Origin of the sequence: Micromonospora sp. NPDC049523, assembly GCF_040676775.1 — a bacterium.
In the GTDB taxonomy this organism is placed as follows: Bacteria; Actinomycetota; Actinomycetes; order Mycobacteriales; family Micromonosporaceae; genus Micromonospora_G.
Genome location: NZ_JBFAPP010000014.1, coordinates 1 through 218,612, shown reverse-complemented (window position 1 = coordinate 218,612; position 218,612 = coordinate 1). Strand labels below are relative to the sequence as shown.

Sequence of the window (218,612 nt, the reverse complement as noted above, 5' to 3'; positions counted from 1 at the left end):
TGCACCAGATCCTGCGCCTGCCCCAGATCCCCCGTGTACGCGCACAGATGAACGGTCATCGACCGGAAATGCGCGTGGTAGAACGCATCGAACTCGACTCTCTCGGGTCTGCCCGGGTCGCCCTCACCAGCAGGTACAACCGGTGGTGAAGCGTCGACGCCCGGACCTGTCGTCACCGTCACTCGTTCCTCCCCGTCCGGGCCCCTGCCCGAGGACGCCGGTAACACGTGCCGGCGACGGCACCGGTTGCGGGCAAGCGACCGGATGATGCTGTGGTTCACTGTCGGGTGCCGGACCGAGAGGGGGGACCATGCAACTGCCCGGAGTGCTCGGCGAGCCGATCAGGTTCGTGCTCAACTGGGGACGCCGCTACTCATTGTGGGTCTTCAATTTCGGACTGGCCTGCTGCGCGATCGAGTTCATCGCCACCAGCATGGGCAGACACGACTTCATCCGGCTCGGGGTCATCCCGTTCGCCCACGGCCCCCGCCAGGCCGATTTGATGGTGGTCTCCGGCACGGTCACCGACAAGATGGCCCCGGCGATCAAGCGCCTCTACGACCAGATGCCCGAGCCGAAGTACGTCATCTCCTTCGGCGCCTGCTCCAACTGCGGCGGACCGTACTGGGATTCCTACTCGGTGACCAAGGGCGTCGACCAGCTCATCCCGGTCGACGTCTACGTGCCCGGCTGCCCACCCCGCCCGGAGGCACTGCTGCACGGCATCCTCCGCCTCCAGGAGAAAATCGCCGCCGAGCAGTCCGGGATCGGCGGCGTGGCCCGCCCGGATCCGCTCAGCGCACCCGTCGACGCCGGCACCGGACGCAGCGTCGCCTCGCTGACCGCACCGCCCGTACGGCCCCCGTCGAGCTGACCGAGTCACCCGTCAGCCGTCACTCGTCGCCTGTGCGCCGACCACGGCAGGGCTGACTGCGTCACCGGTCAGCCGACCACGGCACCGGGCCTGGTCAGGGCGGACTAGCCTGCGGAGCATGAGCACTGATCAACGGGCGGACCAACTGGTCGACGTCCTGATCGCCGAGTTCGGCGAGTCGATGGCCCTCGACCCGGCCGCGTTTCGGCGCAAGTTCCGCAAGATGGCCGCCTCACCGTTCGCCTTCTACCGGGGCAGCGCCTCGGTCTTCTACGCGGACCTGACCGGCGACTTCGCCGACGACCGGTTCCTCACCCCGCGTACCAGCCGGGTCTGGATCCACGGCGACCTGCACGCCGAGAACTTCGGCACCTACATGAACGGCTCCGGCCAGCTCGTGTTCAACGTCAACGACTTCGACGAGGCGTACGTCGGCCCGTTCTCCTGGGACCTGAAACGCTTCGTCGCCAGCGTGGCGCTGATCGGGTACGCCAAGGCGCTCTCCGACGACGTCATCAGCGACCTGGTGAGCCGGTTCGCCCAGACGTACCTGACCGAGCTGCGGGCGATCGCGGCCGGTGGGGAGGAGGCGATCGGCTCGATCACCCTCGAAAACGCCGACGGCGTGCTGCGTACGGTGCTGCAACGGGCCAGGTTGAGCACCCGGGTCGACCTGCTCTCCGCCCAGACCACGATCGACAACTACGAGCGCCGGTTCGCCCTCGGCGACGGGGTGTTCGAGATCGACGAGGCGGCCCGCGCGGAGGTGGTCACCGCGTACGAGCGCTATCTCGGCACGCTGCCGGCCTCCACCACCGGCCTGCGCCCGGTCGCCGCCCAGATCAAGGACGTGGTGCTGCGCAAGGGTGTTGGCATCGGCTCGGCCGGGCTGCCGTCGTACAACCTGCTGCTGGAGGGGCACACCCAGGCGCTGGAGAACGACGTGGTGATCTACATGAAGCAGGCCCAGGTGCCGGCGGTGGCCCGGTACGTCGACGACCCGGGCGTGCGGGGCTACTTCCAGCACCAGGGGCACCGGACCGCCGAGTCGCAGCGGGCGCTGCAGGCGCACGCCGACCCGTGGCTGGGCTTCACCGAGCTGGGTGGGGTCGGCCAGTTGGTCGCCGAGGTGTCGCCGTACGCCGCCGACCTGGACTGGTCCGACGTCAACGAGCCGGCGGAGCTGGCCGGGGTGATCGGCGACCTGGGTCGGGCGGTGGCCCGGATGCACTCGGTCGCCGACGACGAGTCCAGCCACGACCTGGTCGACTACTCCACCGAGGAGGAGATCGTCGCGGTGGTGGACAAGGACGAGGCCGGTTTCGTGGCCCACCTGGTCGACTTCGCGCACACCTACGGGCTGCGGGCCCGCCGGGACCACCAGATCTTCGTCGACCTGTTCCGCAACGGCCGGCTGCCCGGTCTGTAGCCGGGCTCGCGCCGGAGACAGTCAGGCGAAGTCGAGTACGACCTTGATCTCACCGGATACGGGGGTGTACGCCTCGGCGTACGCCTCCACCGGCACCCGGCGGCTGATCAGCGCCTCCAACCACTGCCGGTCGGCCTTGGCCAGGGCGGTGGCGGCGAGGTCCCAGTGCCGGCGGTTGGCGTTCACCGAACCGAACACCACGTTGTTCTCCAGCACCAGCTCCCGGTTGAGCGCACCCGCATCGAAGTCGATCATGCGACCGCCGGTGGAGACACCGGTCAGGCAGACGATCCCGTTCGGCGCGGCCTGACACATCACGTCCAGTACGACCGACGGCGCACCGGTGCACTCGAGCACCACGTCGGGGTCGAAGCCGAGCGCTGCCATCCCCTCGGAGTGGTACTGCGCGCCGAGTGCCCGTACCAGGTCCGGCTTGGGGCCGGTGGGACTCCGGTCCAGCACGTGCACGGTGAAGCCGCGCTGGCAGGCCAGCAGGGCGGCCAGCAGCCCGATCGGCCCCGCCCCGGTGACCAGTACGGTCTCCGGCCGCCAGACCGCCCGAGCGCCGATCCGTTCGATGTGCTCCCACGCCTTCGCCACGATGCTGGCGGGTTCGAGCAGCATCCCGACCTGCGCGAGCGCCGGTTCGAGCAGGATCGCGTACTGCGGGTCGACCCGCCAGCGTTCCCGGGCGAAGCCGGGCAGGCCCTTGATGCCGTGCTCGGTGTACTGACCGTTGCTGCACATGTCCCACTCGCCGACCGCGCAGTTCGGGCAGGGCACCGGGTCGGGGTGGCGGACCACACCGGCCACCAGGTCACCGGGGCGCAGCGAACCGGTCGGGTCCTCGATCACCCGTCCGAGTGACTCGTGGCCGATGACCAGTTCGGCGGAGCCCGGCGGTGCCTCCCCGTAGTGCCCGTCGATGATCTCGTGGTCGGTGCCGCAGATTCCCACCGCCAGCGCCTGGACCAGCACCGCCCCCTCGTCGATCGGCGGCTCGGGATAGCCGTCGACGAGGCGCAGCGAGTTCGGGGTCCCGGGGATGACAGTCACGGCGCGCACGCCCGTCATTCTCCCGTGCCCGGCGCGTTTCCCGCAGCGAAAGGCGCCGGGCGGCACCCGCCGCGCCGGCCGCGCACCACGCCGTACGGCGCCGGTTAGCTCGCGGGACGCGGTGCCCGACCGGCCGGGGTCATAGGATCGCGGGCATGACGCCGGACGAGATCGGTACGCGACTGGGCACGCTCCTCGGTGGTGAGCAGCTCACGGTCGGCGTGTCCGGCGGGCAGGCGTACGCGCGCGCGACGGTCGACGTACCGCCGGACCGGTGGCGTGACGCGCTCCGGACCGCCCGCGACGACGCCGAACTGGGCTGCGACTTCTTCGACTGGCTCTCCGCCGTGGACGAGCTGGCGGACGGGTTCGACATCGTCGCCCACCTCTGGTCGACCCGGCACCGGCACGGTGTGCTGCTGCGTACCCGGGTGCCCCGACCGGAGCCGGAGGTGCCGTCCGTGGTGGACCTCTACCCCGGTGCCGCCTGGCACGAGCGGGAGACGTACGAGATGTTCGGGATCGGCTTCGCCGGACACGCCGAACTCCGGCCGCTGCTGCTGCCGCCCGAGTTCGAGGGACATCCGCTGCGCAAGGAGTTCGTGCTCGCCTCGCGGGTGGCCAAACCGTGGCCAGGGGCGAAGGAACCCGGTGAGTCGGAGGCGGGAACGGCTCGCCGGGCACCGATGCGACCGCCGGGCGTACCGGCGCCGGGTGAATGGGGCGACCGCTGATGCCGCTCTGGTTGGAACTGCTGATCCGGGTGGTGGCCGTGGTGGTCGCGTTCCTCACCCTGCCGCTGGTCGTCGGCCAGCTCGAACACAAGGTGATGGCGCACATGCAGGGCCGGCTCGGCCCGATGTACGCGGGCGGCTTCCACGGCTGGGCCCAGTTGATCGCCGACGGGGTCAAGTTCGTGCAGAAGGAGGACGTCACGCCCCGGGCGGCGGACCGGGCGGTGTTCCGGCTCGCGCCGGTGGTGGCGCTGGTGCCGTACCTGTTGGCCCTGCTGGTCATCCCGCTCGGACCGGGGGATCTGGTCGGGCAGCCGCTGGACATCGGCCTGTTCTTCGTCCTTGCCGTGATCGGCGTGGGTGTGGTCGCGGTGCTGATGTCGGCGTGGGCGTCGGCGAACAAGTACAGCCTGCTCGGCGGCCTGCGCGGGGCGGCCCAACTGCTCGGCTACGAGCTGCCGCTGGTGCTCTCGGCGGCGAGCGTGGCGATCGCCGCCGGCACGCTGAGCCTGCCCGGCATCGTCGAGGCGTGGCAGCCGTGGTGGCTGATCTGGCAGGCGCCGGCCATGTTCGTCTTCTTCGTCGCCGGGCTGGCCGAGATCCGCCGCCCGCCGTTCGATATGCCGATCGCCGACTCCGAGTTGGTCTTCGGCTACATGACCGAGTACACCGGCCTGCGGTTCGCGTTCTTCCTGCTCGCCGAGTACGTCGGCATCGTGGTGATCGCGGCCCTGACCACGGTGCTGTTCCTGGGCGGTTGGCAGGGCCCGTTCGGGGACGAGTACCTGGGCTGGCTCTGGACCCTGATCAAGATCTTCGCGGTGTCCTTCGTGGTGATCTGGTTCCGGGTGTCCTACCCCCGGCTGCGCGAGGACCAGTTGCAGCGGCTCTGCTGGCTGGTGCTGGTCCCGGTGTCGCTGGGTCAACTCGTTCTCACCACGGCGGTCCGCGTCGCATTCTGAGCGGGGCACGTACGGGGGCTAGGCTGACGCACCGTGGTCGACATCGACAGCGCGGTACGACGGTTCGTCAGCGACGTCTGGCACGACTCCCGTGAGGAGACGGCGTACGAGTTGGTCGCCGACGAGTGCCCCGGCCTCGGCGGTTCGGGGCCGGCGGCGGTGCTGGCCTGGCACCGGGAGCGCCGTACGGCCTTTCCGGACCTGCGCTACAAGATCGTCGACTTGATCGTCTCCGGTGAGCGGGCGGCCCTGCACTGGCGGGCCGCCGGCACCCAGCGTGGCGCCTTCGGGCCGGTGCCACCGACGGGGCAGGTGGTCAGCTACTCCGGCGCCACGTTCCTGCGCTTCGACCCGGCCGGCAAGATCATCGACGTATGGAGCGTCAACGAGCTGTTCCAGCTCCTGCAACAGCTCGGCGTCGAGGTCCTGCCACCGCTCACAGGTGCCGGGGGATCAGCCGACTGACCGGCAGGTTCATCGCCCACGGCTCCCCGGTGTCGACGAACTTGTTCCACCGGCCCGTCTCCGTGTACACCTCGTGCACCGGGTCGATCTTGTACGTGTAGACCGTCAGCCCGTCCTCGAACTCGATCCGCCAGTAGAACGGGATCCCGGCCTGGGCGTACAGCGCCGGCTTCAGGATCCGGCCAGCCGCCACGCGATCGTCTGGTGGGCGGCCGTGGGGGAGGACGACATGATCAGAACTCCGTCGAGCAGCTCGCGGCGGTGGCCGTCGTCGGGCAAGGCATCCAGATCGTCAGTGGTCCACCCGTCCGTCGGCGGGTAGGCGTCGCTGAGTGCGGAGGCCATGCGAAGTTCCTCTCACGCGGGGCCGGGATCCCCGTGCCCAGGGTACGGCACCCCTAACGGCCGGTAGGGCGGGAAGTGGCGGGTGGTGGTCGCGCCGGGGCGACCGACAGTGCAGGATGGGCGGCATGAGCGAGCGAAGTGGGCCGGTGGCATGAAGGTGCCCGGAGAGGGTCTCGCGAAGGGTCTCGCGGTCACCCTCAAGACGATGGTCGGCCACTCGCACACCCAGCAGTACCCGGACGTCGAGCCCGAGCTGCCGCCGCGCTCACGCGGCGTGATCGCCCTGGCCGAGGAGAACTGCACGGTCTGCATGCTCTGCGCCCGGGAGTGCCCGGACTGGTGCATCTACATCGACTCGCACAAGGAAGAGGTCCAGGTCCCCGGCGCGGCGCGGCCCCGGCAGCGCAACGTACTGGACAAGTTCGACATCGACTTCTCGCTCTGCATGTACTGCGGGATCTGCATCGAGGTCTGCCCGTTCGACGCGCTCTACTGGTCACCCGAGTTCGAGTACGCCGAGTACGACATCAAGGACCTGCTGCACGACAAGGACCACCTGGGGCAGTGGATGGCGACCGTGCCGCCGCCGCCCGCGCACGACCCGAACGGTGAGCCGGCGAAGGAGGAGACCGCCGCCGCGCGCAAGGCCGCGACCCCGCCGCCGGGCGCCGCCGCCCCGACCACCCCGCCGGTACGCCCACAGCGTCCCGCCGCGCCCCCACCACCCTCGGCGGCGCCGTGACCGGGGCGGATGTGCTGCTGCTGGCCCTCGGTGCGGTCGCGGTCGGCTCCGGCGCGCTGGTGGTGACCACTCGGCACCTGGTCCGGGCCGGTCTCTACCTGGTGGTCTGCCTAGGCGCGATCGCCGGGCTCTACCTGGTGCTCACCGCCGAACTGCTGGCCTGGGTGCAGGTGCTGGTCTACGTCGGCGCGGTCGTGGTGCTGCTGCTGTTCGCGGTGATGCTCACCCGCGCCCCGATCGGCGCCTCCACCGACCTGGACCGGCCCGGTTGGCCGGCCGCCCTGATCGGCGGCGGCACCGGGGCGGGGCTGACGCTGCTGCTGATCGACGCGTTCCGCTGGTCCAGGGTGGATCTGCCCGAGCCGGGCACGGCCGAACGGCTCGGTGCCGAGATCTTCGGCCGCTGGGTGCTCCCGTTCGAGGTGCTCTCCGTACTCCTGCTCTCGGCACTGGTCGGCGCGATCGCGATCAGCGTACGGATTCCGGGGCGGCGCCGATGAGACCCGTGATCCCGTACGTCACCGCGGCGATCCTGTTCGGTCTGGGCGTCTACGGCGTGCTCCGCCGACGCAACGCGGTGCTGGTGCTGATGGCGGTCGAGCTGATGCTCAACGCGGTCAACCTGCTGCTGGTCACCGCCGACAGCACCACCCGGGCGGCGCTGCCGCACGGCGGGCAGGTGTTCGCGCTGTTCGTCATCGTGATCGCCGCCGCCGAGGTGGGTGTCGGGCTGGCCATCGTGTTGCAGCTCTACCGGTTGCGCGGCAGCGTCGCGCTGGACGAGGTGACGCTGCACGAGCACCCGCCGGACGAGGGCCCCGAGCCGGCGGTCGATGCCACCGGCACCGGGCCCACCGGCAGTGCCGGTTCCGCCGCCAGTGGGGTGGGGGCCAGGTGACCGCCGCTGTCGTGCTCGGCTGGCTGCTTCCGGCCGTACCGTTCGGGGTGGCCCTGGCCGGGCTGTTGCTGCCGCAGCGGTCCCGGGCGGTCGCCGCCGGCCTCGGCATAGCCGGTGCCGCCGCGAGCCTGGTCGTCGCGGTGATCCTGCTCGCCACCCTGGACGGTGCCGCCGCCGAGGGTTCCGCGCTCTGGGTCGAGTTCGGTGGTCTGGAGGTGACCGCCGGGGTACGCCTCGACCCGACCGCCGCCCTGGTCGCGATCGCCGTGGCGGTGGTCGCGCTCGCCGTCCAGGTCTACTCCGTCGGCTACCTCGACCACGACGACCGGTACGCCCCGTACGCCGCGCAGATCAGCCTCTTCACCGCCGCCATGCTGCTGGTGGTGGTCGCCGGAGACCTGCTCCTGCTGCTGGTCGGCTGGGAGGTCATGGGCATCTGCTCGTACCTGCTGATCGCGCACGACCGGCGGCTGCCGGAGGCTCCGGCGGCGGCGGTGAAGGCGTTCCTGGTCACCCGGGTCGGTGACGTCGGCTTCCTGCTCGGCATCGCGGTGCTCGGTTTCACCGCCGGCAGCTTCCGGATCTCGGAGGTGCTGGCGCACGACTTCGACGCCACCACGCTCACCGTCGCCTGCCTGCTGCTGCTCGCCGGGGTGGCCGGCAAGAGCGCCCAGTTTCCGCTGCACACCTGGCTGCCGGACGCGATGGCCGGCCCGACCCCGATCTCGGCGTTGATCCACGCGGCCACCATGGTCGCCGCCGGCATCTACGCGGTGACCCGGCTGTACCCGCTCTTCGTCAAGTCTCCGGCGGCGCTGACCGTGCTCGGGGTGATGGGCGCGGTCACCCTGCTGCTCGGGGCGCTGGCCGCGACCGCGCAGGACGACATCAAGCGGGTGCTGGCCTGGTCGACGGTGTCCCAGATCGGCTACATGGCCGGCGCGCTCGCCGTGGGTTCACCCGCCGCCGCGCTGTTCCACCTGCTCAGCCACGCCGCGTTCAAGGCGCTGCTGTTCCTCGCCGCCGGCTGTGTCATCCACGCCACCGGCACCAACTCGATGTCGGCGATGGGCGGGCTGCGCCGCCGGATGCCGGTCACCTTCTGGTGCACGGTGATCGGGCTCGGCGCGCTCGCCGGGGTGCCGCCGCTGGCCGGCTTCTGGAGCAAGGACGGCATCCTCGCCGTCGCCGAACGGGCCGCGCTCGACGGGGTCGGCCCGGCCGGCGCACCGGTCGGCTGGCTGGTCTGGATCTCCGGCCTGGTCGGCGTCGCGGTCACCGCCTGGTACGCCACCCGCCTGCTGCTGCGTGCCTTCGCCGGCTCCTACCGAGGCGAAGCGGCGCCGCACGACCCGCCCGCGTTGCTCCGCTGGCCGGTGCTGGTGCTGGCCGTACCGAGCGCCCTGTTCGGGGCGGTCGCGTTCGCCGGGCCGTTCGCCGGCTGGCTCCGGCCGCCGGGCATCACCGAGCACCCGCCGAACCTGCTGCCGCTGGACGAGGAGCTGATCCACTTCGGCCCGCAACTGGTCTACCCGGTCGCCCTGCTGCTGCTCGGTGCGGGACTGGCCTGGTGGCGGTGGCGGCGTGACCCGGCCACCGACCCGGCGACCGCGCTGGGCCCGCTGCGCCCGGCCTTCGACCGCGCCTTCTGGCTCGACGAACTCCAACACACCCTGGTCGTACGCCCGGTGGCGGCGCTGGCCCGGCTCGCCCGCCGCGGCGACGAGGTGCTGGTCGACGGGGCCGTCGAGGGAGTCGGCCGGGGCAGTGGCGCGCTCGGTGACTCCCTCGGCACCCTGCATCGGGCGGGGCTGCCGAGGGCGGCGACGGCCGTACTGGCCGGGACGTTGCTGATCGGGCTCGCCGCCGTGTTGATCGGAGTCGGCGGATGAGCGCCGGACAGGTCGGACTCGTTGCCATCCTGGCCCTGCCCGCGGTCGGTGCGGCGGTGACCGCCGCGCTGCCGGAGCGCTTCGACCGGGCGGGACGGGCGGTCGCCACCGGTTTCGCCGCGGCCACGCTGGTGGTCAGCGTGCTGCTCTTCTTCGGTGTCGGAGGCGGCGGCTTCGTCCACCAGGTGCCGGAGCAGGGACCGCCGGGGATCCACCCGTGGCACGAACTGGACCTGACCTGGGTGCCCGGACTCGACCTGCGCTTCCACCTCGGGCTGGACGGGATCTCGTACCCGCTGGTGGTGCTCACCACCCTGCTGACGCTGCTCTGCTGCGTCTACACCTGGTGGCGGGCGCCGGCACCGGGCCGGGGCCGTACGCTGACCGCCCTGCTGCTGGTCATCGAGGTCGGCATCCTGGGCACCTTCCTCGCCCTCGACCTGGTGTTGTTCTTCGTCTTCTTCGAGGTCGTCCTGCTCCCCATGTACGCGGTGATCGCGATCTGGGGCGGGGACCGGCGGGTGTACGCGGCCCGGAAGTTCGCCCTCTACACCCTGTTCGGCTCGGTGCTGCTGCTGGTCGGCGTCTTCGTCGTGGTCAGCGCGGCCGGCACCGCCGACATCGTCGCCCTCACCGGCGGCAAGGGGCTGTCCCGGACCACCCAGTTGGTGGCGTTCACCCTGTTCGCGCTCGCCTTCGCGGTGAAGAGTCCACTCTGGCCGTTGCACTCGTGGCTGCCGGACGCGCACAGCCAGGCGCCGACCGTCGGCAGTGTCATCCTCGCCGGGGTGCTGCTCAAGATGGGCACGTACGGCCTGATCCGGATCGGTGTCGGGGTGACCCCGGAGGGCGCCCGTTGGGCCGCACCGGTGCTCGGTGCGCTCGCCGTCGCGGCGATCATCGTCGGCGCCCTGGTCTGCCTCGCCCAGACCGAGCTGAAGCGCCTCATCGCGTACTCCAGCGTCGGCCACATGGGTTTTGTCGTGCTCGGCATCGCCACGGTGACCACCACCGGGATCCAGGCCGCGTTGATCGGCAACATCGCCCACGGGCTCATCACCGGCCTGCTCTTCTTCATCGCCGGGGCGATCAAGGACCGGGCCCACACCGGTGAACTCGCCGAGCTGGGCGGGCTGCGGGAAACCGCCCCTCGGCTCGCCGGGCTGCTCGGCTTCGCCGCGATTGCCTCGCTCGGGCTGCCTGGACTCGCCGGGTTCTGGGGTGAGGCGTTCGGCGTGGTCGCCGCGCTGCGCCTCGGCGGTCCGCTCTGGACCACGCTCGGCGTACTGGCGGCGTTCGGCGGGGCGCTCACCGCCGCGTACTTCCTGCGGCTGCTGCGCCGGATCAGCCACGGCCCCGCGACGCCCGCCGTGGCCAACCTGAGCCCCAGGGGGTACGCCGTAGAGCAGGCCATCTGGGCGCCGCTGGTGGTGCTCATCCTCGCCGTCGGACTGCTGCCGCCGATCGCGCTGGACGTCGCCGACGAGCCGGTGAAGGCCCTGATCGAGGCGATCTCATGAACCTGACCCAGAGTGTGGACAACATCGCGCTGCTGCCGGCGTACCTGGCCGCCGGCACCGCCGTACTGGTGCTCCTGGCCGACCTGGTGGTGGCCCGGCGGGGCGCGACGACGGCCGTGTTCGCGGTCGGTGCGCTCGCCACCGCGGTCGGAGCGCTGGTGGTGGGCAGCGGCGACGACCGGCAGACGTTCTGTGCCGGCGACGCCTGCTCCTACCTGTTCACCGGCCGGACCGGCCTGATCGGCGCCCTGTTCGCCCTGCTCACCCTCGGGGTGCTGGCGTTTTCGGTGCCGCTGCTGCGGGCCGGTGAGGTGCCGGCGGGGGAGTACTGCTTCCTGCTCGCCTGTTCGATGACCGGCGGTGTGGTGCTCGCCGGTGCCGGCGACCTGATCACCCTGATCGTGGCGCTGGAGACGCTGACGCTGCCGCTGTACGTGCTGGTCGGGCTGCGTCGGCGCAGCGTGGCCGGTGCCGAGGCGGCGGTCACCTTCTTCGTGGTCAGCGTGGTGGCGACCGCGGTGACCCTGCTCGGCGCCGCCCTGCTGTACGCGGTCACCGGGGCGCTGCACTTCCGCCTGCTGGCCACCGCGTTCGCCGCCGACCCGAAGCTGCTGGACGTGCCGCTGACCTCGGCCGCGGTGGCGCTGGTGGTGCTCGGGCTGGCCTTCAAGATCGCGGCGGTGCCGTTCCACGCCTGGGCCCCGGCCACGTACGACGGCGCACCGCTGCCGGTCGCCGCGTACCTGTCCACCGCGTCGAAGCTCGGCGGTGTCGTCGCCCTGCTCGCGGTCACCGGGATCGCCGCGCCGGTGGCGGGGGCGGTGGTCTCGGACGGGTCGGTGCCGTCGACGAACGCGGTGCTGCCCGCGTCGGTGACCGGGCCGGTGCTGGCCGCGCTGGCGGTGCTCACGATGACCGTGGGGAACCTGGTCGCGCTCCGGCAGACCCGCATGATCCGCCTGTTGGCCTGGTCCTCGGTGGCCCAGGCCGGGTACGTCATCGCCCCGCTCGGTGCGCTCGCGATCGCTGGCGGTCGCACCGCCGAGGCGTTCGAGACGGCGCTCGCCGCCGCGCTCGCGTACACCGTCTTCTTCGTGCTGTTGGAGCTGTCCGCGTTCGGCGCGGTGATCGCGCTGCGGGCCGGGCACGGCGACGGTGGGGAGATCGGGGACTTCCGGGGAGCCGGACACCGCCGTCCGGCGGTAGCCGCCGTACTGGCGCTGGCGCTGGTCGGGCTCGCCGGGTTGCCGCCCGGACTGGCCGGTCTGTTCGCCAAGGTCACCGTCGTCCGGTCGCTGCTGTTCGGGGACTCCGACTGGCTCGCCCTGGTGGTGGCGGTCAACGCGGTGATCGGACTGGCCTACTACGTACGGGTCGCCGCGACGATCTTCTCCCCGGCCCCGGACACCGCCGCCCCCGGTGAACTCCCGACCGGCGTACGGGTGCCCTGGCCGGTCGCTGCGGCGCTCGCCGCGGCCACCGTGGTCACGGTTGTGATCGGCTTCGCCCCACAACTCGTCCTGGACGCCGCCGCCGGCTGGTGACGTCTGTCCCTGGTCGGCCGGTGACAACGGGCCCGCAATCGGACTTCGGTGCCGCAACCTCCGCCGCCCATCGGCGTCTTACAGGCAACTCTCAGCTATATGGGGATTGTTGATGGGTATCGAGTTGTTGGAACGGTCAGCGGTTTCACGAGAACCGCGCACCGAAGGAGTGATAGTGCACAGCCACCGCAACGGTCTCAAGACGGCCGCACTGCTCGGCCTGCTCACCGCGCTGATCCTCGGCGTCGGTTACGCGCTAGGCGGCAGCGGCGGTCTGGTCGTCGCCGTCCTGGTTTCGCTGGCGATGAACGCCGCCAGCTACTTCTGGTCGGACAAGCTCGCGCTTCGCTCGATGCGGGCGAAGCCCGTCACCGAGGCGGAGTTCCCGGCGCTGTACCAGATGGTCCGGGAGCTTTCCACCTCCGCCGGGCAGCCGATGCCCCGGCTCTACGTCAGCCCCACCATGCAGCCGAACGCGTTCGCGACCGGGCGTAACCCGCAGCACGCGGCGGTTGCCGTGACCACGGGCATCACCCAGATTCTCGACTACCGCGAGCTGCGGGGCGTGATCGGACACGAGCTGTCACACGTGTACAACCGTGACATCCTCATCTCCAGCGTCGCGGCGGGTCTCGCCGGCATCATCACGATGCTGTCGTACTTCGCCTGGTTCCTGCCCATCGGTGGCGGGGACGACGACGACGGCCCGAACCCGGCCGCGCTGCTGCTGATGCTGATCCTCGGCCCGATCGCCGCGAGTGTGATCCAGCTCGCCATCAGCCGCAACCGCGAGTACGCCGCGGACGCCTCCGGCGCCACGATCACCCGCGACCCGCTGGCCCTGGCCAGTGCCCTGCGGAAGATCCACGAGGGTACGCAGCGGCTCCCGTTGCCGGCCGACAACCGGCTCACCTCGACCGCACACCTGATGATCGACAACCCGTTCAAGGGTGGCGGCCTGGCGGGTCTCTTCTCCACCCACCCGCCGATGCAGGAGCGGGTACGCCGCCTGGAGCAGATGGCCCAGAACTCCGGGCCGGTGCAGTTCCAGCGTTGATCCGGCACTGACACGCGCGTAGCGATTCGAACCGCCGACCGGGTTTCCCGGTCGGCGGTTCCGTGTCCGTCGGCCCGATTTTCGTCCTCCTGGACCCGTTGGGGCCTTCCGGCCGGGTGAAGTCGTTTCACCGCGACCCGACCGGGGCGTTAGGGTCAGGAGGTCTTCCGCTCGTTACACACCTTTGTTTCGGCCCAGCACCCCGGGCTGTTACATCCGTACGACGTCGATCCGTCTCACGTCGCCGATTCCCGACCAGGAGGTCGCACCCGTGGCTGCGCTGCGCCAGTATCTGTTGGTTTGGCGGATCCCCGGCGCACCCATGCTGCTGGTCACCGGCATCATCGGCCGGCTCGGCATCGGCATGACCCCGCTCGCGCTGCTGCTGGTCGTCGAGCAGGTCACCGGCAGGTACGCGCTCGCCGCCGCGGCGGGCGGCGTCTACGCCCTAGCCGGCGCCGCGCTCAGCCCGGTCGCCGGCCGGATCGCGGACCGGATCGGCCCCACCCCGGTCCTCGTCGTGACCGCCGTCGCGCACCCGCTCGCCCTGGTGGGCCTGCTGCTCGCCAGCCGCGCCGGAGCGGACGCGCTCAGCACGATCTACCTCATGTCCGGTGTCGCCGGGGCAACCTTCCCACCGCTCACCGCCGCCATCCGGGGCGCCTGGAACGACCTCACCGAGCCCGGATCCGGCCGGTACGGGCTCCGCAACACCGCACTCGCCGCCGAGACCTCCCTGTTCGAGATCGTCTTCGTACTCGGGCCGCTGCTGGTCGCGTTCTTCGTACTGCTCGCCGACGCCACCGCCGCCCTGATCGGTGCGGCCGTGGTGACCCTCGTCGGAACCCTCGCCGTCGCACTCGGCCGGGTCATGCGCGGCTGGCGCCCGCACCCGAACCACGCCCACGCCACCGGCCTCGGCCCGTTGCGCTCGGGAGGTTTCACCGCCCTACTGCTCTGCGCCGCCGGCCTGGGGGTCGCGTTCGGCGCCGCCGGGGTCGCCGTGCCCGCGTACGCCTCCGCGCACGTCTCCGGCGACGCGGAGAGCCTCGCCGGGGTGCTGCTCGCCGTCTGGGGCGTCGGCAGCGCGGTCGGCGGGATCTGGTTCGGCACCCGCCGGGCGGCCCGGAACCTGACCCGACAGTTCACGCTGCTGCTCGCCGCCGTCGCGGCCAGCTTCGCCGTCTTCGCGCTGATGCCGCACCCGGTGGCGCTCGGCATCGCGCTGGTGATCGGCGGGGCGACCATCGCACCGGCGCTGACCCTGGAGAACACCATGGTCGGGCGGATCTCGCCCGGCGGCATGCTCAATGAGGCGTACACCTGGCTGGTCACGATGTCGGTGGCGGCGAGCGCAGCCGGTGGCGCTGCGGCCGGACTGATCGTCGACCAGATCGGCGTACCGTGGGCGTTCCTCTTTGCCGGGGCGGCCGTCGCCGTCGCGGCCCTGGTCGCGGCGCCCCGCCGGGGCCCGATCGCAAGGGCCGAGGCCCGCGCAGCCGTACGGGTGGAGCAAGCGCTCGCCGCCGAGCTGGTCTGACCCCGGTACGCCGTCACGGTGGCCCCGCGGGGCGGGTGCCGGCCGCGGCCCGCGCTGGTTCGGCGGGCCGCAGCGGTGGTGTCAGCGGTAGTTGGTGAACTGCAGGGCGACGCCGAAGTCCTCGCTCTTGAGCAGCGCGATGACGGCCTGCAGGTCGTCCTTCTTCTTGGCGGTGACCCGCAACTGGTCGCCCTGGATCTGCGCCTGTACGCCCTTCGGCCCCTCGTCGCGGATCTTCTTGCCGATCGACTTCGCCTTCTCCGAGTCGATGCCCTGGATGACCTTGCAGTCGATCTTGTAGATCTTGCCCGAGGCGCGGGCGTCACCGGCGTCCAGAGCCTTCATCGAGATGTTCCGCTTGACCAACTTCTCCCTGAAGACGTCCAGCGCCGCCTTGACCCGCTCCTCCGTCTCGGCCTGCAGGCTGATCGCCTCCTCGCCGGACCAGGAGATCTCCGCGCCGGTGCCACGGAAGTCGAAGCGCGTGCCGAGCTCCTTCTCCGTCTGCCGGAGGGCGTTGTCGATCTCCTGCCGGTCGACCTTGCTGACGATGTCGAACGACGGGTTGGCTGCCATGATCATGCTCCTGCTGGGTCGCGGTATGAAGATGTCCCGGACGGCTGCTGGGCGGTCCGACATGCCGACCGTACCCGGTTGCGAAGATGCCCGGTGCAACCGCTATCCTTGCTTCCGCTGCCGCGTTCAACGTGGCGGCACGCCCTGGCGGGTTGCCCGAGCGGCCAATGGGAGCGGACTGTAAATCCGTCGCGAAAGCTTCAGAGGTTCGAATCCTCTACCCGCCACCAGGTGCGATTGTCGCCCCTGACCAGCAGAGATGCCGATCAGGGGCGATTCTCGTTGATCCAACCGAATTTTCCAGTCGAGCGAGCCGGATCCGGCTCTCCGTGGCTCTGGTGGGCAGAGGCGGTGGGCGGATCGATCTTGACTCGTCCTGGTGGTTCTCAGATGGTTCGCGTGTCCCTCCTGACGACTCCGGGGCGTGCCGTCTTACCGATCCGTAGCTACTGGCGCTGCGTCGGGGCGGGCCCGGTGTGGAGGCCTGCTACCTCCACACCGGGCCAGGGAACGCGTGGAGCGCGGATGACTACCTGGCAGTACAGGTGGGTGTCAGTCCCGTACCCGTACCGGTGCCCTGGAAGCCGAACTCGGTGGACTGGCCGGACGTGAGGGAGCCGTTGTAAGCGACGTTGGTGAACTGGACCGCGCCGGTGTTCCCGCTGCGGTTGGCATTCCAGGCGTTGGTGACGGTGGCGCCCGACGGCAGGGTCATCGCGGCCGTCCAGCCGGTGATCGGCGAGGAGCCGGCGGTGACCCGTACGGTGGCGACGAAACCGCCGGTCCACTGGTTGATCGACACCGACGCCGAGCAGCCGGCACCGGCCGGTGGTGTGGTCGGGGGTGTGGTCGGCGGGCCGGTGGTGGGTGGTGTCGTCGGAGGTGTGGTCGGCGGGGTGGTGGTCGGTGGCGTGGTGGGCGGAACGGTCGGGCCGTCGGAGAGGACCGGGGTCTGCCAGTCCCTCCACTCGGCCAGGTTGCCGGCCGCCCTGCTGGAGATCCTGATGGAGCCGGGAGCGTTGCCCGTCTTCAGCAGGAACTTCTGGATGTTCTGCTGCAGGGGCGTGCGCCACTCCGACCTGTTGGCGCAGTGGTTGCCGTCCTGGATGTCGGACCAGTAGGTGATGTTCTCTCCCGCACCGAGCGCCTTGTAGACCTCCGCTCCGCCCAGGGCCGCCACGCTCGCGGACCGGGGACCCAGGTTGGCGATGTGGGGGTTGTCCATGATGAACAGCCCTCGCGGGGCGACCATGGCCACCATCTCGTGCGTGTCCACCGGCAGCGTGTTCGGGCTGCTGGTGAAGGAGCCGAACGCGTCACCCAGCCAGGGTTGTTCCCCGTACGCGCTGCTCAGACTCTGGGCGCCCTCGCCGGGGATCCCGCGGAAGATGGGCACACCGGCGCTACCCGATTCGATCGGCATGGTCAGCGCGATGCGCTGGTCGTAGACGCCGACCACGAAGGCGCCCTTTCCGAACCGGGAGCATCCCGTGACACCGGTAGCGTCCGCCCTGAGGATGTTGCCGCCCGACTGTTCGATGACGTCGATGATCCGGCTCACCCCCCAGGCCCAGGCCATCAGCAGCCCGGTGCTGCTCGAAGAGCCGTAGATGCTGTAGAAGGCGCCCTGCTTGTTGTTCCGTGGCGTGCCCTCTCTGCCGACCGCGTACGGGTCGTAGTTGATGACGGCGGCGCCCGCGGCCCTGATCGCGGCCGTGTCCGCCCCGAATCCGCCCAGCACGACGACGGCCGGGTGTGGTCCGGCGCCACTGGGTAGTTGGACGCTCGCGGAGAAGCTGGAACTCCTGCCGTTGTGCGACACGTTCACGGTGATGCTGCTGTTCGAGACCGTGCCGGTGACGCTTGCCGGCTTGGTGGGCTTCTCGCCGTAGACGTACCTCTCCGCCAGCTTCTTGATCTCTGCTCGTCGGCAGCGCCAGTCCGACTTGGCGGATATGCGCGTACCGTCCAGCTTCCTAAAGGGGTCGGGAAGCCTGGAGTTGGCAGTCAACGAGCCGGGCAGCGACACCGCGCAGTCGGCACCCTCGTCCTCGACGGACGCGGCGGCCACGACGTCGCCGGCAGCGGCCTCGGCGGTGGTGCTTCTCGCTACCGCCGATACCGCTCCAGCGGCGGCGAGCGCCGCTACCGCCAGCACGACGACCGTCGAACGGATTCTGGGATGCCCTGAGCTGATGGTCACTAGGGCTCTCCTTCCGGGTGGGGTGGTGGAAGCGACATCTGCGTGATCGATGATCACGAATGTCGAGTGCGGCTCAAGTGTCGAGCAGAATATTGCAGAGTGTCAATATTCTGCCGAAACTTTCGGCCATCTCGTCGACCGTCGCGCGCGGGGTGCCGGACGTGGTCGCGACGCGGTGCGATAAACCAGTCGATGCTCGCCGGGGTGGTCGGTGTCTGACTGCAGCCACTCGGTCCAGGTTGTGCTGGCATCAGCGGTGGGTGCCGGGGTACGTCCACCGACCGCGCCGCAGAGTGAACCACCTATCGGAAACTTTCCGGCACCCGGCGCTTCCGATTTGGCGATACGTAGCGGTGAGTGACGACCCCCGGGTGAGCGCCGCCGGTCAGATTGTCGATGCGGCGGCAAAGTGACACCGCCGTCGACCGTGGGGTGCCGGCGGCAAGCGGCAAACAGGGTCCGTGGCGACCTGTGCGTCTGCGTGGCATCCGATTCCGCCCCTCCGCCGCGTGACTTACGTCACGGTGCGGGCTCGGTCGTCGGGCGCCGTCGTGTCGCCCGTCGTGGGCGCCGGCTGTCCGTCCGAGGTGGAGCGTGACTTCGGTTCGCCCCGAAGTTGGTCGGCGCGGAGTGTGTCGTACGCGAACAAGACGTGAGCGAACATGATCGGTGCGGCAATCAACGGTTGACGTCTCGCAAACGGCCGTGCCGATTTGACCACTCATCGTGATGTTGTCGCAGCCGATGGTGTTGTTATCCGGATGGCGCCGGCCGACTCAATCACCGGCCCCAAAGGCCACCAATACCTACTGTGATTGGTGCCCTGGAACCCCCGTCGAGTTGTTTGTCGTGTCCGAGGTCGCCCTTCGTGTCGGTGGCACCCGGGTCGGGGTGAATCGAGTTGTCCAGGGGCTGCGCGGAGGGTGATGTCCGCCGCTGGTTGCCCGGACTGCCACACACTGTGTCGACGGGCGAGCGTTGCGTTGACGTGCGACTACGGGCTGGCGGGGCCGGATCGAGGTCGGGCTGGACCTGGTGGGTCGGGCGTACGACCGTCCGATATGGGGAGTGTTGATGGCATAAGTTCGTTAGGTCGATTATGAGGGGCAGCGCGATTTAGTCCGGGTTATCTGATTCGAGGAAAAGTTCACTTCGCGCGCTGCGCGCACCAAGTCGGCGATCTGTAGCGCATGGGGTTGCATCCAGCCGGTGGAGTTGTCCCTACCGTTCGGTTGGAATTTGCCGGATCAGCGGCACGGCAGGCCCGTACCGCTTTGCTGCCTCCGGTAGCTGTGGCACCATCATGGAACCTCCACCTCCTCTCCGTCATTCTCTCGACAGGAGCCAACGATGTCTGCACGACGGCTGGGTCGGCTGCTTGGTCCGGCCCTTGCGCTCGCCGCGCTCTTCGGCGCCATCTTCGTCGCCGACGAGCCTGTCGCCTTCACTCAGGTGACCTTCGACTGGGGCCTGAGCGTCGGCACCGCTGTCTGGCACGTGAGCGGGAGCGGCGTGTAGAACGACCTCGCGGCCTGCCTCATCGGAGCCGCTAGGAAACGCGACCCCTAGGGAGCGGCATGGCCGGGCGGCAGTCATCGCCACGACGATCCGCTGAGCATGCCTGGTTCATTACCGGTCCACTGGCGATCCTGGCGGTGATCTGGTCGACGGCGCTCGGCATCCTGGCGCCGCGGCTGTCGGAAGACTCCGCCGCCAGGCTCAGTGTCGACGATCCGGTTCGCGGATGGTTGATCGCGGCCTTCCTTCTGGTCGTGATGGTGCTGACCGAGGGGTCGACGCTGCACGTCGTCATCCGGCGACAGGCGGTCATCGCGACGGTCACCGAGATCCCGCTGGTCCTGGCGCTCTACTTCCTGCCGCCGCTGACCGTGGTGTTCATCTTCACCCTGGCAGCCCTGCTCACCCAGATCCGACGCAAGGTCCGGTCGGCGAAGTTCGCGTTCAACGTGGCCAAGACCGCGGCCGCGACCTCGCTGGCCGGCCTGGTCCTGCACGCCCTACCGCCGATGAACGGTGTCGGCCCAGCCACCTGGGGCGTCATCTTCGTCGGCGTCAGCACCATCACCCTGGTCACGTTCGCCGCGGTGATCGGTGTGATCACGCTCGTGCAGGGCACCCAGGCGGGCTGGGAGGTGACCCGGACCGCCGCGCCCAACCTGATCGTGGCCGCGGCGAACATGTCGGTCGGCCTGATCGTGCTCATCGCACTCGCCACCACCTGGTGGTCGGTGGTGCTGCTGGCCGTGCTCGCCGGTGGGTTGGCCCTGGTCGGCCGGTCCTACGCCCAGTTCTTCCGCCAGCACCGCACCCTTGCCGACATGTACGACCTGACCCGGGCGATGACCCGCAGTGGCCAGGACGGCACCCTCGCCGACGTGATGCTTGGCCGGGTACGGGCCCTGATGCAGGCCGAGTACGCCACGCTCTGGCTGCCCGCCCAGGGTCGGCATCCCGAGGTGCTGCTCACCGCTCGGGTCGACGATCCCGGACTGCTCGACTTCGGTCGGACGCCGTTGATCGCCCGTCAGCGGGCGTACCAGGAGAAACAGACCATTGCGGTCGGTGGCCGGCTGGACGGCGACGAAGAGGTACGCGCGGCGTTGCGCGCCGGGGGTGCCAAGGACGTCATCGTCGCCCCGCTCCGTTCCGGCGAGGCCGTGATCGGCACACTCGAACTGGTCAACCGGCTCAGCGACAGCACCCACTTCCTCCCCGGTGACATACCCATCTTCGAGACGATCGCGGCGCACGTGGCGGTGGCGCTGGAGAACTCCCGACTGGTCGACCGGCTGCGCCACGACGCGTACCACGACGGGCTGGTGAACCTGCCGAACCGGCGCCGGATGACCGAGGCCCTCGAAGAGGCGGTACGGGTCCGGGCGCCCGGTGAGGTGGTCGCCGTACTCCTCTTCGACGTCGACGGGCTGCGCCAGGTCAACGAGTCTCTCGGGCACGCCGCCGGTGACGAGGTGCTGACCGAGGTCGCGTCCCGGTTGCGTTCCAGCGCGCCCGCGGCCGCCCTGGTCGGCCGGATCGGCGGCGACGAGTTCCTGGTCACCCTGCGGGCGGAGAACGCCGAAGCGGCCACCGAACTGGCCGCCGAGCTGCGCGAGCAGATCCAGGACCAGATGGTCTTCGGCACGTTGGTCCTGGACGTCGACACCGCGGTCGGGGTGGCGGTCCATCCAGACCATGGCAACGACCCGGAGACGCTGCTGCGGCGGGTCGACCTGGCGGCCACGGCGGCGAAGTCCACCCCGGGCAGCGTCCAGTTGTTCAACCCGGCGTTGGAGTCCCGGTCCATGCATCGCCTCGGCCTCGCCGGCGACCTGCGCCGGGCGCTGGACAACGGCGAGATCGAGGTCTACTTCCAGCCGAAGGTGACCCTGGACGACCGGCGCCTGGTCGGGGTCGAGTGCCTGGCCCGGTGGGAGCATCCGGCGCACGGCCCGGTCTCGCCCGAGGACTTCGTGGCGGTCGCCGAGCACACCGGCCAACTCGAACGGCTCACCGAGGCGGTGTTGCGGGAGGGGCTGCGGCGCAGCCGGGACTGGACCGCGGGTGACGAACCGTTGGCGGTGTCGGTCAACCTCTCCGCCCGTACGCTGATCGACCAGCATTTCCCGGACCGGGTCCAGGAGTTGCTCGCCGAGTACGGCGTCGCGCCGGAACTGCTGACCTTCGAGATCAAGGAAGCCGGCGTGCTGGACGGGACCAACCGTCCGATGCCGACCCTGCGGCGCTTGCGCGAGGTCGGCGTACGCCTGTCGGTGGACGACTTCGGCACCGGTTACTCGTCCCTGTCCTACCTGCGCCGGTTGCCGGTCGACGAGGTCAAGGTCGACCGTTCGTTCGTGCAGGGCATGGCGACCGATCCGGTGGACCTGGCGATCGTCAACGCGGTCGTGACGCTCTCCCAGCAGTTCGGCCTCACCGTGGTCGCGGAGGGCGTGGAGAGCGAGCTGACCCTGGAACTGCTGCAGGACATCGGCTGCCAGATCGGTCAGGGGTTCCTGTTCAGTCGGCCGCTGCCGTACGAGCGGCTGGAGGCCTGGTTCGGTGCCCAGGCGGAGCCGGAAGCCGCGTCCTCGACCGACGTACGCCGGCTGCGCGCGGTGCCGTGAGGCCGGTCAAATGGCCGTTGGCCAGGGGCTACGCGACGCCCCGGGATCCGATTTCCCCACTGCTGGATCGCCGTGTACTCTTACCCCTGCGCGCCAAAAGCAAGATCGCGTCGCCCCCTTAGCTCAGTCGGCAGAGCGTCTCCATGGTAAGGAGAAGGTCTACGGTTCGATTCCGTAAGGGGGCTCAGAGGGTTCAGCTGGACCCGCCTGCGGCGGTGTAGCTCAGATGGTAGAGCAAGCGGCTCATAATCGCTGTGTCGCCGGTTCAAGTCCGGCCACCGCTACTCTCGGCGCCCGGGCCCAGTCCGGAAACCGAAGTGAAGGGCGCCAAGTGGCGCCCACTTTGCATGTCCGCATAGCAGGCAGGTACGCTGCTGTGTCGTAGTTGATCCTTAGCGAGGAAGGCACTCCGCCGTGGCGAAGGCGACCGATGTCCGTCCGAAGATCACTTTGGCGTGTGTGGAGTGCAAGGAGCGCAACTACATCACGCGTAAGAACCGTCGTAACGACCCGGACCGTATCGAGCTGAAGAAGTTCTGCCCCCGGGACGGCAAGCACACCGTTCACCGCGAGACCCGCTAGAACCGCTGGCCGGCTCAGCGCCGGCCGCGCAGTCTTCCCACATCGCCGTACCGATCGGGCGTTTTCGCCTTCGGTGCGGCGATCGTGTTTGTCCGGCCGGCATTTCGCCGAACGGTGATCGAGGATCCGGGAGTGTAGGTTCGCGGCATGTCGTTGGATCCGTCTTTTGTTGGCCGCAGCTATCCGCCGACCGTCCCCTATCAGGTGGGACGGGAGAAGATCCGTGAGTTCGCGACCGCGATCGGCGCGACCGACCCGGCGTACCACGATCCTGAGGCCGCGCGCGCGCTCGGGCATGGCGACGTGGTCGCCCCGCCGACCTTTCCGGTCATCATCACGATGGCGGCGAGCCAGCAGCTCATCGAGGACCCCGCGCTGGGCATCGACTACAGCCGGGTGGTCCACGGCGACCAGCGGTTCGCGTACGCCCGCCCGGTGGTCGCGGGGGACGAGCTGGTCTGCGTCAACACCGTCGAGGAGATCACCTCTCGCGGTGGTCACGATTTCCTGACCACCCGCACCGATGTTTCGACGGTGGCCGGCGAGCCGGTCGTCACCGTCTGGTCAAAGCTTGTCGTACGCGGGGAGGGCTGACGTGGAGCTGCCGGTCAAGACCTTCCGGGTCACCCGGGCGGACCTGGTCCGCTACGCGGGTGCCTCGGGCGACTTCAATCCGATCCACTGGAGCGACCGGTTCGCGACCAAGGTGGGGCTGCCGGGCGTGATCGCGCACGGCATGTTCACCATGGCACTGGTCGGCCGTGCGGTCACCGAGTGGGCCGGTGACCCCGCCGCGGTGGTCGAGTACGGCGTCCGGTTCACCCGGCCCGTGGTGGTGCCCGACGACGAAGAGGGCACCGAGATCGAGGTGCGCGCGGTGGTACGCGACGCCACCGAACCGGGCCTGACCAGGCTGGACCTGACCGCAACCTGTCACGGTGAGAAGGTGCTGGCGCAGGCGCGGGCGACCGTCCGCGGCTCGTTCACCGGAGCCTGACGGTCGATCTCCACCCGCGCTCGACCGGCCCCGACCGGCTCGGCGTGGCGGGTGTTCGGCACAGGGCGGTGGCCGGTTGGGAAAGTCGGTCGTCTACCCGTACACTGGTCCGCCGTGGGGCAAGTAGGCCCTACTTAGGCGTGCGCGCCCGAGTAGGGACGGCTTTCCCGCACAGGGGTGTAGCTCAATTGGCAGAGCAGCGGTCTCCAAAACCGCAGGCTGCAGGTTCAAGTCCTGTCACCCCTGCGCCTTAGGCCTGACCGTTCCCGGGGGTCGGAGTCGCCGACGCGCGACGATCGTCCCGTGGTGGTGGCATCGGCGGGGCTGTTCTGGAGCGGGTCACCCGCCGAAGAGCGGTTTTCGTCGGCTCCGCCGGCCGCGGCCCGTCCCGGGGGACGGTAGGGTCCGGGTTTCGGCCGAGCGCGTTACTCGTACTCGGTCGGCGTGACCAGTGTGTCGTGCGTCCACCCGACGTACGAACCCAGCACCCCCCGACGGAGGGCGAAGTGGCCGAGAGCAACCGGCGCGGCGAGGACGCCGCGGACGACGACCGTCTTGACGACGAGACGATCGACGACGCTATCGACGATGACGCCGACGAGGGCGAGGAGCCGGTCTCGCGCGGTGGCACCGCCACCCGTTCCCGGACCAAGGCAGAGTCGGCGGACAGCCGGCCGAAGGCAAAGTCGGAAACCCAGCGGGTGGGATTTTTCGGCCGGATCGCCCGGTTCTTCCGCGAGGTCGTGGCCGAACTGCGTAAGGTCATCTGGCCAACCCGGAAGGAACTGCTGACCTACACCGCCGTGGTGGTCGTCTTCGTCGCCGTGATGTTGACGGTCGTGGCCGGGCTGGACTACGGGTTCGCCCAGGGCGTGTTGTGGGTCTTCGGTAACCCCAGCTGACCCAGCTGCCGCAGCTGATAGTGACGGAAGTGAGCAAGCGTGCCTGAGTACGACGAGACCGCCGGACCCGCGGACGAGCAGTCCGCGGTGGCGACGGCGGCCGGTGACGAGTCGGTCGAGGCCGCCAGCGAGCCGGATTTCGATGAGATCACCGAGTCGGAGCCGGACGAGGACTACGACCCCGTCGCTGAGTTGCGGCAGAAGCTGCGCTACGCGCCGGGTGACTGGTACGTCGTGCACTCCTACGCCGGTTACGAGAACAAGGTCAAGACCAACCTGGAGACCCGGATCACCAGCCTCGACATGGAGGAGTTCATCTTCCAGGTCGAGGTTCCGACCCGGGAAGAGGTCGAGGTCAAGAACGGCAAGCGGAACCAGGTCCAGGCGAAGGTCTTCCCCGGTTACATCCTGGTTCGGATGGAGCTGACCGCGGAGTCCTACTCCTGTGTCCGGAACACCCCGGGCGTGACCGGCTTCGTGGGTGCGACCGACCGGGTGGACCGGCCGGCGCCGCTGTCGCTGGACGAGGTGCTCAAGTGGCTTGTCCCGGCGGTCGAGGCCGAGGCCAAGGGCGGTAAGGCGAAGCCTGAGGTCCGGGTGCTCGACTTCGAGGTCGGTGACTCGGTGACCGTGACCGACGGTGCCTTCGCCTCGCTGCCGGCGACGATCAGTGAGATCAACCCGGACCAGCAGAAGCTGAAGGTGCTGGTGTCGATCTTCGGCCGGGAAACCCCGGTCGAGCTCAACTTCAACCAGGTCGCCAAGATCTGACGTTCGCTGATGGGCGTCGGGTCCGGTCGGGCCCGGCGCCCATCGCCGTCTGTTCGGCCTCGACGGCGACCTGGGCGGATGGCCGGGCTCCGGCCTGCGCTATCCTAGAACGTCGCCCCGTTGGTCGCGCTGACCGTGCGCGCCCCGGTGCCGACAACGTCCGGTGCACATTCACCAGATATCAAGCCCCAGGAAGAGACATGCCTCCGAAGAAGAAGCTCGTCAAGACGTTCACGCTTCAGCTGCCGGCAGGCCAGGCCACTCCGGCTCCGCCGGTCGGCCCGGCGCTCGGCCAGCACGGCGTCAACATCATGGAGTTCTGCAAGTCGTACAACTCGCAGACCGAGTCGCAGCGTGGTGACATCGTCCCCGCCGAGATCAGCGTCTACGAGGACCGGACCTTCACCTTCGTGCTGAAGACCCCGCCCGCCGCGCGCCTGTTGATCAAGGCCGCCGGTGTGGCCAAGGGCTCCGGCGTGCCGCAGAGCGAGAAGGTCGGCTCGATCACCCAGGCGCAGCTCCGCGAGATCGCCGAGAAGAAGATGGTCGACCTCAACGCGAACGACGTGGAGCAGGCCGCGAAGATCATCGCCGGTACCGCCCGCTCGATGGGCATCACGATCAAGTGACAACTCTCCACCTCAGCGTGGCGAGTTCGGAATTCGTGGGAGGGCGCGCCGACGGCGCGACCCGCCAGACACCACAGGAGTAGTCAGAGATGCAGCACAGCAAGAACTACCGCAAGGCCACCGAGGTCATCGACCGGGACAAGCTCTACACCCCGGCCGAGGCGGTCAAGCTCGCCAAGGACACCAGCAGGGTGAAGTTCGACGCCACGGTCGAGGTCGCGATGCGCCTCGGCGTCGACCCCCGTAAGGCCGACCAGATGGTCCGCGGGGTGGTCAACCTGCCGCACGGCACCGGTAAGACCGCCCGCGTGATCGTGTTCGCCGCTGGCGCGAAGGCCGACGAGGCCGTTGCCGCCGGTGCGGACGAGGTCGGCACGGACGAGCTGGTCGCCCGGATTCAGGAGGGCTGGCTCGACTTCGACGCGGCGATCGCCACCCCGGACCAGATGGCCAAGATCGGCCGGATCGCGCGGATCCTGGGCCCGCGCGGCCTCATGCCGAACCCGAAGACCGGCACCGTCACCATGGACGTCACCAAGGCCGTCTCGGACATCAAGGGTGGAAAGATCACCTTCCGGGTGGACAAGCACTCCAACCTGCACCTGATCATCGGCAAGGCCTCCTTCACCGAGACCCAGCTGATCGACAACTACGCCGCTGTCCTCGACGAGGTGCTGCGTGCCAAGCCGTCGGCGGCCAAGGGCAAGTACCTGAAGAAGGTCACCGTCGCCACCACCATGGGCCCCGGCGTGCCGGTCGACCCGAACGTGGTGAAGAACCTGCGGGGCGACTCGGCCGTCGAGGCCTGAGCCACTCCGGGTCCGATTCAGGGCTCACGTACGACGCGTCGGGGCTCCACCCAGCAACGGGTGGGGCCCCGACGCGTACGTGGGTCTGGCAAGCTCGGCTGCATGCGTCTCGACGATGTCTGGCTGCGGTACCGCCGACGCGCTCCCTGGGTGCTGCGCGCGGTCGAACTCGACCTGGCACCCGCCGAGGCAGCGGTGGTGCTGGGGCCCAACGGGGTAGGCAAGTCCACCCTGCTCCAGTTGGCCGCCGGGGTGCTCCGTCCGACCCGAGGCGCCGTACGCGACCGTCCCCGGGTGGTCGGTTGGGTGCCCGAACGCTTCCCGGCCGACCAGCCGTTCACCATCGACCAGTACCTGACCGCGATGGCGCGGGTGCGTGGATTGTCCGCCGCCGAGTCGGGGCGGGTGGTGACGGCGTGGACCGAACGGCTCGGGGTGGCCCGGTACCGCGACGTGCGGCTGCCCGAGTTGTCCAAGGGCACCGCGCAGAAGGTGGGGCTCGCCCAGGCGCTGCTCGTACCGCCGGATCTGCTGGTCCTGGACGAGCCCTGGGAGGGGCTCGACGCGGCCGCCCGTGAGTTGGTGCCGGACCTGATCGCCGAGGTGCTGCACGCGGGCGGTTCGGTGCTGGTGAGTGACCACCGTGGCGAGACGGTGCGGCTGCCGCAGGCGGCGCACTGGGTGGTCGCCGACGGCACGGTCACCGTCGGCGGGCCGGCCCAGGGCGGCGGCAGCACCGTGGTGGAGATCGCGGTCCCGACCGCCGACGCCGCCGGCACCGTCGCCGCCCTGCGCGCCGCCGGTCACCAGGTGATCCGGGTACGGGCCGCCGAACCGCCACCGAGCCCGCGAACCGGCAGCGAGTCGAACGGTAACGAGAAGTCGACCGGTAGCGGGCTGACCGAGAGCGAGCTGACCTCATGATCGCGTTGGTACGGATGCGGCTGGCCGGATTCGTCCGGACCGGTCGGGCGATCGCGCCGATGATCGCCGGGCTGGTCGTGCTGGGTGTGCTCCACGGCGGTGGGCAGTCGCAGGCGGGGGAGGCGTACGGGGTCTCCGCGGTGGTCCTGTTTCCCGTACTGGCGTGGCAGACCAAGCTGCTGCTCGACGTCGAGCCGGACGTGGCCCGCCGGCTGGCCCTGGTCGCCGTCGGCAGCCGGAGCCGGGAACTGGCCGCCGGTCTGGTCGCTGGCACGGTCGCCGGGCTCGGCACCGTGATGATCGCGCTCGTCCTGCCCTGGGCGCTGGGTGCCATCACCGGTCCCGAGAAGCCGGAGCACCTGCCGCTGGCCCAGGGGATCACGCTCGGGGTCTGGGCGCACCTGCTGGTTCTGCCCGCGGCGGTGGCGCTCGGCGCTCTGGCCAGCCGGGCGGCGACCGACAGCCCCCGGTACGGGGTGCTGGTCCTGGTCGGCGGCGCGGTCGGGGCGGTCGTGTTCGGGCTGCGGGACTCGGTGCTGCCGTGGGTGGCGCCGCCGATGATGGCCACCGCACGGGCGATCACGTCGGGACCGAGCGGCCTGCGGGTGGTGGAGCTGACCGGGCACGCCCTGCTCTGGAGCGCCGCCGCCCTGGCCCTGTACGCCTGGCTGCGCCGACGTCGGGCATGACCTGGCTCACCCGTTCGCGCCCGACCGGGCGCTGATTTGGTGGTGGCCGGATCGTCCCGTACTCTTGACAAGTCGTCTGGGCTTCGGTTCGGGCGGACGTAACCACCAAAGACCGCTGGCCACCGTGCTGAGGCACGGTTGAAGGTCCCGTTCGACGGGCGGCCCGCGCAGGCGGAGACGGTAGCGTGCCGGTCATGTTCACGTGACCCTGTCGCCCCGTGCGCCCTGCGCCGGGGCGTTTCTCGTTGCGGCGGTTCCTTCCTACCTTTCACGAAGGTAACCAGCCTTTAGCAATGAGAGAGGAGGGACATGGCGGACAAGCCGGTTCGGGCCGACAAGGCCACGGCCGTTGCCGAACTCACCGAGAGCTTCCGTAGCTCGGGTGCCACCGTGCTGACCGAGTACCGCGGCCTGACGGTCGCCCAGCTGACTCAGCTGCGGCGCTCGCTGGGTCGGGAGACGACCTACTCGATCACCAAGAACACGCTGGCCAAGCGCGCTGCGACGGACGCTGGTATCCAGGGTCTCGATGAGCTGTTCACCGGTCCTACCGCGTTGACCTTCGTCGGCGGCGACGTCGTCGAGGCGGCGAAGGGTCTCCGGGACTTCGCGAAGGCCAACCCGAAGCTCGTCATCAAGGGTGGCGTCTTCGAGGGTCGGGCCATCACCGCGGACGAGGTCACCAAGCTCGCCGACCTCGAGTCCCGTGAGGTGCTGCTGGCCAAGCTGGCCGGCGCGATGAAGGGCAACCTGAGCAAGGCCGCGGCGCTGTTCCAGGCGCCGCTGTCCAAGACCGCCCGCCTGGCTGCGGCGTTGCAGGACAAGCTCGAGAAGGAGGGCGCCGAGCAGGCCTGACGGCCGGCTCGAGCGCACCCGATCAACTTTCGAAAGTACGAGGAAAGGACGCCAGCCATGGCGAAGCTCAGCACCGACGAGCTGCTCGACGCGTTCAAGGAAATGACGCTGATCGAGCTGTCGGAGTTCGTGAAGCAGTTCGAGACGACCTTCGAGGTCACCGCGGCCGCGCCGGTCGCCGTGGGCGTTGCCGGTGGCACCGCCGCCGCGGCCGCCGAGGCGGAGCCGGAGCAGGACGAGTTCGACGTCATCCTCGAGGCTGACGGCGGCAAGAAGATCCAGGTCATCAAGGTCGTGCGTGAGCTGACCGGCCTGGGCCTGAAGGAGGCCAAGGACCTCGTCGAGGCCGCCCCCAAGGCTGTCGTCGAGAAGGTCAACAAGGAGACCGCGGACAAGGCCAAGGCCAAGCTCGAGGCCGAGGGCGCGAAGGTCACCCTCAAGTAGTTCCACCCCGGCACACGATCGCGGGTGGCGTTGGCGCCAGCGCCACCCGTACACGTGAGCTGACGCACATCGCGTCGTCGTGGGCGGCGGTCCGAGATCGGATCGCCGCCCGCTGCTGTCTGCTGACAGCAGGTGATCAGGGCTTTGGCGTACCGGCCCGGGCGGCGGACGGGGTGTGGACCGGGACTGTCGGGGGAAAGACGTTGGTTGACCGGCGTTCCAGCCCTTGACGGGGCAGGGCACGGGCAGGCACGCTGACACAGCAAGACCTTCCGCGCTTGCGACGGCCATCACCTGGGTCGTGCCGGCAGCACCCGCTGCCGACGCTCCCGGTGGCCCGCGGGGAGCGTGCGAAAGACGTGCGAGCGCGTATCTGAACGCGTGGCGGCCTCGGGCCTCGGCACGTTTCGCAACGTTCTGCCGTGCCGGGCTGGACAGCGGTTAGCCGCTCGGCTACACTGCTAGTTTGCGCTGCCTTCCGACTTGACCCCTGCTCGGAATGTCCGATTGTGGATATTTCTAGTGGGGTCATTGGAGTGCACGCGAAACAGCCGTTCTGCAGCACCGGTCCTCGGAAGGACGCATCTTGGCAGCTTCCCGCCCTGCGAAGACCAGTCGTACGTCGAGCGCATTCGCGCCCCGCCGAATCTCATTCGGCAGGATTACCGAACACCTCGAGGTCCCCAACCTCCTCGCCATCCAGAACGAGTCTTTCGACTGGCTGGTTGGCAACGAGGCTTGGCAGGGCCGGTCGGCCGACGACCCGCACGCACGCTCGGGTCTCGCGGAGATCCTCGACGAGATCAGCCCCATTGAGGACTTCTCCGGCACTATGTCGTTGTCCTTCTCCGCACCGCGCTTCGACGAGGTCAAGGCCTCGATCGAGGAGTGCAAGGAGAAGGATCTGACCTACTGCGCGCCGCTGTTCGTGACCGCGGAGTTCACCAACAACACCACTGGCGAGATCAAGAGCCAGACCGTGTTCATGGGTGACTTCCCGATGATGACGCCGAAGGGCACCTTCATCATCAACGGCACCGAGCGCGTCGTGGTCAGCCAGCTCGTCCGGTCTCCGGGCGTGTACTTCGACAAGCAGCCGGACAAGACCTCCGACCGCGACCTCTCCAGCGTCAAGGTCATCCCTAGCCGGGGTGCCTGGCTGGAGTTCGACATCGACAAGAGAGATACGGTCGGTGTCCGCATCGACCGTAAGCGCCGGCAGGCCGTCACCGTCCTGCTCAAGGCGATCGGTTGGACCGGCGAGCAGATCCGCGAGCGGTTCGGCTGGTCCGAGCTGATGATGACCACCCTGGAGAAGGACCACATCGCCGGGGTGGACGAGGCGCTGCTCGACATCTACCGCAAGCTGCGGCCGGGTGAGCCGCCGACGCGCGAGAACGCCCAGACCCTGCTCGACAACCTCTTCTTCAACCCGAAGCGGTATGACGTAGCCAAGGTCGGCCGTTACAAGTTCAACAAGAAGCTCGAACTGCAGGTGCCGATCACCACCGGCACGCTGACCGAGGACGACGTTGTCGCCACCGTGGAGTACCTCTGCCGGCTGCACGCCGGCGAGGAGGGCTACGAGGCCGACGACATCGACCACTTCGGCAACCGGCGGCTGCGTACCGTGGGCGAGCTGATCCAGAACCAGGTCCGGGTCGGTCTTTCCCGGATGGAGCGGGTCGTCCGCGAGCGGATGACCACCCAGGACGTCGAGGCGATCACGCCGCAGACCCTGATCAACATCCGCCCGGTGGTGGCGGCGATCAAGGAGTTCTTCGGTACGTCGCAGCTGTCCCAGTTCATGGACCAGACCAACCCGCTGGCGGGTCTGACCCACCGGCGCCGGCTGAGCGCGCTCGGCCCGGGTGGTCTGTCCCGTGAGCGGGCCGGCTTCGAGGTCCGGGACGTGCACCCGTCGCACTACGGCCGGATGTGCCCGATCGAGACGCCGGAAGGCCCGAACATCGGCCTGATCGGCGCGTTGTCCACCTTCGGGCGGGTCAACCCCTTCGGGTTCATCGAGACGCCGTACCGCAAGGTCGTCGAGGGTCAGGTCACCGACCAGATCGACTACCTGACCGCGGACGAGGAAGACCGGTACGTCAAGGCGCAGGCCAACGCCCCGTTGCGGGCAGACGGTCACTTCGCCGAGGACCGGGTCCTGGTTCGTCGGAAGGGCGGTGAGGTCGACTACGTCGCCCCGACCGCGGTCGACTACATGGACGTCTCGCCGCGCCAGATGGTGTCGGTCGCGACCGCCATGATCCCGTTCCTCGAGCACGACGACGCCAACCGGGCACTGATGGGCGCGAACATGCAGCGCCAGGCGGTGCCGCTGGTCAAGGCCGAGGCGCCGCTCGTCGGTACGGGCATGGAGTACCGGGCCGCGGTCGACGCGGGTGACGTGGTGGTCGCCGAGGTCGGCGGTGTGGTCGAGGACCTGTGCGCCGACTACGTGACGGTGCACCAGGACGACGGTCACCGCCGTACCTACCTGCTGCACAAGTTCCGCCGCTCCAACGCCGGCTCCTGCGTCAACCAGAAGCCGGTCGTCTTCGAGGGCGACCGCGTCGAGGCCGGTCAGGTCATCGCCGACGGTCCGTGCACCGACGAGGGCGAGATGGCGCTCGGGCGCAACCTGCTCGTGGCGTTCATGCCGTGGGAGGGCCACAACTACGAGGACGCGATCATCCTGTCGCAGCGCCTCGTACAGCAGGACGCCCTCACCTCGATCCACATCGAGGAGCACGAGGTCGACGCCCGCGACACCAAGCTGGGCCCGGAGGAGATCACCCGCGACATCCCGAACGTCAGCGAGGAAATGCTCGCCGACCTCGACGAGCGCGGCATCATCCGGATCGGTGCGGAGGTCGTGCCCGGTGACATCCTGGTCGGCAAGGTCACGCCCAAGGGCGAGACCGAGCTGACCCCGGAGGAGCGTCTGCTCCGCGCGATCTTCGGTGAGAAGGCGCGTGAGGTCCGGGACACCTCGCTGAAGGTGCCGCACGGCGAGACCGGCACGGTCATCGGTGTGCGTACCTTCTCCCGCGAGGACGGCGACGAGCTGCCGCCGGGGGTCAACGAGCTGGTCCGCGTCTACGTGGCCCAGAAGCGGAAGATCCAGGACGGCGACAAGCTCGCCGGCCGGCACGGCAACAAGGGTGTCATCTCCAAGATCCTGCCGGTCGAGGACATGCCGTTCCTGGAGGACGGCACGCCGGTCGACATCGTGCTCAACCCGCTCGGTGTGCCGAGCCGGATGAACATCGGTCAGGTGCTGGAGACCCACCTTGGCTGGGTGGCCAAGACCGGGTGGCAGGTCGAGGGTGACGACGCCGAGTGGAAGCGGAACCTGCGCGCCATCGACGCCGACACCTCGGTGCCGGACACCAACGTCGCGACGCCGGTCTTCGACGGTGCCCGCGAGGAGGAGATCGCCGGTCTGCTCTCGTCGACCCTGCCCAACCGGGACGGCAAGCAGCTCATCGGTGCGAGCGGTAAGGCGCAGCTGTTCGACGGTCGCTCCGGTGAACCGCTGCCGGACCCGATCGCGGTCGGCTACATCTACATCCTGAAGCTGAACCACCTGGTCGACGACAAGATCCACGCTCGGTCGACCGGACCGTACTCGATGATCACGCAGCAGCCGCTGGGTGGTAAGGCGCAGTTCGGTGGCCAGCGGTTCGGCGAGATGGAGTGCTGGGCGATGCAGGCGTACGGAGCCGCGTACGCCCTGCAGGAGTTGCTGACGATCAAGTCCGACGACGTCCTGGGCCGGGTGAAGGTCTACGAGGCGATCGTCAAGGGCGAGAACATCCCCGAGCCGGGTATCCCGGAGTCGTTCAAGGTGCTGCTCAAGGAGCTGCAGTCGCTGTGCCTGAATGTTGAGGTGCTCTCCAGCGACGGCGTGGCCCTGGAAATGCGCGAGACCGACGACGAGGTCTTCCGGGCGGCGGAGGAACTTGGCATCGACCTGTCCCGGCGTGAGCCGAGCTCGGTCGAGGAAGTTTGAGGCGTTAGGTCTGGGGCAGGGTGACCCGCTCCGGTGGTCAGGCTTGATCCCTTCGTGGGTCACCCTGCCCCAGACCTTTCCCGGGAGAGCTAGCAACGAAATAAGACACGACACGAGGGATACATAACGTGCTCGACGTCAACTTCTTCGACGAGTTGCGCATTGGCCTGGCTACCGCGGACGACATCCGCCAGTGGTCGCACGGCGAGGTTAAGAAGCCCGAGACGATCAACTACCGCACCCTGAAGCCGGAAAAGGACGGGCTCTTCTGCGAGAAGATCTTCGGTCCGCAGCGGGACTGGGAGTGCTACTGCGGTAAGTACAAGCGGGTCCGGTTCAAGGGCATCATCTGTGAGCGCTGCGGCGTCGAGGTGACTCGCTCCAAGGTGCGTCGTGAGCGGATGGGCCACATCGAGCTGGCCGCTTCCGTCACCCACATCTGGTACTTCAAGGGCGTCCCGAGCCGGCTGGGCTACCTGCTCGACCTGGCTCCCAAGGACCTCGAGAAGATCATCTACTTCGCATCGTACGTGATCACGAGCGTCGACGCGGAAGCGCGTCACCGCGACCTGTCCACGGTCGAGAACGAGATCCTGGCCGAGAAGCGTCAGGCGGAGAACAGCCGCGACTCGGAGATCGAGAAGCGGGCCGCCAAGCTGGAGGCCGACCTGGCCGACCTCGAGGCCGAGGGTGCCAAGGCCGACGTGCGCCGCAAGGTCAAAGAGGGCGGCGAGCGCGAGATGCGCCAGATCCGCGACCGGGCGCAGCGCGAGATCGACCGGCTGGACGAGGTGCTCGACACCTTCCGCAAGCTGGACGCGAAGCAGCTGGTCACGGACGAGCTGCTCTACCGGGAGCTGCGGGACCGGTTCGGTGAGTACTTCACCGGCGGCATGGGTGCCGAGGCGATCAAGGCGCTGGTCCAGAACATGGACCTCGACGCCGAGGCGGAGAACCTCCGCGAGATCATCCGGTCCGGCAAGGGCCAGCGGAAGATCCGGGCGCTCAAGCGGCTGAAGGTGGTCGCGGCGTTCCTGAACACCCGCAACTCGCCGCTCGGCATGGTGCTCGACTGCGTCCCGGTCATCCCGCCGGACCTGCGCCCGATGGTGCAGCTCGACGGTGGCCGGTTCGCGACCTCGGACCTGAACGATCTCTACCGCCGGGTGATCAACCGGAACAACCGGCTCAAGCGCCTGATCGACCTGGGCGCGCCGGAGATCATCGTGAACAACGAGAAGCGGATGCTGCAGGAGGCCGTCGACGCGCTGTTCGACAACGGCCGCCGTGGCCGGCCGGTCACCGGTCCGGGTAACCGCCCGCTGAAGTCGCTCTCCGACATGCTCAAGGGCAAGCAGGGTCGGTTCCGCCAGAACCTGCTCGGCAAGCGCGTCGACTACTCCGGCCGTTCGGTCATCGTGGTCGGCCCGCAGCTCAAGCTGCACCAGTGCGGTCTGCCCAAGCAGATGGCGCTGGAGCTGTTCAAGCCGTTCGTGATGAAGCGGCTGGTCGACCTCAACCACGCGCAGAACATCAAGTCCGCGAAGCGGATGGTCGAGCGGCAGCGGCCGGTCGTCTGGGATGTGCTGGAAGAGGTCATCGGCGAGCACCCGGTGCTGCTCAACCGGGCACCGACCCTGCACCGTCTCGGCATCCAGGCCTTCGAGCCGCAGCTGGTCGAGGGCAAGGCGATCCAGATCCACCCGCTCGTCTGCACCGCGTTCAACGCGGACTTCGACGGTGACCAGATGGCGGTGCACGTACCGCTGTCCGCCGAGGCCCAGGCCGAGGCGCGGATCCTGATGCTGTCGTCGAACAACATCCTCAAGCCGGCCGACGGCAAGCCGGTGACCATGCCTACCCAGGACATGGTGATCGGGCTGTACTACCTGACCCACCTCACCCCCGGTGAGGTCGGCGAGGGTCGTGCGTTCAGCTCGGACGCCGAGGCTCGGATGGCCTTCGACAACGGTGAGCTGCACCTGCAGACCCCGATCAAGATCCGCCTGCACGGCGTGATCGGTGTCGACAACGGTGCCGGCGCGGAGAAGTGGACCGAGCCCGAGGGCTGGGTTCCCGGATCGGCGCTGACCGTCGACACCACGCTGGGTCGGGTGCTGTTCAATGAGACGCTGCCGCAGGGCTACCGCTTCGTGAACTACGAGATCCGCAAGGGTCAGCTCTCCGCGATCGTCAACGATCTCGCCGAGCGGTTCCCGAAGGTGGCGCTGGCCGCGACCCTCGACGGGCTCAAGGAGGCCGGTTTCCACTGGGCCACCTGGTCCGGCGTGACGATCGGTATGCAGGACGTCATCGCGCCCCCGCGCAAGCCGGAGATCCTGGAGCGGTACGAGAAGGAAGCCGACCGGATCGACAAGCAGTACCAGCGGGGTCTGATGACCGCCGAGGAACGTCGCGGCGAGCTCATCGAGATCTGGACCAAGGCGACCAACGAGGTCGCCAAGGAGATGGAAACCGCGCTACCGCAGGAGAACCCGCTCTGGGTCATGATCAACTCGGGTGCCCGCGGTAACCTGCTCCAGCTCCGCCAGATCGCCGCGATCCGTGGCCTGGTGGCCAACCCCAAGGGTGAGATCATCCCGCGGCCGATCAAGGCCAGCTACCGGGAGGGTCTGTCCGTACTGGAGTATTTCATCTCCACGCACGGTGCCCGTAAGGGTCTGGCCGACACCGCGCTGCGTACCGCCGACTCGGGCTACCTGACCCGTCGTCTGGTGGACGTCTCGCAGGACGTGATCATCCGCGAGGAAGACTGCGGTACGGACCGCGCCATCCCCATGCAGGTCGGCGAGTTCCTCGGCGGCAAGCTGGTGGTGCACACGCACGCCGAAACCGGTGTGCACGCCCGTACCCTGGCCGACGACATCAAGGGCGCCGACGGCACCGTGGTCGCCGAGCGGGGGATGGACCTCAACTCCATCCTGGTGGACAAGATCGTCGAGGCTGGCGTCGAGACGGTCCGGGTTCGCTCCGTGCTCACCTGCGAGTCCAAGCTCGGGGTCTGCGCGGCCTGCTACGGCCGTTCGCTGCCGACCGGCAAGTCGGTCGACATCGGCGAGGCGGTCGGCATCATCGCGGCCCAGTCGATCGGTGAGCCGGGTACGCAGCTGACGATGCGTACCTTCCACACCGGTGGTGTCGCGGGTGAGGACATCACCCAGGGTCTGCCGCGTGTGCAGGAGATCTTCGAGGCCCGGGTGCCGAAGGGTAAGGCGCCCATCGCCGACACCCCCGGCCGGATCCGGATCGAGGACGGCGAGCGCTCGCGGAAGATCATCGTGGTGCCGGACGACGGCAGCGAGGAGATCGTGTACGACAAGATCTCCAAGCGGGTCAAGCTCCGGGCCCACGACGGCGATCACGTCGAGGTCGGGCAGAAGCTCACCGAGGGCACCATCGACCCGCACGAGCTGCTGCGCATCCTCGGCCCGCGCGCGGTCCAGGTCCACCTGACCCAGGAGGTCCAGGAGGTCTACCGCTCGCAGGGTGTGCTGATCCACGACAAGCACATCGAGATCATCATCCGCCAGATGCTCAAGCGGGTCACGGTGATCGACTCCGGTGCGACCGAGTTCCTGCCGGGCGTGCTGGTCGACCGCGCTTTGTTCGAGTCGGAGAACCGCCGGCTCGTGTCCGAGGGCGGCGAGCCCGCGGCCGGTCGGCCGGTGCTGATGGGTATCACCAAGGCATCGCTGGCGACCGACTCGTGGCTGTCGGCGGCCTCCTTCCAGGAGACCACCCGGGTGCTCACCGACGCGGCGATCAACGCCCGTAGTGACTCGCTCATCGGTCTCAAGGAGAACGTCATCATCGGAAAGCTCATCCCGGCGGGTACTGGCATCAGCAAGTACCGCAACGTCCGGGTGGAGCCGACCGAGGAGGCGAAGGCCAAGGTCTACTCGATGACCGGGTACCCCGAGACCGACTACGGTTTCGGACCGGCCAGCGGGCAGGCGGTTCCGCTGGACGACTTCGACTTCGGGTCGTACCGCTAACCAGAACGGGTCCGAGCGCCCCATGTGCCGTACTGACGGCGCGTGGGGCGCTCGCCTGTTTGTAGGCTGGCCGGGTGGAGATGACGCCGGTGACCCTGCCCGGACCGCTGCTGCGGCACCCGCTCGACCCGGATCCGGTGCGCTCGACGAAGGCCCGGGCGGTCTTCGCGCTGGGTCTGATGGCCGCGCTCACGGGGGTGTTCCTCGGCGGCATCGTGCCGGCCACGATCGCGCTGCTGCTGGCGCGGCAGGCCCGCCGGGAGGCGTACGCCTCGGCCGGTTACCTCACCGGTGCGGCACTGTTGCGCCGGGGGGAGCGGCTGGCCTGGGCCGGCATGACGCTGGCCACCGTCACGGCCGTGGTGGTGGTCGTGATCGGGCTGCTGCACCTCGCCGGCACGCCCGGTGGTCAGGACTTCGCACCCACCATCAACTAGCGCACTGCCCCGGCGGGAGACCGCCTAGAGTGTGGGGACCCCGTCGGAGGACCAGCCCGGTCCGGCCCGGCCGGGGCTTGGCTGTCGGAGGGGGATGTCGGTGACGGAAGAGGCGCGGCCACCCTCGGGACCGGGCGGCCAGCCGTCGGCGTACCCGCAGGCGGGTTTCCCCGCGACCGTGCCGGCGCCGGCCGGCCCGGGGCGACCGGCCCCGGTGCCCCTGCCGCCGCGCGAGACGTGGCGCCCACCCCGCCGGGTCGACCCCGTCCCCGGTACGCCGTTCGGCCTCGCCTACCTGGATGTGCCGCCGATCACCTCCGGGCTGGCGGTCGGCGCGCTGGCCGCCGGCATCGCCGCCATCGTCGTCTCGCTGGTGGTCTTCTGCTTCGGGCTGGTCGGCGTGAGCGGTGGGTGGGGCGCCTGGGTGGCCGGCGCCTTCGGCGTCCTGGGCGCGTTGCTGGGTGCTGCGGCGATCGTGCTCGGGGTGCTCGGGCGGCGGCAGACCCGAGCCGCGACGCCGTCGTCCGGTGTCCGTTTCGTCGGAGCGGGACTGGCGGTGTCCGGTATCTGGTGCGGTGCGGCGGGCCTCGGGCTGACCGTGATCGGGTTCGGGCTGGCGGTGCTCCTGCAGCTCGGCTGATCCGGCGCCGGTCCCGGTCCGGGGGCCGGCCGGGCCGAATTCCTGCGGTGCCGGTACACTTGCTGCTAGAGGTGCCTGCTGTGGGTGCGCGGGCAGGACGGGCCGGGAAGCCACGGCGTGGCTTTTCGGGGAACCCCCGTTTTGACCTGGGTGCTTCTGGTAGGTACCCTTCCCCTCGTGCCCGGGCTCGCCCGGGCAACTCGTGTGTGCTCGCGAGCCGGTATCCGGCCATCGAGCGGCATCACGACCCAGTCGAAGAGGTCGGCGGTGAACGTACGCCGACCGGATAAAACCGGTGCGGGCGAGAGCGCGCAGCGGGACCGTGGACGGGCGACACGCCCGACCGCGGGTGCCGGAGCCGTCCACGGACGGGTTCGGTTGGAATGTAGGAGAGTCACCCACCCGGGCGACTACGACCAAGGCGCGACCGCCAGGCAGGCGGTCGGAGGGAGCGGAAAACCCGGTGCCCACCATTCAGCAGTTGGTCCGAAAGGGCCGCCAGGCTAAGACGACGAAGACCAAGACGCCCGCGCTGAAGGGCAGCCCGCAGCGGCGCGGCGTGTGCACGCGTGTTTACACCACCACCCCGAAGAAGCCGAACTCGGCGCTGCGCAAGGTCGCCCGTGTGAAGCTGAGCAGCCAGATCGAGGTGACCGCGTACATCCCCGGCGTCGGGCACAACCTGCAGGAGCACTCGATCGTGCTGGTTCGTGGCGGCCGGGTGAAGGACCTCCCCGGCGTGCGCTACAAGATTGTCCGCGGCTCGCTGGACACCCAGGGCGTTCGTAACCGCAAGCAGGCGCGCAGCCGTTACGGCGCGAAGAAGGAGAAGAGCTGACATGCCGCGTAAGGGACCCGCTCCGCGCCGGCCGTTGGTCGCCGACCCGGTATACAACTCGCCGCTGGTCACCCAGCTGGTGAACAAGATCCTGCTTCGTGGCAAGCGTCAGCTCGCCGAGCGCATCGTCTACGGCGCCCTCGAGGGCTGCCGGGAGAAGTCGGGCACCGACCCGGTAGTCACCCTCAAGCGGGCGATGGACAACGTGAAGCCGACGCTGGAGGTGCGCAGCCGCCGGGTCGGTGGCGCCACCTACCAGGTGCCGGTCGAGGTTCGCCCGGCCCGGGCGACCACGCTCGGCCTGCGCTGGCTGGTCACGTACTCCAAGGCGCGTCGGGAAAAGACGATGATCGAGCGCCTGATGAACGAGCTGCTCGACGCGAGCAACGGCCTCGGTGCCGCCGTCAAGCGGCGCGAGGACACGCACAAGATGGCCGAGTCGAACAAGGCCTTCGCGCACTACCGCTGGTAACACGCCTCGTGCCGCCGCCGCAGGGCGGCGGCACGACCAGGTTGTCGAGACGACGATAAGTAGGGATTGAAGTGGCCGCCGCAGACGCGCTCGCCAAGGTACGCAACATCGGCATCATGGCGCACATCGATGCTGGTAAGACCACGACCACCGAGCGGATCCTGTTCTACACCGGCATCACGTACAAGATCGGTGAGGTCCACGAGGGCGCCGCCGTCATGGACTGGATGGAGCAGGAGCAGGAGCGGGGAATCACCATCACCTCCGCCGCCACCAAGTGTGAGTGGAAGGGCCACACGATCCAGATCATCGACACGCCTGGCCACGTCGACTTCACGGTCGAGGTCGAGCGGTCGCTGCGGGTGCTGGACGGTGCGGTCGCGGTGTACGACGGGGTCGCCGGCGTGGAGCCGCAGACCGAGAACGTCTGGCGCCAGGCGGACAAGTACAACGTCCCCCGGATGTGCTTCGTCAACAAGCTCGACCGGACCGGCGCCGACTTCTTCCGCTGCGTGCAGATGATGATCGACCGGCTGAACGCCACCCCGCTGGTGCTCCAGATCCCGATCGGGCTCGAGGGTGACCACATCGGTGTCGTCGACCTGATCGGTATGCGCGCGCTGACCTGGCGTGGCGAGACCCAGAAGGGCGAGGACTACGCGGTCGAGGAGATCCCGGCCGACCTTGCCGACTCCGCCGCCGAGTGGCGCGACAAGCTCATCGAGACGCTGGCCGACGTCGACGACTCGGTGATGGAGAAGTACCTCGAGGGCGAGGACATCTCCGTCGACGAGATCAAGTCCGCCATCCGGCGGGCCACGATCGCGGGCAAGGCGAACCCGGTGCTCTGCGGTTCGGCGTTCAAGAACAAGGGCGTCCAGCCGATGCTCGACGCCGTGGTCGACTTCCTGCCGTCGCCGCTGGACATCCCGGCGGTCGAGGGCACCGCGCTCGACGGCGAGACCGTCCTGCTGCGCAAGCCCTCGAACAGCGAGCCGTTCGCCGGTCTGGCCTTCAAGATCCAGACCGACAAGCACCTCGGCAAGCTCACCTACGTACGGGTCTACTCCGGCACGCTCGAGTCCGGTTCCCAGGTGGTCAACTCCACCAAGGACCGCAAGGAGCGGATCGGCAAGATCTACCAGATGCACGCCAACAAGCGGGAAGAGCGTCCCTCGGCCCAGGCTGGCGACATCATCGCGGTCCAGGGTCTGAAGCAGACCACCACCGGTGACACGCTCTCCGACCCGTCGAACCCGGTCATCCTGGAGTCGATGACGTTCCCGGAGCCGGTCATCAACGTGGCGATCGAGCCGAAGACCAAGTCCGACCAGGAGAAGCTCGGCACCGCGATCCAGCGGCTGGCCGAGGAGGACCCGACCTTCCGGGTCCGGCTCGACGAGGAGACCGGCCAGACGGTCATCTCCGGCATGGGCGAGCTGCACCTGGACATCCTGGTCGACCGGATGCGCCGCGAGTTCAACGTCGAGGCCAACATCGGCAAGCCGCAGGTGGCGTACCGCGAGACCATCCGCCGCAAGGTGGAGAAGGTCGAGCACACGCACAAGAAGCAGACCGGTGGTTCGGGTCAGTACGCCCGGGTCATCGTCAGCCTCGAGCCGCTGCCGCTCGGCAACGACCAGCCGACGTACGAGTTCGTGAACGCGGTCAGCGGTGGTCGCATCCCGCGGGAGTTCATCCCGTCGGTCGACGCCGGCGCCCAGGACGCCATGCAGTACGGCACCCTGGCCGGTTACCCGCTGGTCGGCCTGAAGCTGACGCTGCTGGACGGGCAGTACCACGAGGTCGACTCGTCCGAAATGGCGTTCAAGATCGCCGGCTCGATGGTGCTCAAGGAAGCGGCCCGCAAGGCCGATCCCGCACTGCTCGAGCCGATGATGGCAGTCGAGGTCACCACCCCTGAGGAAAACATGGGTGACGTCATCGGCGACATCAACTCCCGCCGCGGCATCATCCAGGCCATGGAGGAGCGGAGCGGTGCTCGCATCGTCCGCGCCCTGGTGCCGCTGTCGGAGATGTTCGGCTATGTCGGCGACCTGCGGTCGAAGACCCAGGGCCGGGCTAGCTACAGCATGCAGTTCGACTCCTACGCCGAGGTTCCCCAGAGCGTCGCGAAGGAGATCATCGCGAAGGCGACGGGTGAGTGAGCGGAGACGCTCAACTCTTCCGATGCCGGGCCGGTGATACCGCTAGGACCACGGGCGGGTAATCTCGCCCGCGGTCTGCCCGGGCCGGGCTGCAAGAGACCAGGCCTGAAGGTTTCACCGCCGCAAGACCCAAGTACTTCCCGGCCGGAAATCGGCCGGTAAGGCTGTCGACAGAGTCCTGAACGCCGAATGGCGTGCCGGGCGTACTAACCAAGAAGTCCACAGGAGGACACCAGTGGCGAAGGCGAAGTTCGAGCGGACTAAGCCGCACGTCAACATCGGCACCATTGGTCACATCGACCACGGTAAGACGACGCTGACGGCGGCCATCACCAAGGTCCTGCACGACAAGATGCCCGACCTCAACCCGTACACGCCGTTCGACGAGATCGACAAGGCGCCGGAGGAGAAGGCCCGCGGCATCACGATCTCGATCGCACACGTCGAGTACCAGACCGAGGCGCGGCACTACGCGCACGTTGACTGCCCCGGTCACGCCGACTACATCAAGAACATGATCACCGGTGCCGCGCAGATGGACGGCGCGATCCTGGTGGTGGCGGCGACCGACGGCCCGATGCCGCAGACCCGCGAGCACGTGCTGCTGGCCCGCCAGGTTGGCGTGCCGTACATCGTCGTGGCGCTGAACAAGAGCGACATGGTCGATGACGAGGAGCTCCTCGAGCTCGTCGAGCTGGAGGTTCGGGAGCTGCTCTCGAACCAGGAGTACCCGGGTGACGACCTGCCGGTCGTACGCGTTTCGGCGCTGAAGGCGCTCGAGGGCGACCCGGAGTGGACCGACAAGCTCATGGACCTGATGAGCGCGGTCGACACCTCGATCCCGCAGCCTGCTCGCGAGACCGACAAGCCGTTCCTGATGCCGGTCGAGGACGTGTTCACGATCACCGGTCGTGGCACCGTCGTCACCGGTCGGGTCGAGCGTGGCGTTCTCCTGCCGAACGAGGATGTCGAGCTCGTCGGTATCAAGGAGAAGAGCTTCAAGACCAAGGTCACCGCGATCGAGATGTTCCGCAAGACCCTGGAGGACGCTCGCGCAGGCGAGAACGTCGGCCTCCTGCTGCGCGGTACCAAGCGCGACGAGGTCGAGCGTGGCATGGTCGTGGTGAAGCCGGGGTCGAACACCCCGCACACCGAGTTCGAGGCGACCGTCTACATCCTCTCCAAGGAGGAGGGTGGACGGCACACCCCGTTCTTCCAGAACTACCGTCCGCAGTTCTACTTCCGTACCACGGACGTTACCGGCGTCGTCACGCTGCCCGAGGGCACCGAGATGGTCATGCCGGGCGACAACACGACGATGTCCGTCAAGCTCATCCAGCCCATCGCGATGGAGGACAACCTCAAGTTCGCGATTCGTGAGGGTGGCCGGACGGTCGGCGCCGGGTTCGTCACGAAGATCATTAAGTAAAAGGTAACCCCGATTAGGTGTGCCGTGCGGTAGTACGGCATACTAGTCAGGTTGCGTACCGACCGTTTGTTGGCGCGCGCCCGGGTCTCCTGGGTGAGTGTCGACGAAGAGTCGCGCGCAGGGTGGTTGACCGCCACAGTGGTCAACCACCCTCGCACGGCGTCCGCACCATGTTCTGCATGACGGACGCCTCGACCGACCCGCGAAGGTCAGATCGCCTCGGGTAACCCCGGGCGGAGTCTGATCCCGGAGCGCGACACGCCCGACCGCGGGGGTCGGCGAAGTGGGGCTCTACCAGGTGGTGAGCACCCGCAAGACAGCGGCATCGAGAGAAGGAACAGAAGCCACCATGGCGGGACAGAAGATCCGCATCCGGCTCAAGGCCTATGACCACGAGGTCGTCGACTCCTCGGCGCGGAAGATCGTGGAGACGGTGACGCGCACCGGGGCGCAGGTCGCGGGCCCGGTGCCGCTGCCCACGGAGATCAACCGTTTCTGCGTGATCCGTTCGCCGCACAAGTACAAGGACTCGCGCGAGCACTTCGAAATGCGCACGCACAAGCGTCTGATCGACATCATCGACCCGACCCCGAAGACGGTCGACTCGCTCATGCGCCTCGACCTGCCGGCTGGCGTCGACATCGAGATCAAGCTGTAGGGACCGGACTAATGGACAGGCAAGTTAAGGGCATCCTGGGCGCCAAGCTCGGCATGACCCAGGTCTGGGACAACAACCGCGTTGTCCCGGTGACCGTGGTGCAGGCCGGCCCGTGCGTCGTGAGCCAGGTCCGTACCACCGACAAGGACGGGTACTCCGCGATCCAGTTGGCGTACGGCGTAGTTGACCCGCGCAAGGTCAAGAAGCCGCGGGCCGGGCACTTCGCGAAGTCCGGTGTGGCCCCTCGGCGGCACATCGTCGAGCTGCGCACGGCCGACGCCTCGGAGTACGAGCTCGGTCAGGAGGTCACCGTCGACGCGTTCCCCAAGGGCGCCTCGATCGACGTGACCGGCCGGACCAAGGGCAAGGGCTTCGCCGGTGTGATGAAGCGGCACGGCTTCCACGGCCTGCGTGCCAGCCACGGTGTCGAGCGCAAGCACCGCTCGCCCGGCTCCATCGGCGCCTGCGCGACCCCCGGTCGCGTCTTCAAGGGCGTACGGATGGCCGGTCGGATGGGTGCGCGCCGCTTCACCGTGCAGAACCTGGTGATCCAGGCGGTCGACGCCGAGCAGAACCTGCTGCTCGTCCGCGGCGCCATCCCGGGCCCCAAGGGCGCCCTGGTGCTGGTGCGTTCCGCCGCCAAGGCGCAGGTGAAGAAGGGCGGTGTGGCGAAGTGACCTCCGTTGACGTGCGCACCGTCGAGGGTGGCAAGAGCGGCTCGGTCGAGCTGCCCGACAGCATCTTCGACGTGCAGGCGAACCTTTCGCTGATGCACCAGGTCGTGGTGGCCCAGCTGGCCGCGGCGCGCCAGGGCACGCACAAGGCGAAGACCCGCGGTGAGGTCGCCGGTGGCGGCAAGAAGCCGTACAAGCAGAAGGGCACCGGTCGCGCCCGCCAGGGCTCGATCCGTGCGCCGCAGTTCGCCGGTGGTGGCGTCGTCCACGGCCCGGTGCCGCGTGACTACAGCCAGCGGACCCCGAAGAAGATGAAGGCCGCCGCACTGCGCGGTGCCCTGTCGGACCGGGCGCGCGCGGGTCAGGTGCACGTGGTGGAGGCGTTCGTCGGTGGCGAGAAGCCGTCGACCAAGGCCGCCCTGGCCACGCTGACCAAGCTGACCGAGGCCAAGCGGGTCCTGGTCGTGCTGAGCCGGACCGACGAGATCAACTGGCTCTCGCTGCGCAACGAGCCGCGGGTGCACCTGATCGAGGCCGGCCAGCTCAACACGTACGACGTGCTGGTGGCCGATGACGTGATCTTCACCCGGGACGCGCTGGACGAGTTCCTGCGGGTTCCGGCGGCGGCGCAGGCCGCGGACGAGTCCGGAAGTGAGGGCGACGAGAAGTGAGCACGATCGCCGACCCGCGGGACATCATCGTCGCGCCGGTCGTCTCCGAGAAGAGCTACAGCGAGCTGAACCGTAACTGGTACACCTTCCTGGTGCACCCGGACGCGAACAAGACCGCGATCAAGATCGCTATCCAGCAGATCTTCGACGTGCGCGTCCTGACGGTCAACACGCTCAACCGCGAGGGCAAGCGCAAGCGGACCCGCAATGGGTTCGGCCAGCGCAAGGCCACGAAGCGCGCGATGGTGAAGCTGGCTGACGGCGACCGCATCGAGGCCTTCGGCGGCCCGGTCAGCTGAGGGGTGTAGACAATGGCAATCCGTAAATACAAGCCGACGACGCCTGGCCGACGTGGCTCCAGCGTCGCCGACTTCGCCGAGATCACCAGGTCGACTCCCGAGAAGTCGCTGCTGGCTCCGCTGCCGAAGAAGGGTGGGCGTAACGCCCACGGCCGGATCACCACCCGGCACCACGGTGGCGGCCACAAGCGGCAGTACCGGCTGATCGACTTCAAGCGGGTCGACAAGGACGGCGTGCCGGCCAAGGTCGCGCACATCGAGTACGACCCGAACCGGACCGCGCGCATCGCGCTGCTGCACTACGCCGACGGCGAGAAGCGGTACATCATCGCGCCGAAGGACCTGAAGCAGGGCGACCCGGTGGAGTCGGGCCCGACCGCCGACATCAAGCCGGGTAACAACCTGCCGCTGCGCAACATCCCGGTGGGTACCACCATCCACGGCGTGGAGCTGCGCCCGGGCGGCGGGGCCAAGCTGGCCCGCTCGGCCGGTGTCGGCATCCAGCTGCTGGGTCGCGAGGGTGCGTACGCCACGCTGCGTATGCCCTCCGGTGAAATCCGGCGGGTCGACGTGCGCTGCCGGGCGACCGTGGGCGAGATCGGCAACGCCGACCAGTCAAACATCAACTGGGGCAAGGCCGGCCGCATGCGGTGGAAGGGCAAGCGCCCGACCGTCCGTGGTGTCGCGATGAACCCGGTCGACCACCCGCACGGTGGTGGTGAGGGCAAGACGTCCGGTGGTCGTCACCCGGTGAACCCGCAGGGTAAGCCCGAGGGCCGCACCCGTCGTAAGGGCCAGCCGAGCGACCGGCTGATCGTCCGCCGCCGCTACGCGACCCGCAAGCGCGGCTAAGGGAGTTAGGTAGACATGCCTCGCAGCTTGAAGAAGGGCCCGTTCGTCGACGACCACCTGCTCAAGAAGGTGGAGACGCAGAACGACAAGGGCTCGAAGAACGTCATCAAGACGTGGTCCCGGCGTTCGATGATCATTCCGGACATGCTCGGACACACGATCGCCGTGCACGACGGGCGCAAGCACGTTCCGGTGTTCGTCACCGAGGCGATGGTCGGGCACAAGCTCGGCGAGTTTGCGCTGACCCGTACGTTCAAGGGTCACGAGAAGGACGACCGGAAGAGTCGCCGGCGCTGAGCCGGGCCACGGATAAAGGATCAAGGGGTTTCAGCGATGCCAGTTAAGGGCGACGCTCCGGTGCTTCCGGGCGCGCGGGCGGTTGCGCGGCACGTGGGCATCTCGGCGACGAAGGCTCGCCGGGTGGTCAACCTCGTCCGCGGCCTGCCCGCGAAGGAGGCGCTCACGGTGCTCCAGTTCGCGCCGCAGGCTGCGAGCGAGCAGGTCTACAAGGTGCTCGCGAGTGCGATCGCCAACGCCGAGAACAACGAGCGGCTGGACCCCGACGCGCTGCTCGTGAGCGAGGCGTACGTCGACGAGGGCCCGACGATGAAGCGGTTCCGGCCGCGGGCGCAGGGCCGGGCGTACCGGATCCGCAAGCGGACCAGCCACATCACGATCGTGGTCGAGGCGGTTGCGCCAGCCACGCCGAAGCGGGGCGGGGCGAAGAAGGCCGCACCGGCCAAGGTCGCGCCGGCCACCGAGGCCGCGGCTGCCGACACGCAGAGCAAGACGGAAGGTGCCGAGTAATGGGTCAGAAGGTTCACCCGATTGGGTTCCGGCTTGGCATCTCGACCGACTGGAAGTCCCGCTGGTTCGCGGACAAGCTCTACAAGGACTACATCGGCGAGGATGTCAAGATCCGCCGGATGATGTCCAAGGGCTTGGAGCGGGCTGGTATTTCCAAGGTCGACATCGAGCGCACCCGGGACCGGGTCCGGGTCGACATCCACACCGCACGGCCGGGCATCGTCATCGGCCGTAAGGGTGCGGAGGCCGACCGGATCCGTGGCGAGCTGGAGAAGCTGACCGGCAAGCAGGTGCAGCTGAACATCCTCGAGGTGAAGAACCCCGAGTCGGACGCGCAGCTCGTCGCACAGGCTGTGGCTGAGCAGCTGTCCAGCCGGGTCAGCTTCCGTCGGGCGATGCGTAAGTCGATGCAGTCGGCGATGAAGAACCCGATCGTCAAGGGAATCCGGGTGCAGGTCTCCGGCCGCCTCGGCGGCGCGGAGATGAGCCGCACCGAGTTCTACCGCGAGGGTCGGGTGCCGCTGCACACGCTGCGGGCCAACATCGAGTACGGCTTCTTCGAGGCGCGGACCACCTTCGGCCGGATCGGCGTGAAGGTGTGGATCTACAAGGGTGACGCCGTACCCGGTCGGGAAGCCCCGGCCGAGACCGGTCCGGCCCGTCCGCGTCGCGACCGTAGTGACCGGCCCGAGCGGCCGCGTCGTGGGCGGTCCGGTTCGTCCGGCACCACCGCCGGCGGCACCGAGGCTGGGCGTGCGGCGGCGGCGGAGTTCGCCGGCACCCCGGCCGAGGCCACGAACGACCAGGCCGCGCCGGCTAGCGCCGCGCCGGCCAATCCGGCTCCGGCCGGATCGGACAGCTCAGCGCAGGAGGGCTGACAGATGCTGATGCCGCGCAAGCCCCCGAAGGGCTTCCGCAAGCCGCACCACCCCGACCGCCATGGCGCGTCGAAGGGCGGCAACCGGGTGGTGTTCGGCGAGTTCGGAATCCAGGCGCTGGAGCCCGCGTACGTCACCAACCGGCAGATCGAGTCAGCGCGTATCGCGATGACCCGACACATCAAGCGTGGTGGCAAGGTCTGGATCACGGTCTTCCCGGACCAGGCCCTGACCAAGAAGCCCGCTGAGACCCGGATGGGTTCCGGTAAGGGCTCGCCCGAGTGGTGGGTCGCCAACGTCAAGCCGGGACGGGTGCTCTTCGAGATGTCCTTCCCCAACGAGCAGACCGCGCGAGAGGCTATGCGTCGCGCGATCCACAAGCTCCCGATGAAGTGCCGAATTGTGACACGCGAAGTGGGTGAAAGCTGATGGCCGCGGGCGTCAAGGCCGGCGAGCTGCGCGAGCTCTCCGAGGAGGAGCTGGTCGCGAAGCTGCGCGAGGCCAAAGCGGAGCTGTTCAACCTCCGTGTGCAGGCCGCGACCGGCCAGCTGGACAACAATCGCCGGCTGCAGGTCATCCGTCGGGAGATCGCCCGGATCTACACGATCATGCGTGAGCGCGAGCTGGGTCTCTCGGCCGCGCCGACTGAGGTGACTGCATCATGAGCGAGACGACCGCCCCGGAGGGGACCACCACCGCCCCGCGGGCCCAGCGCAAGGTGCGCGAGGGCCTCGTGGTCAGCGACAAGATGGACAAGACCGTCGTGGTCGAGGTTGAGGACCGGGTCAAGCACGCGCTGTACGGCAAGGTTCTGCGCCGTACGCGCAAGCTGAAGGTGCACGACGAGCAGAACGCGTGTGGCGTTGGCGACCGCGTACTGCTCATGGAGACCCGTCCGCTCTCCGCCACCAAGCGGTGGCGGGTCGTGGAGATCCTCGAAAAGGCCAAGTAGAGCCGGACGGGCTGCAGAGCAGACCGGACCAGCAAGCTCAGGGTTCCGCCAGGCTCAGACGGCATGAGTTTCCGGCTGGAAGGCACAAGCCGGAGACACCAGCCGTCTGAGAACCGGCAGACATAGGAGATAGACGTGATTCAGCAGGAGTCGCGACTGCGCGTCGCCGACAACACGGGTGCTCGGGAGATCCTGTGTATCCGGGTTCTCGGTGGCTCCGGTCGGCGCTACGCGAGTATCGGCGACGTCATCGTGGCCACGGTCAAGGACGCCATTCCCGGTGCTGGTGTGAAGAAGGGCGACGTCGTCAAGGCGGTCGTCGTCCGCACCGCCAAGGAGCGGCGGCGGCCGGACGGCTCGTACATCCGCTTCGACGAGAATGCCGCCGTCATCATCAAGGACGGTGGCGACCCGCGCGGTACCCGCATCTTCGGCCCGGTGGGCCGGGAGCTGCGGGACAAGCGGTTCATGAAGATCATCTCTCTCGCGCCGGAGGTGTTGTGACCGTGAAGGTCAAGAAGGGCGACACGGTCGTCGTCATCGCCGGCAAGGACAAGGGTGCCAAGGGCAAGGTCATCGCGGCCTACCCGCGGCAGGACAAGGTCCTGGTCGAGGGCGTGAACCGGGTCAAGAAGCACACCCGCATCAGCACCACTCAGCGTGGCGCCAAGACCGGTGGCATCGTCACCCAGGAGGCTCCGATCCACGTGTCGAACGTGCAGCTCCTGGACTCCGACGGCAACCCGACCCGGGTCGGGTTCCGGATCGACGACAGTGGCCAGAAGGTCCGCGTCGCGCGTAGCACCGGTAAGGACCTGTGATGAGCACGGCTACCGAAACCAAGACCATGCCGCGCCTCAAGGAGCGGTACCGCAACGAGATCGCGGCCGCCCTGCGCGAGCAGTTCGGTTACCAGAACCCGATGCAGGTGCCGGGTCTGGTCAAGATCGTCGTCAACATGGGTGTCGGCGAGGCTGCTCGCGACGCCAAGCTGATCGACGGCGCGGTTCGCGACCTGGCCACCATCACCGGCCAGAAGCCGCAGGTGCGGCGGGCGACCAAGTCCATCGCGCAGTTCAAGCTGCGCGAGGGGATGCCGATCGGCGCGAAGGTGACCCTCCGGGGTGACCGGATGTGGGAGTTCCTGGACCGGCTGCTCTCCATCGCGCTGCCGCGTATCCGTGACTTCCGGGGTCTCGACGGGCGCAAGCTCGACGGCCACGGCAACTACACCTTCGGTCTGACCGAGCAGTCGGTGTTCCACGAGATCGACCAGGACCGGATCGACCGGCAGCGGGGCATGGACATCACGGTGGTCACCACGGCCACGAAGGACGACGAGGGTCGGGCGCTGCTGAAGCACCTGGGCTTCCCGTTCCGTGAAGACCCGAGCAAGGAGAACTGAGATGGCGAAGAAGGCGCTTATCATCAAAGCGGCCGCGAAGCCGAAGTTCTCGGTTCGCGCCTACACCCGCTGCCAGCGGTGTGGTCGTCCGAAGGCGGTCTACCGCAAGTTCGGGCTCTGCCGCGTGTGCATCCGGGAGATGGCCCACCGCGGCGAGCTGCCCGGTGTCTCCAAGGCATCCTGGTAAAGGCCCAGCAGCGTCCTGACCGTTGGTCGGGGCGAGGATCGCAACGCCGTAGGCCCCGGGCCGTGTGCCCCGGGAACCGCGGTGAGAAAGGCTGACAAACACCAATGACTATGACTGACCCGATCGCAGACATGCTCACGCGTCTGCGTAACGCCAACCAGGCGTACCACGACCGGGTGACGATGCCCTACTCGAAGATCAAGGCGAACATCGCCGAGGTCCTCAAGACCGAGGGTTACATCGCCACCTGGTCGGTCGAGGAGCCCGAAGAGGGCGCCGTCGGCAAGCGACTGGTCGTCGAGCTGAAGTACGGCCAGAGCCGCGAGCGGAGCCTGGCGGGCATCAAGCGCGTCTCCAAGCCCGGTCTCCGGGTGTACGCCAAGTCGGACGGGCTCCCGCGGGTGCTCGGCGGGCTGGGCGTGGCGATCATTTCGACGTCCCAGGGCCTGCTCACCGACCGGCAGGCTCGCAAGCGGAGCGTTGGCGGGGAAGTCCTCGCCTTCGTCTGGTAACGGGAGACAGGTAGAAATGTCGCGTATTGGACGTAAGTTGATCCCGGTTCCCGCCGGTGTCGACGTCACGATCACCGGGCCCACCGTCAAGGTCAAGGGCCCCAAGGGCGAGCTCTCGCACACCCTCGCCGAGCCGATCGCCGCGGAGCGGGCCGAGGACGGCCAGCTGGAGGTGACCCGTCCCAACGACGAGCGTCGCGCCAAGGAGCTGCACGGCCTGAGCCGTACCCTCGTGGCGAACATGATCGTCGGGGTCACCGAGGGCTACCGCAAGACGCTGGAGATCGCCGGCACCGGTTACCGGGTCACCGCCAAGGGCAAGGACCTCGAGTTCGCACTCGGGTTCTCGCACCCGGTGCTTGTTCCGGCGCCGGACGGGATCACCTTCACCGTCGAACGGCCGACGCTGTTCCACGTGGCCGGCATCGACAAGCAGCAGGTCGGTGAGGTCGCCGCCAAGATCCGGAAGATCCGGCCGCCGGAGCCCTACAAGGGCAAGGGCGTGAAGTACCAGGGCGAGGTCATCCGCCGCAAGGCTGGAAAGGCAGGTAAGAAGTGAGCGCCACGCTGCTCAAGCGCCGTCGCGGCGTTGCCGCCAAGCGCGCCGTTGGGCGGGCGCGGCGACACTTCCGGGTCCGCAAGAACGTCAGCGGTACCGCCGACCGTCCCCGGTTGGTCGTCACCCGCTCGCTGCGGAACATCACGGCCCAGGTGGTCGACGACACCAAGGGGCACACCCTGGCGTCGGCGTCGAGCCTGGACACGTCGCTCCGTGGCGGCGAGGGCGACAAGAGCGCCCTGGCCGGCAAGGTCGGCGCACTGCTGGCCGAGCGGGCCAAGGCCGCCGGCATCTCCAAGGTCGTCTTCGACCGCGGTGGCAACCGGTACGCGGGGCGGATCGCCGCGCTTGCCGACGCCGCCCGCGAAGCCGGGCTCGAGTTCTGACGGGCGTCTGATGCGCGTCGGACGAGGATCGCAAGTTAGTAACCCCGTCACGAGAGATAAGGAAGGCCGCTGATGCCAGGTCAACAGCGCCGTGGCGGCGGGTCCGGTGGCAACGAGGGTGGTCGCCGCGACAACCGCCGTGAGGGCGGCCGCGGAAACGCGCCCGTCGAGAAGACGCCGCACATCGAGCGGGTCGTCGCGATCAACCGTGTCGCCAAGGTTGTCAAGGGTGGTCGTCGCTTCAGCTTCACCGCTCTGGTGATCGTGGGCGACGGCGACGGCACCGTCGGTGTGGGCTACGGAAAGGCCAAGGAGGTGCCCGCGGCCATCGCCAAGGGCGTCGAGGAGGCCAAGAAGCACTTCTTCAAGGTGCCGCGGATCGCCGCGTCGATCCCGCACCCGGTGCAGGGCGAGGACGCCGCTGGCGTCGTCCTGCTCAAGCCGGCCAGCGCCGGTACGGGTGTCATCGCGGGTGGACCGGTGCGTGCCGTGCTGGAGTGCGCCGGGATCCACGACGTGCTCTCCAAGAGCCTCGGATCGTCGAACCCGATCAACATCGTGCACGCCACCGTCGCGGCCCTGAAGGGGCTGGAGTCGCCGGAGGCGGTTGCCAAGCGTCGCGGTCTGCCGGTGGAGGATGTCGCGCCGGCCGCCATGCTGGCGGCGCGGGCGGGGGTGACTCGCTGATGGCACGGCTCAAGGTCACCCAGCTCCGATCCGACATCGGGACCAAGCACAACCAGCGGCAGTCCCTGCGGTCGCTCGGTCTCAAGCGGATCAATGACGTGGTGGTCAAGGAGGACCGCCCCGAGATTCGGGGCATGATCTTCACCGTGAGCCACCTGGTGAAGGTCGAGGAGGTCGAGTAATGACGATCAAGGTCCATCACCTGCGCCCGGCGCCCGGTGCCAAGACCGCCAAGACCCGCGTGGGTCGTGGTGAAGGCTCCAAGGGCAAGACCGCCGGTCGGGGCACCAAGGGCTCCAAGGCCCGCAAGAACATCTCGGCGGCGTTCGAGGGTGGGCAGATGCCCATCCACATGCGCCTGCCGAAGCTGAAGGGCTTCAAGAACCACTTCCGGGTCGAGTTCCAGGTCGTGAACCTGGACCGGATCGCGGAGTTGTTCCCCAAGGGCGGCCAGATCGGTCCGGCCGAGCTCGTCGAGGCAGGTGCGGTCCGCAAGGGCCAGCCGGTCAAGGTGCTCGGTGCAGGCGATCTCGGTGGCGTGACGATCCAGGTGTCGGCGCACGCGTTCAGTGCGTCGGCCAAGGAGAAGATCGCGGCTGCTGGCGGCTCGACCACCGAGCTGTAGGACGTAACGCGGTCGTGACGCCCGTCAGTTGTTTTCAACTGACGGGCGCCACGGTCTACTAAGGGGCCGTGCCCCTCGTTAACATCGGACCCGGTGTATGTTCATGGGCACACCTGCCCGGATCACCGCTGGGCTGTTAGAGTCCGATCCCAGCACTGGTATCGGGCTACCGCTCGACGACCACCCTAAGCCGCGCCGGACCACCGGCGGCCCGCCTCGCGCAGGAGGATGAAGTTGCTCTCCGCCTTTTTCAGTGCGTTTCGTACGCCTGACCTGCGCAAAAAGCTGCTGTTCACAGTAGCTATCATCGGTGTTTACCGACTCGGTGCGACGCTGCCCAGCCCGGGTGTGTCCTTCGGCAACGTGCAGAAGTGCCTGGACACGATCCAGACCGACGGCGTGCTGTCGCTGCTGAACCTCTTCTCCGGCGGCGCGCTGCTGTCGCTGTCGGTCTTCGCGCTGGGCATCATGCCCTACATCACGGCCTCGATCATCCTGCAGCTGCTCACCGTGGTCATTCCGCGGTTGGAGCAGCTCCGCAAGGAGGGTCAGTCCGGCCAGGCGAAGATCACCCAGTACACGCGCTACCTGACGCTCGGCCTTGGCGTCCTCCAGGCGTCGGCGTTCGTGGCGCTCGCCCGCTCCGGGCAGCTGTTCAACAACCAGTGCGACCAGTTCCCGATCGTCCCGGAGAACACCGGGCTGCCGATGTGGCTCACCTTGAGCGTGCTGGTCATCACGATGACCGCCGGTACCGGTGTGGTCATGTGGCTCGGCGAGCTGATCACCGACCGGGGCGTCGGCAACGGCATGTCCGTGCTGATCTTCACCTCGATCGCGGCCCGGCTGCCCGGTGAGGGCTGGTCCATCAAGACCTCCAAGGGCTGGGACATGTTCCTCCTGGTCATCCTGTTGGTCCTGGTGGTCATCACGCTGGTGGTCTTCATCGAGCAGGCGCAGCGCCGGATCCCGGTCCAGTACGCCAAGCGGATGATCGGCCGGCGGATGTACGGCGGAACCTCGACCTACATCCCGCTGAAGGTCAACCAGGCGGGTGTGATCCCGGTCATCTTCGCCTCGTCGCTGCTCTACCTGCCGCAGCTGGCGTTGCAGTTCTTCGACCAGACCAACCCCGGCGACGTACAGGCCTGGATCCAGAACAACCTGGTCAGCCCGAGCAGCCCGACGCACATCATCGCGTACTTCCTGCTGATCATCTTCTTCACGTACTTCTACGTCTCGATCACGTTCAACCCGACCGAGGTCGCGGACAACATGAAGAAGTACGGCGGCTTCGTACCGGGTATCCGCCCGGGTAAGCCGACCGCCGACTACCTGGACTTCATCCTCAGCCGGATCACCCTTCCCGGTGCGTTCTACCTGGGCGCGATCTCGATCCTGCCGAACTTCTTCTTCATCTGGCTGGACAACCAGCAGTACCAGAACTTCCCGTTCGGTGGTACTGCGGTGCTCATCATGGTCGGCGTCGGTCTGGAGACCGTGAAGCAGATCGAGAGCCAACTGATGCAGCGGAACTACGAAGGGTTCCTGCGCTAGATGCGACTCGTTCTGGTTGGTCCCCCTGGGGCGGGCAAGGGGACCCAGGCCGAGTTCATCGCCGCCCAGCTGGCCGTGCCCAAGATCTCGACGGGTGACATCTTCCGCGCCAACGTCACCCAGGGCACGCCGCTGGGGGTCGAGGCCAAGCGCTACATGGACGCCGGCAAGCTGGTGCCCGACGAGGTGACCATCAACATGGTGCGCGGCCGGCTGGCCGAGCCGGACGCCTCCGAGGGCTTCCTGCTCGACGGCTTCCCGCGTACCACCCCGCAGGCGGCCGCCCTGGACAAGCTCCTGGCGGACCTGGGCACCGCACTCGACCTGGTGATGGAACTGGTCGTGGACGACGACGAGGTGATCCGCCGGCTCTCCGGCCGGCGGACCTGTCGGGGCTGCGGCAAGATCTGGCACATCGAGTTCGACGCGCCGACCCACGAGGGCATCTGCGACCGCTGCGGGGCCGAACTGTTCCAGCGCGACGACGACAAGGCCGAGACGATCGCCGAGCGGCTCCGCGAGTACGCGGAGAAGACCGCACCGCTGGTCGACTACTACGGTGCCCAGGGCAAGCTGGTGGGCATCGACGCCACCGGACCGGTGGAGGACGTGACCGTCCGCGCTATCGATGCGCTCCGGTCGTACGGGGGATAGGGTCGGGTAACGGTGTGGGGTGGGGCCCCGCGGCGTGTGGGTTGGGCCCCGTGCCCCGCTCTGGGCGGTCAGGCTTGATCCCGACGCGGGGCACGGCGGGGCCCAACCCCGGTGCCCGTGGAGCGGCTTCGGGGAGTCTGCGGCACGGCACCCGATCGGTGAATAGTGCGGGCGTCTAGGGCGTTCCCCTGGCCTGTGAGCGAAAGGTAGAGCCGGCATGCGCCGTCACCAGCTGGATATCCAGCTGAAGACCCCGGAGCAGATCGACAAGATGCGGTCGGCCGGACTGGTCGTCGCGGCGGCGTTGGCTCGCATGCGCGAGGCGGTCGCACCCGGAGTCTCCACAGCTGATCTCGACGCGATCGCGGAGTCAGTCATCCGGGACGCCGGCGCCATCCCGTCCTTCAAGGGCTACCACGGCTTCCCGGCATCGATCTGCTCGTCGGTGAACGAGCAGGTGGTGCACGCCATCCCCGCCGCCGACCAGGTGCTGCGGGACGGCGATCTGATCTCCATCGACTGCGGTGCGGTGCTCGACGGTTGGCATGGCGACTCGGCGATCACCGTCGGGGTGGGCGAGGTCAGGCCGGAGTTGCTCCGGATGGCCGAGGTCGCCGAGGACGCGATGTGGGCCGGGATCGCCGCCGCCGCGCGGGGCTCGGCCAATGGCCGGGGCCGGCTCACCGACATCTCGGCGGCGGTGGAGATCGCGGTACGCAAGGGCGGGCGGTACGGCATCGTCGACGGGTACGGCGGACACGGCATCGGCACCGAGATGCACCAGGACCCGCACGTGCTCAACCACGGGCGGCCGGGCCGCGGCCCTCGGCTGGTGCCGGGCATGGCCCTGGCGATCGAACCGATGATCACGATCGGCTCGCCCCGTACGGCGGAACTCGACGACGGCTGGACCGTGGTGACCCGCGACGGCTCGGTGGCGGCCCACGTCGAACACTCGATGGCCCTGCTGCCGGACGGGGTGTGGGTGCTGACCGCCGCCGACGGCGGACGGGCCCGCCTCGGTGACCTCGTCACCGCGCGGCAGCCGGCCACCTCGGATTCGGTCTAGGCGCTGGTTCGCGCTCGCCAGGGTGGCGAGGCGGTGGCATCCTCGTACCCATGGAGCGCCGGGGCGAGATGCGGGCGGCTGACGCCGATCGGCAACTGGTCGCCGAGCGGCTCCGGCTCGCGGTCGACGAGGGCCGGCTCGACCTCTACGAATACGACGACCGGCTGCGGGCGGCCTACGCCGCGAAGACGTACGCCGAACTGGACGACCTGCCGGAGCCCGTGCCCGCGCAGCAGGCCGAAGTGGTGCGGCAGGACGGGGCTCTGGTGCCCGATCCGGACGGCCGTTACCCGGGGGCGACCCGACGGTGGTTGGCCGAGAACTGGGCGCCCTACTTCTCCGTCGTGACGATCACCGTCGCGGGCTGGGCGGTCTTCTCGCTGATGGCCTGGGAGCTGCTCTACTTCTGGCCGATCTGGGTGGCGGGGCCCTGGGGAGCGGTGCTGTTGGCGAGCACGGTCAGTGGGCTGGCGCAGGGTAAACCGCAGCGGGTGGCCGCGCAGCGGGCCCGGAAGAAGGCGGCGAAGCGGGCGCGTAGAGAACAGTTGGCGGAGGGTCCGGAACCGGAGCCCGGCCCCGCGAGCCTGCCGCCGCCGGGCGAGCGGGAGGGCTGGCAACTCGGAGGCAAGGCCGACTAATATCGGGTGGTTCGTCCCATCCGCCACACCGGGGGTACCTCGGTTTGGCGTCGATCCGTGGGCGAGCGTACACTGGCTGATCGGCGCACAGCGTCCACTCCGGCATGCCCACCCTGCGCTTCGGTGGGAGTCGGAGCCGCGGCTGGTCCGGTTGGCTGATCTTGACGAACAGGCATCCGGGTAAGGCGTTGTGAGCCGTCCGGAATTACCGACGTCAGGACAGCGGAGGACATGCCGAAAAAAGACGGAGCCATCGAGATTGAGGGCCGGGTCATTGAGCCGCTCCCGAACGCAATGTTCCGGGTCGAGCTTGCCAACGGCCACAAGGTGCTGGCTCACATCAGCGGCAAGATGCGGCAGCACTACATCCGCATCCTGCCCGAGGACCGGGTTGTCGTCGAGCTTTCGCCGTACGACCTGACCCGCGGGCGCATCGTCTACCGCTACAAGTGAATCCGGGTTCGGATTCAGCCATCTGACGGCGGCCGGAATGTCCGTGTCCGTCCTCGAAGTCCGGCGCCGTGTCCACGTCGCTGGGCCTTATGGGAAGTAAGGCAAACCCGTGAAGGTCAAGCCGAGCGTCAAGCGGATCTGCAACAAGTGCCGGGTTATCCGCCGGCACGGCCGGGTCATGGTCATCTGCAGCGACCCGCGCCACAAGCAGCGCCAGGGCTGATCCGCCTCGGCCGGCACTAGACCGGCCGGTGTCGGGCAGCCTCGTCGCCGATCCGTAAGCGCAAGAGGATCCAGTACCACAACAGAAGCTCGTCCCAGCCACGAGCGCGCGTGCACAGCAGGCGATGCACTCGTGGCTGACCCCCGGTCGGAGGCCGGGGCCCACCGGGGCAGGTGGGATGGGTCGGGCCAGAGACCTCCGCGAAACACCACGAGGAGCACGCCCGCGCATGGCACGTCTAGCCGGCGTCGACCTCCCCCGCGACAAGCGGATGGAGATCGCGCTCACTTACATTTTCGGGGTCGGTCGGACCCGGGCCGTTCAAACGCTCGCTGCCACCGGGATCTCCCCGGACAAGCGCGCCAAGGACCTCACGGACGAGGAGCTGGTCCAGCTCCGCGACCACATCGAGGCCAACTTCAAGGTTGAGGGTGACCTGCGCCGCGAGGTCGCCGCTGATATCCGCCGCAAGGTCGAGATCGGCTGCTACGAGGGCATCCGGCACCGCCGTGGTCTGCCCGTCCGTGGTCAGCGGACCCGTACCAACGCACGGACCCGCAAGGGCCCGAAGCGGACCGTGGCAGGCAAGAAGAAGGCCGGCCGGAAGTAGTAACCGGATTCCGGTCCCGCTCGCAGGAGCGCGGACCTGATTTCCCGATACCGGAATCCTGGTACAGCTCGATAGAGCCTGGCCGGACTTCCCACACTAGGAGCGCACAGACTTATGCCACCGAAGGCTCGCGCCGGGGCCGCCGTCAAGAAGGTCCGGCGCAAGGAACGCAAGAACGTCGCCCACGGGCAGGCGCACATCAAGAGCACCTTCAACAACACCATCGTGTCCATCACGGACCCGACCGGTGCGGTCATCTCCTGGGCCTCGGCCGGCCAGGTTGGCTTCAAGGGCTCCCGCAAGTCGACTCCGTTCGCCGCTCAGCTGGCCGCCGAGGCCGCCGCGCGTCGGGCGATGGAGCACGGCATGCGCAAGGTCGACGTGTTCGTCAAGGGCCCCGGCTCCGGCCGGGAGACCGCTATCCGTTCGCTGCAGGCCGTCGGGCTGGAGGTCGGGCAGATTTCCGACGTCACCCCGCAGCCGCACAACGGGTGCCGTCCGCCGAAGCGTCGTCGGGTCTGAGAGGTAGAGAGAGATGGCTCGTTACACCGGTGCTGACTGCCGCCGTTGCCGGCGGGAGAAGATGAAGCTGTTCCTCAAGGGCAGCAAGTGCGATGGACCGAAGTGCCCGTTCGAGTCCCGGCCGTTCCCGCCCGGACAGCACGGCCGGGGTCGGACCAAGGAGACCGAGTACCTGCTCCAGCTTCGTGAGAAGCAGAAGGCCCGTCGTGTCTACGGCGTGCTGGAGAAGCAGTTCCGCGGGTACTACGAGGAGGCCGTGGCGAAGCAGGCGAAGACCGGTGAGGTCCTCCTGCAGATCCTCGAGTCGCGGCTGGACAACGTGGTCTACCGGGCTGGCTACGCCCAGTCCCGGGACATGGCCCGCCAGCTGGTCAAGCACGGTCACTTCATCGTGAACGGCAAGAAGGTCGACATCCCGTCGTACCGCATCAAGGAACACGACATCGTCGAGGTGCGGGCGAAGTCCAAGGAGATGACCCCGTTCGTCGTCGCCCAGGCGCAGGCCGGTTCCCGGACCGTGCCGGCGTGGCTGGAGGCGATCCCCAGCCAGATGAAGATCCTGGTGCACACGCTCCCGGCCCGGCAGGTCATCGACACGCAGGTCCAGGAGCAGTTGATCGTCGAGCTCTACTCCAAGTAGGCCGAAAACCGCTCGGAACGATCCGGGGTTGGCCGTACGGCACAGCGTTGTCGTGGTCAACCCCGGAGTCGCCCCCCGAACGGTCGCCAGCTAGCTGGCATGGCAACACAGACGGGCGTCAAATGGTGGGCGCCCCGAACCAAGGAGAACAGAAGTGCTCATTACCCAGCGGCCGACCCTCTCCGAGGAGTCGATCAGCGAGACCCGGTCCCGGTTCACCATCGAGCCGCTCGAGCCGGGCTTCGGTTACACCCTGGGCAACTCGCTCCGGCGTACGCTGCTGTCGTCCATCCCGGGCGCGGCCGTGACGTCGATCAAGATTGACGGCGTGCTGCACGAGTTCACCACGATCCCCGGTGTCAAGGAGGACGTGGTCGAGCTGGTCATGAACGTCAAGGAGCTCTGCGTCAGCTCCGACCACGACGAGCCGGTCAGCATGTACCTGCGCAAGCAGGGCCCCGGCGACGTCACCGCCGCGGACATCCAGCCGCCGGCCGGGGTGTCGGTGCACACCGGCGACCTCAAGCTCGCCACCCTGAACGGCAAGGGCCGGCTCGACATGGAGCTGACCGTCGAGCGGGGTCGCGGGTACGTCACCGCCGCGCAGAACAAGCAGTCCGGCGCCGAGATCGGCCGGATCCCGGTCGACTCGATCTACTCGCCGGTGCTGAAGGTGACCTACCGGGTCGAGGCGACTCGTGTCGAGCAGCGTACGGACTTCGACCGTCTGATCATCGACGTCGAGACCAAGGCGTCGATCGGCCCGCGTACCGCACTGGCGTCGGCCGGTTCCACCCTGGTCGAGCTCTTCGGCCTGGCGCGGGAGCTGGACGAGACGGCGGAGGGCATCGACATCGGCCCGTCGCCGCAGGACGCGCAGCTCGCGGCCGACCTGGCGCTGCCGATCGAGGAGCTCGACCTGACCGTCCGCTCCTACAACTGCCTCAAGCGCGAGGGCATCAACTCCGTTGGTGAGCTCATCGGGCGTACCGAGGCAGACCTCCTCGACATCCGGAATTTCGGTCAGAAGTCGATCGACGAGGTCAAGATGAAGCTCGCCGGGATGGGCCTGGGGCTGAAGGACTCGGCTCCCAACTTCGACCCGGCGCACGTCGTGGACACCTTTGGCGAGGGCGACTACGACACCGACGACTACCGCGAGACCGAGCAGCTTTGATTTTCGGCTAGCTGGAGATCAGCTGCCCACTATTGAGGAGCACCAAGCATGCCCACGCCCACCAAGGGTCCCCGCCTCGGCGGCAGCCCCGCGCACGAGCGGCTGATGCTGGCCAACCTGGCCACCGCGCTGTTCCAGCACGGCAAGATCAAGACGACCGAGACCAAGGCCAAGCGGCTGCGGCCCCTGGCGGAGCAGCTCATCACCAAGGCCAAGCGCGGCGACCTGGCCAGCCGCCGCAAGGTGCTGGGCACGGTGAAGGACAAGGACGTCGTCTACACCCTGTTCGACCAGATCGCGCCCCGGTACGCCAACCGCCCGGGTGGCTACACCCGGATCGTGAAGACCGGGCCGCGCAAGGGCGACAACGCGCCCATGGCGATCATCGAGCTGGTCGAGGAACTGGTCGTCGCACCCGCGCCGACCGGCACCGCGCAGAAGACCGCCGCCCGCAAGGCGGCGCAGCAGGACAAGGTCGAGGCGCTCGCCCCCGCGGACGAGACCGAGACCCGTCCGGCGGACGCTGACGCGGACCAGGACGCCGAGGCGCCGGAGTCGGTGTCGGGCGACACGGCGGCTGCCCGCGAGGACACCGACGAGGCTGACAACAGCAAGTCCTGACCTCGGGCAACGTCGGGCCCGGCACCCTCGCGGGGGTGCCGGGCCCGTGCATTTTCCGGGTACGGCAGGTTCAGGGGGTACGGCAGTGGACGGTTACACCCGGGTACGCCTCGACGTCGCGTACGACGGCACCGACTTCTCCGGATGGGCGGCCCAGCCGGGGCGCCGTACGGTCGCCGGTGTGCTGACCGAGGTGCTGGCCAGGGTGCTCGGCGCCGACTCGGTGACCGGGCTGACCGTGGCCGGCCGTACCGATGCGGGGGTGCACGCCACCGGTCAGGTCTGCCACGTCGACCTGGCCGATGCCGCCTGGGCACCGGTCACCGACTCGCTGCTGCGCCGGCTGGCCGGACTCCTGCCGGGTGATGTCCGGGTACGGGCTATCACCGAGATGCCGGACGACTTCGACGCCCGTTTCTCGGCGACCTTCCGGCGCTACGAGTACCGGGTGACCGACGCGCCGTACGGGGTGGAGCCGTTGCGGCGGCACGAGATCCTGGCCTGGCCGCGTGCCCTGCAGTTGGACGCGTTGGTCGGTGCGGCGGCTGGACTGGTCGGCGAGCACGACTTCGCCGCGTACTGCCGGCGCAAGGAGCACGCGACCACCCTGCGCGAGGTGACCCGGCTGGACTGGCGTCGGGATCCGGACGGGATCCTGGTGGCGACCGTCCAGGCGGACGCGTTCTGCCAGTCGATGGTGCGCAGTCTGGTCGGGGCGATGCTGGTCGCGGGCGACGGACGGCGGCCGGTCGAGTGGCCGGCGGGTCTGCTCAGCCGGCGGGAACGGTCGAGTGAGGTGACCGTCGCGCCGGCCCACGGGCTGACCCTGGTCGAGGTCGGTTACCCCGCCGACCCGGCCGAGTACGCCGACCGCGCGCTGCGTACCCGCCGGCTGCGGCTGCCCGCGGAGGCCTGAGCACCACTGCCCGGTGCCGCCAGTCCAGGTCAGGCCGCGGGGGTGGCCTGCGCGGACGCGTCGACCGGCACGGTGGCCCGGCGTTCGAGGACGCCACCGCGCAGGTGCAGTTCGATCATGTCGAAGAGGATCTGCCGGGCGTACGGGTCGTCGTCGCCGATCGCCGTACCGTCGGTTCTGGCGATCACGCAGTAGACCAGGAAGTGCCCGCGTACGTGCCAGCCGACCTGCGCGGAGGCGAGGGTGACCGCCTCGGTTCCCTTGTCCGCGGCGAGGCCCTGGAACCGGCCCTTGCCACCGTCCACGATCACTTTGATCTTCTGGTGCGCCCACTCGGCGCCGGTGGCGTCCGCCAGGTTGAACACGCCCGCCGTGACCAGGTGGTTCCCGGTCGGCGAGCGGAGCGTCCCGCGTACGACCTGGTCGCAGCCCAGATCGGCGAGCAGGGTGTTGATCTCACCGGTGGCGGCGCTGGCGCAGTCGGTGGCGGTTTGCGTCCTGAGCACCTGGTACGCGGGCTCCGCCGGGTTGATGACGATCTGCTGGGCCGGGAACACCTCCGACTCGGTCAGCGGCGCCGGGTCGACGGTTCGCGAGCTGATGTCCCGGGGTTGCGCGGTCGGCCGCGACGAATCCGCCGAATCTCGCCCTGCCCGCCCCTGCCGTTCGTCCGCGATGATGAAGAAGGAGCCGAGCCCGCAGACGGCGAGCAGCACCAGCACGCCGAGGCCACCGATCACCCACTGCCAGGTGCGTTTCGGGTCGCGGGTCGCCACCACCGGAAGGGCCCCACTGCCCCCGGTCCGTACGAGCACCATGGCCGAGCCGGGCCGGACGACCAGCGAGGTGCCGATCGGCGGCCGTTCCGCGTCCGGTGCCCCCGGCGGCCTGCCCAGCGGCGGGCGCGCACCGGAAGGTGGCGGGCCAACATTCGCCCCGGAGCCGGAGCCGGCCGGCGTCGGGGTGCCGGGGAGGTTCGGTAGGTGCGGGAGCTTCGGCACCGCGGGCGCGGGGAAGCGCGAGGACGGTCGCGGTGGCTCGCCGCCCTCCGGGCCCGGCCGAGCCGGCGATGCCCGGTCCGGTGCGGGACGCAGCGGTGCCCGCTGCACCGGCGGGCGGGCCGTGATCGGGTCCGGAGCTGGTCCGTACGCGGCCTGTCCCGGTGCCGGTAGGCGATCGCGGGCCGGTTGGAGCGAAGGCTGGTCGAAGGGCTCCGGCTGTCGGGCCGGACCCGCCGGCACCCGGGATCGGGCCACGGCCGGACGTTGGGCGGGCACGGGTGCCGACCCGGACGTCTCCGCCCGCTGGACGGGCGCGGGCGCCGGACGCGGTGGGGGTGCCGTCGGCCCGGCTGTCTCCCGACCCCGATCGGGCGCAACCAGCGGTGGGGGGTCCAGCGGGCGGCGGCTCGGCGGCGCCGGAGGTTGGGCCGCGAGTGGGCGCTGGGCCGGCCGGGGAAGTGGTGGGCCGACCGGTCGGGTACCCCGTCCGTCCGTCCCCGACCCGATGCGGGGTGCACCGTACGGCTCGTCGGTTGCCGACCGGGGATCGCCCGCCGCCGCCCGGCGCGGGTCGGCCTGCGCCGGGCGCAACCCCGGGCTCGGGGCGGGTGGGATCGGGCGCCCCGATGCCGAGGCGGATCGGGAGTGCGGAGGTACGGCCGGGCTCGGCGAATCGGCGCGGCTTCCCGGTGACGGCTGCCGACCCGGCCCGGCGATGGCCCAGGGGTTGCCACCGGCCATGCCGGCGGACCCTGCCGGATAGCCGCTCGGCCGCACGGTGCCGGGGCTCGGCGTCTCCCGTTCCGGCGCACGCGGCCGAGGCGGACGCTCCGCCGGTCGAGGTCCACGGTCGGCCGGGCGTGGGGGAAGGTCTGCCGGTCGAGGTCCACGGTCCGCCGGGCGTGGGGAAGGCTCCGTGGGGCGAGATCCACGGTCCGCGGGTCGTGGTGGAAGTTCGGCAGGTCGAGGGGTCCGGTCCGTGGGCCGGGCCGGACGTTCCACGGACCAAGGTGCACCCTCCGCAGGGCGAGGTGCGCGGTCCGCAGGCCAGGCTGGACGGTCTGCGGTCCGCGGCGCACGCTCCGCAGGGCGGGGTGCGCGGTCTGCGGGCCAGGGCGGACGCTCACCGGGCCCGGGCGGACGCTCCACGGGCCGGGGTGCGCCCTCCGGCGGCCGGGCTGTACCGGGCACCGGCCAGTTGGACCGGCCGGCCGGAAAGCCCGAGGTCGGGTTCGGTGTCGGTGGGTCGAGCGAGGCCGAGGGCTCCCGGTCCTCCGCACTGTGACGGTGTCCGCCGACAGCGCCGCGAGGGGCTGGCGGTCGGGGCCGGCGGGTGGCTGGTTCGACCCTGGCCGGATCACGGTCGGGCGGCGGGGGCCACCCGCCGGAGCCCGATCCACGACCGTCCGTCATGTCGCTCAGGGTAGTGGGAAGCACCCATTTGGCGCCTCTACCCATGAATCACGCCAGGTGAAAGACGAGACATTCGGGCAGGAACCTCCACGGGTACGGAGGCACGACCACGCCTGCGACGTGAAAACAGCGGTACGCGAGAATGCGATGCGTGACCGGCGACCACTACTTCACCGCCCAACCCGGTACCGCCTCCGACCGTCGGGAGATCGAGTTCTCCGCCGCTGGGCGGGACTACTCGTTGGTCTCGGCCGGCGGCGTCTTTTCCGCCGCTCGGCTGGACCCCGGCACGGCCGTACTCCTGCGCAAGGCTGACCTGCCCGAGCCCGGCACCGGCGGTCCGCTGCTCGACCTGGGCTGCGGCTACGGGCCGATCGCCTGCGTGCTGGCGACCGAGGCGCCCGCGGCCACCGTCTGGGCGGTCGACGTCAACGCGCGAGCCCGCGAACTGACCGGCGCGAACGCCGTACGGATCGGTGCCGCCGACCGGATCCGGGTGGCCGCCCCCGACGAGGTGCCCGACGACGTCACGTTCGCCGAGATCTGGTCCAACCCGCCGATCCGGATCGGCAAGGCCGAACTGCACACGATGCTCGCCCGTTGGCTGCCCCGGCTCGCCCCGGACGGTGTCGGCTGGCTCGTGGTGGGCCGGCACCTCGGCGGCGACTCGCTGCACCGCTGGCTGACCGAACAGGGCTGGCAGGTGGACCGCCCGGCCAGCCAGAAGGGCTACCGGGTGCTCCGGATCACGCGGTGAAATCCGGTACCGCCCAAGCCGAACGACAAGGCAGGATGCCCGCGTGGGTTACATAGACGTGGCCGGGGTCGGCTACACCCTGCCGGACGGCCGGGAACTTTTCGCCGACGTGTCGTTCCGGGTCGGCGAGGGCGCCAAGGTGGCCCTGGTCGGCCCGAACGGCGCCGGCAAGACCACCCTGTTGCGGATGGTCGCCGGTGACCTGCCCACCCCGACCGGTGGCATCGCCCGCTTCGGCGGCCTGGGCGTGATGCGCCAGTTCATCGGCATGATCGGCGACGAGTCGACGCTGTACGACCTCGCCCTGTCCATCTCGGCGCCCGGGCTGCGTACGGCCGGGGCCCGGCTCGCCGCCGCCGAGGAGGCGCTGCACGCCGCCGAGGTACGCGGCAAGTTCAGCACCGCGGCGGGCAAGGCCCAACTCGCGTACGCGGACGCGCTGGGCGCCTGGGGCGAGGCCGGCGGGTACGACGCCGAGGTGCTCTTCGACACCGTCTCCACCATCGTGCTCGGCCTGCCCTGGGAGACGAGCCGGACCCGTCCGGTACGGACCCTCTCCGGTGGGCAGCAAAAGCGGTTCGCGCTGGAGATCCTGCTCCGGGGCGGCGACGAGGTGCTACTCCTCGACGAGCCGGACAACTTCCTCGACGTACCCGGGAAGCGGTGGTTGGAGGGGCGGCTTCGGGAGTCGACGAAGTCGGTGCTCTACGTGTCGCACGACCGGGAACTGCTGGCCCAGACCTCGGACCGGGTGGTCGCCGTCGAGGGCGGCAGCGCCTGGGTGCATCCGGGCGGCTTCGGTAGTTGGCACGAGGCCCGGGTCAACCGGCACGCCCGCCTCGACGAGCTGCGCCGTCGCTGGGACGAGGAGCACCAGAAGCTGCGCGAGCTGATGCTGATGTACAAGCAGAAGGCGGCGTACAACGACGGGCTGGCCTCGCGTTACCAGGCCGCGCAGACCCGCCTGCGCAAGTTCGAGGAGGCCGGTCCGCCGCCCGTACCGCCGAAGGACCAGGACATCCGGATGCGGCTGTCCGGTGGCCGTACCGCCAAGCGCGCGGTGATCTGCGAGCAGTTGGAACTGGACGGTCTGACGTACCCGTTCGACCTGGAACTCTGGTACGGCGACCGGGTCGCCGTCCTCGGCGCCAACGGCACCGGGAAGTCGCACTTCCTGCGGCTGCTCGCCCGCGGCGGCACCGACCCGGAGCCGGCCAACGGTCCGGTCGACGGCGGGCACCTGCTGACGCCGGTCAACCACGCCGGGGTGGCCCGGCTCGGTGCCCGGGTCCGGCCGGGTCACTTCTCGCAGACCCACGACCGCCCGGAACTGATGGGCAAGACCCTGGTCGAGATCCTCTGGCGGGGCGACGACCACCGGTCCGGGATGGACCGGCACGCGGCCATGGCATCGCTGAGCCGGTACGAGCTCGCCGCCCAGGGTGACCAGCGGTTCGGCACCCTCTCCGGCGGACAGCAGGCCCGGTTCCTGGTCCTGCTGCTCGAACTATCCGGCGCCACCCTGCTGCTGCTCGACGAACCGACCGACAACCTGGACCTGGCTTCGGCGGAGGCGCTCGAAGAGGGGCTGAAGGCGTTCGACGGCACGGTGATCGCGGTCACTCACGACCGCTGGTTCACCCGGTCGTTCGAGCGGTTCGTGCTCTTCGGCGCCGACAACGAGGTCACCGAGACCCCCGAACCCGTCTGGGACGTCGGCTGAGTGTGCGGAAGGCCCTTCCCAGCCACGAAGGGCTTTCCTCACACGTGGTTGATGCCACCCCGGACGGGCGCGGGCATAGGGTTGATCACGTGACTGAGATGACCTTTCGCCGGCTGGGCGACTCCGGACTCGTGGTGTCCGTCGTCGGAGTCGGCTGCAACAACTTCGGCCGCAAGCTGGACACGCAGGGCACCCGTGCGGTGGTGGACGCGGCCCTGGATGCCGGGATCAACTTCTTCGACACCGCCGACATCTACGGCGAGCCGAAGGGCGCATCCGAGGAGCAGCTCGGCGCCGCGCTGAAGGGCCGGCGCGACGACGTCGTACTGGCCACCAAGTTCGGCATGGACATGCTCGGCGCCAACGGCCCGGACCACGGGGCGCGGGGCGCCCGCCGCTACATCAACCGCGCGGTCGAGGGGTCGCTGCGCCGGCTCGGCACCGACCACATCGACCTCTACCAGCTGCACGAGGTCGATCCCGGCACCCCGATCGAGGAGACGCTGAGCGCGCTCGACGACCTGGTCCGGGCGGGCAAGGTGCGCTACCTGGGCAACTCCAACTTCTCCGGTTGGCAGATCGCGGACGCGGCGTGGGTGGCCCGTACCCGGGGCTACGCGCCGTTCATCAGCGCGCAGAACCAGTACAGCCTGGTGGAGCGGCACGTCGAGACCGAGATCGCGCCGGCCGCGGAACGTTTCGGCCTCGGCCTGCTGCCGTTCTTCCCGCTCGCCAACGGCCTGCTCACCGGCAAGTACAAGCGGGGTGAGGCGCCGCCGGCCGGCAGCCGGCTCTCCGGCGGCGGACGGTACGCCGACCGCCTGGCCGCCGCACCCTGGGACACCATCGAGGCGATCGAGAAGTACGCCGCCGAGCGTGACCTGACCCCGTTGCAGGTGGCGATCGGCGGCCTGGCCGCCCAGCCCGCGGTCAGCTCGGTGATCGCCGGAGCCACCACCCCCGACCAGGTACGGGCGAACGCCGCCGCCGGCCAATGGCAGCCCTCGGCCGACGACCTGGCGGCGCTGCGCGCCATCCTCTGACCCGAGCAGCGGTTTTCCCCAGCGGGGTCCGGAGCCAGCCGCTCCGGACCCCGTACGGCTGTCTGTGGGGTCAGCCGAGCCGGTTGCGGCGGGCCGCCGCGACGAAGGAGGCCCAGGCGGTGGCGGCGAACGCGAGCACCGGCCCGTCGAGGTCCTTCGAGTCGCGTACGCCGACGACCGTGGTGGGGCCGGCGGATGCGCTGTCCAGCGCACCGAGGTCGGCCACCTCGACGCAGTTCGCGTTCGAGCCGCTCCGGCTCGACCTGCGCCAGACTGCCCCGGACAGCTGCGTACCGGTCATCGCGGTCTCACTTCCGCTCGTACTCGCTGGCGACCCGAGCGATGAAGTTTACCGATGCGACCGGGCTCAACGCGGCTTCCGCGAGCCGTACCGCCTCCCGCCGGAAGAACTCGACCTGGTGCCGGTCCTCCAGGAACAGCCCGGTCAGCTTGTGGTCGAGGTAGACCACTGACCGGTTGCGCGGGAAGTCGAGCAGCGCGAAGGCACCGTCGAGGCCGGTGTGCGCGCCGGCGGCGAGCGGCACCACCCGGAGGGTGATGTTCGGCCGTTCGCTGGCCGTGACCAGGTGCCGTAGCTGGCGGGCCATCACCTGCGGGCCGCCGACCGGGCGGCGCAGGGCGGCCTCGTCGATCAGGGCGTGCAGCGCCGGTGGGGTGTCGCGGGTGAGGATCGCCTGCCGGGCCAGCCGGGCGGCGATCCGCGGCTGGGTGTCGACCTTCCGGACACCGCACGACTCCATCACCGCGCGGGTGTAGTCCGGGGTCTGCAGCAGGCCCGGTACGAGCAGCGGTTCGCAGCCGATGATGGTGGTCGCCTCGGCTTCGAGGTGGATCAGCGTGCGCGACTCGGCGGAGAGCCCGGCCGCCGCCTCCCACCAGCCGGGCTCGGCGGCCCGTTCGACCTGGCGCAGCAGGGCTGCCCGTTCGTCGCCGGTGACCCGGTAGACGACCAGCAGGGCGGCGGCTTCCTCGGTGCGTACCTGCTGGCGGCCGTGTTCGAGGCGGGACAGTCGGGACTGCGGCCAGTCGAGTTCGGCGGCGACCTCGCGCAGGCTCAGCTTCCGGCGTACGCGTAGTTCGCGGAGCTGGCCGCCGACGTTGCGGCCGGCGACAGCGGGCTGGGTGCGGCGGGACACGACGCTCAACTGTTGCGGTTGCGGGCGAGCAGTACGGCCGAGCCGGCGGCGGCGAGCAGCAGCGCGCCGCCGATCAGCCACCACACGCCGGTACTCAGCCCGGACTCCTTCGGCAGTGCGACCGGGTTGCTGGGTACCGGCCTCGGTGCGGTCTGTTCGGCCTTGGCCTCGACCGTGGCGACCGCCTCGGCGGGGTTCGGTGCGGGTGCGGTGACCGTGACCTGCCAGCGGCCGGGGGAGAGGATCGGTCCGGTGGTGTAGAAACCCTGGCCCTCACCGGAGGGTTCGAGCTGGATCGGCCCGACGGTGTCGCCGGATCCGCCTTTCGCGGTGAGCACCAGCCGGATCACGGACTCGAGCTGGTGGCCGTCGGCGTAGCTGGCCCGGATGGTCACCCCGGTGGCGCCGTCGCCGGCCACCTGGAGGTCGAGCTTGCCGTCGCGCGCCGCCGCCGGCATCGCCGGCAGTAGGAGCATCGGTACGAGGGCCAGCGCGGCGAGCAGTACTCGCAGGGGTCGCATCAGAGTTCCTTTCGGCGCGCCGGACACCCGTACGGTGCCGCGGGATGGGTTCCAGTGTGTCGGCTGGGAGCGGCCCGGCGGCAGGGGCTGTGCGGTCGCGAATTGGTACGGAGGGACTGGGTGGCGCCCGGGTGCGGTGGTGCCGGGGGTACGCCGGGGCGGCCGGCCTGGTTGGCCGGCCGCCCCGGGTCTGGTGCGGTTACTGTTTTTCGCTACGGGGTGGTTAGAGCTTGCCGCCCTGCTTGATCCGGGTCGGGTCCTCGGCGAGGCGTCCCGTTCCTTGGACGGACTTGTCGGCGTTGGCCTTCACGCCCGCCTTGGTGGCGGCGCCACCGAGCCGGACGATCATGGCGTCCGCGTCCCTGGTCAGTACGTCGCGGACATCCGCGTCGGTGACCAGGGTGGTGTCGGCGACAAGCTCCTTGTACGCGGTCAACTGCTGCACCGCCCGCTTGTCGTTGCCGGCGGCCTCCGAGTCGCGGACCGCAGTCAGCTTGTTGGTCAGCTGCTTGTGGGCCTTGGTGGAGAGCCGGTTGGTGGCCTTGAACCGGTCCTGCAGGTTCTGCATGTCCCGGAACGAGGTGGTGACGAAGAACCGTACCGACGAGGTCGTGGTGTTGCCGGCCTTGTCGGTCGCGGTGACGGTCAGCTCGTGCAGCCCCAGCGACAGGTCGTAGAGCGCCTGCAGCGTGTTGTTGGCGTACGGCTGGCCGTCCAGGGTGCCGATGGTGGCTTCCAGACCGGAGGTCGGGTCGACCGCCTGCCAGGAGACCCGGACGTCGGCACTGTCGCCGTAGAGCTGGCCGTCGGCGAGACCGGAGACCAGCACGGTGGGCTTGGTGCCGTCGATCTTGAGCAGCGCCGACTTCAGCGTCTCCTCGTTGCCGGCCGCGTCGGTGGCCCGGTACAGCAACTCGTGCTGCCCGTCGCCGCTGACGCTGACCGCCGTGGTGTACGGCGTCCAGGCGCCGCCGTCCAGGGAGTACTCCAGCTTGCTGACCCCGGCACCCGCGTCGGTCGCGGCGAGCGTCACCGGGATCGTCCCGGCGTGCCAACCGCTGTCGCTCGGGGGCGCGAAGGTCGCCGAGGTGACCGGCGCGGTCGCGTCGATCTTCACGTCGACGGTCTTCGTCTCCTCGACGTTGCCGGCCTCGTCCGTGGAGCGGAAGCGGACCTGGTGGGCGCCGTCACCGGAGACCAGGATCGGCTCGGTGTAGGCGGTCCAGGTGGTGCCCGCGTCGAGCTGGTACTCGGTGCTCGCCACTCCGCTGCCACCGGTGTTGTCGGTGGCGGTCAGGGTGACCGTGGTGGCGGCGTTGTACCAGCCGCCGGTCGGCGTACCGGCCACTGCCGCGGTGGTCACCGGTGCGGTCGGGTCGTCGACCGCGGTGCTCACCCGGAAGTAGTCGAACGTCGCCGGCTTCGACGCCTGCTGTGCCGCACCGAGGGTGAACAGGCCGAACTTGGGCGTGGCGCCCACGGCCGCGTTGGTCAGGCTCCCCAACGACGTCCATTCGGTCCCGTCGGCCGAGTACGACGCGGTGTACGTGTCGCCGGCCTTGGCCAACCGCAGGTGCCAGATGCCCTGGGTCAGGTTCGACCCGTTTGGCTGCGGGTCCTGCACCACGGAACCGATCTCGCTGCGGAACTCGATCCGCCGGGTCACCGGCTGACCGGCCGCGTTGTCCGCGATGTAGTCCAGCTTCAGGTAGTTGTCGTCGTCGGCGTAGACGAGGAGACCGCCCTGCTGGTACTGCTCGTTGAACTGGCTGCCGTCGATCTTGGTTTCGATCGTCCAGTCACCGGCCGGCGCGTTCTGCAGGATGAAGTTCGGCGGCGGGGTGCCGCCGCCCTGGTAGATGTCGCCGTTCGGTACGTCGATCTGCAGGCCGCCACCGGTCACCCGGTAACCGGTCGGGTCTTCCCGGACGATCGCGTTCCACTTGCACTTGTCCAGGCTGGTACCGGTGAACTCGTCGGACGGCACGACCGGCCCGGCCGGCTCGTCCGGGCTGAGCTGGAACCAGTCGAACTTGGCGTCGTTCACCGAGGCGGTGGTGTTGCCGTTCAGCGCGAACAGACCCACCTTCGGGTTCTCGATGCCGGCCAGCGCGGCCGACCGACCCACCGGGGTGAACGTCTGACCGTCGGCCGAGAAGGCCCCGGTCAGGTTGGTGCCGTCGCTGCTCAGCCGGACGTAGAACGTGTCGCCCAGCCCGGCCGGTACGGCGATCCCGTCGGCGGCCTCGTTGCGCGGCGTGCCGGCGGTCTCCCGGATGAACTCGAACTTGCGGCCGTCCGAGTAGAGCAGGTCGAGCTTGGCGTAGTTCGCGTCATCGCCGTAGACGATCAGACCGGCCTGGTGGTAGTTGCCGGTCGCGCTCAGCGTCACCTTGGTGGTCGCCTGCCAGGCACCGCTCGGGGCGGGCTGGAGCACCACGTTGGTGGCGTTGTTCGTGGCGCCGTACAGGTCGCCGACCGCGGTCGGCAGGACCAGGCTGCCGTCGCTGACCGAGTAGAGCTGGTTCTCCCGGATGACGGTCGACCAGCGCGACTTGTCCAGCGAGGTGCCGGTGAAGTCGTCCGAGCGCGCCCCGAAGCAGGACGTGTTCGGCGCGGTCACCTGCACCGGTACGTAGACGCTCGTGGAGGCACCACGCGCGTCGGTCACCGTCAGGGTGGCGGTGAAGTTGCCCGGGACGGTGTAGGTGTGGCTGGCGTTGGCGGTGTTCGCCGTGCCGCCGTCACCGAAGTCCCAGGCGTAGGTGAACGGGGCGTCGTTCTCCGGGTCGGTGGCCGTACCGCTGAAGGCGACCGTCACCGGCGCGACGCCGGCGGTGGGGTTCGCGGAGGCGGTGACCACCGGCGGGGCGTTGTCGGTGACACCCCGACCGAGGAAGTCGGTCCAGTTCACGTTGATGATCGCGCCGGTTCCGGTGGAACCGGTCGGGTTGCGCGCCACGAAGTACAGCGTGCCGCTGCCGGTGCTCGGGGTGGTGATCGTCGCCGGTACGTCGACGAAGGTCTGCCAGCCACCGGTGTTCGGCACCTCGGCGGTGGCGACCAGCGGGCCGTCGACCGCTCCGGTACGGACCTCGATCCGACCGCCGCCACCGGCCGACGAGGCCCGGAAGCGGAGCGAGTCGATGCCGGTCAGGTTCGCCGGCTCGATCGCCCACCAGTCGTCCGGCTCGATGAACCCGATGTTCTCGAATCCACCGGCCGGGTCGGTGGTCGCCTGGCGCTGCACGCCCGGGTCACCACCGCTGGTCGATCCGGCCAGTCGGCCGGTCGAGGTGTAGTACTCGGCCTGCTTGCGCTTCGGCTGGAGCTGCTCGATCGCCCGCCCGGTCAGGGCGTTCGACCCACCGGCGCCGCCACCGTCGGTGTAGACGGCCTCGAAGACACCGAACACGTTCGCCTCGGCGCCGTGCCCGGAGGCCAGCAGCGTCTGGACCGAACCCTCGCAGCCGGTGTACGACTGCAGCGGGTGCGCGTGCTGGTCGTGGCCCAGGTAGTACTGGAGCACCACCCGGTCGCAGTCGATCGTCCCGTCCTCCGGGTCGGTCACGTTGACCTTGTACTTGACCAGGTCGCCCCACTCGAAGAAGCCGCCGTCCGGCGGGAACTCGATGGAGACGGTCGGCGCGGTGTTGCCCACCGTGACCGGTACGTTCGCAACCGCGGTACGCCCCTTGGGGTTGGTGACCGTGAGCTGCGCGTTGTAGTTGCCCGCCGCGGCGTACGTGTGCGCCGGGTTCGGGTCGGTGGAGGTGGCGTTGTCGCCGAAGTTCCAGGCGTACGTCAGCGCGCCACCGTCCGGGTCACGCGACCCGGCGCTGGAGAACTGCACCGCCAGCGGTGCCGGACCCGAGGTGGGTACGGCGTTCGCGACCGCGATCGGCGACCGCTCACCGGCGATGTAGTCGATCCGGTAGATGCCCGAGTTGTCGTTGTTGCCGCCGAAGCCGGTACCCCACTCGATGAGGTACAGCGCACCGTCCGGACCGAACTCGAAGTCCATCGGCCGCAGCATGCTCATGCCGGTCAGCAGCTGGTTGATGTCGACCAGCGACTTGCCGTCGGCACTGACCTGCATGGTGTACATCTTGTTCTGGTTCCACTCGCCGAGCAGCGCCTTGCCGTCGTAGTAGGCCGGCCACTTGCGCTCGGAGTCGAGGTTCTCGTCGTACCGGTAGACCGGGCCGCCCATCGGGGCGCCGCCGCCGCCGATCTCCGGGAACAGCGGGTTGCCGCTGTAGTCGAAGTCGACCGTGGCCGAGATGGCCGGCGGCAGGTTGGTCAGGCCGGTGTTGTTCGGCGAGTTGTTGACCGGCGCCGCGCAGTCGAACTTCGGCCCACTCGGTCCCGACGGGAACGGGTAGTCGTTGTACGCGTAGTTCGCGCCGTGGCAGTACGGCCAGCCGTAGTTGCCCGGTCCGACGATGTTCCACTCGACCGTGCCCTCGGGGCCACGGTTCGGGTTCGCCGCTCCGGCGTCCGGGCCGTAGTCGCCGACGTACAGGGTGTCGGTCTGCGGGTCGATGCCGATCCGGAACGGGTTCCGGAAGCCCATCGCGTAGATCTCGGGCTTGGTCAGCGCGGTGCCGGGTGCGAACAGGTTGCCGGCCGGCACGGTGTAGGTGCCGTCGTCCTCGGGGTGGATCCGGAGCACCTTGCCGCGCAGGTCGTTGGTGTTACCCGACGAACGCTGCGCGTCGAAGTCCTGCCGGCCCGGCCGCTCGTCGATCGGGGTGAAGGAGTCCGACTCGAACGGGTTGGTGTTGTCACCGAGGGCCAGGTACAGGTTGCCCTGGCTGTCGAAGGTGATGCTTCCGCCCGCGTGGCAGCAGGTGTTGCGCTGCGTCGGGACCTGGAGCACGACCTTCTCGGTGGCGGCGTTGACGGTGTCGCCCTCGACCGTGAACCGGGAGAGGTAGTTACGGGCCGCGCCACCGGCGGGTGCGTAGTACACGTACACCCAGTTGTTGGTGGCGAAGTCCGGGTCGAGCTGGATGCCGAGCAGGCCGTCCTCGTTGCCGGTGAAGACCGGCAGCGTGACCGCGGTCACCGTGGTGCCGGTGTCCGGCTTGATGATCTGGATCCGGCCGTCGCGCTCGACGTAGAAGACCCGACCGTCCGGAGCGATGTCCAGCTCCATCGGGTTGTTCGTGTTGCTGTCCAGCGACACCTTCTCGAAGCTGCTGGTCTTGGTCGCGTTGCAGTCGGCCTCGACCACACCGGCGGCGGTCTCGATGCCGCCGAGCAGGTGGGTGAGGAACTCCGGTTCCGCGTACGACTCGTTGGTGTGCCCACCGCCGGTGTACCAGGAACGGCCACCGTCGTACTCCTGGCACCACGCGGTCGGGTGGTCGGCGCCCATCGCGCCGGTGCCCGGCGTGTAGGTGCGCTCGTCCAGGCTGGCCAGCACGTGTACGTTCGCGCGCGGGTTGGTCCGGAAGTTGTACCACTCGTCGAAGCGGGACCACTGGGCCGGCAGGCCGGCGGTGGACGGGTGCCCCGGGTCCTCGACCTTGACCGTGGCCTGCTGGTTCGCCGGGTGCGCGTTGAAGTACGCGCCGACCAGGCTGCCGTACCACGGCCAGTTGTACTCGGTGTCCGAGGCGGCGTGGATACCGACGTACCCGCCACCGGCCTCGATGTAGCGCTCGAACGCCGCCTGCTGGGTGTCGTCGAGCACGTCACCGGTGGTGGAGAGCCAGATCACCGCCTTGTACTGGGCGAGGTTGGCGTCGGTGAACGCGGCACCGTCCTCGGTCGCGGTGACGGAGAACCCGTTCGCCGTGCCGAGCTGCTGGATCGCGGCGATGCCGGAGGGGATGGAGCCGTGCCGGAACCCGGCGGTCTTCGAGAAGACCAGGACGGAGTACGGGTCCGCCGCGGCTGCGGCAGGTGCCGCCTGTGCGGCGCTCGGGGCTGCTACGAGTGCGGCCGCCGTCGAGGTGACGGCGACCGCGAGACTCAGCAGCGCATGGCTGAGGGCGCCGCGCAGCGCGCGGCGCGGGCGAGGTCTTGACACGAAGGATCTCCTTCGTCCGATGAGGACAACGGGGGATCCCCGGCCGGCTCGCCGAAGACCGGTTCGGGGGTGGTGGGTTTCGGCTGCGTGGCCCGCCGTGGCCGTGCAGTCGAAATTTGTCTTGTCGCTGAACAAATTAATGCTGGTCAGCGTTGGGCGGGCAATACAGCAACAAGCCAAATCGGGTAACGGTTGGGTAACCGAGGTGGATCTTCCGGATAGGACAGACAAAACCCTTGGGTGTTCGGGGTCACCTCCACCGCTCGCGGCGGGCCGCTGTGACGTGCGACCCCCTTGGCGGATCGGGTTCGTCGTCGTAGTGTGGTCGACAAGTAACCCACGGGAGTCCGGTGTACCGGGCTGAGAGGGGGGCTGACACAGCCCCCGACCGTCGAACCTGATCCGGGTAATGCCGGCGCAGGGAGGAGTTTGCCGTGCCCGTACTGGGACGTTTGCATCTCGTCACCGACACCCGTACCGGGCGTGATCCCGTCGCCACGGTACGTGCGGCGCTGGCCGTTGCCGGGCCACAACTCGTGGTCCAGGTACGCGTCGAGGACGACGCCACCGACCGCGACGCGTACGACCTGGCCCGGCGCGTGGTCGACCTCTGTACGCCGTTCGGCGCGACCTGCCTGGTCAACGACCGGCTGCACGTCGCCCTCGCCGCGTACGCCGCCGGTGGCCACGTCGGTGCGCTCGACCTGCCCGTCGACGCCGCCCGACGAGTGCTCGGGCCGAACGCGGTGCTCGGCGCCACCGCCCGCGCACCCGACCCGGCCCGCGACGCGGTGGCGGCCGGCGCCAGCTACCTCGGCGTCGGGCCCTGTTACGCCACCACCACCAAGGACGGGCTGCCGGAACCGATCGGCCCGGCCGGCATCGCGCTGGTGGCCGAGGCGGTCGACGTACCGGTCATCGCGATCGGCGGGGTGACCGCCGCGCGGGTGCCGGAACTGCTGGCCGCGGGCGCGTACGGGGTGGCCGTGGTCGGCGCCATCTGTGCCGCCGTCGACCCCGCCCGAGCCACCACCGAACTGCTCGCCGCGCTGACCCGCACCGGGGCGCCGGCATGCTAGGCGGGGGCCCGTACCCGACGGGATCCGACCACAAGGGGCCCTTCCTCACCGCCCGGCGGGCGGACGTGGCGGTGGTCGGAGCGGGGCCGATCGGGCTCGGCATCGCCTGGCTGGCCGCGCTGCGCGGGATGCGGGTGCTGCTGCACGACCCGGATCCCGGCAGCGGGGCGTCCGGTGTCGCCGCCGGCATGCTCTCCCCAGTCGCCGAGGCGTCCTTCGGCGAGCAGGCGCTGACCCGGCTGTTGCTGGACTCGGCCGCCCGCTGGCCGGACTTCGCCGCCGAGGTCGCGGCGGCGGCCGGGCTGACCGGGATCGCCGAACTCGGCTACCGCACCGAGGGCACGCTGGTGATCGGGCGCACCGCCGACGACCTGGCCGAGGCCCGCCGGCTCTGGGCGTACCAGCAGGGACTCGGACTGCCGATCACCGCACTGGACGCGACCGAGCTGCACGACCGCGAACCCTTGCTCGCACCACGGGTACGCGGCGGCGCGCACGCCCCCGACGACCACCAGGTGGATCCGCGCCGACTCGTCGCCGCCCTGCGGATCGCGGCGGTACGGGCCGGGGTGGTGTTCGTGCCGGCCACCGTGCACGACCTCGCCGAACTGGACGCCGGCACCATCGTGGTGGCCGCCGGCTGCGGAGCCGCCGGCCTGACCGGGCTGCCGATCCGGCCGGTGAAGGGGCAGATCCTCCGGCTGCGCGCACCCGGCGGCGAGCCGCCCGGCTTCCGGCACGTGATCCGGGGCTACAACGACGGCCGCTCGGTCTACCTGGTGCCCCGGCTCGACGGCGAGGTGGTGGTCGGCGCCACCGTCGAGGAACGCATCGACACCACGGTCACCGCCGGTGGCGTACTGGAACTGCTCCGGGCCGCGACCGACCTGGTGCCCGAACTCGCCGAGTACGAACTCGCCGAGGCCACCGCCGGCCACCGCCCCGGTACGCCGGACAACGCGCCGGTGATCGGCCGGCTGGCGGACCGCCCCGACGTGGTCGTGGCGACCGGGCACTACCGGCACGGCATCCTGCTCACCCCGGTGACCGCACAACTCGTCGTCGACCTGCTCACCGGCGGGGTGGCCGGTCCGGCGCTGGCACCTTTCACCCCGGACCGGTTCACCCGGACCGGGCACACCTCGGTGAGGGAGGAGATCCGGTGACCGGAGAGGGCGGGATTTCGGTGGAACTGACCGTGAACGGGACGGACCACAGTCTGCCCGGCGGGATGACCGTGGCGGAACTGGTCGCCACCGTCACCGGCCAGACCCGCGGCGTGGCCGTCGCGGTCAACGGCGAGGTCGTACCCCGGGCCGGCTGGCCGGCGGCGGTGCTGAACTCCGGCGACCGGGTCGAGGTGCTGACCGCGGCCCAGGGCGGGTGAGCGGGGTGTCCGAAGTGGACCTGGATACCCCCGCCGAGCCGGTCACCGGCCGGTTCGAGCTGGGCGGGGTGTCGTTCGCCTCACGGCTGATCCTCGGCACCGGCGGAGCCGCCAACCTGCACGTACTCGAACAGGCGATCAGGGCCAGCGGCACCGAACTGGTCACCGTCGCGCTGCGCCGGGTGGACACCGCCGCGACCATGCACGGCGGGCTGCTGGACGTACTCGAACGATGTGGCGTACGGCTGCTGCCGAACACCGCCGGCTGTTACACCGCCGCCGAGGCGGTCAAGGTCGCCCGGCTGGCCCGCGAGGCGTTCGACACCTCGTGGGTGAAGCTGGAGGTGATCGGGGACGACCGGACCCTGCTGCCGGACGCGGTCGAGCTGCTGCACGCCGCGGACCAGCTCGTCGCGGACGGGTTCACGGTGCTGCCGTACACCAGCGACGACCCGGTGCTCGCCCGCCGGCTCGCCGAGGCCGGCTGCGCGGCGGTGATGCCGGCCGGCGCCCCGATCGGCTCGGGGCTCGGCATCGGCAACCCGCACCACATCCGACTGATCCGGCAGAGCGTCGACGTCCCGGTCATCCTCGACGCCGGGATCGGCACCGCCTCCGACGCCGCACTCGCCATGGAACTCGGCTGCGACGGGGTGCTGCTGGCCAGCGCGGTGACCCGGGCCGCCGAACCGGCGCGGATGGCAACCGCGATGCGGTACGCCGTCGAGGCGGGCTGGCTCGCCGCCCGTTCCGGCCGGATCCCCCGACGGTTCCACGCGCTGGCCTCCAGTCCCGACGAGGGACGGCCGGAGCTGTGACCGGCCGGCGGCCCGAGATTTCCCCGGAGCCGCGCCGCCCGGACCGTCGTCAGCCGGCCACGCCGCGCCCTCGGACGCCGCGGCCCGGCCCGGACGACGACGGTACGGCGACGCCACGTATGCCGGGCACACCGAGCGGTCTGGTGGTGGTCACCGACCGGTGGCAGACCCACCGGCCACTGCCCGAGGTGATCCGTGCGGCGGTGGACGGTGGTGCCCGCTGGGTGCTGCTTCGGGAGAAGGACCTGCCCCGGGACCAGCGCCTGGCGCTCGCCGAGAGCCTGCGGGAGATCCTCGCGCCGGTCGGCGGAACGCTGCTGGTGGCCGGCCCCGACCCGCTCGGCGGCACCGCCGTGCACCTGCCTGCGGCCGGACCGTACCCGCCGCCCGAATTGCCGCTGGTCGGCCGGTCCTGCCATGACCCGGCCGAGTTGGCGCGACTGTCGACGGAGGACTACGTGACCCTTTCCCCGATCTTCCCGAGCCCGTCCAAGCCCGGGTACGGGCCGCCACTGCACCCGGTCGGCCTGGCGCGGCTGGTCCGGCGTACCCCGGTCCCGGTGCTCGCGCTCGGCGGCGTCACCGGGCCCGACCAGGTCGCCGCCTGCCTCGCCGCCGGTGCGGCCGGGGTGGCGGTGATGGGAGCGGTGATGCGCGCCGACGACCCGGCCGAACTCGTCGCCCGGCTGATCGCCCCGGCGCCCGTCGTGCGGGGGAGCGGACGATGACACCCCCGGTGGCGCTGACCATCGCCGGCTCCGACTCCGGCGCGGGCGCCGGCATCCAGGCCGACCTGAAGGTGTTCGCGGCCCTCGGTGTCTACGGCACCTCCGTGATCACCGCGCTTACCGCGCAGAACACCCACGAGGTACGCGCCGTCCTGCCGACCCCTGCGGACCTGGTCACCGAACAACTCGACGCGGTCCTGTCGGACCTGCCGGTGCTCGCGGTGAAGACCGGGATGCTCGGCACCGAGGAAGTGGCGGACGCGGTGGCGGCACAGGCCCGCGCCGGGCTGCTGCCGCACCTGGTGGTCGATCCGGTGCTCGTCTCGACCAGCGGACACCGGCTCGGCGTGGTCGCCGCGGTGACCCGGCTGCTGCCGTACGCGCTGGTCGCGACGCCGAACCGGGAGGAGGCCGCGGCGATCGTCGGACGCCCGGTGACGACCACCGACGAGATGGTCCGTGCCGCCGCGCAGATCGCCGCCGACGGACCCCGCTACGTGGTGGTCACCGGCGGCGGTGACGACGACGACCGGACCGAGGCGGTGGACGTGTTCTGGACCGGCACGGAGGTGCGGCTGCTCAGCGGCCCGCGCGTGCCCACCCGGAACACGCACGGGACCGGCTGTTCCTTCTCGGCCGCCATCGCCGCGCGGATCGCGCTCGGCGACGCGGTCCCGGACGCGGTCGTCTTCGCCAAGGAGTACGTCGCCCGCGCGCTCGCCGGTGCGCGCGACTGGAAGTTGGGCACCGGCCATGGACCGCTGGACCACTTCGGTTGGTCCCGCTGACAAGCAGGAGGTTGGTTATGCAGGCTCGTCGCAAGGTGTACGTGGAGGGATCGCGGCCGGACATCCGGGTCCCGTTCGCAGAGGTGGAACTGGCCGGGGACAACCCGCCGGTCCGGTTGTACGACACCTCCGGGCCGGGCAGCGACCCGGAGGTCGGCCTGCCGGCGCTGCGTGGCCCGTGGATCGCCGAGCGCGGTGACGTTGCGCCGGTACGCGGTGCCGGCACCCCGCTCGCCGGCACCGACGGCCGGCGGCCGACCCAGCTCGCGTACGCGCGGGCCGGGATCGTCACGCCGGAGATGGAGTTCGTGGCGGTACGCGAAGGGGTGCCGAGCGAGGTCGTGCGGGACGAGATCGCCGCCGGCCGGGCGGTGCTGCCGCTCAACGTCAACCACCCCGAGGTGGAGCCGGCGATCATCGGTAAGCGCTTCCTGGTCAAGGTGAACGCCAACATCGGCACCTCGGCGGTGACCTCGTCGGTCGCCGAGGAGGTGGAGAAGCTCACCTGGGCCACCCGCTGGGGTGCGGACACGGTGATGGACCTCTCCACCGGTAAGCGGATCCACGAGACCCGCGAGGCGATCGTCCGCAACTCCCCGGTGCCGATCGGTACGGTGCCGATCTACCAGGCACTGGAGAAGGTCGGCGGCGATCCGGTGAAACTCTCCTGGGAGGTGTTCCGGGAAACCGTGATCGAGCAGGCCGAGCAGGGCGTCGACTACATGACCGTGCACGCCGGTGTGCTGATGCGTTACGTGCCGTTGGCCGTGGAGCGGGTCACCGGCATCGTCTCCCGGGGCGGCTCGATCATGGCGGCCTGGTGTCTGGCGCACCACGAGGAGAACTTCCTCTACACCAACTTCCGGGAGCTGTGCGAGATCCTGGCCCGCTACGACGTGACCTTCTCCCTGGGTGACGGGCTGCGGCCCGGGTCGATCGCGGACGCCAACGACGAGGCCCAGTTCTCCGAGCTGCGTACGCTCGGCGAGCTGACCAAGATCGCCTGGGAGTACGACGTCCAGGTGATGATCGAGGGCCCCGGTCACGTGCCGATGCACAAGATCAAGGAGAACGTCGACCTCCAGCAGGAGCTGTGCCGGGAAGCGCCGTTCTACACCCTCGGTCCACTTACGACGGACATCGCACCCGCGTACGACCACATCACCTCGGCCATCGGCGCGGCGATGATCGGCATGTTCGGCACCGCCATGCTCTGTTACGTCACCCCGAAGGAACACCTGGGGCTGCCGGACCGGGACGACGTCAAGGCGGGTGTGATCGCGTACAAGATCGCGGCACACGCGGCCGACCTGGCAAAGGGGCATGCCGGTGCACAGGACTGGGACGACGCGCTGTCCAAGGCCCGGTTCGAGTTCCGCTGGGAGGACCAGTTCAACCTGTCGCTCGACCCGGAGACGGCTCGGGCGTACCACGACGCGACCCTGCCTGCGGAGCCGGCGAAGACGGCGCATTTCTGCTCGATGTGCGGCCCGAAGTTCTGCTCCATGAAAATCACCCAGGAGCTGAAGGAGTACGCGGCTCGCGGGATGCAGGACAAGTCGACTGAGTTCGTGGAGTCGGGTGGGAAGGTTTATCTGCCGTTGGCTTGAGTTTTCTTGTTCTGCTGTTGTTGGTGGGGTTGGGCTCGTGTTGTTGGTGGGGTTGGGCTGGTGTTGTTGGTGGGGTTGGGCCCGCCGTGCCCGGCGAGGGCCGTCACGCTTGATCCCCTCGCCGGTCACGGCGGGCCCAACCCTGTTCCGTGCCCCCTCCCGCCATCAGCCGGACCGGCCGGCTGGGTGGGCGGGTGCTTTCGTTGATCATGAAGTTGGTGCGCTTAACGGGGGGGAAAATGAGCGCTAACTTCATGGTCAACGGGGTGCTGTGGGGGTGGGGTGGGTGGGGGTGGGTGGGGTTAGTCGGCGTGGTGGCGGCCGGGGGAGCGGAGGGTGCGGCGGGGGGTGTCGGGGGAGGTGGGTTCGGCGGGGGTGGGGGCTCCCAGGCCGCTGACCCAGTCGACGTACTCCTCGTCGGTGGCGGGCACTGGGCGTTCCGTACGGCCGCGGCCACGCTTTTCCGGTGGTTCCGAGGAGGTCTTGGCGGTGTCGGGGCCGGTGGTCGCGTCGGGCTCCGGGTTGGAGCCGGATGAGCGGTTACGGCGGAACAGGCCGCGACGGGGGCGTGCTGCCTTTTCCTCGGGTTTCTCGTCGGACCCCTGCTCGGTCTTTGATTCGAGCTTCTGAGCGGCCGTTGTTTCGAGCTGCTGAGCTGCCTTCGTTTCGGACTTTTGCTCGGTCGAGTGGTCGTACCCGGGGAGGGGCGGGGCGGTCGAGCGCAGGTCGGGGGCGATACCGGGGATGGTGCGATCGGGTTTCGGTTCGGTGGGTTCGGGCCGGGAAGTGGTGGGGGATGCGGTGGTGGTGCTGGTGGGATATGCGGTGCTGGTCGGTGGCATCGGTGCTGGCGTCGATCCGCTGAGGCGGAAGGGGTTCTTCCGTACCGGCTCGGGGGGCGTCGACGGGCCGTTGCCGGTGACCGGTTCGGGAGTGGTGTGGGGCTTGCCGGTGGCTATCGGTTCGGGAGTGGTGATGGGCTCGACGCTGGTGAGCGGTTCAGGGGTGGTGAAGAGCTTGCCGCTGGTGAGCGGTTCGGGGGTCGGGTAGGGCTTGCTGCTCGGGAGCGGTTCGGGGGTGGCGAAGGGCCTGCTGGTGGCTACTGGTTCGGGGGCCTTGAAGAAGGGTTCGGGCGGGGCGGCGGGTTGGCGGCTCTCCGTACGCGGGGGGTCCTGGTCGTCAGCGGCGTTGCGGCTGGCGCGACCGGTGGGTTCCGGAGCGGAAGCGGGGGTGTCCGTCCGGCTTGCGGCGGCGAACGCGTCCCAGCCGCTCTCGGTGCGCTCCTCGAACGGCTTGTGCCGGTCGACGGAGGAGGGCCAGAAGTCGGCGGTGGACATGGTCGCGAGCGTCGGATCGGCCCATTCGGGCTCCGGTCGGCGGACCGTGGACTCGGACGTCGTCCCGAACGGGTCCGACTTCGGCGACCTTGAGGGTTCGGGGGGCGATGACCGGAGCGGTTCCGGGGTCGGCGGCTTAAGCGGGTCCGGTGCCGACGAGCGTGGGGCTGGGGCCGGGATGGGCGCTGCGGGCGCGGGGCTCACCGGGCGGGTCAGGTCCGTCGTCGGCCTGTTTTCGATGCTGGACCCTGTAGTCGCCGCGAACGGGGCCGCCTGCGGAGTTGCTGCTGGCGGTGGGGTGGGCGTGAGTGGCGGTGGCGAGGAGGGAGCGGTGGTGGTCGAGGGGCGGACCGATGGTGCTGGGGGCGACGATGGGAACGGCGCGGGGGTTGCGAGTGCTGGCGAAATCGGCGACGCGGGTACGGCTGGGCCGGTGGGAATTGACGAAAGGTCGGAATCGCCAGGGTCTGTGGATTCCGACCGGTTGGTCGATTCGCGCCTGGTTGGTGATGCCGGCTTGCTCGCTGTTCCGGGCTTGTCTACCGGCTCCGGGTCGCTCGCCTCTGCCGGCTTCGGCTTGCTCGCCGCGTAGTCAGCGCTGAGCGGTCGGGATGGGGTGTAGGCGAGGAACGGGGTGGCGGGGCTGCTGTGGTCCGTGTCGGTCTCACGCGACCGGCGCGGACTCGGGATGACGGGCTCGGCTGCCGGGTCAGAGGACCCGGCGCCGGACCGGGTGGCGGCCCACAACTCGGTCGGGTTGTCCTTCCACGCCCGTGTCGCGTCGCTCGTCGCGGATACGGGGGAGTGGTCGTCCCATGGCCGCGTCGGTTCGGGCGTGGCGGGTGAGTGGTCGTCCCATGGCCGCGTCGGTTCGGCGGTGGCGGGGGTGGTGGAGAGGTGGTCTGGGCGGGGCTCGGTGGGCCGGTCGGTCCACGGGTCCGTCGAGTGGCTGGTCCAGGTCTCGGACGGGCTTTCCGCCGCCGGCTCCGGGGTGCGTACGCGCTGGAGGATCTCGGTTGGCTGCAACGGGGTCGGTGTCGCCGTTTCCGCGGTCAGCGGCCAGCGCATCACGGCGGCGAGTACCGAACCGAGCGCACCCGCCGCGACCGCGACCAGTGCACCCCAGTACGGCGCCGCCTGGTACTTGTCGGCCGAGTCACCCGGTCCGGCGGCGAGGTAGGCGAGGGCGAGCATCGCCGGACCGACCGCCCCGGCACTGGCGACCACCACGGTCGAGTGGCCCCGCATCCGGGCCAGCGCGCCGGTGAGCGCCCCGGCCACCAGCGCCAGCGCCGGCATCGTCACGACCGCCAACCGCTGGGTGCTGCCAGCGCTGAGCCAGGTCGGGTCCGGCACTCCGAGCCGTACCGCGGGCAGTGGATCGGTCGGGCCGAGTGACGGCATCACCGAGATCAGCGCCAACACCCAGATTCCACCGGTGACGAAGGCGACGTTCCAGCTCACCGGCGACTGGTGCAGTGCCGCCACCGCCGCCGCGAACCCGACCAGCGCGCCCAGGCCGGCGATCAGACCAGCGGCGAGGACCGGGTCCACCGAGTCGACCTGCGCGGCCCGAGCCGGTTGCATGGACAGCGGCGCCACGGCGCCGCCGCCGAGTGCGGCGGCGCCGGCAAGCGCGAGCCGGGTACCGAGGGTGGGGTGGTAGTCGTACCGCCGGGCCAGCCGATCCGCGATCACCGCGCCGACGACCGCGGCCACCATTGTGAACCAACTCACCCAGGCGAGCTGGGCGGTCCACTGACTGGCGGTGGTCGAGTCGAAGGTACGGGCGAAGCGCACGATCCCGAAGCCGTACGCGAAGCCGAGCTGGCCCGCTCCGGCTAGTACGCCGACGCCGAGTGCGACGAGCAGCACCCTGCCCCAGGTCCGAAAGGCCATGCGGGGCAGGTTACGGCCCGTCGGGTTGGATCGCCACCCTGACGCCAGCGCGTCGGTGACTACTTCGCCTGCCTCGTCACCGGGTGCTGCTCACCTGCGGCAGCACCTCGGCGGCGATGAGTTCGAGGTGGTCGAGGTCGGTGAGGTCGGTCAGGCGCAGGTGCACCCGACCAGCGCCGATCTCGGCGAACTCGCCGATCCGCTCGACGAGCTGGGCCGGCGAACCGATTACCGGGTCCTCCGGCGGCAGTGCGCTCTTCTCGTGCAGCGGTGCCGCCCGGCGCTGGGCCTCGGCCTCGTTACGGCCGATCGCCACCACGATGCCGGTGGAGAGCACCAGCGGGTCCAGCCCGTTCGCTGCCCGGTCCACCTTGTCGCACGCGTTGAGTACCCGCTCGTACGCCTCGGCGGTCTCCTTGACCGACTTGAACGGCATGTTGAACTCGTGCGCGTACCGGGCGGCCAGTGCCGGGGTGCGCTTGAGGCCCTTGCCGCCGACGATGATCGGCGGGCCGGGGACCTGGATCGGCTTGGGCAGGGCGGGCGCGTCGACGAGTTGGTAGTACTCGCCCTGGTGGTTGAACCGCTCGCCGAGCGGCGTACGCCACAGGCCGGTGACCACGGCGAGTTGTTCGGCCAGCCGGCTGAACCGTTCGCCGACCGCCGGGAACGGGATGCCGTACGAGAGGTGTTCCCGCTCGTACCACCCGGCGCCGATGCCGAGGTCGACCCGGCCGCCGCTCATCTGGTCCACCTGGGCGACGATCACCGCGAGCGGGCCGGGCAGCCGGAACGTGGACGAGGTGACCAGGGTGCCGAGCCTGATCCGGGACGTTTCCCGGGCGAGACCGGCCAGGGTGATCCAGGCGTCGGTCGGGCCGGGCAGTCCGGGGTCGGCGCCCATCGACTGGTAGTGGTCGGCGCGCAGCCAGCCTTCGAACCCGCCGTCCTCGGCGAGTCGGACCATCCGGAGCTGGTCGTCGTAGGTGGCGCCGCGATGTGGTTCGGTGAAGATGGAAACTCGCACGTTATCGACCTCTCGCCCCGGCAGATGCCGGGGAATCGCGCTCCATCAGTAGTTCGTGCAGATCGGCACTGCAACGGGCCACCTCTTCGAGGTGCGCGTTGCGGCCCAGCGTGCGTGGCCGGGGAATGTTGATGTCGACCACCTTGCGGATACGGCCGGGGCGGGGACTCAGCACGACCACCCGGTCGGCCAGCAGTACGGCCTCGTCGATCGAGTGGGTGACGAAGACGATGGTGGCGGCGTTCTCCATGTGCACCCGCTGCAGTTCCACCGACAGCTCCTCGCGGGTGAGGGCGTCGAGGGCGGAGAACGGTTCGTCCATCAGCATCACCCGGGGGTTGCCGACCAGTGACCGGCAGAGCGATACCCGTTGCTGCATCCCGCCGGAGAGTTCGTGCGGCAGCCGCTTCTCGAAGCCGCCCAGACCGGCCATTTCCAGCAGTTCCATGGCGCGGGCCCGGTGGCTCGCGCGGCGCCAACCGAAGATCTCGACCGGCAGCAGTACGTTGTCGAGCACCGTCCGCCAGGGCAGCAGGGCGGGGCGCTGGAAGAGCATGGCGATGTCGCGCCGGGTCTTGGTGACCCGTTCGCCCGCGACGGTGATTTCGCCCTCGGTTGTCGGCAGCAAGCCGGCGATAAGTCGGAGCAAAGTGGACTTTCCGCATCCGGAGCGGCCGAGAATTGCGACAAATTCGCCCTCGGCGACGTCCAAGTCGATGCCGCGCAACGCTTCCACGGTGCCCGATCGCCCGGTGAAGGTACGGGACACCCCCGCGAGTCGGATCATCCGGCAGGCTCCCCATCCAACGTAGGCAGGTCAACAGCCCGGACAGGTTATCCGGATTGTCGGCGAACGGACACCCCGGGGGGCGATACCAGTTTGTTTCCGTTCCGCAACATGACACGCCTGGCGGGGCAAAGGTGGGGTTCTCGTACGCTGTGCCCGCGAAGTTTCCTTAACCACGGCACGGCGCCCACCCCCCGGCCCCGAGCCGCTCCGCCCCAAACGGCCCCCTCCGGACGGTCGAAAGCCGCCGGTCGAAAGGAAATGGTGTTCATGAACAGGCTCACCCGTACGCTCGCCATCGCTGCTCTGGCCAGCACATTGGCCATCGCGACCGGCTGCAGCGGTTCGGACGGTTCCGACGCAGCCAGCGGTGGCGGTGACCCCAAGACGCTGGAGAAGGTCACGTACCTGACCTCGTTCGCCAACTTCGGTCGGGACGCGTACGCCTACGTCGCCAAGGACAAGGGCTACTTCAAGGAGGCCGGGTTCGAGGTCGACATCAAGCCGGGTAGCGGCACCCTGAACAACCTCAAGGCGATCGCCACCGGTACCGCGATGTTCACCCCGCTCGACCTCACCGGCATCCTGCAGGCGCGGGGCACCGGTAGCGCCGAGGCCAAGGACGTCACCGTGGTCGCGGGCATCCAGCAGCGGACCATGGCCGCGATCATCACGCTCGACGGCAACAACATCACCACCCCGAAGGACCTCGAGGGCAAGACGCTCGTCGACAGCCCCAGCTCGGTGGTGCGCAACCTCTTCCCGACGTACGCCAAGCTGGCCGGCGTCGACGCGACCAAGGTCACCTGGCGCGACGGTGACCCGGCGGGCCTGATCGGTCTGCTGGCCGGTGGGGCCGCGCAGGGCATCGGGCAGTTCGTCGTGGGCAAGCCCACTGTCGAGGCGGCGGCGAAGGGCAAGAAGGCCGTCGTGCTGCCGTACAGCGACGTGATGACCGACCTCTACGGCAACGTCCTGGTCACCTCGACCAAGATCGCCAAGGAGGACCCGGACAAGGTCAAGCGCTTCACCGCCGCGCTGATCAAGGGGCTCGTCGCGAGCATCGACAACCCCAAGGAGGCCGGCGAGATCCTGGCCAAGAACGTGCCGACCGCTGCCGCCGCGCCGGCTGCCGCCGAGTGCGAGCTGATGGCCGCGTTCGTCCGTTCCGCCGGTACGGGTGCCGCGGTTGGCACCATCGACACCGACCGGGTCGCCCGGAGCATCGCGATCCTGCAGGGTGCCGGCGCGATCCCGCCGGGTCTGACCCCCGAGCAGCTCATCGACGTCAACCTGACGCCGAAGGCCTGATCGTTCCAGCGTCACGGGGGTGCACCCGCCGGTCACACCGGCGGGTGTACCCCCGCTTCGTTCCGGCCACAGCCGGACCGGAGGTAGGGCCGGCGAGAGCCGGACCGGACGTAGCGCCGGCAGTGGCCGGACCTACGTAGCGCCGGCCGGTGGCCGGACCGAATGAGGAGCCGGCCGACCGCCGGACCGAATGAGGAGTGTGAGACCAAGAAATGGCCGAGTTGACCGAGGTTCGACCCAGGGTGCCCACGGCCGTGAGCCGGGAGCGTCGGGTCGGTGGGTCGGTGGCGCGGATGGCCATCTGGCCCGTGGTCGGGGTCGTGGTCACGGTCGCCGTGTGGTGGCTCTCCACGGACGTGTTCTCGCTGGTTCACCCGGCGGTGCTGCCGCCGCCGGCCGAGGTGCTGGACGCGTTCACCGCCAAGCCGAGCCTGCTGTTCGAGGGGCTGCTGGAGACCACGCTGGAGACCCTGATCGGCTTCCTGATTTCGACCGTGGCCGGGATTCTGATCGGGCTCGCGCTGGCCGCTTCGCAGACCCTGGAGCGGATGTTCTCCCCGCTGCTGGTCGGGGTCAACGCGATCCCGAAGGTGACGATCGCGCCGCTGCTGGTCTTCGCCTTCGGCTGGGGCCAGCAGCCGATTCTGATCATGGTGTTCCTGCTCTGCTTCTTCCCGATCGTGCTCGCCACCACGTCCGGGCTGACCGCCACCCCGGCCGACCTGGTCGAGCTGTCCCGTTCGCTGGACGCCTCGCGGTTCCAGGCGTTCCGCAAGGTACGGATGCCGGCCGCGCTGCCGCAGATCTTCGTCGGGCTGAAGGTGGCCATGCCGCTGGCCGCGATCGGCGCGGTGATCGGCGAGTTCCAGGCCGGTGCGGGAAAGGGCCTGGGTACGCAGATCATCCAGTTCGGCGGCCAGGGTGACAGCGCCACCGCGTGGGTGGCGATCCTGCTGATCGGCATCATGAGCATCGTGCTCTACTACGCCCTGGTCCTGATCGAGTACCTGACGTTGCCGTGGGTACGGGAGACCACCTCGGCGCGGTGAGCCTCGTGCCGCCGGTCGACCCGCCTACCGGTGCCATCGACCACGCGACGGATCCCGGCTCGACCGGGTTCCGTCGTCGGTACCGACGACGGCGGCCACGTACCAACCCTTCCGGGCCGGTACGTGGCCGCCGTGACGCCGTACGGTGGTGCCCCGGGTCAGCTCGCCAGGCGCCAGCGGCCACCGCGGGCCACGAGCATGCTCAGTGCCTGTGGCATGAGTCCGGAGTGGTTGTCCGGGGTCATCCGGATCGGGCCGCTCAGACCATCCATCTGCGAGGTCTCCAGCACGTCGCGCAGGCCGTCGCGGTTGACGCCATCGCTGGTGCTGTCGGCGCGGACGGCCGCGTCGGTGATGAGTTGCAACGCGTCGGCGGCGAACGAGGAACTGCCGTAGTAGCCGCCGAACCGGGCGGTGTAGTCCCGGAACCACTGCTTGCGGGCCGCCTTTGCGGGCGTCGTCGCGATGACGTCGTCGATCACCATGGTCTGGCTGAACACCATTGTCGTGTTCTCCGCCGCCTGCCCGCCCGCGCCTTCCAGGAACAGGTCACCGGCCGCACCGGCGTCGAAGAAGAGCTGACCCTGGTAATTGTCCGCCCGTGCCTGGGTGGCGGCCAGGACCGATTGTTCGGCGTTGGTCCATACGATGATCGCGTCCACCTTGGCTTCGATCATCGCGGTGACCGGGCCGGTGAAGTCGGTGTCGGTCGGTTTGATCGGCTGGGGTGGGGCGGTCTTCAACTTTGTCTTGCCCAGTTCGTACGCCAGCGCGCTCTGGCCGTCACGGCCGTAGGCGTCATCGGTGTAGAGCACACCGACCTTTTTGATTGCCGGCCGGAGCCTCAGTTCGGAGACCAGGGCGGAAGCGCTGTCGGCCGCGTTCGGTGCCAGTTTGAACACATAGCGTCGGTCGGCGACCGGGGTGGCCACGTTGTTCGCCGCGGCGAGGGCGATGGTCGGGATCTTCTTCTCGTTGATGGGCTTTGCCGCGGCGACCGCACACGCGTCGCAGCTGCCCATGATGATGGCGCTGACCGTGGGATCGGCGGCGAACTCACCGATGTTGCGCAGCGATTCGTTCGGGTCGGAGCGGTTGTCCTTGACCGTCAGGGAGAGCTTCCGGCCACCGAGTACACCAGACTCGTTGATCTGCTCGACCTTGAGTTCCAGGGCGCGCTTGTACGCCTCGCCGACCGGCGCCGACGCACCGGAAAGTTCCAGGTCGGCGCGGACGACGATCTCGCCGGTGTCCTGCTGTTCGCTGCTGAACTGGCAGCCGGTGAGCGACGTGGCCAGAATGGCCGAGGCGAGCACCGTGAGTGTCGCGGAGCGGATGGGCGTCAACTCAGTCCTCCATGTGCGCGGCTAGGGCGGGGTGCCCGGTCACCGGCGACGAATTCCGTCCTCAGTAGAGCGACGGGGGTGGTCTGTCGTACGGTGTGCGCGAAGCCTTCAAACCTGGAAAACCTTGCCAATGGCGAGCGCCCGGGTCAAGCGGGCGTAGTCGAGCATGTTTCAGGACGGCGATCCTACATTCGGGACGCCGATCCCACATGCTGGCGGCGGCCGGTGTTTGCAGGCGTTAACTTTCCAGAAGCGTACGACCACTCTGACGATATTTGCCCAGTTCAGGGGCACGTGAATAGAAGGGTTTCGGTGAGCAGAGTAGTGGTTCAGTCCCGTCCGACCGTTTCCTGCCGCACCGCCGCTTCCCAAATCGGCCTGCTTCTGATGAAATCGCGGCCGTGCCGCGTGCGGCCCCATCCGTGGCAGCAGGCACCGGAGGGGTGGCCACGCGTGGGAGAAACGACGGAGGCGATGTCGTGAGCACCGGACCTACGACCCTGCCCGAAAACGGCCCGCCGGAGCACGGGGCACGGCGCCGCTGGCTGCCCCGACTTCGGGACACCAGGATTCGGTCCAAACTTGCGCTCATCCTGGTGGTGCCGGTGGCAGCGGTTCTCGCGCTGGCCACGGTCCGGTTGGTCGACGTCGGGCAGACGGCCTACGACGCGAACATGATCCGGTCCTTGACCGCGCTGTCGATCGACGTGTCGGCGCTCACCCAGGATCTGCACAAGGAACGGATGGCCGCGGCCACCTACCTTGCCGATCCGGCCGCCAACGCGGACGCCTACAACCTGGCGGTCCGGCGTACGGACGAGCGGATCACCGCGTACGGCGACGAGCGCAACTCGATCGGTAACGTGCCGGAGTCGATGCAGACCCGGATCGCGAAGATCGACGACCACCTGGCGACCCTGAACAACACCCGCCAGGAGGTTCTCGACCGCAAGCAGATGCTGGTTGTCGAGGCGGTGCTGCGCTACGGCGTGATCCTCACCGACCTCGGCGACTACGGCGAAACCCTCGGTGAGCTCTCCGGTGAGGGCCGGGTGGCGGACAGCCTCCGTGCCGTCGCCGCGTTCGCCCGAGCCAAGGCGGGCGCCGCCGAGGAACAGGCGGTGGGCTTCACCGCGCTGCGCTCGGCCCGGCTCGACGAGGAGCAGTACTCCTCGTTCGTAGCCACCCAGACCAGCCAGCAGGAGGCCCTGGCCTCCTTCGAACTGGCCGCTTCGGCGAGCCAGAACGAACTGGTGGACAAGACCTACAGCGGTGACGCCGTGACGCTGGCCGAACGGGCCGCCTCCGACGTCGCCCGTGCGGTCGGCCAGCCGACCAACGCCGCCTTCGCCAGGAGCACCTCCGAGGCGATCGGCGCGGTCATCGACCTGATGCGCTGGGCGGAAGTCCAGCTCGAGGTCGAGTTGCTCGCCCAGGCCGACCAGGCCCAGTCGGACGTGATCCAGCAGGCCGTGATCGAGTCGATAGTGGTGTTGATCACGCTGATCGTCGCCATCGCGCTTGCCGTGATCCTGGCCCGGTCGCTGAACGCCTCGCTGCGCCGGCTCCGTGAGGGCGCCCTGTCGGTGGCCAACCACGACCTGCCGGACGCGGTCGCCCGGCTGCAGAACGTCGGCAGCATCGGCGACGGTGGTGTGGAGGAGATCGTCCGCCAGGTACGTGACCCGATCCGACTGTCCAACAAGGACGAGATCGGGCAGGTGGCACTCGCCTTCAACGTCGTACACCGGGAAGCGGTCCGGGTCGCGGCCGAGCAGGCCGCCCTGCGGACCAGCGTCTCCGCGATGTTCCTGAACCTGGCCCGTCGAAGCCAGGCGCTGGTCGACCGCATGATCGGCGAACTCGACATGATCGAGCGCGGCGAGGAGGACCCGAAGCGGTTGGCCCAGCTCTTCGAGCTGGACCACCTGGCCACCCGAATGCGCCGCAACGACGAGAACCTGCTGGTCCTCGCCGGTGCGGACTCCACCGCGCCGCGCCGCGACGACGCCCTGCTGGTCGACGCGCTGCGGGCCGCCCAGTCCGAGGTCGAGGCCTACAACCGGATCGAGTTCGGCACCGTCGACACCGACATCTCGGTGGCCGCGCACGCGGTCAACGACGTGGTCCGTCTGGTCGCCGAACTGCTCGACAACGCGACCCGGTTCTCCTCGCCGAACACGGTCGTCGTCGCCGACGCCCGGCGGATCCGCGACTACGTACTGATCCAGGTCGAGGACCGTGGCCTGGGCCTGAGCGAGGAACAGCTCGACGCGCTCAACCGCCGGTTGGCGGCCCCGCCGACCGTGGACGTGGCCGCGTTCCGACTGATGGGTCTGGCCGTGGTGAGCCGGCTCGCCTCCCGGTACGGCATCCGGGTGGAGCTGCGCCGCAACGTCGAGGGCGGCACGGTGGCCCAGGTCACCCTGCCCAGCGAGACCGTGGTGCTGCCGCAGTTGCGCGGTCGCGAGCCACTGGCCACCCGGCCCCGGCAGCCGCTCGCGGTCGAGCCGGGTCCGGCAGCCGCGCTGCCGGCCGGTCCGAGCTGGTCGGAACCGATGACACCGGTCGGTGCCGGCCGTACCTCCGCCGCCACCCTGACCGACCAGTGGCGTACCACCCCGCCGGCACAGCCGCAGCCGATGCAGTGGCAGACCGCCGACGTACGGGACACCACGACGCCGGTCGGCGCCTCCGCCGCACCGGTGACGCACCAGCTGGCCGCGCAGCCGACGGCTGCTCACCCGCTGGTCACCCCGCCACCCACCACGCACCCCACGCTGACCGCGCCGGTCGACAGCTACGCCGGTACGCCGACCATGGCGTACCCCACGGTTCGTTCGCTGCCGCAGCGCACCGTCGGCGCCGGGGTTGCGCCGAGCCCGGCGCCGGCCGCCCCGATGGCGGCCCCGCCGGCCGGCCTGCCGGCCGGACCGGTGGCCGGTATGACCCCCACGCCGCCGCCGGCACCGCCGGTCGCTCCGGCGCCCGCACCTCGGGCACCGGAACAGCCGGGCGAGGCGCCGATCTTCCGGGAGATGGAAGCGGTCTGGTTCCGTTCCCACGGGCAGGATTCGACGGCCATCTTCAACGTCCCGCCGGGGGGTTACCAGACGCCCCCCGCCCCGCGGACAGTCCCGGCGCCGCGAGCCTCCGAGCCGGCCGCGCAACGGGCCAGCCTGGCGGAGAGCGTCGCCGCACGCGGCCGGGCAACCCTGCCGGCCCGCACTCCCGGCCAGACCACGTCGACCGGCTACACCCCGCCGCAGGCGCCGGCCGCACCGGCCGCGCCGGTTCGGGCGCCGGAACCGGTGGCAGCACCGATCGCCGCACCGGCGGCCGCACCGGTCTCCCCGCCGGCTGGCACCGGTACGGAGGCCTGGCGGACGGCCGCGGACGAGGGCTGGGCCCGGGCCACCCGGGCGGCCGAACCGGCCGCGGCGGGTACCACCCGCTCCGGTCTGCCCAAGCGGGTGCCGCAGGCACAACTCGTGCCCGGCGGCGTCGAGACGAAGCCCGGTCAGGCACCGAGCCGTCGAACCCCGGACGAGGTACGGGGACTGCTGTCCGCCTATCACCGCGGTGTGCAACGCGGCCGTACGGCCGGCAGTGAGCAGAACGGCACGACATCAACCAAGGAGACGAGCCGATGAACAGGCCAGCAGCGATGCAGGACATGGGTTGGCTGCTCAGCAACTTCGCCGACAGCGTGGCGGGGATCGCGCACGTGGTGGCCGTCTCGGCCGACGGGCTGCTCCTCGCCTCCTCACGCGACCTGCCGCAGGACCGCGCCGACCAACTCGCCGCGATCACCTCCGGTGTGGTCAGTCTGACCGACGGTGCTTCCCGGATGTTCAGTGCCGGCGGAGTCCTCCAGACCGTCATCGAGATGGACAGCGGATACCTGTTCCTCATGTCGATCAGTGACGGGTCGTCGATGGCCGTACTGGCTGCCCGGAGTTGCGATGTCGGCCAGGTCGGTTACGAGATGGCGCTCCTGGTCGAACGGGTGGGTGCCGCGCTGGTGCCGTTGCCGCGTGAGGCGGTCGCCCGCCCCTAGCAAGGATTTGACCAAGGACGGATGTCGGTGGTGCCGCAACCTGACCGGAAGGAGGTGACCGCAGAATGGACTACCCCCCGCGCCGTGAGGATCCCCGTGGTGCGTTGGTTCGCCCGTACGCGGTCACCCGCGGCCGTACCGAACCTCGCCAGGACATCGCCCTTGAGGCGGTACTCACGGCGACTCCGGCGGCGGTTGCGGAGTCCCGGTTCGCCGGGCATGACAAGCACCGCATCGCCACTGTCTGCGAGGGCCGGGCGCAGTCGCTGGCGGAGATCGCCGCGTACACCCGGCTTCCGCTGGGTGTCGCCCGAGTGCTGGTCGCCGACATGGTGGCGGACAGCTTGCTGACGCTGCACACTGCCGCTCCCCCGGAAGCGTACGAGGAGCGGATGGAACTGCTTGAGAGGGTGCTAAGTGGACTTCGCAGGCTATGACCCCGTCGGGGCACGCCGCAACCGGGGGATCACCTCCGCGAAGATTGTGGTTGCGGGCGGCTTCGGGGTGGGCAAGACGACGCTTGTCGGCGCGGTCTCGGAGATCACTCCGCTGACCACCGAGGCGGTGATGACAGCGGCCGGTGTCGGCATCGACGATCCGTCGAAGGTGCCGGGCAAGGAGACCACCACGGTCGCCATGGACTTCGGTCGTATCACCATGGCCCAGGATCTGATTCTCTACCTGTTCGGGACGCCGGGTCAGACTCGGTTCTGGTTCATGTGGGACGAGATCATCCGGGGTGCGGTGGGTGCGGCCGTACTGGTCGACACCCGGCGGATCACCGACGCGTTCGCTCCACTCGACTATTTCGAAAACCGGCAACTGCCATACGTGGTTGCGTTGAACCGTTTCGACGGGGCACCGCAGTACGCGCCGGAGGAGGTGCGGGAGGCCCTGGCCATCGCCCCGCACGTACCGCTGGTGATGACCGACGCCCGGCACCGGGACTCGGTCAAGCAGGTGCTGGTGACCGTGGTGGAGCACGCGATGGCGACCCTGCAGGCGCAGCACGGCCGGGGTTTCCCCACTCCGGTCGGCTGATCCTCGGTTCACTACGCCGGCCGGGGCCGTGCGGTCGCTCGACCGGACGGATCCCCCGGTCGGCGGCCGCCACGGCTTCGGCCGGGATCTTCCGAGCCTCGGGGAGAATTTGCTTCCCGTCGACAGGGCTTCCGTCACCGCGCCCGCCGACAATTCGCCACCCCCCCATTCATCGGGCGGCCGGCGTGACGATTCCGCATAGGCGGACGACTATCGGTGCGCCTCGATTGCCGATCGACTCCGCAATGCGCGGAGGTCGATCGGTGGCAGCCGGTGGATCAGTCGACCGGTAGCCGGTAGCCGCGCTTGACGACGGTCTGCACCACGCCCGGCGTACGCAGGGCGGCCCGGAGTCGGGCCACGGCCATCTCCACCGCGTGTTCGTCGGCGCCGCGCGGCAGCGTACGCAGCAGGTCGGCGCGGGAGAGCACCCGGCCCGGTGTGGCGGCGAGTGCCCGGAGCACCGCCATCGGAGCCGGCGCCAGCGGTCGCAGGTCGCCGTCGACCACCGCCGCGTGGCCGCGCAGGGTGAGCAGGTGCCCGGCGACCTTGACGTTGACCGCCCGCCGGGGAAGTTCGTCGACGATGCTGCGGACCAGGGCGCCGAGCCGGGCCCGGGCCGGGGCGAGCACCGGTACGCCGTGCCGGCGCAGCGGTGCGGCGGTGACCGGCCCGACGCAGGCGGCTAGTACGTCCGCACGGAACGCCTCCAGTACGGCGTCGCCGCCGGTGCCCGCCGCGCGCAGCAGCGCCCCGACGGCCGGGGCGGAGGTGAAGGTGACCGCGTCGACCAGTCGCCCGGTGATCAGGTCCACCAGTCGGTGCAGCGGGGCAGGGTCGGTCGGCGGGGCCCAGCGGTAGACCGGCACCTCGATCACGGTGGCTCCGGCGTCCTCCAGGGCGCTGGTGCATTCCGGCTGCCGCTCGCCGTGCAGTTGCATGGCGACGACCCGGCCGGCGACCCCCCGTTCTCGCAGGTGGTCGACCACCTCGTCGCAGCTCTCCGAGTGCGGTGACCACTCGTCGTGCAGGCCGGCGGCCCGGATCGCTCCGCGCGCCTTCGGCCCCCGGGCGACGATGTACGCCTCGGAGAGGACCGAGCGCAGCGGTTCGGCCAGCCCCCAGCCCTCGGCGGCCTCCAGCCAGCCGCGCATGCCGATGCCGGTGTTCGCCATCACCACGTCGGGCGGGTTGTCCAGGCAGGCGCGGGTGGCGGCGCGCAGCTCGGAGTCGTCGGCCAGCGGGACGATCCGTAGCGCCGGGGCGAGCACCACCCGGGCACCACGCTGTTCCAGCAGTGCGGCGAGTTCGTCGCGGCGCCGGTCGGCGGTGACGCCGATGGTGAATCCGGCCAGCTCGTCGGACATCAGGACTCCTGCCGGGTGCCGACCTCGACGACGTTGTCCCGGCGCCGGATGCGGTACGCGGGCACCGCCACCTCGGGCACGTGGGGGCAGTCACCGGAACGCGGGTCGTACGCCTGCTCCGCCCCGGGGTGCTTCCCACTCCGCGCAAGGTCCGTCATGTCCGAAGCGTGGACGGAGGTGGTTTCGCGCCCGGGTCCCATTTGTTTCGTGCCTGCTAAGAGGCGCTCACAGTGCGTGTGTGCTGCCTGTTGTCCGGCGGCGCTTATAATATGGGAAAGTCGTCCTACATCCTGGGAGTATGGATGAGCGTGGTGCAGCTGTTCGAAGCCGCCGCCGGCACCTATGACCAGTCCCGACGTCGGCTCATACCGTGCTTCGACGAGTTTTACGGAACCGCCGTGGACGTGTCCGTACCGCCACTGCGTGCGGCGCTGGCCGCCGGTCGTACGCCGGAGGTTCTCGACCTGGGTGCCGGCACAGGTCTGCTGTCGGCGCTGGTCGGCGCGGCCGTACCCGGCACCAGGGTGACCCTGCTCGACGCCGCGCCGGCGATGCTCGCCGTCGCCGCCGAACACCTGGCCGCCCGGGGTGTCCCGCACCGGATCGAGGTGGCCGACCTGGCCGCGCCGCTGCCCGCCGGCCGCTACGACGCGGTGGTGTCCGCGCTGGCCGTCCACCACCTCGACGATGCCGGCAAACGCGATCTCTACCGGCGGATCCATGACGTGCTCGTCCCCGGCGGAGTCTTCGTCAACGCCGAGCAGGTGGCCGGTCCGACGCCCGCGCTCGACCGGCGCTACGCCGAGGTGTGGTTGACCCAGATCTCCGCGCTCGGTTCGGACCAGGAGGAGATCGACGCCGCCCACCAGCGGATGGCGTACGACCTTCCGGCGCCGGTCGGGGCCCAGTGCGACTGGCTGACCGAGGCCGGGTTCGTCGACGTCGACTGCTTCTTCAAGGCGTGGCGGTTCGCCGTCTTCGGTGGTCGACGAGCGGGGGATTGACGCATCTCCGGGCTGGTGACCGGGGGGTGGAGGGTGGCCGGAGGTACGGGTGTGATTGGGTAGCGGGGTACGATCAGCTGCGGCTGGTGACTGGGTGGCCCGGTCTGACCCACCGGTTCAGGACCGGCGGGCGTGACGGGTGGCCGGTGGCGATCCGTGGCCCCCGTTTTGACCGCGTGCGGGCCGGAAGAGTAACATCGCCTGCTGTTGTGTGACAGCCGAGGGCGTGCCCCATCAGGTACGCTTGGTCGTTCGTGCGCGCCTGGTGACCGGTGCGTGACCCCAGACCGACGACGAGACAAGGTAGACCTGTGCGTACGTACAGCCCGAAGCCGGGTGAGATCGAGCGTCAGTGGCACGTAATCGACGCCGCTGATGTCGTGCTGGGCCGTCTGGCCACCCACGCTGCCACGTTGCTGCGTGGCAAGCACAAGCCCACTTTCGCGCCGCACGTCGACACCGGTGACTTCGTCGTCGTTGTGAACGCGGGCAAGGTCGCGCTGACCGGTAACAAGCGTCAGACCAAGATCGCCTACCGCCACTCCGGCTACCCGGGCGGCCTCAAGCAGGTCCGCTACGAGGAGCTGCTGGAGAAGCGCCCCGAGCAGGCCATCGAGCTCGCCGTCAAGGGCATGCTCCCGCACAACAAGCTCGGCCGGCAGCTGATCAAGAAGCTGAAGGTCTACCCCGGTGCCGAGCACCCGCACATCGCGCAGGCGCCGGTGCCGTTCGAGATCAAGCAGATCGCGCAGTGAGCGCGGACGAAGGAATCAGCATGACCGACACCATTGAGGCCGAGCCCACCCCGGTCGTCGAAACCGAGACTCCGGCCGAGACCGAGACCGCCGCTCCGGCCGCCCCGGTTGCCCGGGCCCCTCGCGGTGACCGGCCGATCCAGACCGTTGGCCGCCGCAAGGAGGCCATCGTCCGGGTCCGCATCGTCCCCGGCAGCGGCAAGATCACCTGCAACGGTCGCGAGCTCGAGGCCTACTTCCCGAGCAAGGTCCACCAGCAGCTCATCAAGGAGCCGCTGGTGACCGCCGAGAAGACCGAGCAGTTCGACGTGATCGCGAACCTCCGTGGCGGCGGCACCACCGGGCAGGCCGGCGCGCTGCGCCTCGGCATCGCCCGCGCGCTGATCGTCAACGAGCCCGACGACCGCCCGGCCCTGAAGAAGGCCGGCTTCCTCACCCGGGACGCCCGGGTCAAGGAAAGCAAGAAGTACGGCCTCAAGAAGGCCCGTAAGGCGCCTCAGTACTCGAAGCGCTGATCAGCTTCTTTTTCACCCCCTTGCACGTCTGACGGACGGCCGGGTCCGCCTCCCCCTCGCGCGGTGGCGGGCCCGGCCGCTCGCTTTTTCCACTGGTCTGCTCCCCCGGAGGTACTCGCGCATGGGCCGGTTGTTCGGCACGGATGGCGTACGTGGACGTGCGAACGCCGACCTGACCCCCGAGTTGGCGCTCGCGGTCGCCGTCGCGGCCGCGCACACCCTGGCCGAGTCCGGCCTCAGCCACCGGCCGCTGGCCGTGGTGGGGCGGGACACCCGGGCCAGCGGCGAGATGCTGGAGGCGGCCGTGGTGGCCGGCCTGGCCAGCGCGGGCGCGAACGTCGTACGGGTCGGCGTGCTGCCCACCCCGGCGGTGGCGTACCTGGTCGCCGAGACCAAGGCGGACCTGGGCGTGATGCTCTCCGCGTCGCACAACCCGATGCCCGACAACGGGATCAAGCTCTTCGCGGCCGGCGGTAACAAGCTCCCCGACGAGGTCGAGCTGAAGATCGAAGCGGCCATCGAGGCGAACGACTCGTCCGACTGGCACCGGCCCACCGGCGCCGACGTCGGCCGGGTGCACGACCTGCTGGACGGCGCCGACCACTACATCCAGCACCTCGTCGGGAGCGTCTCGCACCGGCTGGAGGGGATCAAGGTCGTGGTCGACTGCGCGAACGGCGCCGCCTCCGACCTGGCGCCGGTGGCGTACCGGGAGGCCGGTGCCGAGGTGATCGCGATCCACGCCGAGCCGGACGGCATCAACATCAACGACGACTGCGGCTCGAACCACCTGGCCAGGCTCCAGGCCGCGGTGGTCGAGCACGGGGCGGACCTCGGCATCGCGCACGACGGGGACGCCGACCGGTGCGTCGCGGTGACCGCCGACGGCGCCGAGGTCGACGGCGACCAGATCCTGGGCATCCTCGCCCTGGCCATGCGCGACGCGGGCACGCTGACCGCGGACACCGTGGTCGCCACCGTGATGAGCAACCTCGGCCTGCGCATCGCCATGTCCCACGAGGGCATCCGGCTGATCGAAACCAAGGTCGGCGACCGGTACGTGCTGGAGGAGTTGCGCGCCTCCGGCCTCGCCCTCGGCGGCGAACAGAGCGGACACGTCGTGCTCCCCGAGTACGCCACCACCGGCGACGGCCTGCTCACCGCCCTCCAGGTGATGTCCCGGATGGCGGCCACCGGACGCTCGCTCGCCGACCTCGCGTCGGTGGTGGTGAAGCTGCCGCAGGTGCTGATCAACGTGCCGGTCGGGGACCGGACCGTCGGCGCCGGGGCGCCCGCCGTACTGGGCGCGGCCGAGCAGGCCGAGGCCGAACTGGGTGAAACCGGGCGGGTGCTGCTCCGGCCGTCGGGCACCGAACCGCTGGTCCGGGTGATGGTCGAGGCCGCCACCCAGGAGATCGCGCAGACGGTGGCCGAGCGGATCGCGGCCGAGGTACGCCTCGCGAGCCCGGTCGCCTGACCGGGCGGCGCTCAGCGCAGCGTACGGAGCCGATCGACCGCCTCGGCCAGCACCTCGGAGCGTTTACAGAAGGCGAACCTGACCAGCCGACGCCCGGCGTCCACGTTGTCGTAGAAGACCTGGCTCGGAATGGCCACCACACCGCACCGCTCGGGCAACGTACGGCAGAACTCCACCCCGTCCCGCCCGCCGAGCGCGGTGATGTCGGCGGTGACGAAGTAGGTCCCCTCCGCCGACAGCACGTCGAATCCGGCGTCGGTGAGGCCAGCGCTGAGCTGGTCACGCCGGAGCTGGTGGGTGGTACGGAAGTTGTCGTAGTAGTCGTCGCCCAGGGCGAGGGCCACCGCGACCGCCGGTTGCAGCGGGGCTCCGTTGACGAAGGTGAGGAACTGCTTGACCCGCAGCACCGCGGAGACGAGCGGTGCCGGTCCGCTCGCCCAGCCCACCTTCCATCCGGTGCAGGAGAACGTCTTGCCGGCGGAGGAGACCCGCAACGTCCGTTCTGCCATGCCGGGCAGGCTGGCCAGCGGGATGTGCGGGGTGGAGGCGTCGGTGTAGACGAGGTGCTCGTAGACCTCGTCGGTGACCGCGTACGCGCCGTACTCCTGGCAGAGTTCGGCGACCAGGGCCAGCTCGTCGGCGGTGAAGACCTTGCCGGTCGGGTTGTGTGGTGAGTTGAGCAGCACCAGTCGGGTACGCGGCCCGAACGCGGCGCGCAGATCGGCCGGGTCGAAGCTGTACCGGCCGTCGGCCGCCGGGCGCAGCGTGACCGGCCGCCGTACCGCACCGGCCAGCGCGATCGAGGCGGCGTACGAGTCGTAGTAGGGCTCGAAGCAGACCACCTCGTCGCCGCTCTCGCAGAGTCCGAGGATGGCGGCCGCGATCGCCTCGGTGGCGCCCGCGGTGATGACCACCTCGCCGTCCGGGTCGTAGGACAGGTCCCAGAACCGGCGCTGGTGTTCGGCCACCGCCGCTCGCAGCGCCGGGATGCCGGGCATCGGCGGGTACTGGTTCTGCCCGCCGCGCAGCGCCTCTGCGGCGGCGGCGAGCATCTCGGCCGGTCCGTCGGTATCCGGGAAACCCTGCCCGAGGTTGACCGCACCGGTGCGCGCCGCCAGCGCCGACATCTCGGTGAAGATGGTCGTGCCGAACGGGCGCATCCGGTGCACCAGCGGGTCGCGGGCGGTGGTTGTGGTCACCGGGCCAGCCTAGGCGCGGCGGGTCGGTCCAGTCGATGGCGAGCCCCGGCCGATGGTGTTGTCGGCCGGGTTCAGTTCATGGTGAGGCCGGCGCAGGTGGCGGTCGCGTACGGTCCGCTGGCCGAGTTAGTGATCACTACTTCGCCGTCCACCAGGATGTTGCAGGTGATCTCCCCCTGCCCGGTCCCGGTCCGGATCGCCAGTACGGTCACCACGCCGGGCTCGGGCATCGCGAACTCCACCCGCCACGGCAGGGCGGTGGCGCCGACCTGCCTGGGCATGTTCGGGTACTCCAGGTAGCTGACCTCGGCCGGACCGTCCCCGATCACCTGGTAGACCACCTGACGGCCGGGCTGGACGGTCGGCTCGGGCGGCGACGGCTCTGCCGAGACCGGTCCACCTGCCTGTCCGCTCGGCGGTGGTGTCGAAGCCGCCTGTGGTTGCGCCGAACCACGCCAGCTCACCAGTCCCGCGACGGCCACACCGGCCCCGCCGCAGAGCAACACCGCCAGTACGACGACAACCGCGATCACGCCGGTGTTGGTTCGACCGCGTACGGGCGCGGGTGTGCCGGCCCAGGCGGGCGGGGGATATCCGGCAACCGAGGGGTCGGCCGGGTAACCGGGCAGCGGCGCCTGACCGGCGGGGTAACCCGGCAGTGGCGCCTGACCGGCGGGGTAACCGGGCGACGGCGGGTAACCGGCGGGCGGTGCATAACCGGACCCCGGTGGATAACCGGGCGCGGGCGGATGACCGGGGGCTGCGGTATCGGCACCGGGGTATCCGGAGACCGTGGGATCGGCATCGGGATAGCCGGGGGTGGGGGACCAGGGTTGAGGTGTCGGCGGCGGTGCCCAGGGCGACGGGGTGGGGTCGGCTGCGGGGGTGGGCTCGGGGGGCGGCTGCGGTGGTGCCGGATCCGTCATCGGCTGCGCTCCAGGGGCGTCGGGTGGCGCCGGGGGCGGTGCGGGGCGGCCGTTGGCGCCACCACCAACGGTCCCGTACGGGGCAGCAACCGGCAAGCCGGTTGACGACAGACTGTCGCGCTTTCTTGGCGGTGGGTGAGCGTTGCCCCGGAGGTCCGGTGATGAATTGGTGAGTCCGTCCCGTTGCTTCCCGAAATTCACCTATCACTCATGACGGATGCTTGATAAGCGGCCTTTCGAGCACCCATGCTGAGCGAAGTTCGACTAGGCTCGGGGCTATGTGTGGAATCGTGGGCTACGCCGGCGCCCGGCCGGCGCTGAGCATCGTGTTGGACGGGCTGCGACGCCTGGAGTACCGAGGTTACGACTCGGCGGGAGTGGCGATCGTCTGCGATGACGAGCTGCTGACCGAGAAGAAGGCCGGCAAGCTGGCCAACCTGGAGAAGACCCTGGCCGAGCGGGTCAGCGCTGATCCGGACGGCTGCCCCACGCCGAAGCTCGGCATCGGTGACGGCACCACCGGCATCGGGCACACCCGTTGGGCCACCCACGGTGGGCCGACCGACCGCAACGCCCACCCGCACCAGTCCCTGGACGGCCGGGTCGCCGTCATCCACAACGGCATCATCGAGAACTTCGCGAAGCTCCGGGCCGAACTCGAAGCCGACGGGGTGGAGTTCGTCAGCGACACCGACACCGAGTGCGCCGCCCACCTGCTCGCCGCCGCACTCGCGGACCTGCGCGCGGCCGGCGAGCCGGACGGCCCGCAGTTGCTCGCGGCTGCCATGCGCAGCGTCAGCCAGCGCCTGGAGGGTGCGTTCACCCTGCTCGCGGTCGACGCCGCGGTGCCCGGTGCGGTGGTCGGCGCCCGCCGCAACTCGCCGCTGGTGGTCGGCCGAGGCGAGGGGGAGAACTACCTGGCCAGCGACGTCTCCGCGTTCATCGAACACACCCGCGAGGCGGTGGAGCTGGGCCAGGACCAGGTCGTGCTGATTACGGCCGAGGGCATCGAGATCACCAACTTCGACGGTACGCCGGCCGTCGGCAAGGACTTCCACATCGACTGGGACGCCTCTGCCGCAGAGAAGGGCGGCTACGACTACTTCATGCTCAAGGAGATCGCCGAGCAGCCTCAGGCGGTCGCCGACACCCTGCTCGGCCGGCTGACCGAGACCGGCGAGATCATGCTGGACGAGGTCCGGCTGACCGACCAGGACCTGCGCGACGTCGACAAGATCTTCATCATCGCCTGCGGTACGGCGTACCACTCCGGCATGGTGGCGAAGTACGCGATCGAGCACTGGACCCGGATCCCGTGCGAGGTCGAGCTGGCCAGTGAGTTCCGCTACCGCGACCCGGTGCTCGACCGGTCGACGCTGGTGGTCGCGATCTCGCAGTCGGGCGAGACGATGGACACCCTGATGGCGCTGCGGCACGCGAAGGAGCAGAAGGCCCGGGTGCTGGCGATCTGCAACACCAACGGGTCCACCATCCCGCGTGAGTCCGACGCGGTGCTCTACACGCACAGCGGCCCGGAGATCGCGGTCGCCTCCACCAAGGCGTTCCTGACCCAACTGGTGGCCTGCTACCTGATCGGCCTGCACCTGGCCCAGGTGCGCGGGGTGAAGTACGCCGACGAGGTCGGTGCCGTGGTCGCCCAGCTCCAGGAGATGCCGGGCAAGCTACGTGACCTGCTCGCCGACATCGAGCCCGTACGCGAGCTGGCCCGGGACCTGAAGTCGGCGCCGACCGTACTGTTCATCGGCCGGCACGTCGGTTACCCGGTGGCGCTGGAGGGTGCGCTGAAGCTCAAGGAGCTGGCGTACATGCACGCCGAGGGTTTCGCCGCCGGTGAACTCAAGCACGGCCCGATCGCCCTGATCGACCAGGGCACCCCGGTGGTCTGCGTGGTGCCCTCCCCGGCCGGCCGGGGCATGCTGCACGACAAGATCGTGTCGAACATCCAGGAGGTACGGGCCCGTGGCGCCCGGACCATCGTGATCGCCGAGGAGGGCGACACGGCGGTCCTGCCGTACGCCGACCACCTGATCTCGGTGCCGCGTACGCCGACCCTGCTGGCACCGCTGGTCACCACGGTCCCGTTGCAGGTGCTTGCCTGCGAGATCGCCGCCGCCCGCGGACACGACGTCGACCAGCCGCGCAACCTGGCGAAGTCGGTCACCGTCGAGTGATCCGAACCCGGACCGGCCCGGTGGTGACCCGCGCGGCGCGAGCATTCGTGGCCACGCGCACACCGGGTCGGTCCGGGTGTTCGTCGACGCCTGCGCACCAGCGACGAGCCGGGCCCGCCGGTACGACGATCGGTCCGGCGGCTCACGCACTTGCCCGGCCGTCGACAACTATCCGGGCCACCGCGTCCAGGGCTGGATTGCCGGCGTCCCAGTAGCCCGTGTGACCACTCGGTAGCCCCTCGAACACCTGGGCCCCGAAGGACGGCCCGCTCGGATTCGCGCCGAACCACAGGTCGTCGGCGGGGCGGCCGAACGCGGTCAGGCCGAAGCCCGGCACCGCCGCGCCGACCACCACCCGCCCGGCCAGCTCGGCTGGTCCGGGCGCGTAGCGGATCACGTCGTTGCTGGCGGTGCTCGACCAGACCGCCGCGGTCGGCAGGTCGAGGTCGGCGGCCCGGTCGACGCCCACCCCCGGTGAGCCGAGGAAGACCACCTGGTCGGCGGCGAGCCCGTGGTCGCGGGCGGTCACACCGACCACGAGCGATCCGTAGCTGTGACCGAGCACGGTCTGCCGGGCTGGCGGGTCCTCGTGCGTGGCGCGCAACCCCTCCTGGAAGCTGTGCAGCGCCGGCCCGGCGTCGTGAGCCTGACCGTCGCCGACCGCCTTGTTGACGAAGTCCGGGGCGTCGTAGTCGAGCCAGAGCACCACCGCGGTCCGTTCGGTCGGGTCCAGCGCGGCACTGCGGGCCGCCATCAGCTCGGCCCGACCCAGTTCGCCGCCGACGCCGGGCAGGTCGGAGGTCATGCCCGGCACGTAGGTCAGGACGTTCTCCGCCCGGTCCGGGTCGCCGATCGCGATGATCGCCCGCCCGTCACCGGCCGGATCCACGCCGAGCAGGTACGCCCGGGGACCGGCGTCCGAGGCCAGCCGGTCGCCGATCACGTCGAGGCCGGCGAGGGTGCGGTCGATCCGGGCCAGCTCGGCCGGCACGCCGGGGGTGAGTCGTCCGGCCACCAGGGCGCCGCGTTCGGCCAGCAGGGCGGCCCGCTGCCGTGCGAGCAGCAGCCGGTTGGCCTGGTCCCGGTCGCGCACCGGTACGCCGTCCAGCCGGCCGATCCGGGCCGGCTCGTGCCCGACCAGCCATCGTCGCTGTGCCGGGGTGAGGTCGGCCCACCAGCGACGTACCGCCGCCGGATCGGTGCCGGGCGCGGGTGGCCCGGTCGGCGGTGGGTCGGCCCAGCCGCTGCCCGTACCGGCGGCGAGGTCGGCGAGTTGCCGGGCGGCGTCCCGGTCGGCGATCGAGGCCAGTTCCAGTGCCGCCGCGATCCCGTCGGCGACGTCGGCCACGGCTGCGGCCGTACGCGCGTCCGGCTGGTTTCCCGTGCCGAGCGGGTCCGGTCGTAGCGCCTCCGGGTCGGGTGAGACGGTGCCGCGCCGGTCCACGAGTACGCCCCGACCGGCGGCCATCCTGACCGCGGCGTCCAGCATCGCCTTGGCCCGGGTGAGCTGGGCGGCGTAGGTGGTGAGGATCTGCTCGACCTCGATGAACACCGGTCGGCTCGCGGTCAGTTCGGCGGCGAGCCCGTGCAGTCGCCGGTCGGCCGCCTGCCCCGCCGGGCCGGACCAGTCGGTGCGCAGCGTGGCGGCGGCGCCGGTCAGCTCGGCGGTGCGCCGGTCGGTCAGCCCGACCACGCCCCGCCAGGCGGAACCGGCCGTACGCCAGGCCGCCGGGTCGGCCGCCCAGAGTTGGGCGTACCCGATCATCGTGGGCCGCCACCGAGCCGGATCGCGGCCCGGTCGTCGGCGGTGTCGTAACCGTCGGCGGCGGTACGCAGCCCGTCGGCGGTCGCCGCCGCCCGGCCCCCGATCCCGGTGAGCCAGTCGTGCACGGCCGACTCGAGCGCGGCCAGCGCGGTTGTGGCGGCCCAGGTCGGAGCCGCCGGCAACGGCGGCCCGGCGGATCCGGTGACGCCGGCCAGCCCGTGGCCCAGCCGGTAACCGGTGACGGCGAGCTGGTCCGCCGCCCCGCGCAGCGTCCCGGTCCGTACCCGGATCAGATCGTCCTGCATGGCGCCTCCCACCGACGTCGATGCCTTCGACGCTAGGGCGCCACGACGCCCGCTCGGAAGCCCTGTGGACAACCGGGGCGGTACGACGCCCGCCGGTTGTCCACAGGGGTTGTACGGCAACAGGCTGGGAGCTAATCTGCGCGCCCGTCTGGCCGGTTAGGGTGGGGGCGTGATCGTCGCAGTCGGCATCGACGTGGTGCTCGTCGACCGGTTCACCCGTGCCCTGGCGCGCACCCCGCTGCTGGCCGACCGGTTGTTCACCGAGTCCGAGCGGTTCACCGGCTCCGGTAACCCCCGTTCGCCCGAGTCGCTCGCCGCCCGGTTCGCGGCGAAGGAGGCGGTGGCGAAGGCCCTCGGTGCGCCAGCCGGCCTGCGCTGGCACGACTGCGAGGTGGTCGCCGATCCGGACGGCCGCCCCTGGTTGACCGTCTCCGGTACGGTCGCCGCCGTCGCCGCGGAGCGCGGCGTCAACCGGTGGCACCTCTCGTTGTCGCACGACGGCGGCATCGCGTCCGCCATGGTGGTAGCGGAGCAGTGAGCGCGGCGATGGACGGCATCCTAGGGGCCCGGTGATGGGCGGGATCCCAGCGGATGCGGCGATGGACGGGATCCCAGCGGATGCGGCGATGGACGGACTCCGAGGAGGCGCGGCGATGGACGGACGAGTGCGGGTGGCGCGGCCGGGGCCGGTTCGGCGGGTGACGCGGTGAAGCCGGCCTGGCGGGTGGCGGATGTCCGGGCCGCAGAGGCCGCGCTGATGGCGACCCTGCCGCCGGGCACGCTGATGCAGCGCGCCGCCGCCGGTCTGGCCCGCCGCTGCGCGCTGCTGCTCGAAGAACGCGGCGGGGTGTACGGCGCGTCCGTACTGCTGCTGGTCGGTTCCGGTGACAACGGCGGCGACGCGCTGTACGCCGGTGCCCGGCTGGCCGAGCGCGGCGCGGCGGTGCAGGCTCTGCTGCTGGATCCCGAGCGGGCGCACCGGGGCGGGCTGGAAGCGCTGCGGACGGCCGGTGGACGTACCGTCGACGGGTTGCCGACCTGGGCGGACCTGGTGTTGGACGGGATCGTCGGGATCGGTTCCAGCGGCGGCCTGCGGGAGCCGGCCGCGCGTCTGGTCGGCCAGTTGGCCGAGTTGCGCGGGCGCGGCGGGCAGCGGGCGGTGCTGGTCGCGGTGGACGTGCCGAGCGGGGTCGACGTCGACACCGGGCACGTGTCGCCGACGTTCGACGACACCAGCGCGGTGAGCGCCGACGTGACAGTCGCCTTCGGGGTGCTGAAGCCGGCGCTGGTGGTCGGTCCGGCGGCGGTACGCGCGGGTCAGGTGGACCTGGTCGACATCGGCGTACGGTCGTGGCTGCGGGCCACCCCGGCGCTGCACGTGACCGAGTGGGCGGACGTGCTCGACTGGTGGCCCTGGTCCGGCCCCGAGTCGGAGAAGTACAGCCGGGGCGTGGTCGGGGTGGCGACCGGTTCGGCCACCTATCCGGGCGCGGCGGTGCTCTCGGTCGGCGGCGCGCTGGCCGGACCGACCGGCCTGGTCCGCTACGCCGGCAGCGCCCGCGAGGAGGTGCTCCGTCAGCATCCGTCGGTGATCGCCACCGAGCGGGTGACCGACGCGGGCCGGGTGCAGGCCTGGGTCTGCGGCTCCGGGTTGGGCACCGACGAGGCCGCCGCGACCGAGTTGCGGTGCGTACTGGCGGCGCCGGTGCCGGCGATCCTGGACGCGGACGCGTTGACCATGCTGGTCGACGGGTCGATGGCGGACCGGTTGCGGCAGCGGGACGCGCCGATCGTGATCACCCCGCACGACCGGGAGTTCGCCCGGCTCTGCGGGGAGGCGCCGGGCGAGGACCGGGTCGGTGCGGCGTTGCGGCTGTCCGCCTGGATGGACGCGGTGGTGCTGCTCAAGGGCGACCGTACGGTGATCGCCACCCCGGACGGCCGGGCGGTGGTCAACCCGACCGGTACGTCGGCGCTGGCCACCGGGGGCACCGGCGATGTGCTGGCCGGACTGCTCGGGTCGCTGCTCGCCGCGGGTCTGCCGGCGGACCGGGCGGCGATCGTGGCCGCGTACCTGCACGGGTTGGCCGGGCGGGAGGCGGCCCGGCGGGGCCCGGTGACCGCCCCCGACGTGGTCGCCGCGCTGCGGGACGTGGTGCCCCGCTGACCCGTCCGTGCGGACTCCGGGTGGCGGTCGGGGCGGTTGTCCGGTCCCGATCCTGATCTCGGTTAGTAGTCTGGCCTCATGTGGCAGGCTGAGTTGCGCGTTGACCTTGACGCGATCCGGGAAAACGTGGCCCGGCTGCGCGCCGGAACGACCGCCGAGCTGATGGCGGTGGTGAAGGGCGACGGGTACGGCCACGGCATGCTGCCGGCGGCGTACGCGTCACTCGACGCCGGAGCCGACTGGCTCGGTGTCTGCACCCTGGACGAGGCGCTGACCCTGCGTCGGGCCGGGATCACCGCGCCCGTGCTGGCCTGGCTGCTCGCGCCGGGGCTGCCGCTGCACGAAGGGGTGGCGGCCGACGTCGACCTGAGCGCGGCCAGCCTGGACCAGCTCGGTGAGATGATCAACGCTGGTCAGCTCGCCGGGCGGCCGACCCGGGTCCATCTCAAGATCGACACGGGGCTGTCCCGGGGCGGCGCGGTCATCGACGACTGGCCGGCCCTGGTCGAGGCGGCAGCCAAGGCCCAGGCCGACGGACTGATCGAGGTCGTCGGGGTGTGGAGCCACTTCGTCTACGCCGACGCGCCCGGCCACCCGACCATCGACCGGCAGCTCGCCGTCTTCCACGAGGCGCTCGCCCTGGCCGAGCGGGTCGGGATCCGGCCCCGCTACCGGCACCTGGCCAACTCCGCCGCCACGCTGACCCGCCCGGACACCCACTTCGACCTCGTACGCCCCGGCGTCTCCGTCTACGGCCTGTCGCCGGTGGCAGGTGAGACGTACGGGCTGCGTCCGGCGATGACCGCACGTGCCCGGGTGATGCTGACCAAACGGGTGCCGGCCGGCAGCGGAGTGTCGTACGGGCACACGTACTTCACGGAGCGGGAGACCACGCTGGCCGTGGTGCCGCTCGGTTACGCCGACGGGGTGCCCCGGCACGCCTCCAACACCGGCCCGGTCCAACTCGGCGGACGCGTACGCCGGATCGCCGGCCGGGTCTGCATGGACCAGTTCGTGCTGGACTGCGGTGACGACCCGGTGGCCGCCGGGGACGTGGCGACCCTGTTCGGCGACGGTACGGACGGCGGCCCCACCGCCGACGACTGGGCCGAGGCGGCCGGCACCATCAACTACGAGATCGTCACCCGGTTCGGCGGCGTCCGGGTGCCCCGAATCTACGACGGCGCACCCGTGCCGACCGGGCCGGTGACCGTCACGCCGGAGGTGTCCCGGTGAGCCGAACGGGTACCCGGAGCAGGCTCGGTCGGGGCGTACCGCGCTCCGGGCTGGCGCGGGCGGCCGGGATCCTGGGTGCGGCGGTCGGTGTGGCCGCGGCGGGTGTGGCAGCCGGGCTGGCCGCCGAGCGGGCGGTGGTCCGCCGGGCGAAGTCCGTACCGGACGACCCGTACGCGGAGGAGGATTTCGGCGAGTTGCCGTACGACAGCGCGTGCACCGTCGAAACGGCCGACGGCACCGACATCCACGTCGAGGTGGTCGAGGTCAGCGACCCGACCGCCCCGTCCCGCCCCACCGTGGTCTTCGTGCACGGCTTCTGCCTCGACATGGGCACCTTCCACTTCCAGCGCAAGGCGGTCGCCGCGCACGGCCAGCACCGGATGCTCTTCTACGACCAGCCCGGCCACGGCCGCTCCGGCAAGCTGGAATCCGGCGAGTACGAGCTGCCCGCGCTCGGTGAGACGCTCCGGTCGGTTATCGACCACCTGGTGCCGGAGGGCCCGCTCGTGCTGGTCGGGCACTCGATGGGCGGTATGACCATCATGGCGTTCGCCGAGCGGTATCCGGAGATGTTCGACAGCCGGGTGGTCGGCACGGTGCTGATGGCCACCTCGGGCGGGCTGCTGGAGGAGACCAAGATCGGCCTGCCGGCGATCATCGGGCGGATCGGCACCCCGCTGCTGCCGCTGGTCAACAACGCCACCAAGCTCACCGGCGGCATGATCGACCGGGCCCGGAAGGCGTCGGCCAACATGGCCTGGCTGCTCACCCGCAGGTACGGCTTCGGCACCTCGAACCCGAGCCCCGCCCTGGTCTCGTACGTCGAGCGGATGAACGCCGGCACCACCGCCGAGACCGTCGCGCGCTATCTGCGTACCCTCTACACCCACGCCCGCTACCCGGCGCTGTCGGCGCTGAAGAACACTCCGGTCCTGGTCATCGTCGGTGACCAGGACATGATCACTCCGGTGACGCACTCGGAGGAGATCCTGCGCCGCCTGCCCGACGCCGAGTACGTCAAGGTCCCCGACGGTGGCCACGTGGTGATGCTCGAACACGCGGACGAGGTGAACGCGGCCCTGCTGGGCTTCCTTGACAGACTGGCCCGATGAACGCGGCAGATCGAGCGAGTGCGGCCTTCCCGAGCGACCCGGCGGACGACCAGACCAACCTGGCGGGCGACCCGACCAACCCGGCGGGCGACCCAGGCAACCCGGTGGTGGAGCTGTCCACAGTGGAGGACACGCGCGCCTTCGGGCGTCGGCTGGCCGCGCTGCTGCGCGCCGGCGACCTGCTGGTGCTGACCGGGCCGCTGGGTGCCGGCAAGACCGCGCTGACCCAGGGGATCGGGGCCGGTCTCGGCGTACTCGGCGACGTCACCTCGCCCACGTTCGTGATCGCCCGGGTGCACCGGCCCGACCCGGACAGTGTCGGCCGCAGGCGGGCCGACCGGCCGGCGCTGGTGCACGCGGACGCGTACCGGCTCGGTGCGGCGGTCGACCCGCGGGCCGAGATCGACGACCTGGACCTGGACGCCTCGGTGGACGACGCGGTCACCGTGGTCGAGTGGGGCGAGGGCCTGGTCGAGCAACTGGTCGACGCCCACCTGCGGGTACGGATCGACCGGCGCGACGACGATTCCCGCCGGATCGAGCTGGTGCCGGTCGGCGGCGACTGGGCCGAACGCCTCACCACCCTCTAGCGCGATCCGCTGTCGTACCGGGCTTCTAGAGTCGCGGGCGAGTGTCCAGCCATGCCGACCAGCCATGCCGAACGGTGTGTTCCAGCCATCCCCGAAAGGTGACCGATGACCCTCGACCTGCCTGCCCTGCTGCCCACCGAGTGGCGCACGGTGTTGGAGCCGCACCTCGACCCGGCCCGCACCGCCGAGCTGGCCGAATTCGTCGCCGCCGAGTACGCGACCCAGACCGTCTTCCCGCCGGTCGAGGACCTGTTCTCGGCGTACCGGCTGTGCGCGCCGCAGGACTGCCGGGTGCTGATCCTGGGCCAGGATCCGTACCACAAGGCGGGTCAGGCGCACGGGCTGAGCTTCAGCGTGCGCGACGGGGTGGCGGTGCCGCCGTCGCTGCGCAACGTCTTCAAGGAGCTGGCCGAGGACCTGAGCGTGCCGGCCCCGCGTGGCGGCAACCTCTCCGGCTGGGCGGCCCAGGGCGTGCTGCTGCTCAACGCGGTGCTCACCGTCCGGCAGGCCACCCCGGGTTCGCACGCGAACAAGGGCTGGGAGGCGTTCACCGACGCCACCATCGCGGCCCTGAACGCCCGCTCCGAGCGGGTGGTCTTCCTGCTCTGGGGCGGCTACGCGCGCAAGAAGCGGGAACTGATCACCAACCCGCAGCACGTGGTGCTGGAGGCGGGTCACCCCAGCCCGATGAATCCGCGCGGATTCCTGGGCAGTCGGCCGTTCAGCGCCGCCAACAAGGCCCTCGCGGACGCCGGCCAGCCCACCATCGAATGGGAACGGACCGCCGGCTGAACCGCCGGCACGGGGCCGACGATCCCGGCCGGCTCACCCGTCGGCCACCGGAAGTGTCGAGATGGCAGTCGGCCGGGTCGTGACGGGCGGTAATCGCGCTCCCGCTAGGGTTCTGGGGTGCTCGTACTCGTGCTGGATTCATCGACCCCGGCGGTGACCGCGGCGCTCGCGGAGGTGACGGCCGACGGGGTCGTACTGCGCGCCGAACGCCGCGCGGTGGACGCGCGTGCGCATGGTGAGCTGCTCGCCCCGGCGATCGAAGCGGTGCTGGCCGAGGCCGGTGCCCGTCCGGCCGACCTGACCGCGCTGGTGGCCGGCCTCGGGCCCGGGCCGTTCACCGGCCTGCGGGTCGGTCTGGTCACCGCGGCCACCATGGGGCAGGTGCTGTCGATCCCGACCTACGGTGTCGGTTCCCTCGACGCGCTCGGCCGCGACGCGGGCGCCGGCCAGCGGGTGCTGGTCGCCAGCGACGCGCGGCGCCGGGAGATCTACTGGGCGGCGTTCGACGAGGCGGGCGAGCGGGTGGCCGGACCGGCCGTCGACGCTCCCGCCGTGGTCGCGGGGCGGGTGGCCGAGCTGGGCGTCAGCGTCGCGGTCGGCGAGGGCGCCCAGCGGTACGCCGACATCCTCGGTCTGCCGGTGCCGGCCGAACCGACCTACCCGTCCGCGTACGCCCTGGCGGAGCTTGCCGCCGAGCGGGTACGCGCAGGTGCGCCCGGAGAACGGCTGGTCCCGCTCTACCTGCGCCGGCCGGACGCGGTCGCGGCGACCGGCCACAAGTCGGTGCTGCCGTGAGGCTGACCCGGTTCCGCTGGTGGCACATCGAGGACGTGTTGGCGATCGAGGCCGACCTCTTCGGTGAGGAGCAGTGGTCGCCGGGCATGTTCTGGAACGAGCTGGCCAGCGGCCACTACTACGCGGTGGCGCTGGACGACGCCGGGGCGCTGGTCGGTTACGCCGGGCTGGCGGTGACGCCGGACGAAGCCTGGGTGCAGAACATCGCGGTCCGCCGGGACGTCCAGCGGGGCGGTATCGGCCGGACCCTGCTGGAGGCGCTGCTGGCCGAGGCGGCCCGGCGCGGCGTACGCAAGACGATGCTGGAGGTCGCGGTGGACAATCCCGGCGCCCAGAAGCTCTACGCGGCGTACGACTTCGAGCCGGTGGGGATCCGCCGGGGCTACTACCAACCGAGCAACACCGACGCGCTGGTGATGATGCGAGATGGCTGACGAACCGCTGATCCTGGGGATCGAGACCTCCTGCGACGAGACCGGGGTGGGCATCGTACGCGGGCACACGCTGCTCGCGGACGCGCTGGCGTCCAGTGTCGAGGAGCACGCCCGGTTCGGTGGGGTGGTGCCGGAGGTGGCCAGCCGGGCGCACCTGGAGGCGATGGTGCCGACGATGCAGCGGGCGTTGGACGACGCGGGCGTGACCCTGGCCGACATCGACGCGATCGCGGTCACCGCCGGTCCGGGCCTGGCCGGTGCCCTGCTGGTCGGGGTCGCCGCGGCCAAGGGCTACGCGGTCGCGGCCGACAAACCGGTGTACGGGGTGAACCACCTCGCCGCACACGTCGCCGTCGACACCCTGGAGCACGGCCCGCTGCCCGAGCCGGCGATCGCCCTGCTGGTTTCCGGCGGGCACTCGTCGTTGCTGCTGGTGGACGACCTGGCGACCGGGGTCACGCCGCTCGGCGCCACCATCGACGACGCGGCCGGTGAAGCGTTCGACAAGGTGGCCCGGCTGCTCGGCCTGCCGTTTCCGGGCGGGCCGCCGATCGACCGGGAGGCACGGGCCGGCGACGCCGCGGCGATCGGCTTCCCGCGCGGGCTGACCGCCCCGAAGGATCTCGCCGCGCATCGGTTCGACTTCTCCTTCTCCGGGCTGAAGACGGCGGTGGCCCGCTGGGTGGAGGCCAAGCAGCGGGCCGGTGAGCCGGTCCCGGTCGCCGACGTGGCCGCCTCGTTCCAGGAGGCGGTCTGTGACGTACTGACCGCGAAGGCGATCGACGCCTGCCGCAGCCGGGGCATCGAGACGCTGGTGATCGGTGGTGGGGTGGCGGCGAACTCGCGACTGCGGGTGCTGGCCGAGCAACGCGCCGCCAAGTACGGCATCACCGTGCGGGTCCCGCGCCCCAAACTCTGTACGGACAATGGCGCGATGGTGGCGGCGCTCGGTTCGCACCTGGTCGCCGCCGGGGTCGCGCCGAGCCGGCTGGACCTGCCCGCCGATTCGGCAATGCCCCTGACCGTGGTGAGCGTGTAGTGCGAGGGAAGAGGGAACGGAGATGGCGGACGTGATCGTGCGGATGTGGGAGGCACGCGCGGAGCCGGCCGGATTCGCCGACCTGATCGTGTGGGTCACCGAGACCGCGCTGCCGGAGTTCGACCATCACCCGTTGCACATGTCCAGTGAGGTCTTCTCCTCCACCGACAACCGCCTGGTGGTCATCTCGAAGTGGCGGGGCAGCCCGCTCGACCTCCCCGAGCCGCCCGCTCGGCTGATGGCCCGCCCGCCGCATGTGTGGGATTTCGCTCAGGTCGACCGCTGAGCCCTGCCCCCGCCACAACCCGCTCCGCGTACGCGTTTTGCCTGGTCAGGTACGCTGTACCTGGCTGCCACCGGGCGTACTGGGTGGCCCGTACGGGGTGCTCGAACCGGCGCCGGGCGGGTGGAATCTTGACGCGAGGGGCGGCTGATGGGCAACAATAGATGCAAGGAGGGGAGTATTCCCCGACGGTGGTGTCGTCAGCACGGTGGACATCCGGCCCAGCCGGGGAGAAACCCGGCGCCATCGGTCACCCCAAGGGGCTAAGCTCCCGCGGCTCGGTGGCGGAAAAGACCTCCGACAGTCACCAGATGCCACATCGCCCTCCAGTCTGGCCCGCTCAGGGTCCAGGTCGGTCGGCGATGTCCCGTGCCTGCCGGAGGTTTCGATGGACGTTTCCGCGCTCACCTGGATCATCACGCTGGTCGTGTTGGTCGGTGTGCTTCTTCTCGACCTGTTGATCATCGGTCGACGGCCACACGAGCCGAGCATCAAGGAGTCGAGCCTCTGGGTCGGCTTCTACGTCGTACTCGCGGTGCTGTTCGGGCTGGGGGTGTGGGCCACCTCCGGCGGCAGGTTCGCCGGTGAGTTCTACATCGGCTGGCTGACCGAGTACAGCCTCTCGATCGACAACCTCTTCGTGTTCGTCGTGATCATGGGACGGTTCGCCGTACCGCGGCAGTACCAGCAGACCGTACTGCTGATCGGGATCGTGCTCGCGCTGGTGATGCGCGGTGGTTTCATCGCCGCCGGTTCCGCGCTGGTGTCGCAGTTCTCCTGGGTCTTCTACATCTTCGGCGCCTTCCTCGTGTACACCGCGATCAGCTTCCTCCGGCAGGGCGAGATGGACGCGGCGGACGTGAAGGAGAACGCGCTGGTCCGCTGGAGCCAGCAGCACCTACCACTGTCGAACTCCTTCAACGGCACCAAGCTCACGGTGATGAGCGAGACCGGCAAGCGTCTGTTCACCCCGATGCTGCTGGTCCTGATCGCGATCGGCACCACCGACCTGATCTTCGCGCTGGACTCCATCCCGGCGATCTTCGGTGTGACCAAGGAGCCGTACCTGGTCTTCACCGCCAACGTGTTCGCACTGATGGGATTGCGCCAGCTCTACTTCCTGCTCGGCGGCCTGCTCGACCGGCTGGTCTACCTCAACGTCGGCCTGGCGGTGGTGCTCGGCTTCATCGGGGTCAAGCTGGTGCTGGAAGCGCTCGCCGACAACAGCCTGCCGTTCATCAACGGTGGCGACCACGTCGGCTGGGCACCGCACATCCCGATCTGGCTCTCCCTCACCGTCATCCTCGGCTCACTGATCATCGCCACCATCGCCAGCCTGCTCAAGGCATCCAAGGACCGAAAGCGGGAGTTGGCCGACGTCGGCACGCCGTGACGGCGGGGCCGGGGCTGACCGCCCCGGTCGGATAGCAACGGATCTGTCGGGCCCGTCCGGGTGTCACCACCGGGACGGGCCCGACGGCCGTCTATGGACCGCCGGCCGCTGACCGTACCGGCTCGGACGGGTCGGTGGTGCCTCGACAACGCGGGCGGCTGCGGCGAGGATGAATTTCCGGCCGCGGAACCGCGATCGGGAAACGGGGAGCGAGAAATGACAACAAGCGCCGCGATCAATCCGTTCGAGTCCGCCAAGGCCGATCTGCACGAGGTGCTGGCCACGCTGCGCCGGGACAGCCCGGTGGTCGAGTTGGCCCTGCCCACCGGTGCCACCGCCTGGCTGGTGACCAGGTACGCCGACGCCCAGCGGGCGCTCAGCGACCCCAAGCTCGGCAAGACCACCTCCGCGGGTGGCTTCTCCTACCGGGAGATGGTGCCGCCGGACGTGGCGCGGGCGGTGGGCCGGCACATGCTCGCCATCAACCCGCCCGACCACACCCGGATCCGGCGACTGGTTTCCGGCGCTTTCACCGCCCGGCGGATGGCCGCCCTGCGGCCCCGGATCGAGGAACTGGCCGAGCGGCTGCTGGACCAGATGTCCGGCACCGACCGGCTGGACCTGATCGACAGCTTCGCCTTCCCGTTGCCGATCCAGGTGCTCTGCGAACTGCTCGGCGTACCGGCGGAGGACCAGGACGCCTTCCGCCGGTGGAGTGACGCCATCGTGACCGGGCCGGTGAATCCGGCCGGGCTGCCGCCGGCACTGGTCGCGATCGTCGGGTACATCCGGGAGTTGCTGGTGGCCAAGCGCCAGCATCCCGCCGACGACCTGCTCTCCGCGCTGATCGCGGTACGGGACGACAACAACGACCGGCTCTACGACGACGAGCTGATCTCGATGGTCTACCTCTTCCTGATCGCCGGGCACGAGACCACGGTGAACCTGATCGGCAACGGAAGTGTGCTGCTGCTGTCCGACCCGGACCGCTGGGCCCGGATCGTGGCCGAGCCCGAGCTGATCCCGAACGCGGTCGAGGAACTGCTGCGGTACGAGGGTCCGGTGCAGAGCGCCACCTTCCGTACCGCCCTCCAGCCGACCGAGATCGGTGGGGTGGCCATCCCGGAGGGCGCGTTCGTGCTGGTCTCGCTCCTGTCCGCGAACCGGGACAGCGAGCGCTTCCCCGAGCCGGACCAGCTCGACCTGGACCGCCCCGCGACCCCGAACCTGGCCTTCGGGCACGGCATCCACTACTGCCTCGGCGCGCCCCTGGCCCGGCTGGAGGGGCAGATCGCATTCCATGCCCTGTCCCGCCGGTTCCCCGGGATGCGACTGGCAGTGCCGGTCGAGGAGATCGGCTGGCGGCCCGGTCTGCTGCTGCGCGGGCTGAGCGCCCTACCGGTGACCCTCGGCTGAGCCGACCGCCCTAGCGGTGGCCCTCGGCTGAACCGTCCTCCGGGGCCAGGGGCGCGGCGTACCCGGATCGCGGGCCCGCGTCGTCGGCGGCCCGGGCGAGGATCTTGTCCGCCTCGACCCGGGCGTCCCGCAGGATCCGCTCGGCCTCCTGACGGGCCTTGGCAACCTGGTTCTCGGCCTGCTGCTCGGCCAGCCTCAGGATCTCCCCGACCCGGGGCCCGAGCCCGGTGAGCGTCGGCCGGGGCTCGCGTTCGCGCCGGGTGCCCGGGGGCTCGTCCGGGACGCCGAGCGCGGCTGGCCGCGTCCCGGGCCGGACGAGGAGCAGGGCCAGGCCCACGAGCAGTACCGCCCAGGCGTAGCCGTGGGCCGCGCCGTCGGTCATGGCGCCGACACCGATGCCGATGCCGACCCCGATCACCACCATCGCCAGGTACCTGGACATGACAGCCCCCCGTCCTCGTCCGTCGCCGATGTCCCCGGCGACACACCAACTACAGACAGGGTTGTCCACCGGAGCAAGCCGGTCGAGCCCCTGGTCGTACCCGTGCCGGCGCGCAGGTGTGATGTGCGTCGCTGCCGCGTACTCCGATACAACCGATCGCTACCCCGACCGACTTGACTCTGCGGTATCCACAGGAGGGATCACGGCGTGCAGGCGGAACTGGAGCAGGAGTACGTCGAATTCGTCACTGCCCGGCTCGCCCGGATGCAGCGGATCGCGTACCTGCTCTGTGGTGACGCCCACCGGGCCGACGACCTCGTCCAGCAGACCTTCACCACCCTCTACGTGCAGTGGCGCCGGGTGCGCGCGGTGGAGTACCCCGACGCGTACGTGCGGACCATGCTGGTCCGGGCGTTCCTCAGCGAGAAGCGGTTGGCCTGGTCTTCCCGGGTCGACCTGACCGATTCGGTGCCGGAGCGGATCACTCCGGAGGGGCCGGGGGTCGAGGACCGGGCGGTGCTGCGGGACGCGCTGAGCCGGGTGCCGAAGCGCCAGCGGGCCGTGCTCGTACTGCGGTTTCTCTGTGATCTGCCGGTGGACGAGGTGGCGGAGTTGCTCGGCTGCTCGCCCGGCACGGTCAAGAGCCAGACCTCGCACGGGTTGGCTGCCCTGCGGCGACTGCTCGGCGCGGAGACGCTGGCGGCCTGGGACCCGCGCGGTGTGAAAGGGGGTCGAGTAGTTGCGCCAGTATGACGACGAGTCGGCCCGGTCGCTGCTGGGAATGCTGGCCGACGACACGCCCCCGCCGTCCCGGGTCGATATCGGCGCGCTGGTACTAAACGGCCGACGGCGGGCCCGACGCCGACGGCTGGTCGCGGCCACGACAACCGCGCTCGTGACGCTCGGGGCGGTGGCCGCCGTACCGGTGGTGGTCGACCTGGCCAACCGCCCCGAGCAGCAGCGCTCGGTGGCGACGGGCGGGGCGGCCCAGCCGGAGGACATTCCGCTGGAGCCGGCTTCCTGCACAGCACGCGAGTTGCCGCTTCCGGACATGACGGTCCGCAGCGAGGTGCTCGGTGGTGATCCGACCGGCCGGTTCCTGGTCGGCACGGCTTCGGACAAGCGTGGGCAGTCCTTCGTGGTCCGGTGGGACCGGGGCCAGCTCACGACGCTCAAGGTGCCGGTCGAGCGGCCGACCCACCTGGTGGTCAACTCACGCGGCGATGTCGCCGGTGACGGCTACGTCGCCCCGGCGGAGAAGGGCAGATCCATTGCCTGGGCCTACCGGGACGACACCTTCGAGAACCTACCCACGGGCGGCGGGCTGCCCTTTGCCGTGGTGGGGATCAACGAGCGCGGCGACATCCTCGGCACGGTCCAGGGCGGCACTCTGGTCGGCCCCGGCGCGCCGGTCGCCAGCCCGATGGAGCCCGGCGCTCCGGCGGGTGCCGCTTCCGGCGACGTGATGAATCCGTACGCTGCCCCGGGCGACCTCCTGGCGGCCAAGCGGGGGCAGGTGCTGGGCAGGAACTACGACCTGCGGCAGGTGGTCTGGCCGGGGGAGAACCCGGACGCGGTGCGTGTACTGGCCGCGCCGCCGAACGCGGACCTCGTGACCGTCGCGGGGATCGACGACGACGGCACGGTGGTCGGCAGGAGCGTGTCGAAGGCGCTGGCACGGGTCGGCGCCAACGCCAAGGATCCGTTATTGAACGGTGCACGCGGTCTGGTCTGGGCGCCGGACGGTTCGGTCCGCGAACTTGCCACGCCGCCCGGGTACGGACCGGATGTCTCGATCGAGTCGATCCGGAACGGTTGGGTGATCGGTTCCTACCTGAACCCGACCGAGGGAGGGATGGTGGCGGGACGGTGGAACCTGCGTACCGGTGAGGTGCGGCCGTTGTCGCTGAAGTTCGTGACCTCGGTGAACCGGTACGGCTGGGTCGGTGGCTACGTCGTCGACGGATCCGGCAGGGTCGCGCCGGCGCTCGCCACCGACAGCCGGCTCCTGGTGATGCCGCTAGCGGACGGCTTCGACCGGAACACGGACGCACCGATCACCGTCGTGATCAGCGACAACGGCCAGCAGATAGGCAGCGTCCTGCACCACGTCGGCAGCGACTTGCCGGTCGCGTTCCGCTGGAGCTGTGTCTGACCCCGAGCCCGCCCTCGGTCCGAAATCACGCCTCGGTCTGAGTCTCTGCCCCGGGCTGGGTCTTTGCCTCGGTTGGAGTCCGGGAATTGACGGACCTATTGCAAAGAAGTCTTTGCAAGGCTAGCTTTGCAAACATGTCTGAGGATCGGATCAGGCTCGACCCGCGCTCGCTGCGCGGCATCGCCCATCCACTGCGGGTACGGATGCTCGGAGCATTACGCGAGCACGGTCCCGCCACCGCGACCGGGCTTGCCGAGCGTCTCGGCCAGTCGACCGGCGCCACCAGCTACCACCTGCGCCAACTCGCCACGTACGGGTTCGTGGTCGAGGACCCGGAGCGCGGGGTGGGGCGGGAACGCTGGTGGCGGGCGGCGCACCAGACGACCACGCTCGACTCCGAGACGATCACTCGTGCCCCGGCCGACGCGGAAACGTACGTGCGTGCGGTCGCGGCGGCCTACGCCGACCAGGTCGAGCGGTGGCTGGGTGAGGCCGTGGCGATCCCGCCGGAATGGATCGGCGTGAGCACGCTCAGCGACTGGCGGCTCCGGCTGACTCCCACGGAAGCGGCCGAACTGCACGCCGAAGTCTTCGCACTGGCCGAGCGCTACCGTCGCAACCACCCGGACGTTCCGACGCCGGACGACGCCGAGCCGGTGATCCTCCAGGTGCAGATCCTGCCGTTCACCCGGCGCCCCGACGACGATGGCTCGACCGGGGACGACGGTGCCGGTGGCAGTGGTTCGACCGGCGATAGCGATGGCGATGGTTCGACCGGGGACGGTGCCTGATGGGCCGGCGTACGCCGCTCACCGGGCTGCTGACCGCCGAGGCGATCTCACTGGTCGGCAGCCGGATGAGCATGGTGGCGCTGCCCTGGTTCACCCTGGTCTCCACCGGCAGCGCGGCGAAGACCGGCGTGGTGGCGTTCGCCGAGATGCTGCCGTACGTGCTGGCCTGTGCGTTGGGCGGGCCGCTCATCGACCGGCTCGGCGCCCGCCGTACGAGCATCGTCGCCGACCTGGGCAGTGCGGCGGCGGTTGTCGCCGTACCGCTGCTGTACCGCGCCGACCTGCTCGGTTTCGGTGTGCTCACCGCGCTGGTCGCGGTCGCCGGGCTGCTGCGCGGATTCGGCGACTCGGCCAAGCAGGTCATCTTCCCGGAGACGGTGGCCGCCGCCGGGGTGGAGCTGACCCGCGCCACCAGCCTGCATGACGGACTCGGCCGGCTCGCGACGCTGCTCGGCGCCCCGCTCGCCGGCCTGCTCATCGCCGCGCTGGACGCGCCGACGGTGCTGCTGCTGGACGCCGCGACCTTCGCCGTCGGCGCGCTGATCATCACGTTCGCGATACCGCGTGCCGGTTCGACGGCAGCGCGCGAGCAGGAGCGCGACGGCGAGGGGGAGCCGTATCTCCTGGCCTTGCGGACCGGGCTGCGGTTCATCCGGCAGAACCCGCTGATGCGCGGAATGCTGCTCATGGTCTTCGTGACCAATCTCGCGGACGCGGCGTACGGCACCGTGCTCGCCCCGGTCTGGGCCCGCGAGGTGATCGGCTCCCCGGTCGCCCTCGGCTTCCTCTCCGCCGCGTTCGCGGTCGGCGCGGTGCTGGGCAACGTGGTCTTCACCGTGGTGGCGCCGAGGATTCCCCGGTTCTGGGTGTTCGCGGTCGGATTCCTGATCGCGGGCGCACCGCGTTTCGTCGCGTTTGCCGTCACCGACCGGCTCTGGCCCATCTACGTCGTCTCGTTCGTGGCCGGGGTGTCGATCGCCGCGGTGAATCCGATCTTCGGTGCACTCGCCTACGAACGCATTCCCGAACGGCTCCGGGCCCGGGTGCTCGGGCTGTCGCGCGCCGTTTCGTTCGCCGGGATTCCGCTCGGTGGCCTGCTGGGCGGTGCGGCGGTCACCGGGCTGGCGCTGCCGGCGGCCTGCCTGCTCTTCGGGTTCGCGTACCTGATGGTGACGTTGCTTCCGTTCTTCAGCCCGGTCTGGCGGACCATGGACGAGCGGCCGGCGCCGGAGCGCTCAGCGGTCCCGCCCCAACCCGCCAACCGGGTCCCGTCCGACGCCTGATCGCGTCTGCTCTCGCCGGTCCGTGATCGTGGTCAACGTCCGCGCCTGTTTCGCGCCTGCGCCTGCGCCGGGAAATCGCGGCAGTAATGCGGAAAGGACGTACATCAAAGATGATGTGCGCACAGCATCTTCGATGTAAGAGAAAACACGTTAGTAGGAATTTGGCGAGCGAGTCAGATTGATCGCAGGCGACGACCGGGAAACGGGCCGGAGATCCAACCGAGGAACCGGGCGTCAAGTTGGTCATCTACCTAGAAAACGTAGCCCGTGGTCAGGTCGTGGACGACCCTGATCTCACCCGTCTCATCAAGCGCAAGTGGGATAGCTTGCTCGGAGCGGCTCTCTCCGAGCAAGCCTCGTTGGAACTCATCACGAAGCTGAGGGTGACCCCAGGACCAACACTCCACATTGGCGGAAGTCGACCCGGTCTGCCGACGGCGCCGGTAACTGTGTCGAGGTCGCGGACAGCCTCCCCGGTCGGGTCTTCGTCCGGGACACCAAGGACCGCGACGGCGGCACCCTGACCTTCGCTCCCGACGCCTGGCGGGCCTTCGTCACCGAGCTGACAACCCGCCGGCCGTAACCGATCCGGCATCGAACGAACAGCGCCCGTCCCGGCTTCCGGGAGCGGGCGCTGTTGCTGTTCGAGAAGAACGCTCAACCAACCGAGGGTTTCCGGCCGATCAGGACGTACGCCCGGCGTTCCCAGCCCAGCGACGAGTAGAGCCGCTGCCCGTCGACGCTGGCGACTAGGAGGCCGGTGGTGGCGCCCTGGGTCATGGCAGCCTCGGTGAGCGATCCCATCATCGCGCTGCCGAGTCCCCGGCGACGGTGCTCGGCCGAGGTCTCGATCCGGTCGGCGACCGCGTCGGTGCCGGTGAAGGCCGCCCACCCTCGGGCGGCCATCTCGGCACCGGATCCGTCGGTGATGGTGACCGCGATGACCGCGCCGTCGACCCGGACCTCCCGCCGGTACGGCGGGGCGGGTGCGGGACGGGGATGCCGGGTGAGGTCGACCGACATCAGCCATTCCGGCTCGGCCGGCACCTCCAGCCCGGCCGCCCGCAGGATCTCGGTGGCCCGCTCGGGCTCGTTGGTCGGGACGGTGAGCCAGTTGACCTCGGTCGCCTCGGCGACCCGCTCAGCCAGCCGAGCAAGCGGTCCGGGCGCCTCGTCCGCGCGCAGGGCGACGAACTCCAGGTGGCGGTGGGGCAGGCCGAAGCGCACCTGGAGGAGGTCCTCGGTCAGTTCTGCGGCGGCCAGACCCCGCGCCAGCCGCCACCCTGCCTGCCAACGTCGGACCAGGTCCGGAAGCCGCTCCGCCGTGTCGTTCATGGCCGCCAGTAGACCAAGGCCGCGACCGGCGCCGCTGAACCGGGCATCGGCGAAGCGACGGCCGCCACCGTACGCTGGCCTCCGTCTCAGTTATGGGATATCTTCCCGAATATGGGAGAGGTTGATCAGGTCGAGGCGCAGCTCGACGCTGCGGACGCGCGGCTGGCGGCCCGGCTCGCCGGGTTGCGCGGCGAGCACGGATGGTCGTTGGACGAGCTGGCCAAAAGGTCAGGGGTGAGCCGGTCGACGCTGTCCCGGATCGAGCGCGGCGAGATCAGCCCAACCGCGTCGCTGCTGGGCAAGCTCTGCACGGTCTACCGGCGTACGCTGTCGCGGCTGCTCAGCGAGGTGGAGTCGGAACCGGCGCGGCTGGTGCGTGCGGCCGACCAACCGGTCTGGACCGATGCGACCACCGGCTTCCGGCGCCGCTCGGTGTCACCCCCGCACGCCGGCCTGCGGGCCGAGGTGATCGAGGGGACGCTGCCGGCCGGCGCCACCATCGACTACGACGATCCGCCGGTACCCGGTCTGGAACAGCACCTCTGGCTACTGGAGGGCAGCTTGCGACTCACCGTGCAGGGTGAGACGCACGACCTCGAACCAGGGGACAGCCTGCGGTTCCGGCTCTGGGGCACGTCCCGGTTCGACTGCCCCGGCCCGACGCCCGCGCGCTACGTACTCACCCTGGTGTTGCCGTGAGCGGGGCGACGCCGGTCGAGCGGATCGACGCGAGCGGGCTGGACGGCGACACCCTCGACCGACTCGGTGAGATCCTGCACGCCTGCGTCGAGGCCGGTGCGAGCGTCGGTTTCGTGCCCCCGTTCAGCCCGGCCGACGCACGTCGCTACTGGGAGGACGTACGCGGCTCGCTGGTGCCCGGTGTCCGGGTGCTGCTGGTGGCCAGGCAGGACGGGCGGATCGCCGGGACCGCGCAGGTCATGCTCGCGATGCCGGCCAACGGCCGCCACCGCGCCGAGGTCGGCAAGGTGCTGGTGCATCCGGCCGCGCGCCGGTCCGGGCTCGGACGGGCGCTGATGGCCGCGGTCGAGGAGGTGGCCCGGGAGTACGGTCGCAGCCTGCTCGTGCTCGACACGGTGACCGATTCGGCCGGTGAGCTGCTCTACCGGACCATCGGCTACCAGGCCGCCGGTGCCATCCCCGGATACGCGCTGTCGACGCGGGGCGTGCTGGAGGCCACCAGGGTGATGTTCAAGGTGCTGCCGCCGATCAGCGGGTGATCTCCATGAAGACGTCCAGCAGGATCAGCGTCACCACCGCGACGGCGAGGATGAGCAGCAGATCACGCCGGCTGCCCCTGCGGGCGGGCGTCGGTGCCGGCGTCGCGGGCAGGTCGCGGGTTATCTCGGCCAGGTCGGCCAGCGTACGGGCGGAGTAGACGACCCGGAGGCGTTCGGTGAACTCGTCCAGCGTCAATCGGCCCGCGGCGGTGTGCTGTTGCAGGTTGTCGACCACTCGCTGCCGGTCGTCGTCGGAAGCCCGCATCTGCACGTCCACGAAGGACAGCGTACGCACCGAAGTCAGGCGGTGGCATCCAGCGGATCGGCGAGCAACTGCTCGAAGGCCAGTTCGGCGGCACCGATCAGCACCGCCTCCTCGCTCAACTGCGGGGTCCGCAGCCGTACGTGGTCGCGCGGTACGGGCAGCGCCATCGCGTTGAGCCGGCTGCGTACCTGGGTGGCGGCGGCGAGGTAGATGTCCCGCAGCGGCCCGCCGAAGATCACCACGTCCGGGTTGAAGATGTTGATCAGGTTCGCCACACCGAAACCGAGCCAGTCGCCGACCTGCCGTACCGCGGTCTTCGCGCTCGCGTCCCCGTACGCCGCGGCCTCCACCACCGCGCGGGCGGCGTCGTGCCCGATCGCGCCGCCCCGGCCGGCGGCCTGGAGCAGCGCGTACTCGCCGATCTCGGTTTCCCAGCAGCCGCGTGAGCCGCAGCCGCACGGCTGGCCGCCCGGATGCACCACCATGTGACCGACCTCGCCGCCGAAGCCGCCGTGACCGGTCAACCGCCGGCCGCCGACGATGATGCCGGCGTCGACACCGACGTCCTGGTGCAGGTAGATCACGTTGTCCAGACCGGCCGCCGCGCCCCGGGTGTGCTCGGCCAGGGCGCTGACGTCGGCCGCCCGGTTCACCAGGATCGGCCGGTTCGAGTCCAGGTCCGCGGTGAGCACCGGGCCCAGCGACCCGTCGACCCAACCGGTCGGCGGATGTACGTGCACCGCACCGTCCCGGCCCCGCATCATGCCGCAGACCGCGACGCCGCCACCGACGTAGACGGAACCCTTCGGCACCGCCTGGAGCATCTCCTTGAGGAAGCCGGCCAGCACCGGCACCACCTCTTCGGCGGGCACGTCCGGTGGTCGGGCCACCTCCCGGCGGTCGAGCACCACACCGCCGAGCCCGACCCGTGCCACCCGCAGCCGGTCCACCTCGATGCTGCACGCGTACGCGTAGACCCGTGCGGACTCGGGCCGGACGACCAGTGACGGTCGTCCGGCCCGGCCGGTTTCCCGTGGTGCCCGTTCGCTGACCAGGCCGGCGGCGGTCAGCTCGGCGGTCAGCGCGCCGATCGTGCTGCGGTTGAGCCCCAGCGCGGTGGTGAGTTCCGCCCGCGAGGTCGCGCCGTGCACGTGGACGTAGCGGAGCAGCGCGCCCAGGTTCTGGCGGCGGACTTCCTCCTGGCTAGGCCCGGCGCGCATCGGTCGTTCACATCACTTTCGAGAGACAGCGTCATCTGTGTCCGGTGGCGGCGGCACGTCTTCTGGAGAGTGCATCCACCCCGGCCGCGGCCAACAGCACCAGGCCGGTGACCACGAACTTGACGCCGGAGCTGTAGCCCAGCAGGCCCATCCCGTTGTCGATCACCGCGACCACCGCGCCACCGAGGACCGCGTCGAACACCCGGCCCTTGCCGCCGAAGAGGCTGGTGCCGCCGATCACCGCCGCGCCGACCGCGTAGAGCAGCACGTTACTGCCACCCGTGTTCGGGTCCACCGACCGGCCACGACTGGCCGCCACGATGCCGCCGATCGCGGCCAGCAGCGAGCAGATCACGAAGACCGAGATGCGGATCCGGTCCACGTTGATACCGGCCCGACGGGCGGCCTCGGCGTTGCCGCCGACCGCGTAGACGTGCCGGCCGTAGACCGTGCGCTGCAGCACGAAGGTCAGCACGACCAGCAGGATCGCGATCAGCGGTACGACGATCGGCATGCCCTTGTTGGACGTGATCAGGGTGTTGATGCTGCGTTCCTGGTTCAGGATGTACGTCGCGATGCCGACGAGCAGGGCGACCGCGGCGATCCGGGCCAGCACCACCAGGAACGGGTCGACGATCAGGCCGCGTGCCTGCCGGGTGCGGTAGCGGACGAGCTGCACGGCGGCGTAACCGAGCACCGCGACCAGGGCGAGCAACCAGCCGATCACCGGCTTCACGTTGCTGTTCTCGATCGAGACGATGACCTTGTCCTGCACCGAGATGTTGGTGCCGCCCTTGATGAGCAGCAGCACCACGCCCTGGAAGGCGAGGAACGCGGCGAGGGTGACCACGAAGGACGGGATGCCGACCTTCGCCACCAGCACGCCCAGCACCAGACCGATCACCACACCGGTGACCAGGGCGGCGATCAGCGCGCCGTACCAGGGCCAGCCGTGCAGGGTGAGCAGCACCGCGAGTACGGAGGCACAGACGCCGCTGGCGAAACCGGCGGAGAGGTCGATCTCGCCGAGCAGCAGGACGAAGACCAGCCCCATCGCGATCAGGATGACCGCGGCGCCCTGCGTGAACAGGTTGGCGAAGTTGATGGCGGAGAAGAACTCCGGGCGGGCGATCGAGAAGCCGATGCAGAGCACCACCAGCCCGAGTACGGCCGGCAGCGCGCCGATGTCGCCGCCACGTACCCGGCCGATGTAGTCGCGCACATGGTCGTTGACCGTCCGCGTCGGTAGGGGCACCGGCTCCTCGCGTACCGCGGTAGGGGTGGAGGTGCTCATTGCTCGGCTCCAGGGGTGATGAGTTCCGTGTGACCGGCGCCGCTGCTGTCGCCGTTCTCGGACCGCAGGCCGAGATCACCGCTGCGTCCTGCGGTGATCAGCTCGACGATCTGCGAGTGGGTGATGTCGGTGGTCTTGACCTGGGCCACCGACCGCCCGAGGTAGAGCGCGGCGATCCGGTCCGAGACGGCGAAGACGTCGTTCATGTTGTGCGAGATGAGTACGACCGAGAGTCCGTTGTCGGCCAGCCGCCGGACCAGTTCCAGCACCTGAGCGGTCTGCGCGACGCCGAGCGCGGCGGTCGGCTCGTCGAGGATGACCAGCTTGCTGTTCCAGAGCACGGCCTTGGCGATCGCCACCGTCTGCCGCTGCCCGCCGGAGAGGCTGGCCACGAGCTGGCGCAGCGACTTCACCGTGCGGACGGACAGGCCGGCGAGGGTCTCCGCGGCGAGCCGTTCCATCGTCACCTCGTCCAGGACCAGCCCGCTGGTCTTCTCCCGGCCGAGGAACATGTTCTGCACGATGTCGAGGTTGTCGCAGAGCGCGAGGTCCTGGTAGACGACCTCGATGCCGAGCGCGGCGGCATCCCGCGGGTTGTTCACGGTCACCGGCTTGCCGTCGAAGATGAACTCGCCACCGTCGATGGCGTAGATGCCGCTGATGCACTTGACCAGCGTGGATTTGCCGGCGCCATTGTCGCCGACGAGCGCGGTCACCTCGCCGGGGTATGCGGCGAAGGCGACGTCGCGCAGGACCTGCACGGGACCGAAGTTCTTGTCGATCCCGCGCAGCTCCAGCAAGGGTGTCGCGGACACGGTGGGTCTCCTTTTCACAGGTGTCCGATCGCGGGGTGTTCCGGTCGCGGGGTGTCCGTTCGCGGGGCTCCGGTCGCGAAGGTCCGATCAGGCAGCCCGGTCGGGTCAACCCGGTGTGCCCGTCCACCGACCTACGGTCGGCGGACGGGCACGGTGACTCCGATCGGGGTCAGAGCAGGGTCAGCTGATCCCGGCTGCGGTGCAGGCGGCGGCGTACGCCGCGGTGCACAGCTCTTCCTTGGTGACGAAGCCGTCGTCCACGACCGCCTTGACGTTCGACTTGTCGATGGCCTTCGGTGCGAGCAGGACCGACGGCACGTCACGCCCGCCCTCCGGGTCCTTGACCGTCTGGCCGACGTCCTTCTTCTCGCCCTTCGCCAGCGCGATGGCCAGCTCCGCGCCGGCCTGCGCCTCCTGCTTGATCGCCTTGTAGACGGTCATGCACTGGTCACCGGCGAGGATGTTCTGCAGGCCCTGGACGGTCGCGTCCTGGCCGGTCACCGGGACCTTGCCGTTGAGGCTGTTCTTCTTCAGCACGGAGATGACCGCGTTGCCGAGCCCGTCGTTCGCGGCCAGCACGCCGTCGATCTTGCCACCCTGCGAGGTCAGGTTCTGCTCGAAGATGGTGCCCGCCTGGGCGTTGTCCCAGCCGGGGACGGAGGTGTCGGGGCCCTTGACGTACTCCTTGGAGTCGTACTTGGGCTGGAGCACCGAGTCGTAGCCGTTCTTGAACAGCGTGGCGTTGTTGTCGGTCGGCGAGCCGTTCAGCTCGGCCACGACCGGGTTCTTCACGCCCTTGTCGGTCAGGCACTTGACCAGGCCCTCGCCCTGCAGCTTGCCAACCGCGACGTTGTCGAAGCTGACGTAGTACTGGGCCGAGCCGCCGAGGGTCAGGCGGTCGTAGTCGATGGTGGCGACGCCCTGCGACTTCGCCTTGTCGAGCACGGCCTTACCGGTGCCGGAGTCCAGGTTCACGATCATCAGGGCGGTCGCGCCACCGGTGATCATCTGGTCCGCGATGGTCTGGAACTGCGACTTGTCACCCTGCGCGTTCTGGATGACGTACTCGACGCCCGCGGTCTTGAAGGCCTCTTCGAGGTACTTCCGGTCCGCGGTCTCCCAGCGGTCGGACGAGGCGCTGTCCGGCAGGATCACGCCGATCTTCGGGGTCTTGGCGCCGCCGCTGCCGGCGTCGTCGGAATTGTCGCCGCAGGCCGTCAGGGCACCGGTGGCCAGCAGGCCCACGGCGGCGATGGTGAGGATCCCTTTGCGCATTGCTCGGGTCCTTTCGAGGGGTGGGGTTCGGTCCGCTGAGTCGTTGCGTGGTGCGGCGTCTGGTCGGTGCGGTCGCCGCCACTGCAGGGGTGTTCAGAGTGGGCCGTACTTACTTTTGTTGTGTCCGGCAACGTATTGCGCTCGTGGGGTGAGGCACAAGAGTGCCGAGGCCACGAGTTTTGTTGCCTGCGATAACAATTCAGCAACGCGACTGACACCGGCCCGTCATGGACCTGAATCGCCTGGGCGGATCGTGCCGATTTGCCGCCCGGTTCGGGGTGCGGCGAGCCAAATGACCGAACCGTGGCGCGAAGGGGTTCCGTGTCGGCTCACGCCGTACGGCCGAGTGCTATCAATTTTGTGTAAGAAAGAGCACAGAGCGCAACGACGGTCATCGACGGACCAAGTAGCGGCAAGTAGCCGCAAGACGGTCGATAGTGGGCAGTTCGCGGATCAGCCGCCGGCGGCGATCGACGCGCTGATTGCGCTGGTCAGGCGGATCAGATCGGCCGGTGCGAGCTGGAGTTGGAGGCCTCGGCGACCGGCGGAGACGTACACAGTGGAAAAGCTCTCCGCTGATGAGTCGATTACGGTGGGTAGTCGCTTCCGTTGGCCCAGGGGGCTGATCCCGCCCCGGACGTAACCGGTGGTCCGTTCGGCCAGGGTCCGGTCGGCGAGTGCCGCGCGTTTGCCGCCCACCGCCGCCGCCAACGCCTTGAGGTCCAACTCCCCGGTGACCGGTACGACCGCCACGGTCAGCGTCCCGTCGACCTCGGTGACCAGGGACTTGAACACCCGCTCCGGCTCCACCCCGAGCGCCGCGGCCACCTCCGCGCCGTAGCGCGGCGACTCCACCGGCACGTCGTACGGGTGGGTGGTGTGCGCGACCTTCTGCTTGACCAGCAGTGCCGTTGCCGGGGTCCCCTGACCTGCCACGGCCGGGACCCTACCGGGTCGGCGCCACCGGCTGACAGACCAGCACGGTGGGCGCGCCGGCCACCCGGGTCAGCACCAGGCTGGCCGGCTCGCTGCCGGCGAGCCGCAGATCGCGCCGGAGCCGCTCCGGATCCACCGCCGAGCCCCGTTTCAGGATCTCCACCCGGCCGACCCCGCGCCCCCGCAGCAGGCTGCGCAGCCGCTTCAACGAGAACGGCAGCACGTCGGTGATCTCCAGGCAGCGGCCGAACGGGGTCGGCATCGGCGTGTCCGCGTACACGTAGGCGATGTCCGGGTCGGCGAGTGTGCCGTCCACGGTCACGGCGAACTCGGCGACCAGGTGGGCCCGGACCACCGCGCCGTCCGGGTCGTAGACGTACCGGCGGATCGGGCCGACTGGTGCCTCGACCGCACCGGTCCCGGTGAGCTCGGCCACCCCGACCTCGCTGTCCTCGCCGGCAGCCGTCTCACCCGAGCGTTGGGCCGGGGCCCTCGCGCTACCGGCGGCAGCAGGGGGTCGGAGCAGGGTGGCCCGGCGGGGGGAAGCGGCGAGCGGGCCGCACCAGAGGGTGGCCTCGACGAGTTCCCGGTCGACGCTGACCCACTCCGCCTCGGCGCCGGGCGGGATCAGTGAGTGGTCCAGGCCGGGCGCGACCTTCACCACCGTGCACGGCACCCGCCGGGCCAGGCCGAGCACGAAGTCCCAGGGCGGGGAGTAGGCGGCCGGGTCGAAGATCCGTCGACCGCCGCTCGATCGTCGGGCCGGATCGCAGAAGACCGCGTCCATCCCGGTGAGGTCGAAACCGGTGGCGTCGGCGCACTCGACGCTCAGACAGCCGGCCAGCCCGGCCGCCTCCGCGTTCGCGGCGGCCAGCGCGGCGGTGGCCGGGTCGGCCTCCACCCCGTACACCCGGATGCCGGCACGGGCGGCGGCGAGCGCGTCCGCGCCGAGGCCGCAACCGAGGTCGGCCAGGGTGCGTACCCCGGCGGCCCGCAACCGGCGCGCCCGCCGGTCGGCGACCACCGCCCTGGTCGCCTGCTCCAGGCCGGAGCGGGTGAAGAACATTCCGGCGGCGGCCGGTCCGAACTTGCCGACCGCGCGGCGGCGCAGCTCGGCCTGGGTGAGTGCGGCGGCGGCGAGCGGCCCTGGCAGGCCCGCCGAGCGGAGCGCGGTGGCGGCGGCCAGCGGGTCACCGCCGGCCAACTCGGCCGCCGCGGCGAGCGCGGTCAACCCGACCGGAGTACGCAGCGCGGCGAGCTGGTCGAGATCCATCGAGCCATTGTGAGGCAGCACACGCCGGATGTGAGGCAGTACACGTCGATCGCTGGTGGGGCGAGCGAGGCGCGCGGAAGGTGCGGCGAAGCCGGTCCGCCGGTGGCCTGGTAAGGGGTTTCACCGAACACGCCGGCTGTCATGTTGGCACTCTCCTTGACGGAGTGCTAGCCACCGGCATAACCTGCCGTTAGCACTCTCAGTCTGAGGGTGCCAGCTTCCGGGCTCCGGTCCGGTGGCTGAAACGCCAGGCGGACCGGCTCCCGCGACGACGGACCCGCCCGGTGGCATGTGGCAGATTGACGCTGGCCGGCTTGCTGGTCAGCACAGAAACCAGTACCCCAGGAGGGTATGCCCGTGACTACCGCGACCAAGGTTGCGATCAAGCCGCTCGAGGACCGGATCCTGGTCCAGGCGAACGAGGCTGAGACGACCACGGCGTCGGGCATCGTGATCCCCGACACCGCCAAGGAAAAGCCGCAGGAGGGCACTGTCCTCTCCGTCGGCCCGGGCCGCATCGACGACAAGGGCAACCGGATCCCGGTTGACGTCAAGGTCGGCGACACGGTCCTCTACTCGAAGTACGGCGGCACCGAGGTTAAGTACGCCGGCGAGGAGTACCTCGTACTCTCCGCCCGCGACGTCCTCGCGGTCATCGAGAAGTAGTGATCTGACCGATCAGTGATCACTGCCCCGGACCGGCATGCCGGGCCGGGGCAGTGCTGTGTGAAGGGACCCGAGTAAAACATGGCGAAGATTCTGAGCTTCTCGGATGACGCCCGGCACCTGCTGGAGCACGGTGTCAACACGCTCGCCGACACGGTCAAGGTCACCCTCGGCCCGCGCGGGCGCAACGTCGTTCTGGACAAGAAGTTCGGTGCACCGACGATCACCAACGACGGCGTGACCATCGCCAAGGAGATCGAACTCACCAACCCCTACGAGAACCTCGGCGCGCAGCTGGTCAAGGAGGTGGCGACCAAGACCAACGACGTCGCCGGCGACGGGACCACCACCGCGACCGTGCTGGCCCAGGCGCTGGTCCGCGAGGGCCTGCGCAACGTGACCGCCGGGGCGAACCCGACCGGTCTCAAGCGGGGCATTGACGCGGCCGCCACCAAGGTGTCCGAGGCGCTGCTCGCCAAGGCCGTCGAGGTCGGCAGCCGGGAGTCGGTCGCGCACGTGGCGACCATCTCCGCGCAGGACGCGACCATCGGCGACCTGATCGCCGAGGCGATGGAGCGGGTCGGCCGCGACGGTGTCATCACCGTCGAGGAGGGCTCCACCCTCGCCACCGAGCTGGAGGTCACCGAGGGCCTGCAGTTCGACAAGGGCTTCATCTCGCCCAACTTCGTGACCGACGCCGAGTCGCAGGAAGCGGTCCTCGACGACCCGTACATCCTGATCACGACTCAGAAGATCTCGGCCATCGAAGAGCTGCTGCCGCTGCTGGAGAAGGTCCTCCAGACCAGCAAGCCGCTGCTGATCGTGGCCGAGGACGTCGAGGGCCAGGCCCTGTCCACGCTCGTGGTCAACTCGATCCGCAAGACCGTCAAGGTCTGCGCGGTCAAGGCCCCCGGCTTCGGCGACCGCCGCAAGGCGCTGCTGCAGGACATGGCGGTCATCACCGGCGCCGAGCTGGTCGCGCCCGAGCTTGGCTACAAGCTCGACGCGGTTGGCCTCGAGGTGCTCGGTAGCGCCCGCCGGGTCGTGGTCGACAAGGACAACACCACGGTGATCGACGGCAAGGGCCGTGACACCGAGGTGGCCGACCGGGTCGCCCAGATCCGCAAGGAGATCGAGGCTTCGGACTCCGAGTGGGACCGGGAGAAGCTGGCCGAGCGGCTGGCGAAGCTCTCCGGTGGCATCGCGGTGATCAAGGCCGGCGCGGCGACCGAGGTCGAGATGAAGGAGCGCAAGCACCGCATCGAAGACGCGATCGCCGCCACCAAGGCCGCGGTCGAGGAGGGCATCGTCCCCGGCGGTGGCGCCGCACTGGTGCAGATCGCCTCGGTGCTCGACGACGACCTGGGCTTCACCGGTGACGAGAAGGTCGGTGTCTCGATCGTCCGCAAGGCGCTGGTCGAGCCGCTGCGCTGGATCGCCCAGAACGCCGGTCACGACGGTTACGTGGTCGTGCAGAAGGTCGCCGCCAGCGACTGGGGCTTCGGCCTCAACGCCGCCACCGACGAGTACGTCGACCTGGCCAAGGCCGGCATCGTCGACCCGGTGAAGGTGACCCGCAACGCGGTCATCAACGCCGCGTCGATCGCCGGTCTGCTGCTCACCACGGAGAGCCTGATCGTGGAGAAGCCGGCCAAGGCGGAGGCCCCCGCCGGCGGTGGCCACGGCCACGGCCACCAGCACGGCCCGGGCTTCTGATCACCCGGTAACACCGCAACACCCGCAGTAACCGTCGAACCAGGGTAGATCCGCGTCAATGGCGTACAAAGCGCCAATCCGCGCGAATCTACCCTGGTTTGCGTCTGCCCGAGGTCCACGTCACTACCGGTCCGCTCCGTGATCGTCAACACTGGGCGGGTGAGCACCCAACAGCGCAGGTACGGCGCACTGGCCGGGATCGCCGCCGCCGCGGTCGCGATCGGCTCGGCCGAACTGGTCGCCGTACTGACCGGGGCGCGGTCCGCTCCGCTGGTCGCGGTCGGCGGGGTGGTGGTCGACCTCGTACCCGAGCCGCTGAAGCAGTTCGCGATCGACGTGTTCGGCGTACACGACAAGACCGCGCTGCTGGTCGGCACCGGGGTGCTGCTGGCCGGCTTCGCCGCAGTGATCGGTGTCCGGGCACTGCGCACCCCGCTGGTCGGGTACGCCGGCATCGCCCTGTTCGGCCTCGTCGGCGCGATCGCGGCACTGACCCGCCCCGGTGCGGGAGTCGGTGCCGTACTGCCCTCGCTGGTCGGTGCCGCCCTCGCCGCCGGAGTGCTCCGCCGACTGCGCGCCGTCCTGGTCCCGGCACCCTGGCCGGACGCGCCCCTGGTCCAATCCACCGTGCCAGCGTTGACCGGTGGCCGGAACCTCGCCGACACCCAGGAACTGGCCGGCACCCAGGAAGTGGCCGAGAGCCGGGAAGCGGTCGAGCGGCGGGAACCGGCCGAAGCTGCTCGGGGAGCGGTCGAGCGGCGGGAGCAGGCCGAGGCTGCTCGGGAAGCGGTCGAACGGCGGGACCCGGCCGAGGCTGCTCGGGAAGCGGTCGAGCGGCGGGAGCAGGCTGACCGGGAGGACCTGGCGGAGGGGCGGCGACGGTTCCTTACCGGCGTGGGCGTCACGCTGGGAGCCGCGGCGCTGAGCGGCTTCGGTGGGCGTTGGATCACCACCCGACGCGGGGTATCCGACGCCCGAGCGGCGGTGACGCTGCCCGCCCCGGCCAGTCCGGCGTCACCGGTGCCGGCCGGCGCCGACCTGTCGCTGCCGCAACTGGCCCCGTACACCACGCCGAACTCCCAGTTCTACCGGATCGACACCGCGCTGGTGGTGCCGCAGGTCGATCCCGGAACCTGGCAACTGCGCATCCACGGCCGAGTCCGTAACCCGATCACGTTGAGCTACGCCGATCTGCTGGCCCGTCCGCTGATCGAGCGCGACATCACGCTCGCGTGTGTGTCCAACGAGGTCGGTGGAGACCTGATCGGCAACGCGCGCTGGCTCGGCGTACCGCTGAAGGACCTGCTCGACCAGGCCGGGCCACTCGACGACGCCGACCAGGTCGTGGGCCGGTCCGCCGACGGCTGGACCTGCGGCACCCCGACCGCGCTGATGCGCGACGGCCGCGACGCCATGCTGGCAGTCGGCATGAACGGCGAACCGCTCCCGGTCCAGCACGGCTTCCCGGTCCGGGTCGTGGTGCCCGGCCTGTACGGCTACGTCTCCGCCTGCAAGTGGGTGGTGGAGTTGGAACTGACCCGGTTCTCCGACTTCGACGCCTACTGGGTGCCGCGTGGCTGGGCGCCGGAGGGGCCGATCAAGACCCAGTCCCGGATCGACACGCCCCGGCCGCGTAACCGGCTCACCCCCGGCCCGGTCACGGTCGCCGGGGTGGCCTGGGCGCAGCACCGAGGAATCAAACAGGTCGAGGTACAGGTCGACGGCGGCCCGTGGGAGCAGGCCACGCTCGCCCCGTCCGCGTCGGTCGACACCTGGGTGCAGTGGTCCTGGCGGTGGCAGGCCACCGAGGGCGAACACACCCTCCGCGTACGCGCCACCGACGCGACGGGCACCACCCAACCCAGCCAACCCCGCCCCGTAGCCCCCGACGGCGCCACCGGCTGGCACACCACCCAGGTCACAGTCCACTAACCCCACCCCACCCCCGACCACCTCGTTGATCATGAAGTTAGCGACGGTTTTCGGCTGATCACCTGTCGCTAACTTCATGATCAACGGGCTGCGTCGGGGTGGGGGGAGAGGGGGAGGGGGGGTGGGGAGGGGTGGGGGGTGGGTTAGCTGGCGGCGCGTTGGGTGGGGAGGGTGGAGTGGAAGGGGCGGCCTAGGCGGGCTTCCAGGCGGGAGATGTCGACGCGGGTACGGCGCCGGTCGGCGAGGTCCTCCCAGCCGACGGCGAGCAGCCGCAGCCGCTCCGACTCGCTGAACCCGCCCCAGACGCCGTACGGCTCGCGTACGGTCAGCGCGTGCGCGGCGCACTCCGCGCGTACCGGGCAGGTCCCGCAGACCTTCTTGGCCCCCGCCTCCCGGCGGTTGCGGGACGCACCACGCTCACCATCGGGATGGAAGAACTGCGCGGTGTCGCGCCCTCGGCAGGCCCCGAACCGTTGCCATTCCCACAGATCGACGATGGGTCCGGGCAGTCTGCGTACGTTCGACATCTGCAACCCTCCTCCCGCGGCACCGCGATGGGCACTCGACCAAGGCCGGTGTCCGGGCGGCGGGCCGCGTTGACACGCCCGATTCCGGCCTCGGTTCCGCCATACCCAGCCGGCACTCGCATCACACGTGTTTGATCGTCTGAACCTGATCATTTCCGTCCCCGGCGGAGCCGTGCCGACCGCGTCGTGCCGCTGGTCAGACCGCCCCAGGTGGCGTCAGCAGGGCGGTAACTCCGTGGAACCAACCGGAACGGGCAAAAAGTTTGCTTTCCATCAGCCGGAAACTCGTCATGATCAGTGGCGGTCGTGGTCTGCTCGTCAGGGGGAAAGGAGACCACCGTGCGTACAGTCCTCGTCTGTGTCCGGACACCGCTCGCGGCGCAGAGCGTCGCGTCCGCCGCGGCCCGGCTCGGGCTGGCGTCAGTGGTGCGTACGGCAATTTCCGATCCCGAGGTGATGCTGCGCCTGGCGGAACGTCCGGCCGACGTGCTGCTGGTCGACACCGCGCTCACCCGCCCGGACAGCGTCGGATTCACCCGCCGGGTGCTGGCCCGCGCCCCCGGTGCGGCGATCCTGCTCCTCGGCGCGGAGGAGCCCGGCGTCGCCGCGGCGGTCATCGCGGCCGGTGGCCGGGGACTGCTGCCCGGCGGTGACCACGACCTGGTCAGTGTGGTGGCAAAGGCGATGCTGCTGCTCAGTACGCCCGGCCGGGGCGGCCGGGGCAACGGACTCACCGGTGCCGGCGGGTCGACCGGTGCGCCACTGACCGGTGCGCCACTGTCGGCCGAGGTCACCGGTGCCGCCGGACGGGCCACCGCCGAACGGTTGTCCAGTGCGGCCTCACGACTGCCGGCGCGGCCCGGCGCGGTCCCCGGCGGCAAGGGACCGGTGGTGACCGGCCCGGCGCTCGGCTCGGACCTCGGCGGACGGGCCGACGCGGCGGACGACAGCGGCGGGGCCAATCCGCAGACCGGGCCGACCGTGGTCCCGGTCCAGCGTGGCGACGACGTTCCCGGCGAGCACCGCCTCCCCGACGGCGACGGTCCGGCGGTCGACGGCTCCGATTCCCGGACGAACACACCCCCGGACAACCGATTCAGCGGCCCCCGGCGGGGCGACCCGGCGAACACCGGTGGTTACGGCCGACCCGCGGCGGCCGCCGCCGGACCTGGCGCGACCGGCCCGCTGCGGCGCGCGGCGCTGACCGAGCGGGAGTTGCAGGTGCTGCTGGGCATGGCCGACGGGAAGAGCAACGCGGAGATCGGCCGGGAGCTGTTCGTCTCCGAGGACACCGTCAAGACCCACGCCCGCCGGCTGTTCCGCAAGCTCGGCGCCCGGGACCGGGCACACGCGGTCGCCGCTGGCTTCCGTGCCGGCCTGGTCGCCTGAGGCATCGGCCACACCAGTTCGACGCCGTGTGGGATCGCCAGGAGGCGGTGACGTGCGGTCCGGTAGTGCGGTCCGGTCGATCATCCGGTCCGGTCGATCAACGGTCGGGTCGAACGTCGGTCCGGTCGATCAACGGTTGGGTCGCTCATCCGGTCCGGGCGGTCATCCGGTCCGGGCGCCCATCCGGTCCGGGCGGTCGCCCGGTCAGTTCGACGGCTCTTCCTCGTCGTCGTCGGTTCCCTCGGCCAGGGTGTCGTGCACCCCGTCGGCGTAGCCCCGGGCATATTCCCAGGTCACGTAGTGGTCGGGGTCGGGGTCGAAGGCCGGCTCGTGCACCCGTGGGCGGCCGGAGCTGAGCAGGTGCCGCAGATTGCCCCGGAGCAGATCCCAGTCGAAGTAGTGCGGTTCGTGACAGTCCTCGCACTCGATCACCAGGCCGCGGACGCCGGTCGGCCCCAGTAACGCCTGGTAGATCTCCAGGTCGGCCAGGTCCTCCAGGACATCCTGCCGCTCGACCTCGGAAAGCGGATCAAGGTCGGCGTCCTCGACGGGGTCGTCGAGGCCCGCTGACGGATCGGCGGGGTCGCCGTTGAACGGGTCGATCGGCTCGTCGTGCACCCCTCCACCGTAGTCGTAACCGCGCCCGTCGCGCCCACCCTCGTCGCCCGGCCCGCCGAGCGCCTCCGGTTGCGGCCGCCCCGACCCGTACGCTCGGCGCCGCCATACTGCCCCCTCGCGACCGGCGTACCGCCCGCTCCTGCCGGGCCGGCGCAGCTCACTGGGTACGATGAACCATCGCGCCGCACGTACGGGCACGCCGATGCGTGCGCCCTCGTCGCCCGGCGAAGCCCGACCAACCAGCTCAGGGGAGAACTCGTGGACAATTCACCCACCAACGATCTTCCGTCGGGCAGCGGCGACGCCGACCAGTTCGGCGGGCTCATGCCCGAGCTGCCCTCCGGTTCCGCCCGCGCGGTCCCGCTCGGGCTCACCTTCGACGACGTGCTGTTGCAGCCCGCCGAGTCGGACATCGTGCCCAGCAAGGTGAACACGCTCACCCGGATGACACGCAACGTCTCCATCGCCATCCCGCTGCTGTCCAGCCCGATGGACACCGTCACCGAGGGCCGGATGGCGATCGCCATGGCCCGGCAGGGCGGCATCGGCGTACTGCACCGCAACCTCTCGATCGAGGACCAGGCGCTCCAGGTCGACCTGGTCAAGCGTTCCGAGGCGGGCATGGTGACGAATCCGATCACCTGTAGCCCGGAACACACCCTGCGGGACGTGGACGCGCTCTGCGGCCGGTACCGGATCTCCGGCGTCCCGGTCACCGACGCCGACGGTCTGCTGGTCGGCATCGTCACCAACCGGGACATGCGCTTCGTCACCGACGGCGACACCCCGGTCCGCGACATCATGACCCGGATGCCGCTGGTCACCGCGACCGTCGGGGTCTCCAAGGACGAGGCGCTGGAACTGCTGCGCCAGCACAAGGTGGAGAAGCTGCCGATCGTCGACGGCAACGGCCGGCTGCGCGGGCTGATCACCGTCAAGGACTTCGCCAAGAGCGAGCAGTTCCCGAACGCCAGCAAGGACGACGCCGGCCGGCTGCGGGTCGCCGCGGCGGTCGGGGTCGGCGAGGACTCGTACAAGCGGGCCCGGACCCTGGTCGAGGCGGGTGTCGACGTACTGATCGTGGACACCGCCCACGGCCACCAGCGGGCCGTACTGGACATGGTCACCCGGCTGAAGAAGGACACCACGGTCGACGTGATCGGCGGCAACGTGGCCACGTACACCGGGGCGAAGGCGCTGGTCGAGGCCGGCGCCGACGCGGTCAAGGTCGGTGTCGGTCCGGGCGCCATCTGCACCACCCGGGTGGTGGCCGGGGTCGGCGTGCCGCAGATCACCGCGATCATGGAAGCCGTACGGGCCTGCCGTCCGGCCGGGGTCCCGGTCATCGCCGACGGCGGCATTCAATACTCCGGTGACATCGCCAAGGCGATGGTGGCCGGCGCCGACACGGTGATGCTCGGCAGCCTGCTCGCCGGCTGCGAGGAGAGCCCCGGCGACCTGCTCATCATCAACGGCAAGCAGTACAAGGCGTACCGGGGGATGGGGTCGCTGGGCGCGATGCAGTCCCGTGGCCAGGCCCGGTCGTACTCCAAGGACCGCTACTTCCAGCAGGACGTGACCAGCGAGGAGAAGCTGGTGCCGGAGGGTGTCGAGGGGCAGGTGCCGTACCGGGGCCCGCTGTCCTCGGTCGCCCACCAGCTCATCGGCGGGCTGCGGCTCGCGATGGGGTACGTCGGCGCGGAGAGCATCCCCGAGCTGCACCGCCGTGGCCAGCTCATCCGGATCACCGCGGCCGGGCTCAAGGAGAGCCACCCGCACGACATCCAGATGACCGTCGAGGCACCGAACTACCACACCCGCTGACCCGCGCCACCGACTCGCCGCCAACCTTCTCATCCGCTGGAGTGCCCCATGCGTGACGTGGTCGAAATCGGGCTGGGTAAAACCGCGCAACGCGGTTACCACCTGGACGACATCGCGATCGTGCCGAGCCGCCGTACCCGGGACGTGGACGACGTGTCCACGGCCTGGCAGCTCGACGCCTACCCGTTCCGGATTCCCTGCGTCGGGCACCCCTCGGACGCCACCATGAGCCCGACCTCGGCGGCCGCCCTCGGCCGGCTCGGCGGTCTCGGTGTGCTCAACGTGGAGGGTCTCTGGACCCGGTACGAGGACCCCACCAAGATCCTGGAGGAGCTGAGCGGGCTCGGTGAGGACTCCAACGCGACCCGCCGGCTCCAGGAGGTCTACGCCGAGCCGATCCGGCCGGAGCTGATCACCGAGCGGGTACGCCAGATGCGTGAGGCCGGCGGCACGGTGGCCGTACGGGTCTCGCCGCAGCACACCCTGGCGCTCGCCCCGGTGATCCTCGACGCGGGCGTGGACATCCTGGTCATCCAGGGCACGCTCGTCTCGGCGGAGCACGTCTCCACCACCGACGAGCCGCTCAACCTCAAGGAGTTCATCGCCGACCTCGACCTGCCGGTCGTGGTCGGTGGGTGCACCGACTACAAGACCGCGCTGCACCTGATGCGTACCGGTGCCGCCGGTGTGATCGTCGGACTCGGCGGCGACGAGTGGTCGACCACCGAGTCGGTGCTCGGCATCCGGGTGCCGATGGCGACCGCGATCGCGGATGCCGCCGCCGCCCGGCGGGACTACCTCGACGAGACCGGTGGCCGGTACGTCCACCTGATCGCCGACGGTGATTTGCGTACCTCCGGTGACATCGCCAAGGCGCTCGGCTGCGGTGCGGACGCGGTGATGCTCGGTGAGCCGCTGTCGCTCTGCGACGAGGCACCCGCCGCCGGTGCGTGGTGGCACCCGGCGGCCAGCCACCCGGAGCTGCCGCGAGGCGCGTTCGGGGTGGCCGAGGAGTCGCTCGGCTCGATGGAGCGGCTGCTCTACGGTCCGGCCGACGAGCCGGACGGCCAGCAGAACCTCTTCGGCGGGCTGCGTCGGGCGATGGCCAAGTGCGGTTACCGCGACCTGAAGGAGTTCCAGAAGGTCGGCCTCGTGCTCGACCTCGAACGGTAGCGGGCTGGTCCCTTCCGGCAGCCGTTCCGGTTCCGGTGACCGAACCGGTGAAGCGGGGCGGTTGCCGGCCCGGGCGGCGCCGTCGCACCCTAGGCTCGTCCGGTGACTCACGGTCTGCGGTTCCGAAAAGGATCTGGACGTACGGCGGTCGGCGCGCGCCCGGCCGCCGTCCTCGCGGCGGTGGTGGCCGGTGTGCTGCTGTTCACCGCCGGCTGCACGGGATCCGACGACTCCGGTTCGTCGCGTGCCGGGCGGAACTTCCGGCCGGGTGCCGACGGGGTCGGTGACCTGTACTTCCCGACCTACGGCAACGGCGGCTACGACGTGGCCAACTACGCGCTGAAGGTCCGGTACGAGCCGGACGGCGACCGGTTGGCCGGCACCGCCACCATCACCGCGACCGCCACCGCCGACCTGTCCCGGTTCAACCTTGACCTGGTCGGGCTGACGGTGACCGAGGTCGTGGTGGACGGGGCCCGGTCCGACTTCCGCCACGACGACGGCGAGTTGGTGATCACCCCGAAGCGGGGGCTGGCCAGGGACGACCGGTTCACCGTCGAGGTCGAGTACCACGGCCTGCCGGAACCGATCCTCAGCCCGGATCTCGGTGAGGGCGGGTTCATGGCGACCGAGGACGGTGCGATCGCGCTGGGTCAGCCCGAGTCGGCGAGCAGCTGGTTCCCGGTCAACGACCATCCGGAGGACAAGGCCAGCTACGACATCGCGGTCACCGTCCCGCAGGAGCTGAGCGCGCTGAGCAACGGCGTACCGGGTGAGCGGTCGACCGAGGACGGCTGGACCACCTGGCGCTGGTCGGAGCGGACGCCGATGGCGAGTTACCTGGTCACCCTGGTGATCGGGAACTACCGGGTGAAGACCGCCACGCACGACGGCAAGCCGCTGGTGACGGCGGTGGCGGCGAGCCTGCCCGAGGGTGGACCGGCCGAGCGGTCACTGGAGCGCACCGGGGAGATCAGCGACTTCCTGGCTACCCAGTTCGGCCCGTACCCGTTCGAGTCGTACGGCGGCATAGCGATCAGCGACCGCCGAATCGGGTACGCGTTGGAGACCCAGTCCCGGCCGGTCTACGGCCCCGCCTTCTTCACCTCCGGACCGAACGACACCGTCGTCGCGCACGAACTGGCCCACCAGTGGTTCGGCGACAGTGTGTCGGTACGCCGCTGGAGCGACCTCTGGCTCAACGAGGGCTTCGCCACCTACGCGGAGTGGCTGTGGACGCAGCACGACGGCGGCATCAGCGCGCAGCAGTCGTTCGACCGGGCGTACCAGGACACGGACTGGGCGAAGCCCGCTCTCGATCCCGGGCGGGCGGCGCTGTTCGGTCGGCCGGTGTACCAGCGCGGGGCGCTGGCCGTACACGCGTTGCGGCTGACCGTCGGCGACGAGGCGTTCTTCCGGATGCTGAAGACCTGGACGGCGGAGAAGCGCAACGGCAACGTGGTCACCGCCGACCTGGTCACCGTCGCCGAGCGGGTCTCCGGGCGTACGTTGCGTCCGCTCTTCGACGCCTGGCTCTCCGGCACCACCGCCCCGCCACCGCCACCCCCGGCCTCCTGACCCGTCGTCCCCGGCTACCGGGCGAGGACCGCTGCAGGGTGAAGACTGCCGCCGGGTGAAACCGCCGTCGGGTGACGAGCGCTTGCCGGGTGACGACTGCTACTGGGTGACGACTGCTACTGGGTGACGACGAGCTTGGGGTTGGCGGCCAGGTACTCCTCGGCGCGGCCGGCGCGCAACTCGGTGAGGAAACGGGTGCCGGCCTCGGTGAGCTGTTCGCCCCGGTACGACCCACCGCTGCCGACGGACGCGCCGGGGAGCCCGACCAGGGTGAGCGCCTCCGGTCGCAGCCCGCTGAGCGCGAAGGCGAAGTCGATCACCCGCTGGTCGCGTCCGCTGAAGACGAGCGTCTCGCCGAGCGCCCGGAGCACCTGTTCGAGCCGGTCCGGGTCGCGGGCCATCTGCTCGCTGACCACCCGGCCGATGATCGCCTTGATGAGCTGCTGCTGGTGGCGCTGGCGGGCGTAGTCGCCGCCGGTGGTGTACCGCTGGCGGGCGTAGTCCAGCGCCTGCCAGCCGTTGAGGTGCCGCAGACCCTTCTCGTAGATCATCTGCGGTCCGGCGTACCCGTCGTTGGCGGCGTTGCCCGGTCGGTGCTCGCCGTTCGGCTGGCGGTGCTGGGAGGCGACCCGCTGGTCGATGTAGAGGTCGACCCCGCCGAGGGCGTCGACCAGGTTGTCGAAGCCGCCGAAGGTGAGTACGGCGCTCGCGTCCCATTTGGCGATCCCGGTGTAGCGGCTGACCGTCGCCTCGACGAGTTCGAGTCCCTGTGCCGCGTTCGGCTTGGACTTGCCGTCGGCGACGTGGCTGCCGTAGCTCATCGCGTGGGTGAGTTTGGTCCGCTGGCCGCCGAACTTCGCCTTGGCGAACGGAGGGATGTCGACCACCAGGTCCCGGGGGAGCGAGAAGAGGTACGCCCGGTCCAGCTCCTTCGTCACGTGCATGATCAGTACGGCGTCCGCGTGCGGCTCCCAGTCCGGTTCGCTGACCCTGGTGTCGACGCCGACGAGCAGCAGGTTGAGTGGTCCGGTGATGGTGGCGCCCGGTTCCGGGGTGGGGCTCGGTGACGGGCTCGCCGGCACCGTCGGCGCGCTCGGGCCGGACTGCGGGGCGGCCGGGTCGGCCCGCCCGGAGTCGCGCAGCGCGTTCGTCATGATCACGGCACCGGCCACCAGGAGTACGGCGACCACGATCCCAGCCGCCCAGCTGATCCGGCGACGGCTGCGCCAGCCGCCCGGCGTACCCCCGGAGCCGGTGTCGGGTTCGTCCTCGGCCGCCCGGTGCTGCCCGCCGTCCGCCATCGTGTCGGCTCCTTCCGGCCGGCCGTGACCAGCCGATTGTTGATCTGCGGATGGCTGGCCACTTTTCTGCCCGACACCCTATTGACAAAACGTCGAGATGGCTGTTCAGGTTGCGTGTCCGGGCCCCCTGAACATGATCGCGTGTCGCCGGGCCTCCGGGCGAGCGTCCGGTCCGGCGCGATTCGCTCCTAGCCTGGGTCAGTAGGTAGGCTTCCTGCACATGAGCACGCCGCGCCCCGTCCTGGTGGTTGACTTCGGAGCCCAGTACGCCCAGCTCATCGCCCGTCGGGTACGGGAGGCGAAGGTCTACTCCGAGATCGTTCCGCACTCCATGCCGGTGGCCGAGATGCTGGCCCGGGATCCTGCGGCGATCATCCTCTCCGGCGGACCTTCGAGTGTCTACGCGCCCGGTGCGCCGCAGGTCGACGCCAAGCTGTTCGACGCCGGGGTGCCGATCTTCGGCATCTGCTACGGCTTCCAGGCGATGGCCCAGGCGCTCGGTGGCACGGTGGCACGTACCGGTGGCCGGGAATTCGGTGGCACCGCGTTGAGCCCTGCGGCCGAGGCCGGTGTGCTGCTCCGCGAGCTGCCGGGCGACCTGTCGGTCTGGATGAGTCACGGTGACTGCGTGACCGAGGCACCGGTCGGTTTCGCGGTGACCGCCGCGTCCGCCGGTGCGCCGGTGGCCGCGTTCGAGGATCTGGTGGGTCGCCGGGCCGGGGTGCAGTTCCACCCTGAGGTCGGGCACACCGCGCACGGGCAGACCATGCTGACCCGTTTCCTCTACGACGTCGCCGGGATCGAGCCGACCTGGACGCCGGCCAACATCATCGACGAGCAGGTGGCCGAGATCCGGGCCCGGGTGGGTGACCGGGAGGTCATCTGCGGTCTTTCCGGCGGGGTCGACTCGGCGGTCGCCGCGGCGCTGGTCCACCGGGCCGTCGGTGACCAACTCACCTGTGTTTTCGTCGACCACGGGCTGCTGCGCGCCGGTGAGGCCGAGCAGGTGGAGCAGGACTACGTCGCCGCGACCGGGATCAAGCTGAAGGTGGTCGACGCGGCCGACCGTTTCCTCGGCGCGCTGGCCGGTGTGGTCGACCCGGAGGAGAAGCGCAAGATCATCGGCCGGGAGTTCATCCGGGTCTTCGAGGCCGCCGCCCGTGAGGTGGCCGCCGCCGGGGACGTGGAGTTCCTGGTCCAGGGGACGCTCTACCCGGACGTGGTGGAGTCCGGTGGCGGTACCGGTACGGCCAACATCAAGTCACACCACAACGTGGGCGGGCTGCCGGACGACCTCAAGTTCGCGCTGGTGGAGCCGCTTCGGACGCTCTTCAAGGACGAGGTACGCGCACTCGGGGTAGCCCTCGGGCTGCCCGAGGAGATGGTCTGGCGGCACCCGTTCCCCGGCCCGGGGCTGGCCATCCGGATCATCGGCTCGGTCGACCGCGAGCGGCTCGACCTGCTGCGCGCCGCCGACCTGATCGCCCGCGAAGAGCTGACCGCGTCCGGCCTGGACCGCGACGTCTGGCAGTTCCCGGTGGTGCTGCTGGCCGATGTACGCAGCGTCGGGGTGCAGGGCGACGGGCGCAGCTACGGTCATCCCGTGGTGCTGCGCCCGGTCTCCAGCGAGGATGCGATGACCGCGGACTGGTCCCGCCTGCCCTACGAGTTGATCGGCCGGATCTCCACCCGGATCACCAACGAGGTGCCCGAGGTGAACCGGGTCGTGCTCGACGTCACCAGCAAGCCGCCGGGCACCATCGAGTGGGAGTAGGCCCGGGAGACCCGGTCACACCGACGGCGTGACCGGGCCGGTGCCGGGAGCGGGCGGCGTCCAGCCGGGCGCGGGGTGCGGCCAGGCGGGCGCACCGGCCGGCTCGGCGGGCATCAGAAACCACATGATCGGGTACGCCAGCAGCGCCACGCCGCCGGTGAGCACCACCGCGACCGCGAAGACGACCCGGACCAGGGTCGGGTCGACGGCGAAGTAACGCCCCAGGCCGCTGGCCACACCGGCGAGCATCCGGTCGGTCACCGGCCGACGCAACTGCCGGTACGGCGCCTGGAACGGCGGGGCCTGCGGCGGCGCCTGGAACTGCGGCCGCTCGGTCGACGCGGCCTGTGGCGGGACCTGCGGATCCTGGAACTGCTGCGGCCCCTGGGACGGCGAGGACTGGAACGACGGGGTCTGCTGGGTGGGGTCCGGCGACGGTGGAGGCTGGTGCGAGGGCATCTCGGTCATGTCTCCACGGTCCGCGCCGGGCGGGCCGCCGACCTCGGTGACCGCCCCGATCCCTACCCTGACTGTCCCCCGAAAGTGTGGCCAACTGTCAGGAATCTGACTCTGTTCATCGACCCGGAACATGATCCGGGGAGAATTTGGCCCTGTGACCCCTGCGCTAGAGCCGATTCGTAGGATCGCGGCTTACGCCGTTTGTACAGATTCCGAGGACCGGGTGCTGCTGGTACGCGCCTCGGCCAAGTCCGGCACGCCCGGAGTGTGGTCGTTGCCGGGCGGTGCGGTCGACCACGGCGAAGACCCCAACCACACGGTCGTACGGGAGACAGCCGCCGAGACCGGGCTGTCGGTCTCGGTGTCCGGGCTGATCGACGTGCTGGCCGACATGCGTTCCCTGCCCCAGCGGGGTGTCACCATCCACACCGATCGCCTGCTCTACCGGGTCTCGGTCCGGGGCGGCACGCTCTGCGACCGGATCGGTCAGCCGACCGACCTGGCTCGCTGGCACAGCCTGGACGAGGCGAAGTCCCTGCCACTGCGCCCGTTCACCGCCCAGGCGCTGGAGCTGCCGCCGGGCCCGATCGACCTCTGCCCGGAGGAAGCACCCGACTTCCCGTCGTTCAACGCGGTGCCGGGCCCGGACGGGCTGCACCGCGCGCAGCGCTTCGCCGCGTACGCGGTGGCCACCGACCCGGCCGGGCGGGTGCTGCTGACCCGGGTCGCGGACGGCTACCCGGGCGCCGGCTGCTGGCACCTGCCCGGCGGCGGCACCGACTACGGCGAGCAGCCGGGTGCGGCGCTGATCCGCGAGCTGGTCGAGGAGACCGGTCAGCGGGGGCGCTTGATCGAGTTGCTGGGCGTGGCGAGCCACCGGGACGCCGCCTCGCTGGGCCCGGAGGGCTACCCGATCGACTGGCACGGCGTACGGGCCTTCTACCGGGTCGCGGTGGACGCGCCCGCGCCGCCGACCGTCGGCGACATCGGCGGGTCCACCTCCGAGGCGCGTTGGTTCGGCCCGGACGAGTTGGCCGCCCTGCCCGCCGAACGGCTCACCGAGGTGACCGCCGAGGCCGTCCAGGCAGCCCGTCGCCCCTGACACCACCGCCCGTCGCCCCTGACGCCTACCGCTCGACACCCGCTTACGCCGCCCCCCGCTCGACCCCGACATCCGGCGGGGAAGGGACCCTCCGCTACCAGAAGCGACAGCAAGGGACCCTTCCTTGCCGCTCGGGCGTGCCGGTCTGCCGGGCGGCGGAGCTAACCTCGTGATCAACGGACGTTGACACGGGGGACGGGGTGCGATGCGGCGGCGGCGGATCGGGGCGTACGGGCTGTGCCGGGACGACGAGGGTCGGGTGCTGCTGACCCGGTCGTCGAAGACCGCGGACATCGCCGGGGTCTGGCAGGTGCCTGGTGGTGGGGTGGCGCACGGCGAGCACCCGGCGACGGCGCTGGCCCGGGAGTTCGCCGAGGAGACCGGCCTGCGGATCGAGGTCGTCGAGGTGAGCGCGGTGCTGTCCGACCTGAGCCGGCTGGGCGGGCCGGACGAGGACGTGCACACCGACCGGGTCGTCTACCGGGTACGCCCGACCGGCGGCACGTTGCGCTCCGAGCCGAACGACACCACCGACCTGGTGGCCTGGGTGTCACCCGAGGAGTTGCCCCGGTTGCCGCTGATGCCGTTCACGGCCGAACTGCTCGGCCAGCCGGTCACACCCTTGCCCGAGCCGCCTCCCGGTGCGGTACGCCGCCCGCTGCCACCGTTGCCGCCCAACGCCGGTCAGCGGTTCGCCGCGTACGGGTTGGTGACCGACCCGGACGGGCGGGTGCTGCTGTCGCTGATCGCGCAGGGGTATCCGGGTGCCGGGCGCTGGCACCTGCCCGGTGGCGGGACCGACCACGGCGAGCAGCCGGCCACCGGGTTGCTCCGGGAGTTGGTGGAGGAGGCGGGGCAGCTCGGTCGGGTCACCGATCTGATCGATGTCACGCACCTGCACAGTCCCGCCGCCAGCGGGCCGGAGGGCCGGCCGATGAACTGGCACAGCGTACGGGTGATCTATCGGGTGGAGGTGGACGTGCCGACCGAGGCGCGGGTGACCGAGGCGCCGGGGGGATCGACGGCGGCGGCTGCCTGGTTCCTGGTGGCCGAGGCGGCGACGCTGCCGCTCACCGACGTCGCGGCGCTCGGACTGGAGCGGCTGGGCAGGTGAAACGTCACCGAAATGACCGTTGTGGATGATTCCGATACACTGGGCGCGAGCGTTCCGGCGGCCATCCGCCGGGATAATGCCCCGGATAGGGTCTCTGGGCGGATCGAGCGGTTTGCGGGAAATGCTCCGCCGGCAACTATCGCCAAGGCGCTTCCGTCTGTGCGATGGTGTAGGCCGCAAAAGCTTGCCGGCCAACAACCCCAGGACCCCGGCATGAGTCAGCCGGGTCGCCACCGGGGGTGGCGGACGAGTCGATCGGGTAATGGAGGAAACGTGCCGAGAGCCCCTTGGCGTCGGCGTACGACGGAGAACCCGCGCCCCGCAGGGCGCCGCTGGACCGGGCAGTTGCGCCGGGGCGGCGCGTTCGCCAGGCAGGTGCTGCTGGTCCGGGTCGCACGTCGGGACGACGAGCGGGGTGGCACGACCGCCACCGTGCTTCGGCCGGAACACCGCTACCCCGGTGAGTCCCGCGCCCCGTTCCGCAGCCGCTACGGTTTCGACCGGCTGACCGAGGCCGAGATCGAGTCGGTCGCGCCGGTCAGTCCCGCGCTCGGGCCGATCACCCCGGTCGACGACGTGTCGCCCAGCATGGCCATCCCGCTGCTGCCCGGCGAGCGTACGCTCGGCCGCCGGTTCAAGTTCGCGCTGGTCAACGGCTGCACCCTGGCCAGCCTGACGCTCGGGATGCTGGCGATCTTCCTCGCCATGCGGGGCGACGAGCGTACTGCGGCGTTCTGCCTGATCGCCTGCGTGGTCTTCGACGGACTCGACGGGGCCCTGGCCCGCAAGCTCGGGGTGGCCAGCCCGTTCGGCGCCCAGATGGACTCGCTGGCCGACATGTGCTCGTTCGGCCTGGCGGCCCCCGTGGTGGTCTATGCCTCGCTGTCCGGTTCGGTCTCGACCCCGGCCGCCGCCGTCGCCTGTGCCCTGGTCGCGGCCTGCGCCGCGATCCGGCTGGCCCGGTTCAACGTCTCGCCCAAGGACGGGCGGTTCTTCTGCGGGGTGCCGACCACGATGGCCGCCGCGGTGCTCGCCCTGGTGGTCCTGATCGGGTTGCCGGTCCCCGGCACGGTCCAGGTCGCCGGGGTCGGGCTGCTGGCGTTCGCGATGGTCTCCAGCTTCCCGTACGCCAAGCTCGCCCGGCTGGTGAAGCTGCCGCCGTGGGTGTGGCTGGCGCCGGTGATCGGTGCGCTCGTCGACGTCCGGCTCACCTTCGCGCTCCTGGTCGTCGGCTACCTGGCCAGCGGCCCGCTGCTCTGGTGGCGCCAGCGCGGCACCATCTGATCCCCGCGGCACCATCTGATCCCCGCGCTCGGACGCTGCACCGTACCGTCCGCTCGACGCGCCTCGACCGCTTCGGTCGGGGCGCCCCGAGATCTCTCCCGGGCGCCCCGACGCCATCGAAGGGTCAGCGCCAGCGCGCGATGACCGACGCCCCGCCGATCACCTTGTCGCCCGGACCCACCAGCGGGTCGGCGGCCTCGGCGGGCAGGTAGACGTCGGTACGCGAGCCGAACCGGATCAGCCCGATCCGCTCACCCTTGGCCAGCAGTGCGCCCACCGGAGCGCGCTGCACGATCCGGCGGGCGATCAGGCCGGTACGCTGCGCCACCACGACCGTGCCCCGCTCGGTGTCCAGCACGGTGTACGCGGCGACGTTGTGCTCCGCGGCCGGTTTCATCGCGGCGGCGAAACCACCGTCGGCGACGAAGTAGTCGACCACCTTGCCGGCCACCGGTGACCGGTTGACGTGCACGTCGAGTACGGAGAGGAAAACCGCGACGCGGAGGAACTCGCCGTCACCGAAACGTTCGTCGGTGAGCCGCTCGACCGACAGCACCCGTCCGTCGGCGGCGGCGACCACGGCCGTTTCGTCGTCGGGCAGGTCACGTTCCGGGTCCCGGAAGAACGCGGCCACCGGGGCGGCGGCGAGCGCGGGCAGCAGCCAGAGCCGGGACTTCGGTCGAGTGATCTTGGCTAGTGCCGCCAGGCCGAGCGCGATTCCGGCCGCCGCGACCCCGTTCGAGTCGATGTGCATGGTGCGGGTGATCGGGACACTCGACGGTCGGTACACCGGCGCCAACCGGCCGGCCGTCGCGACCTCCGCCGGGGTGAACCGGAGCCGGTGGATCCGCAGCGGTGGCTGGTTCAGCAGGACCAGGTCGGTGCCGACGCCGAAGAGCGCGGCCTGCCGGTCCAGTTCGGCACCGGCGCCCTCGGTCCGGCCGGGCATCGCCGGCACCGCCACGGTCAGTACCCCGCCCTTGGCGAGTTGCGCGCCCAGTTCGGTCAGGGCGGTGCGGGTCTCGTCGACGGTGCCGGTCAGCGGGACGGCGACCAGCACGATTTCCGAGGGCTGGGCCTCGGCGAGTTCGTCGACGATCTGGATCCGGTCCGCCACCCAGGGACCGTGGGCGGCGATGTAGGTGCGTAGCTGTGCCGCGTCGCCCGGCCCGGCCGGTACGACGGTGAGCACGTCGCCGGGGAGCAGGGCGCTGATCGCGGCGTCGAGCACCGCGGTGTCCGCCTGTGCCCCGACCAGCAGTGCGGTCTTCGAACCGTGGTGCCGGGCCAGTTCGGCGGTGAGCGTACGGGCGGCCCGCTCGCCGAGGCGGACCGGACCCTGCGGAGCGGGGGTGGGCACGGCGGGGGACTGGGTCATCTGGGGCGAGCTCCTCGGTGGGTGAGGGCGGGAGAGTGGGACTCGTCCCGGCGGGGCCGTAACCGGTCGCCTGACGCGGACCGGCCGGCGGAGGTGGAAACCTCCGCCGGCCAGTTTATGCACGACGCTCGCCGGACCACAGCGATCGGTATCAGTCCCGGTGATCGTCGGGGCGGGGCTGGTCGACGCCACCGACCGGTCGGCCCGCCACGGGGTCGGTCGCGTCCGGGTCGACCCGGGGGAATTCGGCCGTGCCGTACTCGGTGGTGGCGAATCCGGTGGTGGCCGGGTCGGTGGTCGGTGCTGTCGGCAGCGGGCCACCGTCGGTGACCGGCGCGGCCGGCGGGGTGCCAGCCGGCGTGGACCGCCCCGAGCGCAGCGCCCCGAGCAGCCCCAGTACGCCGACCAGGATCAGCCCGCCGGCGAGGATCCAGCCGACCTCGGGCAGGTCCAGGTCGAGTACCTGGGCGACCAGCCACCAGCCGGCGATCCCCAGGAAGATCAGCGCGAAGACGAGGGAGACCCCGTCGGTCCGGTGCGCCTTCATCGGTAGACCTCCGCATCACCAGCGTTGACGTGCAGGAACAGGCGCAGCTTCCCACCACCGGGGCCGTCCGCGCCGAGGTCGGTGACCTGGCGGGTCGGATTGTTCACGCCGCTCCACCGGTCACCGAAGATGCGCGCGTCACCTGCGTTCACGTCCGCGTTCGTGGTCACGTCGACGTCCGCCGGCACCATCACCCGGAGCTTGCCGAAGTTGACCTGGACGGTCACCTGGACGTCCCGGTCGGTGAAGTCCACGTGGGTGAGGTCGAGGGTGCCGTCGCCGAAGGTCGTCTCGTACCGGGTGGCGAGATCGTCGATGCTGGCCGGTGTCCAGATCGCGGTGCCGTTCGGACCGTTCGGCGGGTCGATCGACTGGGCGACGCTGGAGATGCCGAGCGCCGCACTGGCCACCAGGCCGAGGGCGATCAGCCAGCGGGCGCGACCGAACCAGGCACCGACCAGGAGCCCGAGCGCGATGGTGACGAGGGCCGCGGCGAAATAGGTGGAGGGGGAGACCTCGACCTGGTTGCTGACGTCCAGGATGACCACCAGACCCAGCGCCACGAAGATCAGCGAGAAGGTGGCGGCGCCGAGCGGGGACCGCTCCCGTGGCGGCTTCGGGGGCTTGGTGCGCTTGGTCGCCGGGGCCGCACCGGGCCGGTAGCCCGGCGGTTGGCCGACGCCGCCGGCGTACGGGCCGTGCGGTGCGAAGGGCGGGCGGTAGCCGCCCGGAAGCGAGCCACCGGCCGGTGCGCCCAGCGGGCCTGCGGGGGCTGGATAGGGGGCAGCGGGCCATCCCGCCGGACCGGCCGGCGGCACCGGGGGCAGCGGCGTGGTCGCCGGATCGGGACCACCGGCGTACGCCGAACCCGAGCCGCCCGCGTACGCCGCCGCGGCCGGTGCCGGGCTACCCGGCTGCACGGGTGCGGCGGGGCGATACCAGTCCGGGTACGCCTCGGGCTGTGCACCCGCCGGAGCCCCGCTGGAGGGCCCGTAGGGCGCCGATCCGGCCGTTGCCCCGTACGCCGGCCCGTACGTCGGTCCGGGGGGCGGTGCTGGCGGAACTCCGGGGTGTGCGCCCGCCGCGTTACCGGCGCCACGGGCGTTCCGGTTCAGTAGCAGTGCGCCACCGATCAGGATCGCCGCGCCGAGCATGATGGCCCGGAAGGAGTCGGTCACGATCAGGCCGAACATCACCGCCACCAGCAGCCCGAGGATGATCACGGTCACCGGCGACATGCTCGACCGGCCCCGGCCCAGCATCGACTCCACCGGCGAGGCGCTGTCTCCCTCGGCCGGGATGATCAGCCAGGCGGCGAGGTAGACCAGCACCCCGATCCCGCCGAAGAAACCCAGTACGGCGAGGAGCACCCGCCACAGGATCGGGTCGGTGTTGGTGGCCCGGCCGATCGCCGCGCACACGCCGGCCAGGTAGCGACCCTCGCGTGGGCGTACCAGCCCGTACCGGGAGGTGAAGCCGGCCGGGCCGGAAGGCGGCGGGCCGGGCGGTGGTCCGTACCCCCACGGGGGTGGTGGGTTGGCGCCCGGCGGTGGCCCACCGGGCGGCGGTGCCGCACCGGGTCCGGTCGGTTCGTCCGAGCCGGCCGGGGCGTCGGCCCCGGCGGCCGTGGTCGGCGAAGATGCCGGACCGGGCAGCGGAGGCTGCGGCGGGTCGGCGCTCTCCGTCGGGGCCGGTCGTCGTGACGCGGCAGCTTCTTCGGTCATGGTTACGAGTTTCGTCTTCCGCCGGTCCGAGTGGCCTCAGGCGCGAACCCTGAAGCCACCCTGAGATCTCCGGCGGCAATGTTCCGGGGCGTCCCCGTGGTCAGCGTGCCCGCAAACGTGTGACGATCGAATCCACGGCCGACGACCGGATCGCCCCGACCGCCGGGATGGTCCGACCGGCACGACCAGGGAGTCACCGATCAGCACCGCCACCGAGCCCCGCCTTTACCGCGCCCGCGACCACCGCATGGTGGCCGGCGTGGCCACCGGCGTTGCCGAGCACCTGGGCATCTCGGTGGTCCGGGTACGGGTGGCCTTCGTCGTCCTGCTCGGTCTCAGCGGACTGGGGCTGCTGCTCTACGCGGCGTTCTGGGCGGTGGTGCCGGTACGCCCCGGCGACACCGGTACGCCGCCCCGGCGCGACATCCTGGAACTGCTGCCGTTCGTGGCCATCGGGCTCGGCGTACTGGTGATCCAGATCATGGTGTTCGGCTCCACCGGCGTCGCCGGCACCGCGGGATGGCTGGTCGCGATCATCGCGGTGGGTGCCGGCGTGATCTGGCACCAGTCGACCCCCGAGCGGCGCCGGCAGTGGAGCGAGACCATGCCGGTGCCCTGGCTGGGCGCGGTGCTGGAGGAGAGCGACCGGCGGGCCTTCGTACTGCGTTTCATCGGCGGCGGTCTGCTGGTCGCGGTCGGGGTGGTCGGGGTGGTGGCGGTCTACACGCCGCAGGCCAACTTCGACGCGGTCGCGAACGGGGTGATCTTCGCGCTGGTCGGGCTGGCCGGTGTCGGGGTGGTCGCCGCACCCGTGCTCTGGCGGATGTTCAACCAGTTGCGTACGGAGCGTGAGGGGCGGATCCGGGAGCGGGAGCGGGCCGAACTGGCCGCGATGGTGCACGACCAGGTGCTGCACACGCTCGCCCTGATCCAGCGCAACGCCGCCGACGTCAAGACCGTGCAGCGGCTGGCCCGAGGGCAGGAACGCTCACTGCGTAACTGGCTGTACAAGCCCACCGGGTCGCCGACGGAGCGCTTCGCCGCCGCGCTGGAGCAGGTGGCCGCCGAGGTCGAGGACACCTTCGCGATCAGCGTGGAGACCGTCGTCGTCGGCGACCGAGAGACCGACGAGCGGATCGCGGCGCTGGTCGCCGCGGCCAGGGAAGCGCTGGTCAACGCCGCCCGGCACGCGAAGGTCGAGACCGTCTCGCTCTACGCCGAGGTCGAGCCGGAACAGGTGAGCGTCTTCGTCCGCGATCGTGGTGCCGGCTTCGACCCGACTACCGTGGGAGATCACCGGCACGGCGTACGGGGTTCGATCATCGGGCGGATGGACCGGCACGGTGGCAAGGCGGAGATCCGCAGCGAGCCGGGCGACGGCACCGAGGTACGGCTGATCATGCCGACCACCCGGGACGGCGCCGGCCCGGGAAGCACCTGGTAGCACCATGGCCGGGCAGAGCGAGGAGAGGTCATGACTGAGGACAGCGGAACGGCCGAGAGCAGCGGGACGGCCGAGGGTGCCGCCGAGCGGCGGTTGCGGGTCTTCCTGGTCGACGACCATGCCATGTTCCGGGCCGGGGTCCGGGCCGAGCTGGGTGTGCACGTCGAGGTGGTCGGCGAGGCGAGCACGGTGGCCGAGGCGGTCAACCGGATCGCGCTGACCGTACCGGACGTGGTGCTGCTGGACGTACACATGCCCGACGGTGGGGGCAGGGCGGTGCTGGACGCGATGCGCCGTACCCATCCGGGGATCCGGTTCCTCGCCCTGAGCGTCTCCGACGCGGCCGAGGACGTGATCGGCCTGATCCGGGCCGGTGCCCGGGGGTACGTCACGAAGACCATCTCGCCCGACGAGTTGACCTCGGCGATCCGTCGGGTGGCCGACGGCGACGCGGTGTTCAGTCCGCGGCTGGCCGGCTTCGTGCTGGACGCCTTCGCTGCCCGGCCGGACGCGCCGGTGGCCGACCCGGAGCTGGACCAGCTCACCAACCGGGAGCGCGAGGTGCTCCGGTTGCTTGCCCGCGGGTACGCCTACAAGGAGATCGCGAAGGAGTTGTTCATCTCGATCAAGACGGTCGAGACGCACGTGTCCAACGTGTTGCGCAAGCTCCAGATGTCCAACCGTTACGAGCTTTCCCGCTGGGCGGCGGACCGGCGCCTGGTCTGAGCGCCCGCCCCGGCCCGCTCTTCGTCGCGGGGGACCGTGTCGAGATGAGACACACACCCTGGGTGTGCGTCTGACATCCGACAGTATCCGCACTGGAGATGAGAGAGTCTCCGTTGGTGGTGGGCACAGGGGCCTCCGCCTGCCGCTGTTGGGGCTCGCGCGGCGGCCGGTTCAGGTCGATCTAGCAGGGCAAATGGTGATCTTGGTGAGTATTCACCGAACGCTCTCGGTCTAACGGCTTGATAACGGCACCTTCACGGAACGGGCGTTCGGTGTCACAGTGTCAAGCACCTCACACCCCCTCGTGAGCGCCCTGAGGAGGCACTCCCATGCGCGGGAAAACCCTGAAGGTGGCGGTCGCTACGACCGCCATCGCGCTGATTGCTACAGGTTGCAGCAGCAGCGACTCGGATGAATCCGGGTCGACGAACAGCAACGCGGTCGTCTCGATCGAGATCGCTGAGCCGCAGCACCTGATCCCATCCAACACCACGGAGACGAGCGGGGCGCAGGTCCTGTCCGCGCTCTTCTCGCCGCTGGTGGACTTCGACAAGGACAACAAGCCGTTCGAGGTCGCCGCCGAGTCGATCTCGTCGACGGACAACACCCTGTGGACGATCAAGCTGAAGGACGGCTACACCTTCCACAACGGTGAGAAGGTCAACGCCGACAGCTACATCAACGCCTGGAACCACGGCGCCTACGGCCCGAACGGTAACGGCGGCTCCTACTTCTGGGACAAGGTGGAAGGCTTCGCCGACCTCCAGTCGACCGACCCGGACGGCGAGGAGGGCCCGCAGAAGGCCCCCGAGCCCAAGGCGAAGAAGCTGAGCGGCCTGGCGAAGGTCGACGACCTCACCTTCACGGTGAAGCTGTCCGCCCCGTTCAGCGAGTTCAAGGCCGTCCTGGGCTACACCTCGTTCTACCCGCTGCCGGCCTCGGCCTGGCAGTCGGAGGGTGTGCTCAAGGAGGGCTTCGAGGACGCGATCGTCGGTAACGGCCCGTTCAAGCTCAAGGGTTCGTGGCAGCACGACCAGGGCATCGAGGTCGAGCGGTACGACGCCTTCCCCGGCACCAAGCCGAAGGTCGGCGGCGTCAACTTCAAGATCTACCAGCAGCTCACCTCGGCGTACGCCGACCTGCAGGCGGACAACCTCGACGTGATCAAGACGATCCCGACCGAGAACCTGTCGAGCGCCCAGACGGACCTCGGTGACCGGTTCAAGCAGTCGCCGGCATCGACCTTCCAGTTCGTCGCGTTCCCGACGTTCCAGCCCGAGTTCGCCAAGCCCGAGGTCCGCAAGGCGATCTCGAAGGCGATCGACCGGGACGAGATCATCAAGGCGGTCTTCAAGAACTCGCAGAAGTCGGCCCACTCGTTCGTCTCGCCGGTTGTCGCCGGGTACCGGGACAACACCTGTGGCGAGGCCTGCGTGTTCGACGCCGCCAAGGCGAAGGCCGAGTACACCGCGGCCGGTGGCCCGGCCAAGCTGCAGATCTCGTACAACGGTGACGGTGGGCACAAGGAGTGGGTGGACGCCACCTGCAACCAGATCAAGACGAACCTGGGCGTGGAGTGCGTCGGCACCGCGGAGCCGAAGTTCGCCGACCTGCTGACCAAGGTGGAGTCGAAGACTCCGGTCGGCATGTTCCGCATGGGCTGGGTCATGGACTACCCGTCCATGGAGAACTACCTCGGCCCGCTGTACAGCACCAACGGTTCGTCGAACTACTACGGCTACAGCAACCCGGCCTTCGACACCCTCGTCAAGGAGGGTGCTGCGGCGCCGAGCCTCGAAGAGGCGATCAAGAAGTACCAGCAGGCCGAGGACATCCTCGTCAAGGACATGCCGGTGATCCCGCTGCGGTTCGGGCAGAACACGTTCGGTCACTCGACCAAGGTCAAGAACGTGGAGATCGACCTCTTCAACCGGGTCGACCTGCTCAAGATCGAATCCGCCAGCTGAACTGACCGCTGAGCGGCGGATGGTCCGAGTCACCAGCTAGAAGTTCGGTGGCTCGGACCATCCGGCGAATGGTCCGGCGGTCGGGTGGTGCCCGCCGCGGACCACCTCCGTGGCGTCACCGGTGACCGTGCGGTGACGCCATCGCCGCGTCCACACCACTGCGGTCCGCTGTCCACAAGGCAGCCATCGACGCCTGTCCCATGAAGGACGAAGACATGTTCCGTTTCATTGTCCGGCGCCTGCTGCAGATGGTCCTGACGTTCATCGGGGCCACCCTGCTCGTATACGCGCTCATGTTCAGCAACCAGGGCAGCCCGGCGCGGGTCATCCAGTCCCTGGTCGGCGAACGTCCGGTCACTCCCGCCCAGGTCCAGGCCCTCACCGAGCGTTACCACTTGAACGAAGGTTTCTGGGTCCAATACGGCTACTACATGAAGGGCCTGCTGCACCTTGACTTCGGCACCTCGCTGACCGGGCGGCCGATCGGTGACATGATCGCCCAGGCCTGGCCGGTGACGATCCGGCTCGCCGTGATCGGCGTGCTGTTCGCCGTCCTGTTCGGAGTGACCGCGGGTGTCGTCGCCGGTATCCGTCGCTCCGGCATCTTCGACAATGCCACGCTCATCCTCACCCTGCTACTCATTTCCATCCCGACGATCGTGCTGGCCCCGGTGGCCCAGTTCTTCTTCGGCATCAAGCTCGGCTGGTTCCCGCCGACCGCCGGCGGCGACCCGACCTGGTGGGCGCTGGTCCTACCCGGCCTGGTGCTGGGATCACTCTCGCTCGCCACGTACTCCCGGTTGACCCGTACTTCGGTGGCGGAGAACCTGCGCGCCGACTACGTCCGTACGGCGAAGGCCAAGGGCCTGCCGCCGCGTCGGGTGATCGGGGTGCACGTGCTCCGCAACTCGCTGATCCCGGTCGTCACCTACATCGGCATCGACATCGGTGGCCTGATGAGCGGCGCGATCATCACCGAAGGCGTGTTCAACATCCCCGGCGTCGGGTTCAACCTCTTCCGCGGTATCCGTACCGAGGACGGACCGCTGGTGGTCGGCTTCGTCAGCCTGCTGGTCATCGTCTTCCTGGTCGCGAACCTGATCGTCGACATCATGTACGCCGTGCTCGACCCGAGGATCCGCTATGAGTAATCTCGAATCGATCGCCGCGGCCGAGACCCCCGCTGCGAACCCCGCGCCGACCGGCCCGCCCGGCGGTGCCAAGACGGACAAGCCCCGCAGCCTGGCCGGTGACGCCTGGCGGGACCTGCGCCGCAACCCGATCTTCTGGGTCGCCTCCGCGCTGGTGCTGCTGGTCGTCGTGATGGCGCTCGTGCCGCAGGTGTTCACCCCGGCGGACCCGGCCAGTTGCGCGCTGTCCCGGCAGTACGCCCCACCCAGCGGACGAGCCTGGTTCGGTTACGACTTCCAAGGGTGCGACCTGTTCGCCCGCACCGTCTACGGCGCCCGCGCGTCGATCCAGGTCGGCGTTTTCGCCATGCTGCTGGCCGGCGCGATCGCGCTGGTCGTTGGGCTGTCCTCGGGCTACTTCGGCGGCTGGGTGGACAACATCCTGTCTCGGTTCACCGACATCGTGCTCGGCATTCCGATCCTGCTGGCCGCGATCGTGCTGGGCAAGCGACTGGCCGGCGACCGGCAGGGCACCGGCATCTGGACGGTGGTGATCGTGCTGGGCGTGCTCGGCTGGACCACCGCGTCCCGGGTCATGCGTTCTTCGGTGATCAGCGCCAAGAACCAGGACTACGTGGCCGCCGCCCGGATGCTCGGCGCCGGGCACGGCCGGATCATGTTCCGGCACATCCTGCCCAACGCGCTCGCCCCGTTCGTGGTGGTCATGACCATCGCGCTCGGCGGTTTCATCTCGGTCGAGGCGACCCTGTCGTTCCTCGGCATCGGGCTGAAGGCACCGGCCATCTCCTGGGGCATCGACATCTCCAGTTCGACCGTGCGGGTACGGGAGAACGCGACCCCACTGATCGCGCCGTCGGCGTTCCTGGCGATGACCGTGCTCGCGTTCATCATGCTCGGCGACGCGATCCGCGACGCTTTCGACCCGAAGCTGCGGTAGGAGATTCCGGTGACCGATATCAAGGCACAGATCGATGTCCTGCCCGGCCTCGACAAGACCGCCCCGCTGCTCCAGGTCAACGATCTGCACGTGGAGTTCCGTACGGCCAACGGGGTGGCGCGCGCGGTGAACGGCGCCAACTTCACCCTGCAGGCGGGGGAGACCCTGGCCATCCTCGGTGAGTCCGGCTGCGGCAAGTCGGTGACCGCTCAGGCGATCATGGGCATCCTGGACACCCCGCCCGGTTACGTGACCAAGGGCGAGGTCCGCTACCGGGGGCTCGACCTGCTAAAGCTGCCCGAGGAGCAGCGGCGGAAGGTACGCGCCAACCGGATCGCGATGATCTTCCAGGATGCGCTCTCCGCGCTGAACCCGGTCTTCTCGGTCGGCTTCCAGCTCGACGAGCTGTCGCGGGTGCACCGGGGCATGTCCAAGCAGGACGCCCGCAAGCGGTCGGTCGAACTGCTCGACCTGGTGAAGATCCCGGCCGCGAAACAGCGGGTGACCGACTACCCGCACCAGTTCTCCGGCGGCATGCGCCAGCGCGTGATGATCGCGATGGCGCTCGCGCTCGACCCCGAGGTGCTGATCGCGGACGAGCCGACCACCGCCCTGGACGTCACGGTCCAGGCCCAGATCATGACCCTGTTGGCCGAACTTCGGCGGGAACGCAACATGGGCCTGATCCTGATCACCCACGACATGGGGGTGGTCGCCGACGTCGCCGACCGGATCTCGGTCATGTACGCCGGAAAGGTGGTCGAGGAGGCGGGCGTGTTCGACATCTACGCCCGCCCGTCGCACCCGTACACGAAGGCCCTGCTCGAATCGATCCCACGGCTGGACCTCCGGGGCCAGCAGCTCAACGTGATCAAGGGCCTGCCGCCGAACCTGATGAACATCCCGCCGGGCTGCGCCTTCAACCCGAGGTGCGGGTACGCCCAGGACGTCTGCCGGGCCGATCCGCCGCCGCCCGCCTATCAGGTGGCCGGGGACCGGACCGCGCGTTGCCACTTCTGGAAGGACGTGTTGGGCGATGAGTGAGGTCGTGCTGCGTACCCAGCAGCTGGTCAAGCATTTCCCGATCACCCGGGGCATCGTGTTCCAGAGCCAGGTCGGCGCGGTCCGGGCGGTGGACGGAGTCGACCTGGAACTGCGCCGCGGGGAGACCCTCGGCGTCGTCGGCGAATCGGGCTGCGGCAAGTCGACCCTGGCGAAACTGCTGGTCGGGCTCGAGAAGCCCACCTCGGGCACGATCGACGTCCGCGGTGAGGAGATGACCCGGCTGAAGGGGCCGGCGATGCGGAAGGCTCGGCGCAACATCCAGATGGTGTTGCAGGATCCGTACACGTCGTTGAACCCTCGGATGACGGTCGGCGACATCATCGGCGAGCCGTTCGACATCCACACCGATGTCGTGCCGCGCGGTGACCGGCAGGAGCGGGTGCGCCAGCTCATCGATCTGGTCGGGCTCAACCCGGACCACATCAACCGGTACCCGCACCAGTTCTCGGGTGGGCAGCGGCAGCGGATTGGCATCGCCCGTGCGCTGGCGCTCAACCCGGAGATCATCATCTGTGACGAGCCGGTGTCGGCGCTGGACGTGTCGATCCAGGCTCAGGTGATCAACCTGCTGGAGAAGCTCCAGGACGAGCTGGGCCTGTCGTACGTGTTCATCGCGCACGACCTGTCCGTGGTCCGGCACATCGCCGACCGGGTCGCCGTGATGTACCTCGGCAAGATCGTCGAGATCGGCAACAACGAGGAGATCTACGAGCGGCCGACCCACCCGTACACCCAGGCGCTGCTCTCCGCGGTGCCGGTGCCGGACCCGACGCTGCGCGGGCACCGGGACCAGATCGTGCTGGAGGGCGACGTGCCGTCGCCGGCGAACCCGCCGTCCGGCTGCCGGTTCCGTACCCGGTGCTGGAAGGCCCAGGAGATCTGCGCCACGGAGGAACCACCGCTGGTGGAACGGGAGCATTCCGGTCACCCGAGCGCTTGCCACTTCGCCGAGGAGCGGGACGTGGTGCACGCGGTCGAGTAGGCCGGTCAGACGCCGACGGCCGGGCCCCACCCGGTTCGAGCCGCCGGTGAAGGTAGTGCCTCCTCAGTGTCCGGGGCGTCGGTCGTCATCCATGCGACCGGCGCCCCGGGCCTCGTCTCGGCCCATGACGTACGACGGTGGCCCGTGGCCAGGGATGCGCGGGCGAGAGTTCAGAGCGGCCCGCGGCCGGCACGGAGCACCAGCAGTGCGAGCTGGGTGCCGTCCGCGCCCAGGGCGGTACGGAACTTGTCCAGGATCTCCCGTTCGCGGGAGAGGACCAGTCGGGTGCCACCGGAGGCAACCCGGGTCGCCCCGACCTGTTGGGACAGGTTCGCCCGTTCCTGCCAGAGGGCGATCAGGGCGCTGTCGATCTCGTTGATCCGGTCGCGCATGGCGAGGATGCGCGCCGCAGCCTCCGGCGAGTCGGTGCCGGTCTGCGTGTTCGCGGGCGAGTTGGCGGGCTGCTCAAGCATGTGTGCGGTCATTTCCGGGCTCCCGAGCGGGTTGGCCCCTGGCAATCCAGACCCCGAAGCGAAACGCCCCGGGCTCCAGGAGCCCGGGGCGTTCGTAGGTTTTAGATCAGACGCTACCTACGGCTGCCGGACTCCCGGAGCCATAGTAAAAGTAGAAGTGCGCCTGCTGGATCACGAACCGAGTATGCCCACCGAACGGCCCCCCGCGCAAGCACCTCGGTGAGGAAGGGTCCCTTCCCGTCGTTTTTTGTCCAGGAGGGGGCCCTTCCTCACTTCGTGCTCAGCCGAGCCGGGTGATGCGGTTGGCGGGGCCGGGGGTCACCGGGGCGCCGGCGCCGAGGTAGCCGACCAGGGCGTCGACGTCGAAACCGGGCGCGGTGGTCCGGTCGGTGCCGCCGGTGAGCAGGGTGAAGCCGTCACCGCCGTTGGCCAGGAAGTCGTTGGTCGTGACCCGGTAGCTGGCCGCCGGATCCACCGGCACGCCGCCGAGGGCCAGGCCGCTGACCCGCCCGCCGGCCGGCAGGGTGGTGTCATAGCTGTACGTGAGCCCCGCCGAGACCTGGAGCACCCGCTGCGAGGTCTGCCCGCTGAAGCCCACGAACTGCTGTTCCAGCACGTCCTTGAGCTGTGCGCCGGTGAAGGTCTGGGTGACCACCAGGTTGTTGAACGGCTGGACGGTGAACGCCTCGCCGTACGTGACCTCGCCGGGTGCCTCGCCCCCGGCCGAGGTGCCGTACGGCAGCGAGGCGCGGATGCCGCCCGGGTTCATCAGCGCGACCTGCGCCCCGTTGGCGGCGGTCCAGGCGAGTTGGGCGTCGGCGATCACGTCACCGAGCGGGCTCTCCTGGTTGGGCAGGTTGTCCCGGACGATGTCGGCGGTGATCCGGCCGACCACCCGGTTGGCGATCGGGGCGACCGCGGTGCGGTACTTGTCGGCCAGCGCCTTGGCCCGGGGCTCCACCAGCGCCGGGTTGCGTACGAAGTTGCCGGGGGTGGTCTGCTGCCAGGTGCCGTCCGCGTTGCGTACGCCGTTCTCGACGATCACGTTGCGCGCGGTGATCTCGGTGAACCGGCCGGTCCGGCGGTCCAGCGAGTAGTCGATGTCGCTGATCAGCTGGCCGTTGGTGCCGGCGCTGGTGACGACGCTGTTCGCGCCGGAGGAGTTCGGCAGCGAGCAGGAGTAGGCGCGGTGGGTGTGTCCGCTGACGACCAGCCCGAACTCGGGGCGCAGCCCGGCCACGATCGACTTGAGCGGGCCGGAGAAGTTGGTGCAGTCGGAGGGTCCGCCGGACTGGGAGCCACCCTCGTGCAGGAGCAGCACCTGTGCCTTGACCCCGGCGAGCTTGAGCAGGGTGCCCCACAGGTTGGCGGTCTCGATCTCGTCGGTGAACCGGACCGAGCTGATCCCGGCCGGGTTGACGATGCCCGGGGTGCCCTCCAGGGTCAGCCCGACGAAGCCGACCGGTACGCCGTCGACGAGGCGGATGTCCACCGGCGGCAGGATCGGCAGCCCGGTACGCCGGCTCAGCGTGTTCGCGGCGAGGTAGGTGAACCTGGCACCGGCGAAGCCGTCGCCGTCCTGGCAGCCGTCGACCGGGTGGCAGCCGCCCCGGTTGATCCGGATCAGTTCCTCGACGCCCTCGTCGAACTCGTGGTTGCCGACCGAGCTGATGTCCAGCCCGATCAGGTCCATCAGCTCGATCGTCGGCTCGTCGTGGAAGGCTGCGCTGACCAGCGGGGTGGCGCCGATCAGGTCACCGGCTCCGACGGTGGTGCTCTTGCGGCCCTCGGCGGCCGCTTCGGCGCGGAGCTTCTTGAGCCAGGTGGCCAGGTATTCGACACCGCCGGCCGGGGTGCCGTTGACCGCGGCGCCGCTGCCGGTCGGTGGGTCGATGGCGCCGTGGAAGTCGTTGTAGCTGAGGAAGTTGCCCTTGGCCGGGCGACCGGTCGGGATGCCGTACGAGACCGAGACCGGCTTCAGCGCGGTCCACTGCTCGGACGCCGGGGACGGTTGTGCGGCGGGGGCGAAGGGCAGGGTGGTGACGACGGCAAGGGCGAGGGCGGGCACCATCAGGTGCCGCACCAGCGCCCAGCCGCGCGGTCGTGGTCGACTCATCAGAATTCTTCCCATCGAGTGCGGTAACGCTGTCCGGGGTTGGTACCCGGTCATCGTTCTCGATCGGGCCGGAACCCACCAGTCCAGCCGGGTGACGAGTTGGTTGCCAGACGGCAGGGCAGGAGGGTGTTGTCGGACCGGCGGCCTAGACTTGCGCTGCGATGCATGCCCTCTTCGAAACCCCGCCGATCCAGTCCTCGACGCCGCGTCCGCCGTCCGGCCCGGCCCTCGATCCACAGGCCCTGCTCACCGGGCTGAACGGCCCGCAACGCGACGCTGTGACGCACGCCGGTTCGCCGCTGCTGATCGTGGCCGGCGCGGGATCGGGCAAGACCCGGGTGCTGACCCACCGGATCGCCTATCTGCTCGCGGCCAGGCAGGTGCATCCCGGTGAGATCATCGCGATCACCTTCACCAACAAGGCCGCCGGTGAGATGAAGGAACGGGTGGCCGCCCTGGTCGGCCCCCGGGCCCGGATGATGTGGGTCTCCACGTTCCACTCCGCGTGCGTACGGATCCTGCGGGCCGAGCACGAGCACGCCGGGATGAAGTCGACCTTCTCCATCTACGACGCCGACGACTCGCGGCGGTTGATGCAGATGGTCGCCCGGGAGCTGGACCTGGACCCGAAGCGCTATCCGGCGCGCGGGCTGGCGGCCCAGGTGTCCAACCTGAAGAACGAGCTGGTCGACCCGGAGGAGTTCGCGGGTCGGGCGAAGGGTCCGAACGAGCGCGCGCTGGCCGAGGCGTACACCCGCTACCAGCAGCGCCTCAAGGAGGCGCACGCGCTCGACTTCGACGACCTGATCATGACCACGGTGCACCTGTTGCAGTCCCACCCGCACGTGGCGGAGCGTTACCGGCGCCGGTTCCGGCACGTCCTGGTCGACGAGTACCAGGACACCAACCACGCGCAGTACACCCTGATCAAGGAGCTGGTCGGCAGCGAGCCGATCGGTGAGGACGGGCTGCCGCCGGGTGAGCTCTGCGTGGTCGGTGACGCGGACCAGTCGATCTACGCGTTCCGGGGTGCGACGATCCGGAACATCCTGGAGTTCGAGCGGGACTTCACCGACGCCCGGACCATCCTGCTGGAGCAGAACTACCGCTCCACCCAGACCATCCTCAACGCGGCCAACGCGGTGATCGACCGGAACACCTCACGCAAGCCGAAGCGGCTGTGGAGCGAGGCCGGCGCGGGTGAGCAGATCGTCGGTTACGTCGCCGACACCGAGCACGCCGAGGCCGACTGGGTGGCCCGTGAGATCGACCGGCTCACCGACGAGGGGCTGACCCGGCCGGGCGAGGTGGCGGTCTTCTACCGCACCAACGCCCAGTCGCGGGTGTTCGAGGAGGTGTTCATCCGGGTCGGGCTGCCGTACAAAGTCGTCGGCGGGGTGCGCTTCTACGAGCGCAAGGAGGTACGCGACGCGCTGGCGTACCTGCGTGCGGTGGTCAACGACGACGACACGGTGAGCCTGCGCCGGGTGCTCAACACCCCCCGCCGCGGGATCGGCGACCGGGCCGAGGCGTGCGTCGAGGCGCTCGCCACCCGGGACCGGATCTCGTTCGGGGCCGCGCTGCGCCGGGCCGGCAACGCGCCCGGCATCTCCACCCGGGCCGCGAATTCGATCGCCGACTTCGTCGCCCTGCTCGACGCCGCCCGCGAGCTGGCCGAGACGGCCGCGCCGGAGGAGGTGCTGGAGTCGCTGCTGACCCGCTCCGGTTACCTCAGCGAACTGGAGGAGAGCCTCGACCCGCAGGACGCCGGGCGGGTGGAGAACCTCCAGGAACTGGTGAGCGTCGCGCGGGAGTACACCGAGCGGGTCGAGGCGCAGTCCGAGGACGGGACCGGCGCCACCCTGGCCGGTTTCCTGGAGCAGGTCGCCCTGGTCGCCGACGCCGACCAGATCCCCGACCAGGCGGGTCCGGCGGCCGACGGCGAGGAGCCCGAGGTGCATCAGGGTGTGGTAACCCTGATGACCCTGCACACGGCCAAGGGCCTGGAGTTCCCGGTCGTCTTCCTCACCGGCCTGGAGGACGGCGTCTTCCCGCACCTGCGCGCCCTCGGCGACACCCGTGAGCTGGAGGAGGAGCGCCGGCTGGCGTACGTCGGCATCACCCGTGCCCGGCAGCGGCTCTACCTGTCCCGTGCGGTCACCCGCTCGGCGTGGGGGCAGCCGTCGTACAACCCGGCGTCGCGTTTCATGGCCGAGTTGCCGGCCGACCTGGTGCGCTGGGAGCGCACCGAGGGGTCGTACACCTCGTGGTCCGGCACCGGCGGCGGCGTGGGTGGGCGGTCCGGCGGCGCGGGGTCCGGCTCGGCCGGTCGCGGCGGCGGCTTCACCGGGGGTACGCCGAAGGCGGCGCAGCTCGCCAGCAGGCTCGGTGTCGACGCCAGTCGACTCACCACCGCCAGCGAGCTGCCGCAGACCCCGAAGGTCGCAGCCGGCGACCGGGTCAACCACCAGCGGTACGGCCTCGGCCGGGTGCTCGCGGTGGAGGGACACGGGCCGGGTGCGCGGGCGCAGATCGACTTCGGCGACCAGACCATGTGGCTGGTGCTGCGGCACGCCCCGGTCGAGAAGCTCTGACCTGTCGCTCCGGCGCTGACCGGGGTGCTACTGCGGTGGGGAAATGCCGTCGGGCCCGTATCCGGGAGGACCGGATGCGGGCCCGACGGCTTCACCACCACCACAGGGGGGAGTTTCGGTTCGGGTGCTCAGCAGCCGAGGTCGACGCCGTGCGAGCGCATGAACACCGCCGGGTCGATCTGGTTCCAGAGCCCGCCCTGGTGCACCTCGAAGTGCAGGTGCGGGCCGGTGGCGTCCCCGGTGGCACCCTCGTACCCGATGACCTGGCCGGGGGTGACCTTGTCGCCGACCTTCACCGCGGTCCGGTTCTGGTGGGCGTAGTGGGTCAGGATGCCGTTGCCGTGGTCGATGACGACCGAGATGCCGTACCCGTCGTAGGCCGCACCGGCGGTGATCACCGTGCCGGCGGCGACCGCGTGGATCGGGGTGTTCTCCGGCTCCGCCAGGTCGATGCCGGCGTGCAGTACGCCGCCACGCATGCCGTAGCAGGAGCTGACCGGGGCACCGGGCATCGGGCTGACCCAGGCGGCGGTGCTGGCCTTCGTCGGCTTCGCCGTGGTCCGGGCGGGTGTCGGCTTGGGCTTGGCGCTGGCCTTCTTCTTGGCCGTCGGCGCCGCGCTGCTCGGTGCGACCGGGCTGGACGGGACCGCGCTCGGGGTCGGGCTCGGCGAACCGGTCGGGGCCAGCGCGCTGGTGGGAACGGCGGTCGGTGATTCGAGGATCGGATCCCGCTGGGACCGGTCGGCACGGTTGGCGGCCGCGGTGCGGGCGGCCGCGTCCTCGGCCACCAGGGCGGTGTTGTCCGGCTGGTCGCCGTCACCGCCGACGGTGACAGCCGCGACGCCGAAGCCGATCAGTACGGCCAGCCCGGTCGCGACGTACGCGCTGCGGCTGACCCGGCTCCGGCCGGCCCGGTGTCGGGCCACCCCGGTGCCCGGCTGGCGGTCGTCTCCGCCCTCTTCGCGGTCGCGGTCGTCGAACGGCTGGGTTTCGGGCACGGGTGGAACCTCCGGGGGTACTGGAACGGACCCGGAAATGGTGGTCGGTTGTGCCTCTGACCTGCGGCATCGGGTCGAGGGTGGGCGGTGCGGGGCGACCGTACGGCGCGGGATTTTGTCGGAATTGCGGCCGGGATACCGGATATCAAGCGAAGATCAACGTGTCCCCGGTCACACCGACTCCTGTGGCGTAGGGAACTTTGCCGATCGCGAACACGAAAAACCGCCCGGACATGTGTCCGGGCGGTGATCGATGTATTACGTCGGGCTACGAAGCGCCTACGCCGCCGTAGATTGCCTCGACCTCGGTCTGCAGGTCGACTCCCTTGTCCCGCAGGTACGGGATCGGGTCGCGGGGAACCCCGTCGACGTGCACCTCAAGGTGCAGGTGGGAGCCGTACGAGTGGCCGGTCATGCCGACCAGACCGAGTTCGTCGCCGGCCTTGACCTCCTGGCCCACCTTGACCGAGAGCTTGGAGGACTGGCCGTAGACCGCTTCGGTGCCGTCCGGGTGCTGCACGATCACGCAGAGGCCGTAGCCGCCGTACCAGCCGGCGCGGGTGACCTTGCCGCCGTGGATCGCGCGGAACGGGGTGCCCTCGGCCGCGGCCAGGTCGACCCCGGTGTGCAGATCGCCCCAGCGCATGCCGTAGGGGGAGGTGAAGTTATAGCCGTGCAGCGGCAGCAGCCAGACGTCCGGCGCTTCCGCCATCGTGCTGGCGATGCCCGACCGGTCGTCGTCACGGGACGCGCGCTCCGCGGTGTCCGCACGCGAGGCGAGGTCGTCACTGGTGGCCGCGGCGTTCTCTAGATCGGCCAGGGTGGTGGGGTTGACCGCCTTGGCGTCGGGCATTGCTGCCGCGCCCAGGGCGACGATCCCGGCACCGACGAATGCGGTGGTGACAACTGCGGCGTAGCGACTGCGCGGGGGGGTGGGTACGCGGCGTCGCCCGCGATAGCGATCGGGCTCAGACGACAGGCGCTGGCGCACGCACACCCTCCGTTGTCGGGTATTTGAACCGGTCGTGCCCGTGTGGATGAAGCGAGAACCACACCGGCGGACCGTGTTGTCACCCGATCGTGGACCTGATGACAACCGTCGTCACGGTAACCGCCGCCTAGTCGGCCCACAAGTCACCCCACGGCTTTGTCGTCGTGCGGTGCGCCTGTCCGTCGGGAAACGCCCAATTTCGTAACCATTAGTGGGTCTTATCGTTAGTAACTGTCAGTCATCACGAGCGGTACGGCGGGTCAGTCGAATCGGTCCGTGGCGACACGCAGTGACGGCCCGACGGCACCCGGAGTTCCGGCTGTCCGGACGGCGTCGGTCTCGCCCGGACGGTCGGCGATGTTCGCGCGTCGGTCCGGCGTACCGCCCAGATTCCATCTCGTACGGACCTCGGGTTACCGTTCGTTAAGGTGGTTGCCGAGGTGCCCTGGAAAGGTGTGCTGATGAGCTCTCGAACGCGGGTCGTCGTCGCCAAGCCCGGCTTGGACGGGCACGACCGTGGCGTGAAGGTGGTCGCCCGCGCGTTGCGGGACGCCGGCATGGAGGTCATCTACACCGGCCTGCACCAGACCCCGGAGCAGATCGTCGAGACCGCCATCCAGGAGGACGCGGACGCGGTCGGCCTGTCGGTCCTCTCCGGCGCGCACATGACCCTGTTCCGCCGGGTGGTCGAACTGCTGGCCGAGCGGGATGCCCAGGACATGGTCGTCTTCGGCGGCGGCATCATCCCCGAGGCCGACATTCCCGAGCTGGAGCGGATCGGGGTCGCCAAGATCTTCACTCCCGGCGCGACCACCCAGGCGATCGTGGAATGGGTACGGGCGAACGTCGCCCAGCCGGTGGCCTGAACGGTGCCGGCGTCGCGATAGCGCTGCGTGACCGTGGTCGGCTGCCGGTGTGATGCTGGGCACGGAACCGTCGGCCAGGGTCGATGAAGTAGCAAGAACCGCGCCCGGCGATCGCGGGGAGTCAGCTCGGGTGTCGGCACCCCCGTCAGGCGTACTGACGGGGGGAGAGGCCGGACGCACCCCTCACACGTCCGGCCTCTCTATGCGCGATGCCCCGCCGCCACCCCTCGACCGACAGGGCATCGGCCGCTTCCCGTCATCGCGCGGCTCAGCGCTCCGACATCTGACTCAACGACGGCTTCCCGTGGGGGTTACGCGGTTCTTGCGAGATCGGCCAGAAAGCTTTCCGCGGCGACCGGCGACGCCCTGGCGGAGCTGTATCCGGGTGTGGGCGAGTTGTGCAGTACCGCACACCGCGCACCCGCTCGGTTGCCCCCGGTGCCGATCTCGCTAGGCTGCGGCCGGAGGCCTGTTTCTTTTGGTACGGCAGGCGTCAACTCATTTCACGCTGGCGGCGGCGCGACGGCGCGCCGCGGAGACTGGACGGGACGCGCAATCGTGGACCTGTACGAATACCAGGGGCGCGAGCTGTTCGAGCGGCACGGTTTGCCCGTGCTCGCCGGCGGCGTCGCCACCACCCCGGAGGAGGCCCGCGCGATCGCCGATCGCCTCGGTGGCCGAGTGGTCGTCAAGGCCCAGGTGAAGGTCGGCGGCCGGGGCAAGGCCGGCGGGGTCAAGCTCGCCGACAACCCCGAGGATGCGGTGGCTCGTGCCACCGACATCCTGGGCATGGACATCAAGGGTCACACGGTCCACAAGGTCATGATCACCGTGACCGCGGAGATCGCCGAGGAGTACTACCTCTCCTACCTGCTCGACCGGGCGAACCGCACCTTCCTCTGCATCGCCAGCGTGGCCGGCGGTATGGACATCGAGCAGGTCGCCGCCGAGACCCCGGAGCGGGTCGCCAAGATCGCGATCGACGCCAACGTCGGCGTCGACCTGGCAAAGGCCAACGAAATCGTCGCCGCGGCCCAGTTCCCGGCCGTGGTGGCCGACCAGATCGCGGAGATCGCGGTCGGGCTGTGGCGGGCGTTCGTCGCCGAGGACGCCACCCTGGTCGAGGTCAACCCGTTGGCCCGTACGGCAAAGGGCGACGTGCTGCTGCTCGACGCCAAGGTGACCCTGGACGAGAACGCCGGGTTCCGGCACCCGGACCACGAGGCGCTGGTCGACCAGGCGTCGGTGGATCCGCTGGAGCAGCGGGCCAAGGAGAAGGACCTCAACTACGTCAAGCTCGACGGTGCCGTGGGCATCATCGGCAACGGCGCCGGCCTGGTCATGTCCACGCTCGACGTGGTCGCGTACGCCGGGGAGCGGCACGGCGGCGTGAAGCCGGCCAACTTCCTCGACATCGGCGGCGGCGCGAGTGCCGCGGTGATGGCGAACGGCCTGGAGATCGTGCTCTCCGACCCGGCGGTCAAGAGCGTGTTCGTGAACGTCTTCGGCGGCATCACCGCCTGCGACGAGGTCGCCAACGGTATCGTCCAGGCGCTGGCCCTGCTCGCCGAGCGCGGTGAGCAGGTCGACAAGCCGCTGGTCGTACGGCTCGACGGCAACAACGCCGAGGCGGGTCGGGCAATCCTCGACGCCGCGGCGAACCCGCTGGTGCAGCGGGTCGACACGATGGATGGAGCGGCCGAGCGGGCCGCCGAGCTCGCGGCTGCGGGGGTCTGATCATGGCAATCTGGCTGACCAAGGACTCGAAGGTCATCGTCCAGGGGATGACCGGCTCCGAGGGCTCCAAGCACACCCGACGGATGCTCGCCGCCGGCACCAACGTGGTCGGCGGGGTGAACCCCCGCAAGGCCGGTCAGACCGTCGACTTCGACGGCACCGAGCTGCCGGTCTTCGCCAGCGTCGCGGACGCGATCGCCGGCACGGGTGCCAACGCCACGGTCATCTTCGTACCGCCGCAGTTCACCAAGGGCGCGGTGGTCGAGGCGATCGACGCGGGCATCGAACTCGCCGTGGTGATCACCGAGGGCGTGCCGGTGCACGACACCGCGGCGTTCTGGGCGTACAACGTGAGCAAGGGCGAGCAGACCCGGATCATCGGGCCGAACTGCCCCGGCATCGCCTCGCCGGGCGCCTCCAACGCCGGCATCATCCCGGCCGACATCACCGGCTCCGGCCGCATCGGCCTGGTCAGCAAGAGCGGCACGCTGACCTACCAGATGATGTACGAGCTGCGCGACATCGGCTTCTCCACCTGCGTCGGCATCGGCGGTGACCCGATCATCGGCACCACCCACATCGACGCGCTGGCGGCGTTCCAGGCCGACCCGGACACCGACGCGATCGTGATGATCGGCGAGATCGGCGGCGACGCCGAGGAGCGGGCGGCCGAGTTCATCAAGGCCAACGTGACCAAGCCGGTCGTCGGCTACATCGCCGGCTTCACCGCACCGGTGGGCAAGACGATGGGGCACGCCGGAGCGATCATCTCCGGTTCGGCCGGCACCGCGGACGCCAAGAAGGCGGCGCTGGAGGCGGTCGGGGTCAAGGTCGGCAAGACTCCGACCGAGACCGCCCAGCTCATGCGGGAGATCATGTCCGGCAGCTGAGCTGCCGGTGCCGGCGTCAACCGGCACAGATCGTGGAGAGGGGCTGGCCACCAAGCGGCCAGCCCCTCTCCACGTACCCCGCTCTACCCGCCCCCCGCGATTCCCGCGACGATCTTGCACTTGTGGCGCCTGGAATCAGGGCACTCATCCGGATTTGTTTACCACCACAAGTGCAAGATCGTCGCGGGTCACCAGCCGGAGGCAGGGTCAGTCGTCTAGCGCCAGCCGGGGTAGTTACCGGTGCCGCGCAGGATCGCCGTACCGAGGATGTTGAGCACGCTCAACACGATCGCGATCCAGCCGAGTACGGGCGACCCGCCGAACCGCCGTGCGTCCCGGATGGACAGGTAACCGAGGATCACGCCGAGTACGCCGCAGCAGACCAGCCCGATGATGATGCCGAGCACGCCCCACAGGGTGGTCCGGTCCCGCCCGGACGGTGCCGGCCGCGGGGGCGGATACGGATACTGACCCGCCATACTCACCTCCACCGTGGGTGACGCGGGGATTCCGACCGGATCGCCGACGCAGGGCCGACGCTAACCCCGCAACCGGGGGAATACCTCGAAATCGGGGAATCCGTGTGCCCGCAACGGTGGTGTCGCCCCCCAGCCCACACGTCGGCGTGCCAGAGTAGGTCACGATGCCACCCGTCACCCCCGATCAGCCTGGGCGTCCGGTTCGGCCCGAGCCGGCGGACCCCACCCCGACCACCGGCCATCCGCCAGCGGCCGCGGCGGTCCCGGCTGCCCGCCGGGGCGAGCCCGACCGGGATCGGGTGCCCACGAGTCGTGAGCCGGACCTCGATCGCGCCTCCTCCGGCCGCGAGTCCGAGCGGGACCGCACGCCCGTGAGTCGCGAGTCCGACCGGGAGCGGATGCTCGCGAATCGCGAGTCCGAGCCGGAGCGCACGCCCGTGAGTCGCGAGTCCGAGCGGGAGCGGATGCTCGCGAGTCCCGAGTCCGACCGGGAGCGGAGGCTTGCGGCACGGACGGCGTCCGCGGCGGCGAGCAGGACCGCCCGGCCGGACGGCACGTCGGGTACGGGTACGCGCCGGTCCGGACGGGCACCGCTGCCGGTGGCCGCCGCCGTGGCAACCGGTTGGGCGGCGTCCCTGTCCTACCTGCCGGTCGCGGTCATCCTGGGCTTCGCGCGGTTCACCGAGGACGCCGGTGCGGTGGGCGGGGCGGCCCGGGTCGGGCTCGCCGGCTGGCTGCTCGGCCACGGCGTCCCGCTCGAGACCGACGCCGGAACGCTGCACCTGCCGCCGCTGGGGCTCGCCGTACTGGCCGCGTGGCGGGTGGCGCGCGCGGGCGTACACACCAGTCGGGCGATCGGGGCCCGGCAGCACGGCACGCCGCGCCAGGCGTTCTCCGTCGCGGGCGCGGTCGGCATCGCGTACGGGCTGCTCGGAGTCGTCGCCGCCCTGATCGTCAATGCCGGTGGCGAGCAGGTGTCACCGGCACGGGCAGGCCTCACGCTCACCTGCTTCGGTGCCGTCGCGGCGCTCGCCGGTGCGCTGCCGATCACCGGCACGCTCGGCGCGCTCGCCCGGCGTACCCCCTCGGTGTTGCGCGACGGGCTGCGGACCGGAGCCGTGGCCGCACTGCTGCTGCTCGGTGCCGGTGCCGGTGCGGCCGGACTGGCGGTGGCCACCGGTGGCGGTGCGGCCAGCGACATGCTCACCGCGTACCGGACCGGTGTGGTGGGGCAGGCCGGCATCACCGTGGTCAGCGTCGCGTACGCGCCGAACGCCTCCGTCTGGGCGGCGTCGTACCTGCTCGGACCGGGGTTCGCGATCGGCACCGACACCAGCGTGAGCACCACCGAGGTCACGGTGGGCGCGCTGCCCGCCGTACCGTTGCTCGCCGGCCTGCCGTCCGGGCCGATCGGTGGCCTGCGCGTGGCGCTGCTCGCGGTGCCGGCGATCGCCGGCATGGCCGCCGGCTGGCTGCTCACCCGGCGGTCGCTGCGCCGGGCCGGGCTGCCGCCGTCGCCCGCGCCGCTGCCCAGGATGTCCGGCCGGGGACAGTCCGCGGTGCCCTGGGCACCGCTGCTCGCCGCGGCGGCGATCGGGGGACCGGTGGCCGGCGCGGTGCTCGGCGTGGCCGCGTGGGCCTCCGGTGGCTCGCTCGGCGGCGGCCGGATGGCCGAGGTCGGTCCGGTGAGCTGGCAGGTGTCGGTGATCGCCACCGTGGTGGTGGCGGTCGGTGCGGTGGTCGGCGCCGCCGTCACCCGCGCCTTCGCCCGCCCCTGACCCGCGCCCGCCCCTGACCCGCGCCCGCCCCTGACCCGCGCCCGGCCCTGACCCGCGCCCCGTCCCCGCCACCCGCGCCCGTGTCCGCCACCCCGCGCCCGTGTCCGCCACCCCGTGCCCGCGTCCGCCGTCGTCCCGCACCCGCCGTCGTCCCGCACCCGCCGTCGTCCCGCACCCGCCGTCGTCCCGCGCTCCCGTCGTCCCGTCCGGCGCCACGTCGACCTCCCACGGCCGGGGGATTAGCGTGAGCCGCCGCAGAGCCGGGCTGAGCTGCCCGATAGGGTGCTCGGGTGACTGAGCCCGTGTCGGCCGCCCGTGTCGTCGTCCTCATTTCCGGGTCCGGTAGCAACCTGCAGGCGTTGCTCGACGCGGCCACCGACCCGGCGTACGGCGCCCAGGTGGTCGCCGTCGGCGCGGACCGGGACGGCATCGCCGGACTCGACCGGGCCACCGCCGCAGGGGTGCCGGTCTTCGTCGACCCGCTCAAGGCGTACGCCGACCGGGACGAGTGGGACCAGGCGCTCGCCGCGCACGTCGCCGAACACAAACCCGACCTGGTGGTCTCGGCCGGCTTCCTCAAGCTCGTCGGCCCGCACTTCCTCGCCGCCTTCGGCGACCGCTACCTGAACACGCACAACGCGTTGCTGCCCGCCTTCCCCGGCATCCACGGCCCGCGCGACGCGCTCGCCTACGGGGTGAAGGTCGCCGGCGCCACGCTCTTCTTCGTCGACGCCGGTGTCGACACCGGGCCGATCGTCGCCCAGGTGACGGTGCCGGTGCTCGACGACGACAACGAGGAAACCCTCACCGAACGCATCAAGGTTGCCGAGCGCGCCCAGCTCGTCGAGCAGGTCGGCCGGCTGGTCCGCGAGGGCTGGACCATCACCGGAAGAAAGGTCACGATCCCATGAGCACCACCTCCGATGGCCGGCGGGCGCTGCGCCGCGCGCTGGTCAGCGTGTACGACAAAACCGGGCTGACCGAGTTGGCCCAGGCGCTGCACGCCGCCGGGGTTGAGATCGTGTCGACCGGCAGCACCGCCGCCACCATCGCCGGTGCCGGTATCCCGGTGACCCAGGTGGAGGAGCTGACCGGCTTCCCCGAGACCCTGGACGGGCGGGTCAAGACCCTGCACCCGAAGGTGCACGCCGGTCTCCTCGCCGACCTGCGGCTGGACACGCACACCGCCCAACTCGACGAACTCGGCATCGCCCCGTTCGACCTGCTGGTGTCGAACCTCTACCCGTTCAGCGAGACGGTCGCCTCCGGCGCGGACTTCGACGCCTGCGTGGAGCAGATCGACATCGGCGGTCCGGCGATGGTCCGGGCGGCGGCCAAGAACCACGCGTCGGTGGCGGTGGTGACGTCCGTGCAGGCGTACCCGTCGGTGTTGGACGCCCTGGCCGGCGGCGGTTTCACCCTCGGCGAGCGGCGCGCGCTCGCGGCGCGGGCCTTCGCCGACATCGCCGAGTACGACGTGGCGGTGGCGCAGTGGTTCGCCCAGGACCTGGCCTCGGAGCGGGACTGGCCGGACTTCTCCGGGCTCGCCCTGCGCCGCGGTGCCACCCTGCGCTACGGCGAGAACCCGCACCAGCGGGCCGCGATCTACCTGGACCCAGCCGTTCCGGCGGGGCTGGCGCAGGCACGCCAGTTGCACGGCAAGGAGATGTCCTACAACAACTACGTCGACGCGGACGCGGCCTGGCGGGCGGCGAACGACTTCGGCCCGGACCTTCCGGTCGTCGCGATCATCAAGCACGCCAACCCGTGCGGCATCGCCACCGGGGTCGACGTGGCCGACGCGCACCGCAAGGCGAACGTCTGCGACCCGGTGTCGGCGTTCGGTGGGGTGATCGCGGTCAACCAGCCGGTCTCGGTCGAGTTGGCCAAGCAGATCGCCGACATCTTCACCGAGGTGGTGGTCGCCCCGGACTTCACCGACGGCGCGGTCGAGGTGCTGGCCGGTAAGAAGAACCTCCGGTTGCTCCGGGCGCCGGCCTGGCAGCCGGCGTCGGTGGAGTGGCGGCCGGTCACCGGCGGGGTGCTGGCCCAGTCCCCGGACCGGATCGACGCACCCGGCGACGACTCGGCCAACTGGCGCCTGGTCGCCGGTGACGGCGCGGCGCCGGAACTCCTGCGGGACCTGGTCTTCGCCTGGCGGGCGATCCGGTCGGTGAAGAGCAACGCGATCCTGCTCGCCACCGACGGTGCCACCGTCGGGGTGGGCATGGGGCAGGTCAACCGGGTGGACTCGGCCCGGCTGGCGGTCTCCCGCGCGGGTGCCGAGCGGGCCCGTGGCGCGGCTGCCGCCTCCGACGCCTTCTTCCCGTTCGCGGACGGGTTGCAGGTGCTGCTCGACGCCGGGGTGCGCGGTGTGGTCCAGCCCGGCGGTTCCGTACGCGACGAAGAGGTCATCGCCGCTGCCCAGCAGGCCGGTCTGACCATGTACTTCACCGGTACCCGGCACTTCTTCCACTGATCGTCCCCGACGGGGCGTGGACAGGCCCTCCCAGGCCGTCCACGCCCCGCCGTACGTCAGGCGACGACGTGCTTGAGTTCGGCGAAGTGGCAGGCGGACGGGTGCGGGTCGACCGCGCGGAGGACCAGCTGCGGGTCCTGGGTGGCGCAGATGTCCTGCGCCTTCCAGCACCGGGTACGGAACCGGCAGCCGGACGGCGGGTCGGCCGGCGAGGGCACGTCGCCGGTCAGCCGGATGATCTCGCGGTGGGCGCGGGCGGACGGGTCCGGCACCGGCACCGCGGAGAGCAGTGCCTGGGTGTACGGGTGGGTCGGCCGCTCGTAGATCTCCTCGTTCGTACCGATCTCGACGATCTTGCCGAGGTACATCACGGCGACCCGGTCGGCGATGTGCCGGACCACGGACAGGTCGTGCGCGATGAACACGTACGACAGGCCCAGCTCGTCCTGGAGCTTCTCCAGCAGGTTGATCACCTGAGCCTGGATCGACACGTCCAGCGCCGACACCGGCTCGTCACAGACGATCACCTCCGGCTTCAGGGCCAGCGCACGGGCGATGCCGATGCGCTGCCGCTGCCCACCCGAGAACTGGTGCGGGTACCGGTTGATGTGCTCCGGGTTCAGCCCGACGATGTCGAGCAGCTCCCGTACCCGCCGGCTGCGGTCACCGCGCGGTGCCACCTCGGGGTGGATCTCGAACGGCTCGCCGATGATGTCGCCGACCGTCATCCGAGGGTTCAACGACGTGTACGGGTCCTGCATGACCATCTGCACGTTGCGACGCAGCCGCCGCAGGCCGGAGCCGGACATCTTGAAGATGTCCTGCCCCTCCAGCATCGCCTTGCCACCGGTCGGCGTCTCCAGCCGCATCAGCAGCCGGGCGAGGGTCGACTTGCCGCAGCCGGACTCGCCGACCACACCGAGGGTCTCACCGCGGCGCAGTTCGAAGCTGACCCCGTCGACCGCCTTGACGGCGCCGATCTGCTTCTTGAAGACGATTCCCTGGGTGATCGGGAAGTGCTTGACGACGTTGTCGACCTGCAGGATCGTTTCGCCACGCACCTTGGTTGCGCTAGAGCCGGCCATCGAGGACCTCCTGGGCAAAGTGACATGCGCTGGTCCGGTCGTTGCCGAGGTTCCGGTTCTCGGGCACGACATCGACGCAGACCTGCTGGGCGTACGGGCAGCGCGGGTGGAAGGGGCAGCCCGAGGGGATGCGCATCAGGTTCGGTGGCAGGCCCTTGATGGTGGACAGCTCCTGGCCGCGCTGGTCCAGCCGGGGAATCGACTCCAGCAGACCCTTGGTGTACGGGTGGCCGGGCCGCGAGTACAGCGAGTGCACGTCGGCGTGTTCGACGATCCGGCCGGCGTACATGACGGCGATCCGGTCCGCGACGTCGGCGACCACACCGAGGTCATGGGTGATCAGGATCATCGCCATGTTGAGTTCCCGGCGCAGGTCACCGAGCAGGTCCATGATCTGGGCCTGCACGGTGACGTCGAGCGCCGTGGTGGGCTCGTCGGCGATCAGCACCCGCGGGTTCAGCGCCAGCGCCATCGCGATCATCACGCGCTGGCGCATGCCGCCGGAGAACTGGTGCGGGTAGTCACCCACCCGCTGCTTCGCGGCCGGGATCTTCACCAGTTCCATCAGCTCGATGGCGCGCTTGCGGGCGTCGGCGCGGGACAGGCCCTCGCGCTGGCGCAGCGTCTCGCCGATCTGCCAACCGACCGGGAAAACCGGGTTCAGCGCGGAGAGCGCGTCCTGGAAGATCATCGCGATCTCTTTGCCCCGGACCTGCCGGCGCTGCTCCTCGGGCATCTTGAGCAGGTCGCTGCCGTCGTAGAGGATCTGGCCGGACGGGATGACGGCCGGCGGCATGTCCAGGATGCCCATGATCGCCTGTGCGGTGACCGACTTGCCGGAGCCGGACTCACCGAGCACGGCCAGGGTCTCCCCGGCGTCCAGGTGGTACGAGACGCCGTTGATCACCTTCGCCACGCCGTCGCGGGTGTTGAACTGGACGTACAGGTCCCGTACCTCGAGCAGGTGCGGGTGGTCGCCACCGCGGGCGGACGGCGCCGCGATGGGCTGGGCCGAAAGGTAGCTCATGATTTGATCACCGCAGCTTCGGGTCGAAGGCGTCGCGGATGGCGTCGCCGAGCATGATGAACGCGAGCACCGTCAGGGCGAGGAACGTGGACGGGACGATCAGCGGGGTGGCCGACTCCCGCATGTGCACCCGGCCGGCGTCGATGTCCATACCCCACGAGATCGTCGGTTCCTTGAGGCCGATGCCGAGGAACGACAGGGTGGCCTCGGCGGCGATGAACGCGCCGAGGGCGATGGTGAGCACCACGACCACCGGGGCGAGCGAGTTCGGCAGGATGTGACGCCACATGATCCGGCCGTTGCCGGCGCCGAGCATCCGGGCCGCCGCCACGTAGTCCTGCTGCTTCGCGCTGATCACCGAGGACCGGATGACCCGGGCCGCGGTGGTCCAACCGAGGACCGCGAGTACGAAGATCAGTGCGGCGATCCGGGCCCACTGGTTGTCGCTGCTGATCCGCTTGAGCAGCACGATCGCGGCGAGCAGCAGCGGGAGGCCCAGGACGATGTCGATGACCCGGGACAGCACCGCGTCGACCCAGCCGCCGAAGTAGCCGGCCAACATCCCGACCACCACGGCGATGATGCCGGTGAGCAGTGCGGAGAGGGCGCCGACCAGAAGCGACGCGCGGGCGCCGTACACCGAGCGGGCGTAGATGTCGCAGCCCTGGAAGTTGTAGCCGAAGATGGCGCCGCCGGTCGGACCCTGGTGCTGCCGGGACAGCGTGCAGTCGGTCGGGTCGTTCGAGGTGAGCAGGCTGGGGAAGGCCGCCATCAGGGTGACGATCACGACCAGGCTGAGCGAGACCCAGAAGATCGGGTTGCGGCGCAGGTCGCGCCACGCGTCACCGGCGAGGCTGCGCGGCTTGTGCAGCACCTCCACCTTGCCGGGCGCGCCCGGTTCCCCGGTGGGTCCACGCCGCGCGCTCGGGTTCTCGGTCGCGGCGACCGTTTCGTAGTCACTCATGCCTGCACCTCGCTGCGCTCGTACTGATCGCGCTCACCGCGCTGCTCGAACCGGTACTCGGTTGTCCGTGGCCGCTCAGACATAGCGGATCCTCGGGTCGAGTACGGCGTAGAGGACGTCGACCACCAGGTTGCAGATCAGGTAGACCACGACCAGGATGCTGACGATTCCGACCACCAGCGGGCCGTCCTCGGTACGGATACCGCGGAAGAGGTTGAACCCGATGCCGGGGATGTTGAACACGCCCTCGGTGATGATCGCGCCGCTCATCAGGTTGCCCAGCTCGACACCGAGGAACGTGACCACCGGGATCAGCGAGTTCCGCAGTACGTGCACACCGACGATGCGGCGCTGGGGCAGACCCTTGGACTTCGCCGTCCGTACGTAGTCGGAGCGCATGTTCTCGGCGACCGACGTACGGGTCAGTCGCAGCGCTGTCGCCAGGGATAGTGAGCCGAGCACGATGCCGGGCAGCAGGAGGGCGTAGAAGCTGGGCTGCGCGCCCGCGGTCGGCGGGAACCAGCCGAGCTTGACGCCGAGGAAATACTGCGCGAGCGGGGCCAGCACGATGGTCGGGATGCCGAGCACCAGCAGGGTCAGCAGCAGCGTCGCGTTGTCGAAGATGCCGCCGCGGCGGATGCCGGCGATGACCCCGGCGCTGACGCCGAAGATGATCGCGACGGCGATGCCGATCAGGGCGAGCTTCAGCGTGACCGGCCAGGCGGTGGCGATCATGTCGCCGATCTTCCGCTGGGTCAGCGACATGCCCAGGTCACCCTTGAGCAGGTTGCCGATGTAGTCGAAGTAGCGGTAGAAGAAGCCGCCGACCCCGGTCTTGTCGAGATGGAACGTCTCGGTCAGGTATGCCCGCTGGGCGGGGGTAACCGGCCGCTCGCCGGCGAGTGCCTGGATGGGGTCGCCCTGGCCGGCGAACATCAGCGCGTAGACGATCAGAGTGGTCCCGAAGAATGCGAGGACCATCTGGAGCAGGCGCCGCACAATGTAGCGGAACATACCTTAGCTTTCTCTCCGAATATGGATGAAAGTCGTACGAACGATCGTTTCGGCGTACGAAAGTATCCGGGCACTCAAGGCCCGGATTTTCGGCGGGGAAACACCTCGCGATGTGCCCGGCGGAACAGTCCGGCGTCGGCGTTCTTGGGCGACGCCGGACTGCTCCATCCATGGCCCGAGCCACCGGGGATTACCGGATGGACCGAACCAGATTCGGGGGGTCAGCTCAGCTGACGGCCTCGATCTTGGTCAGATTGACCCGCTGGAACAGGTCGATCTCGACGTTCTTGACCTTGCTCGAGTAGCCGAAGTTGTTCTGACCGAAGCGCAGCGGAATCACCGGCAGGTCGTTCGCCAGGATGTCCTCAGCGGCCTGGTACTTCTTGATCGCCTCGTCCGGGGTGGCGGCCGAGACGCCTTCCTTCACCAGCGAGTCGAACTGCGGGTTGCTGTACCCGTAGTAGTTCGACGAGCCGTTCGTGGTGTAGAGCGGGCCGAGGTAGTTCTCCATGGACGGGTAGTCCATGATCCAGCCGAGCCGGAACATGCCGACCGGCTGCTTCTTCTCGACCTTGTCCAGCAGGTCGGCGAACTTCGGCTCGGCAGCGCCGACGCAGTCCACGCCCAGGTTGGTCTTGAGCTGGTTGCAGGTCGCGTCGACCCAGTCCTTGTGGCCACCATCGCCGTTGTACGAGATCTGGATCTTCGCCGGGCCGCCCGCGGCGGTGTACTCCGCCTTGGCCTTGGCCGGGTCGAACACGCACGCGGCGCCACAGGTGTTGTCCCGGTATCCGGCGACAACCGGCGAGACGAACGAGCGGGCCGACTGCTGCGAGTCCTTGAAGACCGACTTGATGATCTCGTCGCGGTCGATCGCCTCGGAGATCGCCTTACGAACCTCGGGCTTGCTGTACGCCGGGTCGAACGTCGGGAACGCCAGGAACTGGAACGACGACGCCGGGCTCTGCTGGAACCGGTCGCCGAGGTCGCTCGCCGCGCTGGTCAGGTTCTCGGTCGGGATCGTCGGTACGACGTCCAGGTTGTCCGAGATCACGTCCGCGTACGCGGCGGTGAGCTGCTGGTAGATCCGGAACTCGACGCCGCCAACCTTCGGCTTCTCGCCGGGGAAGGCGTCGTAACGCTCGACCTCGACCTTGGCGTCGTGCTGCCAGGTGCCCTTGATCTTGAAGGGGCCATCGCCGATGATGGCGTCCTCGAAGCCGTCCTTGATCACGCCGGGGGCGGAGAAGGCGGCGTTCGGCAGCGGGTAGAAGGCGTTGTACCCGAGCATCGTCTTGAACTCGGAGTACGGCGCGGAGAGGGTGACGGTGAAGGTCGAGTCGTCGACCTTCTTCAGCCCGCTCATCGTCTTCGCCTTCGGCTCCGGGGCCTTCTGCGGGCCCTCTTCGCCGTCCGGGTCGGTCGACTGGAGGTCGTCGTACCCGGCGATCTTCTCGAAGAAGTAGCTGGCGCCCTGGCCGTTCGGGGCATAAGCGCCGTAGTTCCAGGCGTTGATGTAGCTGTCGGACGTGACCTTCTCACCGTTGTGGAAGGTGTAGCCGTCCTTCAGCTTGATCGTCCAGGTGGTGTTGTCGGTGCTCTGGATCGACTCCGCCTGAACCTCGTAAGGCTTGTTCTGGGCGTCGTAGTCCACCAGCGGGGTGAACAGGGCGCTGAGGACCTGGTTCCCGCTCGTCTCGGTGGTGTTGGTCGGGATCAGGTGCTGCGGTTCACCGATCTGGATCGACACCGTAGCGTTGGGGTTGCTGTCCCCGGAACCGCCGTCGTCGCCGCTGCCACAGGCCGCGAGGCCCAGGGTTGCGACGAGCGGTACGGCGGCCCAGGCTGCGAGCCTACGGACCTGCATTGAGCCTCCTCATCTCCTCACGCTGGGCAGCCAGGTCCCGGGTGCGGGTCACTCTGCGCAACGCTCGGCAAAGGTAGGTCGTGCCGGGACCCTAGTCCAAACCAGTAGATTACGACTGAATAACGGGCCCCTGAGAGTCTGCTTGCGGCGTGGGTTTGCGTCTGGTAAAGGAGGTCCCGCCCGAACGGCGCAATCTATAGTCGTATTTCGGCATTTGATGGTCCAAACCCCGCAATCGGCGTTGATCTCCGTGTGGCCTGCGCCACCTGGGGTTTGTCCGGCTTATGCCTGGCTGCACGCTCATACTGTGGACAACTCCACACCCGGCTACCGCGAGTGACGAACAACACGGTTACGGAAAGTTACATCATGGTGGACTTCGCCGTGCCGGCCGCCAACCGACCCGTGAACCGGACAACCCGGGTGTCCCGGAAGCCGGACGGCCCGCCGTGAGACGATCAGGGGCGTGACGGCGACCCTTCTGGACGGCAAAGCGACCGCGGCGGAGATCAAGGACGAGCTACGGGTGCGGGTGAAGGCCCTCGCCGAGCGGGGTCTGGTCCCCGGGCTCGGCACCGTACTCGTCGGTGCGGATCCCGGCTCGCAGGCGTACGTCAACGGCAAACACCGCGACTGTGCCGAGGTGGGCATCGCCTCCATCCGCCGCGAACTGCCCGCCGACGCCACCCAGGAGCAGGTCGACGAGGTCATCGCCGAACTCAACGCGGACCCCGCCTGCCACGGCTACATCGTCCAGCTGCCGCTGCCGCGCCACCTCGACACCCAGCGGGTGCTGGAGCTGATCGACCCGGAGAAGGACGCGGACGGGCTGCACCCGGTCAACCTGGGCCGGCTGGTGCTGGGCTACGACGGCCCGCTGCCCTGCACCCCACGCGGCATCGTCGAGCTGCTCCGGCGGCACGACGTACCGCTGCGCGGAGCGGAGGTGGCGGTGGTCGGCCGGGGCAACACCGTCGGCCGCCCGCTCGGCCTGCTGCTTACCCGGCGCAGCGAGAACGCCACCGTGACGCTCTGCCACACCGGCACCCTGGACCTCGCCAAGCACACCCGCAACGCGGACATCGTGATCGTGGCGGCCGGCGTACCCGGGCTGCTCACCGCCGACATGGTCCGGCCCGGAGCCACCGTGGTCGACGTCGGCATCACCCGCGTGATCGGCCCGGACGGAAAGGGCCGCTACACCGGCGACATCGCGGCCGAGGTGGCCGAGGTGGCCGGGGCGATGGTGCCGATGCCGGGCGGGGTGGGGCCGATGACCCGCGCCATGCTGCTGACCAACGTGGTCGAGCGAGCCGAACGCGGCTGACCGGCCGAACGCGGCTGACCGGCCGAACGCGGCTGACCGGCCGAACGCGGCTGACCGGCCGAACGCGGCTGACCGGCCGAACGCGGCTGACCGGCCGAACGCGGCTGACCGCGGTTGACCACTGAACAGCGGCTGACCAGGCCGAACGCGGCCAGCCCAGGCTGGACGCGGCTGACCGTGAGCTGCGCGGTAACGGGCTGAAGCCGGCTGGTCGGGGTACCCGGAGACCGGGCCGCCGCGGACGCGGCCGGAGCGGTCGGGACGGCCCGGCCGGATCGGTCAGCCGGGGACGATCAGGCAAATCAGCCCCTGGCCGGACCGGTGGTCCGTTGGCTGATACGGTCCGGAAAAGAACCCGTCGGTAACAGAGAGTGGGACGACCATGGGCAAAAAGGTCACCGTCGTCGGCGCCGGTTTCTACGGCTCGACGACCGCGCAGCGACTGGCGGAGTACGACGTCTTCGACACGGTCGTGATCACCGACATCATCGAAGGCAAGCCCGAGGGGCTGGCGCTGGACATCAACCAGTCGCGGCCGATCGAGGGCTTCGAGACCAAGGTGGTCGGCCAGACCACCGGACCGAACGGCGAGGGTTACGAGGTCATCGAGGGCTCCGACGTGGTGGTGATCACCGCGGGCCTGCCGCGCAAGCCGGGGATGAGCCGGATGGACCTGCTCGCCACCAACGCCAAGATCGTACGTGTGGTGTCCGAGAGCGTGGCCAAGTTCGCCCCGAACGCGGTGGTCATCGTCGTCTCGAACCCGCTGGACGAGATGACCGCGATGGCCCAGCTCGCCACCCAGTTCCCGAAGCAGCGGGTGCTCGGTCAGGCCGGCATGCTGGACACCGCCCGGTTCACCACCTTCGTCGCCGAGGAGCTGGGCGTACCGGTGGCCTCGGTGAAGACCCTCACGCTCGGCTCGCACGGCGACACCATGGTGCCGGTTCCGTCGCGCAGCACGGTGAACGGCAAGCCGCTGCGCGAGGTGCTTCCGGACGCCAAGATTGAAGAGCTGGTGGTCCGTACCCGCAACGGTGGCGCCGAGGTGGTCGCGCTGCTCAAGACCGGTTCGGCGTACTACGCCCCGTCCGCTGCCGCGGCCCGGATGGCGAAGGCCGTGGCGACCGACTCCGGCGAGGTCATGCCGGTCTGCGCCTGGGTCGACGGCGACTACGGCATCTCCGGGGTCTACCTCGGTGTCGAGGCCGAGCTGGGCCGCGAGGGTGTCCGCCGGATCGTCACCACCGACCTGGACGCCGACGAGCTGGCCAGCCTCAAGGCCGCCGCCGAGGCGGTCCGGGCCAAGCAGGGCGACATCGCGAACCTCTGATCGACCCGCCCCGCCCGGGGCAACCGCGACACCGGAAAGAGTGGCCGTCCGACTCCGGACAGCCACTCTTTCCATGTATCAGGGGAAATACCGGCGGGCAGGGCAGGCCGGGCGTGCGGCATCAGGCGAAGCCAGTACGCTCGTACTGCTTGAGCATGTGTCCCCCGAGAGGAGCGCCCGGCCGATGGCGAAGATCAAGGTAACCAACCCGGTCGTAGAGCTCGACGGCGACGAGATGACCCGGATCATCTGGAAGCAGATCCGGGAGCAGCTGATCCTGCCCTACCTCGACGTCGACCTGCACTACTACGACCTGTCGATCCAGTACCGCGACGAGACCGACGACCAGGTCACCGTTGACGCGGCCAACGCCATCAAGACCCACGGCGTCGGCGTGAAGTGCGCGACCATCACCCCGGACGAGGCCCGGGTCGAGGAGTTCGGCCTCAAGAAGATGTGGCGCTCTCCGAACGGCACGATCCGCAACATCCTCGGCGGCGTCGTCTTCCGTGAGCCGATCATCATGTCCAACGTGCCGCGCCTGGTGCCCGGCTGGACCAAGCCGATCATCATCGGCCGGCACGCGCACGGCGACCAGTACAAGGCGACCGACTTCGTGGTCCCCGGTCCGGGCACGGTGACCATCACCTACACCCCGGCCGACGGCAGCGCCCCGGTCGAGATGGAGGTCGCCAAGTTCCCCGGCGGCGGCATCGCGATGGGCATGTACAACTTCGACGAGTCGATCCGCGACTTCGCCCGCGCCTCCCTGCGCTACGGCCTGGACCGCAACTACCCGGTCTACCTGTCGACCAAGAACACGATCCTGAAGGCGTACGACGGTCGGTTCAAGGACATCTTCGCCGAGGTCTTCGAGGCCGAGTTCAAGGCCGACTTCGACGCCGCCGGGATCACCTACGAGCACCGGCTGATCGACGACATGGTCGCCGCCGCGCTCAAGTGGGAGGGCGGCTTCGTCTGGGCCGCCAAGAACTACGACGGTGATGTGCAGTCGGACACCGTCGCGCAGGGCTTCGGCTCGCTGGGCCTGATGACCTCGGTGCTGATGACCCCGGACGGCCGTACGGTCGAGGCCGAGGCGGCGCACGGCACGGTCACCCGGCACTACCGGCAGTGGCAGAAGGGCGAGAAGACGTCGACCAACCCGATCGCGTCGATCTTCGCCTGGACCCGTGGCCTCGCCCACCGGGGCAAGCTCGACGGCACCCCGGCGGTCACCGAGTTCGCCGAGAAGCTGGAGCAGGTCTGCGTGGAGACCGTCGAGGGCGGTCAGATGACCAAGGACCTGGCCCTGCTCATCTCGCGGGACGCCCCGTGGCTGAGCACGGACGAGTTCATGGCCGCGCTCGACGAGAACCTGGCGAAGAAGCTCGGCGCCTGATTCTCGACCACGTTTTCCGAAAGCCCGCCGGCAGCCGTCGGCGGGCTTTCGCGTACCCCGGGGTGGCGGTCGTGGGTCGGCGGCGGCGCCATATCGACGTACGCCAAGATCGAATTTGTGGCCCCGTTACCGGCATCGGCCCGCGCTCGTTGACCAGGGTGGACGTGATGCCAGTCGCGTCCAGGAGGACCAGCCACTCGATGTCGCCGGAAACGGCGCCGGTCGGGCAGTCCTCCCGGCTGTTGCGCACAGCCAGCCGTCCCTTCCCTGCGGGGGGCCCTGTCCCGGGCCCCCCGCACCCTTCTTTCCGGGTGGGCGCCGGTCTTTCCGGGTGGGCACCGGGCCGGTACGGCGTGGCCCAGCTCATATCGGTCATCCAGCCTCGCCACACCTAGGGTTGACCGGGTGAGCGCACCCCTGACGTCGTTAGAGGTCAAGATCCGTCCCTTCCGTCCGGCGGACCTGGACGCGGCCGTCGAACTGCTGGTGCTCGCCGCCGGTGAGGACAAGCGGCACCGGCTGACCGAACGGCTCACCGGCGCCGAGCCGGGGCAGATCCACCACGCCGTCGTCGCCGAGCGCGCCGGTCTGGTGGTCGGCGCGGCCAAGCTGACCACCGAACCCGCCTACCCCGGTACGGTCTCCGCCCTCGTCGCGGTTGCCGAGTCGCTGCGAGGACACGGCGTCGGTACCGCTCTCGCGGCCGAACTCGCCGATCGGGCGGCGAAGACCCTCACCCCGGGAACGGTGGTGACCACCGCCCTGCGCGACGACCTCGACCGGGGCCGACGCTTCGCGGAACACCACGGCCTGGTGCTGACCAACCACAGCGTCGGCTGGCGGTTCGACCTGGCCGGCCGGGGCGATGAACTGGCCGCGCTCGCCGCGTCGACCGCCGACCGGGCCGGGGTACGGGTCCGGGTGGTCGACCTCGACGCGGACGAGGCGGTCATCCTGGAATGCGTCGGCCGCACCCTGGCCGGGCTGCCGGTCCCCGGCGGCGAGGACCAGGCCGTCGACCTGGCGTACGCCCGGAGCGTGATCCCGGACGGGGCGATCGTGCTGCTGGCCGAACCGCGCGAGCCGGAGAGTTCACCCGCACTGGGCCTCACCATCGTCAGCACCCAGGCCGATGACTGGTACACCGTCTACACCGGTGTGGATGTCGCCCACCGGGGCAGGGGCGTGGCCAGCGCTCTGAAGACCGCCGCCCTGCGGCAGGCGTACGAAGCAGGTGCCGTCGCCGTGACCACGCACAACGACGAGACGAACGAGCCGATCCTGCGGGCGAACCGGGCACTCGGCATGGCCCCGAGCCTCGGCTACTGGAGCCTGGTACGCACCTTCGACGGGGAGAGCGGACGGTAGGGCGGGTCCTCCTCGGCCCGCCCCACCGCGACCCACCGCAGCGTCAGCGGCCCGCCTGGCGCAGCCGCTCCGCCGCCTGCTCCGGCCGGATGTCGTTGATGAACGCGCCCATGGCCGACTCGGAGCCGGCCAGGTACTTCAGCTTGTCCGCCGCCCGCCGGATGCTGAACAACTGCAGGTGCAGGTGGCTCTCGTCCCGGCCCTCGTGCACCGGTGCCTGCTGCCAGGCCGAGATGTACGGCATCGGCAGGTCGAAGAGCCGGTCGAAACGGTTCAGCACGTCCAGGTACAGGGGACCGAAGGCGGCCCGTTCCGCCTCGTCCAGCGCCGGGATGTCCGGCACCGCCCGGTGCGGCGCCACGTGCACCTCGAACGGCCAGCGCGCGGCGGCCGGCACGTACGCGGTCCAGTGCTCGTTCGACACCACCACCCGGTCACCGGCGGTCCGCTCGGCGGCCAGTACGTCGGCGTACAGGTTGCGCCCACCGGTCCGCTCGGCGTGCCGGCGGGCGGCGCCGAGCAGCGCCTTCGTCCGGGGCGGCAGGAACGGGTACGCGTAGATCTGGCCGTGCGGGTGCTGGAGCGTCACGCCGATCTCCACCCCCCGGTTCTCGAACGGGAAGACCTGCTCGACTCCGGGGATCCGGGACAGCGCGGTGGTCCGGTCGGCGAGCGCGTCGAGCACCGTACGGACCCGCTGCGGCGACAGGGAGGCGAAAGAGGCGTTGTGGTCCGAGGTGAAGCAGACCACCTCGCACCGCCCGACGCCCGGTCGGGTGGGCGTGAACGGGGTCAGTTCGCCCGCCGGCTCGCCCTCCCGGTCGCTCAGCGACGGGAACCGGTTCTCGAACACCGCCACGTCGTAGTCGTACGCGGGGATCTCGGTGGAGTGGGTCGGTGTGGACGGGCAGAGCGGGCACTCGGCGGTGCTGGGCAGGAAGATCCGGGTCTGCCGGTGCGCCGCCACCGCCACCCACTCGTCCACCAGCGGGTCGTAACGCAACTGCGAGGCGGCCGGTGGCGGTGGCAGGTCCCGCCGGTCCGGCTCGCTCCGATCCGCCCCCTCGTGCTCGTCGAAGTAGATCAGCTCACGCCCGTCAGCCAGCTTGATCTCGGTCCGTCTCATCCCACTCCCATCCCTGACTCCCACTCCCGGTCCCCTCACCCGTGCCACCTCCCACCCACCCCGCTCGCGATCCGGGCGGTTTTCATGATCGCGAAGAGTTTGACCGGCTATAGCGAGCCGAATCTTTCGCGATCACGGGAACACCTACCTAGGTCGGCGTTATCAGTAGTTGCGTTACGTGCTCCTGGAGGGTTTGGCGGGCGGGGGAGGGCAGGCCGTCGTCGGTGATGACGGTGTGGGCGGCGGACAGGGGGGCCATGGAGGAGATGCCGACGGTGCCCCACTTGGTGTGGTCGGCCAGGACCACCAGACGTTCGGCCGACGCGACCAGGGCCCGGTTGGTTTCCGCCTCCATCAGGTTCGGGGTGGTGTAACCGGCCCGGACGCTCATCCCGTGCACGCCGAGGAAGACCAGATCCAGGTGCAGGGTACGGATCGCGCCCACCGCCACCGGCCCGACCAGCGCGTCCGACGGGGTGCGTACGCCACCGGTGAGCACCACCGTCTGGTCCGGTCGACCGGCCCGGTGGAAGATCTCGGCGACCGGGATCGAGTTGGTCACCACGGTCAGCCCTGCCGTGTCGACCAGTCGGTGAGCCAGGGCGGCGGTGGTGGTGCCGGCCGACAGAGCCACCGCCATTCCGGGCTGCACCAGGTGGGCGGCCTGTGCGGCGATCGCAGCCTTCTCGGAGAGTTGGCGGGCCGACTTGGCCACGAAGCCCGGTTCGTCGGTCGAGCCGGAGTCGGCCGAGGTAGCGCCGCCGTGCACCTTGGCCAGCAGACCCCGCTCGGCGAGCAGGTCCAGGTCGCGGCGGATGGTCATGTCCGACACCCCGAACTCGCCGGCCAGGTCGCTGACCCGTACCCCGCCGGCGACCCGTACCCGGTCCACGATCGCCGCCTGCCGCTGTTGGGCGAGCATCAGCCGGTCCCTCCCGCAGTCACACGTAATCCAACAGATACGAACATTACCGCGCGTAGAAGAGGGTGCTCCGGCGGGCTTCCGACGTAGTGAATCCTGTGACTTCCCGGGCGTCCCTCAGGACGTCCCGGTCATTCAAGACGTTCCCTGGCCTGCTGCAAACCGAGGCGTACGCCCGCGCGGTGCTGGCCAGCGGCCCGATCGCTGCCGAGGACGTGGAGCGGTTCGTCAAGGTACGGATGGAGCGCCAGAAGGCGGTGTTCGACCGGCCCCGGCCGCCACTCGCCGTTTTTGTCGTGGACGAGGCGGCACTGCGACGAGGTGATCCCGTTCTGATGAGCGAGCAGCTCGACCACCTGGTCGAGAGCGCCAGCCGACCGAACCTGGCGGGTCAGCTCGTGACCGACCCGAACGAACCGGCCGTGCTGGTACGGGTCTGGGATGCCGTTCGCGGGCACACGCTGCCCCGCGACCAATCGATCGAGTTGATGAAGGCCAGGCCATGGATGAAACGATGATCAGCCCCCGCTGGCGCACCAGCACACGCAGCAGCTCGAACGGCGGCGCCTGCGTGGAGGTCGCCGACAACCTTCCCGGCCGGGTGCTGGTCCGGGACACCAAGGACCGCGACGGCGGCACGCTCAGCTTCGGTCCGGACGCCTGGCACGCCTTCGTACAGCTCGCAAAGCGTCACTGACCCGCACCCACGTCACTGACCCGCACCCACGTCACTGACTCGCACCCGCGTCACGCCCCCGTACCGTCGCGACTGACGGCGCGGGGGCGTCGCCGACTCAGGCTCAGGCCGGTTGCAGGCGGGGCTCGACCCAACCGGTTTCGGTCAGGTGCACCAGCACCGCCGTGACCGCCTCGTCGATCGTCCCCTGGCTGGTGTCGAGCACCAGGTCGGCGTCGGTCGGCTCCTCGTACGGGTCGTCGATGCCGGTCATCCCCTTGATCAGACCGGCTCGGGCGCGGGCGTACAGGCCCTTGCGGTCCCGTTGCTCGCAGACCTCCAGCGGGGTGGCGACGTGGACCAGCAGGAAACCCGCCCCGGCCGCGTGGGCCATCTGTCGGGCGGTCGCGCGGGCCGCGGCGTAGGGCGCGATCGGGCAGCAGATGGCCAGGCCGCGGTGCCGGGCAACCTCCGCCGCCACCCAACCGATCCGGCGTACGTTCAGATCCCGGTCGGCCTTGCTGAAACTGAGCCCGGCGGACAGCTCCCGGCGTACCACGTCACCGTCGAGCAGGGTGACGGTCCGGTCGCCGCTCTCCCGCAGCGCGTCGGTGAGGCCGCGCGCGACGGTCGACTTGCCCGAGCCGGACAGCCCGGTGAAGAAGACCACCAGGCCCCGGTGCCGGCGCGGCGGCCGGGCCCGGGCCAGCTCACGGGCCACCGCCGGGGGAGTGTGCCACTCCGGTAGCGGGAAGCCCCGGTCCAGCAGGTCGTCGATCTCGTCCGGGCGCAGCGCCAGCCGCCGGTTTCGCGGCGGGATGTCGTCGCGCCACCGCCACTGCCCGTCCCGGTTGTCGTAGGCCAGCTCGCGGGGGACCAGCACCCGCAGCCCGGGGCCGGCGAGCATCTCACCGGTGGAGAGCAGGTGGGTCACCCCGTACGCGGCGGCGACCCGGGCCCGCAGCAGGGCGTCGCGGATCTCGTCGCCCCGGCCCGCCATCGGGATGGCGACCAGGGTTGCCGGGGGCATCCGGTCGCGGGCCGCGAAGACGCTGCGGACCAGCACCTCCGGCGGCAGCCCGTCCGGGTTGGTGTCGGTGACCGGGATCAGCACCAGCAGGTGCGCGGCGAGCGTACGGGCGGCGTGTGCGATCTGCGCGAGCTGCGGGCGGTGCAGCGGCCGGTCGGTGATCACACCGAGCACCCGGCCGGGCGGCAGCAGGTCGCGTACCTCGTTCGGGGATCGGCGCAGCCGCTGGAACGGGCCATGTCCGCCGTCGCCGAGCGGGCGCACCGCGCCACCGACGCCGTACGAGCCGTCCCGGGTCGGCCAGAGGTCGGTGACCTCCAGCAGGGCCACCGGGGCGTCCTCCAGGTCGGTCAGCACCAGGGCCCGCCGCAGCGGATTGGCGAGATCCAGTCCCTCGGCCACCCCCGACGGCACCTGGAGCGTCACCGGCACCGGCCACGGGGTGCCGTCGGCCAGCCGGCCGCGCCGGGCCAGTGCGGCCAGGTCGGCCCGCCCCAGGAACCCGCTCAGCGGCGCGTACGCCCCACTGAGCAGCAGCTCCAGATCGGCCAGCTCGTGCGGACGCGGCGTGTACGCCGGTGCGTCCCGCAGCACCTCATCGGGTAGCACCCACCCGTTGCTCATCGAACCCCCCCCACCCACCCGACCGGCACACAGTTTCTCAGCCGGCCGCCCATCGGTCGAGAGTGCCACCCCACTCCGCTTCGGGAGAGATGATCGGCGACCCCTAATGGCCCGGCCGGTCCCATCCCAGGGAAGGGCCAGGGTGGTGCGGGAACCCCGAGCTGGCAGATCGGGCCTACGCTGGCCGCGTGACACTGATCGCGACCCAGTCGCTCACCAAAACGTACGGCAACCGGGTGACCGCGCTCGCCGATCTCACGGTCGCGGTCGAGCCGGGCGTCATCGGGCTGGTCGGTGCCAACGGCGCCGGGAAGTCCACCTTCATCAAGATCATGCTGGGTCTGCTCGCCCCGACCTCCGGTCAGGTACGGGTGCTGGGCCTCGATCCGACCACGGACAGCCAGGCGGTCCGGGCCCGGGTCGGCTACATGCCGGAACACGACTCGCTGCCGCCGGACCTGTCCGCCGCCGAGTTCGTCACCCACCTGGGCCGGATCAGCGGCCTGCCGCGTACGGTCGCCCGCGAGCGGGCCTCGGAGGCGCTGCGGCACGTCGGCCTCTACGAGGAGCGCTACCGGCAGATCGGCGGCTACTCCACCGGTATGAAGCAGCGGGTGAAGCTGGCCCAGGCGCTGGTGCACGACCCCGACCTGCTGCTGCTCGACGAGCCGACCAACGGTCTCGACCCGGCCGGGCGGGACGCCATGCTCGGCCTGATCCACCGGATCGGCACCGAGTTCGGCATCTCGGTGCTGGTCTGCTCGCACCTGCTGGGCGAGGTCGAGCGGATCTGCGACACCCTGGTCGCGATCGACGGCGGCCGGCTGCTCCGGTCGGACAACATCACCGCGATGACCACCGCGATCGACGTACTCGCGGTCGAGGTGAGCGAGGGTACCGAGGAACTCGCCGCCCGGCTCGCCGAACTCGACCTGCCGGTCCACCGCGAGGACCGGATGCTGCTGGTCCGGCTCGACGACGACCGCACCTACGACCTGATCCTGACCGCCGTCGCCGAACTGGACCTGCCGCTGCACCGGCTCGACCAGCGCCGGCACCGCGTCGCCGAGCTCTTCGCCACCCGGGAGACGACCAATGCCCACGCCTGAACCGAGGACTGCCCCCGGTGGGGTCATTCACGACATCGGCTACCAGCGGTACGACGGGCCGAGGCTGGGCCGGCGGCACATCCTCGGCGCGCTCTACCTGCACAGCCTGCGTACCGCCTTCGGGCTGGGCCGCAGCGCCAAGGCGAAGATCTTCCCGTGGCTGATCATGAGCGTGGTCGGGGTGGTCGCGGTGGTGCTCACCGCGATCCAGGTGCAGACCGGGGTGGCGGCACTGGGCTACAACGAGTTCCCCGAGGTGCTCAGCATTCTGATCATCTTCTTCTGCGCGGCGGTCGCGCCGGAGCTGGTCAGCCGTGACCTCCAGACCGGGGTGCTGCCGCTCTACTTCGCCCGCCCGCTGGAGCGCGCCGACTACGCGATCGCGAAGCTGGCCGCGCTGATCACCGCGACGTTCCTGCTACTGGCCGTACCGCTGACGGTGATGTTCGCCGGGGCCGCCTTCTCCGCCGACGACCTCGGCGGGGTGTGGCGCGAATTCGGCGACTACCTGCCCGGTATCGCCTACGCGGCGCTGCACGCGGTGGTCTTCTCCTCGGTCGCGGTGCTGGTCGCGGCGCTGGTGAAGCGCCGGGCGGTCGCGGCCGCCGCGGTGGTGGCGGCGTTCCTGGTGACCACCCCGATCGTCGGGGTCCTGCTGGTCCTGCCGTACGAGACCAGCACGCAACTCTCCGGTTTGGTCAACCCGGCCAGCCTGGTCAGCGGCGTCGGCGACTGGCTGTTCGAGACGACCGGTGACACCGGCATCGGCGGGTGGGGCCCGCTCTACGGCGTGGTCAGCATCGCGCTGGTCGCCGCCTGTGTCCTGCTGCTCTTCGCCCGCTACCGGAAGGTTGCCCGCTCATGACCGACGTGGAACTGAGCGGGGTGTCCCGCTGGTACGGCAACGTCGTCGCCGTCAACGACGTGACCATGACCCTCGGTGCCGGGGTAACCGGCCTGCTCGGCCCGAACGGCGCCGGCAAGACCACCCTGCTGCACATGATGGCCGGGTTCCTCGCCCCGTCGCGGGGTGCGGTCACCCTCGGCGGCGAGCCGACCTGGCGCAACCCCGCCGTCTACCGGCGACTGGGCCTGGTCAGCGAGCGCGAGGCGGTGCACGGTTTCCTCACCGCGTACGAGTTCGTGCTGGCCAGTGCGCGCCTGCACAAACTGCCGGACGCGGAGTCGGCGGCCCGCCGGGCGATCGAGCTGGTGGAGATGACCGACGCGCAGGACCGGCGGATCGACACCTACTCCAAGGGCATGCGGCAACGTACGCGGGTCGCGGCGGCGTTGGTGCACTCGCCGGAGGTGCTGCTGCTCGACGAGCCGTTCAACGGCATGGACCCGCGCCAGCGGCTGCACATGATGCGGCTGCTGCACTCGCTCGGCGAGGCAGGGCACACCATCCTGTTCAGCTCGCACATCCTGGAGGAGGTCGAGGAGGTCTCCGGCACCGTCCAGGTGATCGTCTCCGGCCGGCTGGCCGCCTCCGGTGACTTCCGTTCGATCCGGCGGCTGATGACCCACCGCCCGCACGTCTTCACCGTCCAGTCCAGCGACGACCGGCGGCTCGCGGTCGCGCTGATCGGTGAGCCCTCGGTCAGCGGTGTCGAGCTGGACAAGGAGGGGCTGACCGTACGCGCCGGTGACTACGGCAGCTTCACCCGCGCACTGCCCAAGATCGCGCTCGGGTCCGGCATCCGGGTACGCCGGCTGCTGCCCTCGGACGAATCCCTGGAGAGTGTCTTCTCCTACCTGGTGGAGGCCTGACATGTCGACTATCTCCTGGATCACCACGCGGGGGCTCTTCGGTCGCCGTCGGTTCCTGCTGCTGGTCCCGCTCCCGCTGTTGCTGGTGACGCTGGCCGCCCTTCCCCGCGCGGCGGGCGCCGACGTACGCCAGTGGGCGCCGGTGGTGCTGGTCGGTCTCGGGCTGGCCGTCGTCCTGCCGGTGATCTCCTTGATCGTCGGCACCGGGGTGCTCGGCGCCGAGATCGACGACGGCACGATCGTGCACATCCTCACCAAGCCGCTGCCCCGCTGGCAGATCATCCTGCCGAAGCTGGCTGTGTCGGCCGGCGTGAGCGCGGTGACCGTCGCCGTCCCGCTCTACGTGGTCGGGGTGCTGGCGGACTCCGTACGGCTGGGGTTGGCACTGGTGGTGGCGAGCGCGATCGGGGCGCTGGCGTACTCCGCGGTTTTCCTGGCGCTGAGCCTGATCACCCGGCGGCCGGTGCTGCTCGGCCTGGTCTACGTGCTGATCTGGGAGGGGCTGCTGGGCAATTTTGTCGGCGGCACCCGCAACCTGTCGATCCAGCAGTACGTGATCACGATCGCCGACAAGATCGCCCCCACCGAACTGCTCACCAGCCAGGTTTCCCTGCCCGTCTCGATCATCATGGCCGCCATCCTGACCGTCGGCTTCACCGCCCTGGCCATCGACCGCCTCCGCTCCTTCTCCGTAGCCGGCGAAACGAGCTGACCCACCCCGCACCCCTCGTCGGTGCGCAGATGTAGAGAAAGAGTGGCTATCCCCTCGGGAATTGCCACTCTTTCTCTACCTCAGTGGCGATTCTGGTGTTGCGGGCGGCGGGTCCAGGAGTGCAGGCCTTCGCCGCGGATGGCGGTGGCGGCTAGCAGGAGGAGTAGGGCGGCGACGGCCCAGATCGCGAGGGTGGCGGCGGGCCAGGCGGCCGCGTCGGAGCTGAAGTAGACCACCGCTCTGACCAGGTCGGTGGCGAGCCCGGGAATGTTCCACAGGTGCATGTCCCGGAAGAAGTCGGGCAGGAACTCGGGCGCGTAGATGCCGCCTGAGCCGGGATTGCCGAGCACCACCAGGAGCAGGATGACCAGGCCGGTGCCGAGCAGCCCGAGCCAGCCCTGCACCGCCGCGGCGGCCATCGCGGCGGCGAACGCCGCCAGCGCCCCGGCTCCGACCAGGCCGGCGAAGTGGGTGTGCCACACATCCAGGCCGGGGCCGGTCACCAGCGCCCCGGCGAGCCCGAGCAGCGCGGAGTAGATCGCCAAGCCGCCGATTCGGGCGGCGGCGCGGGACAGCGTACGGGGTGTGGTGCCCAGCGTGATGCCGAGCACGGTGGCACCCAGGTAACCGCCGAGCACCAGCCCGACGGCCAGGTAGAACGGCACCAGGCCCCGCTGGTCGTTGGCGGCGATCGGCACCGAGTCGCTGACCGCCAGCGCAACCTGCGCCCGCTGCGCCGCCGTCTGGACGATCTGGGTGATCACCTGGGCGGCGATCGGCGCGGCGGCACTCGCGGTGACCAGGGTCAGCGCCGGGGTGCCACCGCTGGTGGTCGAGGCGAGTACGGCGTACACGTCGCGTCCGGCGAGCGCTTCGTCGGCGGCGGCGCGGTCGGCGTACTCGACGGCTATGAGGGCCTTGTCCTGCTGCCGTACGGCGGCGAGCAGCGTACGCGCCGGCTGGTCGCTACGGACCACACCGACGGGTACGTCCTTCGGCTTCGGCTCGTGCAGCGCGCCCGCGTACGCGGCGATGAAGGCGGTGGCGAGCACCAGCGTGCCGAATAGCAGCACCGCGCTGCGGATCAGCGACCGCCGCCACGACTCCCGCCCCACCGGCTCGGCCCGATGCCCCACCCCGCTCCCCGCGCCCCCCGCATCCGCCATCCACCCAGCGTATGAAAGGCCGTTTCCCCTTGAAGCACTTTCACTGTTTGAGTGGCTATCCCGGTGCGGATAAGCACTCAAACAGTGAAAGTGCGCGGATCTTGGAGCGGGGAGGGCGGGTCAGCCGGTGTTGCGCATGCCGGCGGCGATGCCGTTGACGGTGGTGAGGAGGGCTCGTTCCAGGGCGGTGCCGTCGCCGGGGGCGCGGCGGGCGCCGGGGGCGGTGGCGACCGCGCGACCGGCCGCACCGGAGTCGCGGTACTGGCGCAGCAGGGCGACCTGGAGGTGGTGCAGCGGCTCCAGGTAGGTGTCCCGGACGGCGAGCGTGCGCTGGAGCACCGGCGAGTTCTCCAGCAGCGCGGGGGAGTTGGTGATCGCCAGCACCTCGCGCTTGGTCAGCTCGTACTCCTCGCGGATCACGTCGAAGATCGGCTGCAACGGCTCCGGGACCAGGGTCTCGACGTACCGGCGGGCGATGTTCAGATCCGTCTTGGAGAGCATCATCTCCACGTTGGACAGGAACGTCCGGAAGAAGTGCCAGTTGCGGTACATCTCGGCGAGGATTTCCGCCCGACCGCTCTCCCGGGCGGCGGCCAGCCCGGAACCGACCCCGAACCAACCCGGCACGATCTGCCGGGTCTGGGTCCAGCCGAACACCCACGGGATCGCCCGCAGGCCGCTCAGCCCGGCTCCGGTGTTCGGGCGCTTCGCCGGCCGCGAACCGATGTTGAGCGCACCGAGCAACTCGGTCGGCGTCGACGCCCAGAAGTACGCCGGCAGGTCCGGGTTCTCCACCAGCGACCGGTACGACCGGAACGCCGAGTCGGAGACCAGTTCCATCGTGTCGTCCCAGCGTTCCAGCATCTCGGCGGGCTGCCGGGGGTAGGTGTGCAGCAGCGCGCTCTGCAGCACCGCGGCCAGGGTCAGTTCCAGGTTCTCCCGGGCCAGCGACGGCAGCGTGTACTTGTCGGAGATGACCTCACCCTGCTCGGTCACCTTGATCGCGCCGTCGAGCGTGCCGTACGGCTGGGCCAGGATCGCCTCGTGCGTCGGACCGCCGCCCCGGCCGACGGTGCCGCCACGACCGTGGAACAGCCGCAGCCGTACGCCGTGCCGGGCGGCCACGTCGCGCAGTGAGCGCTGGGCCCGGTGGATCGACCACTGGGAGGTGGTGATGCCCGCCTCCTTGTTCGAGTCGGAGTAGCCGAGCATCACCTCCTGCACGTCTCCACGGGCAGTCACGATCGCCCGGTACGCCGGCAGGGAGAGCAGTTCGTCGAGGAGTTCGCCGCCCGCGTTCAGCTCGTCCGGGGTCTCCAGCAGCGGCACGAAGCCGATCCGGGCCCGTCCGCTGTGCACGTCGACCAGGCCGGCTTCGCGGGCCAGCACCACCGCGGCGAGTACGTCGTCGACGCCCATCGTCATCGAGATGATGTACGACTCGATGACCTCGGTGCCGAACCGCTCCTGGGCCTCCCGGATGGTGCCGAACACGTCGAAGGTCTTGCGGGTCGCCTCGGTCAGCGGACTGTCCATGTTGGACAGCGGGCGGCGGCCGGTCAGTTCCTCGCTGAGCAGCTTGGTCCGCTCGACCCGGCTCAACGCCGCGTAGTCGGTCACCTCGCCGACCTGCTCGTAGAGCTGGCGCAGCACCGCGTGGTGCGCCTCGGCGTGCTCGCGTACGTCCAGGGTGGCCAGGTGCAGCCCGAACGAGGCGACCGTACGGATCGCCGAGGCGAGCCGGCCGACGGCGGTGAGCTGACCAGAGTTACGGGCCAGCGAGGCGCGCATCAGCTCCAGGTCGGAGAGGAGTTCGGCCGAGCCGCGATAGTCCCGGCCGGGCACGTGCGCGGTGCCCCGGGTCAGCCGCAGCCGGGTGTTGGCGAGCTTCGCCTTGATGCAGCGCGCCTTGAGCCGGTACGGCTCCTCGGCGTTGACCCGGCGGAACCGGGCCGCGACCTCGGGCAGCGCGTCGAGGTCGGTGGCCAGGCTGGCGGAGAGGTCGAGGGAAACCCCGCGCAGCCGGCGGGAAACCGAGATCTCGTTGATCAGCGACTCCATCGCCGCCTCGGTCGCCTGGATGCCGTGGTGGTACTGGATGACCAGCACCTCGCGGGTGACGTGCGGGGTGACGAACGGGTTTCCGTCCCGGTCGCCGCCGATCCAGGTGCCGAAGGTCAGCGGGCGCGACGTCGGCGAGGTCTCCACCCCGAGCGAGCGCAGCGTGTCGGCGAGGTCGTCGAGCACCTGGGGCGCGGCGGCGGCGTACAGGTCGCGCAAGTAGTAGATCGCGTTGCGGGCCTCGTCGGTCGGGTCCGGCCGGTCGAGCCGCAACTCGTCGGTCTGCCACATCAGGTCGAGCAGTTCGGCCAGCCGGCGGTTGGTCGGCGCCTCGTCGCTGGCGCCGTAGAGCACCGCGGCGGCGGTCTCGGCGTCCAACTCGTCGGCGACCGCGCGCAGCTTGGTCAGGATCGAGCGGCGGGCCGCCTCCGTCGGGTGGGCGGTGAACACCGGCCGTACGGCCAGCCGCCGGGCCGCCGCGGCGATCTCCTCGGCCGGCACCCCGCGCTCGGCGATCAGCTTTGCCGCCTGGTCCAGCCAGCCGCCCTGGGTGGCCCGCTGCCGGCGCAGGTCGCGGGACCGGTGCACCTGCTCGGTGATGTTGGCCAGGTGGAAGTAGGTGGAGAAGGCGCGGGCCAGCTTGGTCCCGGTGGTCACGTCCATCGCGCCCAGCCGCAGGGCCGCGGCTTCGGGGTCGGAGCGGACCAGGGCGCGGATCTCCTCGACCAGGTCGAGCAGCGGGGGGCCTTCCTGGCGGGCCAGGGTCTGCCCGAGCAGGGTGCCGAGCCGGCGGATGTCTGCCCGAAGGGCGGCATCCGGGCCATCGTGATCATGCTGGTCGGTCACCGTGCGCTCCTTACGTGGTGTGCTAAGGACAGCGCTGTCCGACAAGGCTGATCGTATCCGCGCGGGGGCGGTTCTTAGGAGGGGCTCACCATATCTGAGTTTTAATCACACTCCGCCGTCCAGTCGACCGAACCAGTCCCGGGCGGTCCGGACCCCGCCGTCACCGAGCGCGACCATCAGCGCCGCCCTTGCCTTGACCGGCGCCAGCCCGCGCGCGCTGATCGCACCCACCCTGCCGGCGAGCGTGCCACCGCCGTACGACTGCTCCGGTGGGACCTCGCGGAACCGGGAGCGGGAGCTGATCACCACCGGGATGTCCCACCCGGTCAGCTCGTCGATCGCGGTGAGCAGACTGATCGGTACGTTCGCCAGTCCGGTGCCCTCCAGCACCACGCCCCGCGCACCCGCGTCCACCACCGCGTGCAGCAGCACCCCGTCGATCCCCGGGTACGTCTTGATCAGCGCGACCGCCGACTCCGGCTCCCCGGTCGGCGCCGGTGGCCGGGGCGGCGGCGCCGCCAGCAGCTCCACCCCGGTGCCCACCACCCGCCCGAGCACCGGGTACGGCGCCGACGAGAACGCGGCCACGCCCGTGGCGTCGATCTTGCTGACCCAGCGTGCGGCGTGCAGCTCGTCGTTGAGGCAGGCCACCACACCGACCCCGCGCAGGGCTGGATCGCCGGCCGCCACCAGGGCGGAACGCAGGTTTCGCGGCCCGTCGGCGGACAGCTCGGTGGGTGGGCGCATCGCACCGGTGAACACGATCCCGGCCCGCTCGGCGGCGGCGTCCGAGAGCAGGTCGGTCAGGTACGCGGTCTCCTCCAGGGTGTCGGTGCCGTGGGTGATCACGACCCCGTCGTACCCGTCGTCGAGGACGGCCGTACGGGCCCGGCGGGCCAACCGCAGCATGGTCTCCGGGTCCAGGTCCCAGCTCGGTACGGCGAGCAGGTCCTCGACCGTGACCTCGGCCGGGACCGAGCCCGAGGGCAGCGCCGCCAGCAGCTCGGTCCCGGACGCGAAGGCTCCCCGACCGGGGCGCGGGTGGAACGCCATCATGTCCCCGGTGGTGACCAGGAGCAGTCGGGTCAACGTGCCGCTCCGGCATCGGTGCCCGCGTCGTCGTGGCCGCCCAGGTCGAACCCTGGTGCGTCGACCCGCTGCTCCAGCCGGTCCAGCCGGTCGACGATCGGCTGCAACTGCTTGGCCAGGGCCGCCTGGAGCGCGGCAATCTGGTCGGTGCCACCGATCGCCATCCCGGCCGTCTGGGTCTGCGCCCGGAGGTGGACGTAACCGGCCAGTGCGGCGATGACGGCCCGGCGGGTCAGCCGGTAGTCGGCCCCGAGGGACCGCAGCACGTGTCCGGCGGTGCCGTCCGGCTCGGCGATCAGCCCGAGCAGCAGGTGTTCGCAGCCGACGTAGTTGTGGCCGAGGCTGGTCGCCTCGGTGACGGTCAGCTCCAGCGCGTTGGCCGCGGTCTGGCCGAATCGCCGCACTCCGGTGTCGTCCGTTCCCGCCGCGGCGGCTTCCTTCGGCGCCTGCCGGTCCAGTTCGCGCCGTACGGCCTCGGGGTCGATCTCCATCGCCTGGAGCACCTCGAGGGCCAGGTTGTGGCCCTCGGCCAGCATGCCGGAGAGCAGGTGGGAGGTGCCGACGCTGGTGGCGCCCTGTTCCCGGGCCTCGCTGAGGCCGAGCGTGATGGCGGTCCGGGCGCGGGCGGTGAACTGGGTCAGCGAGGCGGTCGGGTCGTCCCGGTCGGTGTCGCCGAGGGTCGTTTCCCGGATCGCGGTGACCCGGCGTACCGCCTGTTCCAGGGCGCGCTGGCAGATCGCGGAAACCGGCACCCCGGACTCCTTGACCGCATCGGCCAGCTCGTCGGGTAGATACACGTTGATCTTCGGCATCCTTGGCTCCCCTCTGGGGTTAGGTAGGGGGTATAACCCTCCTATGACCCCACCATACCCCTCGTCTGGAAAATGGGAACCCCCTGCTCATGATCGATCGCTAGGGTGGGCTGATGTCCGCAGTGAACCGCTCCACCGAGCCCAAGCGGTATCCCGCGAAACCACAACCGGGGGACCGGGTCGCCGTACTCTCGCCCTCCGCCGGCCTGCCGGCGGTCTTCCCGCACGTGTACGAGTTGGGCCTGCGCCGGTTGCGCGACGAGTTCGGCCTGATCCCGGTCGAGTACCCGACCACCCGTGCCGCCGACGCCCACCCGCGCGAACGCGCCCGTGACCTGACCGCCGCCTTCGCCGACCCGACGATCACCGCCGTGCTCGCCACCGTCGGCGGCGACGACCTGATCACCGTGGTGCCGCACCTGGACGGGGAGGTGATCGCCGCCAACCCCAAGCCGTACTTCGGCTACTCGGACAACACCAACGTGCTGGCGTACCTCTTCGAACTCGGGCTGGTCGGCTACCACGGCGGCTCGGTCCTGGTGCACCTCGGCCGGCCGGGCAGTATGCACCCGGCGACCGCCGCCTCCCTGCGCGCCGCGCTCTTCACCACCGACTGGTACGAACTCGCGCCGGCCAAGCAGTACAGCGACGAGCCGAGCGACTGGCGCGACCCGTCCACCCTGGCGGACGAACCGGTGATGTTCCCGTCCGACGGCTGGCGGTGGCACGGGCCGCAGAACCGGGTCGAGGGGCCGGTCTGGGGCGGCAACCTGGAGATCCTCGGCTGGCTGCTCCAGGCGGGTCGGGTCGGCCCGAACGAGGCGTACGCCGGTCACGTGCTGCTGCTGGAGACCTCCGAGGAGATCCCGTCGGACGTGGAGGTGTTCCGGATCCTGCGCAACATGGGGGAGCGCGGGCTGCTCGCCAAGTTTTCCGCGGTGCTGGTCGGTCGCCCGAAGGCGTGGGACTTCGAGCAGCCGAACACGGCCGAACAGAAGCGGGAGCACACCGAGGCCCAGCGTGCCGCCGTGCTCAAGGTGCTCGCCGAGTACAACCCCGACGCGATTGCCGTCTTCGGCCTCGACGTCGGCCACACCGACCCGCAACTGATCATCCCGTACGGCGGCCTAGCCCGAGTCGACTCAACCGCCCGCCGCATCACCGTCCACTACTAACCCACCCCCACCCCCCACCCCCACCCCACCCCCCAGACCCCGTTGATCATGAAGTTAGCGCGGAATTGAGCGATCAACTCTGCGTTAACTTCATGATCAACGGGGCGAGGCGGTGGGTGGGTTCGAGGTGGGGGGTTGGCGCGGATGGGCGGGATAAACTTGGGGAGGTGGACCCCCGTCCGGAAGCCGGATGGGGGCAGTTTCGCGTGTTGACGCAGAGGTAGTGATCGTGACGATGCTCGCCGGTCTGCTGGCTGCCGCCCTCGGCGACCCGGCTCTCACCCGTACCCGTGATCTGGCCCGGGGCGGTGCAGCGCAGGCCGACGGGCTCGATCTGACCGCCCCGGCGGCGCTGCGGCCGTTCGTGGTGGCCGCCGTGGCCGCCGAGCCGGAGCAGGGCGGTGCCGGCCGACCCGTACTCGCGGTCACCGCCACCACCCGCGAGGCCGACGACCTCGCCGCCGCGCTCGGCAGCCTGCTGCCGGCCGAACAGGTGGCCGTCTTCCCCGCCTGGGAGACCCTGCCGCACGAGCGGCTCTCCCCCCGGTCCGACACCGTCGGCCGCCGGCTCGCCGTGCTGCGGCGGCTGGCCCACCCGGACGGTGCCGACGGTGCCGGCCCGCTGCGGGTTGTCGTCGCTCCGGTCCGTTCGGTGCTGCAACCGCAGCTCAAGGGGCTCGGCGACCTCGAACCCGTACGCCTGAGCAGCCACGCCGAGGCGGACCTCGAAATGGTCGCGCACCGGCTGGCCGACCTGGCGTACTCGCGGGTCGACCTGGTCACCAAGCGCGGCGAGTTCGCCGTCCGGGGCGGCATCCTGGACGTCTTCCCGCCCACCGACGAGCACCCGTCCCGGGTCGAGTTCTGGGGCGACGAGGTGGAGGAGATCCGTACCTTCGCCGTCGCCGACCAGCGCACCATCGAGCAGGTCGACCAGCTCTGGGCGCCGCCGTGCCGCGAACTCCTGCTCACCCCGGAGATCCGGGAACGGGCCGCCGCACTGGCCGAGGCCCACCCGGAGCTGGCCGAGATCCTGGAGAAGCTGGCCGAGGGCATCCCGGTCGAGGGAATGGAATCGCTCGCCCCGGCACTCCTGGACGGCACCGGGAGCATGGAGACGCTGCTCGACTGCCTGCCGGGCGCCGCACACGTGCTGCTCTTCGATCCGGAGCGGATCCGTACCCGGGCGCATGACCTGGTCCGTACCTCGGAGGAGTTCCTCCAGGCGAGCTGGGCCGCGGCCGCCGTCGGCGGCCAGGCCCCGATCGACGTCGGCGCCGCCGCATTCAAGACCCTGGCCGAGGTACGGGCAACAGCCACCGCCCTCGGCCAGCCCTGGTGGTCGATCTCCCCGTTCGGGCTGGTCGAAGACACCCCGGCCGCCGACGACCAGCCGTGGCTGGATCCGGTACGCACGGACGTCACCCCTGACGAGGGGGTGTCGATCACGCTCGCCGCGCAGCCGACCGCGCTCTACCACGGCGAGACCAACCGGGTGGTCGACGACCTCAAGCGGTGGACCGCCGACGGCTGGGCGGTGGCGCTGGTCTTCGAGGGACACGGCCCGGCCCAACGGGCGGTCGAGGTGCTCCGCGACGGCGGCCTCGGCGCCACCGCGGTGGAGACCATCCTCGCCGCGCCCGCCCCCGGCGAACTGCTCGTCACCTGCGGCTCGCTCAACCACGGCTTCCTGCTCGACGGCGCCAGCGCCACCAAGATCGCCGTACTCACCGGCAACGACATCACCGGGGGACGGGGCAACTCCACCCGCGACATGCGCAAGATGCCGAGCCGGCGGCGCAACACCATCGACCCGCTGGAACTGAAGACCGGCGACTACGTGGTGCACGAACAGCACGGCATCGGCCGCTACGTGGAGCTGGTGCAACGTACGGTCAACGGCGCCGAGCGCGAGTACCTGGTCCTGGAGTACGCCTCCACCAAACGCGGGCAGCCCGGTGACCGGCTCTTCGTACCCACCGACCAGCTCGACCAGCTCTCCCGTTACGTGGGCGGGGAGACCCCCACGCTGCACAAGATGGGCGGCAGCGAGTGGCAGAAGGCCAAGGCCCGCGCCCGCAAGGCGGTACGCGAGATCGCCGCCCAGCTCATCCAGCTCTACGCCGCCCGCAAGGCCTCCAAGGGGCACGCGTTCGCCCCGGACACCCCGTGGCAGCGGGAGCTTGAGGACGCCTTCCCGTACACCGAGACGCCGGACCAGTTGTCGGCGATCGAGGAGGTCAAGCGGGACATGGAGCAGTCCGCACCGATGGACCGGCTGATCTGTGGTGACGTCGGCTACGGCAAGACCGAGATCGCGGTCCGGGCGGCGTTCAAGGCGGTCCAGGACGGCAAGCAGGTGGCGGTGCTGGTGCCGACCACCCTGCTGGCCCAGCAGCACTACAACACCTTCGCCGAGCGGATGGGGCAGTTCCCGGTCCAGATCAAGCAGCTCTCCCGGTTCCAGACCCCGAAGGAAGCCGAGCAGACCCTGGCCGCCGCCGCCGACGGCAGCGCCGACATCGTCATCGGCACGCACCGGCTTCTCGCCGCCGCCACCCGGTTCAAGGCGCTCGGCATGGTCATCGTCGACGAGGAGCAGCGGTTCGGGGTCGAGCACAAGGAGCACCTGAAGACGCTGCGGACCGCGGTCGACGTACTGACCATGTCGGCGACGCCGATCCCGCGGACCCTGGAGATGGCGATCACCGGCATCCGGGAGATGTCCACCATCGCCACCCCGCCGGAGGAACGGCACCCGGTGCTCACCTTCGTCGGCGCGTACGACGACCGGCAGGTCGCCGCCTCGATCCACCGCGAGCTGCTCCGCGACGGGCAGGTCTTCTACCTGCACAACCGGGTCGAGTCGATCGACCGGGCGGCCCGCCGCATCCGCGAGCTGGTGCCCGAGGCCCGGGTCGCCGTCGCGCACGGCCAGATGGGCGAGGAAGCGCTGGAAAAGGTCATGGTCGGCTTCTGGGAGAAGGAGTACGACGTCCTGGTCTGCACCACGATCGTGGAGTCCGGCATCGACATCCCGAACGCCAACACGCTGATCGTGGAACGGGCCGACCTGCTCGGCCTGGCCCAGTTGCACCAGATCCGGGGCCGGGTCGGCCGTGGCCGGGAACGGGCGTACGCGTACTTCCTCTACCCGCCGGAGAAGCCGCTGACCGAGCACGCGCACGAGCGGCTGGCCACCATCGCCCAGCACACCGAACTGGGCGCCGGCATGTACGTGGCGATGAAGGACCTGGAGATCCGGGGCGCCGGCAACCTGCTCGGCGGCGAGCAGTCCGGTCACATCGAGGGCGTCGGCTTCGACCTCTACGTCCGGATGGTCGGCGAGGCAGTGCAGACGTTCAAGGGGGAGCGGCCGGAGGAGGAGGTCGACGTCAAGATCGACCTGCCGATCGACGCCCACCTGCCGCACGACTACGTGAGCGTGGAACGGCTCCGCCTGGAGATGTACCGCAAGCTCGCCGAGGCCCGCGACGCCGCCCGCCTCGACGAGGTGGTGGTCGAGATGACCGACCGGTACGGCGCACCGCCGGAGCCGGTGCAGAACCTCGTCGCGGTCGCCCGGTTCCGCCTGCTGGCCCGCGCGTACGGCCTGACCGACGTGTCGGTGCAGGGCAAGTACGTCCGGTTCGGCCCGCTGCCGCTGCCCGACTCGAAGCAGATGCGGCTCAAGCGGTACCACCCGGACGCGGTCTACAAGCAGGTCACCGACCAGGTCAGCGTGCCGCGCCCGAGCACCCGCCGGATCGGCGGCGAACCGCTGCGCGACCAGGTGCTGCTGGAGTGGTGCGGGCAGTTGCTGAAGGACGTGATCGGCGAGCCGGTGCTGGCCGGCCGGTGACGGACAGTGGTGGAACGGCCCGCCCGGTGACCCCGTACCGGTCGGGCCGGGCGGCGCGTGAGAGAGTGTCGGCCATGCAGCGTGCTCGCCGTCTGGCGCCGATCGCCGTGGTTGCCGCGGTCGGCATCATCGCCCTCACCGGTTGCCGTGCCCAGCCCGGTGCCGCCGCCTACGTCGGCGACCGGCAGATCACCGAGAACCAGGTGACCGACCTCATCGACGAGCTGCGGGCGAAGCCCGCGCCGCCCGCCGCCGCGGGTGCGCCCGAGGCGAAGCCGCCGACGCGTACCTTCGTGGTCAGCGTGCTGGTGCTCAACGACGTCTGCCAGCGTTTCACCAAGGCCGAGAACCTCCAGGCCAAGGAGCCGGCTCCGGTCGACCAGGTGGCCCAGCAGTTCGGCGTGGCGCCGGAGACAGCGTTCGCCAAGGAGGCCGCGGCGCTGTTCACCTGCCTGTCGGCCGTACCGCCGGGTGAGCCGGTGAAGCCGACCCCGGCCGAGCTGCTCGCCCTGGGCAAGGTGGCCAAGGCCGCCGGTGCGATCGAGGCGACGGTTTCGGACGAGGCCGCCGGGCAGCAGCTTGACGGTGAGCAGTTGCAGGCCGCGCTCGGCAACCGCAAGATCCTCGCCGACGCGGTGACCCGCTTCGACGTCACGGTCAACCCGCGCTACCGGCCGCTGGAGTTCCCGATCCTCTCCTTCCAGGGCGGGCCGGCCGCGGTCAGCGTGCCGCTGGGCGAGGGCGACACGGGCACGGTGGTCGACCCGCGCTGAGCGGGCACACCCGATGACCGCTCGCGTCGTACTCCTGGTCACCTCGCCCCGGCTGCCGGCCGGCCTGCTCACCGCCGTAGCCTGGGACGTGGTACGCCAGCACCCGGTGCTGGCCGGCGCGGAGAGCGAGCTGACCACCGCCGTACGGGTGGCCGGCGGCACCGTCACCCTGACCGACTCGCCGGTGCCGGACCTGCTCGCCACCGCCGCTGCGGAAGGCACCGTGGTCTGGTTGGCCGGTCCGGTCGGCGACGACCGGATGGCCCGTGAGCTGGGGCTGCGTCTGGCCCGTGAACCCGGCCTGGCCGAACTGGAGCTGATGTACGGGTCCTGGGACCCGCCCGGCGCCCGGTTGCTCGACGCGGTCGCCGTGATGGACCGGCTCGCCTCGCCCGGCGGCGACCCGTGGAAGCGGGCGCAGACCCACGCCACGCTCGCCCAGTTCCTGCTTGAGGAGTGCTACGAGGCGTACGACGCGATCGCGGCCGGTGACCTGGACGCGCTCCGCGAGGAGCTGGGTGACGTACTGCTCCAGGTGGTGCTGCACGCTCGGCTGGCCGAGGAACGGCCCTCCGACGAGCGGTGGAACATCGACGACGTGGCCGGCGACCTGGTCGACAAGATGATCCGGCGCAACCCGCACGTCTTCGCGGACACCCCGGTCGGCTCGATTGACGAGATCATCACCAACTGGGAGCAGATCAAGAAGGCGGAGAAGGCCCGCGACTCGGTGCTGGACGGGATCGCGCTGGCCCAGCCGGCTCTCTCGCTCGCCGCGAAGATCCTGCAGCGGGCCGGCCGGGCCGGGCTCGACGTCCCACCGCCGGTCCCGGCGACCCTGGACGACGAGGCCCGGCTCGGCGCCCGACTGCTGGACGTGGTGGTCCAGGCCCGTGCCGACGGGCTGGACGCCGAGGCCGCCCTGCGCCGGGCCGCGCTCGCCTACGCCGACGCGGTCCGCGCCGTGGAAGCCACCGCCGGTTCCGCCGTGGAAGCCACCGCCGGTTCCGGCACCACCGCCGGTTCCGGGAACTCTGCCGGTCCGGGTTCCGCCGACAGTTCCCAGGCTGGTTCCGCGGGCAGCGCCGGCTGACGGTCCGGGTCCGGGGCGGCGGGCTGGTTCCGCTGTCCGGCCAGGCCGACGGCCAGGCCGAGCGCGACCACCAGCACCCCGGCGGTCGAGCCGAGCGCGGGGAGTCTTCCGGCCTGCACGGCGGCGGTGAGCAGGGTGGCCACCGGCATCAGGCCGACCAGGATCCCGGCCCGCTCGACGCCCAGCCGGCGCAGTCCGGTGAACCAGGCCACGAACGCCACCACCGTCATCAGCGCGGCCAGATAGGCGTACGTGGCCGCCTCCACCCCGGTCGGCAGCCGCCAGTCGGCCGGTTCACCCGCCACCAGCGCGCCGACCAGCAGCAGCGGTACGGCCAGCGCGCAGCTGTACGCGGCCACCCGTACCGGGCCGAGGCGGGGCAGCACGACGGCGGCGAGCAACGAGAAGGCGATCTCCCCGCCGAGCGCACCGAGCGAGGCGAGTACACCGATCGTGTCCGCCCGACCGGTGCCCTGCACCAGCGCCGTACCGGCGACGACGATGCCGGCCGCGCCGAGCAGCCGTACGGTGGGCCGCCGGCCGCGCAGCAGTGGCCCGAGCAGTGCCAGCCCCAGCGGGGCGGCGCCGATGAAGGTGCCGACCAGGGCCGGGTCGGCGTGCGGCAGCGCGATCAGGACGAAGGCGTTGAACGCGGCCAGCCCGATGGCCGCCAGCGCGGTGAGGACGACCCACTCGCGCCCGGTCGGCCGACCCGTCGCGGGGCTGCCGTCGACACCGATGCCGGGCCAGCGCCGGGCGATCGCGAACAGTGCAACGGCGGCGAGCGCGTACCGGGCCGCCTGTCCGGTCAGGGCGGGGTAGTCGAGGACCAGTTGGCTGATCGAGACGGAGCTGCCGACGATCGTCATGCCGATGACGCAGAGCAGTACGGCACCGGTGTTGGAGATCTTCACCCGTACGACGCTAGGGTGCAGATGGTCCTGTGTTGAGGGCCAATGCGGATGGGCTATGGAGGACCAATTGACCACCCCGGAGGCACTAGTCGAACTCGACCGGGCCCGACCCGGACTCGCCGGCCAGCTCACCGTCGCGCTCCGGGAGGCGATCGTGCAGGGGCGACTCGTCCCGGGCACCCGGCTCCCGTCCAGCCGAGGACTCGCCGCCGACCTGCGCCTGTCCCGGGGTGTGGTGGTCGAGGCGTACGAGCAGTTGGTGGCCGAGGGACGACTGCTGGCCCGACCCGGCGCGGGGACCGTGGTCGCGCCCGACACCGGTGCGACACAGAGCCGCTGGAGCCCGCCCGACACACGGGCGAGCACCGCCGCTCAACCGCTCCCGACCGGGAACGGGCTCCGGTCCGGGGTGCCGGACCTGGCGATGTTTCCCCGTGCCCAATGGCGGCGGGCGTACGAGCGGGCGCTGAGCCGGGCCCGCGACGCCGATTTCGACTACGGCGACCCGGCCGGTGCACCCCGGCTGCGTACGGAACTCTCGAACTACCTCGGGCGGGTCCGGGCGGCCCGCGTCGACCCGGCCGACCTGGTGATCACTACCGGTGCGGCCCAGGCGTTCTCGCTGGTCGCCGCCGTGCTGCAGAGCCGGGGCGCGACCACGATCGGGATCGAGGATCCGGGCAGTTCCGCCATCCGGATCCACCTCGAAGCGCAGGGGCTGCGCCCGGTGCCGGTCCCGGTCGATGCCGAGGGACTGGACGTCGAGGCGCTGGCGCGCAGCGGGGTGCCGGCGGTGCTGACCACACCGGCACACCAGTACCCGACCGGTGTGGTACTCGCCCCGCGCCGCCGGGCCGCCCTGCTCGCCTGGGCGCGTACGACCGGTGGACTGGTGGTCGAGGACGACTACGACGCCGAGTTCCGCTACGACCGGGACCCGGTCGGCTGCCTGCAGGGTCTCGCCCCGGACCTGGTCGCCCACATCGGCTCGGCCAGCAAGGCACTCGCACCGGCGATGCGGCTCGGCTGGCTCGCCGTACCGCCGGGTTGGCGGGCCGCGGTGGTCGCGGCGAAGTCGGCGGCCGACATCGGCGGGCCGGTGCTGGAACAGCTCGCCTTCGCCGAACTGCTGGGCGACGGCGGCTACGACCGTCACCTGCGCCGCTGCCGGCAGGCGCACCGGCAGCGGCGGGACGCGCTGACCGCCGCCCTGCGCCGCTACCTGCCGTCGGCCCGGATCTCCGGTATCGCGGCCGGGCTGCACCTGGTGGTCGAGTTGCCCGACGGGGTCGACGACGAGCGGCTGGCCGACGCCGCGCAGCGGGCCGGGTTGGCTCCGGTGCCGCTGTCCCGGCTCCGGTTGGCGCCCGGCGGCCCACCCGGACTGGTGCTCGGTTACGCCGCGAACCCGCCCGCCGAGCTGACCCGCGCGGTACGAACCCTGGCCAGCCTTGTTCCCCTGCTGCCGGAGCCCGACCGGACTCGCTAGATTCCTTGCATGTCGTCTTTCGTCCCCATCGCCGAACGCATCGTCGACGCGTTGCTGGAAAGCAGTCCCGGGTTGGCGTCCTCGGCCGGCGACCACCGCTTCGACGACCGGTTGCCGGACCTTTCCGACGGCGGGGTGAAGGCCCGCTCGGCGATGCTGCGCGACGCCGCCGGTGCCCTCTCCCAGGTGGACGACCTCGCGCTCGACCAGTCGGAGCAGGTCGACCACAGTCTGCTCGCCGCCCTCGTCGACCGGGAACAGTTCGAGCTGTCCGAGCTGCGTACGCACGAGTGGAACCCGCTGCGGCACAATCCGGGGCCGTTACTGCACGCGCTGATCGCCCGCCCGTACGCCCCGGCGGAGGTCCGGCTGGACAGCCTCGTCGGCCGGCTCGGTGACGTACCGGACGCGCTCGCCACCGCCCGCGCCACCCTGCGCGACATGCCCAGGATCCACGCCGAGACCGCCGCCGAGCAGTTCGACGGCACCGCCACGCTGGTTCGCGACGAACTGCCCGCCCTGCTTGCCCAGGCACCGGGCATGCGTGGCGCGGTCGAGCCGGTGGCCCGGGAGGCGGTCGAGGCCCTGGCCGGGTTCGCGGACTGGCTCCGGGCGGGTCTGCACGACGACGCCGGTCCGGGGCGCGACCCTCGGCTCGGCCGCCGCCGCTTCGAGGCGCGGCTCTGGCACACCCTGGACACCGAGCTGTCCGCCACGCAGATCTTCGCCCGCGCCGAGGCGAACCTGGAGCGGGTCACCGACGAGATCCGGGCCGTGGCCGCCGAGCTGGTCGGTGGCCCGGCGACCGACGAGACCGTACGGCGAGCGCTGGACCACCTCGCCGGAGAGCACCCGGACGACAGCTCCATCGTGGACCTGGCCCGGGTGACGTTCTCCGAGACGACCGACTTCGTCCGTACGCACGACCTGGTGACGCTGGTCGACGACCCGTGCGTGATCCAGGAGATGCCGGAGTTCGCCCGTGGGGTGGCGGTCGCCTACTGCGACCCGCCGGGCCCACTGGAGACCGCCGAGGTGCCGACGTTCTACTGCATCGCGCCGACGCCCTCGGACTGGTCGGCGGACCGGATCGAGTCGTTCTACCGCGAGTACAACAACCACATGATCCGCAACCTGACCGTGCACGAGGCGATGCCGGGTCACTTCCTCCAGCTCGCGCACTCGCGCCGCTACCAGGGCAGCACCCGGGTACGGGCGCTCGGCTACTCCGGCCCGTTCGTGGAGGGCTGGGCGGTGTACGCCGAGGAGATGATGGCCGATCTCGGCTTCGGTGGCCTGCCGATCCGGTTGCAGCAGCTCAAGATGCAGCTCCGGATGACCATCAACGCGTTGCTGGACCAGCTCGTGCACTGCGACGAGCTGCCCGAGTCCGAGGGCATGGCGCTGATGATCGGCCGAGGCTTCCAGGAGGAGGGTGAGGCGGCCGGCAAGTGGCGCCGCGCCCTGCTCACCTCGACCCAGCTCTCCACGTATTTCGTCGGTTACCGCGAGGTCGCCGAGATCGCCGCCGCCCGCCCGGCCGGGCCGTCGGTACGGCAGTGGCACGACGCGATGCTCTCGCACGGCTCACCGCCGCCCCGCCACCTGCGGACCCTGCTCGGGGTGGAGCCGGCGTACTAGGTGAGGTCCGGTGGGATCCGGACGTGCTCGATCAGCCAACGGGAGATCGAGTACGGCGGCGGCAGCGGCTCCGGTAACGCGTCCAGCGGGAACCAGCGTGCCTCGGTCAGCTCACGACCGTCGACGACCGGCTCGGCCGCCGGATTCGCCGCGTACGCGGTGTAGCCGGTGAGCACCACGCCCGGACCGGACATCGCCCACGGCTGGCTGCCGAAATAGGTCAGTCGGTCGACCCGGAGCCCCACCTCCTCGGCGACCTCCCGGTGCACCGCCTGCTCCAGCGTCTCGCCCGCCTCGACAAAACCGGCGACCAGCGCCCACGTCTCGGTCGGCCCGTACGAGTGCCGGACCAGCAGCAGTTGCTCCGGCTTGCCGGGTGGGCCGGGGCGGCGGATGGCGACCAGGACGGCCGGGGAGAGCTGCATCGGCACGTAGAGCTTGCAGTCGGGGCAGCGCCGGGCGGTCTCGCCGGGCACGTCGGCCAACTCCGCCGTGCAGGCACCGCAGTAACGGTGCGTACGCCGCCAGGTGACCACCTGCAGCGCCCGGCCGGCCAGGGCGGCGAGCGGCTCGGCCAGCCCGGCGGCCAGGTCCCGCCAGCCGAGCCAGGTGCCGAGCGAGCCGTCGACCGTGTCGTGGGCGGTGACCCAGACGCGCTCGCCGTCGAGGGTGCCGAGCGGGACCGGGGCCGAGCCCGCGGGCAGGTCGGCGAACCGGGGGAAGCCGCCCTCGATGCCGAGCAGCAGCTTGCCGTCGGCCACCACCAGGCACAGGTCGGCCGGGTCCGCCGGTACGTCGGCAGCCGCGCCGGGGACGAACTCCGGCCGGGGCGCCAGCGGATCGCCGTTCACTGTGCGTACGGCCGGGGGTTGGGCCGACCGGCTGCGGCGGACCGGACGGCGGTGGTGGAACGCGCGGTGCTGGCGGGCGGTCCGGCGGTGGCGCGATCGGCGGCGAACATGTCCACCAGCCTTGTCGATCAGGGCAACCCCCGCAAACCCCGGCCCGGGTGATGGGGTGGAGAATCGGCAGATGTCCGGCAGATCGGCGCCCGGTTGGTGGAGGCCATCCCCGTCCGGCGACCACGGCCCGTTACGCTGCCTTCGGAACGCTTCCGCCGCACCGTCGCGGCCCGAGAGCACCAGTTGACACTCATCACGAGGAGCGACACAGTGGCCACCATCGAGGGAATCGTCGCCCGAGAGATTCTCGACTCGCGCGGCAACCCGACCGTCGAGGTCGAGATCGGGCTGGACGACGGTACGACCGCCCGCGCGGCAGTGCCGTCCGGCGCGTCCACCGGCGCGTTCGAGGCGATCGAGCTGCGCGACGGCGACGCCGACCGTTACCAGGGCAAGGGCGTCGAGACCGCGGTCGCGAACATCGAGGACCGGATCGTCGACCAGCTCGTCGGCTACGAGGCCAGCGAGCAGCGGCTGATCGACCAGAAGATGCTCGACATCGACGGCACCGCCGACAAGTCCGGCCTCGGCGCCAACGCGATCCTCGGCGTGTCGCTGGCGGTGGCGAAGGCCGCGGCGAGCAGCGCCGAGCTGAGCCTGTTCCGCTACCTGGGCGGCCCGAACGCGCACCTGCTGCCGGTGCCGATGATGAACATCCTCAACGGGGGCGCGCACGCCGACTCCAACGTCGACGTGCAGGAATTCATGATCGCCCCGATCGGCGCGCCGACCTTCCGCGAGGCGCTGCGCTCGGGTGCCGAGGTCTACCACGCGCTCAAGTCCGTACTGAAGAAGCGGGGCCTGTCCACCGGCCTCGGCGACGAGGGCGGCTTCGCGCCCGACCTGCCGACCAACGCCGCCGCCCTGGACCTGATCGCCGAGGCGGTCGAGAAGGCCGGCTACCGGCTCGGCCGGGACATCGTGTTCGCGCTGGACGTGGCCGCGACCGAGTTCTTCTCCGACGGGATCTACACCTTCGAGCAGACCAGCAAGACCGCCGACGAGATGTCGGCCTACTACACCAAGCTCGCCGACGAGTACCCGATCGTGTCGATCGAGGACCCGCTGGCCGAGGACGACTGGTCCGGCTGGGCCAGCCTCACCGCCGCGATCGGGGACCGGGTCCAGATCGTCGGGGACGACCTGTTCGTCACCAACCCGCAGCGGATCGCCCGCGGCATCGCCGAGAGCTCGGCCAACGCCGTACTGGTGAAGGTGAACCAGATCGGGTCGCTGACCGAGACGCTGGACGCGGTCGACCTGGCGCACCGGGCCGGATTCCGCTGCATGATGAGCCACCGCTCCGGCGAGACCGAGGACACCACCATCGCCGACCTGGCGGTGGCCACCGGCTGCGGCCAGATCAAGACCGGTGCGCCGGCCCGCTCGGACCGGGTGGCCAAGTACAACCAGCTGCTCCGGATCGAGGAGGAGTTGGGCGACGCGGCGCGCTACGCCGGCGCCGGTGCGTTCCCGCGTTACCGTTCTGCCTAGTTTCCGAATCAGCCTCGGGGAGGGGGTGCGTGAGGGTGACGACTCGTCGCATACCCAGCGGCCAGCGGCCCGCCCGGCGGCCGGGGCAACCCGGTCGTAGCGGCGGCACCCGTGGCACGGGCCGGGAGTCCACGGCCCGGCTGGAGTCGCGCGGGATCTCCACCCGTACCCCCCGGGGGACGGAGCACCCACGGTCGGCCACCCGTCCGGCGGCGGGGCCGCGCCCCCCCCCCCCCGGGGGCCCCCCCCCCCCCCAC

199 protein-coding genes, 4 tRNA genes, 7 pseudogenes and 1 riboswitch are annotated in these 218,612 nt (G+C 70.3%); of the genes and pseudogenes, 154 read left to right on the top strand and 56 right to left on the bottom strand.

All coding sequences use genetic code 11. The features are described 5' to 3' along the window. Positions 1 to 182 (bottom strand): annotated as a pseudogene (locus AB0J90_RS23055) (SigE family RNA polymerase sigma factor); the annotation flags it as partial. Between the two features lie 128 nt (positions 183 to 310). On the opposite strand from AB0J90_RS23055, the gene AB0J90_RS23050 reads away from it, so the two are divergent. After that, positions 311 to 874, top strand: coding sequence for an NADH-quinone oxidoreductase subunit B family protein (locus AB0J90_RS23050; protein WP_363598905.1), 564 nt, complete (start codon positions 311 to 313; stop codon positions 872 to 874). Positions 875 to 992: 118 nt separating this feature from the next. Further along, on the top strand, positions 993 to 2,303 hold the full coding sequence (locus tag AB0J90_RS23045) for a DUF2252 domain-containing protein (protein WP_363598903.1): 1,311 nt from the start codon (positions 993 to 995) through the stop codon (positions 2,301 to 2,303). A 21-nt stretch (positions 2,304 to 2,324) separates the two neighbouring features. Here AB0J90_RS23045 and AB0J90_RS23040 read toward each other — a convergent pair whose 3' ends face one another. Continuing rightward, entirely contained in the window at positions 2,325 to 3,368 is a 1,044-nt protein-coding gene (locus tag AB0J90_RS23040) for a glucose 1-dehydrogenase (protein ID WP_363598901.1), read from the bottom strand. A 146-nt stretch (positions 3,369 to 3,514) separates the two neighbouring features. On the opposite strand from AB0J90_RS23040, the gene AB0J90_RS23035 reads away from it, so the two are divergent. The 3 genes from AB0J90_RS23035 to AB0J90_RS23025 are packed head-to-tail and all read left to right on the top strand — an operon-like array spanning position 3,515 to position 5,520. Further along, positions 3,515 to 4,093, top strand: a complete 579-nt coding sequence (locus AB0J90_RS23035) for an NADH-quinone oxidoreductase subunit C (protein WP_363598899.1) — start codon at positions 3,515 to 3,517, stop codon at positions 4,091 to 4,093. After that, on the top strand, positions 4,093 to 5,055 hold the full coding sequence (locus AB0J90_RS23030) for a complex I subunit 1 family protein (protein WP_363598897.1): 963 nt from the start codon (positions 4,093 to 4,095) through the stop codon (positions 5,053 to 5,055). The genes AB0J90_RS23035 and AB0J90_RS23030 overlap by 1 nt, the downstream gene beginning before the upstream one ends. Before the next feature lie 33 nt (positions 5,056 to 5,088). Continuing rightward, positions 5,089 to 5,520 (top strand): ester cyclase, encoded by a 432-nt coding sequence (locus tag AB0J90_RS23025; protein ID WP_363598895.1) that lies wholly within the window; start codon positions 5,089 to 5,091, stop codon positions 5,518 to 5,520. Here the strand turns inward: AB0J90_RS23025 and AB0J90_RS23020 are convergent. Beyond that, positions 5,492 to 5,713, bottom strand: a complete 222-nt coding sequence (locus tag AB0J90_RS23020; RefSeq protein ID WP_363598893.1) for a hypothetical protein — start codon at positions 5,711 to 5,713, stop codon at positions 5,492 to 5,494. The two genes, AB0J90_RS23025 and AB0J90_RS23020, sit on opposite strands and share 29 nt — an antisense overlap. After that, a complete protein-coding gene (locus AB0J90_RS23015) occupies positions 5,692 to 5,865 on the bottom strand; it encodes a hypothetical protein (RefSeq protein WP_363598891.1) in 174 nt (57 codons plus the stop codon). The genes AB0J90_RS23020 and AB0J90_RS23015 overlap by 22 nt, the downstream gene beginning before the upstream one ends. A gap of 151 nt (positions 5,866 to 6,016) precedes the next feature. On the opposite strand from AB0J90_RS23015, the gene AB0J90_RS23010 reads away from it, so the two are divergent. From AB0J90_RS23010 to AB0J90_RS22975, 8 genes and pseudogenes are all read left to right on the top strand, one after another. Beyond that, positions 6,017 to 6,607, top strand: a complete 591-nt coding sequence (locus AB0J90_RS23010) for an NADH-quinone oxidoreductase subunit I (protein ID WP_326561126.1) — start codon at positions 6,017 to 6,019, stop codon at positions 6,605 to 6,607. Further along, a complete protein-coding gene (locus tag AB0J90_RS23005; protein ID WP_363598889.1) occupies positions 6,604 to 7,107 on the top strand; it encodes an NADH-quinone oxidoreductase subunit J in 504 nt (167 codons plus the stop codon). Before AB0J90_RS23010 ends, AB0J90_RS23005 begins: the two co-directional genes overlap by 4 nt. Next, positions 7,104 to 7,394 (top strand): annotated as a pseudogene (nuoK, locus tag AB0J90_RS23000) (NADH-quinone oxidoreductase subunit NuoK); the annotation flags it as partial. The gene AB0J90_RS23005 and the pseudogene nuoK, both read left to right, overlap by 4 nt. 107 nt (positions 7,395 to 7,501) lie before the next feature. Next, entirely contained in the window at positions 7,502 to 9,397 is a 1,896-nt protein-coding gene (locus AB0J90_RS22995) for an NADH-quinone oxidoreductase subunit L (RefSeq protein ID WP_363598887.1), read from the top strand. Next, positions 9,394 to 10,917, top strand: coding sequence for an NADH-quinone oxidoreductase subunit M (locus AB0J90_RS22990; protein WP_363598885.1), 1,524 nt, complete (start codon positions 9,394 to 9,396; stop codon positions 10,915 to 10,917). The genes AB0J90_RS22995 and AB0J90_RS22990 overlap by 4 nt, the downstream gene beginning before the upstream one ends. Beyond that, positions 10,914 to 12,461 carry a proton-conducting transporter membrane subunit gene (locus AB0J90_RS22985; protein WP_363598883.1) on the top strand — a complete coding sequence of 516 codons (1,548 nt, stop codon included), beginning with the start codon at positions 10,914 to 10,916 and terminating at the stop codon, positions 12,459 to 12,461. The genes AB0J90_RS22990 and AB0J90_RS22985 overlap by 4 nt, the downstream gene beginning before the upstream one ends. Positions 12,462 to 12,636: 175 nt before the next feature. After that, positions 12,637 to 13,518, top strand: coding sequence for a zinc metalloprotease HtpX (gene htpX / locus AB0J90_RS22980; RefSeq protein WP_326561121.1), 882 nt, complete (start codon positions 12,637 to 12,639; stop codon positions 13,516 to 13,518). Between the two features lie 271 nt (positions 13,519 to 13,789). Beyond that, entirely contained in the window at positions 13,790 to 15,058 is a 1,269-nt protein-coding gene (locus AB0J90_RS22975; protein ID WP_363598881.1) for an MFS transporter, read from the top strand. A gap of 81 nt (positions 15,059 to 15,139) precedes the next feature. On the opposite strand, the gene AB0J90_RS22970 is transcribed toward AB0J90_RS22975, so the two are convergent. Then, complete coding sequence (locus tag AB0J90_RS22970) at positions 15,140 to 15,634, bottom strand: YajQ family cyclic di-GMP-binding protein (protein WP_363598879.1); 495 nt, start codon at positions 15,632 to 15,634, stop codon at positions 15,140 to 15,142. Positions 15,635 to 15,780: 146 nt separating this feature from the next. Here AB0J90_RS22970 and AB0J90_RS22965 point away from each other — a divergent pair. Continuing rightward, positions 15,781 to 15,864: transfer RNA gene (locus tag AB0J90_RS22965), tRNA-Tyr, on the top strand. 299 nt (positions 15,865 to 16,163) lie between these two features. On the opposite strand, the gene AB0J90_RS22960 is transcribed toward AB0J90_RS22965, so the two are convergent. After that, positions 16,164 to 17,837, bottom strand: coding sequence for a cellulose binding domain-containing protein (locus AB0J90_RS22960; protein WP_363598877.1), 1,674 nt, complete (start codon positions 17,835 to 17,837; stop codon positions 16,164 to 16,166). Positions 17,838 to 19,187: 1,350 nt separating this feature from the next. On the opposite strand from AB0J90_RS22960, the gene AB0J90_RS22955 reads away from it, so the two are divergent. From AB0J90_RS22955 to truA, 57 genes are all read left to right on the top strand, one after another. Then, the gene (locus tag AB0J90_RS22955; protein ID WP_363598875.1) at positions 19,188 to 19,355 is read left to right on the top strand and encodes a hypothetical protein; all 168 of its coding nucleotides are present in this window, start codon (positions 19,188 to 19,190) and stop codon (positions 19,353 to 19,355) included. Positions 19,356 to 19,414: 59 nt separating this feature from the next. Beyond that, positions 19,415 to 21,982 carry an EAL domain-containing protein gene (locus AB0J90_RS22950; protein ID WP_363598873.1) on the top strand — a complete coding sequence of 856 codons (2,568 nt, stop codon included), beginning with the start codon at positions 19,415 to 19,417 and terminating at the stop codon, positions 21,980 to 21,982. A gap of 112 nt (positions 21,983 to 22,094) precedes the next feature. After that, positions 22,095 to 22,167, top strand: a tRNA-Thr gene (locus AB0J90_RS22945). A 26-nt stretch (positions 22,168 to 22,193) separates the two neighbouring features. After that, positions 22,194 to 22,266: transfer RNA gene (locus tag AB0J90_RS22940), tRNA-Met, on the top strand. Positions 22,267 to 22,396: 130 nt separating this feature from the next. Then, entirely contained in the window at positions 22,397 to 22,564 is a 168-nt protein-coding gene (gene rpmG / locus AB0J90_RS22935; RefSeq protein WP_013288652.1) for a 50S ribosomal protein L33, read from the top strand. A gap of 147 nt (positions 22,565 to 22,711) precedes the next feature. Next, positions 22,712 to 23,158: a MaoC family dehydratase N-terminal domain-containing protein gene (locus AB0J90_RS22930; protein ID WP_363598871.1), complete on the top strand. Its 447-nt coding sequence runs from the start codon at positions 22,712 to 22,714 to the stop codon at positions 23,156 to 23,158. 1 nt (position 23,159) lies between these two features. Beyond that, a complete protein-coding gene (locus tag AB0J90_RS22925) occupies positions 23,160 to 23,561 on the top strand; it encodes a MaoC family dehydratase (protein ID WP_363598869.1) in 402 nt (133 codons plus the stop codon). Between the two features lie 173 nt (positions 23,562 to 23,734). After that, positions 23,735 to 23,807: transfer RNA gene (locus AB0J90_RS22920), tRNA-Trp, on the top strand. 260 nt (positions 23,808 to 24,067) lie between these two features. Beyond that, positions 24,068 to 24,463, top strand: a complete 396-nt coding sequence (secE, locus tag AB0J90_RS22915) for a preprotein translocase subunit SecE (RefSeq protein WP_326561110.1) — start codon at positions 24,068 to 24,070, stop codon at positions 24,461 to 24,463. A gap of 39 nt (positions 24,464 to 24,502) precedes the next feature. After that, a complete protein-coding gene (gene nusG, locus AB0J90_RS22910) occupies positions 24,503 to 25,234 on the top strand; it encodes a transcription termination/antitermination protein NusG (protein WP_363598867.1) in 732 nt (243 codons plus the stop codon). Between the two features lie 200 nt (positions 25,235 to 25,434). Then, entirely contained in the window at positions 25,435 to 25,863 is a 429-nt protein-coding gene (gene rplK / locus AB0J90_RS22905; protein WP_363598865.1) for a 50S ribosomal protein L11, read from the top strand. An 89-nt stretch (positions 25,864 to 25,952) separates the two neighbouring features. Then, positions 25,953 to 26,672: a 50S ribosomal protein L1 gene (gene rplA / locus AB0J90_RS22900; RefSeq protein ID WP_363598863.1), complete on the top strand. Its 720-nt coding sequence runs from the start codon at positions 25,953 to 25,955 to the stop codon at positions 26,670 to 26,672. A 102-nt stretch (positions 26,673 to 26,774) separates the two neighbouring features. Continuing rightward, positions 26,775 to 27,596: an ATP-binding cassette domain-containing protein gene (locus tag AB0J90_RS22895; protein WP_363598861.1), complete on the top strand. Its 822-nt coding sequence runs from the start codon at positions 26,775 to 26,777 to the stop codon at positions 27,594 to 27,596. Further along, positions 27,593 to 28,285 (top strand): hypothetical protein, encoded by a 693-nt coding sequence (locus AB0J90_RS22890; protein ID WP_363598859.1) that lies wholly within the window; start codon positions 27,593 to 27,595, stop codon positions 28,283 to 28,285. The genes AB0J90_RS22895 and AB0J90_RS22890 overlap by 4 nt, the downstream gene beginning before the upstream one ends. Positions 28,286 to 28,594: 309 nt before the next feature. After that, complete coding sequence (gene rplJ, locus AB0J90_RS22885; RefSeq protein ID WP_326561104.1) at positions 28,595 to 29,140, top strand: 50S ribosomal protein L10; 546 nt, start codon at positions 28,595 to 28,597, stop codon at positions 29,138 to 29,140. A 57-nt stretch (positions 29,141 to 29,197) separates the two neighbouring features. Continuing rightward, positions 29,198 to 29,584: a 50S ribosomal protein L7/L12 gene (gene rplL / locus AB0J90_RS22880; protein ID WP_363598857.1), complete on the top strand. Its 387-nt coding sequence runs from the start codon at positions 29,198 to 29,200 to the stop codon at positions 29,582 to 29,584. A 586-nt stretch (positions 29,585 to 30,170) separates the two neighbouring features. Further along, complete coding sequence (locus tag AB0J90_RS22875) at positions 30,171 to 33,602, top strand: DNA-directed RNA polymerase subunit beta (protein ID WP_363598855.1); 3,432 nt, start codon at positions 30,171 to 30,173, stop codon at positions 33,600 to 33,602. Between the two features lie 128 nt (positions 33,603 to 33,730). Continuing rightward, a complete protein-coding gene (locus AB0J90_RS22870) occupies positions 33,731 to 37,618 on the top strand; it encodes a DNA-directed RNA polymerase subunit beta' (protein WP_363598853.1) in 3,888 nt (1,295 codons plus the stop codon). 80 nt (positions 37,619 to 37,698) lie between these two features. Next, the gene (locus tag AB0J90_RS22865; RefSeq protein ID WP_363598930.1) at positions 37,699 to 38,055 is read left to right on the top strand and encodes a hypothetical protein; all 357 of its coding nucleotides are present in this window, start codon (positions 37,699 to 37,701) and stop codon (positions 38,053 to 38,055) included. A gap of 100 nt (positions 38,056 to 38,155) precedes the next feature. Beyond that, positions 38,156 to 38,695, top strand: a complete 540-nt coding sequence (locus tag AB0J90_RS22860) for a hypothetical protein (protein WP_363598851.1) — start codon at positions 38,156 to 38,158, stop codon at positions 38,693 to 38,695. A 463-nt stretch (positions 38,696 to 39,158) separates the two neighbouring features. Beyond that, positions 39,159 to 39,533: a 30S ribosomal protein S12 gene (rpsL, locus tag AB0J90_RS22855; protein ID WP_007465318.1), complete on the top strand. Its 375-nt coding sequence runs from the start codon at positions 39,159 to 39,161 to the stop codon at positions 39,531 to 39,533. 1 nt (position 39,534) lies between these two features. After that, on the top strand, positions 39,535 to 40,005 hold the full coding sequence (rpsG, locus tag AB0J90_RS22850) for a 30S ribosomal protein S7 (RefSeq protein WP_121158400.1): 471 nt from the start codon (positions 39,535 to 39,537) through the stop codon (positions 40,003 to 40,005). A gap of 71 nt (positions 40,006 to 40,076) precedes the next feature. Further along, entirely contained in the window at positions 40,077 to 42,173 is a 2,097-nt protein-coding gene (fusA, locus tag AB0J90_RS22845; protein ID WP_363598849.1) for an elongation factor G, read from the top strand. Positions 42,174 to 42,408: 235 nt separating this feature from the next. Continuing rightward, positions 42,409 to 43,602 carry an elongation factor Tu gene (gene tuf, locus AB0J90_RS22840; RefSeq protein WP_326561097.1) on the top strand — a complete coding sequence of 398 codons (1,194 nt, stop codon included), beginning with the start codon at positions 42,409 to 42,411 and terminating at the stop codon, positions 43,600 to 43,602. Positions 43,603 to 43,951: 349 nt separating this feature from the next. Then, positions 43,952 to 44,260 (top strand): 30S ribosomal protein S10, encoded by a 309-nt coding sequence (gene rpsJ / locus AB0J90_RS22835; protein ID WP_007073037.1) that lies wholly within the window; start codon positions 43,952 to 43,954, stop codon positions 44,258 to 44,260. An 11-nt stretch (positions 44,261 to 44,271) separates the two neighbouring features. Beyond that, complete coding sequence (gene rplC / locus AB0J90_RS22830) at positions 44,272 to 44,937, top strand: 50S ribosomal protein L3 (protein WP_363598847.1); 666 nt, start codon at positions 44,272 to 44,274, stop codon at positions 44,935 to 44,937. Continuing rightward, positions 44,934 to 45,605, top strand: a complete 672-nt coding sequence (gene rplD / locus AB0J90_RS22825) for a 50S ribosomal protein L4 (RefSeq protein WP_363598845.1) — start codon at positions 44,934 to 44,936, stop codon at positions 45,603 to 45,605. Before rplC ends, rplD begins: the two co-directional genes overlap by 4 nt. After that, complete coding sequence (rplW, locus tag AB0J90_RS22820; RefSeq protein WP_121158405.1) at positions 45,602 to 45,904, top strand: 50S ribosomal protein L23; 303 nt, start codon at positions 45,602 to 45,604, stop codon at positions 45,902 to 45,904. Before rplD ends, rplW begins: the two co-directional genes overlap by 4 nt. A 12-nt stretch (positions 45,905 to 45,916) precedes the next feature. Next, positions 45,917 to 46,756 carry a 50S ribosomal protein L2 gene (gene rplB, locus AB0J90_RS22815; protein WP_363598843.1) on the top strand — a complete coding sequence of 280 codons (840 nt, stop codon included), beginning with the start codon at positions 45,917 to 45,919 and terminating at the stop codon, positions 46,754 to 46,756. 15 nt (positions 46,757 to 46,771) lie between these two features. Then, a complete protein-coding gene (gene rpsS / locus AB0J90_RS22810; RefSeq protein ID WP_363598842.1) occupies positions 46,772 to 47,053 on the top strand; it encodes a 30S ribosomal protein S19 in 282 nt (93 codons plus the stop codon). Between the two features lie 36 nt (positions 47,054 to 47,089). After that, complete coding sequence (gene rplV, locus AB0J90_RS22805; protein ID WP_363598840.1) at positions 47,090 to 47,563, top strand: 50S ribosomal protein L22; 474 nt, start codon at positions 47,090 to 47,092, stop codon at positions 47,561 to 47,563. Next, complete coding sequence (gene rpsC / locus AB0J90_RS22800) at positions 47,563 to 48,441, top strand: 30S ribosomal protein S3 (protein ID WP_326561091.1); 879 nt, start codon at positions 47,563 to 47,565, stop codon at positions 48,439 to 48,441. Before rplV ends, rpsC begins: the two co-directional genes overlap by 1 nt. 3 nt (positions 48,442 to 48,444) lie before the next feature. Then, positions 48,445 to 48,870 carry a 50S ribosomal protein L16 gene (gene rplP, locus AB0J90_RS22795; protein WP_121158410.1) on the top strand — a complete coding sequence of 142 codons (426 nt, stop codon included), beginning with the start codon at positions 48,445 to 48,447 and terminating at the stop codon, positions 48,868 to 48,870. After that, on the top strand, positions 48,870 to 49,106 hold the full coding sequence (gene rpmC / locus AB0J90_RS22790) for a 50S ribosomal protein L29 (RefSeq protein ID WP_326561090.1): 237 nt from the start codon (positions 48,870 to 48,872) through the stop codon (positions 49,104 to 49,106). Before rplP ends, rpmC begins: the two co-directional genes overlap by 1 nt. Continuing rightward, positions 49,103 to 49,393 (top strand): 30S ribosomal protein S17, encoded by a 291-nt coding sequence (rpsQ, locus tag AB0J90_RS22785; protein WP_363598838.1) that lies wholly within the window; start codon positions 49,103 to 49,105, stop codon positions 49,391 to 49,393. Before rpmC ends, rpsQ begins: the two co-directional genes overlap by 4 nt. A gap of 135 nt (positions 49,394 to 49,528) precedes the next feature. Then, entirely contained in the window at positions 49,529 to 49,897 is a 369-nt protein-coding gene (gene rplN / locus AB0J90_RS22780; RefSeq protein ID WP_007465279.1) for a 50S ribosomal protein L14, read from the top strand. Further along, positions 49,894 to 50,214: a 50S ribosomal protein L24 gene (rplX, locus tag AB0J90_RS22775; protein WP_363598836.1), complete on the top strand. Its 321-nt coding sequence runs from the start codon at positions 49,894 to 49,896 to the stop codon at positions 50,212 to 50,214. The genes rplN and rplX overlap by 4 nt, the downstream gene beginning before the upstream one ends. Then, the gene (rplE, locus tag AB0J90_RS22770; RefSeq protein ID WP_363598834.1) at positions 50,214 to 50,798 is read left to right on the top strand and encodes a 50S ribosomal protein L5; all 585 of its coding nucleotides are present in this window, start codon (positions 50,214 to 50,216) and stop codon (positions 50,796 to 50,798) included. The genes rplX and rplE overlap by 1 nt, the downstream gene beginning before the upstream one ends. A 1-nt stretch (position 50,799) precedes the next feature. Further along, a complete protein-coding gene (locus AB0J90_RS22765) occupies positions 50,800 to 50,985 on the top strand; it encodes a type Z 30S ribosomal protein S14 (RefSeq protein ID WP_007465272.1) in 186 nt (61 codons plus the stop codon). Between the two features lie 104 nt (positions 50,986 to 51,089). Beyond that, complete coding sequence (gene rpsH / locus AB0J90_RS22760; RefSeq protein ID WP_161685893.1) at positions 51,090 to 51,497, top strand: 30S ribosomal protein S8; 408 nt, start codon at positions 51,090 to 51,092, stop codon at positions 51,495 to 51,497. 16 nt (positions 51,498 to 51,513) lie between these two features. After that, positions 51,514 to 52,056 carry a 50S ribosomal protein L6 gene (gene rplF / locus AB0J90_RS22755; RefSeq protein WP_326561085.1) on the top strand — a complete coding sequence of 181 codons (543 nt, stop codon included), beginning with the start codon at positions 51,514 to 51,516 and terminating at the stop codon, positions 52,054 to 52,056. 8 nt (positions 52,057 to 52,064) lie between these two features. Then, the gene (gene rplR / locus AB0J90_RS22750; protein WP_363598928.1) at positions 52,065 to 52,442 is read left to right on the top strand and encodes a 50S ribosomal protein L18; all 378 of its coding nucleotides are present in this window, start codon (positions 52,065 to 52,067) and stop codon (positions 52,440 to 52,442) included. 72 nt (positions 52,443 to 52,514) lie between these two features. Beyond that, positions 52,515 to 53,129, top strand: coding sequence for a 30S ribosomal protein S5 (gene rpsE / locus AB0J90_RS22745; RefSeq protein WP_121158417.1), 615 nt, complete (start codon positions 52,515 to 52,517; stop codon positions 53,127 to 53,129). After that, positions 53,129 to 53,311: a 50S ribosomal protein L30 gene (rpmD, locus tag AB0J90_RS22740; protein WP_363598832.1), complete on the top strand. Its 183-nt coding sequence runs from the start codon at positions 53,129 to 53,131 to the stop codon at positions 53,309 to 53,311. Before rpsE ends, rpmD begins: the two co-directional genes overlap by 1 nt. Next, positions 53,311 to 53,754 carry a 50S ribosomal protein L15 gene (gene rplO, locus AB0J90_RS22735; protein WP_326561082.1) on the top strand — a complete coding sequence of 148 codons (444 nt, stop codon included), beginning with the start codon at positions 53,311 to 53,313 and terminating at the stop codon, positions 53,752 to 53,754. The genes rpmD and rplO overlap by 1 nt, the downstream gene beginning before the upstream one ends. Before the next feature lie 234 nt (positions 53,755 to 53,988). Then, on the top strand, positions 53,989 to 55,311 hold the full coding sequence (secY, locus tag AB0J90_RS22730; protein ID WP_363598926.1) for a preprotein translocase subunit SecY: 1,323 nt from the start codon (positions 53,989 to 53,991) through the stop codon (positions 55,309 to 55,311). Continuing rightward, positions 55,312 to 55,965: an adenylate kinase gene (locus tag AB0J90_RS22725; RefSeq protein WP_363598830.1), complete on the top strand. Its 654-nt coding sequence runs from the start codon at positions 55,312 to 55,314 to the stop codon at positions 55,963 to 55,965. Positions 55,966 to 56,182: 217 nt separating this feature from the next. Continuing rightward, positions 56,183 to 57,034, top strand: coding sequence for a type I methionyl aminopeptidase (gene map, locus AB0J90_RS22720; RefSeq protein WP_363598828.1), 852 nt, complete (start codon positions 56,183 to 56,185; stop codon positions 57,032 to 57,034). Positions 57,035 to 57,084: 50 nt separating this feature from the next. Continuing rightward, complete coding sequence (locus AB0J90_RS22715) at positions 57,085 to 57,672, top strand: DUF1707 domain-containing protein (RefSeq protein WP_363598826.1); 588 nt, start codon at positions 57,085 to 57,087, stop codon at positions 57,670 to 57,672. A gap of 231 nt (positions 57,673 to 57,903) precedes the next feature. Then, positions 57,904 to 58,125, top strand: a complete 222-nt coding sequence (gene infA, locus AB0J90_RS22710; protein WP_007073013.1) for a translation initiation factor IF-1 — start codon at positions 57,904 to 57,906, stop codon at positions 58,123 to 58,125. Positions 58,126 to 58,234: 109 nt separating this feature from the next. Further along, a complete protein-coding gene (rpmJ, locus tag AB0J90_RS22705; RefSeq protein ID WP_043965539.1) occupies positions 58,235 to 58,348 on the top strand; it encodes a 50S ribosomal protein L36 in 114 nt (37 codons plus the stop codon). A gap of 229 nt (positions 58,349 to 58,577) precedes the next feature. Then, entirely contained in the window at positions 58,578 to 58,958 is a 381-nt protein-coding gene (gene rpsM / locus AB0J90_RS22700; protein ID WP_326561078.1) for a 30S ribosomal protein S13, read from the top strand. Between the two features lie 114 nt (positions 58,959 to 59,072). Continuing rightward, entirely contained in the window at positions 59,073 to 59,480 is a 408-nt protein-coding gene (gene rpsK / locus AB0J90_RS22695) for a 30S ribosomal protein S11 (RefSeq protein WP_007073011.1), read from the top strand. Positions 59,481 to 59,493: 13 nt separating this feature from the next. Beyond that, entirely contained in the window at positions 59,494 to 60,120 is a 627-nt protein-coding gene (rpsD, locus tag AB0J90_RS22690) for a 30S ribosomal protein S4 (protein WP_329107160.1), read from the top strand. A 154-nt stretch (positions 60,121 to 60,274) separates the two neighbouring features. Then, positions 60,275 to 61,297: a DNA-directed RNA polymerase subunit alpha gene (locus AB0J90_RS22685; RefSeq protein WP_121158425.1), complete on the top strand. Its 1,023-nt coding sequence runs from the start codon at positions 60,275 to 60,277 to the stop codon at positions 61,295 to 61,297. 48 nt (positions 61,298 to 61,345) lie between these two features. Continuing rightward, entirely contained in the window at positions 61,346 to 61,918 is a 573-nt protein-coding gene (gene rplQ, locus AB0J90_RS22680; RefSeq protein ID WP_363598824.1) for a 50S ribosomal protein L17, read from the top strand. 85 nt (positions 61,919 to 62,003) lie between these two features. Then, complete coding sequence (gene truA, locus AB0J90_RS22675) at positions 62,004 to 62,834, top strand: tRNA pseudouridine(38-40) synthase TruA (RefSeq protein ID WP_363598822.1); 831 nt, start codon at positions 62,004 to 62,006, stop codon at positions 62,832 to 62,834. Positions 62,835 to 62,863: 29 nt separating this feature from the next. Here the strand turns inward: truA and AB0J90_RS22670 are convergent, their stop codons facing one another. Then, a complete protein-coding gene (locus tag AB0J90_RS22670) occupies positions 62,864 to 64,090 on the bottom strand; it encodes a hypothetical protein (protein WP_363598820.1) in 1,227 nt (408 codons plus the stop codon). A 1,309-nt stretch (positions 64,091 to 65,399) separates the two neighbouring features. Here AB0J90_RS22670 and AB0J90_RS22665 point away from each other — a divergent pair. From AB0J90_RS22665 to AB0J90_RS22655, 3 genes are all read left to right on the top strand, one after another. Continuing rightward, positions 65,400 to 66,005 (top strand): methyltransferase, encoded by a 606-nt coding sequence (locus AB0J90_RS22665; RefSeq protein WP_363598818.1) that lies wholly within the window; start codon positions 65,400 to 65,402, stop codon positions 66,003 to 66,005. Between the two features lie 43 nt (positions 66,006 to 66,048). Then, the gene (locus AB0J90_RS22660) at positions 66,049 to 67,728 is read left to right on the top strand and encodes an ATP-binding cassette domain-containing protein (protein WP_363598816.1); all 1,680 of its coding nucleotides are present in this window, start codon (positions 66,049 to 66,051) and stop codon (positions 67,726 to 67,728) included. Between the two features lie 98 nt (positions 67,729 to 67,826). Beyond that, positions 67,827 to 68,771, top strand: coding sequence for an aldo/keto reductase (locus tag AB0J90_RS22655; RefSeq protein ID WP_363598925.1), 945 nt, complete (start codon positions 67,827 to 67,829; stop codon positions 68,769 to 68,771). Between the two features lie 70 nt (positions 68,772 to 68,841). On the opposite strand, the gene AB0J90_RS22650 is transcribed toward AB0J90_RS22655, so the two are convergent. The 4 genes from AB0J90_RS22650 to AB0J90_RS22635 all read right to left on the bottom strand — a co-directional run bounded on the left by AB0J90_RS22650 (position 68,842) and on the right by AB0J90_RS22635 (position 76,489). Continuing rightward, positions 68,842 to 69,072, bottom strand: a complete 231-nt coding sequence (locus AB0J90_RS22650; protein WP_363598814.1) for a DUF397 domain-containing protein — start codon at positions 69,070 to 69,072, stop codon at positions 68,842 to 68,844. A gap of 7 nt (positions 69,073 to 69,079) precedes the next feature. Next, positions 69,080 to 69,928, bottom strand: coding sequence for a helix-turn-helix transcriptional regulator (locus AB0J90_RS22645; RefSeq protein ID WP_363598812.1), 849 nt, complete (start codon positions 69,926 to 69,928; stop codon positions 69,080 to 69,082). Positions 69,929 to 69,933: 5 nt separating this feature from the next. Beyond that, entirely contained in the window at positions 69,934 to 70,449 is a 516-nt protein-coding gene (locus AB0J90_RS22640; RefSeq protein ID WP_363598810.1) for a hypothetical protein, read from the bottom strand. A 223-nt stretch (positions 70,450 to 70,672) separates the two neighbouring features. Continuing rightward, positions 70,673 to 76,489 (bottom strand): ThuA domain-containing protein, encoded by a 5,817-nt coding sequence (locus AB0J90_RS22635; RefSeq protein WP_363598808.1) that lies wholly within the window; start codon positions 76,487 to 76,489, stop codon positions 70,673 to 70,675. A 329-nt stretch (positions 76,490 to 76,818) separates the two neighbouring features. Next, a riboswitch (TPP riboswitch) is annotated at positions 76,819 to 76,931 on the top strand. Between AB0J90_RS22635 and thiE the strand changes: the two genes are divergently transcribed. The 7 genes from thiE (at position 76,924) to thiC (ending at position 82,899) form a co-directional block, all read left to right on the top strand. Further along, complete coding sequence (gene thiE / locus AB0J90_RS22630; RefSeq protein WP_363598806.1) at positions 76,924 to 77,568, top strand: thiamine phosphate synthase; 645 nt, start codon at positions 76,924 to 76,926, stop codon at positions 77,566 to 77,568. (Overlaps the previous riboswitch by 8 nt.) A 65-nt stretch (positions 77,569 to 77,633) precedes the next feature. Continuing rightward, positions 77,634 to 78,734, top strand: a complete 1,101-nt coding sequence (thiO, locus tag AB0J90_RS22625; RefSeq protein ID WP_363598923.1) for a glycine oxidase ThiO — start codon at positions 77,634 to 77,636, stop codon at positions 78,732 to 78,734. Positions 78,735 to 78,754: 20 nt separating this feature from the next. Beyond that, entirely contained in the window at positions 78,755 to 78,955 is a 201-nt protein-coding gene (thiS, locus tag AB0J90_RS22620) for a sulfur carrier protein ThiS (protein ID WP_363598921.1), read from the top strand. Between the two features lie 20 nt (positions 78,956 to 78,975). Further along, positions 78,976 to 79,773, top strand: coding sequence for a thiazole synthase (locus AB0J90_RS22615; RefSeq protein ID WP_363598919.1), 798 nt, complete (start codon positions 78,976 to 78,978; stop codon positions 79,771 to 79,773). Positions 79,774 to 79,892: 119 nt separating this feature from the next. Beyond that, positions 79,893 to 80,501: a thiamine phosphate synthase gene (locus AB0J90_RS22610; RefSeq protein ID WP_363598804.1), complete on the top strand. Its 609-nt coding sequence runs from the start codon at positions 79,893 to 79,895 to the stop codon at positions 80,499 to 80,501. Beyond that, positions 80,498 to 81,289: a bifunctional hydroxymethylpyrimidine kinase/phosphomethylpyrimidine kinase gene (gene thiD / locus AB0J90_RS22605; protein ID WP_363598802.1), complete on the top strand. Its 792-nt coding sequence runs from the start codon at positions 80,498 to 80,500 to the stop codon at positions 81,287 to 81,289. The genes AB0J90_RS22610 and thiD overlap by 4 nt, the downstream gene beginning before the upstream one ends. 17 nt (positions 81,290 to 81,306) lie before the next feature. Further along, the gene (gene thiC / locus AB0J90_RS22600; protein WP_363598800.1) at positions 81,307 to 82,899 is read left to right on the top strand and encodes a phosphomethylpyrimidine synthase ThiC; all 1,593 of its coding nucleotides are present in this window, start codon (positions 81,307 to 81,309) and stop codon (positions 82,897 to 82,899) included. 302 nt (positions 82,900 to 83,201) lie between these two features. Here thiC and AB0J90_RS22595 read toward each other — a convergent pair whose 3' ends face one another. From AB0J90_RS22595 to AB0J90_RS22585, 3 genes are all read right to left on the bottom strand, one after another. Continuing rightward, positions 83,202 to 86,135: a hypothetical protein gene (locus AB0J90_RS22595; protein ID WP_363598798.1), complete on the bottom strand. Its 2,934-nt coding sequence runs from the start codon at positions 86,133 to 86,135 to the stop codon at positions 83,202 to 83,204. A gap of 76 nt (positions 86,136 to 86,211) precedes the next feature. Then, complete coding sequence (locus tag AB0J90_RS22590; RefSeq protein ID WP_363598796.1) at positions 86,212 to 87,162, bottom strand: LLM class F420-dependent oxidoreductase; 951 nt, start codon at positions 87,160 to 87,162, stop codon at positions 86,212 to 86,214. Between the two features lies 1 nt (position 87,163). Beyond that, complete coding sequence (locus tag AB0J90_RS22585) at positions 87,164 to 87,949, bottom strand: ABC transporter ATP-binding protein (RefSeq protein WP_363598794.1); 786 nt, start codon at positions 87,947 to 87,949, stop codon at positions 87,164 to 87,166. 270 nt (positions 87,950 to 88,219) lie between these two features. Here AB0J90_RS22585 and AB0J90_RS22580 point away from each other — a divergent pair, with 270 nt between their 5' ends. After that, positions 88,220 to 89,260 (top strand): ABC transporter substrate-binding protein, encoded by a 1,041-nt coding sequence (locus AB0J90_RS22580; RefSeq protein ID WP_363598792.1) that lies wholly within the window; start codon positions 88,220 to 88,222, stop codon positions 89,258 to 89,260. A gap of 293 nt (positions 89,261 to 89,553) precedes the next feature. Further along, positions 89,554 to 90,309: pseudogene (locus AB0J90_RS22575) on the top strand (ABC transporter permease); the annotation flags it as partial. Between the two features lie 158 nt (positions 90,310 to 90,467). On the opposite strand, the gene AB0J90_RS22570 reads toward AB0J90_RS22575, so the two are convergent. Next, complete coding sequence (locus AB0J90_RS22570; protein ID WP_363598790.1) at positions 90,468 to 91,655, bottom strand: ABC transporter substrate-binding protein; 1,188 nt, start codon at positions 91,653 to 91,655, stop codon at positions 90,468 to 90,470. Positions 91,656 to 92,134: 479 nt separating this feature from the next. On the opposite strand from AB0J90_RS22570, the gene AB0J90_RS22565 reads away from it, so the two are divergent. The 4 genes from AB0J90_RS22565 (at position 92,135) to AB0J90_RS22550 (ending at position 96,756) form a co-directional block, all read left to right on the top strand. Continuing rightward, the gene (locus AB0J90_RS22565; RefSeq protein WP_363598788.1) at positions 92,135 to 95,308 is read left to right on the top strand and encodes a nitrate- and nitrite sensing domain-containing protein; all 3,174 of its coding nucleotides are present in this window, start codon (positions 92,135 to 92,137) and stop codon (positions 95,306 to 95,308) included. Next, complete coding sequence (locus AB0J90_RS22560; protein WP_326561055.1) at positions 95,305 to 95,715, top strand: roadblock/LC7 domain-containing protein; 411 nt, start codon at positions 95,305 to 95,307, stop codon at positions 95,713 to 95,715. Before AB0J90_RS22565 ends, AB0J90_RS22560 begins: the two co-directional genes overlap by 4 nt. Positions 95,716 to 95,780: 65 nt before the next feature. Then, the gene (locus AB0J90_RS22555; RefSeq protein WP_326561054.1) at positions 95,781 to 96,152 is read left to right on the top strand and encodes a DUF742 domain-containing protein; all 372 of its coding nucleotides are present in this window, start codon (positions 95,781 to 95,783) and stop codon (positions 96,150 to 96,152) included. Next, entirely contained in the window at positions 96,133 to 96,756 is a 624-nt protein-coding gene (locus AB0J90_RS22550) for an ATP/GTP-binding protein (protein WP_326561053.1), read from the top strand. Before AB0J90_RS22555 ends, AB0J90_RS22550 begins: the two co-directional genes overlap by 20 nt. A 278-nt stretch (positions 96,757 to 97,034) precedes the next feature. On the opposite strand, the gene AB0J90_RS22545 is transcribed toward AB0J90_RS22550, so the two are convergent. Beyond that, positions 97,035 to 98,123 carry a uroporphyrinogen-III synthase gene (locus AB0J90_RS22545; RefSeq protein WP_363598786.1) on the bottom strand — a complete coding sequence of 363 codons (1,089 nt, stop codon included), beginning with the start codon at positions 98,121 to 98,123 and terminating at the stop codon, positions 97,035 to 97,037. Next, positions 98,123 to 98,281 carry a hypothetical protein gene (locus tag AB0J90_RS22540; protein ID WP_363598784.1) on the bottom strand — a complete coding sequence of 53 codons (159 nt, stop codon included), beginning with the start codon at positions 98,279 to 98,281 and terminating at the stop codon, positions 98,123 to 98,125. Before AB0J90_RS22540 ends, AB0J90_RS22545 begins: the two co-directional genes overlap by 1 nt. Before the next feature lie 144 nt (positions 98,282 to 98,425). Here AB0J90_RS22540 and AB0J90_RS22535 point away from each other — a divergent pair, with 144 nt between their 5' ends. The 4 genes from AB0J90_RS22535 (at position 98,426) to glmM (ending at position 101,874) form a co-directional block, all read left to right on the top strand. After that, on the top strand, positions 98,426 to 99,127 hold the full coding sequence (locus AB0J90_RS22535; RefSeq protein WP_363598782.1) for a class I SAM-dependent methyltransferase: 702 nt from the start codon (positions 98,426 to 98,428) through the stop codon (positions 99,125 to 99,127). Positions 99,128 to 99,438: 311 nt separating this feature from the next. Beyond that, entirely contained in the window at positions 99,439 to 99,882 is a 444-nt protein-coding gene (rplM, locus tag AB0J90_RS22530) for a 50S ribosomal protein L13 (RefSeq protein WP_326561046.1), read from the top strand. 20 nt (positions 99,883 to 99,902) lie between these two features. Then, positions 99,903 to 100,397, top strand: coding sequence for a 30S ribosomal protein S9 (rpsI, locus tag AB0J90_RS22525; protein WP_326561045.1), 495 nt, complete (start codon positions 99,903 to 99,905; stop codon positions 100,395 to 100,397). Between the two features lie 121 nt (positions 100,398 to 100,518). Further along, a complete protein-coding gene (glmM, locus tag AB0J90_RS22520; protein WP_363598780.1) occupies positions 100,519 to 101,874 on the top strand; it encodes a phosphoglucosamine mutase in 1,356 nt (451 codons plus the stop codon). A gap of 11 nt (positions 101,875 to 101,885) precedes the next feature. Here glmM and AB0J90_RS22515 read toward each other — a convergent pair whose 3' ends face one another. Together AB0J90_RS22515 and AB0J90_RS22510 are read right to left on the bottom strand one after the other, a co-directional pair. After that, on the bottom strand, positions 101,886 to 103,073 hold the full coding sequence (locus AB0J90_RS22515) for a pyridoxal phosphate-dependent aminotransferase (protein WP_363598778.1): 1,188 nt from the start codon (positions 103,071 to 103,073) through the stop codon (positions 101,886 to 101,888). A 71-nt stretch (positions 103,074 to 103,144) separates the two neighbouring features. Next, positions 103,145 to 103,999, bottom strand: a complete 855-nt coding sequence (locus tag AB0J90_RS22510) for an MmpS family transport accessory protein (RefSeq protein WP_363598776.1) — start codon at positions 103,997 to 103,999, stop codon at positions 103,145 to 103,147. A gap of 278 nt (positions 104,000 to 104,277) precedes the next feature. On the opposite strand from AB0J90_RS22510, the gene glmS reads away from it, so the two are divergent. Next, positions 104,278 to 106,191 (top strand): glutamine--fructose-6-phosphate transaminase (isomerizing), encoded by a 1,914-nt coding sequence (gene glmS / locus AB0J90_RS22505; protein WP_363598774.1) that lies wholly within the window; start codon positions 104,278 to 104,280, stop codon positions 106,189 to 106,191. Positions 106,192 to 106,333: 142 nt separating this feature from the next. Here glmS and AB0J90_RS22500 read toward each other — a convergent pair whose 3' ends face one another. Both AB0J90_RS22500 and AB0J90_RS22495 read right to left on the bottom strand, forming a co-directional pair. Next, positions 106,334 to 107,956, bottom strand: coding sequence for an alpha/beta hydrolase (locus tag AB0J90_RS22500; RefSeq protein WP_363598772.1), 1,623 nt, complete (start codon positions 107,954 to 107,956; stop codon positions 106,334 to 106,336). After that, entirely contained in the window at positions 107,953 to 108,261 is a 309-nt protein-coding gene (locus AB0J90_RS22495; RefSeq protein ID WP_363598770.1) for a type VII secretion target, read from the bottom strand. Before AB0J90_RS22495 ends, AB0J90_RS22500 begins: the two co-directional genes overlap by 4 nt. 169 nt (positions 108,262 to 108,430) lie before the next feature. Here AB0J90_RS22495 and AB0J90_RS22490 point away from each other — a divergent pair, with 169 nt between their 5' ends. The 12 genes from AB0J90_RS22490 to AB0J90_RS22435 all read left to right on the top strand — a co-directional run bounded on the left by AB0J90_RS22490 (position 108,431) and on the right by AB0J90_RS22435 (position 119,518). Beyond that, complete coding sequence (locus AB0J90_RS22490; protein WP_326561038.1) at positions 108,431 to 108,799, top strand: holo-ACP synthase; 369 nt, start codon at positions 108,431 to 108,433, stop codon at positions 108,797 to 108,799. Positions 108,800 to 108,967: 168 nt separating this feature from the next. Beyond that, a complete protein-coding gene (locus AB0J90_RS22485) occupies positions 108,968 to 110,428 on the top strand; it encodes an NAD(P)H-hydrate dehydratase (protein ID WP_363598768.1) in 1,461 nt (486 codons plus the stop codon). A 78-nt stretch (positions 110,429 to 110,506) separates the two neighbouring features. Continuing rightward, positions 110,507 to 111,664, top strand: coding sequence for an alanine racemase (alr, locus tag AB0J90_RS22480; protein ID WP_363598767.1), 1,158 nt, complete (start codon positions 110,507 to 110,509; stop codon positions 111,662 to 111,664). After that, positions 111,661 to 112,776 carry an alpha/beta hydrolase gene (locus AB0J90_RS22475; RefSeq protein WP_363598765.1) on the top strand — a complete coding sequence of 372 codons (1,116 nt, stop codon included), beginning with the start codon at positions 111,661 to 111,663 and terminating at the stop codon, positions 112,774 to 112,776. The genes alr and AB0J90_RS22475 overlap by 4 nt, the downstream gene beginning before the upstream one ends. 107 nt (positions 112,777 to 112,883) lie before the next feature. Next, positions 112,884 to 113,366, top strand: coding sequence for a tRNA (adenosine(37)-N6)-threonylcarbamoyltransferase complex ATPase subunit type 1 TsaE (gene tsaE, locus AB0J90_RS22470; RefSeq protein WP_363598917.1), 483 nt, complete (start codon positions 112,884 to 112,886; stop codon positions 113,364 to 113,366). Between the two features lie 105 nt (positions 113,367 to 113,471). Further along, positions 113,472 to 114,158, top strand: coding sequence for a uracil-DNA glycosylase (gene ung / locus AB0J90_RS22465; protein WP_363598763.1), 687 nt, complete (start codon positions 113,472 to 113,474; stop codon positions 114,156 to 114,158). A 117-nt stretch (positions 114,159 to 114,275) separates the two neighbouring features. Continuing rightward, entirely contained in the window at positions 114,276 to 114,953 is a 678-nt protein-coding gene (tsaB, locus tag AB0J90_RS22460; RefSeq protein ID WP_363598761.1) for a tRNA (adenosine(37)-N6)-threonylcarbamoyltransferase complex dimerization subunit type 1 TsaB, read from the top strand. Then, positions 114,950 to 115,387 (top strand): ribosomal protein S18-alanine N-acetyltransferase, encoded by a 438-nt coding sequence (rimI, locus tag AB0J90_RS22455; RefSeq protein WP_363598759.1) that lies wholly within the window; start codon positions 114,950 to 114,952, stop codon positions 115,385 to 115,387. The genes tsaB and rimI overlap by 4 nt, the downstream gene beginning before the upstream one ends. Continuing rightward, positions 115,380 to 116,426 carry a tRNA (adenosine(37)-N6)-threonylcarbamoyltransferase complex transferase subunit TsaD gene (gene tsaD / locus AB0J90_RS22450; RefSeq protein ID WP_363598757.1) on the top strand — a complete coding sequence of 349 codons (1,047 nt, stop codon included), beginning with the start codon at positions 115,380 to 115,382 and terminating at the stop codon, positions 116,424 to 116,426. The genes rimI and tsaD overlap by 8 nt, the downstream gene beginning before the upstream one ends. A 31-nt stretch (positions 116,427 to 116,457) precedes the next feature. After that, entirely contained in the window at positions 116,458 to 116,712 is a 255-nt protein-coding gene (locus tag AB0J90_RS22445; RefSeq protein ID WP_326563035.1) for a hypothetical protein, read from the top strand. Positions 116,713 to 117,097: 385 nt separating this feature from the next. Further along, the gene (locus AB0J90_RS22440; protein WP_363598755.1) at positions 117,098 to 118,102 is read left to right on the top strand and encodes a TerC family protein; all 1,005 of its coding nucleotides are present in this window, start codon (positions 117,098 to 117,100) and stop codon (positions 118,100 to 118,102) included. A gap of 216 nt (positions 118,103 to 118,318) precedes the next feature. Beyond that, the gene (locus AB0J90_RS22435) at positions 118,319 to 119,518 is read left to right on the top strand and encodes a cytochrome P450 (RefSeq protein WP_363598753.1); all 1,200 of its coding nucleotides are present in this window, start codon (positions 118,319 to 118,321) and stop codon (positions 119,516 to 119,518) included. 10 nt (positions 119,519 to 119,528) lie between these two features. On the opposite strand, the gene AB0J90_RS22430 is transcribed toward AB0J90_RS22435, so the two are convergent. Then, positions 119,529 to 119,960, bottom strand: a complete 432-nt coding sequence (locus AB0J90_RS22430; RefSeq protein WP_363598751.1) for a hypothetical protein — start codon at positions 119,958 to 119,960, stop codon at positions 119,529 to 119,531. Positions 119,961 to 120,167: 207 nt separating this feature from the next. On the opposite strand from AB0J90_RS22430, the gene AB0J90_RS22425 reads away from it, so the two are divergent. The 6 genes and pseudogenes from AB0J90_RS22425 to AB0J90_RS22400 all read left to right on the top strand — a co-directional run. Continuing rightward, positions 120,168 to 120,713 carry a SigE family RNA polymerase sigma factor gene (locus AB0J90_RS22425; RefSeq protein WP_363598749.1) on the top strand — a complete coding sequence of 182 codons (546 nt, stop codon included), beginning with the start codon at positions 120,168 to 120,170 and terminating at the stop codon, positions 120,711 to 120,713. Next, the gene (locus tag AB0J90_RS22420; RefSeq protein ID WP_363598747.1) at positions 120,700 to 122,115 is read left to right on the top strand and encodes a hypothetical protein; all 1,416 of its coding nucleotides are present in this window, start codon (positions 120,700 to 120,702) and stop codon (positions 122,113 to 122,115) included. The genes AB0J90_RS22425 and AB0J90_RS22420 overlap by 14 nt, the downstream gene beginning before the upstream one ends. Before the next feature lie 134 nt (positions 122,116 to 122,249). Continuing rightward, on the top strand, positions 122,250 to 122,906 hold the full coding sequence (locus tag AB0J90_RS22415; protein WP_363598745.1) for a winged helix-turn-helix domain-containing protein: 657 nt from the start codon (positions 122,250 to 122,252) through the stop codon (positions 122,904 to 122,906). Then, positions 122,906 to 124,189 carry an MFS transporter gene (locus tag AB0J90_RS22410; protein WP_363598743.1) on the top strand — a complete coding sequence of 428 codons (1,284 nt, stop codon included), beginning with the start codon at positions 122,906 to 122,908 and terminating at the stop codon, positions 124,187 to 124,189. Before AB0J90_RS22415 ends, AB0J90_RS22410 begins: the two co-directional genes overlap by 1 nt. A gap of 239 nt (positions 124,190 to 124,428) precedes the next feature. Further along, positions 124,429 to 124,551: pseudogene (locus AB0J90_RS22405) on the top strand (XRE family transcriptional regulator); the annotation flags it as partial. Positions 124,552 to 124,598: 47 nt separating this feature from the next. Further along, positions 124,599 to 124,772, top strand: a pseudogene (locus AB0J90_RS22400) (DUF397 domain-containing protein); the annotation flags it as partial. A 74-nt stretch (positions 124,773 to 124,846) separates the two neighbouring features. Here the strand turns inward: AB0J90_RS22400 and AB0J90_RS22395 are convergent. Then, positions 124,847 to 125,524 (bottom strand): GNAT family N-acetyltransferase, encoded by a 678-nt coding sequence (locus AB0J90_RS22395; RefSeq protein ID WP_363598741.1) that lies wholly within the window; start codon positions 125,522 to 125,524, stop codon positions 124,847 to 124,849. 111 nt (positions 125,525 to 125,635) lie between these two features. Between AB0J90_RS22395 and AB0J90_RS22390 the strand changes: the two genes are divergently transcribed. Together AB0J90_RS22390 and AB0J90_RS22385 are read left to right on the top strand one after the other, a co-directional pair. Continuing rightward, entirely contained in the window at positions 125,636 to 126,223 is a 588-nt protein-coding gene (locus tag AB0J90_RS22390; RefSeq protein ID WP_363598739.1) for an XRE family transcriptional regulator, read from the top strand. Then, entirely contained in the window at positions 126,220 to 126,762 is a 543-nt protein-coding gene (locus tag AB0J90_RS22385) for a GNAT family N-acetyltransferase (protein WP_363598737.1), read from the top strand. Before AB0J90_RS22390 ends, AB0J90_RS22385 begins: the two co-directional genes overlap by 4 nt. Here the strand turns inward: AB0J90_RS22385 and AB0J90_RS22380 are convergent. From AB0J90_RS22380 to AB0J90_RS22350, 7 genes are all read right to left on the bottom strand, one after another. Further along, the gene (locus AB0J90_RS22380) at positions 126,752 to 127,039 is read right to left on the bottom strand and encodes a DUF1707 domain-containing protein (protein WP_363598735.1); all 288 of its coding nucleotides are present in this window, start codon (positions 127,037 to 127,039) and stop codon (positions 126,752 to 126,754) included. The two genes, AB0J90_RS22385 and AB0J90_RS22380, sit on opposite strands and share 11 nt — an antisense overlap. Positions 127,040 to 127,062: 23 nt before the next feature. After that, entirely contained in the window at positions 127,063 to 128,247 is a 1,185-nt protein-coding gene (locus AB0J90_RS22375; RefSeq protein ID WP_363598733.1) for an ROK family transcriptional regulator, read from the bottom strand. A gap of 31 nt (positions 128,248 to 128,278) precedes the next feature. Next, positions 128,279 to 129,541: an ABC transporter permease gene (locus tag AB0J90_RS22370; RefSeq protein WP_363598731.1), complete on the bottom strand. Its 1,263-nt coding sequence runs from the start codon at positions 129,539 to 129,541 to the stop codon at positions 128,279 to 128,281. Then, on the bottom strand, positions 129,538 to 130,356 hold the full coding sequence (locus AB0J90_RS22365) for an ATP-binding cassette domain-containing protein (RefSeq protein ID WP_363598729.1): 819 nt from the start codon (positions 130,354 to 130,356) through the stop codon (positions 129,538 to 129,540). The genes AB0J90_RS22370 and AB0J90_RS22365 overlap by 4 nt, the downstream gene beginning before the upstream one ends. A 180-nt stretch (positions 130,357 to 130,536) precedes the next feature. Then, positions 130,537 to 131,631, bottom strand: a complete 1,095-nt coding sequence (locus tag AB0J90_RS22360; RefSeq protein WP_363598727.1) for a substrate-binding domain-containing protein — start codon at positions 131,629 to 131,631, stop codon at positions 130,537 to 130,539. A 453-nt stretch (positions 131,632 to 132,084) separates the two neighbouring features. Continuing rightward, positions 132,085 to 132,567, bottom strand: coding sequence for a Cys-tRNA(Pro) deacylase (gene ybaK / locus AB0J90_RS22355; RefSeq protein ID WP_363598725.1), 483 nt, complete (start codon positions 132,565 to 132,567; stop codon positions 132,085 to 132,087). Between the two features lie 10 nt (positions 132,568 to 132,577). Then, complete coding sequence (locus tag AB0J90_RS22350; RefSeq protein ID WP_363598723.1) at positions 132,578 to 133,840, bottom strand: methyltransferase domain-containing protein; 1,263 nt, start codon at positions 133,838 to 133,840, stop codon at positions 132,578 to 132,580. A 351-nt stretch (positions 133,841 to 134,191) separates the two neighbouring features. Here AB0J90_RS22350 and groES point away from each other — a divergent pair, with 351 nt between their 5' ends. The 3 genes from groES (at position 134,192) to AB0J90_RS22335 (ending at position 138,154) form a co-directional block, all read left to right on the top strand. Further along, a complete protein-coding gene (gene groES / locus AB0J90_RS22345; protein ID WP_121158486.1) occupies positions 134,192 to 134,506 on the top strand; it encodes a co-chaperone GroES in 315 nt (104 codons plus the stop codon). A gap of 81 nt (positions 134,507 to 134,587) precedes the next feature. Further along, entirely contained in the window at positions 134,588 to 136,222 is a 1,635-nt protein-coding gene (groL, locus tag AB0J90_RS22340) for a chaperonin GroEL (protein WP_363598721.1), read from the top strand. A gap of 159 nt (positions 136,223 to 136,381) precedes the next feature. After that, positions 136,382 to 138,154, top strand: a complete 1,773-nt coding sequence (locus AB0J90_RS22335) for a molybdopterin-dependent oxidoreductase (RefSeq protein WP_363598719.1) — start codon at positions 136,382 to 136,384, stop codon at positions 138,152 to 138,154. A gap of 143 nt (positions 138,155 to 138,297) precedes the next feature. On the opposite strand, the gene AB0J90_RS22330 is transcribed toward AB0J90_RS22335, so the two are convergent. Next, positions 138,298 to 138,681 (bottom strand): WhiB family transcriptional regulator, encoded by a 384-nt coding sequence (locus tag AB0J90_RS22330; RefSeq protein WP_363598717.1) that lies wholly within the window; start codon positions 138,679 to 138,681, stop codon positions 138,298 to 138,300. Between the two features lie 339 nt (positions 138,682 to 139,020). Between AB0J90_RS22330 and AB0J90_RS22325 the strand changes: the two genes are divergently transcribed. After that, entirely contained in the window at positions 139,021 to 140,070 is a 1,050-nt protein-coding gene (locus AB0J90_RS22325) for a helix-turn-helix transcriptional regulator (RefSeq protein WP_363598715.1), read from the top strand. 204 nt (positions 140,071 to 140,274) lie between these two features. Here the strand turns inward: AB0J90_RS22325 and AB0J90_RS22320 are convergent, their stop codons facing one another. Continuing rightward, positions 140,275 to 140,688, bottom strand: a complete 414-nt coding sequence (locus AB0J90_RS22320) for a DUF5319 domain-containing protein (RefSeq protein ID WP_363598713.1) — start codon at positions 140,686 to 140,688, stop codon at positions 140,275 to 140,277. A 258-nt stretch (positions 140,689 to 140,946) separates the two neighbouring features. On the opposite strand from AB0J90_RS22320, the gene guaB reads away from it, so the two are divergent. The 3 genes from guaB to AB0J90_RS22305 all read left to right on the top strand — a co-directional run bounded on the left by guaB (position 140,947) and on the right by AB0J90_RS22305 (position 145,263). Beyond that, positions 140,947 to 142,512, top strand: coding sequence for an IMP dehydrogenase (guaB, locus tag AB0J90_RS22315; protein WP_363598711.1), 1,566 nt, complete (start codon positions 140,947 to 140,949; stop codon positions 142,510 to 142,512). Between the two features lie 48 nt (positions 142,513 to 142,560). Beyond that, complete coding sequence (locus AB0J90_RS22310) at positions 142,561 to 143,685, top strand: GuaB3 family IMP dehydrogenase-related protein (protein WP_326561006.1); 1,125 nt, start codon at positions 142,561 to 142,563, stop codon at positions 143,683 to 143,685. A 198-nt stretch (positions 143,686 to 143,883) separates the two neighbouring features. Then, entirely contained in the window at positions 143,884 to 145,263 is a 1,380-nt protein-coding gene (locus AB0J90_RS22305; protein WP_363598915.1) for a M1 family metallopeptidase, read from the top strand. 116 nt (positions 145,264 to 145,379) lie between these two features. Here AB0J90_RS22305 and AB0J90_RS22300 read toward each other — a convergent pair whose 3' ends face one another. Beyond that, positions 145,380 to 146,564 (bottom strand): LCP family protein, encoded by a 1,185-nt coding sequence (locus AB0J90_RS22300; protein ID WP_363598709.1) that lies wholly within the window; start codon positions 146,562 to 146,564, stop codon positions 145,380 to 145,382. 220 nt (positions 146,565 to 146,784) lie between these two features. Between AB0J90_RS22300 and guaA the strand changes: the two genes are divergently transcribed. After that, the gene (gene guaA / locus AB0J90_RS22295) at positions 146,785 to 148,338 is read left to right on the top strand and encodes a glutamine-hydrolyzing GMP synthase (protein ID WP_363598707.1); all 1,554 of its coding nucleotides are present in this window, start codon (positions 146,785 to 146,787) and stop codon (positions 148,336 to 148,338) included. Between the two features lie 15 nt (positions 148,339 to 148,353). On the opposite strand, the gene AB0J90_RS22290 is transcribed toward guaA, so the two are convergent. Then, complete coding sequence (locus tag AB0J90_RS22290) at positions 148,354 to 148,611, bottom strand: PspC domain-containing protein (protein ID WP_363598913.1); 258 nt, start codon at positions 148,609 to 148,611, stop codon at positions 148,354 to 148,356. Positions 148,612 to 148,951: 340 nt separating this feature from the next. On the opposite strand from AB0J90_RS22290, the gene AB0J90_RS22285 reads away from it, so the two are divergent. The 3 genes from AB0J90_RS22285 (at position 148,952) to AB0J90_RS22275 (ending at position 152,297) form a co-directional block, all read left to right on the top strand. Beyond that, positions 148,952 to 149,899, top strand: a complete 948-nt coding sequence (locus AB0J90_RS22285; RefSeq protein WP_363598705.1) for an NUDIX hydrolase — start codon at positions 148,952 to 148,954, stop codon at positions 149,897 to 149,899. A gap of 205 nt (positions 149,900 to 150,104) precedes the next feature. Then, positions 150,105 to 151,013 (top strand): NUDIX domain-containing protein, encoded by a 909-nt coding sequence (locus AB0J90_RS22280; protein WP_363598703.1) that lies wholly within the window; start codon positions 150,105 to 150,107, stop codon positions 151,011 to 151,013. Between the two features lie 345 nt (positions 151,014 to 151,358). Further along, a complete protein-coding gene (locus tag AB0J90_RS22275; RefSeq protein WP_363598911.1) occupies positions 151,359 to 152,297 on the top strand; it encodes a CDP-alcohol phosphatidyltransferase family protein in 939 nt (312 codons plus the stop codon). 124 nt (positions 152,298 to 152,421) lie between these two features. Here the strand turns inward: AB0J90_RS22275 and AB0J90_RS22270 are convergent, their stop codons facing one another. The 3 genes and pseudogenes from AB0J90_RS22270 to AB0J90_RS22260 form a co-directional block, all read right to left on the bottom strand. After that, on the bottom strand, positions 152,422 to 153,675 hold the full coding sequence (locus AB0J90_RS22270) for a phosphatidylserine decarboxylase (protein ID WP_363598701.1): 1,254 nt from the start codon (positions 153,673 to 153,675) through the stop codon (positions 152,422 to 152,424). A 361-nt stretch (positions 153,676 to 154,036) separates the two neighbouring features. Next, positions 154,037 to 154,222: pseudogene (locus tag AB0J90_RS22265) on the bottom strand (hypothetical protein); the annotation flags it as partial. Beyond that, positions 154,219 to 155,946, bottom strand: coding sequence for a PspC domain-containing protein (locus AB0J90_RS22260; protein ID WP_363598699.1), 1,728 nt, complete (start codon positions 155,944 to 155,946; stop codon positions 154,219 to 154,221). The pseudogene AB0J90_RS22265 and the gene AB0J90_RS22260, both read right to left, overlap by 4 nt. Positions 155,947 to 156,145: 199 nt before the next feature. Between AB0J90_RS22260 and AB0J90_RS22255 the strand changes: the two genes are divergently transcribed. The 7 genes from AB0J90_RS22255 to AB0J90_RS22225 all read left to right on the top strand — a co-directional run bounded on the left by AB0J90_RS22255 (position 156,146) and on the right by AB0J90_RS22225 (position 164,218). Then, positions 156,146 to 157,390, top strand: a complete 1,245-nt coding sequence (locus AB0J90_RS22255) for a PspC domain-containing protein (RefSeq protein WP_363598909.1) — start codon at positions 156,146 to 156,148, stop codon at positions 157,388 to 157,390. 30 nt (positions 157,391 to 157,420) lie between these two features. Further along, positions 157,421 to 158,116, top strand: coding sequence for a response regulator transcription factor (locus AB0J90_RS22250; RefSeq protein ID WP_363598697.1), 696 nt, complete (start codon positions 157,421 to 157,423; stop codon positions 158,114 to 158,116). Between the two features lie 329 nt (positions 158,117 to 158,445). Beyond that, positions 158,446 to 160,083: an ABC transporter substrate-binding protein gene (locus AB0J90_RS22245; protein WP_363598695.1), complete on the top strand. Its 1,638-nt coding sequence runs from the start codon at positions 158,446 to 158,448 to the stop codon at positions 160,081 to 160,083. Between the two features lie 215 nt (positions 160,084 to 160,298). Continuing rightward, positions 160,299 to 161,234 carry an ABC transporter permease gene (locus AB0J90_RS22240; protein WP_363598693.1) on the top strand — a complete coding sequence of 312 codons (936 nt, stop codon included), beginning with the start codon at positions 160,299 to 160,301 and terminating at the stop codon, positions 161,232 to 161,234. Next, a complete protein-coding gene (locus AB0J90_RS22235) occupies positions 161,227 to 162,171 on the top strand; it encodes an ABC transporter permease (protein WP_363598691.1) in 945 nt (314 codons plus the stop codon). Before AB0J90_RS22240 ends, AB0J90_RS22235 begins: the two co-directional genes overlap by 8 nt. A gap of 9 nt (positions 162,172 to 162,180) precedes the next feature. Beyond that, complete coding sequence (locus tag AB0J90_RS22230) at positions 162,181 to 163,215, top strand: ABC transporter ATP-binding protein (protein WP_363598689.1); 1,035 nt, start codon at positions 162,181 to 162,183, stop codon at positions 163,213 to 163,215. After that, the gene (locus tag AB0J90_RS22225; RefSeq protein ID WP_363598687.1) at positions 163,208 to 164,218 is read left to right on the top strand and encodes a dipeptide ABC transporter ATP-binding protein; all 1,011 of its coding nucleotides are present in this window, start codon (positions 163,208 to 163,210) and stop codon (positions 164,216 to 164,218) included. Before AB0J90_RS22230 ends, AB0J90_RS22225 begins: the two co-directional genes overlap by 8 nt. Before the next feature lie 170 nt (positions 164,219 to 164,388). Here the strand turns inward: AB0J90_RS22225 and AB0J90_RS22220 are convergent, their stop codons facing one another. Together AB0J90_RS22220 and AB0J90_RS22215 are read right to left on the bottom strand one after the other, a co-directional pair. Next, entirely contained in the window at positions 164,389 to 164,703 is a 315-nt protein-coding gene (locus tag AB0J90_RS22220; protein ID WP_363598685.1) for a chorismate mutase, read from the bottom strand. Positions 164,704 to 164,971: 268 nt separating this feature from the next. Next, entirely contained in the window at positions 164,972 to 166,807 is a 1,836-nt protein-coding gene (locus AB0J90_RS22215) for a bifunctional metallophosphatase/5'-nucleotidase (protein WP_363598683.1), read from the bottom strand. Between the two features lie 161 nt (positions 166,808 to 166,968). Between AB0J90_RS22215 and pcrA the strand changes: the two genes are divergently transcribed. Further along, complete coding sequence (gene pcrA / locus AB0J90_RS22210) at positions 166,969 to 169,401, top strand: DNA helicase PcrA (protein WP_363598681.1); 2,433 nt, start codon at positions 166,969 to 166,971, stop codon at positions 169,399 to 169,401. Positions 169,402 to 169,529: 128 nt separating this feature from the next. Here the strand turns inward: pcrA and AB0J90_RS22205 are convergent, their stop codons facing one another. Together AB0J90_RS22205 and AB0J90_RS22200 are read right to left on the bottom strand one after the other, a co-directional pair. After that, a complete protein-coding gene (locus AB0J90_RS22205; protein WP_363598679.1) occupies positions 169,530 to 170,399 on the bottom strand; it encodes a M23 family metallopeptidase in 870 nt (289 codons plus the stop codon). A gap of 268 nt (positions 170,400 to 170,667) precedes the next feature. After that, the gene (locus AB0J90_RS22200) at positions 170,668 to 171,390 is read right to left on the bottom strand and encodes a M23 family metallopeptidase (RefSeq protein ID WP_363598677.1); all 723 of its coding nucleotides are present in this window, start codon (positions 171,388 to 171,390) and stop codon (positions 170,668 to 170,670) included. A 461-nt stretch (positions 171,391 to 171,851) separates the two neighbouring features. Between AB0J90_RS22200 and AB0J90_RS22195 the strand changes: the two genes are divergently transcribed. The 3 genes from AB0J90_RS22195 to sucD all read left to right on the top strand — a co-directional run bounded on the left by AB0J90_RS22195 (position 171,852) and on the right by sucD (position 174,883). After that, a complete protein-coding gene (locus AB0J90_RS22195) occupies positions 171,852 to 172,256 on the top strand; it encodes a cobalamin B12-binding domain-containing protein (protein ID WP_329107317.1) in 405 nt (134 codons plus the stop codon). A gap of 558 nt (positions 172,257 to 172,814) precedes the next feature. Beyond that, positions 172,815 to 173,993: an ADP-forming succinate--CoA ligase subunit beta gene (gene sucC / locus AB0J90_RS22190; RefSeq protein WP_363598675.1), complete on the top strand. Its 1,179-nt coding sequence runs from the start codon at positions 172,815 to 172,817 to the stop codon at positions 173,991 to 173,993. 2 nt (positions 173,994 to 173,995) lie between these two features. Then, positions 173,996 to 174,883 carry a succinate--CoA ligase subunit alpha gene (sucD, locus tag AB0J90_RS22185; RefSeq protein ID WP_363598673.1) on the top strand — a complete coding sequence of 296 codons (888 nt, stop codon included), beginning with the start codon at positions 173,996 to 173,998 and terminating at the stop codon, positions 174,881 to 174,883. 215 nt (positions 174,884 to 175,098) lie between these two features. On the opposite strand, the gene AB0J90_RS22180 is transcribed toward sucD, so the two are convergent. Continuing rightward, positions 175,099 to 175,362, bottom strand: a complete 264-nt coding sequence (locus AB0J90_RS22180; protein ID WP_363598671.1) for a DUF4190 domain-containing protein — start codon at positions 175,360 to 175,362, stop codon at positions 175,099 to 175,101. A 164-nt stretch (positions 175,363 to 175,526) separates the two neighbouring features. Between AB0J90_RS22180 and AB0J90_RS22175 the strand changes: the two genes are divergently transcribed. From AB0J90_RS22175 to purH, 3 genes are all read left to right on the top strand, one after another. Continuing rightward, positions 175,527 to 177,140, top strand: coding sequence for a DUF6350 family protein (locus tag AB0J90_RS22175; RefSeq protein ID WP_363598669.1), 1,614 nt, complete (start codon positions 175,527 to 175,529; stop codon positions 177,138 to 177,140). Between the two features lie 290 nt (positions 177,141 to 177,430). Next, complete coding sequence (gene purN, locus AB0J90_RS22170) at positions 177,431 to 178,051, top strand: phosphoribosylglycinamide formyltransferase (RefSeq protein ID WP_363598667.1); 621 nt, start codon at positions 177,431 to 177,433, stop codon at positions 178,049 to 178,051. Continuing rightward, positions 178,048 to 179,619, top strand: a complete 1,572-nt coding sequence (gene purH / locus AB0J90_RS22165) for a bifunctional phosphoribosylaminoimidazolecarboxamide formyltransferase/IMP cyclohydrolase (RefSeq protein WP_363598665.1) — start codon at positions 178,048 to 178,050, stop codon at positions 179,617 to 179,619. The genes purN and purH overlap by 4 nt, the downstream gene beginning before the upstream one ends. Positions 179,620 to 179,675: 56 nt before the next feature. On the opposite strand, the gene AB0J90_RS22160 is transcribed toward purH, so the two are convergent. The 5 genes from AB0J90_RS22160 to AB0J90_RS22140 all read right to left on the bottom strand — a co-directional run bounded on the left by AB0J90_RS22160 (position 179,676) and on the right by AB0J90_RS22140 (position 185,576). Continuing rightward, complete coding sequence (locus tag AB0J90_RS22160) at positions 179,676 to 180,704, bottom strand: dipeptide ABC transporter ATP-binding protein (protein WP_363598663.1); 1,029 nt, start codon at positions 180,702 to 180,704, stop codon at positions 179,676 to 179,678. Then, positions 180,691 to 181,731, bottom strand: coding sequence for an ABC transporter ATP-binding protein (locus tag AB0J90_RS22155; protein WP_363598661.1), 1,041 nt, complete (start codon positions 181,729 to 181,731; stop codon positions 180,691 to 180,693). Before AB0J90_RS22155 ends, AB0J90_RS22160 begins: the two co-directional genes overlap by 14 nt. Before the next feature lie 7 nt (positions 181,732 to 181,738). Beyond that, positions 181,739 to 182,695 (bottom strand): ABC transporter permease, encoded by a 957-nt coding sequence (locus tag AB0J90_RS22150; protein ID WP_363598659.1) that lies wholly within the window; start codon positions 182,693 to 182,695, stop codon positions 181,739 to 181,741. A 75-nt stretch (positions 182,696 to 182,770) separates the two neighbouring features. Beyond that, positions 182,771 to 183,709: an ABC transporter permease gene (locus AB0J90_RS22145; RefSeq protein ID WP_363598657.1), complete on the bottom strand. Its 939-nt coding sequence runs from the start codon at positions 183,707 to 183,709 to the stop codon at positions 182,771 to 182,773. A gap of 226 nt (positions 183,710 to 183,935) precedes the next feature. After that, the gene (locus AB0J90_RS22140) at positions 183,936 to 185,576 is read right to left on the bottom strand and encodes an ABC transporter substrate-binding protein (protein WP_363598655.1); all 1,641 of its coding nucleotides are present in this window, start codon (positions 185,574 to 185,576) and stop codon (positions 183,936 to 183,938) included. Positions 185,577 to 186,042: 466 nt separating this feature from the next. Between AB0J90_RS22140 and AB0J90_RS22135 the strand changes: the two genes are divergently transcribed. The 4 genes from AB0J90_RS22135 (at position 186,043) to AB0J90_RS22120 (ending at position 191,006) form a co-directional block, all read left to right on the top strand. Then, positions 186,043 to 186,903, top strand: coding sequence for a bifunctional methylenetetrahydrofolate dehydrogenase/methenyltetrahydrofolate cyclohydrolase (locus AB0J90_RS22135; RefSeq protein WP_326560979.1), 861 nt, complete (start codon positions 186,043 to 186,045; stop codon positions 186,901 to 186,903). A 382-nt stretch (positions 186,904 to 187,285) separates the two neighbouring features. Then, positions 187,286 to 188,236 carry a malate dehydrogenase gene (mdh, locus tag AB0J90_RS22130; protein ID WP_363598653.1) on the top strand — a complete coding sequence of 317 codons (951 nt, stop codon included), beginning with the start codon at positions 187,286 to 187,288 and terminating at the stop codon, positions 188,234 to 188,236. Between the two features lie 184 nt (positions 188,237 to 188,420). Then, complete coding sequence (locus tag AB0J90_RS22125) at positions 188,421 to 189,638, top strand: NADP-dependent isocitrate dehydrogenase (protein ID WP_363598651.1); 1,218 nt, start codon at positions 188,421 to 188,423, stop codon at positions 189,636 to 189,638. A gap of 405 nt (positions 189,639 to 190,043) precedes the next feature. Beyond that, positions 190,044 to 191,006, top strand: coding sequence for a GNAT family N-acetyltransferase (locus AB0J90_RS22120; protein ID WP_363598649.1), 963 nt, complete (start codon positions 190,044 to 190,046; stop codon positions 191,004 to 191,006). Positions 191,007 to 191,049: 43 nt separating this feature from the next. Here the strand turns inward: AB0J90_RS22120 and galT are convergent, their stop codons facing one another. Together galT and AB0J90_RS22110 are read right to left on the bottom strand one after the other, a co-directional pair. Beyond that, positions 191,050 to 192,132, bottom strand: a complete 1,083-nt coding sequence (gene galT, locus AB0J90_RS22115) for a galactose-1-phosphate uridylyltransferase (protein WP_363598647.1) — start codon at positions 192,130 to 192,132, stop codon at positions 191,050 to 191,052. A 148-nt stretch (positions 192,133 to 192,280) separates the two neighbouring features. Beyond that, positions 192,281 to 193,054 (bottom strand): DeoR/GlpR family DNA-binding transcription regulator, encoded by a 774-nt coding sequence (locus tag AB0J90_RS22110; protein WP_363598645.1) that lies wholly within the window; start codon positions 193,052 to 193,054, stop codon positions 192,281 to 192,283. Positions 193,055 to 193,152: 98 nt separating this feature from the next. On the opposite strand from AB0J90_RS22110, the gene AB0J90_RS22105 reads away from it, so the two are divergent. Both AB0J90_RS22105 and AB0J90_RS22100 read left to right on the top strand, forming a co-directional pair. Continuing rightward, on the top strand, positions 193,153 to 193,572 hold the full coding sequence (locus tag AB0J90_RS22105) for a DUF5753 domain-containing protein (protein WP_363598643.1): 420 nt from the start codon (positions 193,153 to 193,155) through the stop codon (positions 193,570 to 193,572). Further along, a complete protein-coding gene (locus AB0J90_RS22100; RefSeq protein ID WP_363598641.1) occupies positions 193,569 to 193,751 on the top strand; it encodes a DUF397 domain-containing protein in 183 nt (60 codons plus the stop codon). Before AB0J90_RS22105 ends, AB0J90_RS22100 begins: the two co-directional genes overlap by 4 nt. Before the next feature lie 103 nt (positions 193,752 to 193,854). On the opposite strand, the gene cysC is transcribed toward AB0J90_RS22100, so the two are convergent. Further along, complete coding sequence (gene cysC, locus AB0J90_RS22095; RefSeq protein WP_363598639.1) at positions 193,855 to 195,384, bottom strand: adenylyl-sulfate kinase; 1,530 nt, start codon at positions 195,382 to 195,384, stop codon at positions 193,855 to 193,857. 188 nt (positions 195,385 to 195,572) lie between these two features. Here cysC and AB0J90_RS22090 point away from each other — a divergent pair, with 188 nt between their 5' ends. From AB0J90_RS22090 to AB0J90_RS22075, 4 genes are read left to right on the top strand one after another with little or no spacing between them, the layout of a single operon-like run. Beyond that, positions 195,573 to 196,493: an ABC transporter ATP-binding protein gene (locus AB0J90_RS22090; protein ID WP_363598637.1), complete on the top strand. Its 921-nt coding sequence runs from the start codon at positions 195,573 to 195,575 to the stop codon at positions 196,491 to 196,493. Then, complete coding sequence (locus AB0J90_RS22085) at positions 196,480 to 197,358, top strand: ABC transporter permease (protein ID WP_363598635.1); 879 nt, start codon at positions 196,480 to 196,482, stop codon at positions 197,356 to 197,358. Before AB0J90_RS22090 ends, AB0J90_RS22085 begins: the two co-directional genes overlap by 14 nt. Continuing rightward, positions 197,355 to 198,266, top strand: a complete 912-nt coding sequence (locus tag AB0J90_RS22080; RefSeq protein ID WP_363598633.1) for an ABC transporter ATP-binding protein — start codon at positions 197,355 to 197,357, stop codon at positions 198,264 to 198,266. Before AB0J90_RS22085 ends, AB0J90_RS22080 begins: the two co-directional genes overlap by 4 nt. A 1-nt stretch (position 198,267) precedes the next feature. Next, positions 198,268 to 198,978, top strand: a complete 711-nt coding sequence (locus AB0J90_RS22075) for an ABC transporter permease subunit (protein WP_363598631.1) — start codon at positions 198,268 to 198,270, stop codon at positions 198,976 to 198,978. Between the two features lie 80 nt (positions 198,979 to 199,058). Here AB0J90_RS22075 and AB0J90_RS22070 read toward each other — a convergent pair whose 3' ends face one another. From AB0J90_RS22070 to AB0J90_RS22055, 4 genes are all read right to left on the bottom strand, one after another. Further along, on the bottom strand, positions 199,059 to 200,144 hold the full coding sequence (locus tag AB0J90_RS22070) for a hypothetical protein (RefSeq protein WP_363598629.1): 1,086 nt from the start codon (positions 200,142 to 200,144) through the stop codon (positions 199,059 to 199,061). 120 nt (positions 200,145 to 200,264) lie between these two features. Beyond that, a complete protein-coding gene (gene ppc, locus AB0J90_RS22065) occupies positions 200,265 to 203,051 on the bottom strand; it encodes a phosphoenolpyruvate carboxylase (protein WP_363598627.1) in 2,787 nt (928 codons plus the stop codon). Positions 203,052 to 203,156: 105 nt separating this feature from the next. Next, a complete protein-coding gene (locus AB0J90_RS22060) occupies positions 203,157 to 204,140 on the bottom strand; it encodes an asparaginase (RefSeq protein WP_363598625.1) in 984 nt (327 codons plus the stop codon). Further along, positions 204,137 to 204,952, bottom strand: coding sequence for a Clp protease N-terminal domain-containing protein (locus AB0J90_RS22055; RefSeq protein ID WP_363598623.1), 816 nt, complete (start codon positions 204,950 to 204,952; stop codon positions 204,137 to 204,139). Before AB0J90_RS22055 ends, AB0J90_RS22060 begins: the two co-directional genes overlap by 4 nt. A 113-nt stretch (positions 204,953 to 205,065) precedes the next feature. Here AB0J90_RS22055 and AB0J90_RS22050 point away from each other — a divergent pair, with 113 nt between their 5' ends. From AB0J90_RS22050 to AB0J90_RS22035, 4 genes and pseudogenes are all read left to right on the top strand, one after another. Then, positions 205,066 to 206,127, top strand: a complete 1,062-nt coding sequence (locus tag AB0J90_RS22050; protein WP_363598621.1) for a S66 peptidase family protein — start codon at positions 205,066 to 205,068, stop codon at positions 206,125 to 206,127. A gap of 235 nt (positions 206,128 to 206,362) precedes the next feature. Then, positions 206,363 to 209,989, top strand: coding sequence for a transcription-repair coupling factor (gene mfd, locus AB0J90_RS22045; RefSeq protein ID WP_363598907.1), 3,627 nt, complete (start codon positions 206,363 to 206,365; stop codon positions 209,987 to 209,989). Positions 209,990 to 210,063: 74 nt separating this feature from the next. Further along, positions 210,064 to 210,762, top strand: a complete 699-nt coding sequence (locus AB0J90_RS22040; RefSeq protein WP_363598619.1) for a hypothetical protein — start codon at positions 210,064 to 210,066, stop codon at positions 210,760 to 210,762. A 13-nt stretch (positions 210,763 to 210,775) separates the two neighbouring features. After that, positions 210,776 to 211,723: pseudogene (locus AB0J90_RS22035) on the top strand (nucleoside triphosphate pyrophosphohydrolase); the annotation flags it as partial. Here the strand turns inward: AB0J90_RS22035 and AB0J90_RS22030 are convergent. Next, entirely contained in the window at positions 211,705 to 212,769 is a 1,065-nt protein-coding gene (locus tag AB0J90_RS22030) for a DMT family transporter (protein WP_363598617.1), read from the bottom strand. The pseudogene AB0J90_RS22035 and the gene AB0J90_RS22030 overlap by 19 nt on opposite strands. A gap of 55 nt (positions 212,770 to 212,824) precedes the next feature. Between AB0J90_RS22030 and AB0J90_RS22025 the strand changes: the two genes are divergently transcribed. Beyond that, the gene (locus AB0J90_RS22025; RefSeq protein WP_363598615.1) at positions 212,825 to 214,258 is read left to right on the top strand and encodes a PLP-dependent aminotransferase family protein; all 1,434 of its coding nucleotides are present in this window, start codon (positions 212,825 to 212,827) and stop codon (positions 214,256 to 214,258) included. 9 nt (positions 214,259 to 214,267) lie between these two features. Further along, positions 214,268 to 215,899, top strand: a complete 1,632-nt coding sequence (locus AB0J90_RS22020) for a DUF885 domain-containing protein (protein ID WP_363598613.1) — start codon at positions 214,268 to 214,270, stop codon at positions 215,897 to 215,899. Here the strand turns inward: AB0J90_RS22020 and nudC are convergent. Beyond that, positions 215,896 to 216,750: an NAD(+) diphosphatase gene (gene nudC, locus AB0J90_RS22015; protein WP_363598611.1), complete on the bottom strand. Its 855-nt coding sequence runs from the start codon at positions 216,748 to 216,750 to the stop codon at positions 215,896 to 215,898. The genes AB0J90_RS22020 and nudC overlap by 4 nt on opposite strands. Before the next feature lie 321 nt (positions 216,751 to 217,071). On the opposite strand from nudC, the gene eno reads away from it, so the two are divergent. Then, positions 217,072 to 218,355, top strand: coding sequence for a phosphopyruvate hydratase (gene eno / locus AB0J90_RS22010; protein ID WP_363598609.1), 1,284 nt, complete (start codon positions 217,072 to 217,074; stop codon positions 218,353 to 218,355). Positions 218,356 to 218,612 lie beyond the last annotated feature (257 nt).

What these genes read in the sequence shown, in the direction of transcription:
- AB0J90_RS23050 (WP_363598905.1), top strand. Translation starts at nt 311, where the DNA reads ATGCAACTGCCCGGAGTGCTCGGCGAGCCGATCAGGTTCGTGCTCAAC.
- AB0J90_RS23045 (WP_363598903.1), top strand. Translation starts at nt 993, where the DNA reads ATGAGCACTGATCAACGGGCGGACCAACTGGTCGACGTCCTGATCGCC.
- AB0J90_RS23035 (WP_363598899.1), top strand. Translation starts at nt 3,515, where the DNA reads ATGACGCCGGACGAGATCGGTACGCGACTGGGCACGCTCCTCGGTGGT.
- AB0J90_RS23030 (WP_363598897.1), top strand. Translation starts at nt 4,093, where the DNA reads ATGCCGCTCTGGTTGGAACTGCTGATCCGGGTGGTGGCCGTGGTGGTC.
- AB0J90_RS23015 (WP_363598891.1), bottom strand. Translation starts at nt 5,865, where the DNA reads ATGGCCTCCGCACTCAGCGACGCCTACCCGCCGACGGACGGGTGGACC.
- AB0J90_RS23010 (WP_326561126.1), top strand. Translation starts at nt 6,017, where the DNA reads ATGAAGGTGCCCGGAGAGGGTCTCGCGAAGGGTCTCGCGGTCACCCTC.
- AB0J90_RS22990 (WP_363598885.1), top strand. Translation starts at nt 9,394, where the DNA reads ATGAGCGCCGGACAGGTCGGACTCGTTGCCATCCTGGCCCTGCCCGCG.
- AB0J90_RS22985 (WP_363598883.1), top strand. Translation starts at nt 10,914, where the DNA reads ATGAACCTGACCCAGAGTGTGGACAACATCGCGCTGCTGCCGGCGTAC.
- AB0J90_RS22970 (WP_363598879.1), bottom strand. Translation starts at nt 15,634, where the DNA reads ATGGCAGCCAACCCGTCGTTCGACATCGTCAGCAAGGTCGACCGGCAG.
- AB0J90_RS22955 (WP_363598875.1), top strand. Translation starts at nt 19,188, where the DNA reads ATGTCTGCACGACGGCTGGGTCGGCTGCTTGGTCCGGCCCTTGCGCTC.
- AB0J90_RS22950 (WP_363598873.1), top strand. Translation starts at nt 19,415, where the DNA reads ATGGCCGGGCGGCAGTCATCGCCACGACGATCCGCTGAGCATGCCTGG.
- AB0J90_RS22930 (WP_363598871.1), top strand. Translation starts at nt 22,712, where the DNA reads ATGTCGTTGGATCCGTCTTTTGTTGGCCGCAGCTATCCGCCGACCGTC.
- rplK (WP_363598865.1), top strand. Translation starts at nt 25,435, where the DNA reads ATGCCTCCGAAGAAGAAGCTCGTCAAGACGTTCACGCTTCAGCTGCCG.
- rplA (WP_363598863.1), top strand. Translation starts at nt 25,953, where the DNA reads ATGCAGCACAGCAAGAACTACCGCAAGGCCACCGAGGTCATCGACCGG.
- AB0J90_RS22895 (WP_363598861.1), top strand. Translation starts at nt 26,775, where the DNA reads ATGCGTCTCGACGATGTCTGGCTGCGGTACCGCCGACGCGCTCCCTGG.
- AB0J90_RS22890 (WP_363598859.1), top strand. Translation starts at nt 27,593, where the DNA reads ATGATCGCGTTGGTACGGATGCGGCTGGCCGGATTCGTCCGGACCGGT.
- rplJ (WP_326561104.1), top strand. Translation starts at nt 28,595, where the DNA reads ATGGCGGACAAGCCGGTTCGGGCCGACAAGGCCACGGCCGTTGCCGAA.
- rplL (WP_363598857.1), top strand. Translation starts at nt 29,198, where the DNA reads ATGGCGAAGCTCAGCACCGACGAGCTGCTCGACGCGTTCAAGGAAATG.
- AB0J90_RS22865 (WP_363598930.1), top strand. Translation starts at nt 37,699, where the DNA reads ATGACGCCGGTGACCCTGCCCGGACCGCTGCTGCGGCACCCGCTCGAC.
- rpsG (WP_121158400.1), top strand. Translation starts at nt 39,535, where the DNA reads ATGCCGCGTAAGGGACCCGCTCCGCGCCGGCCGTTGGTCGCCGACCCG.
- rpsJ (WP_007073037.1), top strand. Translation starts at nt 43,952, where the DNA reads ATGGCGGGACAGAAGATCCGCATCCGGCTCAAGGCCTATGACCACGAG.
- rplC (WP_363598847.1), top strand. Translation starts at nt 44,272, where the DNA reads ATGGACAGGCAAGTTAAGGGCATCCTGGGCGCCAAGCTCGGCATGACC.
- rplB (WP_363598843.1), top strand. Translation starts at nt 45,917, where the DNA reads ATGGCAATCCGTAAATACAAGCCGACGACGCCTGGCCGACGTGGCTCC.
- rpsS (WP_363598842.1), top strand. Translation starts at nt 46,772, where the DNA reads ATGCCTCGCAGCTTGAAGAAGGGCCCGTTCGTCGACGACCACCTGCTC.
- rplV (WP_363598840.1), top strand. Translation starts at nt 47,090, where the DNA reads ATGCCAGTTAAGGGCGACGCTCCGGTGCTTCCGGGCGCGCGGGCGGTT.
- rpsC (WP_326561091.1), top strand. Translation starts at nt 47,563, where the DNA reads ATGGGTCAGAAGGTTCACCCGATTGGGTTCCGGCTTGGCATCTCGACC.
- rplP (WP_121158410.1), top strand. Translation starts at nt 48,445, where the DNA reads ATGCTGATGCCGCGCAAGCCCCCGAAGGGCTTCCGCAAGCCGCACCAC.
- rpmC (WP_326561090.1), top strand. Translation starts at nt 48,870, where the DNA reads ATGGCCGCGGGCGTCAAGGCCGGCGAGCTGCGCGAGCTCTCCGAGGAG.
- rpsQ (WP_363598838.1), top strand. Translation starts at nt 49,103, where the DNA reads ATGAGCGAGACGACCGCCCCGGAGGGGACCACCACCGCCCCGCGGGCC.
- rplE (WP_363598834.1), top strand. Translation starts at nt 50,214, where the DNA reads ATGAGCACGGCTACCGAAACCAAGACCATGCCGCGCCTCAAGGAGCGG.
- AB0J90_RS22765 (WP_007465272.1), top strand. Translation starts at nt 50,800, where the DNA reads ATGGCGAAGAAGGCGCTTATCATCAAAGCGGCCGCGAAGCCGAAGTTC.
- rpsH (WP_161685893.1), top strand. Translation starts at nt 51,090, where the DNA reads ATGACTATGACTGACCCGATCGCAGACATGCTCACGCGTCTGCGTAAC.
- rplF (WP_326561085.1), top strand. Translation starts at nt 51,514, where the DNA reads ATGTCGCGTATTGGACGTAAGTTGATCCCGGTTCCCGCCGGTGTCGAC.
- rpsE (WP_121158417.1), top strand. Translation starts at nt 52,515, where the DNA reads ATGCCAGGTCAACAGCGCCGTGGCGGCGGGTCCGGTGGCAACGAGGGT.
- rpmD (WP_363598832.1), top strand. Translation starts at nt 53,129, where the DNA reads ATGGCACGGCTCAAGGTCACCCAGCTCCGATCCGACATCGGGACCAAG.
- rplO (WP_326561082.1), top strand. Translation starts at nt 53,311, where the DNA reads ATGACGATCAAGGTCCATCACCTGCGCCCGGCGCCCGGTGCCAAGACC.
- AB0J90_RS22725 (WP_363598830.1), top strand. Translation starts at nt 55,312, where the DNA reads ATGCGACTCGTTCTGGTTGGTCCCCCTGGGGCGGGCAAGGGGACCCAG.
- map (WP_363598828.1), top strand. Translation starts at nt 56,183, where the DNA reads ATGCGCCGTCACCAGCTGGATATCCAGCTGAAGACCCCGGAGCAGATC.
- AB0J90_RS22715 (WP_363598826.1), top strand. Translation starts at nt 57,085, where the DNA reads ATGGAGCGCCGGGGCGAGATGCGGGCGGCTGACGCCGATCGGCAACTG.
- infA (WP_007073013.1), top strand. Translation starts at nt 57,904, where the DNA reads ATGCCGAAAAAAGACGGAGCCATCGAGATTGAGGGCCGGGTCATTGAG.
- rpsM (WP_326561078.1), top strand. Translation starts at nt 58,578, where the DNA reads ATGGCACGTCTAGCCGGCGTCGACCTCCCCCGCGACAAGCGGATGGAG.
- rpsK (WP_007073011.1), top strand. Translation starts at nt 59,073, where the DNA reads ATGCCACCGAAGGCTCGCGCCGGGGCCGCCGTCAAGAAGGTCCGGCGC.
- rpsD (WP_329107160.1), top strand. Translation starts at nt 59,494, where the DNA reads ATGGCTCGTTACACCGGTGCTGACTGCCGCCGTTGCCGGCGGGAGAAG.
- rplQ (WP_363598824.1), top strand. Translation starts at nt 61,346, where the DNA reads ATGCCCACGCCCACCAAGGGTCCCCGCCTCGGCGGCAGCCCCGCGCAC.
- AB0J90_RS22655 (WP_363598925.1), top strand. Translation starts at nt 67,827, where the DNA reads ATGACCTTTCGCCGGCTGGGCGACTCCGGACTCGTGGTGTCCGTCGTC.
- AB0J90_RS22650 (WP_363598814.1), bottom strand. Translation starts at nt 69,072, where the DNA reads ATGACCGGTACGCAGCTGTCCGGGGCAGTCTGGCGCAGGTCGAGCCGG.
- AB0J90_RS22640 (WP_363598810.1), bottom strand. Translation starts at nt 70,449, where the DNA reads ATGCGACCCCTGCGAGTACTGCTCGCCGCGCTGGCCCTCGTACCGATG.
- AB0J90_RS22610 (WP_363598804.1), top strand. Translation starts at nt 79,893, where the DNA reads ATGCCGGGCACACCGAGCGGTCTGGTGGTGGTCACCGACCGGTGGCAG.
- thiD (WP_363598802.1), top strand. Translation starts at nt 80,498, where the DNA reads ATGACACCCCCGGTGGCGCTGACCATCGCCGGCTCCGACTCCGGCGCG.
- thiC (WP_363598800.1), top strand. Translation starts at nt 81,307, where the DNA reads ATGCAGGCTCGTCGCAAGGTGTACGTGGAGGGATCGCGGCCGGACATC.
- AB0J90_RS22595 (WP_363598798.1), bottom strand. Translation starts at nt 86,135, where the DNA reads ATGGCCTTTCGGACCTGGGGCAGGGTGCTGCTCGTCGCACTCGGCGTC.
- AB0J90_RS22585 (WP_363598794.1), bottom strand. Translation starts at nt 87,949, where the DNA reads ATGATCCGACTCGCGGGGGTGTCCCGTACCTTCACCGGGCGATCGGGC.
- AB0J90_RS22580 (WP_363598792.1), top strand. Translation starts at nt 88,220, where the DNA reads ATGAACAGGCTCACCCGTACGCTCGCCATCGCTGCTCTGGCCAGCACA.
- AB0J90_RS22560 (WP_326561055.1), top strand. Translation starts at nt 95,305, where the DNA reads ATGAACAGGCCAGCAGCGATGCAGGACATGGGTTGGCTGCTCAGCAAC.
- AB0J90_RS22555 (WP_326561054.1), top strand. Translation starts at nt 95,781, where the DNA reads ATGGACTACCCCCCGCGCCGTGAGGATCCCCGTGGTGCGTTGGTTCGC.
- AB0J90_RS22545 (WP_363598786.1), bottom strand. Translation starts at nt 98,123, where the DNA reads ATGTCCGACGAGCTGGCCGGATTCACCATCGGCGTCACCGCCGACCGG.
- AB0J90_RS22540 (WP_363598784.1), bottom strand. Translation starts at nt 98,281, where the DNA reads ATGACGGACCTTGCGCGGAGTGGGAAGCACCCCGGGGCGGAGCAGGCG.
- AB0J90_RS22535 (WP_363598782.1), top strand. Translation starts at nt 98,426, where the DNA reads ATGAGCGTGGTGCAGCTGTTCGAAGCCGCCGCCGGCACCTATGACCAG.
- rpsI (WP_326561045.1), top strand. Translation starts at nt 99,903, where the DNA reads ATGACCGACACCATTGAGGCCGAGCCCACCCCGGTCGTCGAAACCGAG.
- glmM (WP_363598780.1), top strand. Translation starts at nt 100,519, where the DNA reads ATGGGCCGGTTGTTCGGCACGGATGGCGTACGTGGACGTGCGAACGCC.
- AB0J90_RS22510 (WP_363598776.1), bottom strand. Translation starts at nt 103,999, where the DNA reads ATGACGGATCCGGCACCACCGCAGCCGCCCCCCGAGCCCACCCCCGCA.
- glmS (WP_363598774.1), top strand. Translation starts at nt 104,278, where the DNA reads ATGTGTGGAATCGTGGGCTACGCCGGCGCCCGGCCGGCGCTGAGCATC.
- AB0J90_RS22500 (WP_363598772.1), bottom strand. Translation starts at nt 107,956, where the DNA reads ATGATCGGGTACGCCCAACTCTGGGCGGCCGACCCGGCGGCCTGGCGT.
- AB0J90_RS22495 (WP_363598770.1), bottom strand. Translation starts at nt 108,261, where the DNA reads ATGCAGGACGATCTGATCCGGGTACGGACCGGGACGCTGCGCGGGGCG.
- alr (WP_363598767.1), top strand. Translation starts at nt 110,507, where the DNA reads ATGTGGCAGGCTGAGTTGCGCGTTGACCTTGACGCGATCCGGGAAAAC.
- ung (WP_363598763.1), top strand. Translation starts at nt 113,472, where the DNA reads ATGACCCTCGACCTGCCTGCCCTGCTGCCCACCGAGTGGCGCACGGTG.
- tsaD (WP_363598757.1), top strand. Translation starts at nt 115,380, where the DNA reads ATGGCTGACGAACCGCTGATCCTGGGGATCGAGACCTCCTGCGACGAG.
- AB0J90_RS22440 (WP_363598755.1), top strand. Translation starts at nt 117,098, where the DNA reads ATGGACGTTTCCGCGCTCACCTGGATCATCACGCTGGTCGTGTTGGTC.
- AB0J90_RS22435 (WP_363598753.1), top strand. Translation starts at nt 118,319, where the DNA reads ATGACAACAAGCGCCGCGATCAATCCGTTCGAGTCCGCCAAGGCCGAT.
- AB0J90_RS22430 (WP_363598751.1), bottom strand. Translation starts at nt 119,960, where the DNA reads ATGTCCAGGTACCTGGCGATGGTGGTGATCGGGGTCGGCATCGGCATC.
- AB0J90_RS22415 (WP_363598745.1), top strand. Translation starts at nt 122,250, where the DNA reads ATGTCTGAGGATCGGATCAGGCTCGACCCGCGCTCGCTGCGCGGCATC.
- AB0J90_RS22410 (WP_363598743.1), top strand. Translation starts at nt 122,906, where the DNA reads ATGGGCCGGCGTACGCCGCTCACCGGGCTGCTGACCGCCGAGGCGATC.
- AB0J90_RS22395 (WP_363598741.1), bottom strand. Translation starts at nt 125,524, where the DNA reads ATGAACGACACGGCGGAGCGGCTTCCGGACCTGGTCCGACGTTGGCAG.
- AB0J90_RS22390 (WP_363598739.1), top strand. Translation starts at nt 125,636, where the DNA reads ATGGGAGAGGTTGATCAGGTCGAGGCGCAGCTCGACGCTGCGGACGCG.
- AB0J90_RS22375 (WP_363598733.1), bottom strand. Translation starts at nt 128,247, where the DNA reads ATGCGCGCCGGGCCTAGCCAGGAGGAAGTCCGCCGCCAGAACCTGGGC.
- AB0J90_RS22370 (WP_363598731.1), bottom strand. Translation starts at nt 129,541, where the DNA reads ATGAGCACCTCCACCCCTACCGCGGTACGCGAGGAGCCGGTGCCCCTA.
- AB0J90_RS22360 (WP_363598727.1), bottom strand. Translation starts at nt 131,631, where the DNA reads ATGCGCAAAGGGATCCTCACCATCGCCGCCGTGGGCCTGCTGGCCACC.
- AB0J90_RS22350 (WP_363598723.1), bottom strand. Translation starts at nt 133,840, where the DNA reads ATGGATCTCGACCAGCTCGCCGCGCTGCGTACTCCGGTCGGGTTGACC.
- groES (WP_121158486.1), top strand. Translation starts at nt 134,192, where the DNA reads ATGCCCGTGACTACCGCGACCAAGGTTGCGATCAAGCCGCTCGAGGAC.
- groL (WP_363598721.1), top strand. Translation starts at nt 134,588, where the DNA reads ATGGCGAAGATTCTGAGCTTCTCGGATGACGCCCGGCACCTGCTGGAG.
- AB0J90_RS22330 (WP_363598717.1), bottom strand. Translation starts at nt 138,681, where the DNA reads ATGTCGAACGTACGCAGACTGCCCGGACCCATCGTCGATCTGTGGGAA.
- AB0J90_RS22310 (WP_326561006.1), top strand. Translation starts at nt 142,561, where the DNA reads ATGCGTGACGTGGTCGAAATCGGGCTGGGTAAAACCGCGCAACGCGGT.
- AB0J90_RS22300 (WP_363598709.1), bottom strand. Translation starts at nt 146,564, where the DNA reads ATGGCGGACGGCGGGCAGCACCGGGCGGCCGAGGACGAACCCGACACC.
- guaA (WP_363598707.1), top strand. Translation starts at nt 146,785, where the DNA reads ATGAGCACGCCGCGCCCCGTCCTGGTGGTTGACTTCGGAGCCCAGTAC.
- AB0J90_RS22280 (WP_363598703.1), top strand. Translation starts at nt 150,105, where the DNA reads ATGCGGCGGCGGCGGATCGGGGCGTACGGGCTGTGCCGGGACGACGAG.
- AB0J90_RS22270 (WP_363598701.1), bottom strand. Translation starts at nt 153,675, where the DNA reads ATGACCCAGTCCCCCGCCGTGCCCACCCCCGCTCCGCAGGGTCCGGTC.
- AB0J90_RS22260 (WP_363598699.1), bottom strand. Translation starts at nt 155,946, where the DNA reads ATGACCGAAGAAGCTGCCGCGTCACGACGACCGGCCCCGACGGAGAGC.
- AB0J90_RS22250 (WP_363598697.1), top strand. Translation starts at nt 157,421, where the DNA reads ATGACTGAGGACAGCGGAACGGCCGAGAGCAGCGGGACGGCCGAGGGT.
- AB0J90_RS22245 (WP_363598695.1), top strand. Translation starts at nt 158,446, where the DNA reads ATGCGCGGGAAAACCCTGAAGGTGGCGGTCGCTACGACCGCCATCGCG.
- AB0J90_RS22240 (WP_363598693.1), top strand. Translation starts at nt 160,299, where the DNA reads ATGTTCCGTTTCATTGTCCGGCGCCTGCTGCAGATGGTCCTGACGTTC.
- AB0J90_RS22235 (WP_363598691.1), top strand. Translation starts at nt 161,227, where the DNA reads ATGAGTAATCTCGAATCGATCGCCGCGGCCGAGACCCCCGCTGCGAAC.
- AB0J90_RS22225 (WP_363598687.1), top strand. Translation starts at nt 163,208, where the DNA reads ATGAGTGAGGTCGTGCTGCGTACCCAGCAGCTGGTCAAGCATTTCCCG.
- AB0J90_RS22220 (WP_363598685.1), bottom strand. Translation starts at nt 164,703, where the DNA reads ATGACCGCACACATGCTTGAGCAGCCCGCCAACTCGCCCGCGAACACG.
- AB0J90_RS22215 (WP_363598683.1), bottom strand. Translation starts at nt 166,807, where the DNA reads ATGAGTCGACCACGACCGCGCGGCTGGGCGCTGGTGCGGCACCTGATG.
- pcrA (WP_363598681.1), top strand. Translation starts at nt 166,969, where the DNA reads ATGCATGCCCTCTTCGAAACCCCGCCGATCCAGTCCTCGACGCCGCGT.
- AB0J90_RS22195 (WP_329107317.1), top strand. Translation starts at nt 171,852, where the DNA reads ATGAGCTCTCGAACGCGGGTCGTCGTCGCCAAGCCCGGCTTGGACGGG.
- sucD (WP_363598673.1), top strand. Translation starts at nt 173,996, where the DNA reads ATGGCAATCTGGCTGACCAAGGACTCGAAGGTCATCGTCCAGGGGATG.
- AB0J90_RS22180 (WP_363598671.1), bottom strand. Translation starts at nt 175,362, where the DNA reads ATGGCGGGTCAGTATCCGTATCCGCCCCCGCGGCCGGCACCGTCCGGG.
- AB0J90_RS22175 (WP_363598669.1), top strand. Translation starts at nt 175,527, where the DNA reads ATGCCACCCGTCACCCCCGATCAGCCTGGGCGTCCGGTTCGGCCCGAG.
- purH (WP_363598665.1), top strand. Translation starts at nt 178,048, where the DNA reads ATGAGCACCACCTCCGATGGCCGGCGGGCGCTGCGCCGCGCGCTGGTC.
- AB0J90_RS22160 (WP_363598663.1), bottom strand. Translation starts at nt 180,704, where the DNA reads ATGGCCGGCTCTAGCGCAACCAAGGTGCGTGGCGAAACGATCCTGCAG.
- AB0J90_RS22155 (WP_363598661.1), bottom strand. Translation starts at nt 181,731, where the DNA reads ATGAGCTACCTTTCGGCCCAGCCCATCGCGGCGCCGTCCGCCCGCGGT.
- AB0J90_RS22150 (WP_363598659.1), bottom strand. Translation starts at nt 182,695, where the DNA reads ATGAGTGACTACGAAACGGTCGCCGCGACCGAGAACCCGAGCGCGCGG.
- AB0J90_RS22145 (WP_363598657.1), bottom strand. Translation starts at nt 183,709, where the DNA reads ATGTTCCGCTACATTGTGCGGCGCCTGCTCCAGATGGTCCTCGCATTC.
- AB0J90_RS22140 (WP_363598655.1), bottom strand. Translation starts at nt 185,576, where the DNA reads ATGCAGGTCCGTAGGCTCGCAGCCTGGGCCGCCGTACCGCTCGTCGCA.
- mdh (WP_363598653.1), top strand. Translation starts at nt 187,286, where the DNA reads ATGGGCAAAAAGGTCACCGTCGTCGGCGCCGGTTTCTACGGCTCGACG.
- AB0J90_RS22125 (WP_363598651.1), top strand. Translation starts at nt 188,421, where the DNA reads ATGGCGAAGATCAAGGTAACCAACCCGGTCGTAGAGCTCGACGGCGAC.
- galT (WP_363598647.1), bottom strand. Translation starts at nt 192,132, where the DNA reads ATGAGACGGACCGAGATCAAGCTGGCTGACGGGCGTGAGCTGATCTAC.
- AB0J90_RS22110 (WP_363598645.1), bottom strand. Translation starts at nt 193,054, where the DNA reads ATGCTCGCCCAACAGCGGCAGGCGGCGATCGTGGACCGGGTACGGGTC.
- AB0J90_RS22100 (WP_363598641.1), top strand. Translation starts at nt 193,569, where the DNA reads ATGATCAGCCCCCGCTGGCGCACCAGCACACGCAGCAGCTCGAACGGC.
- cysC (WP_363598639.1), bottom strand. Translation starts at nt 195,384, where the DNA reads ATGAGCAACGGGTGGGTGCTACCCGATGAGGTGCTGCGGGACGCACCG.
- AB0J90_RS22085 (WP_363598635.1), top strand. Translation starts at nt 196,480, where the DNA reads ATGCCCACGCCTGAACCGAGGACTGCCCCCGGTGGGGTCATTCACGAC.
- AB0J90_RS22080 (WP_363598633.1), top strand. Translation starts at nt 197,355, where the DNA reads ATGACCGACGTGGAACTGAGCGGGGTGTCCCGCTGGTACGGCAACGTC.
- AB0J90_RS22075 (WP_363598631.1), top strand. Translation starts at nt 198,268, where the DNA reads ATGTCGACTATCTCCTGGATCACCACGCGGGGGCTCTTCGGTCGCCGT.
- AB0J90_RS22070 (WP_363598629.1), bottom strand. Translation starts at nt 200,144, where the DNA reads ATGGCGGATGCGGGGGGCGCGGGGAGCGGGGTGGGGCATCGGGCCGAG.
- AB0J90_RS22055 (WP_363598623.1), bottom strand. Translation starts at nt 204,952, where the DNA reads ATGCCGAAGATCAACGTGTATCTACCCGACGAGCTGGCCGATGCGGTC.
- AB0J90_RS22050 (WP_363598621.1), top strand. Translation starts at nt 205,066, where the DNA reads ATGTCCGCAGTGAACCGCTCCACCGAGCCCAAGCGGTATCCCGCGAAA.
- mfd (WP_363598907.1), top strand. Translation starts at nt 206,363, where the DNA reads ATGCTCGCCGGTCTGCTGGCTGCCGCCCTCGGCGACCCGGCTCTCACC.
- AB0J90_RS22040 (WP_363598619.1), top strand. Translation starts at nt 210,064, where the DNA reads ATGCAGCGTGCTCGCCGTCTGGCGCCGATCGCCGTGGTTGCCGCGGTC.
- AB0J90_RS22025 (WP_363598615.1), top strand. Translation starts at nt 212,825, where the DNA reads ATGGAGGACCAATTGACCACCCCGGAGGCACTAGTCGAACTCGACCGG.
- AB0J90_RS22020 (WP_363598613.1), top strand. Translation starts at nt 214,268, where the DNA reads ATGTCGTCTTTCGTCCCCATCGCCGAACGCATCGTCGACGCGTTGCTG.